This is a genomic window from Actinopolymorpha cephalotaxi, from assembly GCF_013408535.1.
Taxonomy (GTDB): domain Bacteria; phylum Actinomycetota; class Actinomycetes; order Propionibacteriales; family Actinopolymorphaceae; genus Actinopolymorpha; species Actinopolymorpha cephalotaxi.
In genome coordinates this window covers 1,891,989-2,122,674 of record NZ_JACBZA010000001.1, presented here as the reverse complement: position 1 = coordinate 2,122,674, position 230,686 = coordinate 1,891,989, and the positions used below count along the sequence as shown (strand labels likewise).

Sequence of the window (230,686 nt, the reverse complement as noted above, 5' to 3'; positions counted from 1 at the left end):
TCCGGGGGGCTCGCGCTCGGCGCCTCCCCCGCCGCGGCCGCCGCGGGTACCGGCGTGAGCCACGCCGCCGCCGACTGCCCGGCGCCGGATCCGGCCATGCCCAAGCGCCAGTTCCGCGCGGTGTGGATCGCGAGTGTGGCCAACATCGACTGGCCCTCCCGTCCCGGGCTCAGTGTTGCCGAACAGCAGGCCGAATACCGCGCCCTGCTGGACGACGCCGAACGCAACCGGTTCAACGCGGTCGTGGTCCAGGTCAGGCCGACCGCCGACGCGTTCTGGCCGTCGCCGTACGAACCCTGGTCGTCCTGGTTGACCGGCACCCAGGGACGCGATCCCGGCTACGACCCGCTGGAGTTCGCGGTCCGGGAGGCGCACGCGCGCAACCTGGAGTTCCACGCGTGGTTCAACCCCTACCGCGTGAGCATGGGGACCGACCCGTCCGTCCTCACCCCCGACCACCCCGCCCGGAAGCACCCGGACTGGATCGTGGCCTACGGCGGGAAGCTCTACTACAACCCCGGCATTCCGGAGGTCCGCCGCTTCTGCGAGGACGCGATCATGGACGCGGTGCGGCGGTACGACATCGACGGAGTGCACTTCGACGACTACTTCTACCCCTACCCGGTGGGCACGACGCCGTTCGACGACGACGCGACGTACGAGCGGTACGGCGACGGCTTCGCCGACAAGGCGTCCTGGCGGCGGCACAACATCGACCTGCTGATCCAGGAGCTGGGTGCGGCGATCAAGGACGCCAAGCCGTGGGTGAAGTTCGGCGTCAGCCCGTTCGCGGTGTGGCGCAACCAGGCCACCGACCCGGAAGGCTCGGCCACCACGGCGGGGGCCCAGACCTACGACGACCTCGCGGCCGACACCCGCAAGTGGGTGCGGGAGGAGTGGATCGACTACATCGCTCCGCAGGTCTACTGGAGCATCGGCTTCGCGCCGGCCGACTACGCCGTGCTGATCCCGTGGTGGTCGGAGCAGGTCGAGGGCACCGACGTCCAGCTCTTCATCGGCCAGGCCACCTACAAGGTCGGCACGTCCACCCAGTCGCCGGAGTGGTCCGATCCACGGGAGATGAGCCGGCACCTCACCTTCAACCGCGACTACCCCGAGGTGCTCGGCGACGTGTACTTCAGCGCCAAGGACGTCCGGGCCAACCGGCTGAGCCACATGGACATCGTGCGCGCCGAGCACTACTCCCGGCCCGCGCTGATTCCGGTGGCCGAGCAGTTGGGCGGGCACGCGCCCGCCCAGCCGCTGCTTTCCGCCGCCGAGCCGGTCGCGGACGGGATCCGGCTGACCTGGGTGGCCCGTCCGCCGGGCGGGCCCGCACCCACCTCGTACGCCGTCTACCGGTTCGACGGGCGAGCCACCGTGGACACCTGCGACCTCGCCGACGCGCACGGCCTGGTGGCGACGGTCCGCGACACCGGAGCGAGCCGGCAGACGTTCGTCGACACCACGGCGGGCACGGGGCAGACCTACACCTACGTCGTCACCGCGCTCGACCGGATCCAGCACGAGAGCGAGCCGAGCCGCAGCCGCACCGTCCGCCGCTGACACCGCTTCGTCGGTTGCCGAGCACGCGTGAGCGGGACGAGGCGGGAAGACCCACGGGGCCCAGAGCACCCGCAGGTCTTCCCGCCTCACCGAACTTCCTCGCCTGTCGGCAGCGTCAGTTGGGGTCGACGCGCTCGAACGGCAGCCACAGCGCCAGGCCGCGGCGGCCCGAGAGGTTCGTCTCGTACAGCCGGGTGATCTCCGAAGGCGACAACGCGCGGCGATAGACCCGCACCTCGTCCAGCGAGCCTCGGAACCGGCTGGTCCCGTCCACCCGCTCACCGATGTGGATGCCCTGGACGCCGAACTCCTTTCCCTCGGTGACCGACCCCGCCGGCGAGGTGGCGGCCGCGACCTGGACACCGTCCACCCACATCAGGAAACGCCGCCCGACCCGCTGCACTCACCGCATCCGCCGGTGCCGGTGGGGCCGCCCGAGCCGGGCTCGTCGCGGCCAGGCCGAGACTGGCGGCGGTCAGGCTGGCGGCGAGGACGGCACGTCGCCTGCTCCTGCCGCGGGTGGGGAACGCCCCGCGGCGTTCGTGGGCTGGTGAGGTGGCCATGGCGGCTCCTCGATCGTCGTCGGCCGAACCCGGGTGCCGTGGGACCGGCACGGCGGTGCCACGACGCCGGACGTGGGACATGGGATGTCCTGACCTGCTCAGTAGAGCGGGTGAGAAGCAGGCGCACAAGGACGCGGGCACCGACCTGGCCGGGGCCGGACGCAAAGACTCGATCGCGACGCCGAGTCACGAGGAACCGAGGTCACCTGAACCCGAGGTGATGTCGAACAGGGCGCTCACATGCCGATGGCCGGTCGCGTGGATCACGCGACCGGCCATCGGAACGTGTATCGGAACGGGGGCGGGTCGGAACGGACGGCCCGGCGTCGGGCTCGAGCCGACCCCGCCGATCAGGGGACGATCAGGGGAACGGAGTCGACCTGAGGCCCACCACTCACCGAACGGACTGCGGACCTACCGGCCCACGCCGGCTCAGAGGATGACTTCGCCCCGGTTCACCCGGCCGCGCAGCTGCTGAAGGGCCTCCTCCAGGATCTGGCGGGCCTCCTCCTCGCTACGGCGTTCCTTCACGTAGGCCAGGTGTGTCTTGTACGGCTCGTTGCGCGGCACCGGCGGGGGGTTGCCGGAGTCGACGCTGGCCGGCAGACCGCATCGCGGACAGTCCCAGGAGTCCGGAATCTGCGCCTCGATCGCGAAGCTCGGCCGGGTCTCGTGCCCGTTGGCGCACCAGTAGGTGACGCGACGGCGTGGAGCGGTGTCACCCCGCTCGGCCTCTCCCATCGGACCGGCACCGACCCGGCTTCCTCGAATGGCGCTGCCACTTGCCACGGACGATCTCCCTCGTACGGAATGACTGACGTGCCGACCGATGGATGCTGACATCGGCGTTATATCGGATTCGAGGAAACGGTCGGGCTTTACGTCGATGGTCTGGTGGTGAAACTGCGAAAGCCTGGCTGGAATCGGGTGAGAGGAGACTAGCTGAACTTGAGCAACAAACCGAGCGCCACGATGCAGGCGAACCAGATGAGGCCCATACCGACCGTGATGCGGTCGAGGTTGCGCTCGGCGATGGAGGAGCCACCCAGGCTCGACGTCACCCCTCCACCGAACAGGTCGGACAAACCGCCGCCCCGCCCTTTGTGGAGCAGGACCAGCAGCACGAGCACGAGGCTCGTGAGGATCAGCAGGATCGAAAGCGCGGTGACCACGTTCCGGTGAACCCCTTTGTCAGACGACGCCGATTGTCAGCCGAGCCGAATGACCGGCTCTCTTCGAGGAAACCAGACTACGACACACCTGGGCAGGTTGCCGCCCCCGGCACCGCCCGGGTGTTTCCGCGGGGTGAGCCGGACCCGGCGGCCGGGCCTGACCGGATCACGAAAGGGCTCAGCCGACCGGCGTCTGAGCGGCGCGGGCGGCGCGCACCTCGCGTTCGTGGATCGCGTGCTCGTCGGTGCGGTCGTCGTAGCGCCAGAAGTCGTGCAGCCAGGCGGCCACCAGCCCGACGCCGAGGACGCACAGTGCGCCACCGCTCACGATCGCGGTTCGCACACTGGTGGCGTCGGCGACCAGACCGGCGCGCGCCTCGCCGCCGAGCGGCCCGATGGAGTACGACAGCATCTCGATCCCGGCGAGCCGGCCCCGGCGTTCGTCGGGAATCGTCTGGTTCCAGATCACGCTCCGGAACAGTCCGCTCACCATGTCGGCGGCTCCGGCCACCGCCAGGGCGACCACGGCGAGCCACACCGACGGCGAGAGTCCGGCGAGCACCACCGCCGCACCCCAGGTCGCCGCCGCGAGCACCACCGCGCGGCCGTGGTGGTGGACCCGCGCGACCCAGCCGCTGGTCGCGGTGGCCAGCAGCGACCCGACGGTGCCGGCGGAGTACAGCAGGCCCAGTGCGGCGGGTTCACGCAGCACGTCGGCGGCGAACGCCGGGAACAGCACGGTCGGCATCGCCAGGAACATCGCGGTGAGGTCGACGATGTAGGTGCCGAGCAGGTCGCGACGGCGTACGGCGTAGGACAGCCCGTCGCCGATCTCGCGTACGGTCGCCGCGATCCCGGAGCTGATCGCCCTCGCCACCGGAGGGCAGGGCCGCAGGCCGGCGAAGATCGCCGTGGCCACGGCCAGCCCCGCGACGTCCACGGCGTACGCCCAGGCCGCTCCCCCGGACGCCAGGATCAGCCCGCCGAGGGTGGGCCCGGCCAGCATGCTCACCTGCACGCCGATCGAGCTGAGCGCGACCGCGGCCGGAAGCTGGTCGTGCCCGACCACCCGCGGAATGAGCGCCTCCCGGCTCGGCCGCTGCAGCGCCTGGGCCACCGCGAGCAGCGCGCCCACGGCGTAGATCGCCGCGACCGACGGGTCGTCGAGAGCGGCGTTCGCGAGGAGTACGGCGGTGAGCAGGCACTGCCCGAGGCCGGTGCCCACCAGCACCTTGCGCCGGTCCGCGCGGTCGGCCAGCGCGCCGCCGTACAACCCGCAGACGACCAGCGGGACCAGCTGCACCAGGCCGAGCGCTCCGACGGCGAAGTTGGAGCCGGTGAGGTGGTAGAGCTGGTAGGGCAAAGCGACGTACGAGACCATCCCCCCCAGGTAGAACACCGTTCCGGCGATCCACAGCAGGCGGAAGTCACGGGAGGTGCGCAGCGGGGTGAGGTCGGGCCACAGCGCGGTCAGCCGGCGGCGCCATCCCGTGGGGCCCTGCCCACCGGGTGCCGCCTCGGTGGGACGAGGACCTGTCACAAGGTGCCATTCTGCGGTGCGCGCCCGCTCGGTCGCCACCGGGATTCGCCGCCGTGGCCGCAGGCAGCCAGAGCCGCGGGCAGCCGGTGTCCGTGCCCGTGGCCGCAGGCAGCCAGGAGCGCGGACGGGTCGGCACGTGTGGTGCGCCTCCGGCTGGCAGGCTGGACCCGAGCAGCCGGAGCGCCGGCTCCGCTGACCACCCGAGTTCGAGGAGAGGGACGAGCCGATGAGCGTCGACGCACGTGCCGGGCAGCCCGCCGAGGAATCCGACCTCGTGGACGTCGCCCACCTGGTCACCGCCTACTACGCCGGGCACCCCGACGCCGAGGTGGCCGACCAGCAGGTGTCGTTCGGTACGTCCGGCCATCGCGGGTCGAGCCTGTCCCTGTCGTTCAACGACGACCACATCGCCGCGGTCAGCCAGGCCATCTGCGAGCACCGCGCGAACGCCGGCGTCACCGGACCGCTGTTCCTCGCCCGGGACACCCACGCCCTGTCCGAGCCGGCATGGACCACCGCGCTGGAGGTGTTCGCGGCCAACGACGTGACCGTGCTGATCGACGCCCGCGACGGCTACACGCCGACGCCGGCGCTGTCGCACGCGATCCTCACCCACAACCGCGACCGCACCGAGGGCCTCGCCGACGGCGTGGTCGTGACCCCGTCGCACAACCCGCCCGCGGACGGCGGGTTCAAGTACAACCCGCCGAACGGCGGACCTGCCGACACCGACATCACGAAGTGGATCCAGAACCGCGCGAACGAGATCGTCCGCGCCGGGCTGTCCGACGTACGCCGGATCCCGTTCGCCCGGGCGCGGGCGGCCGACACCACCGACCGGTACGACTTCCTCGACGCCTACGTGCGCGACCTCCCGGCCGTCGTGGACCTCGCGGCGATCCGGTCGGCGGGGGTGCGGATCGGCGCGGACCCGCTGGGCGGGGCGAGCGTCGCCTACTGGGGCGAGATCGGTGAGCGGTACGGGCTGGACCTCACCGTGGTCAACCCGGTCGCGGACCCGACCTGGCGGTTCATGACGCTGGACTGGGACGGCAAGATCCGGATGGACTGCTCCTCGCCGCACGCGATGGCCTCGCTGATCGGCAAGCGTGAGGCGTACCAGATCGCCACCGGCAACGATGCCGACGCCGACCGGCACGGCATCGTCACCCCCGACGGGCTGATGAACCCCAACCACTACCTCGCGGTGGCGATCTCCTACCTGTTCGGCCACCGGGACGGCTGGCCCGGCGGCGCGGCGGTCGGCAAGACGCTGGTCAGCTCCTCGATGATCGACCTGGTGGCCGACGACCTCGGCCGCACGCTGCTGGAGGTCCCGGTGGGCTTCAAGTGGTTCGTGCCGGGGCTGCTCGACGGCTCGGTGGGCTTCGGCGGCGAGGAGAGCGCGGGCGCGTCGTTCCTGCGTACCGACGGAACGGTCTGGACCACCGACAAGGACGGCCTGATCCTGGCCCTGCTCGCCTCGGAGATCCAGGCGGTCACCGGCCGCTCCCCCAGCGAGCACTACGCCGACCTGACGGCGAGGTTCGGCGAGCCGGCGTACGCCCGGGTGGACGCGCCCGCCAACCGCGAGCAGAAGGCCGCCCTGGGCAAACTCGCGCCCGAGCAGGTCACCGCCACCGAGCTCGCCGGTGAGGAGATCACCGCCAAGCTCACCACGGCGCCGGGCAACGACGCACCGATCGGCGGCCTCAAGGTGACGACGCGCAGTGCGTGGTTCGCCGCCCGGCCCTCCGGCACCGAGGACGTCTACAAGATCTACGCCGAGTCGTTCCAGGGACCCGAACACCTGGCGGAGGTGCAGAAGGAGGCCCGCGCGGTCGTCGACGCCGTCCTCGAGGGCGCCTGAGGCGAACCGGCCGACGGGCCGACGGGCCGACGGGAAGGACCTCGGCGTCCGCCGACGTTGACACCGACGGCGGCGGACGCAGCGGGTGCCGACCGCGAACAGGACAGGCAGGTGGCGAAGTGCACGGTGAGTACAAGGTGCCGGGCGGCAAGCTGGTGGTCGCCGACCTCGACGTCGCCGGCGGCGTGCTGGCGGACGTCCGGGTCAGCGGTGACTTCTTCCTCGAACCCGACGAGGCACTGGACGCGATCAACGCCGCACTGACCGGGCTGCCCGCCACCGCCGACACCCGGGTGCTGGCCGAACGCGTGGACGCCGGGCTCGGCCCCGACGCCGTACTCCTCGGCTTCTCCGCCCAGGCGGTGGCGATCGCGGTCCGCCGCGCCCTGGCCCGGGCCACCGAGTGGCACGACCACGACTGGCACCTGGTCCACGAGGGACCGCAGGACCCGGCGATGCACATGGCGATCGACGAGGTGCTGGCCGTGGACGTCGCCGCCGGACGCCGCCCGCCGACACTGCGGATCTGGGAGTGGGCGAAGCCCTGTGTGGTGATCGGCAGCTTCCAGTCGCTGCGCAACGAGGTCGACGGCGAGGGCGCCCACCGGCACGGCATCGAGGTGGTCCGGCGGATCAGCGGTGGCGGCGCGATGTTCATCGAGCCGGGCAACACCATCACGTACTCGCTGTACGCGCCGACGTCGCTCATCGACGGGATGTCGTTCGCGGACTCCTACGCCTACCTCGACGACTGGGTGCTCGGGGCGTTCAACGAGGACCTCGGCGTGCGCGCGTGGTACCAACCGCTCAACGACATCACCTCCGACGGCGGCAAGATCGGCGGGGCGGCGCAGAAGCGGCTGGCCACCGGCTCGGTCCTGCACCACGTGACGATGGCCTACGACATCGACGCCGACAAGATGCTGGAAGTCCTCCGCATCGGCCGGGAAAAGCTGTCGGACAAGGGAACGACCAGCGCGGGCAAGCGAGTGGACCCCCTTCGGCGCCAGACCGGGTTGCCGCGGACGGAGATCGTCGACAGGATGGTCGCGCACTTCCGCAGGCGTTACGGCCTTGTCAACGACACCTTGACGGCGAACGAGCAGCAGGCAGCCGCCGATCTGGTGGCGACGAAGTTCGGCACCGCCGAATGGACCGCGCGCATTCCCTGACCGGCATTTTCGCAGCGCTCGAACGAGGTTGCGGACGCGACGGCCGGTGGCCGGTGCGCGGCTCGCCGACGTCTGAATGTGGCGGCACGATGTCCGTTTGGTGCGGAACGGACGTCCGATTCCGGAAGCATATGGAACCAAGCTTCACATAGCGGACCTTTCGTGAAAGATGATGTTCGTCCGTACGGGGGGGATGTTCGTTCTTGCACTACCGCGTTCCTCCAGGCGGACCACCACCACTTACCGGGGAGGACCGCACCATATGAAGCTACGAAGTGCAATCGCCGCGACGTCTCTGGTCGCAGCGGGCGGGATCGCGTTCGCGATGCCGGCCAACGCCGACCTCGTGACCAGCTGCGTCGGTGAGGGCGGTGCCGTTACGGTTCCGGGTGACCTGGTTGTTCCGGCGGGCAAGGCCTGCTGGCTCAACGGCACCACCGTCGAGGGCAACGTCCGGGTAGCGGCCGGTGCCGATCTGATCGTGGACGGTGCGACGTTCAAGGGCACCGTCGCGGTGGCGAAGGACGGCTACATCGACACCACCGACACCACGATCGCCAAGAACGTCTCGGCCAGCAACGCGTTCGGGTCGTACTTCTACGGCAGCAACGTCGGTGGCGCGGTCAACGCCAACGCCGACCAGGGCGCTGAGCAGGACGGGTTCGTCTACGCCGTCGACTCCAAGGTCACCGGCCGGGTCAACGCGGCGGTCCCGGGCGAGGTCGTCATCGACGGCACACAGGTCGGTGGCGCTCTCACCGGCCAGGGCACGCGTTACCTGGACGTCTACAACTCCACGATCGGCGGCAAGCTGACGGTCGCCGGCAACAAGGAGGGCTCGGTCTTCTGCGAGAGCGAGGTCTACGGGGACGCCAGCTACACCGGCAACTCCGACACCCTGCAGCTGGGCGGCGACGGGCCGCTGGCTCCGTGCTCCGGCACCAGCTACTGGGGTGGCAACGTGGACGTCTCCAACAACACCGCGACCGTCGTGGTGAGCAACAACATCGTGCGCGGCAACCTGTCCGGCACCGGGAACGACCCGGCCCCGACCGGTGAGAACAACCGCGTGCGTGGCACGGTGTCGGGTCAGTTCGAGAACCTCCAGGCCCCGGCCGCGATGCGGACGATGGCCGCGCCGCAGGACCGCAAGGCCGACCTCTCCGGTGAGGTCAAGGAGCGCCGGGCGGACGCGCAGGCCGAGGCCAAGGCGGCCGGCAAGGCTCGGCTCTGACGGTTGCCCTGCGACTCGCACGGCACCAGCTGACACACAGAAGTAGCTGACACACGGAAGTAGCTGAACCAGTACGACGTCACGGCGGCTGCGGCAACACCGTGCAGTCGGCAGTGAGCAGCGGCGGCCGGGTCCTTCGGGGCCCGGCCACCGCGCGCGTTCCGGGCCGGCAGTGGCCGGCGGTGGCGGGCGGAAGCCAGCGGTGGTCGGCGGTCAACCCGCCAGGGCAGCCTCGACAAGCTCCGCGAGGCGGTCGGCCGCCCCGGCGGTGTCGAAGCCGGGGTCCCGGAGGCGCTCGGTGACGATGGCGTCGATCGCGCCGCCGATGATGATCGCCAGTGTCCGCGAGTCGACGCCCGCGCCACCGCGAGCCCGCGCGGCGACGTCGACGAGGTGGGCCAGCGGCCGCCACCGCGCCTGCGTCGCGTGCTCGGCCCCGCCGTGGCTGACCGCCTCGACGATCATGCGCGTGTGGCGCGGATGCCTGTGCAGATGACCGATCATCGACCGTACGTAGGCCGCCGGAGCCGCGAGCTCGCCGGCGGCTTCGGTCGCGGCGGCGACGTCGGTGGCGAGTGCGCCCAGCACCTGGTCGTACGCGGCCTTCACGAGGGTTTCCTTGGTCGCGAAGTGGTAGAGCACCGCCGCCTTGGTGATGCCGGCGGCCTCGGCGATGCCCGCCAGTGACGTACCGGCATGTCCCTTCTCCGCGACCCGATCGATCGTGATGTCGATCAGCTGTGCCCTGCGCGCCCGCTCGGTCAGCGTCAGCGCCCGCGCGTCGCCGTCCGCGGCTCGTCCTGTCGCCGCCCGCCTTGTCGCCACCCCCGCACCTTACCGTAGGGTTGAATTACTTACCGATCGGTCAGGGGGGCGGCAGTGGTGGACACCCGCAGGCGGCGAGGTACTCGCGTGGGTCACTGGGACAGTGCCGAGGGACGGAGGCGGTTCCTGTCCGCCTACGACGCGGCGTTCGCCGCTCTGCCCGAGCCGGCCCGGACCATCGACGTACGCACCGACTACGGCGTCGTCCGCGTCTACCGCTTCGCCGGCACCGGGAACGACACAGCTCCGCTCGTCCTGCTGCCCGGCCGGGCGTCGGCCTCCCCGGTGTGGGCGGACAACCTGCCGTCCCTGCTCCGGCTCGGCGACGTCTACACCGTCGACCTGCTCGGCGAACCCGGGATGAGCGTCCAGGAACACCCGATCAGCACCGACGCCGACCAGGCGGCCTGGCTGCACCAGACCCTGGAAGCCCTGCCGGAGAAGGCGTTCCACCTCGTCGGAATCTCCATCGGCGGCTGGACCGCGGCCAACCTCGCCCTGCGCGAACCCGGACACCTCGCCAGCGTCACGCTCGTCGATCCCGTCTTCGTGTTCGACGACATGCCGCTCGCGACGATCGTCCGGTCCCTGCCGGCGGCGCTGCCGTGGTTGCCGAAGTCCTGGCGGGACGGCTTCAACTCCTACACCGCGGGCGGCGCCCCCGTGAAGGACGTGCCCGTCGCGGACATGATCGAGGCCGGCATGCGGCACTACGCCCTGAAGCTCCCCCAGCCCGGCCGGATCACCGAGGAACGACTCGCCACCCTCGACCTGCCGGTGCTCGCGATCATCGCCGGCCGGTCCGTCATGCACCGCCCCGAGGTCGCCGCCCGAACCGCCGAGCGCGCGCTCCGCCACGGCACGGTCCGGGTCTACCCGGACGCCTCGCACGCCGTCAACGGCGAGTTTCCCGACCGGATCGCCGCCGACGTCGCCACCCTCATCGGCGCGCCGGAGATTGTTTAGGTGCCGGTCCAGGTGGGGCGCCGCTTGGCCACGAACGCCGCCACCCCCGCACGGAAGTCCGCGCTGTCGTAGACGCGGTGCACGAGGTCGGTGTCGTCCGGGACGCGCGCGGCCATGATCCGGCATACGGCCTGCTTGGTGGCCCACATCGTCAGCGGCGCGTGCTCGACCAGCCTGGCGACCAGGGCCTCGGCCGCGGTGTCGACCTCCTCGAGCTCGCAGACCTGCGAGAGGAACCCCGCCGCGGCGACCTCGGTCTCGTCCAGCAGCCTGGCCCGCAGCACCATGTCGAGGGTGCGGGCGGGGCCGAGGTTGTCCACCAGCAGCGCGACCGTGCCGGTGGACAGGCAGTTGCCGACGGTCCGCGCGATCGGTACGCCGAACCGCGCGCCGCGGGCGGCGATCCGCAGGTCGCAGGACGCGGCGATGGCCAGGCCCGCGCCCACGCAGTAGCCGGTGATCACCGCGACGGTCGGCACCCGCACCCCCGCCACCGCCTCCAGCAGCCGGGTCATCCGCCGCTCGTACGCCACCCCGGCGTCGCCGCCGGTGAACTCCGCGAACTGCCCGATGTCGGTGCCCGCGACGAACGCCTCGTCACCGGCGCCCCGCACCACCATCACCCGGATCTCGGTGTCGGACTCTGCCTGTGCGCAGGCGGCCAGCAACCCGTCGTACATCGCCCAGGTCATGGCGTTGCGCCGCTCCGGGCGGTTGAACGTCACCCGCAGCACCGGCCCGTCGCGCTCGACGAGCAGATCCTTGGTGGCTCCCGTGGCTCTGGTGGCTCCCGTGGCTCCGGTGGCTCCGGTGGTTCCCGATGGTTCCGCGTCACTCACTCCGACCGTCCTTCCCGGTCCGGCTCACCGCACCGCACGGCACCGGCGGCTTCCAGTCGCTCGATCTCCGACCTCGCGAATCCCGCCTCGCGCAGGACGTCGCGGCTGTCGGCGCCCAGTGGCGGGCCGGCCGGCCCGCGCACCGGCGGGGTGGCCGACATCCGCATCGGCGAACCGAGCTGGCGTACGTCTCCCAGCGTGGGGTGCGGCGCGTCCCAGTAGTAGCCCCGCTCCCCCAGATGGTCGTCGGTGAACACCTCGGCGTAGTCCGCGATCGGCGCGCACGGGACACCGGCCTTCTCCAGCGCACCCACCAGGACGCCGGTCTGCCAACCGCGGGTTGCGCGCCCGATCACAGGGGTGAGCTCGGACCGCAGCAGCTGCCGCTGGTAGGCGTCGGCGTAGCGCGGGTCGTCGGCCAGTTCACCCAGGCCCAGCACGTCGCAGGCCGCCACCCAGGTGCGCGGTGTGACGGCGCCGAACGTCACCCATCCGTCGGCGGTGGCGAACGCCTGGTAGGGCGCGGTGCTCTGGTGGGCCGAGCCCAGCCGGCCGCCGACCTCACCGGTGGCGAAGTACCTCCCGGCCTCCCAGATGCCCATCGACACCGCAGACTCGAACAGCGACACGTCGACGTGCTGCCCCACCCCGTCGGCACCGCCGGCGTCCCGGGCGCGCAGCGCGGCGACCGCCGCCAGCGCGGCGTACAGACCGCAGGTGAGGTCACACAGGGGTACGCCCACCTTCGCCGGCGGGCCGTCCGGCTCCCCCGTGATGCTCATCAGCCCCGCTCGTGCCTGCGCCATCACGTCCAGGCCGGGCAGGCTCGCCCGCGGGCCGTCCTGCCCCCACCCCGACAGCGACACGTAGACCAGCCGCGGGTTCAGCGCCCGCACGGTCTCGTAGTCGAAGCCGAGCGCGTCCATCGCGCCGGGGCGGAGGTTCTGCAGGAACACGTCGGCGTTCGTGAGCAGCCGTGTCAACACCGCCTTGCCTTCAGGATGCTTGAGGTCGACCGCCACCGAACGCTTGTTGCGGTTGAGCCGGAGGAACGCCGAACCCTCTCCCCGCAGGTACGGCCCGACCTGGCGGGCCGGGTCTCCCCTGCCCGGCGGCTCCACCTTCACCACGTCGGCGCCGAGGTCGGCGAGTTGCATTCCGGCGAACGGCGCGGCCATGAAGACCCCGGCCTCCACCACCCGTACGCCCGAAAGGCTCCCCTGGTCCATGCGCGTTTCCCTTCCCTGCCTGGGTTCACCTGCCCGAGATGCCGGTCATCACCACGCCCCGGATGAAATGCCGCTGGGCGACGAAGAACACGATCAGCACCGGGATCACCAAGAACATCGACGCCGCCATGCTGATGTTCCACGACGGTGGCCGTAGTCCTGCACGATGCTCTGGTGCTGGTGGATCAGATCGGGTACGGCGCCACCGGCCAGCAACGTGGGCAGCTTGGCCATGTAGTCGTCCCAGGCCTCGAAGGTGACGGTGACCTTCGTACCGGAGTTGGCCTTCTCGAAGTCCTTCAGAAAACCCTTGTAGGGCGTGCGTTCCAGCCCCAGGTCGGCCGGGGTGATGAACCGGATCGTGGTGGAACCGGACTTCTCGTCGTCCACCTCGCCGCGAAACGGCGAACACGCCGCGGCCACGGAGGCCAGGCCGCCGGCGGCGAACCCGGCACGGGCCAGGAAACCTCGCCGGGACAGGTCGGGACGTTCGACATCGTGAGGTGCGGAGCTGCCGTGCACGGGCCACCTCTTTCGGGGTGCTGGGCGGGCGTAGCCGTTGTCACCTGCTCACTGCGTCTGATGCGTCTGATGCGTCTGATGTGCCTGGTGCTTCGCGTGCGTCCGGTGCCGTTGGTGCGTCCTGCCGGGGCTGCCGGAAGCCGTGGGTGAACGACCGCTCGCCGTGGTGCGCCAACGCGTGGAGTACGGCGTCGGGATCGCCGGCCTCGATCAGGTCGAGCAGGTCCCGGTGGCGGGCGACGTGGGTGCCGAGGTCCTCGTAGAAGTGCTCGCGGGTGTGGAGGTTCATCGCCATGCACCACAGCTGCTGCTGGTGCAGCGAGTCGTAGATGCCCTCCAGCCGCCGGTGACCGGCCAGGCCGACGATCGCCCGGTGGAACTCGTAGCCCCGCTCGACCAGCTGGGCCCGGTCGGCGCTCTCGGCGCACCGCTGCATTTCGGCCAGCGCCGCCCGGCAGCGGGCCAGCCTGGTGGGATCGGTGACCGGCACCCCCATCTCGACGGCCAGCCGCTCCAGCGAGGACCGCAGCGTGAGGATCTCCACCACGTCGCCGTCGGCCAGCCGGGTCACCGACGCGCCGCGCCGCGGGGTGATCTCGACCAGACCCTCGTGCTGCAGCGTCCGCATCGCCTCGCGCAGCGGCGGCCGGCTGATCCCGAGCTCCTCGGTGAGCCGTTCCTCGATCAGACGTTCGCCGGGTGCCAGCTCACCGGCCAGGATCATCCGGCGTAACTCCTGCGCGGCGAGTTGCACCAGGCTCGGCGGGTCGATGCGGCGACGTCCGGCCACGAAGCGTTTCCCTTCGGCGATTGTGGAAGGCGCTTGCCTGTTGTAGACAATAGTCACCAAGATCACCGCCGACCAGAGGAGACCCCATGGCCGCGCTGCCGAAATCGGCCCGGATCGGGTTCGTCGGACTGGGCAACCTCGGACTCCCGATGGCCACCGCGCTGGTTCGGGCCGGATGGCCGGTCACGGCGTACGACGTCAACTCAAGCACGGTCGCCACGATGGTCGAGCGCGGTGCCGACGGCGCGGACTCCCTCGCCGACCTCGCCGGTTGTCAGGTGCTCGCCCTCGCCGTACCCGACGACGACACCGTGACCGCCGTCCTGGACACCCCCAAGCTGCTCGACCGACTCGCCGACGACGCGCTGGTCGCCGTGCACAGCACCGTGCTGCCCGCGACCGCGCGGGAACTCGGCGACCGTGCCCGGGATCGCTCGCTGGCGTTCCTGGACGCGCCGGTCAGCGGTGGCGCCGAACGCGCCGAGCGGGGGGCGCTCACGGTCATGGTCGGTGCGGACGAGCCGGCGCTCGCGTCCGCCCGGCCGTACCTCGACACCATCGCCGACCAGGTGGTGCACGCCGGTCCGCCGGGGGCGGGCTCCGCGGTGAAGCTCGCGAACCAGCTGATGATGTTCGCCTCCCTGGCCGGCACCCACGAGGCGCTCCGGCTGGCGCAGGCGCACGAGGTTCCGGTGGAGACCGTCCTGGAGGTCGCCCGGACCAGCACCGGCGACTCCTGGCCGGCACGCGAGTGGGGCTTCTTCGACCGCACCGCGCAGGCCTACGACGCCTCGCAGGTGCCCGTCCGGTCCCGGCCGTGGAGCAAGGACCTGTGGGAGGTGGTCGCCGCGGGCCGGGTCGCCGGGGTGACCATGCCGGTGGCCGGGCTGCTGGCCCAGACCCTCGCCGACGTCGTGGAGGAGCACGCGCGACGCGGGTCGCCGGATCACCCGACCCGGTAGCCGACTCCGGGCGTCGTCGCGATGACCGGTGGGTCGCCGAGCTTGCGCCGGAGCCTTCCCACCGTCACCGCCACGGTGTTGGTGAACGGGTCGGCGTTCTCGTCCCACACCTGCTCCAGCAGGGCCTCGGCGCTCAGGAAACCCGGACTCGCCCGCAGCAGCGCCTCCAGCACGGCGAACTCCTTCACCGAGAGGTCGAGGTCCCGCCCGTCGCGGACGGCGGTACGCCGGACCGGATCCAGCTCGATGCCGGCCGCGCGCAGGTGCCTGGGCCGCGCGTCCGGCCTGCGTCGAGCCAGCGCGCGGATGCGCAGGACCAGCTCGGGGAAGTGGAACGGCTTGCCGAGATAGTCGTCCGCGCCCAGGGTCAGCCCGCTGACCCGGTCGCCGGGGGCGCTAGCTGCGGTCAGCATCAGCACCATCGGTCGGTCCGCGCGCTCGCTGACCATCCGGCACAGCGTGTCGCCGTGCAGACCGGGCAGATCCCGGTCCAGGAGCACTACGTCGTACGCGGTGAGGTCGAGCTTGCCGACGGCGGTCAGGCCGTCCCGCGCGAGGTCGACGGCCATCCCCTGGTCGCGCAGCCCTTCCACGACGACGTCGGCGAGGGCGCGTTCGTCTTCGACCACGAGAACCCTCATGCCACCGGAACCCCCGCGACGTTCGCCGGAAGAATGGTCGCGCGGTGGTCGGCAGACCTCGCCGGGAGGGTGACCGACACCCGCAGGCCGCCCTCCGGCCGGGCGAACAGCGCGAGCCGGCCGCCGTGTGCGGCGGCGACAGCGGCCACGATGGACAGACCCAGACCCGAGGAGCCGGTACGCTCGCCGCCGAGCCGCTCGAAGGGGTGCGTCAGCCGGTCGACCTCCCGCTGGTCGAGGACCAGCCCGCCGGTCTCGACGGCGAACACCGTCTCCTGCTCGCCGGCGGACCCGGTGATCGCGATCCACCCGCCGTCCTCGTTGTGGGTCACGGCGTTGTCGACGACGTTGCCCACCAGCCGCGCCAGCAGCGCCGGGCTGCCCTGGATCGCCGTCCCCGGCCGAAGGTCCGCCGTCACCCGCAGCCGCTTCCCCTGTACGTCGGCTGCTCTTTCGCTCAGCGCGCCGTCGATCAGCCCGCCGAGATCCACCACGGCGGTGTCGGGCAGCGGGCCGTGCTGCGCCCGCGCCAGTACGAGGAAGCCGTCCAGCAGGTGATCGACCCGATCGAGCTGGGTCCGCAGACGTTCCGCGAGTGCCACCGTCGAGGCGGGAGGGTCCGGCTTGGCGACCGCGACGTCCAGCGACGCCCGCATCGTCGCCAGCGGTGTCCGGAGGTCGTGGGAGGAGTTGGCGACGAAGCGACGTTGCGCGGTGAACGACGCCTCGAGCCGACCGAGCAAGCCGTCGATGGTGTCGGCGAGTTCCTTCACCTCGTCGGCCGGACCGGACACGCCCAGCCGCCGATCCAGGCTGTCGGCGGAGATGCGCTGCGTGGCACTCGTGATGAGCCGCAACGGCCGCAGAACACGCCTGGCCAGCACCCGACCGAGTAGCAACGCGGCGACCGCCATCACGAGCAGCGCCATCAGCGAGGCCACCAGGAACTGGCGGGACTGCTGTGTGTGCACCGCGCCCAGCTGGTCCTCCAGCTGCCGGATGCGCTGCTGCGCCACGGCGAGGCTGTCCTGGGCGGGGGGATTCCCGCCCGGAACACCCCCGGCCGGGACCGACCTGCTCATGCTGACGTCGGAGAGGAGCAGGGTCAGGCCCAGCAACCCGGCGCCGGACAGGAGGAACACCACCGCGTACAGGATCGTGAAGCGCACGCCCACCGTTCCGCCGCGAAGCCTGGTCATGCCACCAGCATGCCCGGCACCACCTAACAGCGGCATGACAGCATCGGTTCGGGCCGTGTTACCCACTGCCTCGTAGAACCGACGGCATGTCGACCACCGAACTCCTTCGGCGGGAGTGGACCGCGTTCTGCCACCCTGGCCGGCTCGTCGCCCTGGCCGCCGCAGCCCTCACCGTCATCTCCGTCGGCCTGCTGGTCTGCCTCGCCAACCGCTCGTCCTGCGACCCTGGCCCCTGCCCGTCCGTTCCCGTCGCCGGCGACGGTTCCACCGTCAGCGACAGGTTCTGGTTCCTGCATCGTGACCTGGGGCCCGAGGGCAGCATCACGGTCCGGATGACCTCGATGACGGGGACGATCACCTACCCTCCGCCGAACCACGACCAGATCGTGTCCGGCCTCGTGCCGTGGGCGAAGGCCGGAATCATCGTCAAGGACGGGTTGCGGCAGGGCTCGCCGTACGCGGCGCTGATGATGACCGGCAGCCACGGCGTGCGCTTCCAGTACGACTACGAGCACGACGTCGCCGGAAGCGTGGGCGGCGTATCGGAGCGGTCCCCGCGCTGGCTGCGCCTCACCCGCTCGGCCGGCACCATCACCGGCGCCGAGTCCACCGACGGCCGGCGGTGGCACACCGTCGGGACGGTGAAACTCGCCGGGCTGCCGAACACCGTGCAGGTCGGGCTCTTCGCCACCTCCCCCGGCGACCTGACCCTCCGCAAGGTCGGCCTCGGCGGTGCGATCGAGGAGGTCCGGTTCACCCAGGCCGTCGGCACGTTCGACCATGTCACCGTCGAGGGCAGTGCCACCGGCTCCTGGGTCAGCAGCCCGGTCGGCCGGATGAACGAGACCGACTGGGAGAAGGACCACCACCCGTCCGGAGCGGTGCGGCACGACGGCGGTGTCACGGTCAGTGGCACCGGCGACATCGGCCCACGCAGTGAGGAGGGCGTGCCGGCCGTCGCGATGATCCTGCTCGGCCTGACGGTCGCACTGATCGTCGTGATCGTCGTCGCGGGCCGCTACGGCGCCCGTACGGCTCCTGGCATGGGCTCCCGACGCGTGATCGCCGCCCAGGCGGCCGTCCTCGGGGCAGCCACCTTCGTCACCGGTCTGGTCGCTGTCGGCGTCACCCTCCCGGTGGGGCTGGTGATCCTCGAGGGCAGCGGCATCCCCGTACAGCCGGTGTCCGCCGCGACCGGCGCGCGGGTGAGCGTCGGAGTCGCGGCGGTGCTCGCGCTGTGCGCGATGCTCACGTACGGACTCGGTGTGCTGCTGCGGCGCGGCTGGGCGGCGATCCTCGTCGGTTCGTCGCTGATCGCCGTGCCCTACGCCGTCACCGCGGTCCCGCTGCTGCCGGACACGGTGTCGGAGTGGCTGCTGCGGCTCACCCCGGCCGCGGGCTTCGCCGTCCAGCAGACGATGGTGAGGTATCCGCAGGTGACCGCGCACTACGCGCCGTCGGCCGGGTACTTCCCGCTCCCGTGGTGGGGCGGGCTCGCCGTGCTCTGCGCGTACACCGCGGTCGTGGTGCGAATCGCCCTCGGCCGCAGCCGGAAACCTGCATCGAACACCGACTGGCGATAATGCGGAGGCGCCGGTCCGGCACCGGCACGGACCGCGCCGGCGGAGAAGCCTCGGCGCGGGCCGTACGGAAGGGACGACACGCAATGAGCTCTGCCCACGACTCGGCCGAGTGCGCCGAGCATCACGACCTGGTGCGCGACTTCGGCGGCGACCGGCCGCGGATCGTGGTCCTGTGCGGCTCCACGAGGTTCTACGAGGAGTTCCGCCGGCAGAACCTTCGGCTCACCCTGGCCAGCGTGATCGTCCTGTCGATCGGCTGTGACACCAGGGCCGACGGTGACCTGTTCGGGGCGGACGGCGCGGGCGAGGTGGACGAGCTGAAGGCGCGGCTCGGCGCGCTGCATCTGCGGAAGATCGACCTGGCCGACGAGGTGCTGGTGCTGAACGTCGGCGGCTACGTCGGAGAGTCCACCAACCGCGAGATCGCCTACGCCACCAGGATCGGCAAGCCCGTTGAGTACCTCCACCCCGTTCGGGAGGAGGCCCGGAACGCCATCTCCTAGTCGAAGAGGTGGGCGTTGACCTCGCGGACCAGCGGGGCGAGCTCGGGTAGCTCCACCACCTCGACGCCCGCGTCGCGCAGGCGTTCCACGCCGTGGCAGTCGACGAACAGCGCGGGTTCGCGCCAGGCGAGCACCACCCGGCGGATGCCCGCGCGGATGATCAGGTCCGCGCAGGGCACGGGATGGGAGGCGCGGGCGCTGCAGGGCTCCAGGCTGGTGTACATCGTGGCCGCGGCCAGCCGCGGGTCGGCCGGGTCGACCCGGCTCAGCGCGACCTCCTCGGCGTGCTCGCGCGGGCCGGTCTCCCGGGAGTAGCCGGTGGCGATCTCGTGTCCGGTGTCGTCGACGACCACCGCACCCACCGCGTACGCCGACTCGGTGGGCGGGCAGGCGCGGGACAGCTCGATCGCCCGCCGCAGCCAGAAGTCGTCGGCGGCCGCGAGCAGGTAGCGGGCCAGCATCACGTCACCGACCTGGCGTACCTCGGCCAGCCGCATCCGGTTGCCCGGCCCGTGCGGGAAGTCGCCCGCACCGACCAGTCGGGGCGCGTCCGGGTCGCCGACGAAGAACGGCGCGACCACCAGGTGCAGTTCGTCCACCAGATCCGCGGCGAGGAACGCGGTGAGGATGCGCGAACCACCCTCGACCAGCAGGCGGCGCACGCCGCGCCGATGCAGGTCGGCGAGCACCGCGGTGAGGTCCACCCCGTCCGAAGGGCCGCCACTCAGGTCGCCTGCCAAATCGCCAACCAGGTCGTCGGTGTCGACGACCGTGGCCGTGGAGCCCAGTCGCGCACGCAGCTCCGCGGCCGAGCCGGCGGAGGCGTAGACGAGCCGCGGCGTCGTCTCCGGACCGGCGGTGAAGAACGCCGCACCGGGGTCGAGGTCGCCGGAACGGGTGAGCACCACCTTGGCCGGGTTCGGTGGAAGACCGGCCGCCACCCGCGCCTGCCGGCGTTCGGAGGACCGGACCAGCAGTCGCGGGTCGTCCCGCCGGACGGTGTGCGCACCGACCAGGATCGCGTCGCACCCGGCCCGTACGTCGTCCACCCGGTCCAGGTCCGCCTCACCGGACAGGACCAGCCGGGCGTCGGCACTGTCGTCCAGGTAACCGTCCACCGACTGGGCCGCACTGGCGACGACGTACGGGCGTTCGGGCATGTCACTCACCGGGTCGATCACCGGGTCGGTCACCACGTGCGACGACCAGGGCAAGCGACCACGGTGATTCCCTGCTCAGGAAGGCAGGTTGGGCAGCTCGTGGTAACGGCAGATCCCGGCGAACTCCTCCGGGTCCAGGCTCGCCCCGCCGACCAGAGCGCCGTCGACGTCGGGCTGGGCCATGATGCCGGCCGAGTTGGCCGCCTTCACCGACCCGCCGTAGAGCACCCGCACCGCGTCCGCGACGTTGGCGTCGTAACGGTCGGCGACCGCCTGCCGGATGGCCGCGCAGACCTCCTGCGCGTCCTCGGGCGTGGCCACCTCACCGGTGCCGATCGCCCACACCGGCTCGTACGCGATCACGATGTCGGCGACCTGCTCGGCCTTCAGACCGTCAAGTGCTGCTTGCACCTGGCCGACGGCGTGCTCGACCTGGCGTCCCTCGCGCCGGACCTCCAGGCCCTCGCCGACACACAGGATCGGCACCAGGCCGTGCCGGAACGCGGCCTGCACCTTGGCGTTGACGAGCTGGTCGTCCTCGTTGTGGTACTGCCGGCGCTCGGAGTGCCCGACGAGGACGTACCTGCAGCCCAGCTTGGCGAGCATCTCACCGGAGACGTCCCCGGTGTAGGCGCCCTTGTCGTACTGGCTGATGTCCTGCGCACCGTGCACCAGGTGGAGCTTGTCGCCGTCGATCAGCGTCTGCACCGACCGGATCGCGGTGAACGCCGGCAGCACGGCCACCTCGACGCGTTCGTAGTCGTGCTTCTTGTCCTGCAGGATCCAGGTGAGCTTCTGGACCAGGTGGACTGCCTCGCGGTGATCGAGGTTCATCTTCCAGTTGCCGGCCATCAGCACCCTGCGGCCGCCGGTCTGCTTCGTCGCCACTGTCTAGTCCTCCAGGACCGCGATGCCCGGCAGCGTCTTGCCCTCGAGGTATTCGAGGCTCGCACCGCCACCGGTCGAGATGTGTCCGAAAGCGTCCTCGTCGAAGCCGAGAGTACGCACCGCCGCCGCGGAGTCGCCGCCGCCGACGACCGACAGGCCGTCGATCTCGGTGAGCACCTGCGCGACCGCCCGGGTGCCCTCCGCGTAGGCCGGGATCTCCGAGACGCCCATCGGGCCGTTCCAGAACACCGTCTTCGCGCCGGACAGCTTCTCCGCGAACAGCCGGCCCGACTCCGGGCCGATGTCCAGGCCGAGCCGGTCGGCCGGGATCGCGTCCACGGACACGACGTCGTGCTCGGCGTCCCCGGAGAACTCGGTCGCGGCGACCACGTCGACCGGCAGCACGATCCGGTCGCCGTTCTGCGACAAGTAGCGCTTGACGGTCTCCAGCTGGTCGGCCTCGAGCAGGCTCTTGCCGATCTCGTGCCCCTGCGCGGCGAGGAAGGTGAAGACCATGCCGCCGCCGATCAGCAGCAGGTCGGCTTTGCCGAGCAGGTTGTCGATGACGCCGAGCTTGTCGGAGACCTTCGCGCCACCCAGCACGACGGCGTAGGGGCGTTCGGGCTGGTCGGTCAGCCGGCGGAGCGCCTCGACCTCGGCGACCACCAGGCCGCCGGCGGCGTGCGGCAGCCGCTGCGCCACGTCGTACACGCTGGCGTGCTTGCGGTGCACCGCACCGAACCCGTCGGAGACGAACGCGTCGGCGAACTTCGCCAGCTCGTCGGCCAGCGCACCGCGCTCGGCGTCGTCCTTGCTGGTCTCCCGCGGGTCGAACCGGACGTTCTCCAGCAGGGCGACCTGCCCGTCGGCCAGGCCGTCCACCGTCTCCTGCGCGCTCGAACCGACCAGGTCGGAGGCGAACGCCACCGGGGCGCCGAGCACCTCACCGAGGCGCTCGGCCACCGGCGCCAGGGAGAACTTCGGGTCCGGTGCGCCCTTCGGCCGGCCGAGGTGGGCGGTCACGACCACCCGCGCGCCCTTGTCGGCGAGCGCGCGGATGGTCGGGACGCTGGCCCGGATGCGGCCGTCGTCGGTGATCCGCCCCTCGTCCAGCGGGACGTTCAGGTCGGAGCGGACCAGCACCAGCCGGCCACGAAGGTCACCCAGGTCGTCGATGGTCGCCAGGGTCACAGGGACCGACCCACGAGGGCGGCGAGGTCGACCAGACGGTTGGAGTAGCCCCACTCGTTGTCGTACCAGCCGACGACCTTGACCTGGTTGCCGTTGACCATCGTCAGCGACGCGTCGATCGTGCAGCTCGGTGCGGTGTTGACGATGTCGGAGGAGACGATCTCGTCCTCGGTGTAGACGAGGATGTCCTTCAGCGGGCCCTCGGCGGCAGCCTTGAACGCCGCGTTGACCTCCTCCTTGGTGGTCTCCCGCTCCAGGTCGACCACGAGGTCGGTGACGGAGCCGGTCGGCACCGGGACACGGAACGCCATGCCGTCGAGCTTGCCCTTGACCTCGGGGATGACCAGGCTGGTCGCCTTCGCCGCACCCGTGGTCGTGGGGATGATGTTGATGGCGGCCGCCCGCGCACGGCGCAGGTTGACCGAGCCCTTGCGGGTCACCGCGATCTGGTCGAGCAGCTGCTGCTCGGTGGTGTAGGCGTGGATCGTGGTCATCAGACCCTTGGTGAACCCGAAGTTGTCGAGCAGCACCTTCGTCATCGGCGCCACGCAGTTGGTGGTGCACGACGCGTTGGAGATGACGTGGTGCTTCGCCGGGTCGTACTTGTCGTCGTTGACGCCGAGCACGATGGTGATGTCCTCATCGGTGGCCGGCGCGGAGATGATGACCTTCTTGGCGCCGGCTTCGACGTGCTTGCGGGCGTCGGCCGCCTTGGTGAAGCGACCGGTCGACTCGATGACGACGTCCGCGCCGAGCTCCGCCCACGGCAGCTTCGCCGGGTCGGTCTCCGCGGTGGCGCGGAAGGACTTGCCGTCGACGGTCAGCGACGTGTCGTCGTACGTCACCTCGGCGTCGAGCCGGCCGAGCACCGAGTCGTACTTCAGCATGTGGGCCAGGACGTCGTTGCCGGTGAGGTCGTTCACACCGACGATCTCGACGTCCGCACCCTGGGCGAGTGCGGCCCGGAAGAAGTTACGGCCGATCCGGCCGAAGCCGTTGATTCCAACCCGAATGGTCACAGGACGCTCCCTCGCATGGGGTCGTTGCTTGTCGTGCATCTGCGCTGCGGACAGGGGCCTGGCCTCGTTGCCTGGCGGGGATTCCCTGGGTGTGCGCCGAGGCATTCTCACCGCGGAGACTATCTGGTCAGCCCCACCATCCCCCGACCCGGCCCGCGACGGACGGAGCCGCTGGTCGCGAACCCGGTGGGGCACCCGGCCCGAAGGTGCCGGGAAGCCGTCAGGAACTCATCATCTCCGCGGTGAGGTTGGCGTCGGTGCCGGGAACCCCGAGGTCGGCCGCCCGTTTGTCGGCCATCGCCAGGAGCCGCCGGATGCGACCGGCGATCGCGTCCTTGGTCAGGGGCGGCTCGTGGATCTGGCCGAGCTCCTCCAGGGAGGCCTGCCGGTGTTCCAGGCGCAGCCGGCCGGCCAGCTGCAGGTGCTCGGGCACCTCCTCACCCAGGATCTCCAGCGCGCGCTGGACCCGGGACCCCGCGGCCACGGCGGCGCGGGCCGAACGCCGGAGGTTGGCGTCGTCGAAGTTGGCGAGCCGGTTGGCGGTGGCGCGCACCTCCCGGCGCATCCGGCGTTCCTCCCAGGCCATCAGGCTCTCGTGCGCACCCAGCCGGGTGAGCAGCGCGCCGATCGCGTCGCCGTCGCGGATCACCACCCGGTCGATGCCGCGCACCTCGCGGGCCTTGGCCACGATGCCGATCCGCCGGGCGGCGCCGACCAGGGCGAGCGCGGCCTCCGGGCCGGGGCAGGTGACCTCCAGCGCGCCGGAACGACCCGGCTCGGTCAGCGAGCCGTGGGCGAGGAAGGCGCCGCGCCAGGCGGCCACGGCGTCACACGTCGAACCGTTGACCACCTGCGGCGGCAGCCCGCGTACGGGCCGGCCGCGACCGTCGAGCAGGCCGGTCTGGCGGGCGAGCGCCTCACCCTCCCGGACCACGCGCAGGACGAACCGGTTGGACTTGCGAAGGCCACCAGGAGCGAGCACCAGCACGTCGCTGACGTGGCCGAAGACCTCGGCGATCTCTCTGCGTAGTCGCCGGACCGAAGCACCGGTGTCCAGCTCGGCCTCGATGACGATCCGGCCGCTGACGATGTGCAGGCCGCCGGCGAACCGAAGGGTCGCGGACACCTCCGCTTTGCGGCAACAGGGTTTCGTCACCGTCGCGCTGGTGAGCTCCGCCTTGACCTGCGCCGTCATCGCCATGGCCCGATCCTGCCACGAAAGGGGAATTCGTACCGCGAATGGGTCGAGCCGGTGAGGCTTCTCAGGATCATCTTTCGCTACCCAGAGTCACGACGATAACACTTTGGCATACACACGGGCGAGTCGCTGAGGATCATGCTTGGGCGAACCGTCGGTCCAGGCGACGTCGGCCAGCACGAGTTCGGCGCCGAGCCGGGTGGTCGCGTCGACCAGTGCCGGATGGTCGGCGACGAACGCGTCGTCGGCCACCACGACGTCCACGCGCAGGTCAGGAGCGTGCGCGGCGAGCACCTCCAGGTGCCGCTCGGGCGAGAACCCGCGCGTCTCCCCCGCCTGCGGTGCGAGGTTGAGAGTAAGGATGCGGCGCGCCTTCGTCTCGTGCAACGCCGCCGCCAGCTCGGGGACCAGCAGGTGAACGAGAACGCTGGTGAACCACGAGCCCGGCCCGAGCACCACGCCGTCGGCCTCGCGGACGGCCGCTACCGCTTCCGGACAGGCCGGCGGGTCGGGCGGCTCCAGTGCCACGCTCCGGACCCGGCCCGGGGTGCTCGCCACCTCCGACTGGCCGCGCACCGTCTCCACCAGCGCGGGGTTCGCCGGATCGAGACCGTCGACCTGGGCGGTGATCCGCAACGGGACGGCGCACATCGGCAGCACCCGGCCACGGGCGCCGAGCAGCCGGGCCACCCAGTCCAGGCCGGCGACATGCCGGTCCGCCGGCATCCCCGTGCCGGCTTCCGTACCAGGCGTATCAGGCGTACCAGGCGGGCCCGGGACGGAGCCGGAGGATCGCTGCGCCAGGCGTTCCCACAGCGCCACGATGAGCAGGTTGCCGACCGCGTGCCCGGACAGCTCACCGTCGCTGGCGAACCGGTGCTGCAGCACCTCGGCCCACGTACGTCCCCATTCGTCGTCGCCGCACAGAGCGGCCAGTGCCTGCCGCAGATCACCGGGCGGAAGCACGCCGAACTCCGAACGCAACCGACCGGAGGAACCGCCGTCGTCGGCCACCGTCACCACCGCGGTGAGCCGCTCGGTGACCTGGCGCAGCGCCGACAGGGACGCGGACAGGCCGTGCCCGCCGCCGAGCGCGACGACCTTCGGCCCGCCGCCCGCCTGCTCCGTCCCCTGGAGCGAGCTCATTCGCGCCCCAGGTCACGGTGCAGGACGAGGTTGCCGATGCCGTGCTCCCGCAGCCTCGAGCCGAGTTCCTCCGCCATCGCCACACTCCGGTGCTTGCCGCCGGTGCATCCGACCGCGATCGTCGCGAACCGTTTCCCCTCCCGCAGATACCCCCGCGCCAGCAGGGTCACCAGGCCTTCGTACTGGTCGAGGAACGGCAGCGCGTCTTCCTGCTTCAGGACGTACTCCCGAACCTCCGGGTCCAAACCCGTCCGCGGCCGCAGCTCCGGCTGCCAGTGCGGGTTGGGCAGGAAGCGGCAGTCGACCACGAGGTCTGCGTCGACCGGGATGCCGTACTTGTAGCCGAACGACACGATCGTGGCCTGGAGTGCCTTGTCGTCCTCGGCGCCGAACGCGTTCACGATCTTCGCCGCGAGCTGGTGGACGTTGAGGTTGGAGGTGTCGATGACCAGGTCGGCGTCGGCACGCAGCTCGCGCAGTGCCTCGCGTTCGCGGGCGATGCCGTCCAGGACCCGGCCGTCACCCTGCAGCGGGTGCGGCCTCCGCACACTTTCGTACCGGCGGACTAGCACCTCGTCGCCGGCTTCCAGGAACAACAACATCGGGCGTACGTCACGGGCCCGCAGCGCCTCCAGCGCGCCCTGCAGGGCGGCGAAGAACGAGCCGGAGCGGACGTCGACGACCACCGCGATCCGGGAGACCGACCGGTCGCCGCCGCCGACCAGCTTGACGATCGTGGGCAGGAGCTCGGGCGGGAGGTTGTCGACGACGAACCATCCGAGGTCCTCCAGGACGTGCGCGGCCGCGCTGCGCCCGGCTCCGGACATGCCGGAGACGAGGACCAGCTCAGGAGGGTCTGTCGTCATCGGTTACTCCCCGGGTAGGTGCGAGAAGGTCGCATCATCGCGTCGTCGTCGGCGGCCGGCGACGGCGGGTCGGTGCGTTCCGCCTGATCGTCCCGCTCTGCCTGATCGTCCCGCGCCGGCTCCGGCGCGTCGTCCAGGATCTCACCGGTGGCGGTGTTGATCGCCGGCCGGCCGCCGGCCCGCTCGGGCTGGTGCAGCGCCGCCACCACGGACTCGGCCGTACGCATGCCGATGCCGGGCACCTCCGCCACCTCCTCGGCCGTCGCGGCCCGCAACCGCTTGAGCGACCCGAACTTCCGCAACAGCGCCTTGCGCCGGGTCGCGCCGAGCCCGGGTACGTCGTCCAGCAGGCTCTCGATCATCGACTTCGACCGCCGCTGGCGGTGGAACGTGATCGCGAACCGGTGTGCCTCGTCGCGGACGCGCTGGAGGAGATAGAGGCCCTCGCTGGTCCGCGGCAGGATGACCGGATCCTCCTGCCCGGGCAGCCACACCTCCTCGAGTCGCTTGGCCAGCCCGCAGACGGGTACGTCGTCGATGCCCAGTTCGTCCATCGCCCGGGCGGCCGCGGCGACCTGCGGCGGTCCGCCGTCGACGACGAGGAGCCCGGGTGCGTAGGCGAACCTGCGCTGCCGTCCGGTCTCCGGGTCGATCCCCGCTGGTACGCCGGTAGCGGCGCCGTTCGTCCGTCCGGCGGCGCCGCTGGAGCCGGGGGTGCCGTTGGACTCACCCGTTACCTCCGCGTCCTCGGAGTCGGTGGGCGAGGCCGCACCGACGTCACCGGTCTCGGCGTGCTCGTCGAGGTAACGCTGGAACCGCCGGGTGATGACCTCGTGGATGGACGCGACGTCGTTGGAGCCGTTGTCGCGGCCGCGGGCGCGCACCGTGAACCGGCGGTAGTCGCTCTTGCGTGGCAGGCCGTCCTCGAACACCACCATGGACGCCACGACGTCCGAGCCCTGCAGGTTGGAGATGTCGTAGCACTCGATCCGCAGCGGTGCCTCGGACAGGCCGAGCGCGTCCTGGATCTCCTGCAGCGCCCGGCTGCGGGTGGTCAGGTCGCTGGCCCGCTTGGTCTTGTGCAGCCCGAGCGCCTGGTGGGCGTTGCGCGCCACGGTCTCCATCAGCGACTTCTTGTCGCCGCGCTGGGGCACCCGCAGGTCGACCCGGGAACCCCGGCGTTCGGTCAGCCAGTCGGCCAGCGCCGCGTCGTCGGCGGGCAGGGCCGGCACCAGCACCTCGCGGGGAACGGACTCCCCGCCCTCCCCGCCGTACAGCTGGATGAGCAGCCGCTCCACCAGCTCACCGGTCTCGGCGTCGTCGGTCTTGTCGGCGACCCAGCCGCGCTGGCCGCGGATCCGCCCGCCGCGCACGTGGAACACCTGGACGGCGGCCTCGAGCTGGTCCTCGGCCAGGGCCACCACGTCGGCGTCGGTGCCGTCGGCCAGCACCACGGTGTTCTTCTCCAGCGCGCGTTCGAGGGCCTTGAGGTCGTCGCGCAACTTGGCGGCGCGTTCGAACTCCTGGTCGGAGGAGGCCTGGCGCATCTCGCGCTCGACCCGCCGGATGTAGGGCGCGGCGTGCCCGGCCATGAAGTCGCAGAAGTCCTCGACGATCTCCCGGTGTTCCTCCGGGGTGACCCGGCCGACGCAGGGCGCGGAGCACTTGCCGATGTAGCCGAGCAGGCACGGCCGCCCGATCTGGCCGGCGCGGTTGAACACGCCCTTGGAGCAGGTGCGCGCCGGGAACACCCGCAGCAGCAGGTCGAGCGTCTCCCGGATCGCCCAGGCGTGGGAGTACGGGCCGAAGTAGCGCACCCCCTTGCGCTTGCTGCCGCGCATCACCTGCAGCCGCGGGAACTCCTCGTCCAGCGTGACCGCCAGCCAGGGGTAGCTCTTGTCGTCGCGGTACTTGACGTTGAACCGCGGGTCGTACTCCTTGATCCAGGAGTACTCCAGCTGCAGCGCCTCGACCTCGGTGTTGACCACCGTCCACTCGACCTTGGCGGCGGTCTGCACCATCGCCTGGGTGCGCGGGTGGAGGGCGGCGAGATCCTGGAAGTACGACCCGAGCCGGGAGCGCAGGCTCTTGGCCTTGCCGACATAGATCACCCGGCCCCGGGGGTCGGAGAATCGGTAGACGCCCGGCTGGTCGGGAACCGAGCCGGGTGTGGGTCGATAGGTCGCGGGATCTGCCACTTTTCCGAGCCTAGGCGACGGCACCCCCATACGGTCGCCGGGCCGCCCCGCTACCGGCGTACCGGATGGGGTGAACCACCCGAACCGGCCGCTCAGGCGAGCTTGATCGACCCGCCGTCGACCTTGATCTTCACCGGCGGCAGCGGCCTGGTCGCCGGCCCGTTCTTGACCGAGCCGTCCAGGGCGCTGAACGCGCTGCCGTGGCAGTGGCACTTGATGATGTCGCCGGTCACGTCGCCGACCGGGCAGCCCCTGTGGGTGCAGATCGCGGAGAACGCCTTGAACGTCCCCTGCTCCGGCTGGGTCACCACGACCTTCTGCGCGGCGAAGATCTTGCCGCCCTTCACCGGGATCTGGCTGGTCGAGGTGAGGGAGCCGCCCCCGCCGCCCTTGGCCCCGTCGTCGTCGCCGGGCGCCTTGGTGTCGTCGCCGGACCCGGGCGTCTTCTTCGTCTTGTCGTCGGGCGTCTTGTCGTCGGTCTTCCCACCCGCCGAGTCGTCACCGCCGCTGGTGTTCGAACTGTCGCCACCGCAGGCGGCGAGCAGGGGGATCGCGGCGGCCGCGACGGCCACCCCGCCCAGGGCGTGCCGTCGGGTCATCGGTGCTGTGTCGCGGCGCTCGGGTGTGTCCACGGTGTCCTCCGTCTGTCACGCGGGTCGATGGGCAGAGTCGAGCACAGTTCTCCCACGACACGACACGAGGACCCGGGTGGTTCACCAGCTCCGGGATTTTCGCAGAACGCCGGGCGGCTCAGGCCTCGAGCTGCGGCCAGTCCGGCAGCGCGCCGTCCGGCGTACAGTCGAACGCCACCGGCTCCCCGGCGACCTCCAGCTGCGGCTGCTTGTCCACCTCTGTGCGCAGGCTCTCCGCCACCAGCAGATGGACCGTGTCCAGGGTGTCGTGCACCCGGACCAGCCGGACGTTCTCCGGGTCGGGCCGCCCGCACATCAGGATCGCCGCGGCCACGGCGGCCTCGTCGGTGGGCAGCGCGATCGGCAGCTTCGCCCGGCGCACGCCGCCGATGCCGGACGTCATCGCGTTCACGTAGAGCGCGTGCAGGTCGATGTCCTCCAGCACCCGGAACGGCACGAAGTCGGCGAGCCCCACGCCCACCGCGTTGCCGTACGACGCCTTGCTGATCCCGTGCACGGTGATGTTGGTGACGCGGGGACGCTCGGGCTCGGCGACGCCGTCGATCCACATCCGGCCGATGACGTTGGTGTCCATGCCGGAGCCGGACTTGTCCTTGCCGAGCTCGTCCACGACCAGCACGTCGAGGTCGTCGAACGGCAACCGGCCGAGCAGCCGGCCCGCCTCGGCGAGCAGTTCGGTCTCGGCCGGGCCGGCGATGCCGTCGGGTTCGACGAATGCGATCCGGGCGGTCCGCTCGTGGGCGTTCTCCACGATGCCGATGCCGCCGAGGACGCGACCCGTCTCGACGATGTGCCGGCCCACCGCGGGAATCCAGCGGGCCAGGCCGGTCGAGCCGTAGACGTGGATGCCCTCCGCGCCGCGCTGCTTGCCCAGGCCGATGGCGGCGATCTTGCCCAGCCCGGACTCGATCTCCCCGTGGAAGTCGGTGTGCGGCTTGATCCGGTTGACCAGCAGGATCCCGTCGGCCCGGGCGGCCTGCGCGTCGAGGTGGACCATCGGGCCGTCGGGCACCACCCGGCCGAGTTCGATGGTGTCCATGGTCGCCCGGATCGGGACGCCCATGGTCTCCTCGGTGACGCCGTACGACGCGAGGACGGCGACCTGGCCCTCGGCGGTGGCGCCGCCGTGCGACCCCATCGCCGGTACGACGAACGGCTCGGCCCCGGCGGCACGCAGCCAGTCACACGCCGCCCGGACCACCGTCGCCAGGTCGTGGATGCCCCGGCTGCCGGCGGTGACGGCGACGCTCATCCCCGGCCGGATCCGCGCCCGCAGCGCCTCCAGCTCACGGGCCGTCGCGGCGGCCACGTCCGGCTCGGCCGGTACGTCGTAGTGCTGGCGGACCGGGATCAGCCGCGGCAGGGGTGCCCTGGGCTGCAGCTCGCGTACGCGCTCGAAGGGGCCGAGCCCGGTGGGGCTGGTGGCGTCGCTCACGGCGGTTCCTCCCTGGGGTTCGCGCTGGGGTTCGCGTTCGGGTTCGCGCTTCTGCCTGGTCCGGCGTACCGGCTCACATCACCGCGCCGAGCTGCCACGGCACGAACTCCTCGTCGCCGTAGCCGAGCTCCTCGCTCTTGGTCTTCTCACCCGACGCGGTGGCCAGCACCCGGTCGAAGATCTGCCGGCCGACCTCCGCCACGGACGCGTCCCCGTCGGCGACGACACCGCAGTTGACGTCCATGTCGTCGGTCATCCGCTGGTAAACGTCGGTGTTGGTGGCCAGCTTCATCGACGGCGTGGGCTTGCACCCGAACGCCGACCCACGGCCGGTGGTGAAGCACAGCACCTGCGAGCCGCCGGCCACCATGCCGGTCGCGTTCACCGGGTCGTAGCCGGGCGTGTCCATGAAGACCAGGCCCTTCGCGGTGATCTGCTCGGCGAACTCCACGACGTCGGCCAGGTTGGTCGTGCCGCCCTTGGCCGCGGCGCCGAGGGACTTCTCCAGGATCGTGGTGAGGCCACCCGCCTTGTTGCCCGGCGAGGGGTTGTTGTCCATCGAACCGGAGTGCTTGGCGGTGTAGTCCTCCCACCAGTGGATCCGGCGGATCAGCTTCTCCCCCACCTCGCGGCTGACGGCGCGCCGTGCCAGCAGGTGTTCCGCGCCGTAGATCTCCGGCGTCTCCCCGAAGACCGCGGTGCCGCCGTGGGCCACCAGCAGGTCGGCGGCCGCGCCGAGCGCGGGGTTGGCGGTGATGCCGGAGTAGCCGTCGGAGCCGCCGCACTCCATCGCCAGGATCAGCTCGCTGGCGGGCACGGTCTCGCGGCTCACGGCGTCGACCTCGGGCAGCATGTCCTTGATCCGGGCGATCCCCTCGGCCACCGTCTTGCGGGTGCCGCCGAGCTCCTGGATTGTCATCGGCACGGTGATCTTGTGCTCGGGGATGTTCCAGTGCTCGACCAGGCCGGCGACCTGGTTGACCTCGCAGCCGAGGCCGAGGACGAGGAAGCCGGCGAAGTTCGGGTGGTTGGCGTAGCCGGTGAGAGTACGCCGGAGCACCTCGAAGCCCTCGCTGCCCGGACCGGCCATGCCGCAGCCGGTGCTGTGGGTGAGGGAGACCACGCCGTCGACGTTCGGGAACTCGTCGAGGACGTCGTACTTGAACCGCTCGGCGATCAGCTTGGCCGCGGTGGCCGAGCAGTTGACCGTGGTGAGGATGCCGATGTAGTTGCGGGTCGCCACCCGCCCGTCGGGGCGGACGATGCCCTGGAAGGTGGCCCGGGCGCTCTCGGGTACGTACACCGTGGGCCGGACGTCGACGCCGAAGTCGTACTCCCGCTCGAACATCTGGAACGCCGTGTTGTGCGTGTGCACGTGCCGCCCGGGCACGATCGGCTCGCTGGCGAACCCGATGACCTGGCCGTACTTGCGGACCGGCTCACCCGGTGCGACCGGCGCCACGGCGAGCTTGTGGCCGCGCGGAACGGCGTCGGTGACCTGCAGGGACCCGCCGGCGGGCAGCGCGTAGCCGCCGGGTGCGAGGTCGCCCATCGCGATCACGACGTTGTCGGTCTCGTGCAGCCGCAGCGTCAGGTCGGCGAGCGTGGGCTGGTCGGTGGCGGGCGTCACTGGCGGCACTGGCGTCACTTGTGTCACCTTCCAAGTCATCTGATGTTTCAATGCCGGAAATCGTACCCGCTCCGAAGCGGCCGCGGACCGCCGTAGGGCGTGTTCTGAGCAGGTTCGGGGCAGGTTGGCGGCAGGTTCGGGGCGGGGCCGGGGTGTGTTCGGGACGTGCCGCCGGGCGGGTGCCTTATGGTTGGGCCGCAGTCGACCCACCAGCCTGTCCGATGGTGGTCACCTCGGCGGTCACCCTGGGAGGCACGGCGGACATGACCGACCGGAAACCACGACCGAGGAAGCCGGCCCACCTCACGACCGGCCGCGACGGGCGCGGACCCGGCAGCGGTGGGGCCGCGGGAGGCGCCGGGGACGCCCGCAGCTCAGGGGGCGCCCGGGATTCCGGGGGCTCGCTCACCGGTGTCAGCCGGTCCGGACTCGCCGACCAACTGGCCGAACGCCTGCTGGACGAGATCGTCGCGGGCGTCTATCCACCCGACAGCAGACTTCCACCCGAGCCCGTCCTCGCCGAACGTGCCGGCGTCAGCCGGCTGACGCTGCGCGAGGCCATCAAGGACCTCCGCCAGCGGGGCGTGCTGCGGGTCCAGCAGGGGCGCGGCACGTTCGTGAACCAGCCCGACACGTGGGCGCCGTTCGACAGCACGGTGCTCAACGCGCGGGCGCTGCTGGAGTCGGGGTACGAGCTCGCGCACGAGCTGACCGAGCTGCGCCGCATCGTCGAACGCGGAATCGCCGAACTCGCCGCGGTCCGGCGTACCGACGAGGATCTGGATCGGATGGAGGCCGCGGTGGCCACCATGCGCGAGGCCTGGGCCGCCCAGGACCTGGACACGTTCAGCTCCGCCGACGTCAACTTCCACGACGCGCTGCTGCGGGCGGCCGGGAACGCGTTCGCGCTGACGTTGTTCCACTCCGTCGACGGGGCGCTGCGCTCGGTGCGCCGGCGCACGGTCGAGGAGAACGCCGAGCTCGCCGAGCGCGCGATCGACTACCACGCCAAGATCATGAGTGCCGTACGCCGGAAGGCCCGGCGCTCGGCCGGTGCGCTGATGGACGAGCACCTGCAGGAGACCGAGGACTTCACCGCCGCGCTGGCCGCCTCGGCGCGCGCCCGGGCCGACGAGGACGCCACCCGCACCCGCCGCCGCGCCTGACGCTCGCCGCGCTGGGTACGGCTGGGGAGACTTACGGGTGCTATAGCCCCCGTAAGTCTCCCAGCCCGCGTATCCGGATCGCCGTCCACAGGCCGTCGGCGTCGGCGGGCCGATGTGTGGGACCGTCACCCATGCCCGCTCCGCTCCCGCAGTCGCTCCTCGAGGCGATCGAGGCGCAGGCCGGGGTGGTGCTCCTGGAGCAAGTGCGCACGTGCGGCATGACCCCCGATCAGGTGCGCGCCCGGGTGAAATCCGGTCGATGGCAACGGTTGTATCCGCGTGTCTACCTCACCCATGGAGGGCCGGCGCAGCGACCGACCAGCCAGTGGGCAGCGCTGCTGTACGCGGGCACGGACGCGCTGTTGAGTCATGGCACCGCCGCCGAACTGTGGGGCCTGCGCGATGAACCGGTCGGCGCGGACGCTCCGGTCGACGTCACTGTCTCGTGGGACCGTCGTGTGCGCCCCCAACCTGGCCTGCGTCTCCGTTACTCCACACGGGTAACGGCAATTCGGCACCCGTCCCGCTTACCCCCACGTACCCGAGTCGAGGACACGGTGCTCGACCTGGCGGCGACGGCTGAACAGTTCCCAGAAGTCGTCGGCCTGGTGTGCAGCGCCTGTCAGCGCCGGCTGACGACACCAGCTCGGCTACTCGCCGCACTCGCGGCCCGTCCGAACGCCCCATGGCGTGCGCCGCTGCGGACGATGCTCGCCGAGGTCGAAAAGGGTGCGCAGTCGCCGCTCGAACTGGCCTATCTGCGCACGGTCGAACGCGCACACGGACTTCCGCGCGGCACCCGGCAGGCCCATCGGCGAACGAATTCGATCAGCCAGTGGGTCGACGTCTGTTACGACGAGTACCTCCTCGTCGTCGAACTCGACGGGCGGCTCGGCCACGTGGGTGACGGCGCGTTCCGGGACCGCCGACGCGACAACCACGCCGCGGAAACCGGCTACTGGACCTTGCGGTACGGCTGGGCGGAGACGATCGGCAGGCCATGTGAGGTCGCCGAACAGATTGCCCGCGTCCTGCGCTTGCGGGGATGGCGGGGAAGGGTCAGGGCCTGCCGGCAGTGCGGCCCCTCAGAGCAGGTGAGCTTGGGAGACTTACGGGTGTCATAGGCCCCGTAAGTCTCCCAAGCTCGGCCGATGTCGAGATCTCGGTCGGGTCAGAGGATTTCCAGGGTGTCCAGGTCGGGGGTCGCGGGGGCGGTGTGCGAGGTCTCCCCGGAGTACCAGAACGCCGTCGAGGCGATGTCGTCCTGCAGCGGGAGGTACCGCCCGCCCGAACGCCAGCCGAGCGCCTGCACCGTCACCTTCAGGTCGGAGGCGAAGCGGATCGGGTCGAGGACGTGCCAGCGGTACATCCCGAACCGCTGCTGGCTCTGGTACAGCCCGTCCGGCGCGATGATCTGGTGCAGGCCGAGGAACGGTGTCGAGAACGCGGTGTACCCCTGCCCCGGCACGTCGAAATTCCACGCCCCGCCGAAGTAGTCCTCGGTCCCGGTGCCGCAGATCGTCGGGAACTCCTCGTCCCCGTCCATGAAGAACTTCAGCTCGCCCTCGCCCCACCAGCCGACGCTGTTGACGCCCCACGCGAGGTAGGTGCCGACGTAGTGGCCCGCGCCTGTCACGCCGTCCAGGATCGTGTGCACGTCCTCGCTTGCCAGCGGGTTGCTGCGCCGCCACTGCGAGTGGAAGTACGCCACACCGCCGCCATCGTCGCCCTGTCCGCCGACCTCGGTGAGCGTGTAGTCCACCTGGTAGTAGACGATCACGTCCTCGTCGGCGAGGTTCTCAAGCGTCACCCGCGCGTTGTTCAGGAACGGCATCGTCCAGTACGAGTTGAAGCCGCCGTTGGGGTTCACCGCCACCGGCATCGAGCTCAGCTGGGCGAACTTCCCCCAGCCCTGGCCGAAGAAGTCGCCCACCGGCACCTCGACCGCGGGGCGGGTGTCGTCGTCCCAGTAGAAGCGCAGCAGCAGCCGACGCCAGTTCGACACGTGCGTGGTGAGCCAGATGTGCTGGATCGCGCCGGGGCCGTCGATCTCGGCGAGGGTCGCCGTCTCCCCCGCCCCGATCCGGATCGAGGGCGAGACCTTCCAGCCCAGGCCGAGGTCGCGGGCCGCCCTGGCACCCGTACCGTCCGTCGCCGCGCCGCCGCGCCCCTTCTCACCGGTGGGGTTCTCCGCGCTGATCGACCGGGTGACCGCACCGGACAGGTGCGCCAGATCGCCGAGGCCACTCACGAGACCCGAATTACCGCTCACGCCACGCCCTTCCGCAGATGTTCGTCGTCGAGCCGGTCCGTCCTCGCCCCCTGGGAGCGAGCCCGCCAGGAGCGGGTCCGGACCGACGCGACGACGCTATCGGGAAGAACGCCTGCCACGGCAGGTCGGAAGCGGTGCGTCGGACGGTCCGCCGCGTCCGCAACCGGACGCAGCGGGACCGGGCCGGTCGGTCGGCACGACGGGCGGGTTGGTACGACGAGGCGGTCGGTACGAGGGTCCGCTCAGAACGACGGGAGTTCCTCGCCCTGCACGGCCTGGATGTTCAGCTCCACCCGGATCGTCGCGCCGACCGCCGCGACTCCGGCTCGTACGAGCTGGTTGTAGCTGATCGCGAAGTCGTCGCGCTTCAGCTCGGTGGTGGCCCAGAAGCCGGCCCGTACCCCGCCGAAGGTGTCCGGTCCGGCGCCGAGAAAGCGCAGGTCCAGGCTCACCGGCCGGTTGATCGCGTTGATGGTGAGCGTGCCGTCCATCGTCCAGCGGTTCTCGCCGGTCGCGGACAGGTGTCCGCTGCGGAACTCGATCGTCGGGTGGCGCGCGACGTCCAGGAAGTCGGGCGTACGCAGGTGGTCGTCGCGCATCTTGTTGCCGGTCTCGATGCTGTCGGCGGAGATCAGGGCACGGACTTCGGACTCCTCGATCGGCCGGGCGATGTAGATCCGGCCGGCGAACCGGGTGAACCGCCCCTTCACGCTGGAGAAGCCCAGGTGCCGGGCGGTCGCCTCGATGTTGGAGTGGTCCGGGTCGATCACCCACGGCCCCTCCGCCGGCAGCGGCATGCCGCCGGTCCGCGGCAGCGTCACCACACCGAGCGTGGCGCCGCTGCCGCCGACGACGACAGTACGAGCGGCCGGGGTGTGCCCGGGCGCGGTGACGATGGCGGTGTAGGTCCCGGCCGGCAGCGGTCCGGTGACGACGGCGCCCTGGCCGTCGGCCTCGGCCCGGGCCACCTGCTGGCCGCGTAGGTCGGTCACCGTGACGATGCCCTGGGGCACCGGCCAGCCGTCGGGCGTCCGCAGGTCCGCGGTGAGCGCGGAGCGATCCTCCGATTGCGTGCGCATGCCGCTCCTCACACCTCCGGGTGGCCCAGCTCGACGTCGTGTGCGCCGACGTCGCCGCCGCCGAGCCGTACCGAGCTGGTCACCGCCGGGTAGCCGGTGGCCACGACGGTGTAGTCGCCGGCCGCGAGGTCGTCGAGAGCGTAGCCGCCGTTGTCGTCGGTGAAGACGGTGCGTACGACGTCACCGTTCCCGTCGAGCAGCATGACCCGCGCGTCCCGCAGCGGCCGGCCGTACCGGTCGCGCGCGGTCCCCCGCAGGGCGGCCTTGGCGACAAGCTCGACGTCACGCCGGGTCTCGCCGAGCTCGGCCACGCTGACCGGCAGCGCCACCGGCTGGTAGCCCTCGGCCCGCACCGCGAGGGTGTACGCCGCCGCACCCAGGTCGTCGAACCGGAAGCCGCCGTCGGCGCCGGCGATCCGGGAGGCGACCACCTCACCACATGCGTCGGTGAGCACCGCGACCGCCTCGGCGACCGGGAGCCCGTCCTCGGCCGAGCGCACCTCGCCGACCAGCCCGCTGACCCCGGACAGTTCGACGTCGACGGTGACCGGCGTCTGCCCGACCGAGACCGTCGAGGCGCGCGGCTCGCTGGCCGGTGCCGACGCGATCAGGACGTACGTTCCGCCCGGGTCGGCGGCGAGTTGGTACCGGCCGTCGGAACCGCTGGACGTACGCCCGACCTGGTGGCCGCCGAGGTTGATCAGTGTCAATGCCGCATTGACGACGGGGGTTCCGTCCGCGCGCCGGACGACACCGACGACCGCGGCGGACTGCCCGGCCGGCCGGCCTCCGGAGGCGCCGGAGTCGTCGCCCCCGGGACCGCCGTTGCCGAAACCACCGTTACCGTCGCCACCACCACCGAATCCGTTGCCGCTGTCGGCGTTGTCACCGCCCTGGTCGTTGCCGCGGCCGTACCCGGTCTCGCTCCCACCGGTCCCCTCCGGCGAGCGGGCCAGGTGAGCGGGCGGGAAAGCGCCGGGTCGTACGGACGAAGCGGGCCGGCCGTTCTCGGAGCGGCCGTTCTCGGGACGGCCGTTGTCGGATCGGCCGTTGTCCAGCCGGTGCGCGCCGTTGGCGTGCCACTCCCGGCGCGGACCGCCGACGCCGACGAGGGAGTCCAGGTCCCGCTCCGAGACGGTCTTGCCACCCGCGCCGTCGGCGTCCATGCCTGCCCAGTCGGCGGCATCGGCCGCGAGGCGGGAGCCGGCGGAGGCGGGATGGCCGTTGCCGTTGCGGATGCCGACCGGCTCCAGGCTCTCGTTCGCCCGCACCGGCACCGGCACCCGGTCGGTCTCCTCGACCTGCGTGGTCTGCGCGCCCTGCGAGGCCTCCACCTCCTGCGCGCCCTGAGCTCCTTCGGCAGCGAGTCGCTCGGCCTCCAGGGTCTGCTGGATGCCGCTCTTCGTACCGAGCGGGATCTCCTTGATGCACAGGATCGCGATCAGCGCGATCACCGCGATCGGCGCGGCCACCATGAAGATGTCGGCGACACCCTGGCCGTACGCCTTCTCCACCAGCTCGCGCACCGGCGGCGGCAGCTTCGACACCTCCGGCACCGCGTCGCCGCCGGGAGCCGCCTTGATGCCGAGCCGGGCCAGGCCGGAGGCGATGTCGGAGGTCACCTGGTGGGCGAGGACGGCGCCGAGCGCGGCCACGCCGATCGCACCGCCCATGCTCCGGAAGAATGCCACGCCCGCGCTGGCCGCGCCCATCTCCCTGATGGAGATGGTGTTCTGCACCGCGAGGACGAGGTTCTGCATCACCATGCCGACGCCGAGACCGAGGAGCAGCAGCGAGACGCTGATCCGGGTGAAGCTGGTGTGGTAGTCGATCGTGCCCATCGCCACCGATCCGGCGATCAGGAGTACGCCACCGAGCACCATCCAGCGCTTCCACCGGCCGGTGCGGGTGATGATCTGCCCGATCACGGTGCCGGCGACGAGGCTGCCGACCGCCATCGGGATGCTGATCAGACCGGCGACCGTGGGCGACTTGCCCCGGGCGATCTGCATGTACTGGCTGAGGAACACCGACGTGCCGAACATCGTCACGCCGACCGCGACGCTGGCGATGACGGCGAACACGAAGGTGCGGTTGCGGAAGAGCCACAGCGGCAGGATGGGTTCCTTCGCCCGGTGCTCGGCCACGATGGCGAGGATCAGCACCACGACGGCCCCGCCCACCATGACCGCGGTGGTCGTGGAGGCCCAGTCGAACTGGTTGCCGGCCAGCGTGACCCAGATCAGCAGAGTCGCCACGCCGGCGCTGAGCAGGACCGCGCCCACGTAGTCGATGCTCACCTCGCGACGGATGCGCGGCAGGTGCAGGGTCTTCTGCAGTACGGCAAGGGCGATCACGGCGAACGGCACACCCACGTAGAACGTCGAACGCCAGCCCAGCGGGGAGTCGGTGAGGACACCGCCGATGAGCGGTCCGGCGACCGTGCCAACCGCCATCGTCGCGCCGAGGAAGCCCATGTAGCGGCCGCGGTCGCGGGGGCTGATGATGTCGGCCAGGATGACCTGCGACAGCGCGGTGAGGCCACCGGCGCCCAGGCCCTGCAGGACCCGCAGGCCGATCAGCTCGCCGACGTTCTGCGACAGGCCGGCCAGCGCGGAGCCGACGACGAACACGACCAGCGCGATCTGCACCAGAAGCTTGCGGCTGAACAGGTCGGCGAGCTTGCCCCAGATCGGCGTACTGATCGTCATCGACAGCAGGGACGCGGTGACGACCCAGGTGAACGCGGACTGGCTGCCGCCGAGCTCGCTGACGATGCGCGGCAGTGCCGTGGAGACCACGGTGGAGGACAGGATCGTGACGAGCATGCCGAGGAGGAGGCCGGACAGCGCCTCCAGGACCTGCCGGTGCGTCATCCCCTCGGACGCGGGAGCTGCGGGAGCAGCTGCCGGAGCGGTCTGGGTCGTCATGAGAGTGCGTCAACTCCTGTGCGGTGCTGCTGGTGGTTCGGGTGGTCGGGCTCGGCGCGGACCGCGGTGTCGGCGCCGGGTGAGGGCTCGAGCCGGCTCAGGCCGAGGTCGGCTCGCAACCTGCGCAGCTGCGCGGTCAGGGTGGCGACGTCCCCGCCCTGCCACTCGTGCAGTGCGGACTCGAAGTGGTCGACCACGTCCGCGCGAACGGACGCCAGCTCCTGCCGTCCCGCCTCGGTGACGAACACCAGGTGCGCTCTGCCGTCGGCGGGATCCGCCCGGCGGCCCACGTATCCGTGCGCCTCCAACTGGGCGAGCTGCCTGCTGGCGACCGACACGTCGACCATCAGCGCCTCGGCGAGGTGGCTCACCCTCGCGTCACCGGACGTCGCCAGCGTGGCCAGCACGCTGAGCGCGCCGAAGTGACAGCGCTTGCTCGCCGCCAGCCGGGAGATGTCCTTGCGGATGAGTATCACGTCGTGAATCGCTCGGATGAGTTCCTCGAGCTGGGTGCGGGTCACATCCATGTTCACCCCCATCGTTGCCCCGGGCAACTATATGCCCATTAGCTGCCCTAAGCAACCATCTTGGTGGACGCGTTGTTCCGGTCCGGCGACGGACGGCACGGGTGGCTACCGGTCCGCGCGCCGGAGTCGTAGGGTCCTTGTTCGTGACGACCGACCAGGGCGCGCCGCACGAGCCGGTGGATCTGTCCGGACTGCCCCGGGCCCTCTTCGCCTTCCCCGGACCGCTGCGTGACCGGCTGGTCGCGGCGATCCTGGACGGCGCGAAGACCACGACCACCAGCCTGCTGACGGAGTACGAACGCGCCCGCGAGCCGCTGCCGGCCGTCGGCGACCGGTCGGTCGTGATCGACTCCGCGGACCGCCCGGTGGCGGTGATCGAGACGACCGACGTCCAGGTGGTTCCGCTGGAGGACGTGGACGAGGAGCACGCCGCCGACGAGGGCGAGGGGCACACCACCGTCGAGGCCTGGCGGGCCGACCACGAGGACTTCTGGCACAGCGAGCAGGCTCGCGAGGCACTCGGCGACCCGGACTTCACCGTGAGCGACTCCACCCCCGTGGTGCTCGAACGGTTCGAGGTGGCCGCCGACCTGCGGTCGCGGTGACGGCAGCGGACAGACGCGCGGGATCCGCCCGGCCATCCCTCGGAGGCGCCCTGTCGACGCGGTGGGTCAACGTGGTGGGTCAACGCGGTGTCAACGCGGCGTTGCGCGCTGTCAGCTCGCGGCTTACTCGAGCCGCAAGCCCCGCTTGCGGCTCAGACCTGTTGGTCGTTGAACCGGTGCAGCAGCCGGCCGAGTGTCCCCAGGTCCTCGCGCGGCCAGGAGTCCAGGGATGCGCGCAACCGGGCCCTGCGGGCCTCCTGGGCCTCGACCAGCCGCGCCGAGCCCTCGTCGGTGAGCCGTAACGTCACCGCGCGACGGTCGTCGGGATCCTCGACGCGTTCCACGAAACCGAGGCGTTCCAGCAACCCGACCTGGCGGCTGATGGTGGGCTTGCCCACCCCGAAGAACGCGGCGATGTCGGTCATGCGGGCGCCGCCGGTCTGCTGGAGGTTGAACAGGATGCCGTACGCCGCGGCGCCGAGGTCGGGATGCAGCTCACGGGCGATGGTCCCCGAGGTCGACCGGGCGCGGCGCAACAACACCGCGAGCTCGCGTTCGACCGCCTCGACCGGATCACCTGGATCGATTGGATCGACCGGATCGTCGGACCCCACCCATGACCTCCCGCACGCACGCGACGACACGCCCACCCGAGCGCGGGACGTAGTGGCGACCACCGTAGACGGGCGGATGCGAAAACGCTCAGCGGAAGTGCTGCGGGCAGTAGAACGAGTCGGAGTCGTGATCCCAGACCCAGCCCTTGTGGTCGGTGAGATACATCCGCACCTGGCGGGGAGACCCGACCCACAACCCGTGGTCGTCCGGCCGGAACACCATGCTGGTCTGGCACTCGTCGCAGGACACCATGGTGTGGTAGCCAGCCTGTTCGTCGCCACGAATTCGAATCATCGCCGGACGATACTACTCATACCCTGCCGAATCGGAACCCCGGCCACCGCTTTGGTCTGGCCGAGCCACGTCCGCCACTGTCGGCGCGATGTTCGGGGCGGCTCCGCGAGCGGTCAGCGGTAGCGCCCCGCCTGCATCTCGAACATCGCGGCGTACCTCCCGTCGAGCGCCAGCAGGTCGGTGTGACTGCCCGCCTCCACCACGACACCGTTCTCGAGGACGAGGATCTGGTCGGCCATCCGGACCGTGGAGAAGCGGTGGCTGACGAGCACTCCGGTCCGCCCGGCAAGCAGCGTACGGAAGGTGTCGAACAACCGGCGCTCGGCGTCCACGTCGAGTGCGGCAGTCGGCTCGTCCAGCACCACCAGGGCCGCGTCCCGCAGCAGACCGCGTGCGGTGGCGAGCTTCTGCCACTGCCCGCCGGACAGGTCGACGCCACCGTCGAACGTCCGGATGAGCGGGGTGTCGTAGTCGTCGGGCAGGGTGGCGACCACGGAGTCCGCACCGGCCGCCCGCGCCGCCGCGCGGATCTGCTCGGGCGTGGCCGTCGCGTCGCCGGCCCCGACCGCGATGTTCTCACCGGCGGTGAGCGCGAAGCGGGCGAAGTCCTGGAAGACACCGCCGGTCGAGGCGCGCAGGGACGCGAGGTCGTACGCGGACAGCGGGCGCCCGTCGAGCCGGAGGTACCCGGCGGTGGGGTCGTACATCGTGGTGAGCAACTTGACCAGGGTGCTCTTGCCCGCCCCGTTGTCGCCCACCACCGCGGTGACCGTGCCGGCGGGCAAGGCGGCGTTGACACCGCGCAGGATCGGCTCGCTTCCGGCGGATGCGTTCGGATACGTGAACGCGACGTCGGTGAAGTCCACACCCTCGTGGTGCCGGGCCGGCGCGGGCAGACCGGCGGCGGCCGGCGGCAGCGCGATGCCCGGCGCGGCGGCGTCGGTGAACGCGAACAACTGCCGCAGGTACAGGCCCAGCTCGAACACCATGCCGGGTGACATCGACAGGCCGAACAGCCCCGCCTCCAACTGCACCACCGCGTTGACGTACAGCGCGACGTCGCCGACGGCGAGCCGGCCCGCACCGGCCTGGTGCGCGACGTACCAGAACCCGCCGGCCAGGGCGAGCGCGTGCAGGAGGCCGAACCCCGCCGACACGGCGAGGTGACGTAGCCGCAACCGGCGCACCTCGCCGTACGCCGCCCTGAAGAGCCGCTGGTAGCGACGCAGGAACCACTCGCCCAGCCCGAACACCCTTACCTCCTTGGCGCCGTCGGCGGAGGTGGTGAGGCGTACGCAGTAGTCCATCTCCCGCGCCGGGCGGGACTGGTCGGCCATCGTCTGCCACTGCTGCCAGCTCATCCTCCGGTACGCCACCAGGTGGGGTACGACCGACACCGCCAGCGCAACGGCGACCCACGGGGACAGTCCGGCGACGAGCAGCAGCAGGCCGAGCACCGTCACACCCTGGCCGGCGGTCTGCTGGGTGAGGATCCCGAACCGGGACACCCACGAGGCCGAGGAGGTGGCCCGCTGCGCCTCGTCGTGGAAGGCCGGTCGTTCGATCCTGGTGAGGTCGACCAGCCGGCCGCCCGCGTCCAGGACGTGCCGGTCGACAGCACCGAGCGCGTGCGCGTCCAGGGAGGAGTCGAGGGACTGGCGTACCGGCACGAGCAGCGCGGGCAACACCAGCGTCAGCGCGTAACCGGCGGCCAGCAGGGTGATCGTGGCCGGTCCGCCGCCCTGGCCCAGTCCGTCGACGACCTCGCCGAGCAGCCACGGCTGCAGTACGGGCAGCAGGCTGGTCGTGGCGAGAAGGGCGAGGGTGCCGGCGGCCAGGCCGGGCCGGTGGGCGTAGGCCAGGCGCGCGCCCCGTGCGTACAGCACGGCGGTCGACCGCACGCGCCCCGCGAGTCCCCGCACGGCGCTCACCGCCGTTCCCCGCTCGGGACTTCTAAGTCCTCGAAGTCGTCGAGGTACTGCGCCGCCTGGGTACGGTACATCCGCGCGTACTCCCCTTCCGCCGCCATCAGCTCCGCGTGGGTTCCGTCCTCGATCACCCGCCCGGCCGCCAGCACCACGATCCGGTCGGCCATCCGCACGGTGGAGAACCGGTGGCTCACCAGTACCGCGGTCCGCCCTTTCGTCAGCTGGGCAAAGCGTTCGAAGATGCCGTACTCGGTCCGGGTGTCCAGGGACGCGGTCGGCTCGTCCAGTACGAGCACCTGGCAGTCGCGGGCGAACGCCCGTGCCAGGGCGAGCTTCTGCCACTCCCCGCCGGACAGCTCACGGCCGCCGAACCGCACACCCACCTCGGTGTCGAGCCCGTCCGGCAACCGCTCCAGCAGGTCCGCGGCACCCGCGCGTTCGGCGGCGGCCAGCAGGCGTGCGCGGTCCCCGCCCTGGTCCAGTGCCGCCAGGTCACCGAAGCCGATGTTGTCCGCGGCGGTGAACTCGTAGCGTACGAAGTCCTGGAACAGCACGCCCAGCTCACGGCGCAGATCGGCCAGGTCGTAGTCGCGCAGGTCGCGCCCGTCCAGCAGGATCCGCCCGGCGGTCGGGTCGTACAGGCGCAACAACAGCTTGACGATGGTCGTCTTGCCGGATCCGTTCGGCCCGACCAGTGCGCAACTCTCCCCCGGCGCCAGGTGCAGCGAAAGACCTGCCAGCACGGGCTCGTCGCGGCCCGGGTATCCGAAATGCACGTCCTCGAAGACGATCCCGGTCCGGATCGGCCGTGGCGCCGGCAACGGATCGGGTGCCTCCGGCAGGTCCGGCGGCGCGTTCAGCACCCGGTCCAGGCTGGGCAGGAACGCGAACACCATGGGCAGGAAGCCGAGGTAGAAACCCAGCGAGGTGACCGTGGACAGCACGGCGGCGGACGTGCCGCCGTAGAGAACGAGGTCGCCGACACTTCCCCGGCCGGTGGCGACCTGCCAGGTGGCGTAGCCGAACACCGCCCCGACGGCGGTGCCGGCGAGCCCCGCGCTCAGGCACATCGGCGGGGTGAGCCGCCACCGCAGCCGGTCGAGGTCGCCGACCGAGCCGGCGAACGCCTCGTCGTAACGACGCCGGAAGTACCCGCCCAGTCCGAACAACCGGACGTCGCCGGCCTCGGCCGTGCTCACCATGACATCCCTGCTGTACCTGAGCGTTCGCGCCTGGGGCGTGAGCGCGTACAGCCTGCTGCCGGTGGTGTTCTGGAAGTCGAACTGCCGTGCCAGCAGGGGTACGCACGCCGCGACCAGCGCGACCGGAACGAGGACGTGCAGCCGGACCAGGGGTACGCACAACGCCACCAGCGTGGCGACCGTCGTCACCGCGCGGGTGCCGTAGGCCATCACCTCCAGACCGGACCGGGCCGCTTGGCTGCTCACGCGTTCCAGGTCGTCGGCGAAGTCCGGATCCTCGAACCTCGCCAGGCCCTGCCAGCGGTTCGCGGCCCGGACGAGTTCGCCGGTGACGAAGCCGACCAGCCGGTCACCGACCAGGCTCTGGCACGTACGTGAGAACGGTTCCAGCAGCGTGCCGAGCGCCAGCGTCGCCGCCATCGCGGCGATCCAGCCCGCCAACGGCACGGCACTCCCGGGCCCTCCGAGGTGCGCCGCGGGCGTGGTCCGCGCGACGGCGTTGACGACCTCGCGGGCGAGCAGCAGTTGCACCGGCGTCGACGCGGCCTGGGCGCACAACAGCAGCACCGTGCCGAGGAGCGCTTTCGGGCTTGCCCGCCAGGCCAGAGCGGTCGCCAGCCGGCCGAGCCGGAGAATGTCCACGAGCCGCCCGCGGATGCCGCCGGCGCCGGTGGTCGAGGTGGTCGAGGTGGTGGACGTGGTCGACTTGGTAGAGGTGGTTCCTGGCTTACGGTCAGCGCCCATGAGCCCCCTGTCGTCGCAAACCGGGCCAGTATGTGCCGGGTTTGCGGCGAACGGAACGCTTCGGCGGCGCATCCGGCCGATGGTGGGCGAGTGTGCGCCGACCTGTTCCGGAAGGCCGGCGGCGTGTGCCATGCTTGACCAACGATGGGACGCAGAAAGACCTACCTTCTCCTGATGGGCAGCTGCGTCGGTCTGTTCGTTCTCGCCTGGACGGTCGTCCGGCACTTCTCGCTCACGGCGGCCGTGGTGATGTCCGTGGTGGCCGCGCTGATGCCGCCGCTGGCCGCGATCATCGCCAACTCCCGCCGCGAGCCGTAACCGGCGGACCCGGCCGGCTCCTCCTCGCCGACGACGCGCCCGCTCCGACGACGGGCGCGCGCCACCGCTCGTTCAGCAGCCGACGTTCCAGACCTCGCCGGCGCGAAGAACCCCCTTGTGGGGTTGGTACGTACGACCGGCGACCTCCAGCGCCTTCAGCGGCAGTTCGCCTCCCACCACCCGGAGCAGGCCCGGTCCGTCGCCGGTGCTCGGCTCCCAGGTGCCGAACGCCGAACCTGTCGACCAGAACGCAGGTCCGGACGCGCGTCGCTCGCCCACTGTCAGGACCTGGTTGACACCGGAGTAACCGATGGCGTTCCAGGTCGCGAACGCCGACCACCCGGCCATCGCCCGCGCGTAGTGGTGCCCGCACTCGGCCTCGTCGAACGGGTTGCGCCTGCGTCCGTCATACCGCGCCCGGATCGCGTCCACGATCTCCAGGGCCCGCTCGGTTTCACCGACCTGCAGGAGCCCGGTGGCCGCGGTGTACTCGAAGCCCGTCATCACCTCGCCGAAGTACGGGAAGGGCCGCGCCGGACGCCGGTCGTCGTCGTAGGTGCACATCAGCACGGCCGCCTCGTCCCCGAGGACGAAGCTGCGCATCGGGTTGAAGTGGTGCGCGAACCCGCGGCGGAAGTTGCGCCTGTGCACGGCGAGCAGCGCGGACCGGACGTGGTCGTCGTCGAGGAGCGCGCCGAGGCCGGTCAGCGTCGCGGCGTACTGGCCCACCAGCTGGTCGACCAGGCACCCGTCGGCCAGCTGCAAGTCCGGGTTGACAGTGTTCGCGGACCCCATGCTGCGGTGCCGCAGGCCCTCGGCGATCTGGTCCGGGTCGGCGACCGGGCGCACCTCGTGCCGGTAGTAGTCGCCGTTGAAGAGGTGCTCGTCCAGCCAGGCCGACCCGCTCGTGAACAACGCGTGGCAGCGGTCGGCGAAGTCCGGCTCCCCGACGGCCCGGGCCAGCTCCTCCGCCGCCCGCAGCGCCGCGAGGTACCACGACCCCATCTGCGGATTGGGCCCGTAGTACTCCACGTCCATCGTGTTGTGCTGGACGCCTTCCATCACGCCGTCCTGGTCGGCATCCCAACCGCCGGGTATCCAGCAGAACTCCAGGCTGCGCCGTGCCGCCGGCCACAGCGTACGCAGCAGGTCGTGATCCCCGCTGAGCTTCCAGTCCAGGTAGAGGTGCACCAGGCACGCCGTCTGACCGTCCGCCGCAGCGAGCCCCCAGACCCGCGAGGCCTCCACCGGAAGGCCGGCGCGGAAGCTCATCAGGCCCGACTCGTCGGTGCAACGGGCGTACTGCGTGGTCCGGAACGACCGCGCGACCGGCGCGAACAGCAACGACGTGGCGAACTCGTACCCCCACACGTGCGTGCACGTGCCGTGGCAGCTGCCTACCCGGTCACCGACTCCCTCCCAGCCGTAGTAGTCGCCGGCGGCGGACTGGAACACGGTCGGGCTGCGCAACGTGCTGAGGTTGAACAGCGCCGCCTCCCGCAGCGCGACCGGCGCGTCGGTGCCGACCACCGCGTGCACCGCGTCGATGGTCACGCGCTCGAGTTCGGACAGCCGCTCGGCCACCATGAGGGCGGTCGCCCAGGAGTCCGGGTGGGCGAGGGAGTAGGCATTGCCGATCACGGCGTCGCCGTACTCGCCCAGGTGTGTTCCGGAACCGCTCCAGGCGCGACGGTTCGGGAAGTTCCAGGTGAGCAGGTACGTGACGTCGGTCGTCTCCCCCGCGGGGACGTCCACCATCGCGGCCAGCGAGGCCACCGGACGCTCGGTCCGCGACTCCCGTTCCTCCAGCACGCCGTCGTCGGTGAGGTCGTCCCAGAAGTCCAGCAGCGAGCCACCCCAGGACAGGTCCGCCCACCGCGTGCGGTGGCTGACGTGCGCGCCGGCGGGTGCGGCCATCGCCATGGTCAGCTCACCTGCCGCCTCGGCGTCGGCAGGCAGACCCGGCGCGGACATCGTGAGACCGTGAAGCGATCCGGACGAACGCCAGGAGTTCTGGTTGTGCCCGGTCTCGTCCGAGGTGCCGTTGGCTCCGACGAGATTGCTCATCGACATGGCGATCGTGGTGCGCACCGGCTCGTCACCGCGGTTGTGGATCCGGTAGCGCAGCACCGCGACCGGAAGGCTGCTGGTCGCGGTGTCGCCGAACACCAGCGGGTTGAAGCCCTGCACCGTGACCTCGAGCGGGAACGCGTCGTCGCGCAGCCGCACCTGGCCGAACGGATAGGCCGCGTCGAACCCGCACTCGGCGAAGCGAGGCAGACCGTGGTTGGGCGCCGGCGAGCCGAACGCGCCCTCGTACTCCTCGACCGGCAGCGGCCCCTCGGCCACCAGCGTTCGCGCGGAACCGTCTCCGGTGGCAGCTCGGACGGCGACGAACATCACGTCCGGCCGGAACCCCTTGGCGGGACGGTTGCCGAGCTCGAAGGCGCGCAGGTCTCCCCGGCCGCCGAGGCTGATCGTTCCGGTGCCGATGCCACCGAGCGGCAGCGCGATCCGGTCCAGGTGAGCGGCGTCGTAGGAGCGGAGCACCGGCCAGTCGTCGGCAGCAGTCATCGTCGTCTCGTCTCAGGGGCTCGGGAACGAGGGGCATCGGGCAGGCGGCCGAGGCGTGCCCGGCCATGGTCGAGGGTGGCGGTGGCGGCCGCCGCCCACAGCAGCGCGAGCGGGCCGAGGCCGACGAAGCCGAGCGCCAGGCTCACCGACGGCAGGACCGAGCCGAACAGGCCCACCGCGCACAGCGTGCCGAGCACCGGCACCGGACGCCGGGTGACCGCGTAGAGGCCGACCAGCCAGGCCTCCCGGGCCGAACAGGTCGCAGGTGGCCGATCGGCGTACAGCCGGTACGGCAGGGCGACGATCGTGATCGTCGTCGCGATCACCGTCACCGCGGCGCAGGCGGCCGCCGACCCGACTGCCCAGTCCTGTCCGTGGACGGTCCAGGTCCGCACGGCCACCGCGGTCAGTACGGCGGCCGCGACCGGCGGCGCGACCATCGGCAGCGCCGTTCCCAGGTCCCGGCCGAGCTCCCGCGCCAGCCCGCCGACGCCACGGTGGTCACCGGCCAGCAGCACCATCGCCGTCCGCAGCAGTGGCGCGACGGCGAACAGGAAGGCGGCGCCGAGCAGCGTCGTACCGACGGTCCCGAGCACCGGCGCGAGCATCCGGGCCAGGCCGAGTGGCAGCACCGCCAGGACGGAGCCGGCGAGCAGCACCGGCAGGTTGGGCCACAGCAGCGTGGCGGCCCGGCGGAGCGGGTCCGGATGCGGTCCGGGTGCGTCGTCCAGCGCCGGCAAGCCCCGCGACTCCACGGTCATCCGCGACTCCACGTTCAGCCCCGAATGCCGATCGAGGCGACACTCTCGATGAACGCCCGCTGGAACGCGACGAACACGATCAGCGTCGGCACGACGACCATCGTGATCCCGGCGAAGACCACCCCGGCCGGCCCGCCGCCCTGGCCGGCGGAGAGGGTCACCAGGCCGATCGGCAGCGTCATCTTCTCCGGGGTGGACAAGAAGATGAGCGGGCCGAAGTAGTTGTTCCAGGAGGACTCGAAGCCGAGGATGGCCAGCGCCGAGAGCGCCGGGCCGGCCAGCGGAACCATGATCTGGAACAGGATCCGGAGGTGTCCGGCGCCGTCGATCCGCGCGGCCTCGTCCAGTTCCCGCGGGATGGTGTTGAAGTACTGCCGCAGGAAGAAGATCGCGAAGACGTTGATCAGGGCCGGCAGCCACAGCGCGGCCAGGGTGTCCACCAGCTCCAGCCGGCGCATCAGGATGAAGATCGGGATGATCGTCAGCTGACCCGGCACCATCAGCGCGCTGAGCAGCAACAGGAACACCTGGTTGCGGCCGCGGAACTGGATCCGGGAGAAGGAGTACGCGGCCAGCGAGGCGGTGAACAGCGAACCACCCACGCTGATCACCGCGACGACCAGGCTGTTCAGCGCCATCCGCCCGATCGGCATCAGGCCGGCCATATCGGTGAAGCTCTGCAGGCTGAACGGGACCGGCAGCCACCGCGGCGGCAGCTGGAACGCCTCCACCGGTTCGGTCAGGCTGGTGCTGACCATCCAGACCAGTGGCGCCACCATCAGCACGCCGATCACGAACAGCACCACACTGATCGCCAGCCGGCCGACCCGGACCGGGCGCCGCCGGTAGTCGTGGTGGTGGTGGCGTACCGGTGCGAGGCGTTGCCCGGAAGCGCTCATGCGTTGTGCACCCACTTCCGGGAGCCCCAGAACTGCAGCAGCGTGACCAGCATGATCACCACGAACACGGCCAGCGCGATGGTCGATCCGTAGCCGACCTGGAACGCCTGGAACGTCGTCTGGTAGAGGTACATGACCGCGGAGATGGTGGCGTCGTCGGGCCCGCCGCGGGTGATGATCTGGATCGGGTCGAAGATCTGGAACGCGCCGATGAAGGTGATCACCGAGGCGAAGAACATCGTCGGCGACATCAGCGGCAGCGTGATGTGGAAGAACGTCTGGAACCGGTTCGCCCCGTCGCGGCGGGCCGCCTCGACCATCTGTGACGGCACCGTCTGCAGACCGGCCAGCATGATCAGGAACGTGTAGCCGATGGTGTGCCAGAAGTCGATGCCGATGATCGACGGCAGTGCCCAGGCCGGGTCGGTGAACCAGTCCGGCGGATCGATGCTCACCAGCCTGAGGTAGTAGCCGAAGATGCCGAACGTCGGGTCGAGCACGTACTTCCACAGCAGCGCGACCGCGGCCCACGAGATCAGAAAGGGGAAGAAGACCGCCGTACGGACGAAGTAGGAGAGCACCTTGTTGATGCCGCGGTTGACCGCGATCGCCAGCAGCAGCCCGCCGGCGAGGTGGGTGACCACGGAGGCGAGTGCGAAGACGAACGTGTTGCGCAGCGAGTGCAGCAGCAGGCCGTCGTGGATCAACCGGCCGAAGTTGTCCAGGCCCGCGAACCTGGGCGGGGTCAGCAGGTCGTAGGAGAACAGCGACATCGCGAGCCCGGCCACGAACGGCCCGAGGATGAACAGCGTGAACAGCAGCAGGGACGGGGACAGGAAGAGCCAGCCGGCCAGGGTTTCCGCCCGCCCGGTCCCGGCCGGGCGGCGCGCTCTTCCGGAGTCGCGGCGGTCGCTCACCACGGCACCGGTCGCCAGGGTCATCGCAGCAGGTCCTGCAGTTTCGCGTTGGCCTCGGTCAGCGCCGCCTGCGGCTGTTTGGTGCCGCTGATGCCCTGCAGCCAGGCTTCCTCGATCACCTTCTGGCACTCCGCGCCGCGGTCCGGTCCCGGGATCGGCGTCGCGTCCTTGAGCAGTTCGACCAGCAGCTCGGTGTTCTGTGGCGCGTCTTTGAGGAAGTCCGCACCGGTGGCGTCGGAGATCCGGGCGGGTACGGCGCCGCCGCCTCCGGTGGTGATCGCGTCGCCGAACTCCTCCGAGATCAGGTACTTGATCAGAGTCCAGGCGGCGTCCTTGTTCTTCGACTGCTTGAGGATCGGCCAGGCGTCCCACCCGACCGGGGAGCCTACGCCGGCGTTCTTCGGCCAGCGGACCAGTCGTACCTTGTCGACGAACCTGACCCGGCGCAGGTCGTTGGTCGGCCATCTTCCGCCGCCGAACGTGGCCAGCTTGCCCTTGGCCATCAGGGTCGCCGCCTCGAGGTTGCCACCGGGCTTGGGCGCCAGACCGTCGACCACCAGCGACCGGGCGAACGTCAGCGCCTCGACCGCGGCGGGTGAGTCGTACTGCGCGGTCTTCCAGTCCGCACTGAGCGCCGAGGTGTCGTTGTTGGTCAGCCAGGGCATCACGTCGGTGAAGTAGCCCGAGGCGGCCACGCCGAGGAAGGCACCGGTCTTCGCCTTGATCGCCTTGCCCGCGGTCCGGAACTCCTCCCAGGTCCAGGCCTGCGGGACCTCCAGCCCGGCCCTGGCGAACAGGTCGGTGTTCAGGTACATCGCCATCGTGTTGTAGCCGCCCGGCATGAAGTAGGTCTTACCGTCGGGCGAGGCGTACTCCTTCAGCCACTTCCGCAGGTTGGGTGGCGTGTCGGCGTAGTAGGCGTCCACCGCCGCCCTGTCCTTCTGGATATAGGGATCCAGCGGTTCGAGCAGCCGCTTCGAGGCGAAGATCCGCTGCCCCTCGGTCGCGATCTGCACCACGTCCAGCGACTGGCCGCCGGCCAGCCGGGTGGCTACGGTGTTCGCGAAGCCCGCCCACGAGTCGGCGGCGATGCCCTGGGCCTTCAGGGTGATGTTCGGATACTTCTTGCGAAACGTGGTGAAGAGTTTGTCGTACGCCTTCTGCGCGTTCGCGTCGCCGTAGTAGACGAAGGTGACCGTGCCGGAGGTGGCGCCACCCGGCGAGGCGTCCTCCTCCCCACCGCAGCCGGCCAGGACCGAGCCGAACACCGGGACCAGAGCCGCGCCACCGACACGGCCGAGGAAAACTGCGCCGGGAAGAGCTTGGTCGGCCGGGAGGGGCGGGACGTCGATCCATGACGAGTCTCCTCGTACCGAGTAATCGATTTCTCGGGAGGCTAGGAGTGCCCGATCCGAGCTGTCAACGCCGCGGCCGGGGTCGGCCTCGGTGCGCGAAACCTCGTCGAAAGGCCGACAATGCACGGTGAACGCTGGTGGGCGCAGGAGTCGTCCGGAGTACGCCTGGAGTGGGGACCGACCGGGGCGGAACGCCTGGCGGACGGGCGTCCCGGCTGGCTGGTGGTGGTCGACGTGCTGTCCTTCACCACGGCGGTGGACGTCGCCACCGAACGCGGAACGCGGGTGCTGCCGTACCCGTGGCGCGACGAGACGGCCGTCGCGTTCGCCGCCCGGCACCGGGCCGCACTGGCGGTCGGGCGCCGGGAGGTCACCGCCTCCACGCCGTGGTCGCTGTCGCCCGCGGCGCTGCGGGACGCGCCGCTCGTACCCCGGCTCGTGCTCCCCTCCCCCAACGGCTCCACCATCGCCGCCGCCGCGACCGGCCGCGGTACGCGCGTGGTCGCGGCCTGCCTGCGCAACGCGGGTGCCGTCGCGCGGTGGCTGGCCGGCCAGGGTGCGGGCACCCCGGACCAGCCGGTGCTGTTGGTGCCGGCCGGTGAACGCTGGCCGGACACGAGCCTGCGTCCCGCCCTGGAGGACCTGCTCGGAGCCGGCGCGGTCGCCGCGGCCCTGGCCGACCTCGGCGCCGGTCCGCTGTCACCAGAGGCGAACGCCGCAAGGGCGGGTTACCGGGCCATGGATCCAGTCGCCGCGCTTCTGGACTGCTCCTCCGGGCGGGAGCTACGTGCCGGGGGGTTCGCCAAGGATGTGGCCGTCGCCGCCGAGATCGACGCGAGTACGAGCGTTCCGGTGCTGGCCGACGGCGCCTTCGCCGACGCCGCGGCCGACCCCGGCAGCTGAACCTCAGCTGGTGAGCCGGTCGATCGCCTTCAGGATCCGCTTGTCCGAGATCGGGCCGGGGGTGCCCAGGACCTGAGCGAAGTAGCTGACCCGGAGCTCTTCGATCATCCAGCGGATCTCCCGCAGGCCTTCCTCCGCCTGCGCACTGAGCGAGCCGGACACCCGGGCGTCGCGGGAGAGCCGTTCGCGGGCCTGGTCGTAGGCCTCCTGGACCTGCCGCACCGAGCGCATCCGCTCGGCGTCGCGGTGGGGCTCGGCGGCCACCTTGTCCAGCCTGCGGTCGATCGCCCGCAGGTAGCGCACCAGGTCGGTCAGCCGGCGCCAGCCGGTCTCGGTGACGAAACCCGGATACACCAGCCCTGCCAACTGCGCCTTGACATCGGTCAGGGCCGGCAGCAGCACGGGGTTGGACGTACGCCGAAGGCGGGTGTCGAGTTCGTGCGCGACGGACAGCACCTCGGCCGCCCTGGTGACGGTGTCGGCCACCGTGTCGTGCAGGTCGGCGCGTACGGCATCGCGCAGCCGGTCGAAGCCCGCGCGATCGCGCACCGGGCCGCCGTTGTCGGCCATCAGCTTGTCCACCGCACAGGCCAGGCAGTCGTCGAACAGCGCGGCGGCGCTGCCGTGCGGACTGTGGCTCAGGGCGAGTTTCGTCTGGTAGGACTGGCGATCCAGGACGTACTTCACCGGGGACGGCAGGTTGAGCAACAGCAGCCGGCGGGTGCCCGCCCACATCGCCCGCCGGGCGTCCGCCTCGGACTCGAACAACCTGATCGCGGCGGAGTCGCCGGCGTCGGCCAGGGCGGGATAGGCCCGCACGGACAGGCCGGCCCGCTGCTCGGCGAACTCCGCCGGCACCTGGTCGAAGTCCCAGCTGCGGATGTTCGCGCGTTCGACCCCACCGGCCGCCTTGGCCAGGGTGACCTTCAGCTCACCGCGCAGCTTCTCCTTCAGGGCGGCGAGATCCTTGCCCTCACCGAGGGTGCGTCCCCGGCCGTCGAGCACCCGGAAGGTCGGCCTGAGGTGGTCCGGCACCTTCTGCAGGTCCCACGACTCCCTCGGGAGGAGAATGCCGGTGAACTGCCGCAGCGCCGCCTCCAGGCTGTCAAGGAAGGGTTGACGGTGGGGCTGCATGCGTTCCAGCGCGGCGCGGGCGAAGTCCGGTGCGGGTACGAGCGTGCGGCGCAACGGCTTGGGCAGCGTGCGGATCAGTGCGGTGACGAGCTCTCGGCGCAGGCCGGGAATCTGCCAGTCGAAGGTGTCCGAACGCAGCTGGTTCAGGATCGGCAGCGGGATGTGCACCGTGACGCCGTCGGCGTCGGCGCCGGGTTCGAACTGGTAGGTGAGCCGCAGCTTCGCACCCGGCACCTCCCAGACATCCGGATAGTCGGCCTCGTCGACCTGCTCGGCCGACTCGTTCACCAGCATGTCGAGGGAGAAGGTGAGCAGGTCCGGCTCGCGCCGGCGGGTCTTCTTCCACCAGGAGTCGAAGTGCGCCCCCGACACCACATCCCTGCCGACGCGTTCGTCGTAGAAGTCGAACAACGCGTCGTCGTCGACGAGGATGTCGCGCCGCCGGGCACGGTCCTCGAGGTCCTCGACCTCGTCCAGCAACGCGCGGTTGGCGTGGAAGAACTCGTGCCGGGTCTCCCAGTCGCCTTCCACAAGGCCATGCCGGATGAAGAGCTCGCGGGACAGCTCGGCGTCGATCCGGCCGTAGTTGACCACCCGCTGCGCCACCAGCGGCACGCCGTACAACGTCACGCGCTCGTACGCCAGCACCGCGGCCTGCTTCTTGGACCAGTGCGGCTCGCTGTAGTTGCGCTTGACCAGGTGACCGGCCAGGGCCTCCACCCAGGCGGGATCGATCCGGGCCACGATCCGCGCCCACAGGCGGGAGGTCTCCACCAGCTCGGCCGCCATCACCCACTGGGGTGGGTTCTTGAACAGCGCCGAGCCGGGGAAGACCGCGAAGCGCGCGCCCCGGGCGCCGAGGAAGTCGTTGGCCGAGCGCCGGCCCGCGCCCCGGGCGCTCTCCTCCGACTTCTTCTTCTCGCTGTCCTTCAGGCCGATGTGGGACAGCAGCCCGGCCAGCAGGGACTGGTGGATGCGGTCGGAGTCGAGGTTCTCGTTCCGCTTGCCGACTGCCATGCCGAGCGACTTCGCCACCTGACGCAGCTGGCTCTCGATGTCCTGCCACTCCCGCACCCGCAGGTAGTTGAGGAACTCGTTGCGGCACAGCCGGCGGAACTGGTTGGACGACAGGGCGTGCTGCTGCTCGCGCAGGTAGTCCCAGAGGTTGAGGTAGGTGAGGAAGTCGGAGGTCTTGTCCACGAACCGCGCGTGCTGCTGGGTCGCCGCCTCCTCCTTGCCCGTCGGGCGTTCGCGCGGGTCCTGGATGGACAGCGCCGCGGCGATCACCATCACCTCGCGCAGGCAGCCGTTGCGCTCGGCCTCGACCACCATCCGCGCCAGCCGCGGGTCGACCGGCAGCTGCGAGAGCGTACGCCCGACCGGGGTCAGCCGGTTGCCACCGTCGCGGTCACCGCGGCCCCGGGATTTCCGGCCGGCCCGACCACCCTTGCCCGGCCGCTCGTCGTCGGCCGGCTCGACATCCCAGCCCTGCTTGACGTCTGCGTCCGTGGCACCCGCCGCCGCCTCGGCCGGAGCGGTCGCGAGCGCACCGAGCTCCTCCAGCAACTGCACGCCGGCCTTCACGTTGCGGCTGTCCGGCGGGTCGATGAACGGGAACGCCGCCAGGTCGCCCAGCCCCGCCGCCGTCATCGCCAGGATGACCGACGCGAGGTTGGTCCGCAGGATCTCCGGGTCGGTGAACTCCGGCCGGGCGAGGAAGTCGTCCTCGGCGTACAGGCGGATGCAGATGCCGTCCGACGTACGACCGCAACGTCCCTTGCGCTGGTTGGCCGAGGCCTGGGAGATCGCCTCGATCGGCAGCCGCTGCACCTTCAGCCGCTGGCTGTAGCGGGAGATGCGGGCGGTGCCGGGATCGATGACGTACCTGATCCCCGGCACGGTGAGCGAGGTCTCCGCGACGTTGGTGGCGAGGACGATCCGCCGCCCGCTGTGCCGCTGGAAGACCCGGTGCTGCTCGGCCGCCGACAGCCGGGCGTACAGCGGCGCGATCTCGGTCCGCGGGAGGTTCTGCTTCTCCAGCGCGTCGGCGGTGTCCCGGATCTCGCGCTCGCCACTGAGGAACACCAGGATGTCGCCGTCGCCCTCCAGGGACAGCTCGTCGACCGCGTCCAGGATCGCCTGGGTCTGGTCCCGGTCGCGGTCCTCGGCGTCCTCGACGATCGGGCGGTAACGCACTTCCACCGGATAGGTCCGGCCGGACACCTCCACGATCGGCGCGTCGCCGAAGTGCCGGGAGAAGCGCTCGGGGTCGATCGTCGCCGAGGTGATGATCACCTTCAGGTCGGGCCGGCGCGGCAGCAGCTGTTTGACGTAGCCGAGGATGAAGTCGATGTTGAGGCTGCGTTCGTGTGCCTCGTCGATGATGAGGGTGTCGTACTGCCGCAGCATCCGGTCGGACTGGATCTCGGCCAGCAGGATGCCGTCGGTCATCACCTTGACCAGGGTGTTGTCGCCCACCTTGTCGGTGAACCGCACCTTCCAGCCGACCGCCTCACCCAGCGGGGTGTCCAGCTCCTCGGCGATCCGCTCGGCCACCGTCCTGGCCGCCAGCCGCCGGGGCTGGGTGTGGCCGACCAGTCCGCTCACCCCGCGGCCGAGCTCGAGGCACATCTTGGGCAGCTGGGTCGTCTTGCCCGAACCGGTCTCGCCGGCCACGATCACCACCTGGTGGTCGCGGATGGCGGCGAGGATGTCGTCCCGGCGCTGGCTGACCGGCAGCTCCTCGGGGTAGCTGACGGCCGGTACGCCGGCCCGTCGCGCGGCCAGGCGCTGCTCGGCGGCGTCGATGTCGGCGGCGATCCGGTCCAGGACCTCGCCGGAAACCTGCTGGTCACCGCGGCCGCGGCGGTTGCGTACGCCGTCGATGCGGCGCTGCAGCCGGCGCCGGTCGTGGTGCGTCAACTCCGGGAGGCGGGCCTGCAGCTGGGCAAGTGATGATCGCGACGGCGTGTCCATACGGAGGTCAAGGATAGGCAACGCCGCCAACTACGACACCTCGTTATCCCCCCGGTCCCCCAGCCGAGCCCGCGCGGGCCCCGGACGGGGCTCGCTCGGCGCCCCGGCGAGATCATCAGTACGCTCGGCCGCCATGACCTCCTCCCCTCCCCGGGCCAGGCCCCCACACGTCGCCGACGAGCGCACCCAGCTGATGGGCTGGTACGACCTCCAGCGGGCGATCGTCCACTACAAGTGCGAGGGCCTGGGGCACGACGACCTGCACCGGTCGGTACTGCCGGACTCGCCCCTGATGACGGTGGCGGGCATCCTCTCCCACCTGCGCTGGGCCGAGCGGCGGTGGTTCGAGGTGGTCTTCGCCGGTGGACCGGCCGACCCCGGCGCGCCGCAGTTCGTCGACGACCCCGAGGAGGCGATGATCGTCGACCGGGCCGTGCCGCTGGACCAGCTGCTGGCGGAGTACGACCGGCAGTGCGCGGCGTCGAACGAGATCATCGCCGCGCACGCCCTCGACGACGTGGGCAGCCACCCCGACTTCGACGCCGCCCGGGCCACCTTGCGGTGGGTTGTGCTCCACATGCTCGAGGAGACCGCCCGCCACGCCGGTCACCTGGACACCATCCGCGAACTGCTGGACGGCGAGAAGGGCTACTACTGACCCTTCGCGGTCGGATCTGGAGGCGCAGTCGCTACAGGCAGAGACAGAACGGGTGGCCGTCCGGGTCCAGCAGCACGCGGTGCGTCTGCGACGGCTGGAAGTCGGCGAGCGTCGCACCGCACTCGACCGCCCACGCGACCGCGCTGTCCAGGTCGTCCACTCCCACGTCCAGATGCTGGGAGGCGACCTGTCCATCCTCGACGCTCGGCCAGGCCGGCCGACGATAGTGCGGGTCGTACTCGAAGTTCAGCGCCGGTTCGTTCACTCCCTCAGGTGAGCACACCAGTGCGTACCCGCCGTCCGGCGGATCTCCCGGCTTCGGCGGCTCCTCCCGGACGTAGGGCCACCCGAGCAGCGCGGAGTAGAACCGGGCCAGGATTCGCGGCCTGGCCGCGGCGATCGTGAGCGCACCCAGCTGCATACGCGCCGGCCTGCCCATCGGACCTCCCCGAGGTGTTTCCCGAGTGCTTCGAAGAGGTCCGACCATCCCGCAGGTACGTCCGCGGGCGCAAGGCAGGAGCCGGATCACACCTCCCGCAGGTAGCGCGCCCAGCGGCTGAGCAGGTAGGCCGCGCCGGTGTTGCGGGCGAGGCCGCGTGGCTGGTCACCGGCCGATCCCTCGAACCGCAGGGTCGACACGATCAGCCGGCCCGCCCCCCAGCGGAGCTCGGCGGCGTAGTCGTGCACCTGCGCCGTACGCGCGTCCACCCGGCGCAGGATCGGGCTCACCTCGGCGCCGGCTGGGATCGATCCCACATTCCAGTCCAGGGCGAGGTCGGTGGCACACCCGGCGAACTGCAGCGACACCGAGCCGTCGTGCGGGAAGTCGCCCCAGGCCGGATGCGGCTCGGGCACCTTCACGCCCTCCCGCCAGAACGGCACGGCGACCGTGCCGAACGGGCCGCCGGACGCGGCGTCGACCAGCAGTACCGCCCGCCCGCCGGAGCGCACGTGGTCGTCGAGTTCACCGCTCCACCGGGTGGCGATCGCCACCGCCGTGGAAGACAGCCCCGTGCCCGCCTCCGGCGCGAGCTTCGCCAGGTCGGCCAACCGGCCGCCCGGGTCGGCCAGCGTGAGTGCGCCGGCGTCGTCGAACGGCCGCGCCGGGAAGAACCACATCGGCCAGGAGTTGGCCGTCTCCTCCGTCGTACCTCTCGGGCCTGTCACACCCGGCGTACCCACCCGGGTTCGGTTGCGCACGACCGCCTGGCGCGGCCGGTCCACCGCCGGCGCGGTGAACTCCGCGACGGCCAGCTCGCCCACGGTGCCGGGCGAGCGAACGCCTGCCGGTGCGTACGTGCCATGTGCGAACGGCTCCTCGCCCTCGAAGCCGACAGACCACTCCCCCGTCACCACACCGGGATCGCGGCCGTGGTGGGCGAGCACGAGGTGCGCCCGGACCAGCGCGCCCTCGAGGTGGCACCACGGGTCGCCATAGGCCGGCCGGTCGCCGCCGGCCAGCCAGGTCCGCCGCCGGTCCCAGCCGAGCCCGACCACGAGGTTGTCGTTGAAGCCGCGGAACTCCTCCGCGTCCACCTTCAGCTCGCCGAGGTCGTCCCACAGCCCGGCGGTGCTGATCGGGGTGTCGCGTTCACCGGTGATGACGTAGCCCGACGTGTCGGCGCGCAGCCGCACCGTCTCCAGGGTCACCTTGCGGTGCAGCAACGCCTGCTTGCGGGAGATCTCCTCGAGCTGGTTTCCCCTGTCCCAGAAGCCGTTCGCGCGCAGTCTGGGCTCGTGCAGGTGGGAGTCGTACTGCCAGCGAGCGCCCTGGGGGTTGACCTCCGGGTCGTCGCTGAGCCACCACGGCCGCGGGCCGGCCGCGTCCAGCCGGCGCAGGTCGCGGAAGGTGTCCAGGTCGCAGAACTCCCCGAACAGCCAGGGCTTCGGCTCCCGGAACCCGGGCGCGAAGTGTTCCAGCGTCTCCCGGAAGTGCTGCAGCTCGCAGTACAGATGGTGGTCGTAGAAGTCGGCGTACTCGGTGAGCAGTCCGCCGTACGCCTCACCGGATCCGCTGTTGTCCCGGACGAGCGCGTCGCCGACCAGGCCCTTCACCTTCGCGTAGAGCGGCCCGAGCACGTCGTCGCCGACCACCGCGCTCAGCTCACAGCCCAGGGTGTAGAGCACGACGGACGGGTGCGTACGCGCCGCCCGGACGAGGCGTTCGGCCTCGGTGTCGAGCTGGCCGCGGAAGTGCTCGGTGGGATGCGGCAGCCACATCGGCAGCTCGACCCAGATCAGCATGCCGAGCTCGTCGGCGAGGTCGAAGTAGTAGTCGGGCGGGAACCACAGGCAGAGCTTGACGCCGTTGAAGCCCAGCCGGCGCAGCTCCAGCAGGTCCGCGCGCACGCGGTCGGGTCCGGGGTTGGCGTACAGGACGTCGGGATTCCAGCCCCAGGACAGGATCATCCGCGGGTACACCGGCGCGTCGTTGAGCAGCAGGCGGGCACCGTCGGCGGCGACCGTCCGCAGCCCGATCCGGACGGTCCGTTCGTCCGACGGCGCGACGTCGATGTCCGAGCCGTCGGCCCCGGCGTCGGCCCTTGCGTTGGTGAGGAGCCGGACGCGCACGGTGTAAAGGTCGGGTTGCTCCGGCGACCACGGCCGGGGGCTCGGCAGCCGCAGGTCGAACCGCGCGGCGGGGTTGCCCTCCCCGTCGCCTGGACTACCAGCCTCGCGGACGTCCTCGGCCACCACGGCACCGTCCGGGTCGGTCACCGTCAAGGCGACCTTGCTTCCGGGCCACTCACCGGACAGCGAGGTCTCCACAGACAGCGCACCGTCGGGCGTTCCCGTCGCGTGCACGTCGCCGAACACCACCGGTCCGGTCACCACGAGGGACGCGTCCTGCCAGATGCCGCCGTGGACATGACCCCAGACGTACGGCAGGAAACCCACCAGCGTCTCCCGGGTGGGATAGCTGCCGGGCACCGGTGGCGCGTCCGGCCCGCCGGTGAGGCTGGCGGGCTTCTCGGCCCGGACCCGCAGCGTGCTCCGCGCGCCAGGTTGCACCGCTGCGGTGACCTCCACGTCGAACGCGTCCCACATGCCGACGTGCTCGCCCACCGGCTGCTCGTCGACGTACACCGTGCAGGCGTAGCTCACCGCGCCGAACCGCAGCCGGAGCCGCTCTCCCGGCCCGAGGTCGGGGACGTCGAAGCTCACGCGGTAGTCGACCGGGCCGGGGTCGTCCTTGGCGATGCCGGTGTCCTCCCAGCATCCCGGCACCTGCACCGGGTGCCAGTCGGCCATGCCGGCCCGGCGTACCTGCCAGCCGTCGCTCAGCCGCTGGTGAGTTCGTGCCAGTCCCATCGAGCCTCCTCGCCCCAGGTGAGCTTCGTCAACCGGTCATTGACACTGACCTCGACGCCGTCCGCCGTGGGCTCCAGCCGAACGTGCACGGGGGTGTCCCGCACGGTCAGCCTGACGCCGTACGTCCGCCCCGGCACGCGCAGGTCGGCCGGGAGGTTGGGACGGATCCGTAAGCCGGCGGCCTCCGGGCGCAGGCCCACGAGCGTGCCCAGCAACAGATGCGTGGTGAACGCGCCCCAGCCGTACCCCTCGCCGCCACAGCGGCCCGACAACGGCCAGTACTCACACGCCACACCCGGCAGGGTGCGGCCCGGCTCATGCCGGCGCGCGTCCCAGAAGCCGTACGCCCGGTCCACCACTCCCCCGGCCACCCGGGCCGCGGTGTCGTACTCGCCCGCCGCCTCGGCCGCGTCCACCGCGGTCCAGGCGAACATCGGCCACACGGTCGTGTCCGGGTCGGCCGCGCGCACCGTCTCGCGCAGGGCCTCGGCCCGGTCGGCGCCGGCCTGGCCGAGGGCCAGCGGCGCCAACAGCATCACGTCGTCGACCTCGGTGGCCCGCCCGGTGCGCGCGTCCACGTCGGCGTACCGCTCACCGGTCCACAGCCGGTCGGTGCGTTCGGCGAACTCGGTGGCCAGACCCTGCCACCGGTGCACGTCCTCGTCCCGGCCGAGCACGCCGGCCAGGTCCGCCATCGTCGCGGCGGCGTCGGCGAACGTCGCCTGCAGGTCGACCGGGCGGACGGACCAGGCGGGATGCCCGCCGCCGAGCGGCTGGTCGCCGAACCGCGGCGAGAGGTCCTGGCCGGACTCCCAGCTGCACGCGTGCACCAGCCAGCCGTCGGCGTCTCGCCGGTGGGCGAGCCACCAGTCCAGGTAGGCCGCCATCGGCGGGTAGATCCGGGCCAGCCAGGCCTCGTCCGGGTGGGCGGCGAACAGGTGGCGGACGACCGGCCACGGGTAACCCCACTGCGGTCCGGTGCCGCACACCGACCCGTCCGCGGACACCATGTTGTACGTGCCGTCCTCCCGCGAGCACGGGACGTTGGCCAGCGGTGCGTCCGCGAACACGCCGAGCAGCAACTCCTGGGCCAGCCTCGGATCGGCGTACGACAACAGCAGCGCGTCGATCGCCGCCTCGCCCAGCACCACTCGCGGCGCCTGGATCTGCATGCCGTCCCACACGTGGTGGTAGATCCCGACCGGAGGTTTCACCATCATCCGCAGGGTTTCCAGGTCGTAGACCAGACCCCGTCGCCAATGCGCCGGCCAGTCACCGGTCAGCCTCGGCGCCCGCGACCAGAACGCGCCGTCGGAGCGGACCCGGGTGCCCCGCACCCGGGCGGCGATGTCCCGCGCGTCGGCCAACCGGTCGGCGGCCTCGTCCGCGGTGCGGCCGCGGGAGAGCAGCACGAGGAGCTCGTGCCGTCCTGCCGCCGGGACAGTGACGACCGCCGACAGCGTGACCTCCTGCCCTGGTTCGCCCAGCACCGTCACCGGCTCCGCAAGCCCACCTTGCGTGCCGTCGGCGGTCCACCGGTCGGCCTCCGCGCTGTCCGCGGTGACTCCGGCGACGAGCTCGGGCAGGCCGGCCGCGGCCCCCAAGCCGTCGCCGTCCGCCGGCACGACCGTCAGCGCGAACGCCTCACCATCCTCGAATCCCTGCAGGACAACGAGATCTCCGTCCCGGCGGCCCACCAGGCCGGACTCGCCCCAGCCGTGGTCGGCGCCGACGAGCCGGGTGTAGTCCACCCGGACGGTCGTGTGCCGTCGCGAGGTCACGTCGACGAACGCCGCCACGACGTCCGAGCCCACGACCACGAACTCGGCCTCGAAGTGGGCCGGCCCACGCTCGGCCACGAACCGCACCAGGTCCTTGGAGTGGTAGGGCGACGCCACGTCGTCGAAGTCGGCCAGGGCCAGCGCGCCGTCCATCCCGACGCGGACGCTGGTGCGGTAGGTCTCCCGCCGGCCGCCGTAGGACGTCGCCAGCGCCGGGAAGTGCCACCCGAAGCCGACGTCGCGTGACCGCAGCACACCCTTCGGGGTCAGCCGTCGGGTGTGCTCGGGCACGTCGAGATAGCCGTACGGCGTGTAGTCGTCGAGCGGGAACGAACCCCGTGTCCCCTGTGTTCCCGGTGTCCCCTGGGTCATCGCGATCTCATCCCTTCACGCCGGACAGTGCGATCCCGGCCACGAAGTAGCGTTGCGCGAACACGTACACGAGCAGCACCGGCAGCAGCACCACGACCGAGGCGGCCATCATCAGCGGCCAGTTCGGCTGCTGGAACGCCGACGAACTCGCGTGGAAGTACGCCAGGCCGAGCTCGAGCGTACGGTGCTCCTCGTCCCGGGACACCAGCAGCGGCCACAACAGGTGACGCTAGACCGCCAGCCGAACGCGCGTCAACGGTTCAACAAGCGGGAAACCTGTTTCTCACATAGTGCGCAACCAGCTGTCCACCCAGTGCCAGCAGGCTATCTCACCCGGTCGTAGGCCTTGCCAGCATGGCGTTCCGGCGTGCATGCTCATGGCGCGACCATCGACTAACCGTTTTCTCACCCGCGCAACCGGAGGAGCCGTGGCCCCGACCATCCGCGACATCGCCCGCGTCGCCGGCGTCTCCGTCGCCACCGCGTCGAAGGGCCTCAACGGCAAGGGCCGGATGCGACCGGAGACCCGGGAACGCATCGTCCAGACGGCCCGCGACCTGGGTTTCCGGCCCAACCGCAACGCCCGGTCGCTCACCAGCGGCCGCACCTACACGGTCGGGTTGCTCACCCGCAACGGCTACGGCCGATTCACCCCCGCGCTCCTCGGCGGGGTCGAGGACGCGCTGTCCGCGGACACCTGCAGCCTGCTGCTGTGCGACGCCCGCCGGGACGCCGTACGCGAACGCCACTACATCGACGCGCTCACCGCCCGGCGCGTGGACGGGCTGATCGTGACCGGCCGGGAGACCGACCAGGCACCCAGGGTGGGACGCGACCTGCCGTTCCCGGTCGTCTACGCCTACACCGTGTCCGCGGACCCGGCCGACACCAGCGTCACCGTCGACGACGAGCACGGCGGCCGGCTGGCGGTCCGCCAGTTGACGCGGTACGGCTGCCGGCGGATCGCCCACCTGACCGGGCCGCCCTCCTACGCCGCGGTCCGCGACCGGGTCGCCGGAGCCCGGGCGGCGCTGGCGGAGGAGGGCCTGGACCTGCCCGACTCGCGCGTGGTCTACGGGCCGTTCAGCGAGGAGATGGGTTTCACCCACGTACGCCGGTTGCTCGAACGCGATCCGGAGATCGACGGGATCTTCTGCGGGAACGACCAGATCGCCCGCGGCGCCGCAGACGGCCTCGCCGCCCTGGGCCGGCGCGTGCCCGACGACGTGGCCCTGGTCGGCTTCGACAACTGGACCCTGCTCGCGGCCTCGACCAGGCCGGCCCTCGCGTCGGTGGACATGAACCTCTACCGCCTCGGCCGGGTCGTCGGGGAGACGCTGCTCGCGTCGATCGACGGCACGGTGTCGCCCGGGGTCAGCCGGCTGCCGTGCTCGATCGCCGTCCGCGCGTCCTGCCCCGCCTCCACCGGCGACGACCCGGTGTGGGCGAGCGACGCACCGCTGGTTCCCGACGCCTGAACGGGTGCGACGAGCGACGCCCCGCTGGTTCCCGACGCCTGATCGCACTCCCCTACACGCCTCACGCACGCCCGATTGCCGCCGACCCACGGAGTACCCCTATGACCGCCGAGACCTCCAGCCCGCACACCCCAGTCGTCGACACCACCCACAGCCCGTACGCCCGGCTGCGCCCGGTCGGTGTGGGCGACGTCGAGGTGCGGGACGCCTTCTGGCAACCCCGCCTTGACAGGAACCGCGTACAGACGATTCCGGCCCAGCACGAGCAGTGCGAGACGACCGGTGCGCTGACGAACTTCCGCCGGGCGGCCGGGAACGCGCCGGACGAGCCCTTCCACGGCATGTACTACTCCGACTCCGACGTCTACAAGTGGGCCGAGGCCGCGTCCTGGAGCCTGGCGTCGACCGACGACCGCGTGGTGGCCGAGCGGCTGGCCGACGTGATCGGGCTGTTCGAGGCCGCCCAGGACGACGACGGCTATCTGAACACCTACTTCTCGGTGGACCGGGTGGCCGAGCGCTGGACGGATCTTGTCGTACGCCACGAGATGTACTGCGTCGGGCACCTAACCCAGGCCGCCGTCGCGCACTTTCGTGCCACCGGCAGCCGGGCCCTGCTCGACGTGGCCGAACGCGCCTGTGGCCACATCGAGGCGCGGTTCGCACCCGGACAGGTGCCCGGCACCTGCGGGCACCCGTGCCTGGAGATGGCCCTGGTCGAGCTGTACCGCGCCACCCGTGACGAGCGCTGGCTGCGGCTCGCGGTGTGGCAGCTGGACTCCCGTGGTGTGGGCGTCCTGGGCGGTAGCGAGTACCTCCTCGACCATGCCCGCCTGCGCGACCAGTCGTCGGTCACCGGGCACGCGGTGCGCGCGCTCTATCTCTACGCCGCGGCCGCCGATGTCGTACTGGAGAACGGCGACGAGGAGCTGGCCGCGGTCGTGGACCGGCTGTGGGCGGACCTGTCCGGGCACAAGACGGCCGTCACCGGAGGCGTGGGCGCGCGCTGGGACGGTGAGGCGTTCGGTGACGCGTACGAGCTTCCGGACCGGGCGTACAACGAAACCTGTGCCGCCATCGCGCACATCTTCCTTGCCTGGCGGCTGTTGCTGCGCACCGGCGACGGGGCCTACCGCGACGCGATGGAGACCGCTCTCCACAACGGTGTGCTGCCCGGGCTCTCCCAGTCGGGCACCGAGTTCTTCTACTAGAACCCGCTCGCCGACGAGGGCCGGCACCGCCGCTCGCCGTGGTTCACGTGCGCCTGCTGCCCGCCGAACATCGCCCGGCTGCTCGCCTCGCTGCCGGGCTACGTCTACACCACGTCCGACGAGGGCCTGTGGGTCCAGCTGTACGTCGGAAACTCTGCCCGGGTGACACTGCCCGGCGGCGGCTCGGTCGGGGTGGAGCTCACCTGCGGGCTGCCCTGGGACGGCACTGTCAACCTGCGCCTGACACCCGCGGAGCCGCGGGAGTTCAGCGTGTTCCTGCCGGTGCCCGGCTGGGCGGGCGAGGTGACCGTCCGGGTCGGCGAGGAGGAGGTCACTCCCGAACGCCGTTCCGGCTACCTCGTGCTCACCCGCACCTGGCAGCCCGGTGACGAAGTACGCCTGGACTTCGCCATGCCCGTACGCCTGATCGGCACGCACCCGCGGGTGGCGGCCGGGCACCAGCGGGTGGCACTCACGCGGGGACCGCTCGTCTACTGCATCGAACAGGCCGACCACGCCGACGTCGCGGTGGCAGACCTGCGCGTCGCGGGTGACGAGATCTGGCGGCCGGAGTTCGCCGCGGACCTGCTCGGCGGGGTGGTCACGTTGCGCACCACCGCCGGCGCGCTGAAGGTGACCGGCGACGAGCCGTTGCACCGGCCGTACGTCCCGGCCGAACAGCCGCCGAGCGTGCCTGCCGAGATCACCGCCGTGCCCTACTACGCGTGGGCCAACCGGGAGGCCGGGCCGATGCGGGTGTTCCTCCCGCTGCTGCCCTGAACCTCACGACGTCGCGGTCCGGGCCCAGAGCACCCTGTGGTCCGGCGGCAGGTGCACGCCGCGGTCGAAGAACTCCTCGCCCACCGTCTCGCGTACGACCATGAACACCGCTCGGGCGTGCTCCAGCGCCTGGTCCGGTGGTGCGCCGTCGCGTTCGGCCATCAGGGCGAGGAGCTCGGCGAGGGACATCCGCCGGCCGGGGCCGGGGTTGTGCCGCAGGCCCCGGCGCACCGGCTCGTGCAACGCGACCGGAAGCCGGCCCACCAGGTGGTTGGCCTCGCCCACCGAGACCCGCTCGGCCAGCGTTTCGAGTACGGCGTCGATCGCCCGGCGGGCCCTCTGCTCGTCCAGGCCGGTGCGCTCGGCCACCTTCGCCACGATCTCCGGCGCCGGAACCACCGGCGGACGGCCCGGGAGCAGACACGCGTAGTCCTTGGGCAGTTGAGCGACCAGGTTGGCGAACTCGCGATCTCCGAGAGCCTCGGCGAGCGCGCTGAAGACCGCCTCGGCGTCGCGTTCGGCGGGTTCTGGGGTGGTTCCCTCCCGCTCGGCCACCCTGCGCAGGAAATCGTCCACGTCGAAGCGCTCGGCCGGACCTTCGGTGTTCACCATCGGGCCCAGCTGCGCCGGCAACACGCTTGCCAGCTCCTGGGCCTTCTGCTGGGAGACACGCTCGGCCAGCGTCTGCAGGGTCGCCGTGGTGGCGCGTTCGGCGCCGTCCCGGCCGAGACCGCCCGCAGCGTCCACGACGGTGAGAAACCGCTCATATTCCATGGGGATCTCTCCGACCTGTGGTGCGTTGTCGTTCTCTCGACTTTACGCGCCGTCGCCCGATGCAAGAGTAGGACTGGAGCGGCGCCAGACCGCCGTACCGAGCGTGGAGGGAGTCCTCCCCCGTGCGTGATCTCCTCACCATCCTGCCGCTCGCGATCGTCATGGTCGCCGGCCCACAGATCATCAGCGCGGTGTTCCTCGCCACCAACCCGCGGTGGGGGCGCTGCTCGCTCGCCTATGTGTTCGGGGCGGCGCTGTCCATCACCGCCGTGTGCACGGTCGCCTACCTCGCGGCGAGCGTGGTCCGGAAACTGGTGGGCGCCTCCGCGCCCGAATCGTCGCGTCGCTGGTTCTACGTGGTGATCTTCCTTCTTCTGCTGTACGCGATGGTGTACGTCTTCCTGCATCGCAAACGCCCGGATCCGCCCGCATGGATGGGAAAGCTGCAGGAGGCGAACGTGAAGTTCGCGTTCGTGCTGGGTTTCTTGCTGCTGGGCTTCTTCCCCAGCGACCTCGTGACGTCGCTGACCGTCGGGCTCAAACTCGCCACCGACGCGAGGCCGTGGTGGCACATGCTGCCGTTCATCGGCCTGTCCCTGCTGTTGCTCGGGTTGCCGGCCCTGTGCGTGCTGGCGCTGGGCGAACGCGGTCGCCGGGCGCTGCCGCGCCTACGGGACTGGATGAACAACAACTCCTGGATCATCAGCGAGGCGGTGATCGTGTTGTTCATCGTCCTCACCGTCCAGAACCTGTGAGGACCCGCGGGGTGACACGTCAGCCGGCCGAGACGACCTGGACCACCTTGGTCGACGTGCTCGGCGCCAAGGTGATGATCGCCTCGTTGTTGGGACTGGGACCGCCGAGATACTCGGCGGTTATCGCATGCTCCCCCAGGGACAGCGCCGACGTCTTGAACGTGGCCGTTCCGGAGGCGTTGAGCAGGTCTGATCCGATGATCGTGGCGCCGTCCTTGAAAACGACCTCACCCTGGGGCTGGGGGCCGACGACGACTGGCATCACGGTGGCGACGAAGGTGACCGCCTCATCCGGCCGCGACGGGTTCGGCGACGCGGTCAGCGTTGTGGTCGTGGGCGGATTGTTCGGCAGCGAGATGTGAGTGCTCAGCGAACTTGCGTCGGTGTTCATCCGCACGCTCTCCGACAGCGCCACGAGGCGGCCGAAGGTCACGGCGCCGGCCGACACCTCCACGTCCCCCTGCGCCAGCACGTTCGCCTGGAAGGTGACCCACTGGCCAAGTGTCGCCGACCCGGTGAGGACGAAGTAGACGTTGTCGATCTGGGCGCCCCGGACCAGGGTGATGTTGCTTACCTGTGCCGCTTCCAGGTCGGTGGCCCGGAACACGAAGATCGCGTCCGGGTCACGCTGCCCGTCGAGCGTGAGGGTCCCGTTGATGGTGAAGGCGCCTCCCGGTGTGGTGTAGATGCCGGGACCCTTGGTGGTGCCGCCCAGTTCCGTGGGCACCGTCGCGACCGGACCCCTCGAGGACAGGTCGTCGTAGACCGCAACGAAGTCGTCCCGGGCACTGGCGGCGAGGGCGTCACCGGCGTGTACGTCCCCGTCCAACACCAGACCAGGCGGGAACCCGACGACGGCTTCGCCGGGGCTGACCCCGAGGTTTCCGGCTACCGTCGTGTCGGTGTTCTCGTTGATGACGGACCTGCCCGCGAACACCGCGAAGGAAGCGCCGTCGCCGAGGTCCACCGAACCCGCGCCCGGAGTGGGATTCGCACGTGGCGTGGGGATCGCACGTGGCGTGGGGTTACTGGGTGGACCGGTATTCGTCGGCGGAGTGGTGTTCGAGGGCGGGGCGGGGCGCTCGGCACCTGCGGCATTCGTGGCACCGGTGATGTTCGGGCTGCAGGCGACGACCAGGGCGGCGATGGCCACGGCCAGGGACGCGGCGACACCGTGACGGACATTCTTTCGCGGCCGCGGTCTCCGGCCTGGATCGAGCACGGTGCGATCCGAATCGAACATGCTGTTCACCTGGGCAAGCTCGTGTGAATCCCCGCATGTCGCCGGCGGATGCCGGGCCAGTGGCGTTCATGCAGAGGATGCACGGTTGGCAACTACTGGTGGTCGTCGTGGGTGGCTCGAGCGCTCCAAGAGCACGGATCGACGCTCATCGTCATCATGGGCTGACGTTGACCGTGATGGCGTCCGGCGTCGCCGTCTGCAGATTTCCGGAGTCGTCGACGGCCCGGACTCTCAGCGTGAACGTCCCGATCGAGTCCGGGGTCCATGTGTACTGCCAGTTCTCCATGCCTTGAGCAGTCAGCCAGGTCGCACCGTTGTCGAGGGATATCTCCACCGCACCCACCACGCCACCCGGGTCACTCGCCGTCCCCTGTATCAGCGTGGGAGTTCCCACGGTTGCAGCGGTGATGGAACCGCTCGGTGGGCTGGTGAAGACCGAGGTCGGGGGCGTCGTGTCACCGGAGGCGGTGGCGGGAACCAGTCCCGGCTGTAACGTGGCCGGTTGCGCCTTCATGTCGGCGAGCAGATTCACGGTGGCCTGCTGGACCCTGATGTCCGGCGGCGTGCCCGGGAGATCGTGGTTGGCATCGAGTCCCCACGCCCACTGGACGGTACCCGAGCCGAACACCAGCGCACCGCTGCCGGCTCGGTAGAGCGTCAGACTGTGCGTCGCCGTACCCGAACCATATGATGCGCCGTAGCTACTGCTGATCATGTACTTGGATGTGGCGTCTCCGGGGATGAAGAAGGTCGACTGCGAGTACCTGACCAATCCGGGCGGGGCGTTGCTGTCAGGCGCCTCGTCCCATTCGTACCCCAGGTATCCCTGCGGGAAGGTGGCGGTCTGTCCCGGTGAAAGGTTTGCCACGGAGGTGTTTCGCCACAGTCGAAGCTGGCCGAAGCTGTACGGGACTTCCAGGGGGTGGTCGCCGATGACCCTGAAGAACGTGCCGGTCACCGCATTCTGCGGACGACCACCGTCTGACGGAGGGGAAAACCGCGGGTCCTGCCAGGTGCCGGTCCACTCGGCGCTCGGATCGATCTTCGCGTTGTTGGCAGTTTCCTTGTAGCACACGAGGGTCCGGTACGGCGTCGTGTCGATCGAGTTCTCCCATCGGGTCTTCCAGAAAATCTCGTTACCGGACAGGAAAATGAGATTCACACCGGCGTCCCTGGCATTCTCGACGGCGCTTCTCATCTCGTTCGACCAGTACTCGTCATGGCCGGACGAGATGAACGTCTTGTGCTCCAATATCTCCGCACCCCGGGTCGCGGTGTCGATTTCGGTGGTGTAGCTGACGTCGTAGCCGTTGGCCTCCAGCCATCGGATCAGCGGGTACTCGGAGGCGAAGAACCAGCTCTGCACGGAGCCGTTGCAGCAACCGCTGCCCCTGGTGGTGAACGGCCGGTTGTAGCTGACCTTGTACGCCCTGCCGGCCGGGAGTTCGCCGGCGTAGAGACTGTATCCGCCGTACTTGTTGTACGCCTGCCAGGTGGCATCCGAGGTCTGCACCAGAACGTCGGAGCCACCGGAGTCGTCGCGGACGACGAAGATGATCTGATTCGACCCTGCTGTCGCGTCCTCCCGGACGAGCTTGGCGATATAGACTCCCGAGACGGCATCTGCAGGCACCGCCCACGAGGCGGACTCGCTCCAGTTCGCGCAGTCGACGAGCCCGACCGAGATGTCCGTAATGCAGGCTGGTTGTACTTGTGGAAGCGGCGCGGAAGGCCGGATGGTGGTTATCTTGCGCGCACCGTCGCCGTCGTAGTAACCGATCCGATAGATGTCGAGGCGATAGGCCGGCGAATCGGTGTCGACCTTGAATCGAACGGTCTCTCCCTTGTTCACACTCATCTGAGTGGCATAGCCCTGGATGTTGGTGCTCCCGGCCCCGGAGATGTCCCATTCGCTGGGCGGGCTACCCGGTTTACTATTCTCCACGCAGATCTCGGAGTTCGGCGGACACAGATCTGCCTTGAAAACGACGTCCACCCAGTAGTTGGTGGACTGGTAGGACGCGGTCGGGAAGGCCGACGTGGTCGTGTACCTGTAGACGCCGTTCGCTCCGGCGGGCGCGGTGAGCGAGCCGCTTACACGCGGACTGGTGAAGTAACTTCGGTTGGTCGCGTAGCCGCCGTTCGGTGCCAGATAGGATGCGACATAGGTTGTGTTGGCAGTGATCGTCACCGGTGTGGAGAAGTCGACCTGCTGCCAGCCGGTGGCCGTCTCGTTCGTGAAGGTGGCAGTGGCCAACCGTGTCCCCGTCGACGACCACAGGTCCGCCGTGTGCGTCCCGGTGTTGGCAGGCCCCTTGTAGAACCGGACACCGTTGATCGTCCCGCCGACGGAGGAGGAGAACTTGACCCCTACCTCCACAGAGCTACGGTCCGCCTGCGAAGCCGTCTCCGGAACCGTCGACGTGGTCCACAGGCTGCTGGTCGTCGGAGCCGGCGTGAACACGACGTCGACCCAGTAGTTGGTGGACCTCAACGACGCGACGGGGAAGATCGAGGAATCGGCGTATCTGAAGACGCCGTTGCCACCTTGCGGGCCCCCGTCGATGGGTGCGGACAGCGGCGCGTTGGCGTACGGATTGCTGAAGTAGTTCAGGCTGGTGGCGTACCCGCCGTTGGGCGCGAAGTAGGAGGCGACATAGGTCTGCTTGGCTCTGATCGTCACCGCTGCGGAGAAGTTGACCTGCTGCCACCCCTGGGCCGTCTCGTTCGTGAAAGTGGCAGTGGCCAGCCGCGCCCCCGCCAACGACCACAGGCTCGCCGTGTGCGTCCCGGTGTTGGCCGGCCCCTTGTAGAACCGGATACCGCTGATCGTCCCGCCGACGGACGAGGAGAACTTGACCCCCACCTCCAAGGACGCGGTATCGGCCGCCGAAGCCGTGTCCGGAACCGTCGAGGCATCCCACAAACTGTCGGTCGGCGTGGCCGGTGTGAAGACGACGTCGACCCAGTAGTTGGTGGCCTGGTAGGACGCGCTCGGGAAGGCCGACGACTTCGTGTACCTGTAGACGCCGTTTGCTCCTGCGGGCGCGGTGAGCGAACCGTTGACACGCGGACTGGTGAAGTAGTTCCGGTTGACCGCATAGCCGCCGGTTGGTGCCAGATAGGAAGCGACATAGGTCGTGTTGGCGTTGATCGCCACCGGCGTGGAGAAGTCGACCTGCTGCCAGCCGGTGGCCGTCTCGTTCGTGAAGGTGGCAGTGGCCAACCGGGTCCCCGTCGACGACCACAGGTTCGCCGTGTGCGTCCCGGTGTTGGTCGGCCCCTTGTAGAACCGGATGCTGTTGATCGTCCCGCCGACGGACGAGGAGAACTTGACCCCGACCTCCACGGAGCTGGTGTCCGCCGCCGACGCCGTGTCCGGAACCGTCGACGAATCCCACAAACTGTAGGTCGGAACAGGCGTCGGCACGAACACGACGTCGACCCAGTAGTTGGTGGCCTGGTAGGACGCGGTGGGGAACTTCGACGAACTCGTGTAGACAAAGACTCCGTTGCCACCCTGCGCGCCCCCGTCGATGGCTGCGGTCAGCGGTCCGTTGACGAAGGGACTGGTGAAGTAGCTTCGGTTGACCGCGTACCCGCCGTTCGGTGCCAGATAGGAAGCGACATAGGTCGTGTTGGCGTTGATCGCCACCGGCGTGGAGAAGTCGACCTGCTGCCAGCCGGTGGCCGTCTCGTTCGTGAAGGTGGCAGTGGCCAACCGGGTCCCCGTCGACGACCACAGGTCCGCCGTGTGCGTGCCGGTGTTGGTCGGCCCCTTGTAGAACCGGATACTGTTGATCGTCCCGCTCACGGACGAGGAGAACTTGACCCCCACCTCCACAGAGCTGGTATCCGGTGCCGACGGTGTGGCCGGAACCGTCGACGGATCCCACAAACTGAAAGTGGTGCTGGTGGCTCGCGTAGCCGCCGCGGGGTCTGCCTGCTTCGCGGTCACCGCAGACATCGACGGTTTCACGGTCACCGCAGATTTTGCGGGGCTCGCGGTCGGTGCGGGTTTTGACGGTTGCGCGGTCGCCAGAGGTTTTGACGGTTGCGCAGTTACCGCGCTTTTCGGCGTGTGTGGAGGGGCCATCGCCGAAAGAGACGTGCTGACAAGAAGCACTCCTCCGAGCATGTACTGCAATATTCGGCGAACCGGTAGGCTTCTGGTCACTAAGCCACTCTAAAAAGAAGGCCTTGGACAAGCCGGAGATTCCGGTGAATACGGACCGCTTTGTTCGGTGTGTCGACAACCACGGATTGAAAAATCCCAAGTCATGAGAGGCTTTTCCCGCACACGTCTTTTCTGTGTGATCGGCGGGACGTGCCAGCCTCAGCCGAGCTCGAAGGCGACGTCGACCCAGTAGTTGCTGGACTGGTAGGTGCTGGTCGGGAAGCTGTTGGCAGACCCGTATCTGTACACACCGTTGCCACCGCGCACTCCGCCGTCCACGGGTGCAGTCAGAGGTGGGCTCACGAAGTCGATCGTGAAGTACGGACGATTGACCGAGTAGAACCCCGACGTCGTGTGGTACGACGCGACGTAGGTCGTGTCGGCGGAGATGGCGACGGGCGAGGAGAAGTCGGCCTGCTGCCAGCCGCTGGCCGTCTCGTTCGAGCTGACCGCCGAGGCGAGCAGCTGACCGCTCGCGGTCCACAGGCTGACGGTGTGGGTACCGGTGTTCAGCGCTCCCTTGTAGAAGCGAATGCCGGTGACCGTACCGGCCGAGGCGGAGAAGAACTTCACGCCCACGGTGACCGCATTCGCATCCGGATGCGACGGCGTTGCCGGCACGGTGGTGTTCTGCCACAGGGTGCTGGACGGGACGAACGCGACGTCGACCCAGTAGTTGCTGGCCTGGAACGTGTTCGTGGGGAACGTGTTCGTAGCACCGTACGCGTAAACACCGTTACCGCCCTGCGCACCACCGTCCGCGGGTGCCGTCAGCGGTCCATTTCTCTGTGGCACGGTGAAGTACGGACGATTGACCGAGTAGAACCCGGACGTCGTGTGGTACGACGCGAGGTAGGTCGTGTTGGCGGAGATGGCGACGGGCGAGGAGAAGTCGGCCTGCTGCCAGCCGCTTCCCGTCTCGTTCGAGCTGACCGACGAGGCGAGCAACCGGCCGTCGGTGGTCCACAGGCTCACCGTGTGAGTGCCTGTGTTCAGCGCGCCCTTGTAGAAGCGAATGCCGGCGACCTTACCCCCGGTGGCGGAGAAGAACTTCACGCCCACGGTGACCGCACGCGGGTCCGGGTACGACTCGACGGACGGTGCCGGGAGGCCGGTGAAGAGGCTTACCTGAACCACCTCGGTGACGTCGGGCGAGGCGCTCGGCGCGAAGTGGATGAACTCCTCGCCGGCGAAGGTGTTGCCGCCCAGGTAGACGGCGGTCAGCCGATGCCGCGCCGGAGGAAGGTTCGACGTGGTGAAGACGGCGACGCCGGAACTGTCAACGAAGTCCCTGCCGAGGATCGTGTCGCCCTCCCGAAAGGCGACCTCACCCTGCGGGATGACGGTGCGATCGACCGCCCGTACGGTGGCGGTGAAGGTGACCTGCTGTCCACTGGTCGCGGGGTTTGGCGACACGTCCAGCGTCGTGGTCGTCTGCGGGTCGTTCGGTAGCGTGACCCGCGTCCCCAACAGGTTGGTCGTGCCCTGGAAGATCACGTAGTCGGTGAGGGCGAAGACACGGCCGTAAACCGCCGCGCCGCTGGAGACAGTGACTCTGCTCTGCGCGAGCACGTTGCCGTAGAAGGTGGACTGGGCGCCCAGGATGGCGGAGGCGGTGAGCTGGAAGAACACGTTGTTCGCCTGAGCACCGTTGATCAGGTTGATGTTGCTGACATCTGCAGTGGCGAGGTTCTGGGCCTGGAAGATGAAGGTCGCGTCTGGATCCGCCTGCGCGTCGAGGGTGAGCGTCCCCGTGATGGTGAAGATGCTGCCGCTGGTGGTGTAGACGCCGGGCCTCCTGGTTGTGCCGCCGAGCTCCGAGGCCACGCTGGTCGCCGGGCCCTGGGCCGTCAGGGCGCCGGAGGCGGCGAGCAGGTCGGTCCGCGCGGCTGCAGCTACCGCGTCACCGGCGTGGATCGTGCCGTTGACAACCTGGCCGGGCGGGAAGCCGACAACCGTGTTACCCGGGCTCACCCCCAGGTCGCCGGTCACTATGGACAAGTTGGTGCTGTTCACCGAGGTTCCGGCCAGTACCGCGAAGCTTTTGGCGTTTCCGAGGTCCACCGGTGCCGCGCTGGCAGGAGAGGGCGTTGCCGCGATCCAGCCGGCGCCGAGGATTGTTGCCAGGACCATGGCGATCCTGCGGCGGCGGGGTGACGCATCTTGGTCGCGCGAGATGCCACCGGGCTTTGTCATGTCACACCTCTTTGTTCGGGCACCACCGAGCGCACAGTCCACGAGACCGGAGGTCCGCCACCCGCATGCGTTCCGCAATGGGCACTGCCGCCCCGGAGCGCCGCCGGTGCCACCCCGGGTATCTGCACGGCTTCAGACTGCTTGAAATGTCCTGCTCACCTGTTACGGTCTTTCCCGATTTTTCCCCTCCGGCCGGGAGTGTGGCATGAGGGTATGCCAATCCCTGGTGGGAGTCTTTGTTCTGCGCTTGGGATCCCCCCGGCGGGTCGGCTACCCGTCGTCGGCCGACGACGTACTGGTTGGGGCCCTGCGAGCTATGACGTAGAAGTGGTTGTTCATGGGTACGCCGGGGACCCGCGCGAGCAGCTTGGCCGCGCTTGTACGTGAGCGCGGAAGCCAGCGCCCACGCAAGTCGCCAAGCTCTGTCGCGCTCGACGCCTACAGGTTCGAAACCAGAGCGCGCCAGTTGCTGTCGCAGAGGCTTCCAGGTGAACAGGCTGACACACCGGACAGGAATCGAGGAGTTCCAATCGTGCCTGTATCGCACGGCCGCGCAGGAGCCTGCTCGGGGGTGCCGCGGTTTCTAGGTCCACCAGTACGCAGGACCTCCGGACCGCCTGCGTCCGGAGGTTCCAAGCCGGCGGACCCACGCCGGTACCAGCCGGCGGATCCCTCGTGGCATCGGTGCCCAGATCTCGCGCAGCGCCATCGGATCGGCGAACCGGAACAACACCAGGACCGTCGTCCCCATCACGAGACAGGCGATCACGAGGACGAGGATGGCCGGTATCCGCCCGTCGAGCCAGTGCACAAGAGCCCAGACCGGCGCCGCGGCGCCGAAAGCCACCCCAAGCTGCGACGCCATCTGGAAGGCCTGCACTCGAGCGGGAAGTCCCAGGGTGCGCGCTATGAGTACCAGCCGGACGACCGCAGCCACCATCACGACCCCGAGGTACGTGACGGCGATGGCGGTCAGGCCGTAGGGCGCGGAGATGGCGGTGCCGACCGCGGTGAGCGCGTCGATCGCGATGCCGTACAGCAGCCAGACGCCCGGGCGCCCGATTCCGAGGAAGAGCCCTCGGCTGAGGGTGGCGTGGACCACGAACACCGTGGCGAGCGCGTACACCTGGGCCTGGGCGACGCTCGCCTCCCACCTCGGGCCGTACAGCAACGGAACGAGGACGGGGCTGACCACGACCAGGAGGCTCAGCACGGGCACACCTACCGTGAGGGTGACTCCACACGCGCGCAGGTAGGCGCCGGCCAACCGTCGTCGTTCGTTCTTGATCTGAGCGAAGATCGTGGAGGATACCGACACCATCGTGCTCGCAGCGGTGTCCGTGACAAGGCTGATCAACCGCAGCGCGATGCTCCGGTAGCCGACCCCGGCCACGCCGACGACGCTGATGATGATCACGTTCTCGATCCATCCGCGAAGCACGCCGACCAGGTCGCCGCCGATCACCCGGATCCCGAACCTCGCCATCGTGTACGCGGTCGCGGGTGAGAACTGAAGCGACGGGCGCCAACCTGCCAGCAGCCAGACGCCCAGGCACGTCACCACGGCATTGATCACATACTGGGCGACGAGCGCCCAGACACCGGCGCCGGTCAGCGCCAGCACCACTGCCACGACCTGTGCGGAAAGGGCGGCAACGACCTGCGGAACCGCCAGCGAACGGAACGCCAGCCGGCGCCGCAACAACGCCATGGGAGTTCCGGCCAGAGCGGTGAAGACGATTGCCGGAGCGAGACCTTGCAGCACGGGACCGAAATGCGGCACACCGAGGGCCTGTCCGAGGAACGGGGCAGCGAGCATGGTGAGTCCCGCGAGCGCCGTCCCCGCGCCAGCGCTGAACCACACGGCTGTGCTCAGCAACCGCCGGTCCAGCCGCTCTGCCTGCACGATGTAGGAGACGAAGCCGAGATCGGCGATCACATACAGCGAGTTCAGGTAGACGGCGGCCGCGGCGACGACACCGAAGTCCTCCACTCCCACCTGGCGGGCGAGGATCACCAGTGTCACCAGGCTGGTGACCCGAACGCCGAACTTCTGGGTGATGGTCCACAGGACTCCGCTCGCGGCGTGCAGCGACAGTGACGCCGGCAGCGGCCGGTCCGCCATCTCGTCGGTCCCGAGGTCGTCTGCGGGCCTGTCCGCGTTCGACGGACCGCTCCCCCGGGCGGGCGAGCGCGTGCGATCAGCGGTCATCGGCCGCGCTCCGCGGGCCAACAGCACAACAAGGGCGCGATCCCACCGGCCGGACGCCCGACTCAGAGAACACGCACGACGGTGCGACGACCTGAGTCAGATGGCACATGTCCCGAACTCCCCGGAGAAGCCCTTGTGGCCCCCACACTCTGCAAGAGCCTGGTCAGGTTCGGCGACATGTAAACCAGGCTGCCCGCAGGACCGAGCGGTCGGGCTCATCGGTCGAATCGCCGTCGACGCCGAGGACACGAAGGTGAAGCCCTTCTACGTCGACGACCCGTCACCTATCCGAGGTCGCGGATTGCCGGAAACCGCGAAGCCGATGTTTTTCCCTACCTGGCGTGGGTAGCTAGCGGACCACAGACCGGCAGGAATCGCGGCAAGGGGGCGTCGTGGGACATCGCGCGCAGGGTGACGTCGTGCCGGGTCGGACGGAGAAGGTGGAGTTCTACCGCCACTCCCTCGGCGCCGACGAGAAGGACGCGGTCGCACGAGTCCTCGACTCGCTCTTCCTCACCACCGGCGAGGAGGTCTACGCGTTCGAGAGGGAGTTCGCCGAGTACCTAGGCGCGCCCGAGGTGGTAGCGCTCGCGAGTTGCACTGCCGCGGAGCACCTTGCCCTCCTTGCGCTCGGCCTGCGGCCCGGCGACGAGGTGATCACCACTCCATTGACCTTCGTCGCAACGGCCACCGCCATCCTGCACGCCGGTGGAGTGCCCGTCTTCGTCGACGTCGAGCCTTCGACCGGCAATCTGGATCCCGAGCGCGTCGAGGCGGCCATCACTCGCAGGACGCGCGCCATCGTTCCGGTCCATCTGTACGGGACCATGTGCGACATGGTTGCCCTTCGAGAGTTGGCGGACCGCTTCGGGCTTGTTCTGGTCGAGGATGCGGCCCACTGCGTCGAGGGAGAGCGGGACGGCGTTCGCCCCGCCGGGCTGGGCGATGCGGCCTGCTTCAGCTTCTACGCCACGAAGACGCTCACCTCAGGTGAGGGCGGCGCCGTAGCGCTTCGAGACGCGGCCGTGGCCGACCGGCTTCGCACGCTACGCCTGCACGGGATGACCAAGAACGCGGCCGACCGCTACCACGGTCTTTACCAACACTGGGACATGACAGAGCTCGGCTGGAAGTTCAACATGTCGAACATCCAAGGTGCCATGTTGCGGCCCCAGCTCGGGAGGCTGAACGACCGGCTTCTGCGCCGCGAGGAGATCGCCCGGAAGTACGACGCCGCCATCGATCAGCTGGACGGCGTGGAACGTCCGGTTGTCCCCGCCGCTACGCGGCCGGCCAGGCATCTGTACACCGTCTGGGTCGAGCCCGATCGGCGCGACACCTACCTCGGTTACCTCGGGCGGAACGGCGTGGGGACCGCAGTCAACTACCGGGCGATCCACACGCTTCGCTGGCTGCGCGAGAACGTCAAGGTCGAGCACGACCTTTCCAATGCCGAGAGCATCGGCGCTCGGACGCTCTCACTGCCGCTCTACGACGGCCTGCGCGACGACGAGGTCTCCCGGGTCTGCGACGTCCTCGCAGCCGCCGCCCGTGAAGCCTGAGGACCAGGCGCCGAGAAGCGGCCGGCGCCGCGAAGAGGTCAGATGAAGGTTCGTGAGCTGACGGCCGACGAGCTCGCCGCACGGAACGGCGTCGGGCATGAGAAGGTCGCCGTCGCCCTCGGCTTCGACGAAGCCGCGGATGGCAGCCTCGCTTTCGGCCGGGAGAGCTTCGACTCGGAGCTGCTCGGCCTGGAGATCGGTCGGATCCTGGACGCGCGGGCACCGACCGCCCAGGCACACCAGGAGCTGTTGTCCGAACTCGCCTCGCGCGCCAGAGGACTCGGATTCGCGCAGGTCCTGCGCCGGGTCGACGCCAGCGACCTTCCCGCCGTCTGGGCATTGGAGCGGTCCGGGTTCGAACTGATGGACGTCGGGGTGAGCTTCGTCCGTCGGCTGCCAGGACCCATGGAGCTACCAACCTACGACGATCTCGTCGTCCGTCCCGCCACCGAGGACGACGTACGCGCCATCGTCTCAGGGATGGCGGGATCGGCGTGGGGCAGCCGGTACGAGTCCGACCCGGCATACACACCCGATCGGGTGCAGGCACTTCGCACCCGTTGGTTGTGGAACAGCTACCGGCACCGCGCGGACGCGTTCCTTGTCGGCGTGGTCGACCGCACCGCCACCGCGGGGTACGTCACCTGCTGCCTTGACGGCGCCGGCACGGCGACCGGAGAGATCGAGCTAGTGGGGACCCTGCCGGCCTTCCGGCGTAGGCGCGTCGCGGCGCGGATCCTCGAACACGCGCTCGCCTGGTTTTCGAACCGAGCCTCCGTTGTGCTTGTCCGTACCCAGGCGACCAATGTTGCCGCCGCCGCACTCTATGAGCAGGCCGGCTTCACACTTCACGCCTCAGATCTCACGTTTCGGCTCAGCCTCGACTCTCGGGAGACCCCATGCCCTCCGTCCTCATAACCGGCGGCGCCGGATACATCGGCGCGGTCCTTGCCGAGATGCTCCTTGAGGAGGGGCACCGTGTCGTGGTTCTCGATCGCCTGTTCTTCGGCCCAGAACCCCTGGCGTCCCTGCAGCAGCAGGGAAACATCGAAGTCGTCAAGGGCGACGTACGTTCGCCGGAGCCCCGCATGTTCGACGGGATCGACGCTGTCGTCCACCTCGCCGCAATCTCCAACGATCCCGCTTGCGACCTCGATCCCCAGATCTCGCAGACTGTCAACGTGGACGGAACTCTCCAGACAGCGAAGCTGGCCAAGGGCGCCGGCGTGCCGAGATTCATCTTCGCCTCGTCCTGCAGTATCTACGGGGATGGGCACGGGGAGATCCTGGACGAGGACTCCCCGAAGCGGCCGACCTCGCTGTATGCCCGGACGAAGGTCGAGGCCGAGAGTCGGCTTGCTGAACTCGAAGACTCCGACTTCTCCGTGACAGCGTTGCGTAACGCAACCGCCTACGGTCTCTCCCCCAGGATGCGGTTCGACCTTGTGATCAACATCATGACTCTGCACGCGTACACGCGGCGGCGGATCTACGTGTTGGGACAGGGGAAGCAGTGGCGGCCCCTCGTGCATGTCCGAGACATCGCCCGCGCGTTCATGAGCGTGATGTCGGCCCCGAGGGACCTGGTGGCTGGACAGGCATTCAATGTGGGTTCCAGCACGCAGAACTTCGAGGTCATCCGCATTGCCCAGATGATTCGGGACGTCGTGCCCCACACGGAGGTCGAAGTTGTTCCGGACGACCCCGACAAACGGAATTACCACGTGAACTTCGACAAGATCGAGCGAGTGCTGGGGTGGAAACCAGAGAAGTCGCCCTACGAGGGGATCGTCGAGATCAAGCAGGCCCTCGAGCGGGGAAAGGTAGACGGCACCATCCAGACGCGGACGGTGGACTACTACCGGTACCTGCTGGAGGCGGAGGCAGTGCTCCGCGAGGTGTCCTACGAGGGCGCGGTCTTCTGAGGACGTGATAGTCCGCCCACTCCTGCATGGACAGGGCGTGAAGACCGGCGGGGATTCCTGCACTCAGAATGGAAGATGATGACATGGGCTCGTCGGTGACGGTGATCATTCCCTGCCACAACTATGGGCGATTTCTTGCCGAGAGTGTTCGCAGTTCGCTCGATCAGGACGAAATTGACGTTCACGCTCTCATCATCGACGATGCCTCCACCGACGACACACCACGGATAGCCAGAAAACTCGCCGCCGGCGATTCCAGAGTCAGCTACGTGCGTCACGACCACAACCACGGGCACATCGCGACCTACAACGAGGGCCTGGACCTCGCGGACACCGAGTACACGGTCCTGGGCTCGGCCGATGACCTACTCGCCCGTGGCGCGTTGCGACGAGCCGTCACGATCATGGAGGCCGAGCCCGCGGTCGGCTTCGTGTACGGCGTGGCGCGTCCGTTCGTCGGCCCCCCACCCCAGCAGGTCGACGCCGACGCGCCTTACTCCTACATCACCCATGCCGGCCAGGAATGGTTCGCCTCCGCTTACCTCCTCGGCAGGAACATTCCTTCCGCGCCTTCGGTGGTGGTCCGCAGCTCACTCCAGAAGCAACTCGAGGGCTACAACCCCGACCTACCGCACTCCGGCGACCTGGAGCGGTGGCTGAGGCTGGCACTGCACGGCGACGTGGCCACCGTCCTGGGCGTCGACCAGGCGTTCTATCGGCTGCATGACACCAACATGCATCGCACCAAGTTCGCCGATCATCTGCTCGGCCTCCGACAGCGGCGAGCTGCGTTCGAGTCTGCCCTGCAACACCTCGACTCACCTGCGAGCACCAGAGCTCAGCTCCAGCGTGCGGCCGACAGAGTCCTTGTCCAGGACACGTTCGTCCTGATGTTGCGGATGATCCGGCGTCGACAGCTCGACCGGCACCAGGCCGCCGGCCTACTGCGCTATGCGCTGAAGCCGAGCAGTTCACCTGGCCGCCCGCCGGTCTTCGGCGGAGCCACGCAGGTCCGGCAGGCTGTGGCCATGGCAGACGCCGTGGTCCGGTGGCCACGACGTCTGGTGCGGGTACGCATGCAGGTGCGTGCGAACCGGCGGGCAGCTCCACGCTGAACCTCTCCGGGGTTTCGACTGAGGCGCAGCGCGCCTATGCCCCGACGTCACCAGGAGGCCTGTGGTGCCCTTGCGCCACGAGCGCGAAGGTGTTCGGTACGTCGAGGCGCTCCCCCAGACTCTGCAGGACAGGACTCTGAGTGGACCAGTACCTGTCGAGGCGGGTGCTGGCGAACTCTCTCTTCAGCAGACCTGCCAACGCTTCCTCGTCCACGCCGTCACGAACGACGTGGTACTCCACCATGTCCGACTCGAGTTGTTCGTCGAGGACGCCCCGAGCATGCCGAACTCTGGTCTTCACTCCTCGCCAGATGTTGCCCTGGAGTACCCGCCACGCGAAGTAGCACGACCAGTGAAGCGCGAGGCGTGTTCGGCTCTGCCGCGGATACCAGAGCGGATCCTGGAAACTGATCAGGTCACCACCTGGGGAGAGGATGCCGAGCAGGTCCTTGACGTACCCCAGATAGTCCGGGATGTGATGCAGAACGGAGACGAAGAGAACGACGTCGTAGCGAGAACCCACGCGGAGGATGGACTGGCCGTCGGGATCGTGGACGACGTCGGCCCGATCGTTGTCACGGTACTTCTGTTGGAGTACGGCGACGCTCGAGCGGCTCATCTCCGTCACTGTCACTGCCGCTCCGGCCGACAGCGCCACGTCGGTCACCGTGCCATGGCCGCCGCCGATCTCTAGGACCCGGCAGGCTCCGCTCCGGGCGAACGAGCGCTGCACCGCCGCCCGAATCTCCGCCGACAGCCGGTCGCGCAAGGACCAGTGCCTCAGGTGCGGCGACCCGGGCTCGTAGTCGTGTCCGGCTCCGTGCCCGCGGTCCTGCAACTCTTGCCACGAACTGGACATGGCAACCTCCGGCCGAGGATCAGGATGAAGTGGTCGACAGCTCACCTACCCGCAGATTTCCCTCCTCGTCCCGGCCCAACCTTCGCACGACCTCCTACGCACACATCCGCTCACAAGCCTGCATGACAGACAAACCCCCTGGGTAGGGGCTACGGGGACGCGGCGGTGAGGAAAGCACCGGGCGCGAAGAACCGATCATCGGCGGCTCCTGCCGAGAGAAGGAGAGCCCGGCCAGGTGCCCACGAACTCGCGCATCCTGTTGTTGACCGACCACTTCCTGCCAGGCTTCAAGGCAGGCGGCGTACTCCGATCGGTTGCCAACTTCGTCGAAGACGTCGGCGGAGAATACGACATCTGGATAATGACCCGAGATCGCGACCTCGGCGACAGGCACCGGTATCCGCACACATCAAAGAGGAAATGGTCACGTCATCGGTCGGCACATGTCGCCTATCTTGACGGCGGCTCGCCTCGGGACCTCGCCTGGGCCGTATCCGAAGCGCGCAGGATCAGGCCCGACCTGGTGTACCTGAACAGCTACATGTCCACGCTGACATCGATCCTGCCGCTGTGCGTCAGGCGCATCAGCGGGACGCGGACACGGTTTCTGCTCGCGCCGCGCGGGGAGCTCTCCGATCACGCACTTTCGATGAAGCCCACGCGAAAACGACTTTATCGCGCCTTCGCTGCACGCACACGGCTGCACGACGGGGTCATGTTCCACACCTCGACGGAGGTCGACGCCGCCGACGTCGCCAGATATCACCCGTCGAGCCGGATTCTGATATCGCCGGATACGGTCCGGATCCCCGGTGGGCCCAACCTCGCGGTGCCGCAGCGTCCCGTGAAACTCGTCCACATCTCACGGATCAGCCCGATCAAGAACCTGCACAGAGTCATCCAGGCGCTCGCCCACGTCGAGACACGTGTGCAGTTGGATGTCTGGGGCCCCATCGAGGACCCGGCCTACTGGAAGCTGTGCAACCAGGCGACAGCAGAGCTCCCCGTGACCGCCGAGGTCCGATACAGGGGCCAGATTCACTCCTCCGAAGTGCACGACATGCTCGGCCGGTACCACGCACTCGTCTGCTGCTCGCTGTCGGAGAACTTCGGACAGAACGTGGCAGAGGCGCTGGCGGCCGGTTGCCCGGTGATCGTCTCCAACACCCTGCACTGGGCAACCGTCGTGGACGGAACGGCCGGGTGGACGGTCGACCCGGTGAACCTGCAGGACCTGGCCGCGGTGCTGAAGATGGTCACCATGGCGCCGGACGACGAATGGCGCCGACTGCGGATCGGTTGTTCCACCGCGCTCGGCCTGTCGCAGGAGATCGGTGCCCGGATGAGCGGCCGGCAACTGATCGAAGCCGCGTTGAGCAGCTGAAAGCAGATGCCCGATGAGAGTACTCGTCCTCACCAACCTCTGGCCGAACCCGCAGGTGCACTTCGCCGGCACGTTCATCGTGAGCCGGGTCCAGCACCTGGTGCGCCTGGGAGTCGACGTCACACTGTGCCACCTTCACTACAAGCCCCTGTGGCCAGGAGAATCCGCACCGTCCTGGCAGGCGCTGAACCGGCTGAGAGAACAGATCACCGAACTGCCCGCCTACCGGCCGTCCTGGTACGCCTACGGCGGTGTCAAGCTCTCCTTGCCCGCGATGATGGAGTCGGGCGGGACCAGACACGTAAGCCGACACGCCTGCGCGGCTCCGCGGTTCGACGTCGTCCATGCGCACGGAATGTACGTTCCCAGTGCCGGGGTCATCGCGATGCAGGTGGCACAGCAACTCCGCGTTCCCTATGTGCTCTCCCTCCACGGTGGCGACGTGAACTCTGCTCAGGGGCGCACCAGAGCCGACCTTCGAAGAGTGGTCGGGAGTGCGGCGGCGGTGTCGTTCGTCAGCGAGGCGCTGCGGACGCACGCGGGCAGCCTCGGCGCCGTGCCGAATCGTGCCGTGGTGATACCGAACGGGGTCGACCTGGAACGCTTCAAGCCTGAGGTCGCGGGCGAGCCTGCGCCCCCGGGCGGGCGAAGGCCGCGAGTCGTCGGCTACCTCGGACACCTCACAGCGATCAAGGGAGCCGACAGGCTCGTCGACATCATGAAGCTGCTCACCGATGCCGACGTTCGCCTCCTCGTGGGTGGGAGAGGGCACCTGGACAAGTCGCTTCGTCAGCGGTCGAGTGGGCTCCCGATCGACTTCGTCGGGCCGATCTCTCCGGGCGACGTACCCCGATTCATGCGTAGCCTCGACCTGCTCGTCGTCCCGAGTCGCAGCGAGGGCTGGCCGACGGTCATCCTCGAGGCCCACGCCTGCGGCGTGCCCGTGCTCGGCTCGGATGCCGGCGGGACCGCGGATGCCATCGGCGACTCGACGTACGTCGTCCCGAACGGGGAGGACTTCGAGCGACGCTTCGCCGAGCGGCTCTGCGAGGTACTCGAGAACAAGGCGGACCCCCATCGGCTACGAAGGCGGGCGGAGGAGTACTCCTGGCGTCAGATCGCCGTCCGGGAGGCCGAGATGCTACAGACGGCCGCCGGGTCCACCCGTGGTGCCCAGGCTCACGGCCGGTGACGAATCTCCGTACGGCACGCCTCGTCGATGAGCCTGGCCTGGTGTGACGGCGAGTACCGCTCGGCAATGTCGTCGAACGCCTTGGCGCGCGCAGGAGCGTCGACCTCGCACCAGCCGGCGCAACGCTCGATGGCGGCGGCCAGATCACGGGGGTCGCCCTGGCTGAACAGCTCTCCGGTGAGGCCGGGAACGACCTCCTCCGCCTCCGGACCGTGGTCGGCCGGATTGGAGTGGATGACTACCGGAACCCTCGCCAGCAGGCCCTGGATGACGGCCAGCCCACCCCAGGCAGGAACGACGCAGATGTCGGACTGGCGATGGTGGGCAGTGATGACCTCGCGGTCGTAGGCGGCCCCCACGAAAAGCACGTCGACGCGCAGGTCTTCGGCCAGGCGCTCCAACCTGGGCCGGTCGGGTCCGTCCCCCAGCAGCCGGAGCGAGGTGGTGACACCCCTGTCCCCCAGCAACCGCATCGCCTCGAACAGCAGGTCTGCCCGGCGGATGGGGATCAGCCGCGAACACATGATGAGGCGGATGGTGGTGCGGGAGGTCTGTCCTGCACCCGGCATCGGACGCTCGGCCGTGCGTGCCGGTGACGGGTCCGGCCCCTCGATGCTGTTGTAGATGACCGTCATCCGATCTTCGGGGTAGCCGGTGCGTGCCCCGATCGCCTTCGCACGCGTGCCGTACAGAAGGAGTCTGTGCGCGCAACGGTAGAACGAGAGCCGGGCGAGACGGCGTACCCCGTGCTCGTCCCGCCGCCATCCATGCGTCCAGAACAGCACCCTGATCCGCAGCACCCGGCACAGCGCCGCCCCCAGCCAGACCGAGAGGATGTGCATGTCGCCGGTGAAGATCACAGCGTCCGGCCGGACGCGTGCCACCATGCGGAGTAGCCCCGCCTGCCACAGCAACGGACCGAGATAGTAGTTCCGCAGCGCCGCACGGTTGGGGATCTGGTCCGCCTCCGCGACCTTGATCGAGGCCGACGGTTCGCCGTCGCCTGCCCAGAAGTGGTAGCGGCACAGCGGGTTTGCGGCAAGTTCCCGGAAGACCGGTACGCGGTAGTGCGGAATCAGGTTGGGCGCCACCACGACGACCGGTGTCGTGACGAGCGGTTCGCTCCTCCGGTCCGAGCGCCGCGTCCGCTCCGCACGCACGTCACTCCACCGCGCCCGCATTCCGGCTGCCCTCCCGATCGGCGGCGGACAGCTCGGCCGGTGCCCCGCCGGTGGTCGACGTTCGACCGCGGAACGTCGAAGCGCGCCACGCGGGCACGGACCGACCGCCGGCGAAGATGATCGCGCCGCTGAGCCACAAGGTGGCGTGCAGATAAGAGCCGAAGGTGACCGCGAACAACAGGCTCGGAATGCCGATCATGATCACCAGCAGGCGCCGGTCGCTGCGCACGACTCGCACTGCTGCGCAGATCGTCACAGCGGCCAGAAGCGCGACGCCGACGATTCCCGTCTCTATCCACACCCGCCAGAGCAGATTGTGCGAATTGAGATAGGTCCCCGTCCGCTGGACGAGAAAAGATGCGTCGCTGCCCGGGCCCACTCCCCGCCAGATCCAGTCATCGATATAGGCGAAGTAGAACTCGCTGATCCGCTGACGATCCGGGTCGCCCGCGACCATGTCGGCGATGCTGCCGTAGACGCGGTCGGGAATCGCTCCCAGAGCCCGGAGCGCCAGCGTGACCAGCAGTGCCCCGCCGGTCACCAGCGCGACGTGTCTGGCGGCGGTTCCCGGGCGCGCTCCCGACCGCTGGGGAAACGCCGCCAGGACCGCTACCGCGAGGACCGCGAGGGCGCCTGTTCTCGATCCCACGTGCAGAGCCGCACCGAAGCACAGCACGAACGTGACGACATGCAGATACCTACTCTCCCGGACGACAAGGTAGGCGGCGCAGGCGGCTCCGAACGCGACCACGTAGGCCAGCCCCATCTCGTTGACGCCGTCCACCGACGCGCGGTCGGCCCGGTTCGGATCGGCGGGGGCCAGCAACAGCGCCGTCGCCAGGACGGCGGATGAGAGGCTCGCCACCTGAAGGGCTCGGTGGAACAACACGCCGACCAGCACGTCGATCAGCACGACCGTCACAGCCAGCAGTGTGACCACGCCCAGCCACGCGCGCCGGCTCGCGACCGGATCGGCCGTCCAGGCGAGCGTGGCGGTGAGCCACACCACGGCCGCGTAGGCCCACGCCTGCACTCCCTTGCGCAGACAGGCCCGGGTGGCCCTCGACCAGTGGTCCACCACCCATGCGACGACGAGCAACACCGCGAAGAACGGCGAAACCGTGTGGCCGTCCAGCACCGGCAGCACGTCGAAAGGGACACTCGCGATATAGAGCAGGGTGGCGGTGCGAAGCACCTTTCCGTGGACGGCCCGGGCTGCCGGAGAGCGGATGGACCGGACCACCTGACCCGACCGCGACATGGACGAGACCACCAAGTCCGTCTCACCTTTCGACTGCTTCGGAAAAGCGCCTTTTCCCTTGCCCTGATCACGACGCTCCGCTGGTTCAGCGGATCACCGGAGCGCTGCTTCGAGGCGGTCCATACCCGACTCCACGCGAAAGTATTCAGGACACCGGATCTGCGTATATCGGCATTCAGCGAAGGTAGAACGAAGTTAGGCTGTCTAGCACCGATAGTGATCCATTCGAGGCGGTCATGCTCGAGCGCACACCTTCTGCGATGACGAAACGGCTCTTCGACGTCCTCGTCGCCGCCTTCCTCCTCGTCGTCCTCTCGCCGGTCTTCCTGGCGGTGGCGACCGTGAGCCTGCTCGGCGGCGGACCGGTGTTGTTCCGGCAGGAACGTGTGGGCCTGGCGGGCCGGGCGTTCCTGATCCACAAGTTCCGCACCATGCGCGACGCCACCGGCCCCGGTGTGACCTCCGACCGGGATCCGCGAATCACCCGCCTCGGTCGCATCCTCCGGGCCACCAAACTCGACGAGTTGCCGCAGCTCTACGACGTCCTGACCGGCACCATGAGCCTGGTCGGTCCACGGCCGGAGGTCCGCAAGTACGTCGCGCACTGGCCGGCGGCCGTGCGCGACCACATCCTGTCGGTGCGGCCGGGGATCACCGACCCGGCGTCGATCACCTACCGGACCGAGTCGGCCGAGCTCGCACTGGCAGCCGACCCGGAGGAGCACTACGTCTCGGTGGTGCTTCCGCGGAAGGTGCAGATGTACGCGGCGTACGTCGACACCCGGTCGTTCCTCGGCGACCTGAAGATCCTCGCCGGAACGGTCAGGGCCTTGGTCGCGCCCCGTTCCTCCGGACCGAATCCCGGTGCCATCGGCGCCTCCCGGAAGTCCCTTCCAGGCAAGGGCGGTTACGTCTAGTACCCGCCTGGCAACACTTCGGGCGTGCGACCAGCCCGCCGCCCCTCAGGCGCCGTGAGTAGAGACCAGCACCACCCGCTACAGGAGAACGGACTGTCTTCGTGGAGCTTCGCGACTACCTCAGGATCCTACGACGCCGGTGGCGTCTGATCGTCACCGTCATGCTGCTGGCGATCGCCGCCTCCGCCGCCGCAACGATGCAGATGACGCCGAAGTACGCCTCGACCGTCCGGATGTTCGTCTCCGCACAGTCCGGCGACACTGTCGATGCCTACCAGGGCAGCCTGCTCTCCGAGCAGCGGGTGGCGTCTTACGCGGACATAGTGACCGGACCCGAGATCGCCCGGCGGGTGGTCGACCGACTCGACCTCGACGAGAGCCCGTCCGCCCTGAGCGGGCAGATCAGGGCCGACGTGGCGTCGAACACCATCATCCTCCGGATCACGGTCCTCGACGCCGACCCGCGGCGGGCACAACGCCTCGCGACGGCGGTGGCCACCGAGTTCACCTCGTTCGTACAGCGACTGGAGACACCACCGGGCAAGAAGCAGCCACCGATCAAAGCGAGCGTCCTGGGTACGCCCGAGACCCCGAGGAGCCCAGTGGAGCCGACGCCGATCCGCAACCTCGGCATCGGCGCCGTCCTCGGGCTTCTACTCGGCATCGGCGCGGCGGCACTGCGCGACAGTCTCGACACCTCGATTCGCCGTGCGGACGACCTGAACCAACTCGTAGGTGCGCCCAACCTGTCCTCGATGCCGTTCGACCCCGCCGCCGGCAAGCTACCTATCATCACCGACCTCTCCGCGGGTGCGCCGCGGGTCGAGGCGTTCCGCGTGCTCCGAACCAACCTGCAGTTCACCAACGTCGACCAACCGAGCAAGGTCTTCGTCATCACCAGCTCGGTCCCTGATGAAGGTAAGACCTCGACCTCCTGCAACCTGGCCATCGCTCTGGCACAGGCAGGCAGCCGGGTGGCCCTGGTCGAGGGCGACCTGCGCCGGCCCAGGGTCGCTGAATACCTCGGACTCGAACCCGCCGTCGGCCTGACTACCGTCCTCATCGGCCGCGTCGCACTGACCAACGCGCTGCAGGAGTGGGGAACGCCAGGGCTGTCCGTCCTCACCAGCGGTGAGGTTCCACCCGACCCGGCCGAACTGCTCCAGTCGAAGGCGATGGCCGGTGTGATCGAGGAGCTGCGGCGCAGCTTCGACGTCGTCCTCATCGACGCTCCCCCGCTGCTCCCGGTGACCGATGGTGCGCTCCTCGCCGCGCAGGCCCACGGCGCGTTGCTGGTCGTGAGGTTCGGGAGGACCACCCGCGATCAGGTACGCAGCTCGGTCGAACGCCTCGACTCCGTCCATGCCCGCCTGGTCGGCACAGTGCTCAACCGGTGCCCACAGCGGGACAACGCCGGATCGTACGGCTACAGCTACAGCTACAGCAGCCGGACTCCCAAGAAGAGCACGAGTCGGTCCACCTCCCCCGACGCGAAGGTACCCACACCCGCGGACCGCACCCTCGACGCTGTCGGAGGCCGCCGCCCCGACGAGAAGTAGCGGATCGCCGCCAACGCAACGCCGCGAGACTCATCGGCTACCGGAGATGGTCACCGGCTCCATCCCGGATACCGGTGATCTCCCGGTAGGCGTGGGTCGTACCGAGGATGAAGCGGACCGTTCGCCGCGAACAGTCGGCGACGAGGTACTCCGGCGGGGCGATACTCGGCGCGTCGTTCCGCGATCCCGACGTCACCAACTCCACGGCAGCCACCACTGTGCTCACGTCGAGCCCCGCCGTCACGACGGCGCCGGCGTCCAGCGCCTCGGGCCTTTCCACCGAGGTGCGCAGGGTGACCGCGGGGAACCCCAGGATCGACGCCTCCTCAGAGATCGTTCCGGAGTCCGACACGACGCAGAACGCAGCCAACTGCAGTTTGACGTAGTCGAAGAAGCCGAAGGGTTCGCAGAAGTTGACCCGGTCCGGTGACGACCAGCCCTCGAGCGCCTCCATCCGCTTCCTCGTCCGCGGGTGAGTGGACACGATCACTGGAAGCGCCCATCGGTCACGAAGGTTGGTGATGCACTCCAGGAGTCTCCGCAGCCGCTGCGGGTTGTCGACGTTCTCCTCGCGGTGGGCGCTCACCACGAAGAACTCACCGCTTGTCACGGACAGGCGATCGAGCACTGTGGACACCTCGACCTGAGGACGGTAGTGGTCGAGGACTTCCTTCATGGGGGAACCCGTGAGGAGGACACGTCGGGGCTGGATGCCCTCGGCGAGGAGGTTGCGCCTCGCGTGCTCGGTGTAGACCAGATTGAAATCGGCGATGTGGTCGATGAGCCGACGGTTGGTCTCCTCCGGCACGTTCTCGTCGAAGCAGCGGTTTCCGGCCTCCATGTGGAAGACAGGTATACGCAGTCGCTTCGCCATGAGCGCCGCGATCGAACTGTTGGTGTCACCGAGCACCAACAGGGCGTCGGGCCGCTCGGCCACGAGGATCTCCTCCACCTTGATCAGGGTGTCACCCAGCATCCGCCCCAGCGTGGAGGTGTCGACCCCGAGATAGTGGTCCGGGCGTCGCAGTCGGAGCTCGTCGAAGAAAATGTCGGACAGTGTGTAGGCGTAGTTCTGACCGGTGTGGACGAGAACGTGACCTACCGTTGAGTCCAGGTGAGGAATGACCCGGGAAAGTCGAATGATCTCAGGTCGCGTTCCCACAACCGTCATGACCTTCACGTGCAACTCCTTACCCGCCGCGCGGCTGACGGCTCCGAATGTGGTCGAACTTCTGCACGTCCAGCCGGTGCCTGCTCCATATTACGGACATCGCGACCATTCCTACCGGGCGGTGCCCGACAGCACCGCCCAAGTGAAAACTTCTTAACGAGTTCGGCCGGGCAGACCGAAAGGAAAAGAGCGAACTTCGGACAACTTCCCGCCGCCCAGGGAGATATCCGTATTCCTGAAGGGGAACCGTACCGAATATATGGACCGTAACCTCTTCACCGTATTCGCTCACAACGCATCGTGGGGGCTGGCATGGCCGATCACACTCTCCCCTTCGCGCTACCGGACATAGGCGAGGAGGAGATCCAGGCGGTCTCGGACGCGCTGCGGTCCGGCTGGTTGTCCAGTGGCCCCAGGGTCGAGGAGTTCGAGCGCCGGTTCGCCGCCCTCTGTGGCGACGGTGTGCAGGCGATCGCACTCAACTCCGCCACCGCCGGGCTGCACCTGGCGCTGGAGGCTCTCGGGATCGGTCCCGGCGACGAGGTTCTCGTTCCGACGTGGACGTTCACCGCGACTGCCGAGATAGTCGTCCACCTGGGTGCCAGGCCCGTGTTCGTCGACAGCGACCCGGTGACCCTCAACATCGATCTGGCCGACGCCGAGCGCAAGGTCACCCGAAACACGCGAGCCGTCCTCCCGGTCCACTTCGCGGGTAGGGCGGTGCCACCGTCACGGCTTCACGAGTTCGCCGTCCGGCATCACCTGCAGGTCGTCGAGGACGCGGCACACGCGTTTCCCAGTGCGAGTGAGGGCGTACCCGTCGGCGCCGGGCACAGCACGGCGACCGTCTTCAGTTTCTACGCCACGAAGACGATCACGACGGGCGAGGGTGGAATGCTGGTCACCCGAGACGCCGGCCTGGCGAACCGCGTTCGGATGACCAGGTTGCACGGCATCGACCGCAACGCTTTCGACAGATACCGCAGCGACCGTCCCGCCTGGCGCTACAACATCGCGGCGGCGGGATACAAGTACAACCTGACCGACACCGCCGCCGCGATCGGGCTGGTGCAACTCGACCGGGCGGAGAAGATGCACCTGCGACGTGAGCAGATCGCCGGGCGTTACCGGACCGCCTTCGCCGATCTTCCGCTCGATCTGCCGCAGGAGGCCCCGCCCACCGACGTTCATTCATGGCACCTGTTCGTCGTCCGGCTGTGGGACGGCGCCGAGGTCGGCCGAAACGAGTTCATCGCGGAAATGTCACGGCGCGGCGTGTGCTGCAGCGTCCATTTCATTCCGCTGCACATGCACTCGTACTGGCGAGAAGAGTACGGCCTTCGGGACGAGATGTTCCCGGTCGCCAGCAGCGAATTCGACCGGGTGGTGAGCATCCCGCTGTACTCCGGAATGACCGACGAGGACGTCGACCGGGTGATCGAGACGACCCACGACGTTCTTCGGTGATCCGGAGGCGGACCCGATCCACTCTCAGTGCTTACCGGCCGGCCGACGGCATGGATCGCGTGCTCACGCCCGCACCCATCTTCTCGCAGGTTTCCCGCAGCGTCTCCACCACCTGCCCGGGACCACTCCACAGGTCGATGGCCTGGACGGTTGCCGGCTCTACCGCCGGCACCGCGATGTGTGAGACCAGCGGATGAACGGGCCGGCGATCCGGCTCGCCGGTGCCGAGCAACTCCTCGTGCACCTTCTCACCCTGTCGCAGCCCCGTGTAGACGACCTCGATTTGCCGACCGGACATCTCGATCAGCCGCCGGGCGACATCGTCGATACGGACCGGCGCGCCCATGTCGAGGACGAGCGCTTCGCCCGCCTCACCGATCGCGGCCGCTTGAATCACCAGTTGCACGGCTTCCTGGACGGTCATGAAATAACGTGTGGCCTCCGGGTCGGTCACTGTCACCGGACCGCCGGCCTCGATCTGGGCGGTGAACGCGGTGAGCACGGACCCCCTGCTCCCCAGCACGTTGCCGAACCGGACACTGAGAAAGGTCTCACCTGTGTCCATTGCGGCCGCCGCCGTGAGGCCTTCGGCGATTCGTTTCGAGTAGCCGAGCACGCTGACCGGGTTCGCAGCCTTGTCGGTCGAGATGTTGACGAAACGACGTACACCGGCGGCCTTGGCCGCGTCGAGGACCGCGATCGTGCCCCAAACGTTCGTCTTGACCGCCTCGGCGGGGTACTGCTCCAACATGGGTAGGTGTTTGAGCGCCGCGGCGTGGAACACCACATCGGGACGTCGCTTCTCCAGGATGTCGAGGATCTGTTGAGTGTCCCTGATGTCGGCCAGAACGACGTCCGGGGTGTCCAGCATCGCCCGGCCCTGGATCGACAGCTGGACGGTGTGCAGGGCGGACTCGTCACGGTCCAGCATGATCAGCTGGGCGGGAGCGTAACGGTGGATCTGTCTGCACAGCTCCGACCCGATCGAACCGCCGGCCCCTGTCACCAGAACCCTCCGGCCGGTGAGGTAGCCCGCGACCGCGCCGACGTCGGTGTCGATCTGGTGCCGGCCGAGCAGATCGCCCACCTCCAGACTGCGCAGGTCCGAGACCGCGACCTGGCCGTTGAGCAGCTCTCCCACACCGGGCAGCACCTTGAGGTCCATGTCGAGAGCCGCCGCGCGACTCTCGACGGTGCGCATCAGTTGCGCCCCAGCACTGGGGATCGCCACGACCAGGGTGCGACAACCCGTCTGTGCGACCACGTCGGCGCAGTCGTCGAAGGTACCCATCACCGGCACGCCGCGCAGCCGCCGGTACCGCTTGTGCGGATCATCGTCCAACAGGCCGACCGGTCGCCAGGTCCGCTGAGGGTCTCGCATCATCGAGTCCACCAGCTGGCGCCCACCGTCCCCAGCTCCGAAGATGAGCACAGGCGTGCTCCTGGTGTCGGCGTGGTTCCGGCCTCCGAACTCCCGTATCCGCCGCCACCCGGCACGCCACCAGGCCACCAGGGCAAAGGTCATGAAGGAGGCCGCGACCGGAACCGACCTCGGAACGAGCGGTTGGGCGGCGACCGTGTTGGCGATCACGATGACGATCCCGACAGATCCGGTCACGCCTCCGAGCAGCAGCATCTCCTCGAAGCTGCCCATCGTCGCGCGTCCCTGGTGCAGGCGCACCACCCAGCCGAAGCCGGCGTGCAATACGGTCGCCGCCAGCCCGAGAGTGATCACGCCGCCCCACGGGACAGGACCACTGGCGACGTCCATTCGAAGAGCGGCGAACGTGACCATCGAAAGCAACCAGGCAGCACCGTCCAGGCCGACCAGTACAACCGGCCGCCGGGCAAGAGTCCTCAGCCCACGCTTCACCCTGATACCCCCGTATCCGGCCGCGTCATAGTGAGCTCCTCATGGGACACGACCCTCCGTGGCCAGTTAAGCCGATGAACATGAGCCAGGCCGCCAGACCGGACGATCTGAGAAGATCCCAATCCGGCTACTAATTGCACGGCAAAGAATGTGAGCACGTCTCCTGGCAGAACCGCGTTCGGAAAGGGAATTCTCACCCTGGCGGCGCCGAGATCCCGTAGCAGTTCATCCGGCGCCCTCCGGCCACGCGATAGCTGCCGAGCAAATTCCAGCCGGCCCGTTGGTAGAAACGGTTGACCCGGTTGTTCCCTTCGGCGTCGGTGGTCAGGTAGGCGTCGGTGACACCACGGGCCTGTACGGCAGACCACCAGGCCTCCAGCAGTCGGCGACCAACGCCGGAAGCCTCCACGACAGGATCAACACAGATGGAACTCAGCAGCGCTCCGCGCGCCCTGATCGGGACACCACCTCGATAACCCAGCCCACGGAGCAGCCTCACCACCGCCCTCGGATGCCGGAACCCTGCCAACAGACTGGCCACCATCAGGGGGCCGAGTTGCCTGCACAGCATGCGACGGAAGAACTGATCGGGTACGACAGTTCCGACCACGACCCCGACGAGCCCGCCGGCAGGGTCTCGAGCTACGACCGTCACCGCCGCGGGGTCCTCCACGAAAGCGCGGTAGAACTCCCGAAGGAACCGTTCACCCAGACTGGTCAGGAAGAATCGCGCGAACGACCGAGCGTGCAGACTGGCCGCCGCGGCCACATCTTCTGACCGCAGGACGTGCACGGCCGGGTAGATCGCCTCGTGCTTCCGAACCCCGGGGTGGCTCACCTCACGCTCCCGACTCGCGGCCGGACCCGCTCGGCGTAGGTGTCCGGCTCGAGCGGGTCGTGCATCGTGTGGGTCCAGAAGAAGGTGACGAGTTCGTCGACGCCAGTGTTGACGATGTTGTGTGCCCACATCGTCGGCATGTCGACGATCGCGGGAGAATCGGCGGAGACCGCGAAGGAGATCACCTCGTCGTGGAAGAGCCTGCGGAGGTTGATCATCGCCTGTCCGCGAACGACGAGGAACCGCTCGACCTTCCCCAGGTGGAAGTGGTCACCTCTCGTCACACCGGGCATGCTGGTGGACACGAAACTCTGCCCGGTGCCGCCGTGCGACCGTACGCACTCGACCAGGTCTCCCCGCTCGTCGCGGTGGGACGTCGGCCGCATCGGATAGGTCTGGGGAAACATGGCAGCGCGAAGCGTGTTGAACAAGTCAACCTCGAGTTGCGTCGTCAGCGCCGGCAGCTCACCACCCCTGTACAGGTGGTGCATCCCGCGAAGCAACTCCCACACCTGGGTTACCGACGTGTCCTCACCTCGCGGCCGGACCATCTCCGAGGGACCCGGCTCCAGTGCGCCGATGAGGTCGGCCGACGCGCGCTGGACGTGGAGCAACTCCACCGGTCGGTCGTCGATGGTCGGGAGTCGCTCGTCCACCACCGCACGGACGAAGGTCGCCACGAAGGAGTTGTAGTTCGGACGGCCGTGCTCACCGAAAAGATTGGGCAGGACCACGTCCACGAAGCGAGCTCCGCGGGTCGTTGCGCTGTCCGCCAGGAGGATTCCGGCCTGGGCCTTCCCCCGTCCGTACGGTGTGTCGGCCCCCGCGTGGAGGGAGTTGGCGAAGACCACGCACGACAACTGTCCGCTGTCGCGGACCGCCCGGCCGACCATCTGTGCCAGCGCAACGTTTCCCTGCTCGACCTCCTCGTCGGTGCCGCGGTTGACACCCGCGAGATGTATCAGCGCGTCGGCGTCCTTGAGCTCGGTGTCCAACCGGTCCAAATCCGCGCGGCCGATCGCCACGACCTGGTGGTCGGTGAGCGCCCGGAGGCGTACCCGCAGGTGCCATCCGAGAAATCCGTGCCCGCCCGTCACGACGACCTTCACAGCGGCATCCGTTCCGTCATCGACCGGATCTCCGGGATGGTCGCGAGGAGAGCCATCGCCTGCTCGACATCCAACTGGTCGGCGTTGTCCGAGGAGTAGTCCTCCACGACCGCGGCCTCGAGGGCCCCCTGTTCGTAGTACACCTCGTACTCGAGGGACCGCGTGTCCAGCGGTACGCGGTAGTAGTCACCCTGGTCACTGGCACGCACCATCTCCTCCCTGCTGAGCAGGGTCTCGTGGAGCTTCTCCCCATGGCGAGGTCCCAGCACCTTGATCGCCGGCTCGCCGTAGCCGAGCAGCTTCGCCAGGGCGTGTGCCAGCACCTCGACGGTGCAGGCTGACGCCTTGCGGACGAAGAGGTCGCCGGGCTCACCGTGAACGAACGCGTGTTCCACCAACTCCACCGAATCCGTGAGCGTCATCATGAACCGCGTCATCGTGGGCTCGGTGATCGTCAACGGTCGGCCGGTCCGTAGCTGATCCACGAACAACGGGATGACCGAGCCGCGGGAGTACATCACGTTGCCGTACCGGGTCACCGAGACGACGGTCGCGGATCCGGCGTTGTTCCTTGCAAAAGCTTGAGCCGTCTTCTCCATCAGGGCTTTGGACATGCCCATCGCGTTGACCGGGTAAACGGCCTTGTCCGTACTGAGGCAGACCACCGACCGCACTCCGGCGGCCGCGGCGGCCTCGATGACGTTCCGGCTACCGAGGACGTTGGTGCTCACCGCCTGCTGCGGGAAGAACTCGCACGAGGGCACCTGCTTGAGGGCCGCGGCGTGGAAGACGTAGTCGGTGCCGGACACCGCTTCCCGGACACTTCGTGGATCCCGTACATCACCCAGGAAAAGCTTCAGCCGGTGGTCGGCGAAGCGTCGCCGCATGGCGTCCTGCTTGGCCTCGTCACGGCTCAGGACGTGCACGGCGCGCACGTCCCGGGACAGCAGTCTCTCGACCATCGTCGCTCCGAAGGAGCCTGTCCCACCGGTGATCGCGATGACCGCACCGGCCATGTCCGACGCCGGATCAGCCAGCATGGGTTTTCTCCTGTCGTGCGATCCTCTGCAGGGCGCTCTCCACGCGTCCCACGCCTGTCTCGGCGGAGAACGTCCTGTGGTAGTAATCGCGGCCGCGCTCACCGAGGAGCCGCAGGTTGCCCCGCCCCAGAACCGTCGCCTGCCGGATCCCGTCCAGTACCTTCGCGGGGTCGGCCGGCCCGACCGCGATCCCGGCTCCACTCTCACGTGCCACGGAGGCGACATCTCCGTCGGCGGCAACGAGCATGGCCTTTCCGGCGGCCAGTGTCGCCTGCACCTTGCTCGGCATCGTGTACGCGGCCATCGCGGAGGGACGAAGGCTCACGTAGTGAATGTCTCCGGTCGCCATCAACGCCGGCACACGCTCCTTCGGGACCCGACCGAGAAAGCGGACGTTGGTGGCCCCGACGTCTCGTGCCCGCCGGCGGAGATCAGCTTCGGACACCCCCGACCCCGCGACCAGGCAACGGAAGTTGGGATCGTCCACTTTCGCGCAGGCGTCGACCAGCGACTCCAGTCCCTGCGCCCCGCCGAGCGTGCCCGCGTACACGAGTACGACGTGGCTCTCGTCCAGACCGAGTTCGGCTCGCATACTCCGGGCCGTGGCATGGGTGGGATGTTCGTCGGCCCACAGCGGAATGTAGGTGAGCTTGTCCGCCGGTACGCCTCTGCCCTGCAGGAGCCGGCCCACTCCAGGAGAGATGTAGGCGACGCTGCTCGCGGCGCGGTACATGTGTCCGCACCACGAACTCAGAACCCCTTCGACCGCGCGGAGCCCGCCGTTGCCCATGAACCCACTCGCGGCGACGTTGTCCGGCCACAGGTCGAGCACGTGCAGCAGGACGGGCACCTGGTGGCGATACCGGATCCACCACATCGGCGCCGCCACCGTGACCGGTGAGTTGCCGACCCACACGGCGTCCATTCCTCGCAGCCGCTCGATCCCCGACAGCAGGGCCGAGGCGGCAAACGAGCCGTAGGTCAGTGTGCGCCGAAGTACCGAGGAATCATGACTCGGGTAAAGCGCGACCCGCCTGACGTGAACATTTCCTAATGTTTCATCGAAACGTCGTCGGATTTGATAGCCCGCGGCGACCTGGCCGTCGGGATAATTGGGAAAGCCGGTCAGGACGTGAACGTCGTGACCCCGGTCCGCAAGACCGCGCGCGAGTACGCCGGGTAGGCTCGCCGGCCCCGGTTCGGGATCGAACCACTGACTCAGAACACCGATTCTCATAAGCTCCTCGGGCGGCAGTGTACGCAGATCGAGAAGGCCCGCCCGGTGTTCGAGCACGTGTCGACCACAAAGTCGCCGGGCGATTTCAAGATCGAGAATTCTGCGGCCGGTGGACCATGGCTTATTTTGCGGATGTCCTCGTAATAAACGGACGAAGATGCCACTATCGATTCCGCACGAACGACATGCGGCCTCGGCATTCGTCAGCCGATGGTTCACGATCCGCTATGGCCGACGGGACCTCAAGCCCTGCCCAGGAACGAGATGAGGCTTTGTGGATCTTCGCGACTACTTCAAGGTGTTCGGACGCCGCTGGCGGCTGGTCGTGGTCGGTGCTCTTGTCGGCGTCGCGGCGGCGACACTGGTCACACTTGAAGCGCCGCTCAAGTACACCTCGACCGTCCGCCTTTTCGTGTCCACTGCTCAGCCGGACCTTACCTCCGCCTATCAGGGCGGGCTCCTGTCCGAGCAACGGGTCGGGTCGTATGCAGATCTGGTGACCGGCCCGGAGATCGCCCGGCGCGTGGTAGACAGGCTCGGCTTCAAACGCAGTCCGGATGCTCTGCGTGGTCAGATCAGCGCCGACGTCGTACCGAACACCGTCATCATCGTCGTCAGGGTGACCGACCGGACCCCACACACGGCCGGCCGGATCGCCCAGGCGGTCACTGACGAGTTCACCAGCTTCGTGCGGCGTTTGGAGAGCAACTCCGCGACGTCGGGAACGCCGATCAAAGTCACGTCACTGGGACCGCCGGTCACCGGCCAGGATCCGGTGAGTCCACAGCCGATCCGGAATGTTGCCGTCGGCTTCGTGGTCGGTCTTCTGCTGGGCGCCGGCGCCGCGGCGTTCCGGGAGTCGCTGGATGCGTCCTTGCGTCGGCCCGAGGAGGTTGCCGGGCTCACCGCGGCACCCGTGCTGGGCTCATTCGCGTACGACTCGAAGGTGAACAAACGGCGCCTGCTCACCGACTACCGGACGCACTCCCCACGCGTGGAGGCCTTCCGCTTGCTGCGGACCAACCTGCAGTTCGTCGACGTCGACCAGCGCAGCAAGGTCTTCGTCGTCACCAGCTCCTTGCCCGGAGAGGGCAAGACCACCACGGCGACCAACCTCGCCATCGCCCTGGCGCAGTCGGGTCAACGGGTGGCGCTCGTCGACGGCGACCTGCGCCGCCCCGGAGTCGCCGACTCTCTCGGTCTGGAAACCTCGGTCGGGCTGACCAGCGTCCTGATCGGGCGGATCGCCCTGTCCGACGCCATACAGGAATGGGGTCCGGACAAGCTCCCGGTGCTCACCAGTGGGCCGATGCCGCCCGATCCGACGCACCTGCTGCAGTCTCGTGTGATGGCGGAGGTTCTCGCCGACCTGCGGCGGGCGTTCGACATCGTTCTGATCGACGCCCCACCGTTGCTTCCCGTGGCGGACGCGGCCATCCTGTCCGCCCAGGTCGAGGGTGCGCTCCTGGTGGTACGCCACGGCAAAACCACCCGCGACCAGGTTCGTTCCTGTGTCGAACGCCTGGGCTCGGTCCACGCGCACGTCGCCGGCACCATCCTCAACATGTGCCCGAACAGTGGGCCCAACCGGGTCGACTACAGCTACAGCTACAGCTACGCCGGTCCGGCCGGCGACGACCTGCAGCCACTGGCGAACGGCCGGGTGCAGCCCTCCGCCGCCGCCCAGGTCGCCGAGGCCGTCGGCAGCCGCCGTGCCACAGACGGCGAGACCGGCAACGCCCCCGCCAACGGTGCCGGCTGAGTTCGCGAGGTACCCCATCGATGTCCACCACAGTGTCTTCGACGACCCCCACGACCGCCGCGCCGGCTGCCACGAGCAGTGAGGCGGTCACCCAGACCCACGAGCTGTCCATCCTCGGCGGCGTGGTGCACAAGCGGTACCGCTCCTGGGACCGCGGTGAGCACCTGCGCGAGTGGTCGGCGCTGCGGCTGCTGCACGCGCACACCGTCGACCTGGCTCCGGCACCGCTGGCGGCCGACCTGGAGGCCAGCGTCCCGAGCCTGACGGTGGGCGAACTGCCGGGCCGACCCCTCGGCGGTGCGCTCACCGGCCCCGAACTCGACGGCCTGGAGGCCGCGCTGCGCATCCTGTGGTCGGTGCCGGTCGGGTCCATGCCCCGCCGGAGGTTCGCACCGCGCGAGGCGCTGGCGGTGGCCCGGATGCGGTTCGCCGGCGCCTCCCGCCCGCCGGGGCCGCTCGGCCGGGCCGTGGACGCCGTACGTGAGTGGCTGGTCGACGTCCGCCTGCCCGGAGGTGCCGCGAAGGTGCTCGGCCACGGCGACCCGAACCTCGCCAACTACCTGTGGGACGGCACCCGGGTGCGGATCGTGGACTTCGAGGACGCGGGCCGGTCCGACGTGTCGTACGAACTCGCCTCCCTGGTCGAGCACCTTTCGGCTAAGGAGACCGACTGGGACGGGTTCTGGCCCCGGTTCGACGTGGACCCGGCCCGCTTCCTGGAGAGCCGGCGGCTGGCCGCGGCCCTGTGGCTGTACACGTTGCTGCCGGGCGGCCCCTCGGTCCGCCGCAACCCTCCGGGGACGCCGGAGCGGCAGGCCGAGCGGATGCTCAGACTGCTCGCATGAGCTCGGGTTACCGGCGTGATCTCGGGGTACGTGAGCCGCCGGACACCCGATCATTTGCGTTAGCGCAACGATTGCAGGTATAGAGGAACCCATGAGTCCTCAGGTAGTCGTGGTCACCGGCGCGAGCGCCGGAGTCGGACGCGCCACCGCCAAGGCGTTCGGTGCACGCGGAGCGAAGGTCGCGCTGCTGGCGCGGGGCGAGACCGGGCTGGCCGGTGCCGCCCGGGAAGTACGCGAGGCCGGCGGGCAGGCGCTGCCGATCCCCGTCGACGTCGCCGACGCCGACCAGGTGGAGGCGGCCGCCGCCCGGGTCGAGGACGAACTCGGCCCGATCGACGTGTGGGTCAACGTCGCGTTCACCTCGGTGTTCGCGCCGTTCCACCAGATCGGCGCCGAGGAGTTCCGGCGGGTCACCGAGGTGAGCTATCTCGGCTACGTCTACGGCACCATGGCGGCGCTGCGGCGGATGCGCACCCGCGACGAGGGCACCATCGTCCAGGTCGGCTCGGCGCTGGCCTACCGCGGAATCCCGCTGCAGTCGGCGTACTGCGGCGCCAAACACGCGATCCAGGGCTTCCACGAGTCGCTGCGGTGTGAACTTCTGCACGAGCGCAGCAACGTGCACGTGACGATGGTGCAGCTGCCGGCGGTAAACACCCCGCAGTTCACCTGGGTGCTGTCCCGGCTGCCGCGCCGGGCCCAGCCGGTCCCCCCGATCTACCAGCCGGAGGTCGCCGCGCGCGGAGTCGTGTACGCCGCGGACCACCCGCGCCGCCGCGAGTACTGGGTGGGTGGCAGCACGGTCGCCACGCTGATGGCGAACGCCGTGCTGCCCGGCGTACTCGACCGCTACCTCGGGCACACCGGCTTCGGCTCCCAGCAGACCGACCAGCCCCGCGACCCCGAGCAGCCGGCCAACCTGTGGGAACCCGCCGACGGCCCCGGCGGACAGGACTTCGGCGCGCACGGGCCGTTCGACCCGCGGGCGACCGGGCAGAGCGTGCAGCAGTGGGCGTCACACCATCCCCGCCTGTCGGCGGCCGCCGCGGCCGGCGGGCTCGCCGGCCTCGCCGCCCTGGCGGCGAAGGTGGTCCGGCGATGAGCGGGGTGAGCAGGCTGAGCGGAGTGAGCAGGCTGAGCAGCGTGAACCTGGCGACCGCGCTCAGCGCGATCCGGTTCACGTACGGCATGGTCGAGGCGACGGTCCCCGACGTGGTGTCCCGGCGAGTGGCCGGCCGCCCGCTGGACCGGCACGAACGCCTCGCCGCCCGCGTGCTCGGCGTACGCCACATCCTCCAGGCCGGTGCCGCCACCGTGCTCGCGTCCCCGACGGGTTACCGCCTCGGCGCGGGGGTGGACGCGCTGCACGCGCTCAGCATGGTGGGGTTGGCTGCGGTCGACCGCAGGCGCCGCCCGCTCGCGCTGGCCGAGACGGTGACCGCGTCCGCGATGGCGCTCGCCGGACTGTACGCCGCCCACCGGGCCGGCCAGACGTTCAGCTTTCCTGCCAGCCCAGCATCGAGGTCTCCACGTCCGTGACCTCACCTGCCGCGGCCGCGAAGGCGTCCAGCGCGCTGGCCAGTCGCCGGCGCTGGACCTCCGGCATGCGCGCCACGACGTCGGCGACCGCGGCCCGCCGGTGCCGCATCATCTGGTCGACCAGGCGCCGGCCCTTCGGGGTCAGCGTGAGGGCGAGGTGCCGTCGGTCGCGCGGATCCTCGTCGCGCCGCAGCAGCCCGGCGGCCACCAGCCGGTCGCAGATGCGGGTGGCGTTGGAGGCGTGGACGCGGAGTTCGCGGGCGACGGCGCCGAGGTTGACCGGGCCACGGGTGGCGATCATCACCAGCACCCGGAGCTGGCTGAGAGTCACCGCTTCCTCCACCTCGGCGACCGAACGCGCCACCACCGCGACCCACACCCGCGCGGCCCGCAGCACGGCGTCGACCTGCCGGTCGGCGTCCTCGAACTGCCGATCAGCGTGCTCGGCGCCCTCAGCGTGGTCGACCTGCTCGACGTGTTCGTCCCCGTGGCCGGGATCCCCTGAGCCCATCCGGCAAGTATCCGTGGAGTAGTTGCGCCTATGCAAACGTCACCCACCGAACCGTCGCCGACGCCGAACGACTTCCAGCCGTCCGTACTCCGCGAGTACGCACTGATCGCCGACGGCGAGCGTGGCGCACTGTGCGGCCCCCGCGGGGAGATCGCCTGGCTGTGCGCGCCCGGATGGGACGACGACGCGGTCCTGTCCGGCCTGGTCGGCGGCGGCGGCGTCTATGCCGTCACCCCGATCGAACGCCACGTCTGGGGCGGCCACTACGAGCCGGGCTCGCTCGTCTGGCGCAACCGCTGGGTCACCACCGACGGCATCGTGGAGTGCCGGGACGCGCTCGCCTTCCCGGGCGACCCGCACCGGGCCGTCGTCCTGCGCCGGGTGGAGGCCCCGGAGGGCACCGCCCGGATCCGGGTCGTACTCGACCTGCGCGCCCGCTTCGGCCAGGAGCCGATGCGCGACGTACGCCGCACCATCGACGGCCGGTGGACGGCACGGACCGGGCCGTTGTGGATCCGCTGGACCGGAGCTCCGGCGGCCCGACCGGCCGAGGACGGACGTCTGGAGCTGGAGCTCACGGTGCCGGGCGGCGACCACCGGGACCTGATCCTCGAGGTCGGCGACCGCGAACTTCCCGAGCCAATCGACCCGGACCAGGCGTGGGCGCGTACGGAGGAGGAGTGGCGGGCCGCCGTGCCGGAGTTCGCCACCTCGGTGGCGCCCCGCGACGCCCGTCACGCGTACGCCCTGCTGCGCGGGCTGACCACCGGCTCCGGCGCCATGGTCGCGGCCGCCACCCTGGGTCTGCCGGAGCGGGCCGAGGCCGGCCGCAACTACGACTACCGCTACGCGTGGATCCGGGACCAGTGCTACGCCGGGATCGCGGTCGGCGTCGACGGCCCGCATCCGCTGCTCGACGACGCGGTGAAGGTGGCCACCGCCCGCCTGCTCGAACACGGCGACCGGCTCGCGCCCGGCTACCGGGCCGACGGCTCGGGCATCCCGCGGGAGCGGCGGCTGCACCTTCCCGGCTACCCCGGCGGCGCGGACGTCGTCGGGAACTGGGTGCACGGCCAGTTCCAGCTCGACGCCTTCGGCGAGATCCTCCAGCTGCTGACCGTCGCGGCCCGCCACGACCGGCTCGACGACGACGGACGCCGCGCGCTGCACCTCGCCGTGGACGTGATCGACCGCCGCTGGGACCGGCCGGACGCCGGGATCTGGGAGTTGCGCGAGGACTGGTGGACGCACTCCCGGCTCGCCTGCGTCGCCGGGCTGCGGGCCGCCGCCGGCGTCGTCACGCGCGCCGAGTCGGGCCGGCTGACCGATCTCGCCGACACCATCCTGGGCGAGACCACGAAACGCTGCACGCGACCGGACCGGGCGTGGCGCCGCAGCCCGCGGCACGACGGCACCGACGCGGCTCTGCTGCTGCCCCCGGTGCGGGGCGCGCTCCCCCACGACGATCCGCGGGTACGCGCGACGATCACCGCCGTGGAGAACGAGCTCACCCAGGACGGTTACGCCTACCGGTTCGCGGCCGACGGCGACGTGCCGCTCGGAGAGAACGAGGGCGCGTTCCTGCTCTGCGGCTTCGAGCTGGCACTGGCGTACTGGCACCAGGGGCAGGTCGACCGGGCCGGGCGCTGGTTCGAGCGCAACCGCGCGGCCTGCGGGCCGCCGGGGCTGTTCACCGAGGAGTACGACGTACGCCAGCGGCAGCTGCGCGGGAACATCCCGCAGGCCTTCGTGCACGCGATGTTCCTGGAGACGTCCCTGCGGCTGGCCGGCGATCCCGTCCGGTGAGACGACCGGCCGCCGGGAGGGTTCGGGTCGGCCATCATGGCCGGATGAACCACGACGACGCCCGGGCCTTCGCCGACCGGTGGGTCCGCGCCTGGAACGCCCACGACCTCGACACGCTGCTGGAGCACTTCGCCGACGACGTGGTGTTCACCTCGCCGGTCGCGGCGCGGTTGCTCGGCGGCGACGGGATCATCCGGGGCAAGGAGGCCCTGCGGGCCTACTGGACCGAGGGCCTGGCCCGCATCCCCGACCTCCGCTTCGAGGTGCTCGGCGTCTACGTCGGCGTCGGCACCCTCGTCATCAACTACCGCAACCAGGTGGGCGGGGTCGTCAACGAGGTCCTGACATTCGGCGGGAACGGCGAGGACAGCGGGAACGGCGGGAACGGCGGGGATGCCGGCGGCCTGGTCACCCACGGGCACGGCACCTACCTCGACGGCGGCGCCAACCCGGCGGGTCTACGCGCCGACTGACCCGGCGGGCTTCGCGGCCCCGGCCTCCAGCCGGCCCGGCGCCGAGGGGCAGACCTCGTCCGCGGCCGGCAGGCCGACGAGCAGCCGCTTGGCCTCCAGCAGGAACATCCCGAGCGCCGACGGGTCCGCCGCGGCGCGGGCGTCGAGGTCGGCCTGCAGCCCCGCGGCCAGCGAGCCCGCGGCGCCGACGGCCTCCGCGTACGCGGCCCGGTCCTCGTCGGTACAGCGCCCGGCCACGTGGTCGGCGTAGGTGCGGCAGGCCGCGGCCAGCCGGTCGCACAGGTCGGCGTACGGCCCGGCGCTCTCGGGGTCGGGCAACTCGCTCCGGAACGCCTCGTCGGTTCCTTCCAGCAGAACCCGCACCAGGCCGTTCACCGAACCGACCACCCTGCTGACGACCGCGATGACGTCCTCCGGGTCGGGCCCCGCCGACTCCCGGCGTACGGGCTCGAACCGGACGTTCCACCGCCGGCTCTCCGAACTCCAGCCGCTGAGGTCGCGCGCCCGGTCGGTCATCCGGGTCAGTTCACCGCCGCGTTCGTCCCACCGGAGCACGGCGCTCCGGTCGACGCCGGACCGCAGACCCTCGGCGATCGGGGCCAGCAACTCAGCCGCCTCCCGGCTCACCGCCCGCGCGGCGTCCAGGCCGCGGCGGTGGTAGACGGGCGGCAGGACGACCGCGTTGACGACCACCCCGATCACGGCGCCGATCACTGCCTCCCGCAGCCGGTCGACCACGCCATCGAACGTCACCGAGCCGTACACCAGCACGAACAACGCGGTCGTGGCGCAGAAGACGCCCTGGTCGCCGATCCGCGACCACAACGTCAGCGCCAGCGTCGCCGGGAGCACGATGCACATCGCCACCAACGTGCTGCCGACGAGGACGTGCACACCGGTGGCCAGGACGGTGCCGACCGTCATCGCGCCGAGCAGCCACAGTCCGTCGCGAACGGAGCGGTAGACGGTCGTCTGTACGGTGACGATCGCCACCCACGGCGCGATGACCGCGAGCGGGGAGTCCAGCCACCAGCCCGCGACCAGCCAGGCGAGGATGCCTGCCGCCGCGGCCTTGCCCGACTGGGCGACCATCGTGGAACGGTGCCCGCGTACGGCCGGGCGGGCGGCCGGTATCCGGGCTCGCACCGCGTCGATCCGCGATCGGACCGACGCGGGGACACTTCGCTGACCGATCAGGCACCTCCGGAGACCGGGGAAGGTGGTACGCCGGGCGTGGGAGACCCAGGGTCTGCCCTGCGGATCCTAGGTTTTCCGGGCGTCCTCGATGCGCTGCAGGATGCGCCGCGCGGCCGCCTCCTCCTCGTCGGTGTCGGCCGGTGAGGAAGTGGTGGCGGAGACCTCGCCGGACCCGCTGCCGGCCCGCCGGATCTCCGCGCGTTCGAGGACGAGCTTCGCCTCCCGCTCCAGCAGGTCGGTGATCTCCCCGCCGGGAGCGCCCGGCCAGAACTCGGTCGGCTCGGGCGAGTCCTTGCCCAGCGGCTCGTCCTGGGTGGGAAAGAACTCCTGCCGGCGAGTCCTGACCTCCGCGAGCTCGGCGGAGACTTCTTCCTCGGTGCGCACGGGTCCTCCTCGCGGTCGGGGTCGCGTGATCGCAGAGCGCGGGTGTTCTACCCCGGTTGGCTCACCTCACACGGTGACGGACGCACGAAGTAGCCGGGTTTTCCAGACGGTCGGGGGCCCTGCCGGGTGCACGGCTCAGTGGCCAGGTGGAGGCCCGGCCAGGGTGCCCGCGACCCGCTCGAGTCGCAACGCGAGCGTCGGGCACGCGGCCGCGGCCCGCCGGGCGTGCCGCACCTCCTCCGCGGTGAGCCGCCGCCCGTCCACGACCGGGTAACCCCACTCGTCGAGGGTGACGGCCTCGGGCAGGAGTTCGGCGCACAGGCCGTGCGCCGCGCAGGCGATCGGGTCGACGCGTACTGCCGTCCCGTCGCCGACGACGGCGCGCACGAGGTCGCGCCGGGCGCTCATCGCGGTTCTCCGGCCAGGTGGCGCGCTGCGGACGGCAGCGGCAGGACGGGCGGGCGTTCCACTCCGCGGCACGGGTGGCCGGCCGCGTGCCGCCGCACGTCGGCCGCGAACGTCCGCAGCGCACTGCGCGCGAACCCCACCGCACCATCGGGATGCCGGCAGGCGCCGCGGCCGGGAATCACGTCCAGTCGCCGGTGCAGCCGGTCGAGCAGGTCCCGGTCGGCGCGGCCGGCCGCGAGTGCCTCCAGGTCGGCCGCCACGGCGGGCAGCCCGAAGACGCACGGCCCGCACTGACCCGCGGACTCCCCCGCGAGGTACCGCACGACCCGCGCGGTCTCGGCCAGGCCGCACGAACGCGCGGGCAACGCGACCACCACGCCGGCGCCCAGGCGGGTGCCGTCGGGTCCGGCCGGGTCGTGGCCGAGCGGCAGGTCCGCGTCGCGTGGCAGTGGCACCCAGCCGCCGAAGTAGCCGCCGACCAGCGCCGCGACGACCGCGTCGCCGGCACCGGTCTCCTCGGCCTCACCCACGGCGGCACCGGCCGTCGCCAGCACCGACTCGAGCGGCGTGCCCAGCACGATCTCGTACACCCCCGGCCGGCGAACCGCTCCGCCGACGGTGACGAGGGTCGTACCCGGGTCGGTGGGAGTACCGACCGACCTGAACCACTCTGCTCCGTGCCGCACGACCTGCGCCAGGTGCGCCAGCGTCTCCGCGTTGTCGACCAGCGTCGGCCGGCCGCCGACACCCCGCTCGAACGGTCGCGGCGGCGTGGTCGTCGGCCGGGCGTCGCCGGTGTCGAGGAAGTGCACCAGCGCGGACTCCTCACTGGCGACGTACCTCGCCGGTATGCCGACGACGTGCCAGCGCACCCGGTCGTCCCGGCGCTGGGCGACGGCGGCACGCAGCCCGGCTTCGATCGGGGTGTGCCGGTGTACGCAGACGTACACCTCGTCCGCGCCGACCGCGGTGGCGGCGTAGGCGGCACCGTCGAGGACCAGATGCGGTGCGTACGCCAGCAGCGTGCGGTCCTTGCCGCTGGCGGGTTCGCCCTCGCAGCCGTTCACGACGACGACCGGCCGTCGCCAGCGTCCCGGGCGGCGTCCCTCGGTGGCCACGGCCGACAGCTTGCGCCCGGTGGGAAAGCCGGCGCCGCCGCGGCCGCGCAGCCCGGATCGGCGTACGACCTCCAGCACGTGCTCCGGCTCGGGCCGCAGCACCCCGCCGTACCGGTCCAGGTGGTCGGCGAGCGACGGTGCGCCGGCCGCATCTGCCCAGCCCGCGGTCAACCGCGGCAGGGGGTTCGGGGGTTCGGAGGTGGTCGCGGAGCCGGCCGTGGCCTGTGGCACCGGGGTGGTCGTCGTGGTCATGGTCGTACCTCGCGAGTTGTGGGAACGGCACGCGCCGGCGGCACCGGCACACCTGCCGGCACGGACGGAGCGGTCGAAGGGGAGGTGAGCCCGGACGCCGGCCGCGCCGACGACGCGGACAGCAGTCGGACGACCGCGGCGGTGAGGGCCGCGACGAGACAACCGAGCGCGAGCAGCAGCGGCCAGCCGGCCCGGCTGTCGGTGCCGACTCCGAGCCCGTGCACCTCGGCGAGCGGCCAGCAGGCGTAGGCCGCCCAGTGCACCGCGCGCCACAGCCGGTACGGGATGCGCGGCCGGAGCAGGCTGGTGCCGATCAGCAGCAGCATCAGGTCCAGCGCCAGCGTGCCCAGTGCGGTCCAGAACGTCCGGTAGCCGGCGATGCCGGGCACCACCACGTCGGCCCAGCCGAGGTGGACGTACCCGTCGAGGATCGTGCTCGCGACGTGCACGGCCACCAGGCCCACCGCCAGCAGGGACGCGTTGCGGTGCAGGCCTGCCACGACGAACCGCTGCCGGCGCCGTTCACCCACCCGCAGCGGACCGAGGATGCCGAGGACGAACGTCAGGGTGAGCAGCGGAAGTGCCACCAGTCCGGTTGCCCGGCTGACGAACCACAGCACGTTTCCGTTCATGCCCGCACCTCCCGGCTCCGCGCGCCGGGCCAGCCGGCGGTGCGGAGGATTCGCCCGTCGCGCCCGACCAGCCGGGCGGGCAGCCGGTGCGTGGCCAGCCAGCCGGGTGCGCCGGCGCCGCGGACCACGGCTGCCGTACTCGCGGTGTTGGCGTCCAGGCAGGACGCCGCGGCCACGGTGACGGTCCGCCAGAACGGCGGCGCCACGTCCCCGGTGCGTGGGTCGACGATGTGGTGCAGGGTGCGGTCCCCGCGCCGCCAGGTGCGCCGGGTGATGCCGGACGTCGCCAGCCCGCCGGAGGCCAGGGTGATCGCCTGTTCGCCGAACGGGCTTCCGGCCGCGGCGTGGTCGTCGCCGACCACGACCAGCCAGCCGCCTTCGGGCGCCGGACCTGCCAGCGCGATGTCCCCGCCGAGGCTGACCAGCGCGCCGCACCGGTCGGTGGCGACCGAACGGGCCGCGTGGTCGGCGGCCCACGCCTTGGCCGTGGCGCCCACGTCCACCCGGACGCCGGGCGGCACCACCACCCGACGGCGGGCGACGTCCAGGCGTATGCGCCACCACCCCGGTGCGGGGGCGGGTCGGTACGGCAGCTCCGGGCCGTCGGCGGGCACGGCGGCGAAGTCGCGGTCGTAGCCGAGATCGGCGACGGCACGACCGACCGTGGGGTCCACCAGTCCGCCGCTGATCCTGGCCGCCCGCAGCGCCGCCGCGAGGACGTCGGTGAGGATCGGGCTCACCGGCGTCCACCGGCCGGCCGAACGCTCGACCGCGCTGAGCTCGGAGTCCGTACGGAACCTGCTGCAGGCCCGGTCCAGTGCGTTCAGTTCCGAACGCAGAATCTCCCCCGCCGCCGCGAGTCGGCGCGAGTCGGTGACCAGCAGGGTCGCGGTCGTGCCCAGCGCGGCGAACTCCATCCGCCCGGGTGCGGCACCTCGCCGATCCGAACCTTCTTCCGCCTGCTGGGTCCCCGCCGCGGCAACTCCTCGGCCGCCGGTCACGACGCACCTGACCGTACGCCGGGTTGCTGGCCGGAGCCCTGATCCGTTCCCTGGCCCCAGCTCTGGCCCGATCCCTGGTTCGAGTCCTGGCCGGAGCCCTGTTGTGGCGCCTGCTGCGGGGCCGTGTCCGGCGCCTGTACCGAGTCGTCGCCGGTGGACCCGCTGGTGGAGCCGTCCGTCGAGGTGTGGGAGTTCGTCGTGGTGGTCGTCCCGTCGGCGGCCGAGTTGCTCGCCAGCGCCACCCCGACTCCGGCTGCCAGCGCGGTCGCGCCGACTCCTGCCCACAGGGTGAGCGCCCTGACCCGGCCGAGGCCTCGGTCCCGATCCGTAGCCGCGCCCCCGCCCGGTGATTTCGTCTGATCCATCGCATCCGCCCGATTGTTCGTCCGGCCGCCTCTGGTGCGGCCGGTCGACTTCGAGCCTGCGTCCGCGGGTTGAGAACCTCCTTTGTGCCAGCCGTGAGATTGCTGTGAGAGATTCCCCCGGAGCGCGCCCCGGGGCTTGGCCGACCGGGCTTCATGGGCGGAGTACGCGTTGCCGTGGGTCCGCCCACTCCGGGGGTACGTACTCGGGGTGGCCGTGTGCGCCCATGCGGACTTGCCAGCCTTTGTGGTGGACGGTGACGTGGTGGAAGCGGCACAACAGCACGCCGTTGGACAGGTCGGTCGGGCCGCCGTGGTCCCAGGCAGTCATGTGATGCGTTATGCAGCGCGGCTCCGGGATCTGGCAGCCGGGGAAGTGACAGTGGCTGCCGTCCCGGATCGCGAGCGCACGCCGCTGGTGCTCCCTGAAGAACCGGTCCGAACGGCCGAGGTCGAGCACCTGCCCGTCCCCGCCGAGGATGACGGGGATGAGGTCGGCCTCGCACGCCAACCGGCGGACGGTGGCGGCGGAGATGGGCTTCCCGTCGACCCCGAGGTAGCGGGCCGACCCTCCGCCGCCGCACTTGGGGCAGCCGTCGTGCGGGTCGATGGCGTCCTTCAGCCCCACCGCACGCTGGAGTTCGGCGTCATCCTCCTCGGTTCCGGGGTCGGTGTTCGGTTGTGGGGGTTGGCCGGGTGTTCGCGGTGGTGGTATCCCGTCGGCGGGTGAGCCGGTGCCGGGCGACTGCCGTTTCTGCTTACCTGGCTGGGATTCCCGACCTTGTTCCTGACCCTTCGCCTCCTCCGGCGTCGGCTCCCCGGCCTTGCCGGACTGCCTGGAGTCCTTGGCGCCCTTCGTGTCCTTGCTGGTGCCGTATTTGGGGTCGGTGCAGGGGCAGCTGCAGGGCCGGGGGCGTACGGGGGTGGCGGTGTCGTCGATCGTCCCCGCGCCGGTGCCTTTCAGCAGAACGTCGATGGGGATGGTGACCGCGACCTGGGGTGGCCTTCCCCCGCGCACGGGTGCGGTGGTGGCGGCGGCGAGCAGGCCAAGGGCTTCGGCGAACGCGTCCCCTCGCCGCTGTTCGATCGGGCGGGTGTCAGGCTCAGCGCCCTTCTTCGGCTCGGCCAACGGTTCGATGATCTTGCGGAACAGTTCCATCTCCCACGCCGGCAAAGTGATCCGCACCGTCTCCGACTGCGGGATCCCGTTCGGCAGGTAGCGCAGGGACCGCTTCTGCTCGGCCTTGCGGTCCTTCTTCGCCAGTTCCTCACCCTCCAGCCGTTCGGCCTCTTCGGGCGCGATCCGTTCCAGCAGCGACTCGCCCATTCCACGGAGTTCGTCGGGGTTGGCGAAGCCGGCCTTCTCGATCAGGAACTCCTCCGCCCGATGCCGTTCATCGGCCCCCACATACTCGGGGAGCTTCTTGATCGCCTCGGCGATCACCTTCGCCTGCATCGCCGACACCGCCCCGGCCGCCATCGCCTCCAACGTCAGCCGCGCCACCTTGCCCAGGTCGCGGGCCAGCCCCACCACCGCGGACGCCTCCCGCTGGGCGAGCCGCTGCGCGGTGCGCAGGTAGACGGTGGCGTTGGGGGAGCCGGTCAGCCTGCCGATGTCACTGGCTTCTGCCAGAGCCACAAGGTCCAGCTCCAGGGCCTCCAGCCGGGCCTTCTTCACCCGCGCCGCAGCGATCACCGCCGCGAGCTCCTCCGGCTTCAGCCCACCCTTCGGGGCGACCCACGCCTCGTCCAGCGGAGCGTCGACCCGGTCGAGCGCAGCCAGGATCCGGCCGGCGGCATCACCACCGGTCCAGGCACCCCACTCGCTCGAAGACATGATCGAATCGTATCGGCCACCACCGACAAGCCCGGCTTGCCAACAGAGCGGGATTCCTCAACGCATACAGGAGTTTCGAAGCTCGCGATCCGACGAAGGTACGCGACCTTCACCCCTGATGAATTCAAACCCCAGCCGCCACAGCCGTTCGCGTTCTCGGTGGAAGTCGAGGATCACCCCACGCATCATCGACGGACCCTGGAGCAACCGGATCCGAACCCGATCATCTGCAACAGGACTATCTGCTACGGTCTCTACAGACCACTCGCCGCCCCGTACGACAAAGGGACCACGCATGTCCGCCACCGCAGCCTCGCCCTCGCATCCGACTCCACCTCCGGCGTCCACGTCGTCGCCTCAGACCACCGCTCACCGCCGCCTCGCCCTCGCCGTCCTCGCCGCCGGGATGCTGATGAACATCCTCGACGGCAGCATCGTGACCGTGTCGATGCCCGCGATCCAGAGCGATCTCGGCTTCTCCCCCGCCGGACTGAGCTGGGTCGTCAACGCGTACCTCATCGCGTTCGGCAGCCTGTTGCTGCTGGCCGGCCGGCTCGGCGACCTGCTCGGTCGCAAGCAGGTCCTCGTCGCGGGCCTCACGGTCTTCACCCTCGCGTCGGCCGTGGCCGGTACGGCGCAGACGCCGACGATGCTGGTCGCCGCCCGCTTCGCCCAGGGCGTCGGCGGCGCGATGACAGCCGCCGTCAGCCTGGGAATCCTGGTCACGTTGTTCACCCGCCCCCGCGAACGCGCCTCGGCCATCGCGGTGTTCAGCTTCACCGGCGCGGCGGGAGCATCGATCGGACAGGTTCTCGGCGGCGTCCTCACCGACCTGCTCAGCTGGCACTGGATCTTCTGGATCAACCTGCCGATCGGCCTGGCCGCCGTGGCGCTGGCGGCGCGGGTGCTTCCCGGCGAGCGCGGTCTCGGCCTGCGGGCCGGAGCCGACGTCGCGGGGGCGTTGCTGGTCACCGCCGGGCTCACCGTCGGCATCTATGCCGTGGTCACCATCGAACGGCACGGCGCCGGATCGCCGACCACGTTGGCGCTCGGCACGCTCGCCATCGTGCTGCTCGCCGCGTTCGTCCGCCGGCAGGCCACGGCCACCACCCCGCTGATGCCCCTGCGGATCCTCGGCTCGCGCGCCGTCAGCGGGGCGAACCTCGTTCAGGTGCTGATGGTCGCCGCGTGCTTCGCCTTCCAGATCCTGGTCGCGCAGTACCTCCAGCGCGTCGTCGAATACGGCGCCGCGGCGACCGGCCTGGCGATGCTGCCGGCCGCCGTGGTCATCGGTGCGGTCTCACTCGGAGTCTCCGCGCGGCTGAACGCCCGCTTCGGCGAGCGCGCGGTCCTGCTCACCGGCCTGGTGCTGCTGTTCGGGGTGCTCGGGCTGCTGACCCGCGTGCCCGTGCATCCGAACTACCTCACCGACCTGCTCCCGGTGATGCTGCTCGCCGCCGGCTTCGGCCTGGCCCTGCCCGCACTCACCTCGCTGGGGATGTCCGGCGCGAGCGAGGACGACGCCGGGCTGGCCTCGGGACTGTTCAACACCACCCAGCAGATCGGCATGGCACTCGGTGTCGCCGTCCTGTCCACCCTGGCTGCCGCCCGCACCGCCGGCCTGCGCGACACCGGTGCGCACGAGTCCGTCGCACTCACCGGCGGCTACCACCTGGCCTTCGCGGTCGGGGCCGGACTCCTGGTGGCCGCGTTCGCCGTGGCGTTCACCGTCCTGCGCACGCGCGCACCCGAAGCACCCCGCGCCGAACCTGCGAGTGAGTGAGAAACGTTTCCCACATTCGGGCGTACGGACGTACGGGAAACAGGTTTCTCAGCCGAATACGCAGCCAACAACGGTTAATTCCACAATCGAACCTTGACGACGCGGCGCGCGGCGGACTAGAACGTGCCGGAATCGCTTGCTGATCTTGCTTCACCGGTTGCTCTTTCCCGCCGCACGCCCGCGCCTTCGAGGGAGTCGACAGTGCCCGCATCCCGTCATGTGGTCGTAGCCGTGGGGGCGGCTCTTTTACTCGCCACCGCCAACGCCCTGTCCGCCTCGGCGGCGACACCGTTGGTGGAACCCGAACCCGGCATGGTGATCACGCACGACACCACGTTCAAACCCGGTGTGTACGACTTCACCTCGGGCAAGGGCATCGTGATCGGCGCCGACGACGTACGCGTGAACGCCACCGGCGTGACGTTGCGCGGCCCCGGCCAGAAGGGCAAGCCGGACAGCTTCACCGGAACCGGCGTCGCAGCGACGGGTGTGTCCGGCGCGACGCTCACCGGCCTGTCGGTGTCGGGGTTCGAGACCGCCCTGCACGTGAGCTCCGGCCGGGACTGGACGATCAGGGGGAACACGTTCTCCGGCAACTACACCGATCCCGACTACGGCTGGGGTGACGGCAAGCTCGCCGGTGCGGTCCTGCTGGAGCACGTGAGTGGCTCCCGGATCGAGGACAACACCGCGCACGAGAACTGGAACGGCCTCGCTCTGCACTACGCCGACGACAATCTCGTACGCCGCAACGACTTCTCCCACTGCTCCAACGTGTGCCTGAAGATGTGGTCGGCGTCCCGCAACCGGATCGAGGACAACAACTTCAGCTGGGGCATCCGGATCGCACCGGGTGAGACGCACGCCCGCGACTCCACGAGTGCACTGATCGAGACCGGTTCGAACGACAACCGCGTTCTGCGCAACGACTTCACCTACGGCGGCGACGGGGTCTTCCTGCGCCCGCTCAACGGCGTCGTGTCGACCGGCAACTACTTCGAGGGCAACGACGCCTCCTGGGCGCACAACAACGCGTGGGAGTCGTGGTCGCCGGGCAACACCTACGTACGCAACAAGGGAAACCACGCGAGCTACGGGTTCTGGCTCGGCGCCTCCGACGACACGGTGCTGATCGGCAACGAGGCCGCCTTCAACGGCCGAGACAACAAGAACGCGCCCGAGCCGTTCGGCAACGCCGGCATCGCCGTGGTCAACGGCTCCTCCAGCAACTTCGTCCTGGACGGCAACCACGTCCACGACAACACCTCGGCCGGGGTGGCGATCGGCTACCTGCCGGACTACCCCGCCTACCACTGGGTGATCCAGCGCAACCGGATCGAGAACAACACGACGTACGGCATCTACATGCGTGACGCCCGCTGGCTGACCCTGGCGAACAACACCATCAGCGGCAACGGTGCCGGCGCGATCAAGCAGGACAAGCACGTGTCCGGCGTCTTCACCCTCGACGGCGCGGCCAGCGCCAACGCGCCCGTGGCGAAGGCGGCGATGACGCCGAGCATCGTGCACGCCGGCGATGCGGTGACCTTCGACGCGTCCGGCTCCACCGACGCCGACGGCGGAAAGCTCTCCTACCGTTGGGAGTTCGGCGACGGTGACGTCGCCACCGACGCCACGGTCACCCACCGGTTCCTCGACCCGGGCTTCCACCGGGTCGGGCTGACCGTCGACGACGGCGGGCTGGCCGGCCTGGACCACCGCGACGTCTACGTGCTGGCACCCGGAGTCGAGCAGGGCACCGACGCGGCCGACCGCGGCGACTGGTCCGCGCGCATCACCTCCGACGACGCCGGCGACCCCGGCACCACCGCGACGGTCACCGCCGACCCCACCCGCGCACTGCTCGGCCGGTCCTCGATCAAGCTGTCCGGCACCGCGCACGACGTCACCTGGCGCTACCAGCCGCGCCGCGCGGTCGACACCGCGGCCGCGGACCAGCTGGAGTTCTGGATGGCCTCCGAGCAGGAGACGCGCGACGGCTTCGACGGCAACCAGCCGACCATCCGGCTGGTGCAGGACGCCGGCAACTACGTCGACTACACCCCGGCGAAGAACTACCTCAGCCCCTGGTCGCTGGACTACTCCGAGGCGCGCGGCGGCTGGCAGCGGGTCGTCGTACCGCTGGCCGGGGACAAGGCGTGGACCCGCAAGGTGACCGGAAACCCCGACCTGAAAGCGCTGCACGCGGTGGAGGTACGCACCTCGGCCGTCGGCGGCCCGTACCGCGTGTGGCTGGACGCACTCGCCTTCACCAAGGCGCCGGTGACCCCGGACGTCGCGCCCGACCTGGCCCTCAACCCGGCCGCGCAGGGTGATCCGTCACCGCTGGCCTCCACCGGCGACGACACCTCCCGGTGGGCTCCCCTGGACGGGAAGACCGACGGCGCCGTCTGGTCCACCGCGGGTTCGCAGAACGCCACCGACTTCTACGGCGCCGACTTCGGGGTGGCCCGCACGGTCGACGCCCTGCGGCTGGACCTGAGCTCCGGCGACGGGTACGCCGCCCCGGCCAAGACGACCGTGGAGTACTGGACCGGCGACGCCTGGCAGCCTGTCGACAACGCCCGGCCCTCCCCCGCCTCACCGGCGACCGGCCACAACGAGATCGCGTTCGACCCGGTGACCACGCAGCGGCTCCGGGTCGTGCTGGGCAGTCCCGGTGGCGGCAAGGCAGTCGGCCTGGCCGAGTTCGCCCCGGTGTCGACCGGCAACCTCGCCGGCAACGCGCTCGGCGCGAGCGCACCCTTCGGTACGCCGGTGGCGTCCGGCTCGGCCGGTTCCGGTGACCCGTGGTCGCTGGTCGACGGGTCGGTACGCGCCGACAGCGCCTGGCGATCGGCCGCCGGCACCTCTCCCTGGGTCGCGGTCGACCTGATGCGGGCCCGCCCGGTCAACACCGTCACGCTGTACGCGGGGTCCGCCGACACCGCGCCGGCCGGCGTCCGGGTGCAGGCCTGGACGGGCAGCGACTGGCTGGACGTCTCCAACACCACCGTCACCCCGGCACCGCCGGCGGCCGGCCGCACCACGGTGCGGTTCGACACCGTGAAGACGCGCAAGCTCAGGCTGGTGCTGGAGGCCCCGGCCGGCGGCACCGTCGAGGTGCGCGAGGTGGAGGTACGCAACGCCAACCTGCTCTCCGACGCCTCCGCGCTCGGCCTGACGGTCACCCCGACCGCGTCGTACACCTATCCCGGCGACACGGTGCTCGGCCCGCTGGACGGCTCCTACGCCGCCTCACCGCGCTGGACGTCGTGGAACTCCAAGAACGTGCAGGACTGGTACGCCGTCCGCTTCGACCGGGCGGTCACCGCGAGCCGGATCACCCTGCACTTCTACAACGACAACGGTGGCGTCAAGCCGCCGAAGGACTACACGATCGAGTACTGGAACGGCTCCGGCTGGACTCCGGTGCAGGAGACCGGCCGCTCCCCCGCGCAGCCGGCGGAGGGGTTCAACGCGGTCGACTTCACCCCCGTCCGCGCGGCCGGCTTCCGGCTGGTCGGCACGAACCAGAACCCGGTCAACTACGGGGTCTACATCGGCCTCACCGAACTCGAGCTCTGGGCGCCGTAGCCCGGATCCGACCAACCCGGACCAGACCCAGCCTCCGAGCGGTTCGCGACCGCGGGTGGCCGGCCCTCCCGGCCACCCGCGGTCGTGTCGTACGTCCGGATCAGTCGTACGTCCGGATCAGGTGGCGGGGCTGGTGAAGTCGGCGAGGATCTCCACCACCTTGGCGTGGGCGGCCTGCTTGTCCGGCCCGAGTTCGGCAAGCACCTGGGCCGAGATCGAGCCGGAGTCGTGGTAGAGCCCGAGGAGCAGGTGCTCGGTGCCGATGTAGTTGTGGCCGAGCTGCAGGGCCTCGGCCACCGCCGCTCCGAGGGCGGCGTTCGCCCGCGGTGTGCGCGGCAGCTCCCCCGCCGGAGGGGCGGCCCGCTCCGTCGCCGCGGGAGTGGCGATCGCCGAGAGCCGGGCCACGACGGCGGCGCGGACGGCCTTCGGCCCGGTGCCGGCCTCGGTGAGGATCCGGGCGGCGATGCTCTCCGGCTCGGCGTACAGGCCGAGCAGTAGGTGCTCGGTGCCGACGTAACCGTGGCCCATCGCCCGTGCCGCGTCCCCGGCGGCGGACAGACAGGTGCGGGCCCTGGTGGTGAAGCGTTCGAAGCCCTCGATCGAGGGCCCGGCCCACCGCTTGTGCACGGCCTGCTTGGTGACGCCGAGCGTGTTGCTGATCTCGGTCCACGACCGGCCGCTGCGGCGGGCCCGGTCGACGTAGTGCCCGAGCAGCGCGTCGCCGGTCTCGCTCAGGTCGTTGACCATCGCGCGGGCGGTGGCCAGTTGGTCGAGTTCGTCGTTCCCGGCGTCGCGGCGGACGGTCTCGATGAGGTCCTGGAGGCTGGGTGCGGGTGTCATGTCGTCAACCCTAGGTTGACCCTAGGCCAGCGTCAACCCTGGGTTGATGGCAGAAAGTGACGGCCGGGTCCCGCCTCGCAGCCCCGGAGGACGCGCCGGCCACCGCGCGACCGGCTCGGGGCAGGGCTCGTGGCAGGGCTCGTGATCGGCTCGTGATCGACTCGTGTGATCGATGCCCCTGCCGTACCGGCTTGCACCGCATACCCTTTCCGGCGTGCCAGCCACGCCGCCGCGTTCCTTTCCGTACCTCCACTCGGAGGTGCCCCTCGCCTTCGCCCACCGCGGCGGAGCGAAGTACGAACCCAACGTGGGGATCGAGAACTCCCTGCGCGCGTTCGCCAACGCCGTCGCGCTCGGTTACCGCTACCTCGAGACGGACGTGCACGCGACCAGCGACGGCGTGCTGGTCGCGTTCCACGACGACCACCTCGACCGGGTTACCGACCGGACCGGCCGGATCGCCGACCTGCCCTACGCCGAGGTCGCCCTGGCCCGGATCGACGGGCGGGAACCGATCCCCAGGCTGGAGGAGATCCTCGGCACCTGGCCCTCGGCACGGGTGAACATCGACGTCAAGCACGCCAACGCCGTCCGCCCGCTGGCCGAGGTGATCGCGCGCTCCGCCGCGCACGACCGGGTGTGCGTCTCGTCGTTCTCCGGTTCCCGGCTGGCCGCGGCCCGCCGCCTGCTCGGCCCGCGGGTGGCCACCGGCCTGGCCCCACTCGGGGTCGGCCTGCTGAAACTCCCGCTGCCGGCGTTCCTCGGTTCACGCCTGGTCGGCCCGGCGCCCTGCGTCCAGGTCCCGACCGGTCACCGCGGCCTGCGGGTGGTGACCAGGGCGTTCGTCGACCGGGCACACGCGCTCGGCAAGCAGGTGCACGTGTGGACGATCGACGACGCCGAGGAGATGGCGGCCCTGCTCGACCTCGGTGTCGACGGGCTGATCAGCGACCGGATCGACACGCTTCGCGAAGTGCTCAGCGCCCGGGGTCTTTGGGCGTCATGATCGGTCGTATGGCGGCGACGACTGCGGCGACACCGATCCCGGACGCGGGCGCCCGGCGTCGTGAGCAGCGTGCGTGGTACTTCTACGACTGGGCCAACTCCGCGTACGTCACCACGATCCTCACCGTGCTGTTCAGCCCGTACCTCGCCTCGATCGCGGAGACCGCGGCCTGCGGAGCGCCCGGCACGCCGGAGAACCCCTGCACCACCACCCTGCGCATCCTCGGCGTCCCGGTGTCCCCCGGCTCGCTGCCGCTGTACGTCATCACCGCGACCACCCTGCTGTCCGCGCTGGTGCTGCCGGTGGTCGGCGCGGCCGCGGACAGGTCCCGGCACCGCAAGCAGTTGCTGGCCGGGTTCGCCTGGACCGGCGCGGCCGCCGCGTCGGCGATGGTGTTCGTCGCCGGGACGAACTGGCAGCTCGGCGTGGCCCTGCTCTTCGTGGGAAACCTGTGCCTGGCCTCCTCCATCGTCGTGTACGACGCCCTGCTGTGCGACATCTCCACCCCCGACGAACGCGACCGCGTCTCCTCCCGGGGCTGGGCGCTCGGCTACCTCGGCGGGGGCCTGCTGCTGCTGGTCAACCTGGCCGTCGTCCAGGGCCACACCGCGCTCGGCATCTCGACCTCGACCGCGGTCCGGATCAGCCTGCTGTCGGCCGGGCTGTGGTGGGGGGCGTTCACGCTCGTCCCGTACCTCGGACTGCGCAACCGGCCGCCGGTCGCGGTCGTGCCGGAGCGCGGGACGTTCGTACGCCAGAGCGTCGGGCAGCTGTTCACCACCCTGCGCGAGGCCCGCGCCTACCCGATGACGCTGCTGTTCCTGCTCGCGTACCTGTTCTTCAACGACGGCGTGCAGACGGTGATCTACGCGTCCTCGGTCTACGCGTCCAGCCAGCTCGGGCTCGGGGAGACCGTTCTGATCGCGACGATCCTGGTGGTGCAGTTCGTGGCGTTCGGCGGCGCGTTGCTGTTCGGCCGGATCGCCGCCCGGATCGGCAGCCGCCGCACCATCCTCGCCGCCCTGTGGGTGTGGGTCGCCGTGGTCGTCGCGGCGTACTTCCTGCCCGCCCGCGAGGTCGCACCGCTGCTGATCCTCGGTGTGCTCATCGGCATCGTGCTGGGCGGAACCCAGGCGCTGTCGCGTTCGCTGTACAGCCAGTTCGTCCCCCGCGGCCGGGAGGCGGAGTACTTCAGCCTGTACCAGGCCTGCGAACGCGGAACCAGCTGGCTCGGCACCCTGGTCTTCGGCGTCGTCCACCAGCTCACCCACTCCTACCGGCCGGCGATCATCGCCCTCGCGGTGTTCTTCGTCGTCGGGTTCGTGCTGCTGGCGAAGGTCGACCCGGAGCGGGCGGTCAGGGACGCCGGCAACGAGTCACCCGCGGTGATGTGAGCCTGGGCGGGGTACGCTGGCCGGCCGGGCCGGTCACCGAGCAGGCCCAAATCGGTCACCGAGGGGTTCGGCTTTGCGACGGGGCGTCACCCGCGGCACACTGCTCGGGGGGCACCGAAAAGGGGACGAAGCGGTACGAAGATTCACTCTCACCCGTGCGGGGAATCCTGGGTGGGGGCCCAGACGTTAGGCCCATCGAGGTCCATACACGATGGAGGGGGATGGAGAGCTTATGTCGGAGCGAGCACTACGAGGCTCGAGGCTCGGGGCGGCGAGCTACGAGGATGACCGGGAGATCGCTCCCGCGCCGCGCCAGCTGGTCAGTTACGACTGCGCGCATTCCCACCACTTCGATCTGCCCTTCGCCGCCGACGCCGACGTGCCGGCGGTGTGGGAGTGCCCGCGATGCGGCGCCGAAGCCATCCGCGTCGACGGCGACCGTCCGGAGTCCAAGCAGGTGAAGCCCCCGCGCACCCACTGGGACATGCTGCTCGAACGCCGCAGCATCGACGAGTTGGAGCAGCTCCTCTCCGAGCGCCTGGAGCTGTTGCGGTCCGGCCAGATCGGCCCGGAGCACCTGCACCGCGAGGCGTCGGCGGGCGGCAAGACCCCGAAGCCGCCGCGTCAGCGCAAGGGCGCCTGAGCCCGGGAACGAATCCCCAGGACGAGCCCGGTCCGCGCGGGCTGCTGCGCAACGACGCGTGAGCCCCGCGCCCGGCCGGCGCCGCCTTTCAGTCGTACGTACGTCGAACCGTGCCGCACCCCCGGCGGCACGGTTCGACCTTGTCCGGGGGAAGTCCGGAGCAGTCCGGAGGGTTTCGGAAGCCGTCCGGGACAGCGCTTCGTCCGATCGCGGTCAGCGTCCCGGGCGCGGCCGACCCGGGGAGTCGCCGTGGCCGGCGTCACCGGACACGATCTCTCCCTCGATCACCGGCGGCTGCCCTCGGTCGGCGGCACCGGAACCGCCCGCCCCGCCGGACCCACTCTGGCCGCCGGACCCGCCCTGCCTGCCCGAGCCACCCGGGCCGCCTCGGAGGTACCGGCTCACCTGCCAGCTCTGGCCGGGAACGACGCCGACCCGCCGGCTGACACCTCGTCCCACGCCCCACCGCAGCGCCCGCCGGGACACCGGCCGCAGGAACGGCGCCAGCAGGAGGAACCCCACCACGTCGGTGACCAGCCCGGGCAGCACCATCAGCAGCCCGCCGGTGAGAACCAGCCCGGCGTCCAGCACCTCACGGTCGGGGATGCGCCGGTCCTCGACCGCCGCGCGCAAGGCCGCCCAGGTGCGCAGGCCCTCCCGCTTCACGAGGTAGGCGCCCAGGCCGCTGCCGGCGAGCAGCAGCGCGAGGGTCCACCAGCCGATGAGGTGCCAGACCTGCACCGCGACGTAGATCTCCAGGGCGGGTACGGCGATCAGGGCGAGTACGACGATCACCGCCACGAGCTCACCTCCGCCTCTGGGACAACGTGCCCTGCCCGTTGGTCCGGCCGCGTACCTGCGCGAGGCGGTGCCGGACCCCCCACACGGCGACCCGGCGGAAGGACTCCAGCATGATCGCGAGGTCCATCTTGGAGTCGCCGAACTCGCGTTCGCGGAAGACGATCGGCACCTCGGTCACCCGGAAGCCCGCCTGCAGCGCCCGCCACGCGAGGTCGATCTGGAAGCAGTAGCCGAGCGAGGCCACGTCGTCCAGGCCGACGCCCTCCAACGTAGCGCGGCGGAACGCCCGGAACCCGGCCGTCGCGTCCCGCAACGGGACACCCAGGGCGATCTGCGCATAGCGGTTGGCGCCGCGGGACAGCAGCTCACGCGACTGGGACCAGTTCTCCACCCGGCCGCCGGGCACCCAGCGCGAACCGATCACCAGGTCGGAGTCGGCCAGGCCGGCCAGCAGCTTGGCGAGCTCCTCGGGTTGGTGGGAGCCGTCGGCGTCCATCTCGCACAGGACGTCGTAGCCGCGGGCAAGGCCCCACCCGAAGCTCTCCTTGTAGGCGGTGCCGAGCCCCTCCTTCGCCGCCCGGTGCAGCACGTGCACCTGCGGGTCCGCGGCGGCCAGCCGGTCCGCGATCTGGCCCGTGCCGTCCGGCGAGGAGTCGTCGGTGACGAGGATGTCCGCGGCGGGGACGGCGTGGCGCACCCGGCCGACCGTGCGCTCGAGGTTCTTGGCCTCGTTGTATGTGGGCAGCACCACCAGGATCGACCCGAGCCCGGCGAAGTGCTGCGCGCTGGTGCCGGTCACCGCGTACCCCCGCCCGTCGCCCCGGTGAGCTCCTCGTCGTCGGCCTCCACCCCGCGCCGCCTGCGGTCGACCGCGACGGCCAGCGCCGCCAGCCCGGCCAGGGCGAGCACCCACTCGGGGAAGGGCCCGAGCCGGGCCGCGAGCGTCGGCTGGGTGCGCAGCGGCACGCGTTCGACGAACACCTTGCGGGTGGCCTCCTTCGACTGTGCCACCACCCGGCCGTCGGGGGCGATGTAGCCGCTGACGCCGTTGGGTGAGGCCACCAGGACAGCTTTGCCGTACTCGACCGCACGTAGTCGCGTGATGGCGAACTGCTGCTGCGGCTGGCCTGTGCCGGTGTAGGTGGCGTTGTTGGTCTGCACGGTGAGGAACTGCGACGCCGCGCCGTCGGCCACCTGCCGGACGATCCCGTCGTAGGCGATCTCGAAACAGATCACCAGGCCCACGTGGTAGCCGGCGATCCTGATCTTGCCCGGCTCCTTGCCGGGGTAGGTGTCGCGCCCGACCAACTGGAGCCGCTTGATGTAGGGCAGCAGCTCGCGCCGGAACGGGATGTACTCCCCGAACGGCACCGGGTGCTGCTTGGAGTAGATCTGCCCCGGCCCGGTGGTCGGGTCCCACACCACTCCGGACGTACGCCGGTAGTTGGGTCCCGGCCCGTCCAGGATGGCGCCGACCAGGATCGGGACGCCCGCGTCCCGCACGGCCCGGTCGACGATCGCGCGGGTGGGCAGGTCGTGGAACGGGTCGATGTCGGTGGAGTTCTCCGGCCAGAGGACGAAGGCGGGCTTGGGGACCTTGCCGGCGCGTACGTCCCGCATCAGGTCCTCGGTGGCGGTGAGGTGGTTGCGGGTCACGGTGCGGGCGCGGCCGAGGGCCTCGATCCCGCGCGCGGGCACGTTGCCCTGGACGATCGCGACGGTGGCGGTGCCGTCGCCCTCGGTGGGCAGCGGGATGAGCGCGCCGCAGAACGCCAGCGCCGCGGCTACGGCCACCGCGGCCGCCCGGACGACGACCCGCCGGCCACCGGCCAGCACCGCCCACAGCAGCAGGTTGCCGGCCAGCACCACGACGAACGTCACGAACGGGACCCCGCCCACGCTGGCCAGCGCCGCCAGCGGCGTGTCGGCCAGGCCGTAGCCGAGCCGGCCCCAGGGGAAGCCGCCGAGCGGGAACGAGGAGCGCGCGAACTCCACGCCGACCCACAGCGTCGCCGCCCACAGCGGCCACCAGCGCAGCCGGGTGACGAGGGTGAGCGCGGCTCCGAGCAGGGCGACGAACAGCGCCTCCACGAGGCTGAGGACCAGCCACCCGTCGGCGCCGATGACGCGGACCCACTGCAGCAGCAGGACGAAGAACCCCAGGCCGAAGCCGAGCCCCAGCAGCGCGCCGGTGCGCACCCGGGCGCCCTTGCAGACCAGGGTGAGCGTGCCGACGGCGAAGGGGATGGTCCACGACCAGCCGAACGGCGGGAACGCCACCGCCAGCGCCACTCCGGACGCCACCGCCAGCAGGAACCGCAGCCAGCGGGTGGCCCGCCCTTCCGGCTCCGCCGTGGTGGTCGTGGCCGTCCGGGAGCGGGTCGCCGTGCCGTCCTCGAGCCTCAACGAACCGCCCTTCCGCGAGGTGGGTGACCGCGCCTGACCTGGCGCCGGCCGCGAACGCAGAAGACGCACCCGGGGACGCACCGGACGGGCCGCTTCACGCAGATGTCAGGACCGTACAACGCGCACGCGGCGGCTGGGGTGCCCGGGCCGGTGACGGACCCGGCATCGCGGACATTCGGGCGGCGTGGCAGTGGCCGGGGACAGGCCGCCGAAAAAAACGGAACGGCCCGCCCGCCCTTCGGACCGACCCGCGACGCGCAGGCTGCGTGCCGCGTGGCCGTTGTCTACTGGGCGGCGGACCGCTCCGTGGCCACCCCACCGCACGGATCGAACTCCGGGTCGACGCGTGACAAGAGAACTGGCGCCGGACTCCTCACGCAACGCGCCGGAGAGCGAACCGAACCGAGCCTGGCCTGCGGTGGACAGGAGACGACGATGACGATCCGGGCAGGGGTGTGTCAACCGCCCGCTGACCTGCGAAGACGGACAAAACGCGCAGGTCAGCAGCATCTGCCGGTCACCCACGCGAGGCCGAGTTTTTTTCTGGCGTACGGCGTGTCGACACCTGGGCGTGTCGGGCCAGCAGAGGTCCCCGCCGAAAGCGGCACGAGGCTACCGCACGCCGCGATCCACCGCGGAACTCACCAGCTGAACACTCAACCGCCGGCTCACCTGCTGGCCCACCTGCGGACTCACGCCGGCTCACCTGGTTGGCGGGACGACCACCGTTGCCCGGGCGGTCACCGCGACGGTCGCCGGCTCGACGACGCCGGCGGCGGACTCCCCGCGCCCGGGTTCGCCCCGGGCCACCACCCGGGCGCCGAGATCGAGGTCCCGGCTGCGGTTGCCGACCCGTACGACCGTGGCGCTCACCTCCAGCACGTCGCCCGCGTGCACCGGCGCCAGGAACCGCACCTCGGCGTACGACGCGAGCAGTCCCTCGTCGCCGTCGGTGCGGATGCAGACCTCGGTGGCGACGTCGCCGAACAGGCCGAGCACGTAGCCGCCCGCGACGAGGTGCCCGGCGTAGTGGGCCTCGGCGTACGAGACGTACCGGCGGTGGGTGACGGTGAGCCCGAGACGCGGATCCTTCTCGGTGGCCGGCTGGTCGCTCATGCGGTCCTCTCCGTCGTGTCCTTGGTGTCCTTGGTGTCCTTCGTCTTTGTCGTGGTGGCGCGGTCGGGTACGAGCGCGTGCACGAGGTAGCTGGCCACCTCACCGGGCGTGGTGCCCCGGCCGAAGACCCGGTCCACGCCGAGCTCGGCGGCCATCGACTCGGCGAACCTCGGCCCGCCCACCACCAGCAGCGGACGGTCCGCCTCGTCGTAGGCCTCCCGGAAGGCGGCCGACATCTCCTGCGTCCCGTGGACGTGGGCGTCCCGCTGGGTCACCACCTGCGACACCAGGATCGCGTCGGCGCGTTCGGCGAGCGCGCGCGCCACCAGGTCCGGCACCGCCACCTGGGCACCGAGGTTGATCACCTTGATCTCCCGGTAGTACTCCAGGCCCTTCTCCCCCGCGAACCCCTTGACGTTCAGGATGGCGTCGATGCCCACGGTGTGCGCGTCGGTGCCCACGCACGCCCCGACCACGACCAGCCGGCGGCGCAGGCCGCGGCGGATGGCGAGGTTGACCTCCTTCGGGCCGATCAGCGGGTACTCCCGCTCGATCACCTGTACCTGGTCGAGGTCGACGAGGTGGCTCACCCGGCCGTAGACGACGAAGAAGGTGAAGTCCGGGCCCATCGCCTTGGCGTGCACCACCATCGCCGGGTCCATCCCCATCCGCCCGGCGAGCTGGAGGGCGGCGCCCTCGGCCCGGCGGTCGTGCGGGATCGGCAGGGTGAACGACAGCTGGACCATCCCGTCGCCGGTGGTGTCGCCGTACGGACGGACGACCGGCCCGCTCACCGAGCACTCACTGGGCTGTTCACGACTGGCCCTCCTCCAGCAGATCGGTGGCCGGGTTGAGGTAGGCGGGCGACTTCCGCGCCACGCCGGAAAGGCCCTTGCCACCGTCGGCCGGCCGCCGCATCAGCCCGAACGTGCCGTCGGCGATCGCGTCCAGCAGGCCGTCGTCCCCGATCCGCTCCAGCAGGTCGACCGCCTCGCCGAGCACCTGACGGGCCCGCTGGGCGATGAACCCGTCCGGTGCGGGCCGGAAGTCCTCGTGCAGGTTGCCGGCGGCGTTCATGACGTAGCGGACGTTGCGCAGCGCGAGGTCGCGGTCGGACAGCCAGGGCGTCACCACGGCCTCGGTCATCATCCCCACCAGCAGGATCTGCTGGCCGGTGAGCATGCCCGCGAGGTTGAAGAAGCCGTCCAGCAGGTAGCCGCGAAAGATGTCGCCGTCCATGTGCCTGGTCGGCGGCATCCACTTCAGCGGCGCCTTCGGGAACAGCTCCCGGGCCAGCAGGGCATGTGCCAGCTCCAGCCGGAACGACTCCGGCCGGTCGGGGTCGATCTCGAACGCGTGCCCGAGGCCGAGCTGCCAGTCGGCGAGGCCGGCCTCCTTGCCGAAGAACTCGTTCAGCAGCTGGGAGACCGTGACCGTGTGCGCGGCGTCGACCGCGTCGGCGGTGGTGAGGTAGTTGTCCTCGCCGGTGTTGATGACGATTCCGGCCCGGGCGTGGACCTGCCGGGAGAACCGCTGGTCGACGAAGGTGCGGACGGGGTTGATGTCGCGGAAGAGGATGCCGTACATCGAGTCGTTCAGCATCATGTCCAGGCGTTCCAGCCCGGCCAGGGTGGCGATCTCGGGCATGCACAGCCCGGACGCGTAGTTGGTCAGCCGGACGTAGCGGCGCAGCTCCCGGCTCACGTCGTCCAGGGCTGCGCGCATCAGCCGGAAGTTCTCCTGGGTGGCGTACGTCCCGGCGTACCCCTCCCTGGTCGCGCCCTCGGGTACGAAGTCCAGCAGGGACTGGCCGGTCGACCGGATCACCGCGATCACGTCGGCACCCTCCCGGGCGGCGGCCTGCGCCTGCGGGATGTCCTCGTGAATGTCGCCGGTTGCCACGATGAGGTAGATCCAGGGCCGGTGCGGCGGGTCGCCCCACCGCCGGATCAGCCGGTCGCGTTCGCGCCGCCGGGCGTCGATCGCCCGCAGTCCGGCGCCGACCGCGCGCCGGGACGTGCGTTCGGCCCGCCGGGCCTCGGCGCCCTCGGGCACGTGGAAGCGGACCGAGCCGGCCGCGGCCTTCTGCGCGAGCGCCGCCAGGTCCTCGGCCTCGCCGCGGGCGAGTGCTGCCCAGACCGGTCCGGCGACGCCGTGTTCGAGGCCGACGTCGGCCTGTACGGCGTCCATCAGCCGGTTGACCCACGGCGTGCCGTCGGGGTCGGCGCCGCGCAGCCCGGCCAGCCGGAGCACCGCCCGCTCGACCGAGACGGTGGTGTGTGCCCGGGCCAGCTTCACGATCGGCCGGCCGGCGCGGCGGGCCAGCGTGCGCGCCTTCCGGACTGTCACCGGATCGAGGTCGAGGTGACGGCGGAACGCGGTCGTACTCATGCCTGCTCCCTGTCTGGCTGGTCCCCGCCTGGTTTCTCCCCGTCGAACACGACCTCACCGGCCACGACCGTGCGGACGCAGGTGGGCAGCGGCGCTCCCGGACGCAGGTCCGGCAGGCTCCCGCGGTCGTCACCCCACACCGCGCCGTCCCAGACGGCGTACGTCGCCTCGGCTCCCGGCGCCAGCACGCCACCCTCGTCTCCGGCCGCGTGGTGGCCGCCGCGGGTGTGCGCGGCGAACGCGTCCGCCACGCCGATCCGCTCGGCCTCGTTGTGGTGCCAGGCCGCCGCCCGGACCCCGCCCCACGGGTCGAACGGCGTCACCGGCGCGTCGGAGCCGAACGCCAACGTCACCCCGGCCTGCCGCAACGTCGCCCACGGATTGGCGGCGAGCGCCCGGTCGGTGCCCAGCCTGGTGGCGTACATGCCGTCGGTCCCGCCCCAGGCCGCGTCGAACGCCGGCTGGCCGCTGACCACCACACCCCAGCGGGCCAGGTCGTACGTCTGCTCGGCGGTGACCAGTTCGACGTGCTCGAGCCGGTGCCGCGCCCGGGTCAGCCGGTCCGCGCCGACCCTCTTCTCGGCCAGCCGCAGGCCCTCGACCACCGCGGTGACGGCCGCGTCGCCGATGCAGTGGAAGCCCGCCTGCAGGCCGGCCTCGGTGCAGGCGACCACGTGCGCGGCGATCTCGTCGGCGTCGAGGTAGCCGTGCCCGGTGTGCCCGGGCAGGTCGGCGTACGGCGAGGTCAACGCGGCGGTCCGCGAGCCGAACGCGCCGTCGGCGCACAGGTCGCCGGCCGCGCCACGACAGCCCAGCTCCAGGGCCCGTTCCACCCCGCCCGTACTCGCCAGCTCTCCCCAGTACGTCACCACCCGCACCGACGGCGGCTCGACCGCGATCCGGGCGAGGACGGCCAGGTCGCCGGCGGCGTTGACGTGCGGTGCCGACATCTCGTGCAGGCTGCCCAGCCCGGCGGCGGCCGCGGCGGCCAGGGCGGCCTCGATCGCGGTCGTGCGCTGCGCGTCGGTGACCAGCGCGGCCGCGGCGTCGCGGGCGACGTGGTGCGCCTCGCGCTCGACCCGCCCGGATCCGTCCCAGCCGGGCTCGGCCGCCATCGCGGGCGCGCGGTCGTACAACGCGCCGGACACCAGGCCGGAGTGCACGTCGACCCGGGCGAGGTAGACGGGCCGGCCGGGTGCCGCCCGGTCGAGCTCGGCGGCCGTCGGCAGCTCGGGGTCGGCCCAGGTGGTCTCGTCCCACCCGAAGCCGAGCAGCACCGCGTCGGCGCGGGTGCGGGCGTGCCGGGCCACCGCGTCCAGCACGTCCGTACGGGATCCGGCGGCGGCGAGGTCCAGGCCGGACAGCCGCAGCCCGGTCTGGGAGACGTGCACGTGCGCGTCGACGAAGGCGGGGGTGACCATCCGTCCGGCGAGCTCGACGATCTCGTCCGCGCCGGCCGCCCAGGTCTCCGCCTCGGCCGCGCTGCCGACGAACCGGACCGTGCCGGCCTCGATCCCCATGGCGGTGGCCGGGCCGTCCTGGTCACCGGAATCCGCGGTGCCGGTGAGGATCGGGCCGCCACGCAGGAGGACGCGGCGCGGGCGGGGGTCGCGAGGCAGAAAAGTCATGCGTCCATCCTGGCCTCGAACAGCGCCCGGACCCCGTCCTCGGCGCGCAGCAGGTCGAGCGCGTACGCAGCGTGCCCGGGCACGTAGCCGTTGCCGACCAGCATCGTCACGTCGGCGGCCAGCCCCTCCGCACCCAGCGCGGCAGCGCTGAAGGACGTGGCCATGGAGAAGAAGATCACCGTCCCGCCGGCCGCGGTGGCGAGGACCGCGCCGCCCTCGCAACCGGGGACGTCCACGCAGACGACCGTCACGTCGGCCGGACCGCCGGCCTTCTCCACCGCCTCCGCGAGCGCGACCGGGTCGCGGGCGTCGGCGATCCTCACCTCGTCGGCCAGCCCGGCGCGTTCCAGCGCCCGCGCCTCGCTGTCCACCGGTACGACCCCGATGGTGCGCACCGCTCCGGCCCGCCGGGCGGCGGCCAGGGACAGCGACCCGGACTTGCCGGCGGCACCGACGACACACACCGTGGGCGCCGTACGACCGGCGCCGCCCTCGCCACCGGCCCGGTTCGCGTACTCGGCAACCACCCGGGCGGTCAGCGCCGGCGCGCCGCACACGTCCAGGACGGCGAGGGACAGCGGCGCGGGCAGGTCGGCCGGCAGCTTCGCGGCGATCGACCGGCCGAACAGGATCGCGTACCCCGAGCAGGGCACCTGCTCGCCGAGGCCGTCCCAGCCGGCCAGGTCGTCCTCGATCACCAGCGGCGTCAGGGTCAGCGAGACCAGGGTGGCGATCCGGTCTCCCGGCGCCAGCCCCAGTGGCGAGGCGGGCCCGGCCTCCTCCACGGTGCCGACCAGCATCCCGCCGGACCCGGTGACGGGGTTGTGCATCTTGCCGCCGGCCCGGACGATCTCGGCCACCGCGCGGCGGACGGCGGCGCCGTCGCCACCGTGCGCAACCCGCAGTTGACGGTAGGACGCGGCGTCCAGGTTGAGCCGCTCCACCCGGACCCGCACCTCGTCCGGCCACAACTCGGGACGGGTGTCCAGCCGGGTGGCCGCCTGGGGCAGCGCGCCCGCGGGCTCGAGCACCCGGTGCAGGCCGATCGGCGAACCGGCCGGACGCGCGGCCGACTCCCCAACCGGGACGGACCGGGTGGACCTCTGGTCGGACACCGATCAGGCTCCCATCTTCAGATCCTGCGGGCTAGAGTCGTGCCTGCTACAGATTCTTCTGTACGATGCCGGTCCGACAGTACGACATCCACGAAATGGCCGCTTGGTCGGAGGTGTTATCGGTGTCGCAGCACGTCCAGGAGCAGCCGTACGACTACCGCGCTCGCCCACTCCGCGAGCCGGACTGGACCCGGCTGCCCGGCTGGCGCGACGTCAGCCCGGCCGAATGGGAGTCCGCGCAGTGGCAGCGGGCGCACTGCGTGAAGAACGTCAAACAGCTCAGATCGGTCCTCGGCGACCTGGTGGCCGAGGAGTTCTACGCCGACCTGGAACGCGACCAGGCCGAGCGGGCCACGATGTCGATGCTGCTGCCCCCGCAGATGCTGAACACGATGGTGCCGGACGAGGTGCCCGGCACCGAGGCGTTCTACGCCGATCCCGTCCGCCGGTACATGCTCCCGGTCTTCTCCGACCGGCGCACCGACTGGCCGTCCCACCCCCGGGCCTCCCGGGACTCCCTGCACGAGCACGAGATGTGGGTGGCCGAGGGGCTGACCCACCGCTACCCGACGAAGGTGCTGGCCGAACTCCTGCCCACCTGCCCGCAGTACTGCGGCCACTGCACCCGGATGGACCTGGTGGGCAACTCCACGCCGCAGGTGGACAAGCTGCGGTTCTCGCTGCGCCCGCAAGGCCGCCTTGACGCGATGCTGGACTACCTGCGCACCCACCCCGGCGTACGCGACGTGGTGGTGTCCGGCGGCGACGTGGCCAACCTCCCCTGGCCCCGGCTGGAGGCGTTCGTCGCGGCCCTGCTGGAGATCGAGAACATCCGCGACATCCGCCTCGCCAGCAAGGCCCTGATGGGACTGCCGCAGCACTGGCTGCAGGACGAGGTGCGGGCCGGCATGGAGCGCCTGGCCGCCACCGCGCGGTCGCGCGGGGTGATGCTCGCGATCCACACCCACGTCAACGCCGCGCAGTCGGTGACGCCGCTGGTGGCCCGCGCGGCGAAGGAGATGCTGGCCGCCGGGGTGCGCGACGTACGCAACCAGGGCGTGCTGATGCGCGGGGTGAACGACACACCCGGCCGGCTGCTCGACCTGTGCTTCGCGCTGCTCGACGAGGCGACGATCACGCCGTACTACTTCTACATGTGCGACATGATCCCGTTCAGCGAGCACTGGCGGGTCTCGGTGCGCGAGGCGCAGCGGCTCCAGCACGCGATCCTCGGCTACCTGCCGGGCTTCGCGACCCCGCGGATCGTCTGCGACGTGCCGTACGTCGGCAAGCGGTGGGTGCACCAGGTCGCCGACTACGACGAGGTACGTGGCATCAGCTACTGGAAGAAGAACTACCGCACCGGAATCGAACGCGCCGGGGACGACGCGCTGGACCGGACGTACGAGTACTACGACCCGATCGACGTGCTGCCCGAGCAGGGCCGGGCCTGGTGGCGCGACCAGGGCGACGATCACCTGCGGCTGGCCGCCCAGCAGGCCGAGGCGTCACGTGACGAGGCCCGCCGTCAAGTGCTGCTTGACACCCACTGACGGCAGCACCACCAGCACCCACAGCCGGGCCGGGCCGACCCGGGCCGAGCCGGGAGAGGCAACTCCTGCCTGACATCCCTTCGTACAAGGGGTGTCAGGCAGGAGTTGACAGTGCTCGGGGCGGCTACCGGCGAACCTCAGCGGTGCAGGACCTCGGCGACACCAGGCAGCGCGTCGACGTAGCCACGCAGCAGGTCGCGCGCGACGGTCACCGAATCCACCAGCGGGTGCAGCGCGAACGCCTTCAGCGCGGCGTCGGCCGACCCGGTCGTCGCGGCCTCGATCACCAACCGGTCCACGGCCTTCACCTGCTGCATCAGGCCGAGCTGGTGCAGGTCGGGCGAGGCGGTGGCCAGCGGGTGGGCGCCGTTCGCGTCGACCAGGGAGGGCACCTCCACGGTCGCGTCGGCGGGCAGGCCCGGCAGCGTCGCGCCGTTGCGGACGTTGAGGATGATGGTCGACTTCTCGTTGCGCGCGATCGCCGCCATCACCGCCAGCGCGACGCCCTCGTAGCCCGCCTCCTCCTCGAAGTCCAGCGGCTCCGGCTCCTCGTCCTCGGCTCGCTTGCCCTTCGCCTCGGCCATGTAGAGCGCCTTGCGGTGGGCGATGGTGCGCTTCCACAGGTCCAGCGCGTGGTCGGGGTCGTTGCCCGCGGCGGCGTAGAACTCGCCCTGCTGGGCGACCAGGAACTCACCGCGGGTGGACGGCTGGGCGACGATCGAGCGCACCGCGTCCCGGTTGAAGTAGTAGTAGTACAGGTACTCGTTCGGGACGACGCCCATCGCCTGGATCCACGACGGGCCGAAGATCTCGCCCTCCTCCAGGCCCGCGATCGCGTGCTCGTCGGCCAGGAAGCGGGGCAGGTGGTCCTCGCCGTCGCTGACCAGCCGGCGGATCCAGCCCAGGTGGTTCAGGCCCACGTAGTCGACCTGGATGCGCGAGGAGTCCAGCCCGATGGAGCTCGCGATCCGCCGGCCGAGACCGCCCGGGGTGTCGCAGATGCCGATGACCCGATCGCCGAGCACCCGCTGCAGGGCCTCGGTGATCATGCCGGCCGGGTTGGTGAAGTTGATGAAGAACGCCTTCGGGGCAAGGGCGCGCACCCGCTCGGCGATGTGCAGCATCACCGGGATGGTCCGCAGGCCGTAGGCGATGCCGCCCGGCCCGGTCGTCTCCTGGCCCAGCACGCCGAGGTCGAGCGCCACCCGCTCGTCGCGCGTGCGGCCCTCCAGGCCGCCGACCCGGATGGCGGAGAAGATGAAGTCGGCACCCTCCACCGCCTCGTCGAGGACCTCGGTGACGTGCACCCGCGGTGCGTCGGCGTGCCCGGCCGCGAGTTGCGCCAGCACGGACCTCATCACCTCCAGCCGCTGCGCGGACTGGTCGTACAACGCCACCTCGGTGACCCGGGGCGACCCGGTGTCGTTCAGGAGTGCCTTGTAGACGAGCGGAACGCGGAATCCCCCACCGCCAAGAATTGCGAGTTTCACGATGTGAGCACCTCTCCACCTGCCTGCCGGCAGATCTCCACTGTTTCTTGATCCGCGTCCTCGGTGGTGACGAGGACGTCGATGTCTGCCAGACCGCAGATGCGCAGGGACCCCTTGCCGGGGAACTTCGACGGGGGCGCCACCAGGACGACCGACTCCGCCGCGGCGATCATGGCCTGTTTGCCGGCCGCCTCGACCTGCATGTTGTCCAGCACCTGGCCGTCCCGGCGGATGCCGGTGCAGGACAGGAACAACCGGTCCGCGTTCACCTGGGCGAGCGCGGACTCGGTGAGCGAGCCGACCAGGGAGCGGTAGTGCCGCCGGACCACCCCGCCGAGCAGCACCAGCTCGACCTTGGGGTCGTCGCGCAACTCGTCGAAGACCGCGATGCTGCTGGTGATGACCGTCACGTCCCGCTCCCGCAGGTGGCGTGCCACCCGCAGCGTCGTGGTGCCGATGTCCAGCAGCAGGACGTCGCCGTCGGTGACGAGCTCGGCGACGGCCCTGGCCGCGAGGGCGTCCTTGGTCCGGCCCTCCGCGCCCTCGCTCACCTCGAACGGCGCCTCCACGGTGCCGTCGTCGAGCACCCTGCCGCCGTCCAGCACGGCACCGCCGTAGACCCTGGTGAGGGCGCCGTCGCGGTCCAGCCGCTGCAGGTCGCGACGGATCGTGGCCGCGCTGACACCCAGCTGGCGGGCCAGCTCGGCAGCCGACGCCGTGCCCCGAACACGCAGGGCACGGATGATCCGGCGGTCTCTCTCGCGCTGCAGCACGCGGCGATCGTACCGGCAAACCCGCTCAGGGTCATCCACTACTTGTCAAACTCGCTCACCTGAAGCACACTCGCTGCACAGAAGTGAGCGACTGGAGGCATCGGTGACGAACGGCGAGGCTTTCCCGGGGCAGTCCCCGGGCGACCCCCGGGGACGGTCCGCGGACCGGCCCGAGGGCGCGCCGCCGGTCGAACGCCCCGAGGTCGACCTCTTCTGTGTCGGCACGCTGTTCTTCGACCTCGTGCTCGCGGGGATGGACGCCATGCCCGACGCCGGCGCGGAGGTCTGGGCCAAGGAGCGTGCCGTCTCCCCCGGCGGCGTGGCCAACCGCGCGGTGGCCGCCGCCCGCCTCGGGCTGCGGACCGGCCTGGCCGGCGAGGTCGGCACCGACCTGTTCGGTGACCATCTGTGGCAGACGCTTCACGGGGTCGGCAACCTCGACCTGCGCTGGACCTCCCGCTCCCCCGACGTGCAGACGACGCTCACCGTCTCCGTCGCACTCGACGGCGACCGCCGCTTCCTGAGTCACGGCGAACCCACCTGGCCCGGTGAGACCATGCTCACCCCGGAGCGGCTTCCCCGTGCCCGGGCCGCCCAGGTGGGCCTGGAGGCCGGCATCCCCGACTGGGCGCGGCACCTGCGCGCGGAGGGGACGCTGCTGTTCGGCGGCGTCGGCTGGGATCCGAGCGGGCAGTGGTCCGCAGAAGTGCTTGATAGCCTCGCGCAGTTCGACGCGTTCGTCTGCAACACCACCGAAGCCATGGCCTACACCCGCACCGACACCCCCACCGGCGCCCTCCGGCAGCTCGCCGAGCGAGTGCCCCTCGCGGTGGTGACCGACGGTCACCGAGGCGCACTCGCCGTCGACGGCACGTCCGGTGAGTTCGTGAACGCAGCCCCCGTCACCAGCCGGGCGGTCGACCCGACCGGTGCCGGCGACACGTTCTTCGCCGGATTCGCCTTCGCCACCCTGGCCGGATGGCCCCTGCGACAGCGGTTACTCTTTGCAAATCTCTGCGCCAGCCAGTCCGTACGCGGCCTGGGCGGCGCGGTGAGCGCGCCGACGTGGGACGACCTCGGCGCCTGGTTCGACGCGACCGACCGGCCGACACAAGGCGCTGCCTTCGGCTTCCTGGGACCCGAGCTGGCCCGACGCCGCTCGACCTCCTCATAAATAACCAGCAAGAAGGTGTGTTGATGAGCAGTTCTCGTAACAGGATCCTCGCCCGCGTGGGCGTCGGTCTGGCGGCGGTGCCGATCCTCCTCGCCGCCGCCTGCGCCCCCGGCGGCAGTACCAGCGACTCCAGCGGGCCGTCGGTCAAGCCCAGCTCCAAGATCGCCACCGACCCCGCCAAGGCGGGCAAGGTCAGCTTGACGGTGTGGGACATCAACACCTCCGGCGGCGCCAACGACGCGATGGTCAAGCTCAACCAGGAGTTCGAGAAGAAGTACCCCAACGTCAAGATCAACCGGGTGTCGCGCACGCTGAACGACACCAAGACGACGTTGAAGCTCGCGCTGTCCGGTGACAACCCGCCCGACGTCGTACAGGCGAACCAGGGCTACCCGGACATGGGAGCCTTCGTCAAGGCCGGCTTGCTCACCCCGCTCGACCAGTACAACAAGGTCTACAAGTGGGACCAGAAGTTCCCCAAGCAGCTGCTGGACCTGAACAAGTTCTCCACCAACGGCAAGGACTGGCAGACCGGCAGCCTCTACGGCGTCTCCCAGACCGGTGAGATCGTCGGCATCTACTACAACAAGAAGCTGATGAAGCAGGCCGGCATCGCCGCGCCGAAGACCTGGGCGGACTTCGAGGCCGCACTGCCGAAGGCGAAGGCCAAGGGCCTGCTGCCGATCCAGTTCGGCACCTCCGACAAGTCGCCGGCGATCCACCTGTTCGGTGTCGTACAGGCCAACACCGCCGGCAAGCAGGCGGTGCGAAACCTGGTGACCTCCAAGAGCGGTGAGTGGTCCGACGCCGGCACCACCAAGGCCGCGGAGACCGTGCAGAGCTGGGCGAAGAAGGGCTACCTGTCCCCCGGCTTCAACGGCCTGAGCGGCGACGCCGCCTCGGCCAACTTCGCCAAGGGCCAGGGTGTCTTCCGCATCGACGGCACCTGGCGCCTCGCCGAGCTGGAGAAGGCGATGGGATCCGACGTCGGCTTCATGAGCCCGCCCCCGGCCAAGGCCGGCGCGCCCAACGTCACCCAGGGCGGTGAGGGCCTCGCGTGGGCCGTCACCTCCAAGAGCAAGCACCCCGACGTGGCCGCGGCGTACCTCAACTTCATCACCAACGCCCAGGCCGACGACGTGCTCGCCGAGACCGGCAACCTGCCGGCCGTCGCGCCGCCGAACTACCAGCCCAAGGCCGGCACCCTCACCGCCGACATCTTCTCGGCGTGGAAGAAGATCAGCGAGAACGACGGCCTGGTTCCCTACCTCGACTACACCACGCCGACGTTCTACGACACGCTGACCTCCAACCTGCAGCAGCTGCTGGGCGGCAAGCAGAACGTCAAGCAGTTCACCGGCAACCTCGACCAGGACTACGACGGGTTCAAGTCGAAGTAGTCCGGCCAGGTAATCCACCGTTAGGACCGAACCACTGGTGTCCGCACAGATGACGACGACGACGGCGGTGGGCGCGCCCAAGGACGCGCCCACCGCCAAGAAGAAGAAGTCCAGGGACCGCTCGGAGCGGGCCGCCTACCTCTACCTCATTCCGGCGTACGTGGTGTTCGGGTTCTTCCTGCTCTACCCACTGCTGCACGGTGTGTGGATCTCGTTGTACGACTGGGACGGCCTGACGCCGGCCACCTGGGTGGGCATCGGCAACTACACCAGCGCCATCAGCGATCCCATGCTGCTCAAGGCGTTCTCGCACTCCGCGGTGCTGATCGTCTTCTACGCCGTCATCCCGATCCTGCTGGCCCTGCTGCTGACCGGGGTGATGACGCACGCGACGAAGCTGAAGCGGCTGTCGTTCTTCCGGGTCGTCATCTTCCTTCCCCAGGTGGTCGCCTCGGTCGTGGTGGCCACCACCTGGACCGCGATCTACGCCCCCGACGGCGTGCTGAACAAGGCGTTGTCGCTGGTCGGCCTGGAGGCGGTGACCCGGCCCTGGCTGGGCGACTTCGCCTGGGCGCTGCCCGCGGTCGGGCTGATCGGCACCTGGGTCGAGATCGGCCTGTGCCTGGTGCTGTTCCTGGCCGGGGTGTCCCAGATCGAACCGGAGCTGTACGAGGCCGCCCGCCTGGACGGCGCCAGTGCGATCCGGGAGTTCTTCGCGGTCACCCTGCCCGGCCTGCGCCCGCAGATCGCGGTGGCGATGACGCTCACCGTGGTCGCCGGCCTGAAGAGCTTCGACCTCATCTTCGTCGCCACCCGCGGCGGGCCCGGCACCTCGACGACGGTGCCCGGCTTCGAGGTCTACCACCGCGCCTTCGACCTCAACCAGGTCGGTTCGGCGTGTGCCGTCGGCATCCTGCTGACGGTCGTCATCCTGATCGTCACCACCCTGATCCAGCGGATCGACCCCGGGGAGCGCGCGTGATCTCCAAGCGGGAAGCCACACTGAACTACCTGATTCTCGGGGTCTTCGCGATCATCGCGTTGTTTCCGCTGCTCGGCGTGCTCACCTCGGCGCTGACCGACCCGTCGGAGTCGTCGGCGTCACTGACGTTCCCGAGCTCGCCGCACTTCGAGAACTTCCTGACCGCATGGAACGAAGGGCACTTCGGCACCTACATGCGTTCCAGCGTGCTCGTAACGGTGAGCGTGGTGGTGATCTCCTCGCTCCTCGCCGTACTGGCGGGATACGCCTTCGCCACCATGCGTTTCCGCGGCCAGTCGGTGTTGTTCTACATCCTGCTGCTGGGACTGATGGTGCCGAGCGAGGCACTGATCATCCCGCTGTACTACGACCTGCGCGGCGTCGGGCTCACCGACACCTACTGGGCGCTCATCTTTCCCCAGGTCGCCCAGTCGCTGGCGTTCTGCACGTTCTGGATGCGGTCGTTCTTCCGCGGGATTCCGACCAGCCTGATCGAGGCGGCCAAGCTGGACGGCGCGACCCGGTGGTCGGTGCTGTGGAAGATCCTGGTGCCGATCAGCCGGCCCGCCCTGCTGACGATGGCGATGCTGGTGTTCATGTGGACCTGGAACGAGTTCCTCATGCCGCTGGTGATGATCACCAGTGAGAACCTCCGCACCGCACCGCTCGGGCTGGCGTTCTTCCAGGGCCAGCACACCTCGCAGTTCTCCCTGCTGGCTGCCGGCGCGACGATCGTCGCCGCACCGGTCGTGATCGTCTACCTGTTCCTGCAACGGCACTTCATCGCCGGGATGCTGGCCGGGGCGGTCAAGTAGCCGACGGACTCCACGCCTCCGTGACCCCCGCCCCCGGGGTTACGGTGGCGCGGTGATCTCTCCCGTACGACCTCCTGGTCTCTCCTCCCCACTGCCGCGTGCGCGTGGGCGGCGAGGTGCCGCGTCCGGTCCGGGTCTCGACCTGCCGGTGGACGAGCACATCGGGCTGGCCTGCTGGAGCGGGCTCTCGTCGGTGATGGAGTGCGCTCACCGCCACGACGACATCGAGGTCAACCTCGCCGAGGGCGGCGCGCTGACGTACCTCTTCGGCGGCGCGCCGGTGGAGATCGCACCGGGAACGGCAGCGGCGTTCTGGGCCGCCGTTCCCCACCAGTTGGTGCGCGCGCCCGCACACACCCGCGTGCACTGGATCACCATCCCGCTGGATCGCTTCCTGCGCTGGGGGTTGACCGACGGGCTGGCCGGCCGGTTGCTGCAGGGGCAGCCGCTGGTCGCGGCGACCAGCCCCGGCACCCTGGACGCGAGCGGCTTCGGGCGCTGGTCGGCCGACCTCGCCACCGGCGACCCGGACCTGCGGGACATCGCCCTGCTGGAGATCCAGGCCTGGATCCGGCGGCTGGCCCGGGCCGCCACCCCCGTCGAGAGGGTCACCCACGCCGACGCCGCCGACAGGGCTGGAACGGACGGCGGTGAGGCGTACGGGGACGACACGCACGGCGGCGAGTCACACGGCGGCGAGACCGCGGTGGAGCGGGCCGCGACGATGGCGAGGTTCATCGCCGAGCGGTTCCGCGATCCCCTCACCGTCGCCGACATCGCCGCCGCGGTGCACGTGCATCCCCACCACGCGATGGGGGTGTTCCGGAACGTCGTCGGCACCACGCTCGGCGCCTACCTCACCCAGTGCCGGGTGGCGGAGGCGCAACGCCTGCTGCTCACCACCGGCGCGGGCATGGCCGAGATCGCGCACGCAGCGGGGTTCGGCTCGCAGAGCAGGTTCTACTCCTGCTTCACCGCGGCGTGCGGCGAACCACCCGGCGCCTACCGCCGCCGGCACGACGAGGCCCGCCGGCCGACGCCTCAGGACGTGCCGAGGGACGTCAGCGCGTCGTCGGTCAGCCGGAACACCGTCCACTCCTCCATGGGCACGGCGCCGAGCGAACGATAGAAGCCGATCGACGGCTCGTTCCAGTCCAGCACCGACCACTCCAGCCGGGCGTAGCCGCGCTGGACGCACTCCTCCGCCAGTGCTGTCAACAACGCCTTGCCCAGGCCGGCCTGCCGGTGCTGCGGCCGGACGAACAGGTCCTCGAGGTAGATGCCGTGGGTTCCCCGCCAGGTGGAGAAGTTCAGGAACCACAGGGCGCAGCCGACGACCTCGCCGGCCACCTCCGCGACGTGCGCGAACAACGCCGGCCGCGCGTCTCCCGACGGTGCGCCGAACAGGGCCGCCTCGAGGTCTTCGGCGGTGAGCGTGCACTCGGCCGAGGCGCGTTCGTACGCGGCGAGTTCGTGCACCAGCTTCACCACCGCGTCGACGTCGGAGCGGCGGACACGCCGCACGCGCGGATCGGACACTTTTCCTCCCTGGTTCCTGCCGGTCGGCCAATGCTGGCACATCGTTGCCGCGCGAGGCCGCCCGGTGGCCGGTTACTGTCAACCGTGGGAGAGCGAGTGACGACGCAAGGTCACAACCAGCACACTGACACACCCGTCGTGCGTGACCACCCGACATCACCGGATCGTGCACATCTCGTACTCCCCACGTCTGCGAGGTTCGGCACATGCTGCGACGCCTGTCCCTGCTGGGCGTTCTCACCGCGGTGACCCTGCTCGGCACCTGGTCTGCGGCCAGTCCACCCGGACGCGCGGCCGACGGACTGGACGCGAGCAAGTTCGAGTTGACGAAGTCGGCGTACTCCCCGCTGGTGGACGACCTGGACTCCGTACTCCCGAACGTCTCCGTGTCCGCCGTGATCCGCGACACCGACCGCAGCGCACACCGGTGCGTACCGCAGGCGGCCGAGCTCGTCGCCGCGTTCTGCTGGGACGAGCAGGACTCGAGCACCCAGGCCTGGTATCCGCAGGCCATCACGACGACGGCGGACGCCAACGCGCGCGGGACGTACGCGGGCTCGGAGGTGATCCTGGCCAGCTGGTACGACGCGGACGACGACGGCATCGACAAGGGGGTGCGGCTGACGTTCGTGGACTGGTCGGATCCGTCGGCTCCGACGTACCGCCACACGCTGCTCGTCGAGCCGTACACGCGCGAGGACGGCAAGGCGTCGTTCCGGCCGATCGAGCTGCACGCCGGCGGGATGTTCTGGTACGGCGACCACCTCTACCTCGCCGACACCTGGAACGGCTTCCGCGTCTTCGACCTGCGCCACATCTGGCGGGTGGCCACCGGTGACCCCACCGGGATCGGGCTCCAGCCAGACGGGACGTACCAGGCGCACGACCTGCCCTACGTCGTGCCGCAGGTGTTCACGTACACACAGTCGACCACCGGAGGCGCGCTGCCGATCCGGTTCTCCGCGGTGTCACTGGACCGCACCACCACCCGGCACAGCCTGGTCGTACCGGAGTACGGCCACCCCGGCGGAGGCACCCGGCTGGTGCGGTTCCCACTGGACCGCACCAGCCGGCTGCTCACCATCTCCGCGGACGGCAGGGCGCAAGCGATCGAGGCGTACGACGTGTCGGTGACGAGCATGCAGGGCGCGGCGTCGATCCGCGGGAAGTACTACCTGTCCACCAGCGACGGGACGGCCAACCAGGGCGACCTCGCGACCTACGAGCCGGGCGGCGCGGTGCGGATGCACTACGACGCACTGCCGATCGGGCCGGAGGACCTGTCCTACTGGCCGGGCCGGGACGAGCTGTGGTCGCTGACCGAACATCCCAACCAGCGTTCGGTGTTCGCGATCCGGCCGTCGGCGTACTGACCGGCGGAGTCCTCTGCCGTCGGGGTTGCGGCCTACATGCCCGGGTGGTTATGTAGCCGTATGGCGACGAGTTTCGAGGTGCTGGCCGAGCCCACTCGCCGGCGCATCCTGGACCTGCTGCTGGAGCGCCCGCGCTCGGTGGGCGAGCTGGTCGAACAGCTGCGGCTCAGCCAGCCCGGCACGTCCAAGCACCTGCGGGTGCTGCGGGACAACGGGTTCGTCCGGGTCCGCCAGGACGCGCAGCGGCGGTGGTACGAGATCCGGCCCGAGCCGCTGGCCGAGGTGGACGCCTGGCTGGCGCCCTACCGCAGGCTGTGGGAGCGCCATCTCGACGCGCTCGAACGCCACCTCGACGCCCTGCCCGCTCCCGGCCCCGACAGCGATCCGGCCGCCGGACCGGGCCGCGAGCCCGGAGACGGTTCCTGACCGTCCTCCCACCCACGTCAAGACGCTCCTGACAGCTGTCAGGGGCGTCTTGACACCGGCGGTGGGAGATCAGCGGCGGCGGCGGGTCGAGGCCCGCAGGAACTCGCGGTTCATGTCGGCGATGCTCTGCAGCGGGATCCCCTTCGGGCACGCCGAGGTGCAGGCGCCGACGTTCGTGCAACCGCCGAAGCCCTCCTCGTCCATGGCCGACACCATGTCCGTGACCCGACCCTCGCGTTCGGGAGCACCCTGCGGCAGGGCGTTGAGATGGTTGATCTTCGCGCTGGTGAACAACATCGCCGAGCCGTTCGGGCAGGCCGCCACGCAGGCGCCGCAGCCGATGCACTCCGCGTGCTCGAAGGCGTAGTCGGCCGCCTCCTTGGGAACTGCCGTGGCGTGCGCGTCCGGCGCGCTGCCGGTCGGCGCGGTGATGTAGCCACCCGCCTGGATCACCCGGTCGAACGCCGAGCGGTCGACCACGAGGTCCTTCACCACCGGGAACGCCGAGGCCCGCCAGGGCTCCACGTCGATCGTGTCGCCGTCCTTGAAGTGCCGCATGTGCAGCTGGCACGTGGTGGTGCGTTCGGGTCCGTGCGCCTCGCCGTTGATGACCATGCCGCAGGCGCCGCAGATGCCCTCACGGCAGTCGTGGTCGAAGGCCACCGGCTCATCACCGCGCAGGATGAGGTCCTCGTTGAGGATGTCCAGCATCTCCAGGAAGGACATCTCGGGGCTGACGTCCTCCACCCGGTAGGTGACCATGGCGCCCTTGTCGTCGGCGGAACGCTGCCGCCAGATGCGCAGGGTGAGGTTCATGCGTAGCTCCGCTGGGTGGGATGGACGTACTCGAAGCTCAGATCTTCCTTGTGCAGCACGGGTTCGGCGTCTGCTCCGGACCACTCCCAGGCCGCGACGTAGGTGAAGTTGTCGTCGTCGCGCAACGCCTCGCCCTCCGCGCTCTGGCTCTCCTCGCGGAAGTGGCCGCCGCAGGACTCGGCACGGTGCAGGGCGTCCAGGCACATCAGCTCGGCGAGCTCCAGGAAGTCCGCGACCCGGTTCGCCTTCTCCAGCGACTGGTTCAGCTCGTAGCCGGTGCCGGGCACCTTCACCCGGCGCCAGAACTCCTCCCGCAGCTGCGGGATCCGGTCCAGCGCCTTGCGCAGGCCCGCCTCGTTTCGGGCCATTCCACACTCGTCCCACATCAGCTCGCCGAGCTCGCGATGGAAGGAGTCCGGCGTACGGTCGCCGTCGACGGCCAGCAGCCTGCGCAACCGGTCGTTGACATCGGCGACCACCGCAGAGACCTCCGGGTGGTCCGGCGCCACCTTCTCGTTCGGCGCGGTGGCGAGGTAGTCGTTGATCGTCGCAGGGAGGACGAAGTAACCGTCCGCGAGACCCTGCATCAGCGCGCTGGCGCCGAGCCGGTTGGCGCCGTGGTCGGAGAAGTTCGCCTCGCCGATCGCGAACAGGCCCGGCACCGTGGTGGACAGGTCGTAGTCGACCCACAGCCCGCCCATCGTGTAGTGGACCGCGGGATAGATGCGCATCGGCCGGGTGTAGGGATCCTCGGCGGTGATCCGCTCGTACATCTCGAACAGGTTGCCGTAGCGTTCCTCGACCTTCTCCCGGCCCATCCGCGCGACCGCGTCGGCGAAGTCGAGGTAGACACCCTGACCGCCGGGACCCACGCCGCGGCCCTCGTCGCAGACGTTCTTCGCCGCGCGGGAGGCGATGTCGCGCGGAACGAGGTTGCCGAACGAGGGGTAGATCCGCTCGAGGTAGTAGTCGCGTTCGTCCTCGGGGATCTGCTCCGGCGGCCGGTCGTCGCCCTTGGCCTTCGGAACCCAGATCCGGCCGTCGTTGCGCAGCGACTCACTCATCAGCGTGAGCTTGGACTGGTGGTCACCCGAGCGCGGGATGCAGGTGGGGTGGATCTGGGTGAAGCAGGGATTGCCGAAGTACGCACCACGCCGGTGCGCTCGCCAGATCGCCGTGGCGTTGGAGTTCTTGGCGTTGGTGGACAGGTAGAAGACGTTGCCGTACCCGCCGGAGGCGAGCACCACCGCGTCGGCGAGGTGGATCGAGATCTGCCCGCTCACCAGGTCGCGGGCGACGATGCCGCGGGCGCGCCCGTCGACGACGATCAGGTCCAGCATCTCGGTGCGGGCGTGCATCTCGATGTTGCCGGCGTCGATCTGGCGGGACAGCGCCTGGTACGCGCCGAGCAGGAGCTGCTGGCCCGTCTGGCCGCGGGCGTAGAACGTGCGCGAGACCTGGACACCGCCGAAGGACCGGGTGTCCAGCAGGCCGCCGTACTCACGGGCGAACGGCACACCCTGGGCCACGCACTGGTCGATGATCTCCACCGACGCCTCGGCCAGCCGGTGCACGTTCGACTCGCGGGAGCGGAAGTCGCCGCCCTTCACCGTGTCGTAGAACAGCCGGTGCACCGAGTCGCCGTCGTTGCGGTAGTTCTTTGCGGCGTTGATCCCGCCCTGGGCGGCGATCGAGTGCGCCCGGCGCGGGGAGTCCTGGTAGCAGAACTGCACCACCCGGTAGCCCTGCTCGGCCAGGGTGGCGCCGGCCGAACCACCGGCCAGGCCGGTGCCGACCACGATCACCGTGTGCTTGCGGCGGTTGGCCGGGTTGACCAGCTTCGCCTCGAACCGGCGGCGGCTCCACCGCTGCTCGATCGGCCCACCGGGTGCCTTGTGGTCGACGATCGGGACGCCGACGGCGTACGGCAGGTCGGCGTGGGAGGTGCCGACGTGGGAGGTGCCGGTCTGGGCGATGTCGGTCTGGGAGGTGTCGAACTCAGCGGTCATGTCAGCTCACGACTCCGGTCATGACCGCGACGGGGACGACCAGGAAGCCGGCCGTGAGCACCACGGCGAGAACGTTCGCGGTGGCCTTCAGTCCGCGGTCGCGGGCACGGTTGTTGGCGCCCAGGGTCTGCGCGGCACTCCAGAAGCCGTGCCGGACGTGCAGTCCCAGGGCGAGCATGGCGAGGATGTAGACGACGTTGACGTACCACACGCGGAAGTCGGCGACGACGTTCTCGTACGGGTGGTGCGCCCGCCCGAGCGGGTTGATGGTGAGGGTGGTCAGGTCGAGGATGTGCCACACGATGAACAGGCCGAGGATGACTCCGCCCCAGCGCATCGTGCGGGTCGCGTAGCTGGTGCGCACCGGCGGGCGGTGGTGGTACTTCCTGGGCCGGGCGGAGACGTCACGCCGGCTCAGTTGGTACGCCGCCACGCCGTGGGCGACGACGGCGCCGACCAGCACCAGGCGCTGCACCCAGAGAAATCCCGACGAGGGAACGGCCGGCGAACCGATGGTCCGCAGCCAGCCGGCGTAGTGGTTGAACTCCGCCGCACCGAAGAAGATCTTGAGATTGCCGAGCATGTGGACGACCAGGAAGGCAAGCATGATCACGCCGGTGCCGGCCATGACCGCTTTCTTGCCGATGGTCGAGGACCACAACGTTCGGGCCACGGACGGTCGGGCCGCACCTGTCGCCAATGCCATGAGTCCCCACGGTAGAAGCCGGTTGGCGACAGGTCCAAGACATGGATTGGCTCGTTTCGATAGCCACTGGCTATAGTTACCGAGTGCAGTTGCAGCAACTCGCCTACTTCGTCGCGGTCGCCGAGCTCCGGCACTTCACCCGGGCCGCCGAGCGCGTGCACGTCGCCCAGCCGTCGCTGTCCCAGCAGATCCGTGCCCTGGAACGCGAACTCGGCGCCGAGCTCTTCCGCCGGGCCCGGGGCAACATCGCGTTGACAGACGCCGGCGAGGCCCTGCTCCCCCTTGCCCGGCGGATCCTCGCCGACACCGACACCGCCCGGCTGGAGGTTCAGGAACTCGTCCAGCTCCGCCGCGGCCGGGTCCGCCTGGGCGCCACGCCGAGCCTGTGCACCGGCCTGCTGCCGGACGTGCTGCGGGCGTACCACCTGCAGTACCCCGGCATCCACCTGATCATCGAGGAGGCAGGTTCGCGGGACCTCGTCCGCGAGGTGGCCACCGGCAACCTCGACCTCGCGCTGCTGATCCTTCCGCTGCAGAGCCATGACCCCGCGCTGGCGACCACCGAGCTTCTGCGGGAGGAGCTGGTGGTGGTCTCGCCGGCCTCGGAGCCTCCGATCTGGGAGGGCGGACGGCTGCGGATCGAGGATCTGCGCGACCAGCCCCTGGTGATGTTCCGGCAGGGGTACGACCTGCGCGAGTTCACCCTCGGCGCCTGCCGCGCCGCGGGGTTCGAGCCGACGTTCGCCGTCGAGGGCGGGGAGATGGACGCCGTGCTCGGCTTCGTGGAGGCCGGCCTCGGCCTGGCCGTGGTGCCACGCATGGTGGCCGACCGGCGCGACACCGTACGCGTGACCCGGTTCGCCGATCCCGGGCTGCACCGCACCATCGGGCTCGGCCGCCGCAACGACGTCGAACCGCCGCGCGCCGCCCAGGAGCTGCGACGGATCCTGGTCGACTACCTGACCCGGGCCGCCGACGCGAACGACCTCCCGCCGGGCACCCGCGCGATCCGGGCCGAGAGCGGGACCGCGCGCCGCCGGCGTCAGGGCCCGCCCTCGGCCAGGTCCACCGCCCCACCCGGGTTCGCGGACTAGGGGGCAGGCCGCTGGGTCTGCCCCGCGTCAGGACTCGCGGACCACGTCGCCGGGCTCCTTGTCCGGCCGCAGCCCACGCCAGACGGGATGGCGCAGGCGCCCGTCCCGCGTCCACTCCGCGAACGCCACCTCACCGACCAGCACCGGCCGGACCCAGTGGGCGCCGCGCGACTCCGCCGTGGGCAGCCGCTGGTCGAAGGGCTGGGTGCGCTGCTCCAGCGGCGCCAGCCGGGCGGTCAGGTCGGCGAGCTTGTGCTGGTCGAAGCCGGTCCCGACCCGCCCCGCGTAGACCAGCCGGCCCTCGTCGTACACCCCGCACAGCAGGGCGCCGAACGTGCCGGCCCGCGAGCCCTCACCGACCCGCCAGCCGGCGATCACCACCTCCTGGGTGCGGAGGTTCTTGACCTTCACCCAGGATGCGCTGCGCCGGCCGGGTTCGTACGGCGCGGAAAGCCGCTTCGCGACCACGCCCTCCAGGCCCTGCTCCATGCTGGTCGCCAGCGCGGCGTCCCCGGCACCCACGAACGCGGGCGGGACCTGGCAGTACGGACCGGCCAGGCCGAGCCCGTCCAGCGCCTCCCGGCGATCCGTGTAGGGGCTTCCCACCATCGAGGTGCCGTCCAGGGCCAGCAGGTCGAAGACGAGGTAGACGACCGGCGGCTTCGCGGCTCTGCCCGTACCGTCGGCACCGCCCGCGGCACGGCGGCGACCGCGTCCGGAACCCGGACCGTGCATGCGGGCCTGGAGCAGCTCGAAGCTCGGCCGGCCGCGCTCGTCCAGCGCCACCACCTCGCCGTCGAGTACGCAGCGCCGCCCCGGCAGCAGGTCGGCGAGCGCGCCGACCTCGGGATAGGTGCCGGTGAAGTCGCGGCCGGACCGGCCGAGCAGCACCACCTGCCCGTCGGCGACGTAGGCGACCGCCCGGACGCCGTCCCACTTCATCTCGAACGCCCACCGGTGCTGGTCGGCGGCCGGCGGCATCGCGCCGGGGGTCGCCAGCATGGGAGCGACCCGCGGCAGCCCGGCGAGTTCGGGGAGTCCGGGATGCCCGGGGTGCTCGGTCACCCCCCGATCATCGCCGGTCGTACGCCCAGATGGTGCTGGTCGTGCCGAGCAGCCGGACCTCGTGCCGGTCCCGCAACCGGAGCGTGGCCGGGACGGCCTGCTTCGGCAGCTCCGGCACCAGCAGGACGACCCGTCCGCCGGGGCGGGTCACCCGGGCCAGCTCGGCCATCACGTCGGCGATCCACACCGCCGGGTCGCCCTGGACGGCGTACTGACGCCCGAACGGCAGGTTGGACACGACGGCGTCCACGGACGCGTCCGGCAGGTCGAGGTCGCGGACGTCGCCGTCGCGCACGTGCGGGGTGTCGGCATTACGCCGGCTGGCGGAGACCGCGCTGGCGTCGATGTCGCGGCCCTCGACCTCCCAGCCCACCGCCTTGGCCTCGGCGAGTATCGTGCCCGAGCCGCAGCACGGGTCCAGCAGCGTGCCGGACAGGCCCGACCTGTCGGACTTCCCCGACGTTCCGGACCTGGCGGGCTTGGCGGACCGGCCCGGCGGGTCGCCGGCCAGCGCCACCATCGCCGCCGCGAGAGGCGGACGCAGCGCACCCGGACGTTCGGACTCCCGGCCACCGTGCTGACGCATGCGTACCGTGGTCAGCCGCAGGCCGGCGACGAACCGGCCCTTGGTGTACTCCAGCGCCCACACCTCGATCTGGGCGGGGTCGTCGGCCTTCCAGCCCGGCTCGGCGTCACTCACCCCGGCATCCAGCGCCCGGCGCAGCTCGGTCCGCTTCCAGGTGCGCTCCTGCAGCACCCTGGCGACGACGCGGTACGTCAGCCGCCGCCCACCCCGGCCCCGGCTGCCGGTGCCGGGGTGCGTCGACCGCCACAGCCCGGTGGCGGCCTCCAGCCGGCCCGGGCGCAGGACCCGGCGCACGATCCAGGGCGGCTTGTCCCCTTCGGAACGGAAGGTCCGGCCGAGCTCGACGAACACGTCGTCGGCCGTACGCAGCCGCAGCAGGGCGGCCTCGCGTCCGGCGTCGACGGTGCACAGAACGACGTCCGCGCGACCGTCGTTGCCGACGTCGGTGACCTCCACGCCGGGCAGGCCGGCCAGCTCACGCTGGACCAGCGGGGCGAGTCCCGGGGCGGCGAGCACGACCATCCGGCTCGTCCCCTGCGGTCCCGCGGTCTGCGGCCGCTGCGGGCGTTCGGAGCGCTTCTGTTCGGAACGCTTGGGTTCGGACCGCTTTTGTAGGGAACCACGCCGCTCGTGCCGCTCGTGCCGCTCGGGCTCGTTCTCCTGCGGCGGACGGCCCCGGTCGCCGGGGCGTCGCGGCCGGCCGGCCGCGGCTGTTCCACCGGTGCCGCCGGCGCCGCCTGCCCTGCCGGCGCCGCCCGTCCTGCCGGTCCCACCTGGACGGCCGGTCCCACCTGGACGGCCGGAACGGCCCGCCGACTGCCTGCCCGAACGTTGTGTCATAGGCGGGTCAGCCTATGGCATGCCCCACCCCGGCACCGGGCCGCGACCCGGCCGGTGGGCCGCGACCCGGCAGGCCTCTCAGCCGGCGCCACCGGCCTCGGTGGAAGCACCCGTGTCAACCGGCCCGCGACGCACTCCACCGCCTCGCACAGGTGCGGAATCGATCGGGGTGCTCCGCCGAGGTTGGCGCACCCGGCCGAGCTCAGCTCATCTCAGGTCAGCCCAGCTCGGCGCTACTCCTCGGGTTGCTCCTCCTCGTCGGTGGCCGCGCCCGACCCTGGCCGCAGTCTGAGGTCGGCGCCGGTCAGCGGTGACGTCCAGGTCAGGTCGCCGACCCTGATGTCGGCGAGCAGGCCGCGTACCCACTGCAGTTCGGCGGCCGTGGTCGCACGGGCGTACTCCAGCTCCAGCAGCAGCAGCCGCGGCAGCCCGCCGGTGCGCAGGGTCTCCATCACCCCGTCGAGGGTGGCGATTCTGCCTTCCAGGCCGGTCACCCGGGTGCCGAGGCTGCGTACGGCCTCCTCGACCGGCAGGCAGCCGAGCAGCGACACGGCCGCGGTGAACGTCGGCGGGGCACTGTCCGTCCGCTCCAGCAGACCGCGCAGCCGGGCGGCGAGTTCGGCCCGGCCGTCGGCGGTGATCTGGTAGACGGTCCGTTCGGGTCGCCGGCCCTCCCGGCTGGTCTCCACCGGGACGATCAGTTCGTCGTTCATCAGCCGGTCGACGGCGTGGTAGAGGCTGCGGGGAAGGCCGGTGATGTAGTCCTTGTGGGTGTCGACGATCAGCCGGTGCAGTTCGTAAGGATGCCGCGGACCCTGCATGAGCAGCGCGAGCACGGTGAGGCCTGTCAGGTCGGCGGACTGTGGGCGGACCATGCGGACCCCTCCCCCGGCGGGCCGGCCCGCCTTCGACGGCACCCGACCGCATCGACGGCACCGACAGCACCGACAGCACCGATTGGCACCGCGCCCTCGACAGCACGACGACTCGATCGTCCCGTTGCCTTTAGCGTTGTGCCTTATTGCAGAGTGCAATAAGGCACAGCGTAGGTAGTCCAGCTCGCCCCGTTCGACGATCCGGAGCGGGAGTCGGCGTTTCCGGCCTCAACGGCCCGCGGGCACGATCGCCTCGATGTCCGGCACGAGTTCGCCCAGCAGCCGAAGCGACTCCTCGTCCCATGGGCCGGGCGGCGCGACGATCGCGTGGTCGATCCCGGATGCCGCGAGTTCGGCCAGCCGATCGAGCACCCGGGCCGGCGAGTCGGTGCCGTCCCGCCCGTCCCGGGAGATCGCCACCGACATGGCGATCGTCTTCTCGATCTCGTCGTAGTCGCGCCCCTCGGCCTCGCAGTGCTCCCGCAGGACGGCGAGCTTGTGCTTGCGCACCGCCTCGCCGTCCGGGATGTCGAAGAGGTTGCAGGCGTCCGCGTACTTCGCGACGTACCGCAGCGTGCGCCGCTCCCCCATCCCTCCGACGAGGATCGGCGGATGCGGCTGGGTCAGGGCGTTGGGCGAGTTCAGCGGGTCGGCGAGGTGGTAGTGGTCCCCGTCGTACGGCGTCCGGTCGCCCCGCCACATCTGCAACGCGATCCGGAGCACCTCCTCCAGCCGGTCGAAGCGTTCCCTCGTCGGCGGGAACGGGATGCCCAGCCCCTCGGCCTCGCGGCCGTTCCACGCGGCGCCGATCCCCAGCCAGGCCCGGCCGCCCGACAGGACGTCGAGCGTGGTCACGGTCTTCACCAGGACACCCGGATGCCGGTAGGGCGCGGCGGTGACCAGGGTGCCGAGCCGGATGCGTTCGGTCTGGCCCGCGGCATACGCGAGCGTGGTGTAGCCCTCGAGCATGTCCAGCTCTGCGGGGCCGTTCATGCCGATCTGAAACAGGTGGTCCATCACCCAGAGGGTGTGGAAGCCGGCCTGGTCGGCGATCCGGGCGAGCCGGCCGACGTGGTGGCCGATCCGGTCCGGGCCGTCGGGCCAGGTGAAGTTGGCGATGGACAGGCTGATACGCATCGGCGCACTCCTTCGTTAGCTGACTAACGTTGTGCGGCTAGCATAGCCAGGAGAAGGACGATGCGGGGCGAGCCGAACGCGGCGGACGCCGGCGGACGAGCCTCAGACAGCCGGCGGACGGTGTTCGTACGGAGTGGACAACACGATCAGCGAACGGGTGGAGACGTTGGCCTTGGAGCGGATCCGGGCCAGCAACTCCTCCAGCGCGCGGGGACTCGTGACCCGGACCTTGAGCACGTAGTTCTCGTCCCCCGCGACGGAGTGACAGTCCTCGATCTCCGGCACGTCCTGGAGCAGGTCGGGTGAGTCGTCGGGCTGGCTGGGGTCGATCGGCTTGATCGAGATGAACGCGGTCAGCGGCAGGTCGAGCGCCTCGTAGTCGACGACCGCCGCGTATCCCTTGATGATGCCGCGCTGCTCCAGCCGGCGTACGCGCTGGTGCACCGCCGAGGTCGACAGGCCGGTGAGCTTGCCCAGTTCGGTGTACGACATCCGGCCGTTGGACGCGAGCAGCCGGACGATCTGACGGTCGAGGTCCTCCACGCCGGTCACCGTACCGCGTGAACCATGGCGCGGTCAGTCCGCGATCTCACCGCGCGGATCGCCGCCTCGGCGGCCGGCCCGGGCAGCACCTCAGCCATCGAGGACCACCAGGTCGCGAGGACGCAGGTTGACCGCTTCCACGCCGGTTTCGGTGACCACCACGATGTCCTCGATCCGGGCGCCGTGCCGGCCCTCGAAGTAGATACCGGGCTCGACGGAGAAGGCCATGCCCGGCTCCAGCGGCAGCGTGTTGCCGGCCACGATGTAGGGCTCCTCGTGGCTTTCCATGCCGATGCCGTGGCCGGTGCGGTGGATGAACTCCTCGCCGTAGCCCGCCTCGGTGATGATCGTGCGCGCGACGGCGTCCACCGACTCCGCGGTGACGCCCGGGCGCACGTGTGCGCAGGCGGCCTCCTGTGCACGCTGGAGGACGTCGTAGTAGCGCCGGAACTCCTCCGAGGGCCGGCCGCCGACGGCGTAGGTGCGGGTCTCGTCGGAGCAGTAGCCGGCCGCAGTGGTCCCCCCGATGTCGACGACCACCGGCTCACCGGCCTGGATCACCCGGTCGGAGACCTCGTGGTGCGGCGAGGCGCCGTTGGGGCCCGAGCCCACGATCACGAAGTCGACCTGGACGTGCCCCTCGGCGAGGATCGCGTCGTGGATGTCGCGGCCCACCTCGGCCTCGGTGCGGCCGGGGCGCAGCCAGTCACCGACCCGGGCGTGCACCCGGTCGATCGCCGCGCCCGCGGCGCGCAGCTCGGCCACCTCGGCCGGGGTCTTGCGCATCCGCAGCTCGCGCAGGACCTCCCCCGCGAGCTTCTGCTCCACACCGGGCAGCGACGCCCGGAACGCGAGCACCTTCTCCGCCCACATGTGGTTGTCCAGCGCCACCGACCCGACGCCGGGCAGCAGCTTGGCCACCAGTCCGTAGGGGTCCTCGGTCTCCTGCCAGGGAACGATCTCCAGGCCCAGCTCCGTGACCCCGGACGCCTGGGCCGCGGCGCGCTCCAGGCCCGGCACCACCAGGACCGGCTCGGCCCGTGCGCCCTGCGCGGGCAGCAGCAGGCAGGTGAGCCGCTCCAGCGGCTTGGCATCGTAGCCGGTGAGATAACGCAGGTCGGGACCCGGCGAGACCAGCAGGGCGTCGACACCCGCGGCGGCCGCGGTCGCGCGGGCACGGTCGAGGCGGAGACGCAGGTCGGCGGGAGGCACGGAGGTCGTCACGCGGGTCAGCCTAGGCCGCCCCGCCGACAACCCGTTCCGCCTCCCCGCCACATCCCGGACACCGCAATTTGCGCGGGTGCGACCGCATGCCCGGAACCGATAACTTTCCGCACATGAGCCCACAGTCCGACCACGTCGCGGCCACCCTCCGCCACCTCGGTGCCACCGGCACGGTGCACGTGTTCGACCAGGAGGTGCCCACCGCCGCCGCGGCTGCCGAGCGGCTCGGCTGCGACGTGGGAGCGATCGCCAACAGCCTGGTCTTCGTGGCCGGCGAGGAGCCCCTGCTCGTTCTCACCAGCGGTGCTCACCGGGTCGACACCAGGTACCTCTCCCGGTCGCTCGGCCTGCCGAAGATCCGCCGCGCCGACCCCGAGCAGGTCCTCGCCGCCACCGGCCAGCGGGTCGGCGGCGTCGCGCCGGTCGGCCACCCCGCTCCGCTGCGTACGATCGTCGACCTCTGGCTGGAGAAGTACGAAGAGGTCTGGGCCGGCGCCGGCGACCACCTCAGCATGTTCCCCACCAGCTACGCCGAACTCATCCGGCTCACCGGAGGAACGTCCGCCCAGGTCGCGCCCTGACGGGGCGCCGAGCTGTCAGGGCTGTCGGCGGCCGGTGGTAGAAGGTTCGGGTGCGAAACATCAGCGTCGAGGAACGCCGCGCCCGGCTGGGCCGCCGCCACCGGCTGGCGGCTGGTGCGCAGGCAGCCGGCCCGGTCGAGGCGGCCGAGGCCGTGGTCGCCCTGCACGCCACCGACCCGGCCACCGTCTTTCTGTCCGTCGCGGCCCGGACCGGCCCTGCCGGCGCCGCCGTCGAGGACGTCGAGAAGGCGCTGTACGCCGACCGCTCGCTGCTGCGGATGCTCGCAATGCGGCGGACGATGTTCGTGGTCCCGACCGCTACAGCGCCCGTGCTGCAGGCGTCCTGCACGCTCGCCGTCGCCGCGCAGCAGCGGCGCAGGTACACCCAGCTGATCGAGGCCGCCGGCCTCGGTGACGGCGCCTGGCTGAAGGACGTCGAGGAGTCCACGGCGCGGGCGCTGGCCGCCCGGGGTGAGGCCACCGGGGCCGAGCTCGCCGCCGACGAGCCGCGGCTGCGTTCACGGGTGACGAGGGCCGAGGGCAAGTCGTACGGCGGTGACCAGAACATCACCACCTGGGTGCTGCTTCTGCTCGCCGCCGACGGACGAATCGTCCGGGGCCGCCCGCGTGGTTCGTGGACGAGCACCCAGTGGCGGTGGGCGCCGGTCGAGTCGTGGTTGCCGAGCGGCATGCCCGAGCAGCCGGTCGAGGCGGCGCGGGCCGAGTTGGTGCGGCGCTGGCTGGCCGCGTTCGGCCCGGGCACGGTGACCGACCTGCGCTGGTGGACCGGCTGGACCGCCCGCGACGTCAAGGCCGCCCTGACGCGGGTGCGGCCGGTGGAGGTCGACCTGGACGGGCAGACCGGACTGGTCCTGCCCGGCGACGACGAGCCCACCCCGGTGCTGGATCCGTGGGTCTCGTTCCTTCCCGCCCTGGACCCCACCGCCATGGGCTGGTCCGAACGCTCCTGGTACCTCGGCGCACACCGGTCCGCGCTCTTCGACCGGTCCGGCAACATCGGCCCCACGGTGTGGGCCGACGGCCGCGTCGTCGGCGGCTGGGCCCAGCGTCGCGACGGTGAGGTGACCTACCGCCTGCTGGAGGACGTCGGCGCCGAGGCCGCCCGGGCGATCGAGGACCACGCCGCGCGGCTGGACACCTGGCTGGGCCCGGCCCGCGTGGTGCCGAGGTTCCGTACGCCGCTGGAGAAGGAGCTCGCCGGCTGACCGGCGCCGGCCGACGCGAGACCCGGCAGGACCCCACCGGCGGGCACCGGTCGCCGTTCCCCGGTCACGCTTCCAGCCGAGTGTCGGCGACGTCGTCTAGGTTGTCGCCATGCCGAGCACCGCCGGCGAGAAGACGCTGCTTCTCGACACCGCATCCTTGTACTTCCGCGCCTTCTTCGGTGTGCCCGACTCCATGCGTGCTCCCGACGGCACGCCGGTCAACGCCGTCCGCGGACTGCTGGACTTCATCGCCCGCCTGGTGACCGACCACCGGCCGACCCATCTGGTCGCCTGCTGGGACGACGACTGGCGACCTCAGTGGCGGGTCGACCTGCTGCCGAGCTACAAGGGCCACCGGGTGGCCGAAGAGGTGCCGGGCGGGCCGGACGTCGAGGAGGCCCCGGACGCGCTGGAAACCCAGGTGCCGGTGATCCGTGCCGCCCTGGCCGCCCTGGGCATCGCGGTGGTCGGCGCACCCGGCTGCGAGGCCGACGACGTCATCGGAACGCTCACCGCGCGCTCTCCCCGTCCGGTCGACGTGGTGACCGGTGACCGCGACCTGTTCCAGCTGGTCGACGACTCCCGTGCCGTCCGCATCCTCTACACCGCCCGCGGCGTGGGGCGGCTGGACACCGTCGACGAGGCCTGGGTGGCGAAGAAATACTCCATTCCCGGCCGGGCCTACGCCGACTTCGCCGTGCTGCGGGGTGACCCGTCCGACGGGCTGCCGGGCGTGCCGGGCGTCGGCGACAAGACCGCGGCCGGACTGATCTCCAAGTACACCGACCTGGACGGCGTGCTCGCCGCGGTCGAGGACGAGGGCAGCGGTCTGGCGCCCGGCCTGCGGCTCAAGCTGCGGCAGGCCGGTGACTACCTCACCGCCGCGCGCGCCGTGGTGGCCGTGCTGCCCGACGCCGAGCTGCCCGAGGTCGACGCCACCCTCCCCGGCGCACCGGCCGATCCGGACGGCTGGGCGGAGCTCGTACGCCAGTGGGGGCTCGGCGGTTCGGCCGAGCGGGTGGTGGCCGCACTCGCCCAGCAGGCCGGCTGACCCCGCAGACCTCCGCTGACCCCGCAGACTCCCCCGGACACTGCCGGTGCCGGGAGCAGCCGGGGTGCGTCGGCCGGGGCCGGAGGCTCAGGGCTCCAGCAGGTCCCGGTCCGGCAGTGCGGGGAAGGCGGCGTGCGGCTCGGTCTGGTACCAGAACGCCGTGGACGCGATGTCGTCCTCCAGCGGCCGGAAGCGTGCCTGACCGCTCAGCGACGACTTGAAGCCGAGCGCCTGGACGGTCACCCGCAGGTCGCCGGTGAAGCGGATCGGGTCCTGGACGTGCCAGCGGTACAACCCGAACCTCTGCTGCGTACGCATGAACCCGTCGGGGACGAGCACCTGCGGCATGCCGAGGTAGGGCGTACTGAACGCGCCGTACGCACCCTTGGGATGCTCGAACGCCCACGCCCCGCCGAAGTAGTCCTCGGTGCCCGTGCCGCAGATGGTGGGGAACTCCTCGTCCCCGTCCAGGTAGAACTTCAGCTCGCCCTCGCCCCACCAGCCGTCGTGATGGGACTCCCAGGCGAGGTAGGTCCCCACGTAGTGCCCCTGCCCACGTACGCCGGACAGCAGCGTGTGCACCTCGCCGTGCGGAAGCGGGTCGCTGCGCCGCCACTGGGCGTGGAAGTACGCACGGTCCGGCTCGACCTCGGTGAGTGCGTAGGTGATCTGGTAGAAGAAGCCGCGGACGGGTTCGGGGTCGAGGTTCTCCACGGTGATCCGGGCGTGCCCGCGAAACGGCATCTCCCAGTAGGAGTTGAAGCCGCCGGTGGGGTTGACCGCCACCGGGACCGAGTTGATCTGCGCGAACTCTCCCCAGCCGTGGCAGAAGAAGTCGCCGAGCGGCACCTCGACCGAGGGGTTCTCCTCACCGTCCCAGTAACACCGCACGACGAGCCGGCGCCATGCCGTCGGTGTGACCGTGATCCACACGTGCTGGATCGCGCCCGGACCGTCGACGTCGGCGAGCGTCACCACCGACTCGCCGGGGATCTCGATGCAGGGACGGACCTTCCAGCCCTGGCCGAGTTCGCGGGCGGCACCTTCCCCCTCGGTGGCCCGCGCACCGCCGGAGCGTGACCCATCGGGGTTCTCCGCGCTGATCGACCTGGTCTGTGCGGACGAGAGCCGGCTCAGGTTGCCCAGGTGCATGCCGAGGCCGTTGAAGTCGGACACAGGTTCCTCCGGTGGCGTCAACTCGTGCTTGCGCACGCCAGCCAACCGGATCGGCGGCGCCCGGGCCACCGCCGCGGGTGATCCTGACCGCACGCGGTCAGTCAGGATCACCCGGCGAGCCGTCGGTCAGGTGAACGGCGAGTCGTCGGTCACTCGGCGTCGGAGGCCACCGAGGCGTACGCCACCACCCCGCGGCGCAGGGCCTCCACCGTCGCCCGCGCGGTCTTGCGCAGCACGCCGGCACCTGCCGCGTCGGCCACCTGGTCGGCCAGGTCGACGATCTGCTTGACCCAACGCACGAAGTCACCGGCCGCGAACCCGGTCTCGTCGAGCACGTCGGCCAGTGGAGCACCGGATGCCCAGCGGTAGGCGGCCCAGGCGAATCCGAGGTCGGGTTCGCGCAGGAAGTCCAGCCGGAAGGAGTCCTCCAGGCTGTCCAGGTCTCCCCAGATCCGCACCACCGAGCCGAGCGCCTCGCGTGCCGCGCCACCGGGCAGCTTGGGGGGCCCGACGTCGTCGGGTGTGCGGGACTCGTACGCCAGTGCCGACAGACAGGCCGCCAGCTCCGGTGGGGTGAGGTCGTCCCACACGCCCTGGCGCAGTGACTCGGCGGCCACCAGGTCGAGCTCGCTGTAGATCCGCGACAATCGGTCGCCCGCCTCGGTGGTCCGGTCGCCGTGGAGGTACTCCAGTTCGTCGAGCACCTCACACACCCGGTCGAACTGCCGGGCGATGGTGTTGGAGCGTGACTCGACCCGCCGTTGCAGCCCCTCGGTTTCCCGGCCCAGCTTGAAGTAGCGCTCGGCCCAGCGGGCGTGGTCCTCGCGTTCGGAGCAACCGTGGCAGGGGTGGGAGCGCATCGCCGCGCGCAGGTCCTGCAGGCGCTGGTCGTCCTCGGCCGGCGACCCGCCGCGGCGCTTCCTCGGCACGTCTACCTCGTCGGGCGACTTCTGCCGCAGCGTCGAGGCCAGGTCGCGGCGGTGCTGGGCGTTGCGCGGGTTGAACGACCGGGGCAGCCGCATCCGGCTGAGCGACTCCACCGGCTGCGGGAAGTCCACCAGCGACAGCTTGCGCACCCGCCGGTCCTCGGTCAGCACGGTCGGCCGGGGGCCGTCGCCACCGGCGGCGTGACCGGGGTCGAGCACCACCGCGATGCCGGCCTGCCGCCCGGCGGGGACGGCGATGATGTCACCGGACCGGAGCCGGCCGAGGGAGTCCACCACCTCCGCGCGCCGGTCGGAGCGACGGCGCTTGGACAGGGAGGTCTCGCGTTCCTTGATCTGCCGGCGCAGTGAGGCGTACTCCATGAAATCGCCCAGGTGGCACTCCGTCGCCTCGCGGTAGCCGTCCATCGCCTCCTCGTTGCGACGGACCTGGCGGACCAGCCCGACCACCGCACGGTCGGCCTGGAACTGCGCGAACGACGACTCCAGCAGCTCCCGGGCCCGGCCCCGCCCGAACTGGCGGACGAGGTTGACGGCCATGTTGTACGACGGGCGGAAACTCGACCTCAGCGGATAGGTGCGGGTGGAGGCGAGGCCGGCGACGGAGGCGGGTTCGAGTCCCGGCTGCCACAGGACGACGCCGTGCCCCTCGACGTCGATGCCGCGCCGGCCGGCCCGCCCGGTGAGCTGGGTGTACTCCCCCGGGGTGATGTCGGCGTGGGTCTGGCCGTTCCACTTGACCAGCTTCTCCAGCACCACCGACCGCGCCGGCATGTTGATTCCCAGCGCGAGCGTCTCGGTGGCGAACACCAACCGCACCAGCCCCCGGGCGAACAGCACCTCCACGATCTCCTTGAAGGTGGGCAGCATCCCGGCGTGGTGCGAGGCGATCCCGCGTTCGAGGCCCTCCAGCCACTCGTGGTAGCCGAGCACCGCGAGGTCCTCCGGCGGCATGTCGGCGGTGCGGGCCTCGGCATAGGCGCGGATCTGCGCCGCCTGGTCGGGCCGGGTGAGCCGGATACCGGCGTACAGGCACTGGAGCACGGCCGCGTCGCAGGCCTGCCGGCTGAAGATGAACACGATCGCCGGCAGCAGCCCCTCGGCCTCCAGCTTCTCCGCCACCTGCGCCCGGCTCGGGGTGAACGCGATCCGGCTTCCGCCGCGCGGCTGGCGCCCGCGCCGGGGGCCGCGATCGTCGCGGCGGGCGAACCGCCAGTGGTCGCGGACGATCCGGGCCAGCTCGGGGTTGACCTTCGCGCTGTCGCCGGGCCGCCCGGTGTCGGCGAACAGGTCGTACATCCGCCGGCCGACCATCACGTGCTGGAACAGCGGGACCGGCCGGCGCTCCTCCACCACGATCTCGGTGTGCCCACGCACCGTGGCCAGCCACTCACCGAACTCCTCGGCGTTGGACACCGTGGCCGACAGCGACACCAGCTGCACCGAGTCGGGGAGGTGGATGATGACCTCTTCCCACGTCGCGCCCCGGAACGGGTCGGCGAGGTAGTGCACCTCGTCCATCACGACGTAGGACAGGCCGCGCAGCGTCGAGGAGCCGGCGTAGAGCATGTTGCGGAGGACCTCGGTGGTCATCACCACCACCGGCGCCTCGCCGTTGATCGTGTTGTCGCCGGTCAGCAGGCCCACCCGCTCCACGCCGTAGCGCTGGACGAGTTCGGCGTACTTCTGGTTGGACAGTGCCTTGATCGGGGTGGTGTAGAAACATTTGCCGCCGGTCTCCAGCGCACGATGGACGGCGTACTCGCCCACCACCGTCTTGCCCGAGCCGGTCGGTGCGGCCACGAGCACGCCCTTGCCGTCCTCCAACGCGGCGCAGGCGGAGATCTGGAACGGATCGAATTCGAAGTCGTAGAGCTGTCGAAACGCCTGGAACGAGGTGCCGTTGGCGGCCTGGAACCGGGCGTACCGCTCCGCCGGGGAGCTCATGGCCTCAAGGCTACGGTGTCCCGCCCCCGTTCACGTGGGCGCGGGTCGGGGGCTCAGCGAGGCGGCGGAGCGAACACCTGCAGCGCCCCCGGCACGCACTCCACGGTCAGGGGCAGCGGGCCCATCCGCTCACCGTCGGCGTACGCGGTGATTCCGGCCGAGGCGACGCTCACCGTCTTCGCGCGGTACATCGTCACGGCCGGATGCCCGACATGGGTGCCCTTGGTGAGCTTCGGGAACAGACGTACGAGTTCGTGCCGGGGAAGGGGTCCGATCACCGCGACGTCCAGCAGGCCGTCGGCCGGATCCGCGCCGGCACAGATCCGCAGCCCGCCGCCGTAGGAGGGAGTCACGCCGACGGCGACCAGCAGCGCGTCCGTCTGCTCCTCCTCCTGGTCGAGCTCGAGGACGAACCGCTGCGGGCGGAACGTCCCCAGCTCGCGGACCACCGCGAGGTCGTACCGCAGCCGCCCGCGCGGCCAGGTCATCCCGGCCACCCGCTCGGCGACACGGGAGTCGAAACCGGCGCAGAGCACCGTGGAGAACAACTCGTCGCCGACGCGACCGAGATCCTGCGCCCGGGTGAATCCCGCCACCACGATGTCGACGGCCGCCAGCGGGTCCCCGACAGGCGCGCCAACGGACCGGGCGAGGTCGTTGCCCGTACCTGCCGGGATGACGCCGAGCGGGGTGCCGGACTCGGCGGCCGCCTGCAGGGCGAGGTGCGCCATGCCGTCGCCGCCGATCACCACCAGGCCGTCGACGCCGCGTGCGACCGCCCGGCGGGCGAGATCGGCTGCCTCGTCGGCGTCCCGTCCGGCCTCCCATCGGGCACGAATGCCCGCCTCGGTCAGCCGCTCGGTGACCGGCTCGGCGAGCCGGGCACCGCGGCCGCGGCCGGAGGTGGGGTTGACCAGAACCGCGATCTCTCGAAGCACGCGGCGAGCGTAGCGCCCCTGCCGACCTACGGCAGCGGCGGTCTCGAACTCACAGGTGAGCGTGACCTGACCGCGGTGACCGCTCGGCCGGTCGGTCGTCAGTCGTCGCGGCCGGCGCGTTCGATCCCGTCGACGTCGATGCCCTGGGCGACGAGCCGGGCCTTCCGTCGCCGGTCGGTCAACCGGGCGATCTGCTCCGACACGAGGAAGAGGATCGTCATCGGGACCGCCAGGATGAGCATCGTCACCGGGTCCGTCGAGGGAGTGGCGACCGCCGCGAACACGAAGATGCCGAAGATGATCCAGGCCCGGGACCGCGCCAGGGTCGCCGAGGACAGCACCCCGACGAGGTTGAGCATGACGACGAAGACGGGGATCTCGAACGCGACACCGAACACCAGCAGCAGGCGCAGGACGAACGACAGGAAGAGGTCGACGCTCGGATAGTTGGACACCCCGGCCGGGGTGAAGTCGATCAGGACGTTCAGGCCCTTGGGCATCGCGTAGTAGCCGACCACCACCCCGCCGATGAACAGCGGCGCGGCCGAGCCCATGAACACCATCGTCCACTTGCGCTCGTTGCGGTGCAGCCCTGGCAGGATGAACGCCCAGAGTTGGTACAGCCAGACCGGGGACGACGCCACCAGCCCGGCGATCAGCGCCACCTTGAGCTGCAGCATCAGCGGGCCGGCGACGTCACCGAAAACCAGCTTGACGTCGACGTTCCGCTGCACCTTGAGGTTCCTGATGGCCATGTCGAGCGGCTCGCGCAGCAGGTCGAACAGCTGCGGATAGAAGATCCAGCCAAGGATCATTCCGAGCAGGATCGCGCCCACGGCCTTGAACAACCGGGACCGGAGCTCGCGCAGGTGCTCGACCAGCGCCATCCGGCCTTCGGGGTCCGGCTCAGGCTTGGAAGTACGCCGGACTCGCAACCGGCCGAGGGACAGGCTCACGACACTCCCACGTAGGCGCCGCCCCGCTCAGCGCGGGCCGGCGCGGACTGGCTCACCTGTTGGTGGTGTTGGTGTGCTGGGGGTCCTCGACGGGCTGCTGGACCGGCTGCTGGTAAGGCGGCTGAACCGGCTGCTGGTAAGGCTGCTGCGCACCGTTGGTGGTGTTGGGCTGGTGGTAGACCGGCTGCTGCTGCTGCGGGGGCGCGGCGACTTCCTGCGGCTTGTCGTCGTCGCGGACCTCGGACTTGAAGATCTTGAGCGCCTGGCCGAGGCCCTTGGCGGTCTGCGGGAGACGTGTCGCACCGAAGAGCAACACCAGGACGACCCCGATGATGATCAGCTCGGTCGGTCCAAGAGATCCCATGATTAGCCTCTCAGTCGGCGATTCTCGCTCGATGGTACGCCCTGATCCCCCGAAGGAGGGGTCGGGTCGGTTCAGCCTCCGTGACCGGCCCCGGCCGCGGCACGCCGACGCGATGAGGTCGGACCGCGACGTTCTGTGAGACCTTCGCGATGCCGGCCTGCCCCGCGAACTGCTTCGCGATGACCCCTACCCGGTGTGGGCCGGTGCCTCGCGGGTGCGGCTCCGGTGTTTCCCCCGGCCCCGGAATCCCGGTGGTTCTCGCTGTCCTCGTCGCCCGAACGCTCGGCGGCGATCTGCAGCTTGCGTTCGGCCGCGCCCAGCTCGGTGAGCACACCCTTGGCCCGGCGCCACAACCAGACGCCGAGCAGGGCGTAGAGAACCACCGCGAACACGGCGATTCCCCCGAAGATCAGGACCCACATCACGCGGAGCAGACTAACGCATGCCCGGACGGCTGTCGGCCACGTCGGCCACGCCTCCGGCACCGGCCGGATCGGTCGTTTCGTACGCCGCGAGCGCGTCCACCGCGTCCTGCCGTACGGCCTCGGCCAGCTCGGGCGGCTCCACCACCCGGGCGCCGCCGCCCAGGCGAAGCGCCAGCCGGCGCAGCCACCGCGGGTCGGCCACCCGCAGCCGGACCCGCAGCGAGCCGTCCCGCAGCTCGGTGACCTGCTCGCACGGGTAGTACTCCGCCACCCAGGCCGCCGAGGGCTCCAGCTCCAGCGTCGCCACGGGATAGTCCGGCGATGAGCGGAACAGCCCCTCGGACAGGTCGCGCGGCCTGGCCTGCGGCGGCGGGGCGGCCGGCTCGTCCAGCACCTGCACGTCACTCACCCGGTCCAGGCGGAACAGCCGGACGTCCTCGGCCCGGTGACACCAGCCCTCGAGGTAGGTCCACCCCTCCGCCTGCAGCAGGCGCATCGGGTCGACGTCACGCTCGGTGGTCTCGTCGCGGTAGGGCACCCAGTAGCGGAGGTGGACCCGCCGGCCACGGGCCAGGGCGTCCTGGAGGGTCTGCCGGACCTTCGGGTCCTCGGCGGCGTCCACCCGGACGGCCACCTTGTCCAGGCCGGCGTCGACCTGCTCGGCGGCCTTCTCCAGGCGTTCGATCACCGGGTCGAGCAGTGCCCGCTCGGCCTGGCCGCCGGACTCCCGGAGGGTACGCAGCGCCACCAGCAGGCCGAGCGCCTCGTCCGCGGTCAGCCGCAGCGGCCGGGCCAGGAACTCGGCGTTGGACACGTGGATGACGCCCTCGCCCTCCACGGCGTCCATGTCGACCTCGATGTAGTCACCGGGCATCATGCCGGGCAGGCCACAGAACCACAGCACGCCGAGGTCGGACACCAGCTGCTTCTCGGTGATGTGGAACGTCCGGGCCACGTCGGCGACCCGGGCGCCGGGATGGGCCAGGAGGTACGGCAGCAACGCGAGCAGGCGGCGTACCTGCTCCTTCGCGCCACCGGGGCCGGCCGTGCGGGCGACCTCAGCCATGGTGGGCCACCTCCACCAGCAGCCCCTTGAGGTGCCGGATCACCGCCTCGCGCAGGTCGGGCGGGTCGAGGGCGACGGCGCCCGCGGCGTAACCGGCGATCTCCTCGGCCAGGGTCACGGGATCGGAGAAGCCGACCTCCAGGACGTCCCAGCCACTGCCTGCGGGAACGACCGACGACGCCCGCCGCCGCAGGCCGTGGCCCGCGCCGGCACGCACCCGGATCCGGGCGGTGCGGCGCAGCTCCTCCGGCGGGGACATCCGGGCCGCCTCGGCGCGGATGTCGACGCCTTCGGGAACGGCGAACGCACCCGGGCGGCCCACCGGCCGGACCGGCCCGGCGATGCGGGACAGCCGGAACATCCGGGTCGCCGCCCGGTCACGATCGTGTCCCAGGACGTACCACCGGCTTCGCCAGTTGAGGATTCCCCACGGCTCGAGCGTGCGGTGCTGTGCGGCGCCGGCGCCGGGCCGGCGGTAGTCGAAGGCGACCACCGTGCGTGACTGCACCGCCCGCCACAACGGCTCGAACGCCGGCTCGCTGGCCGGAAGCCGCGGCTCCAGCGTGGTCACGGGGCCGGTGTCGGCACCGGTGTCGGCCCGTACGTCGGCGCCCGCGTCGGGCACCTTCGCGGGTTCCGGCGACCCCGACGACGACGCCGGACCCGATGCGGACGGCGGACCCGATGCGGACGGGGTGCCCGGCGCTCCGGCGGCGCCCGCGGCGAACCCGTCGGCACCGAGCTTGAGCACGGCGCGGGAGGTGGCCTCGGCCAGGCTGGCGTGCTCCCACACCCGGGCGGCCAGGCCGAGAACGGCGGCCTCCTGGGCGCTGAACGTCAACGGCGGCAGCTCGAACTCGCTGCGGCGGATGCGGTAGCCCACCTCGTCGTCGAACCCGCTGGCCACCGAGCCGACCTCGATCGGAATGCCCAGGTCGCGCAACTCGTCCTTGTCGCGTTCGAACATCTTCTCGAACGCCTCGGGGGTCTGCTCGCGGTAGTCCTCCACCAGCTGGCGAAGGCGGGCCTTGGGCACGAAGTGGTGCGACACCAGCAGGCAGATGACGAGGTTCATCAGCCGCTCGGACTTGCGGGGCGCTGCCACGCGCGCCACCCCCTTCCGCGCGGCTGGTGCACTCGAGCCACTTCGAACAGACTAGCGACCACCGACGTGAGGCTATCGCACCCGAAGTGCGACACGGCGCGAAAGCACACAGGCCACGCCGAACCATCGCGTGCCCGGACCGAGCCGGTAGCGTCGCACCCTGTGATCCGATGGCGGGAAGGTGTCGCCGGCCAGGTCCGCCGGTCCTGGGACGGGGCGGTGGAGCTGGACGTGGACACCGGCGAGGCGGTGCTGCCCGCGCTGGCGTACGTCGACCTGGTAGGCCGGCCCGAGCCAGGCGACCGTGTCCTGCTCAACACCACGGCCCACCACCTGGGCCTGGGCACCGGCGGTTTCGCCCTGGTCGTGGCCGTACCCGACCGGCTGCCCGCCGACCCGACCGGCCCCGGGCACCTGGTCAAGGCCCGCTACACCCCGCTGCAGACCACGGTCCTCGGCGTCGACGAGCCCGACTCCCCCGCACACGACCTGCTGGCCGACGCCGACGATCTGGCCGGCATGCCGGTGGTGGTGGCCGACCTGCACTCCGCGCTGCCGGCCGTGCTGGCCGGACTGTACGACGCGGCGCCGGAGGCGTCGGTGGCGTACCTGATGACCGACGGCGCGGCCCTTCCGCTCGCGTTGTCCCGCACCGTGGCCGGGCTGGCGCGGGCCGGTTGGCTGCCCGCCGGCACGGTCACCGTCGGCCAGGCGTTCGGCGGCGACGTCGAGGCGGCCACCGTCCACACCGGCCTGCTCGCCGCCCGGCTGGTGCTCGGCGCGGACGTCGTCGTGGTGACCCAGGGGCCGGGCAACCTCGGCACCGGGACCCGGTGGGGGTTCACGGGGGTGGCGGTGGGCGAGGTGGTCAACGCGGTGGCTGCCCTGGGTGGCCGGCCGGTGGGCGCGCTGCGGTTGTCCGAGGCCGATCCGCGCGTACGCCATCAGGTGGTCTCCCACCACAGCCTCACCGCGTACGGCCGGGTCGCACTGGCCGCCGCCGACCTCGCCGTGCCCGACCTCCCCGGCGACTTCGGCGACCAGGTGCGCGCACTTGTCGAGCCGCTGCGCGCCCGGCACCGCCTGGTACGGACTCCCGTCGGGGGCCTGGACGCCGCGCTGGCCCGCAGCCCGGTCGCGTTGTCGTCAATGGGCCGCGGGCCGGCGCAGGACCGCGCCTACTTCGCCGGCTGCGCGGTCGCCGGACGACACGCCGCCCGGCTCCTCCTCGACTGAGGAGAGGCCGGGCGGCGACGGTCGTTCCCGTTCTTCGGCTGTTGCGGTTGCTCTGTTGTTCCCGTGGTGCTGGTTCGTGCCGTCGTGGGTCCGGCGGCGCTCCGCCGCGGACCCGGGCCGTCAGTTGGCGCCGAGGATGTCCACCACGAACACGATCGTGTCGGTCTTCTTCACGTCGGTCTGCGGGAGGTCCTGGCCGAAGCTCTTGTTCGGCGGCAGGACCAGCAGCACGCGGCTGCCGACGGTCTGGCCGACCAGGCCCTCGGCGAGCCCCTTGACCGGGGTGTTGGGGAGCGGGAGGTTCTGGTATCCGCGCTGCCAGGAGGAGTCGAACGGCTTGCCGGTCCGCCAGTTGACGGCCAGGTAGTGCATGTTGACCGTCTGCTTGGCGGTGACCTTCGGGCCCTTCCCCTTGATCAGCGGCTGCGCGACGAGCTTCTTCGGCGCGGTCGCGCCCTTGGGGATGGTGATCGCGGTCGGGATGTCCTTGGCGTCGGTCTTCACCGCGGGGAGATCCTTCGGCGGGGTGACCTTGGTGCCCTCGGCCTTGCTCAGCGGCTTGTAGGCCTTCTTCACGTCGATCACGAACACCAGGCTGTCGGTGCCCTTGATGCCGGCCTGCGGCTGGCCGTTGGCGCCGTAGCCGTCCTTCGGCGGGATGGTGATGAGTACCCGGCTGCCGACCGGCTTGCCGACCAGGCCGGTCACGAAGCCGTTGATCAGCTTGCCCTTGGCGAGCCCGAACGAGGTGGGGCCGCCGTTCTTCCAGGACGAGTCGAACTCCTTGCTGTCCCGGCCGTTGACGCCCACGTAGTCGACGACGACCTCCTGGCCCTCGGCGAGCTTCGGGCCGGAGCCCTCCTTGATCACCTTGGACTGGGTGGAGGCGACGCTGAACGGCTTGGCGAAGGTGACGGTGGGCTTCTTGCCCGCGTCACCGGCGACCTTGACCGCGTCGATGGTGCTGGTCTTCTGCTTGGCGGGTGCGGTCGCCCCGGCCGACTTGGTGGTCTTGGCGCCGGGCGAACCGGACGAGTCGGTCGAGTCGGACGAGCCGCACGCGGCGGTGACGACGAGCAACGACGTCAGGAGGGCGGCTATCAGGCCACGACGCACTGGGAACACCTCGGAATCGGGAGACGGCACAAACAGTCGACCACACTAGACGGGGAACCTTAACCATCCCTGAGCGACCCGCGGGCGTACCGAACGTGAGGTATCGCGGGGTCGCGGATGATTTCACATGCTCTGGATGAGCTTTTCCACCCGCTCGTCGACGCTGCGGAACGGGTCCTTGCACAGGACCGTGCGCTGGGCCTGGTCGTTGAGCTTGAGGTGTACCCAGTCGACGGTGAAGTCGCGGCGGCGCTCCTGGGCGCGCTTGATGAACTCGCCGCGCAGCCGGGCCCGGGTGGTCTGCGGCGGCACCGACTTCGCCTCGAACACCTCGAGGTCGTTGGTCAGCCTCGTCATCTGGCCGCGGCGTTCGAGCAGGTAGTACAGCCCGCGGTCGCGGTGGATGTCGTGGTAGGCGAGGTCGAGCTGGGCGACCCGTGGGCTGTTCAGCGACAGGCCGTGCTTGGTGCGGTAGCGATTGACCAGGCGGTACTTCGCCACCCAGTCGATCTCGCGCTCCACCAGGGTCAGGTCGCCGGAGTCGACCGCCTTCAGCGTGCGTTCCCACAGGTCGAGCACCTTGGTCACCAGCGGCGTGGCGAGCTCGCGGCGCTCGACGAAGTCGCGGGCCTTGGTGAAGTACTCCTCCTGGATCTCCAGCGCGCTGGCCTCGCGGCCGTTGGCCAGCCGCACCTTGCGCCGGCCGGTGATGTCGTGGGAGATCTCCCGGATCGCCCGGATGGGGTTCTCCAGCGTCAGGTCGCGTAGCACCAGCCCGGACTCGATCATCCGGAGCACCAGGTCGGTGGCACCCACCTTCAGCAGGGTGGTCGTCTCCGACATGTTGGAGTCGCCGACGATGACGTGCAGCCGGCGGTAACGCTCGGCGTCCGCGTGCGGTTCGTCGCGGGTGTTGATGATCGGACGGGACCGCGTGGTGGCCGAGGAGACGCCCTCCCAGATGTGCTCGGCCCGCTGGCTGACCGCGTAGACCGCGCCACGGGGAGTCTGCAGCACCTTGCCGGCGCCGCAGATGATCTGCCGGGAGACGAGGAACGGGATGAGGACGTCGGCCAGCCGGGAGAACTCGCCGTGCCGGCTGACGAGGTAGTTCTCGTGGCAGCCGTAGGAGTTGCCTGCGGAGTCGGTGTTGTTCTTGAACAGGTAGACGTCCCCGGCGATGCCCTCCTCGCGCAGCCGCCGCTCGGCGTCGACCAGCAGACCCTCGAGGATCCGCTCCCCCGCCTTGTCGTGCGTCACCAGGTCGATGATCGAGTCGCACTCGGGGGTGGCGTACTCGGGATGGCTGCCGACGTCGAGGTAGAGCCGGGCGCCGTTACGAAGGAAGACGTTGCTGCTCCGCCCCCACGACACGACACGCCGGAAGAGGTAACGGGCCACCTCGTCGGGCGAGAGCCGCCGCTGACCGCGGAAGGTACAGGTGACGCCGTACTCGTTCTCGAGGCCGAATATGCGACGGTCCATGGTCACCACACTATGTCGTCGTGGCGTCGCAGGGGCGAAGCGAGCGAAGTTGATCTGGTCACGATGCGGCTACGCGGGACCACCAGCCTGCTCGCCGGGCGGCGTGTCGCCGGATGTCCCGCCAGGTGGGCTGTCCGGGCTCTCGCCGGTGCCCGCCGGTGTCTGGTCCGGACCGGGCGCCGAAGCCTCTCCGGCGGTGAGCAGCCGGTCCAGGGCCGGCCCCACCAGCCGGCGGAACTTGCGCTTCTGGATGCGGGTGCGGTCGAGCACCGCCACCTCGAGCTGGCTGGCGTCGAGCCGGCGGTTGCCGTTGCCGTCCTGGCCGAGCGCCTCCACCGCGAGGGCGAGCACCGCCGACAGTGACTGGCCATGCTGGTACCGGCGCTCCAGGAACGCGTTGATCTGTTCGGCGGAGCCACCCATGGCCGCGTAGCCGCGTTCGTCGGCGACCGACCCGTCGTAGGTGAGCCGGTAGATCTGGTCCTGCTCCGCGCTCTCACCGACCTCCGCGACGAAGAGCTCGACCTCGTAGGGCTTCTCCGCGACGCTGGAGAAGATCGTGCCGAGCACCTGGGCGTAGAAGTTGGCCAGGCCGCGGGCGGTGACGTCACGGCGGTCGTACGAATATCCGCGCATGTCCGCGCTGCGGACGCCGGCCACGCGGAGGTTCTCGAACTCGTTGTAGCGGCCGACCGCGGCGAACGCGATCCGGTCGTAGATCTCGCTGATCTTGTGCAGCGCGGGCGAGCGGTTCTCCGCGACCAGCACGATGCCGTTGTCGTACTGCAGCACGGCCACACCGCGGCCGCGGGCGATGTTCTTCCGAGCGAAATCCGCCCGGTCCTTCATCTGTTGTTCGGGCGAGACGTAGAACGGCATGGTCATCGGGCTTCACCGCTCTCGTCGTCGGGGAACACCGGGGCGGTCGGACCGTCGGGGCGGCGCATCCGCCCCGAGAGCAGACGCTCCACGAGAGCGGCCACCTCGTTGTCGGGCAGCCGGTGGAAGCCCGCGTCGCTGACCGTCGCGACCATGGGGTAGATGCGGCGGAAGACGTCCGGCCCGCCGGTCGCGGAGTCGTCGTCGGCGGCGTCGTACAAAGCCTGCAGGCAGCCGCCGATGGCGTCGTCGCGTCCGGCCTCGGCGTGGTAGAGCTTCTTCAGCGCGCCGCGGGCGAACACCGACCCCGAACCGATCGAGTGGAACTCACGCTCCTCGTAGCGGCCACCGGTGATGTCGTAGGAGTAGATGCGGCCGTTGCCGGTCTCCAGGTCGTACCCGGCGAAGAGGGGAACCACCGCGAGGCCCTGCATGGCCAACCCGAGGTTGGAACGCAACAGCATGCCCAGCCGGTTGGCCTTGCCCTCGATGGACAACGTGGTGCCCTCGAGCTTCTCGTAGTGCTCGAGCTCCACCTGGAACAGCCTCACCAGCTCCGCACCGACACCCGCGCTGCCGGCGTACCCCACCATGGAGTACTCGTCCGCGGAGAACACCTTCTCCACGTCGCGGACCGCGATGACGTTGCCCATCGTCGCCCGCCGGTCGCCGGCCATCACCACGCCGCCCGCGTAGGTCGCGGCCACGATGGTGGTGCCGTGCGGCACCTCGTCGCTCACTGCCGCGCCGGGTGGTGTCCGACCACCGGGCAGCATTTCCGGCGCGTGCGCGCCCAGGAACTCGGCGAACGACGAGGTCCCGGTGGCGAAGAGAGCGTCGGGAAGACGCCCGGCGCCTGATCGATCGGTGCCCACACCTCTCCTTCCAGTCCTGCTGGATGTGTCCCAGATGCGTCGTGGATCTGTCGTGGATCTGTGGTGGTGTGCCCGGCGGATCGCACCGGGCTCATCCGGAAACCTACCGGGGCGCGGTGACATACGGGGCACGAGAGCACAGGTCCGCGCGACCTCGATCGGCAACCTGGACGGCCGCGGCGGCCGGTCGAGCGGGGCGAGCACCGATGGATGCCAGGTGCTCGTCCCGGACCGGCCGCGCGGTCGCGAAATCCGCCGTCGAGGGACCGGCGGCCCGGTGTTACTGGCCGCCCTTCTGGACGAAGCTGCGCACGAAGTCCTCGGCGTTCTCCTCCAGCACCTCGTCGATCTCGTCCAGGATCGAGTCGACGTCCTCGTCGATCTGGTCCTTGCGCTCCTTGGTGGCCTCGTCGGCCTGGACGTCGGTGAGCTCCTCCTCATCGGAGCCCTTGCGCGTGGTGCGGTGCTGCTGACCGCCCGAGCCGCCGTCTCGTGTTCCCATCTCGCCCCTCCCCGACCTACTCCACAGGGGTTGCTTTGGTACCGCCTACCTGGACCTTACAAGCGCACACCGACCAGGGGCAGGTACCCAGCGCACCAGACTCGACACCCTACGGGCTTTGCCGGGCAAAACGGGGCGAACGACCGGGTCCCACGGGCCGCGAACCGGACCTGTGGCCTGTTTCGGAGTGCACCGCCGGGGGGGGGGGGGGGGGGGGGGGGGGGGGGGGGGGGGGGGGGGGGCGCCAGGGCGGGTCGTGAAGGACCTAGCCTCCGGTGATGGCGCGAACGAGCTCCTCCGCGGTCCGGCAGCGGTCGAGGAGCCGGCCGACGTGGGCGCGGGTCCCCCGCAGCGGCTCCAGGGTCGGAACGCGCTGCAGCGACTCGTTGCCGGGGAGGTCGAAGATCACCGAGTCCCACGACGCGGCGGCCACATGCTCGGAGTACTGCGCCAGGCATCGGCCGCGGAAGTATGCGCGGGTGTCCTCCGGCGGCTGGTGCACGGCGCGTTCGATCTCCGCGTCGGTGAGGATCCGGGCCATCCGGCCGCGCTCGACGAACCGGGGGTACAGGCCCCGCTCGGGCCGCAGGTCGGCGTACTGCAGGTCGACCAGCTGGAGCTTGGGGTGGCTCCAGTCCAGCCCGTCCCGCTCGCGGTACTGCTGCAGGACGGCCAGCTTGGCCACCCAGTCCAGCTCGCGGGACAGCGACATCGGGTCGGACTCCAGGCGCGTCAGCACCGACTCCCAGCGGTCCAGGACGTCCCGGGTCTCCGGGTCGGTGTCGGCGCCGCTGCGGTCCTCGACGTACTTGCGGGCGTTCTCGAGGTACTCCATCTGGAGCTGGACCGCGGTCAGCTTCCGGCCGCTCTTCAGTGTCAGGAGGTGCCGCAGACTCGGGTCGTGCGAAACCTCGTGCAGCGACGTCACCGGGTGCTCGACGCTCAGGTCGGTGGTGAGGAAGTCGTCCTCGATCATCGACAGCACGAGGGCCGTCGTGCCCGCCTTGAGGTAGGTCGCCACCTCCGACAGGTTGGCGTCGCCGATGATGACGTGCAGGCGGCGGTACTTGTCGGCGTCGGCGTGCGGCTCGTCCCGGGTGTTGATGATCGGGCGCTTCAGCGTGGTCTCCAGGCCCACCTCGACCTCGAAGAAGTCGGCCCGCTGGCTGATCTGGAAGCCGTGCCTGCTGCCGTCCTGGCCGAGCCCGACCCGGCCGGCGCCGCACACCACCTGCCGGCTGACGAAGAACGGCGTGAGGTTGCGCACGATGTCGGCGAACGGCGTCGACCGGCTCATGAGGTAGTTCTCGTGGCAGCCGTAGGACGCGCCCTTGTTGTCGGTGTTGTTCTTGTAGAGCAGGATCGAGGTCGACAGCGGCGGCTCGGCCGCCCGCCGGGAGGCCTCCAGCATCACCCGCTCCCCCGCCTTGTCCCACAGAACGAGATCGCGCGGGTTGGTCACCTCCGGCGAGGAGTACTCCGGGTGGGCGTGGTCGACGTAGAGCCGGGCGCCGTTGGTGAGGATCGCGTTGGCCAGCCCCACCTCCTCGTCGGTGAGCTGGCTGTCATCGGCCACGTCCCGGGCGAGGTCGAAACCGCGCGCGTCGCGCAGCGGGTTCTCCTCCTCGAAGTCCCACCGGGCCCGGCGCGCGCGGATCACCTTGCCCGCGTAGGCGTTCACGACCTGCGAGGACGACAGCATCGGGTTGACGGTCGGTTGCCCGGCGACGGAGATGCCGTACTCGGTCTCCACGCCCATTACCCGGTGCACACTCATGGGACTCCTCGTCGCCAGTGGGGCATCGCCGCGTCGCCGAGCCCCGAGCCGGACGGCTCACGCCCGCCCCGGCCGCTCTTACGAGCGTACGCGGACAAGCCGTGTGTGTAGGGCAGGGTTAGCCGATTGTCGCCGGAGATACCGGTCATGACGCCCGCGGGTGCCCCACTCGGTCGAGCGGGACACCCGCGGGTCTGACTGCTTGGTCGTGTCCGCCGAGAAGGCGGTTGTCAGAGGCTGGTCAGGGTTGGTCAGAGGTACTGGCCGGTGTTGGCGACCGTGTCGATCGAGCGACCGGCGTCGGCCCCCTCCTTGCCCTGGATGAGCGTACGGATGAAGACGATCCGCTCGCCCTTCTTGCCCGAGATCCGCGCCCAGTCGTCGGGGTTGGTCGTGTTGGGCAGGTCCTCGTTCTCCTTGAACTCGTCGACGCAGGCCTGCAGCAGGTGCTGGACGCGTACGCCCTTCTGCTGCAACTCGAGGAAGTCCTTGATGGCCATCTTCTTGGCCCGGCTGACGATGTTCTCGATCATGGCGCCGGAGTTGAAGTCCTTGAAGTACAGGACCTCCTTGTCGCCGTTGGCGTAGGTGACCTCCAGGAAGCGGTTTTCCTCCAGCTCGGAGTACATCCGCTCCACGGTGCGCTGGATCATGCCACTGACACAGGCGTCCCGGTTGCGGCTGAACTCGCCGAGATCGTCCTCGTGCAGCGGCAGGGTGGGAGTGAGGTACTTCGCGAAGATGTCCCGGGCGGCCTCGGCGTCGGGGCGCTCGATCTTGATCTTCACGTCCAGCCGGCCCGGCCGCAGGATCGCCGGGTCGATCATGTCCTCGCGGTTGGAGGCGCCGATGACGATGACGTTCTCCAGCCCCTCCACGCCGTCGATCTCCGACAGCAACTGCGGGACGATGGTGTTCTCCACGTCGGAGGACACGCCCGAGCCGCGGGTGCGGAAGAGCGAGTCCATCTCGTCGAAGAACACGATGACCGGTGTGCCCTCACTGGCCTTCTCCCGGGCCCGCTGGAACACCAGGCGGATGTGCCGCTCGGTCTCACCGACGTACTTGTTGAGCAGCTCCGGGCCCTTGATGTTGAGGAAGTAGCTCTTTCCCTCGGTCTTGGCGTCGCGCACCGCCACCTGCTTGGCGAGGGAGTTGGCCACGGCCTTGGCGATGAGCGTCTTGCCGCACCCGGGCGGACCGTACAGCAGTACGCCCTTCGGCGCCTTCAGCTCGTGCTCGCGGAAGAGGTCGGCGTGGAGGTAGGGCAGCTCCACCGCGTCGCGGATCTGCTCGATCTGGTTGCGCAGACCGCCGATGTCTTCGTACTGGATGTCGGGGACCTCTTCGAGGATCAGCTCCTCGACCTCGGTCTTGGGGATGCGTTCGTAGACGTAGCCGGAACGGGGCTCGAACAGCAGCGAGTCGCCGGCCCGGATCGGGGTGTCGCGCAGCGGCTCGGCGAGCCGCGCGATGCGCTCGTCGTCGGTGTGACCGATGACCAGCGCGCGGTCGCCGTCCTCCAGCAACTCCTTGAGCATGACGACTTCGCCGACCTGCTCGTAGGACAGTGCGCGAACGACGTTGAAGGACTCGTTGAGCATGACCTCCTGGCCCGGGCGGAGCTCGTCGAGGTCGATGCTGGGGCTGACCGTCACCCGGAGCTTGCGGCCACCGGTGTAGACGTCGGCACTGTCGTCGTCGTTTCGGTTGATGAAGATTCCGAAGCTCGCGGGCGGCTGGGCGAGTCGGTCCACCTCGTCCTTGAGGGTGACGATCTGCTCCCGGGCCTCCCGGAGCGTTCCCGCCAGGCGTTCGTTCTGTGCCGTGACGTTGGCCAGCATCGCCTGCGCCTCGGCGAGCCGCTGCTCGAGTTGCCGGCTGTCCCGCGGCTGCTCCGCGAGCCGGCGGCGCAGTGCCGCGACCTCTTCCTCGAGGTAGGTGACCTGGCTGGCGAGCTCGTCCGGCGAGCGCGCCTCGCGTCGGTCGTCTGGTGCGGGCACGTCCCTCACCTCCCCAGTCACTGTGCTTGTCCGCGCCCTGCGTGCAACCGCAGGAACGTGGATCTCGCTGGTGTCCGCGCCGAGCCGGTGCGCCGACGCCTCTGACCTTATATCTCCCCACCACCGACAGGTCACGCCCACAAGTCAGAACGTCACAAACCGATGGCGAATCGTGGCCGTTTCCTCCACGCCAGGGGCCTACGGCCTTCCACACTACGGGCCGTGGCCATCTTCGCCACCGGATTCGGCATCACATTCGGCATCACATTCGGCATCACATTCGGCGCCGCGTCCGCTTCGGCCGATCGTGGTGCCGGGGCGCGTCCCCGGCCCTGTGTTCGGGGTCAGTCCACCTGCTGGCCGGCGGGCCGCGGGCCGTCGTAGTTCTCGCCGTAGGCGCCGGGAGCCGGGCGGCGCCGGCGGCCGGGTGCGCTGACGCCGGGAGCGAGCCTGCGGGTGGTCACCAGGAAGCCGGTGTGACCGATCATCCGGTGGTCCGGCCGGATCGCCAGGCCCTCCACGTGCCAGGTGCGCACCATCGTCTCGCTCGCCTGGGGCTCGGTGAAGCCGCCGTGCGCACGCGCGGTCTCGACGGTCCGCCCGAGCTGTGTGGTGGTGGCGACGTAGCAGCACAGCACGCCACCGGGAACCAGCGCCTCGGCCGCCCAGTCGACGCACTCCCAGGGCGCGAGCATGTCCAGCACGATCCGGTCCACCCGTGGCCGGGTGGGGGCGCTCACCACGTCGCCCACGGTGAGATCCCACGTCGGCTGGGGGCCACCGAAGAAGCGCTCCACGTTGCGGCGTGCGACCGCGGCGAAGTCGTCGCGGCGCTCGTACGACGAGACCCGGCCGGCCGGGCCGACCGCGCGCAGCAGCGCACAGGTCAGCGAGCCCGAGCCCGCACCGGCCTCGACCACGTGCGCCCCCGGGAAGATGTCCGCGGCGACCAGGATCTGGGCGGTGTCCTTGGGGTAGACCACGGCCGCGCCGCGCGGCATGGAAAGGACGTAGTCGGACAGCAGGGGCCGCAACGCGAGATACGGGACGCCTCCGGTCGACTTGACCACGACTCCCTCGGGCCGGCCGATCAGGTCGTCCAGAACGATTCCACCGCGATGGGTGTGGAACGTCTTTCCCGGCTCCAGCGTGATCAGGTGCTTGCGACCTTTGTGGTCCTCCAGCCGGACCTGCTCCCCGGCCACCAGCGGCCGGGCGTCGGCGGCGTCCTCGGCCGGCTCGCCGGGCAGGTCGGTCGGGTCGCCGGGCAGGTCGGCCGGGTCGCCGGGCAGGTCGGTCGGGTCGCCGGCGGGGTCCGGCGCGGAGTCGGGGACGTGCTCGGCGGAGGGATCGGTCGCGGACATGACGGGCAGCGTAACCAGGAGGCCGGACCCGGGTTCGGGGCAGGTCAGGTGCGGGCCAGGGCCCCGTCGACGTCGGCGGTGGCGAGTACACCGAAGATCCGTCCGTCGGGCTCGACCAGGAGGTACTCCGTGGCCGGCGTGCCGCCCATCGCCCGGACCAGCGCCTCGCCGGTGAGGCGTACGTCGAGCACCAGTCCCGGCTCGATCCGGCGGGCGACGTCACCCACCGAGATCCACGGCCGCCGGTGCTCGGGAGTGGCCAGCACCGCGGCCTCGCTGACCAGACCGGTCGGGCGGCCGTCGCTGCCGACGACCACCAGCGAACCCGCATGCGTCTCCTGGGCTCGCCGGACCGCCTCCGACAGCGGGAGCTCCGACGGCACGGGGACGCCGCGCCGGGCGAGCGTGCGGGCGTGGATGGCGGGGAGCTTCCGCCTGATCTTCGCGCTCATCAGCGCCTGGCTGGAGCCGGCCCACATGAACATCGCCAGGAATACGCTCCACACGATGTGCAGCAGGCTCGGCGCCCCCCACGAGCTGGCGAGGAGAGTCCACGGCAGGAGCAGCACGACGGCGGCGACGACCCGGCCGGCCCACCCGGCGACGGCGGTGCCCAGATGCGGCTGCTTGGTCACCGCCCACACCCCCGCGCGCAGCATCCTGCCGCCGTCCAGCGGGAGCCCGGGCAGCAGGTTGAACAGGCCGACCAGCAGGTTTGCCCAGGCGAGCTGGAACAACGCGAGCTCGAGCAGGGCAGGCCCGGACACCGCGGTGTGGCCGAGCGCGGCCAGGCCGGCGATCCCCAGCGAGGTGAGCGGACCGACCACGGCGACGGCGAACTCCCGCCACGGCGTCTGCGGCTCGCTCTCGATCTCGGACAGGCCGCCCAGGAACTGCAGCGTGATCGCGCGGACCGGCAGGTCGAACTTCCTGGCCACCAGGACGTGGGCGATCTCGTGCACCAGGACCGAGGCGTAAAGGAGGACGGCGAAACCGAGCGCCGCCACGAACGACCAGACACCGAGGCCGGGCACCTGCTCCTCGACCACCGGCCGGAAGACGTACGCGATCAGCAGAGCGACCAGGATCCAGGACGGGTTGACGTAGACGGGAACCCCGACAACCCGCGCGATCTGGACCGCGCCCGGCCGGCGCTGCGCCTCCCGGGACGGGTTGTTCTTCTCCACGTCGTGCACCATCGCCTGTCTCAGCCTGCTTCCGTCGGGGTGCGCGGACTCGACGTCCGGCGAACGACCAGGTCACGTGGGATGTTCCCGAGGGATCCTCCCCGGCCCGGCACCCGCCTCGGTCCGGCCGCCCTCGCGCCGCGGGCGAGGGGACACGTTACCGCCTGCACCTGACCGGCGGCGCGGTCGCGGGCGGAGCGGCGCGGATCGGACACCTGCTCGTCCGCGGGGCTGTCGGTGGGGTGTCCTACGCTTTCGGGCCATGACCACAGCGGGCGAGGCGGCGACCACGACGGTGACCACGAACGCCAACGGCGACTCCGGGAACCCGCCCGGCAACTCCGGCGGAGACACCGGCGGGACCGCCGCCGCGAGCGCGGCGGCCGGCGCCGGACGCGGCCGGGCCGACGACCCGCGGCCGATGCTCCCGCTCGCGGTGCTGTCACCTTCCCGGGCCAGCGACTTCCTCACCTGTCCACTGCGTTACCGCTTCCGGGTGATCGACCGGCTGCCGGAGCGGCCGAGCCCGGAGGCCACCCGGGGCACGGTGGTGCACGCCGTTCTGGAGCGGCTGTTCGACCTGCCCGCCGGTGGGCGCACGATCGAGGAGGCCTGCACACTGGTCCGCCCGCAGTGGGACCGGCTGGTCGAGGCCGAGCCCGAGCTGTCGGAGCTGTTCGGCGACGAGGAGGGCGGGTTCGACCCCGAGCGGCTGGAGAGTTTCCTCGCCGGCGCGCGGGGACTGCTCGACCGCTACTTCACGCTGGAGGACCCGACCCGGCTGGAGCCCGCCGAGCGGGAGATGTACGTCGAGTGCGAGCTGGACTCCGGCCTGCGGCTGCGGGGGTACATCGACCGGCTCGACGTCGCGCCCGACGGAGCGCTGCGCGTCGTCGACTACAAGACAGGGCGGGCACCCGGGCCGGGTTACGAGCAGCGGGCGATGTTCCAGATGCGCTGCTACGCGCTGATGCTGTGGAGGCTGCGAGGTGTCGTACCCCGCCTGCTGCAGCTGGTCTATCTCGGCAGCGGCGACGTGCTGCGTTACTCCCCCGACGAGGCCGACCTGCGCGCCACCGCCCGCAAGCTGCAGGCGCTGTGGAACGCCATCGAACGCGCGCACACCACCGGCGAGTGGCGAGCCAGTCCCGGCCCGCTGTGCGACTGGTGCGACCACAAGTCGCGGTGCCCTGCCTGGGGTGGAACTCCTCCCCCGCTGCCCGCACCTGCCGACACCGATCCGATGCCGACGCAGGACACCTCCGAGGCCCCGTCACCGCACGCGTCCGCGGTCGACCTCTAGGAGACGCCCCGGCGACCTCTGGCAACCTCCGGAACCTGGGGGTGGCCCCGTGAACCCGGCCGCCTACGCTCGGACCGTGCGCGGTGCCGCTGTCCGAGACTGGCTTCGAGGCCGCCCCGACCTGGTGGACGGGGCGGTCGCGTTCGTGCTCGTGATCGCCAGCGTCGCCGGGCTGAGCTACCGCTCCTACGCCGGGATCACGTTCCGCCCGGCGGACGCCTGGGGGCTGGTGCTCGCCGTCCTGGTCGCCGCGCCGCTCGCCCTGCGCCGGCGGTTCCCGGTGACGGTCGCGGTGATCGTGATCTCCGCGTACATGACGCTCGGTTTCGCCGGCTACAGCTCCTCCGTCGGCTCGGTGGCCGCCCTGCTGGTGATCTACACCGTCGGCGTGCACAGCACCGCGGCCCGCAGCCTCGCGATCACCGTGGCGACGACCATCGCCTCGATCGTCTTCCTGTACGTGAAACGGGACGCCTACGCCTCGATCGGCATGACGTTCGACGCGATCACGGTCGGCCTGCAGGTCCTCGTATACGGCGGCATGTGGAGCATCGCCCGCGCCATGCGTGCCCGCCGTCGCTACCTGGTCGCGCTCGAGGACCGTGCCAGCCGGCTGGAGCGCGCCGCCTCCGCGGAGGTCCGCGCGGCGCTGGCGGAGGAACGCGCCCGGATGGCCAGGGAACTGCACGACGTGGTGGCCCACCACGTGAGCGTGATGACGGTGCAGGCAGCCGCCGCGCGGAGGACGATCACCCGGGCACCCGAGCGCAGCGTGGAGGCCATGCGGGCGGTCGAGGAGACCGGGCGGGAGGCGTTGGAGGAGATGCGCCGTATCGTCGGTGCGCTCCGCGCCGCCGACGAGGACGGGACGGACGGCAGCGTCCAGATGTCCCCGCGTACCGGAGTCGCCGAACTCGGGCCGCTGCTGGACCGGGCGAGGGAGGCCGGCCTGCAGGTCGAGCTCACCGTGGTCGGCGAGCCCCGCCCCCTGACGTCCAGCGTCGACCTGGCGATCTTCCGGGTGGTCCAGGAGTCGTTGACGAACACCCTCAAACACGTCGGCCCCACCCGGGCGGCCGTGCTGGTGCGGTACGAACCCGAGGCGGTCGTCGTGGGCGTCACCGACGACGGCAGTCCACGGCGCGGCCCGTCGAACCGGACGGACAACGCCGAGCGACTCGACCACGGACTCGGGCACGGACTTGTCGGCATGCGCGAACGCGTGACGTTGAACGGAGGCACCTTGTACACGGGTACCCGGATGGTCGGTGGGTTCGAGGTGCTTGCCACCCTGCCGTTGACCGATGCCGGCACGACGGCGAACGAGGTGCCGGCGTGACGCCGGCCGAGGAGCGACCGGTGTCGCCGGGTACGCCGGTCCGCGTGCTGTTGGTGGACGACCAGCCACTGCTGCGGACGGGGTTCCGGATGATCCTCGAGTCCGAGCCGGACGTCGTGGTGGTCGGCGAGGCCGGTGACGGGCAGAAGGCGGTCACGGAGGCCCGTGCCCTGCAACCGGACGTCGTCCTGATGGACATCCGGATGCCCCGGATGGACGGCGTGGAGGCCACCCGGCTCATCACCGGCACCGAACGCGGCGGGACCGTCCGGGTGCTGGTGCTCACCACGTTCGACCTCGACGAGTACGTCGTGGAAGCGCTGCGCGCCGGCGCCTCCGGATTCCTGCTGAAGGACGTCCCACCGGAGGACCTGGCCGAGGCCATCCGCATCGTGGCCCGGGGTGAGGCGGTCGTCGCACCGACCGTGACCCGGCGGCTGCTCGACCGGTTCGCGACCGTGCTGCCGTCGGCGAGCAAGGAGTCGGCGAAGGAGCTCGCCCACCTCACCGACCGCGAACGCGAGGTGTTGCGGTTGATGTCGCGGGGCATGTCCAACGCCGAGATCGCCGGCGAGCTGTACGTCTCGGAGACGACGGTGAAGACCCACGTCGGCAACGTGCTGGCCAAGCTGGGGCTGCGGGACCGCGTACAGGCGGTGGTGTTCGCCTACGAGAGCGGGCTGGTGCTTCCCGGCGGACGGTGAGGTCCCTCCGGGCGCGGGCGGAAGGCGGCGAGCACCACCAGGGGCGCGACGGCGATCAGCCCGGCGACGAACGCGACCAGGACGTATCCCCCACCGGCGAACACCGCTCCGGAGGCCAGGCCGGCCGACGCCGACGAGCCCCACACCACCGCGTCCACCGCACCCTGGACCTGGCTGCGCACCCGGGCCGGCAGCTCCCGGCTCAGGATCGCGCTGCCACCGACGAAGCAGAGGTTCCAGCCGTAGCCGAGCAGGAACAACGCCACCGGGATCCCCACGGTGTGCGACGTGGGTGCCGCCATGGCCAGCGCGGCGGAACCGATCAGCACACCGGCCCCGGCACTGGTCACGGTCCGGCCGCCGAGCCGGTCGGTGAGGCGTCCGGACAGCGGCGACAGTGCGAACATCCCGGCCAGATGCGCGGTGAGCACCCAGCCCACGACGTCCAGCCCCTGCCCGTGCCGGTGCAGCTGCAGCGGGGTCATCGTCATCACCGCGACCATCGCCAGCTGGGCCGACACCATGCCCGCCAGCGCCACCCGCACCGCCGGCAGTCGCAGGACGCGGCCGACCTCACCGGACCGAGGGCGCTCCCGGTCGCGCGGGTCGCCCCGGCCGGTCCGGGGCAACAGACCGGCCACCACCAGGGCCGCGCCGGTGGTGAGGATCGCAAGCACGTAGGTGCCGGCGTACGCCGGGATCCCTGCGCGTGCGGACAGGTGTGCCGCGGGCGCGATCAGGGCCGGCCCGACGAGCGCGCCGACGGTGCTGCCCCACACCACCAGGCTGAGGACGAATGCCTTGCGGTCGGCCGGATGCAGGTCGGCCACCGCGTAGCGGGACAGCTGGGCGCCGCCGTTGCCGATGCCGAGCAGCAGCATTCCCACCGCCAGCAGGGGAAGCACCGCCGCCCCGACCGCGACGGCACCGACCAGGGCACCGAGCGCGGCGACTGCGTAGCCGGTCCGGAGCCCGGTCCGCCGGCCGCGGTTGCGCATGAGCGCGGACAACCCGAGCGCACCCAGCGCCGTGCCGACGACGCCGGCGGCGCTCGGCACGCCGCTCCACGCGGCGCCGTACCTGTCGCTGGCGAGCAGGCTGCCGACGGTGCCGGCGGGCACCATCGAGACGTTCATCAACACGACGCCCGTGACCAGCGCGACCGTCGACCTGCGCCGGGTGCGTACGTCGAGTAGGGCCGAAGTGTCGGCAGAGTCAGAGGAGTCGGCAGAGGCGGACGGATCCGCCGGGTCGGCAGGGTCCGCGGGTGGCTCGGCAGCGATGCCGAGCCGACCGGGACGGGCCGAGCCTTCCGCGGAGTCGGAGTCGGAGTCGGATGCGGACACGACGCAGAGCCTAGAGCTCCCCGCCGACAGTGCCCGGGCGGCCGCCGTACGACCTGCTCACGGCAGGAGTACGGGGTGGCTCGTACGCCAGTCGGTCAGTACAGGTGACAGGCGACGTCGACGCCGTCGGCCAGCCGCAACCGCGGGTCCTCGCCGTCGTGGAAGTCCACCACGACCCCGTCACCTTCGACCTCGATGCTTCGCACGCCACGCCACAGCGGCTCGTCCGGGTCGGCGGAGCGCACGCGTTCCAGCAACGCCCTGACGTCCTCGGGCGCCTTCCCCCGGCCGGGCCGCAGGACCGCACGGTGCCCGGGCCGGGCGAGTTCGTCGAGGTTGCCGACGACGTCGCGTTCGGCCGCGTAGGTCTCCTCGTCCAGCCCCAGCCAGTGTTCCTCCAGCAGGGTCCGCAGGTCGCGGCTCTCCCAGCCACACCGGTCGAACGCGGCCGGGCAGCGCGGGTGGAACGAGCACCCCAGCGGTGGTGCGGCGGCGTCCGGGATCTCCCCGCGCGGCAGGTCGCGCGGCACCGTGCTGCTCGGGTCGGGCTCGGGGATCGCGCGGAGCAACGCCTTGGTGTACGGGTGTTTGGGTGCTGCGAAGATCTCCTCGGTGGGGCCGATCTCGACCACCCGGCCGAGGTACATGATCGCCACCCGGTCGCAGAAGAACTTCGCCGTGGCCAGGTCGTGGGTGATGTAGACGTAGGTGAGGTCGAGGCGGCTCTTCAGCTCCAGCATCAGCTCGAGGATCTTGGCCCGCACGCTCATGTCCAGCATCGAGATCGGCTCGTCGGCGACCAGTAGCTCCGGGTCGAGGATGACCGCCCGCGCCATCACGGCACGCTGCTTCTGCCCACCGGACAGGTCGCTCGGGTACTTCGTCAGGAACCGCTCCACCGGCGCCAGCCCGACGGCCTCCAGCGCCCTGACCACCATCGCCCGGCGTTCGGCCCTGCCGTTCGCCAGCTTGTGGATGCGCAGCGGGTCACCGACCGCGGTCTCGATGTCCATGGACGGGTTGAGCGCCGCGCTCGGGTCCTGGAACACCATCTGCAGCTTGCGGCGCAGCGGGCGCAGCCGGCGTTCGGACAGTTCGCCGAGGTCGTTGTCCCGGTAGTGGATCGAGCCGCCGGTCGGGCGGACCAGGCCGAGCAGCGCCCGGCCGAGGGTGGTCTTCCCGCTGCCGGACTCCCCCACCAGGCCGAGAACCTCGCCCTGGTGGAGCTGGAACGACACACCGTCCACAGCGCGTACGACGGAGCCGCCTCCGCCGAACATCCGGCCCAGGGAGCTGCCCTGCAGGGCGTAGTGCACCTCGAGGTCGCGGACGTCCATCAGGACCTCGCGCTCGGCGAGCGGCGGCGAGGCGACCCCGACCGCGCTCGTGGGTTCGGGCTTCGTGGGCTCAGGCTTCGTCGGCAACGCTGATCTCCTCCCGGACCAGGGGCGCGGTGCCCTCCTCGGTCAGCAGCTCCGCGGGCCCGTGCAACCAGCACGCGACCCGGGTGCCCTCCGGCGTACGGACCTCCACCGGGTCCTGGCGCGGGCAGGCCGCCATCGCGTCCGGGCAGCGGGGATGGAACGTGCATCCGCCGGGCGGCTCGACCAGGTCCGGCGGGGCGCCCGGGATGTAGTGCAGCCCGGTGGTCTGCAGCGAGATCGTCGAGCGCAACAGCTCGCGGGTGTAGGGGTGACGCGGCCGGGCGAACACCTCGCGGGCGTCGCCCTCCTCGGCGATGTGCCCGGCGTACATCACCGCCACCCGGTCACACGCCTCGGCCACGATGCCGAGGTTGTGGGTGATCAGCAGCAGCGCGGTGTCGAAGTTGCGGCGCAGGTCGGCGAGGATGCCGATGATCTGCGCCTCCACCAGGACGTCCAGCGCGGTGGTGGGTTCGTCGGCCACCACGAACCTCGGCCGCAGCACCAGCGCGAGCGCGATCATGATCCGCTGCCGCATGCCGCCGGAGAACTCGTGCGGGTACGCGCGGTAGCGCGAGGGCGGGATTCCCATCCCGCGCAGGGTTTCGATCGAACGTCGCCGGATCTCCTCCTTGCCCAGACCCGGCTCGTGCGTCCGCAGCGTCTCCTCGAAGTGCTCGCTGACCCGCATCAGCGGGTTGAGCCGGGTCAGCGGCTCCTGGAAGATCATGCCGAGCTCGGGCCCGCGCAGCCGTTCCAGCTCCCGCCGGCCACAGGTGAGCAGGTCGCGGCCCTCGAACTCGATCTCGCCGTCGGCCTTGGCGCCGGGCGGCAGCAGCCCGAGCACTCCGCGGCCGAGGGTCGACTTGCCGCAGCCGGACTCACCGACCAGGCCGAGCGTCTCACCCGGACGCAGGTCGAACGAGACGCCGTCGACCGCGCGCACCGGGCCGCGCTCGGTGCCGTACCAGACCCGCAGGTCGTGTACGGACAGGACCGGTGCGTCCGGACCCCTGCCCGATTCGGTGTGCCGGTCCCTGCCCGGGTTGGTCGTCGCCGCGTTCACTTGGCACCCTCCTCCGAGCCGGCAGGCTCCTTGCCGGTAAGCGCATCCGGCCGCGCATCCGAAGGGGCATCAGACCGGGCTCCCGAAGGGGCACCCCTGCCCGCATCGGATCCGGCCGGCGCACCGGCGCCGGCCCTGCGCGGCGGCAGCACCACCGGGACGAGCCGGCGTACCCGCAACGTCGGGTTCAGCGTCTCGTTCAGCCCCTCGCCGACGAACGTCAGCGCCATCACCAGCACCACGATCGCGAGCCCGGGGAACACCCCGGTCCACCAGATGCCCGACGCCGCGTCGTCCATGGCGCGGTTGAGGTCGTATCCCCACTCGGCCGCGTCGGTCGGCTGGATGCCGTACCCAAGAAAGCCCAGCGCGGCGAGCGTGCCCACCGCGTCCGCGGCGTTCAGGGTGGCGATCACCGGAACGCTCTGCACGACGTTGGTGAACAGGTAGCGGGACATGATCGTGTGCGGCGGTGCGCCCAGCGCGCGGGCGGCCTCGACGTAGGTCGCCTGTTTCGCACTCACCGTGCTGTTGCGTACGACCCGGAAGTACTGCGGGATGTAGACCGCGGTGATCGCCGCGGCCGCCGTCGTCACCCCGCCGCCGAGCGAGTCCGACAGCAGGAACGCGACCACGATCGCCAGCAGCAGATAGGGGAACGCGAACAGCGCGTCCATCACCAGCACCAGCACGCGGTCCAGCCAGCCGCCGACGAAACCGGCGACCAGGCCGAGAACCACGCCGATCACGATCGTCAGCACCAGCGAGAGGACGACGACCTTGAGTTCGGTCCGCGCGCCCCACACCACGCGGGAGAACACGTCGAAGGTCTGCACGCTCGTACCGAACAGGTGGTCACCCGACGGCGCCGCCTGCTTGGGGAAACGGCCGCCGCCGTCGCTCACCTGGTCGAAGTCGTACGGCGCCACCAGCGGCGCGAAGATCGCCACCAGCGCGATCAGCGCGGTGAGCACCGTGCCGACGACCAGCATCGCCCGGGCCACCCCGGCGGACTGGCGGTACGGCGTGGCCACGACGGCGACGACGCGGCCGGGCAGCGAGCGGCGCGAGGAGGTGATCGGTCCGCCCGACTGGACGGTCGGGGTGATCGCCATCAGTACCTCACCCTCGGGTCGATGAACGCGTTGATCAGGTCGATGAGCAGGCTGATCCCCACCACGACGAGGGCGAAGATGGTCATGATGCCCTGTACGGCAACGTAGTCGCGGGCGTTGATGTACTGCACCAGTTGCGATCCGAGGCCCGGCCAGCTGAACGTCGTCTCGGTGAGGATCGCACCGCCCAGCGACAGCGCCGCCTGCAGGCCCAGCACCGTGACGAACGGCACCATGGCGTTGCGGAACGCATGCTGGAAGACCACCCGGCGCTCGGCGATGCCGCGGGCCCGGGCCGCCTCCACGTAGTCGTCGCGCAGCGTCTGGGCGACGTTGACCCGGATCAGCCGGATGAACACGCCGGTGATCAGCAGGCCCAGCGTGACCGCCGGCATCACCAGGTGTTTCAGCCCGTCGACGAACGACTTCGTGTCACCGGCCAGCAGTGCGTCGAGGAGGAAGATGTGGGTGACCGGCTCGACCGTCAGCTGGGCGATCGGGCTGGCCTGCTGCCCCGACGGCAGCCAGCCGAGCTTGCCGGTGAAGATGATGATCGCCACCACGCCGACGAAGAAGACCGGCGCGGCGTAGGTGAAGACACCGAAGACCCGGATCGCCACGTCGGCGAGTGAGTCGCGGTAGCGCGCGGCCAGCAGGCCGAGCGGGATGCCGATGAGGCAGGCCACCACCAGGGCCGACAGCGTGAGGCTCAACGTGGCCGCGCCGTTGACCAGCAGGATGTTCGTGATCGGCCGGTTGTCGCTGACGGCCGTACCGAAGTCACCGGTGAAGATGCGGCTGAGGTAGTGCCAGTACTGCACGAGGATCGGGTCGTCGTACCCGCCCGCCGCGCGCCGCCTGGCGAGCTCGGCCGCCGGCAACCGGCCGCCGAGAGCCGCCGAGACCGGGTCGCCGGGAGCGACCCGCAGCAGCAGGAACACCAACGTGAGCAGGACGAACACGTTGGGAATCACCAGGAGGAGGCGGATGGCGAGATACCTCCGCAACGACCCTGATCGGCCGGCCATGCCAAGCCACCTGACCTTTCCGTGCGAACGACTCGGCGGGCACCGGGGCCGAACTCGAGGCGAGCTCGGCCCGAACTCTCACTCGGTGCTTTCGGCCCCCCGCGCGGACACGAGAGCATGTGCGTCAACCCGGTCCTGACAGACCGGCACCGGTGGTCCGCCGCGCACGCCTGCGCGCGGCGGACTCACCGGAGGTGGCGCTGCGCCTACTTCGCCTTGCTCGCGTCGACCAACCAGAACCGGAAGGTGTACAGCGGGTCGAAGGTGTCCTTGACTCCGGTCACGCCGTCGCGCACGGCGGCGATCATGTTGTCCTGCCACAGCGGGATCAGCGGGACGTCCTCGGTGGCGATCGTCTGGATCTGCGAGAAGGCCTGCTGCCGCTTCTGCGGGTCAGGGGTGGACTTCTCCTGGGTCAGCAGCTTGTCCATCTGCGGGTTGGAGTAGCCGTAGCCCGCGCCGATGAAGTTGTTCTTGGCGTAGAAGGGCGACAGGTAGTTGTCGGTGTCGGGGAAGTCGGGGTACCACCCGAGCTGCCAGCCGTCGTAGGCGCCGGCCGCGTAGTCCTTCTTGTACTGCTCCCACGACGCCGACTTCAGCGAGATCTTGAACAGGCCGCCCTCTTCGAGCTGGCGCTTGATCTCGGCGTACATGTCGGCCGAGGCCTCGCCGTAGTGGTCGGGGCTGTACCACAGCTGGGCGGTCACCGGAGTCTTCACACCGGCCTTGCTCAGCAGGCTCTTGGCCTTGGCCAGGTCGGGCTTGTCACCGAAGACGGACTTGAACTTCTCGTCGTGCCCGGGCAGGCCCTTGGGGACCATCGTGTACAGCGGGGTCACCGTGTTGTTGTAGACACCGCTCGCGATGGACTGCCGGTCCAGCAGGGCCGCCGCGGCCTGGCGCACCTCGGCCTTGGCGAAGGGGCCCTTCTTGTTGTTGAAGGCGACGTACTGGATGCCGGTGCCCGCGCCCTTGACGACCTTGACCTTCTTGGCCGCGCCGTTCTGCTCCAGGTCCTTCAGCAGCGTGGGGGTGAGCGTGCGGTAGGCCACCTGGACCTCGCCGCTCTCCACCGCGCTCTTCAGGCTCTTCTCGTCCTTGTAGACCTGGATGAGCACCTTGGAGTTGGAGAGCTTCTTCTCGCCGTGGTAGTTGGCGTTCGGCTCCAGCACGATCTGCTGGGACGGGTCGTACTTCGTCACCTTGTACGGCCCGGAGCCGATGATCTTGTCGTTGCCCATCGGCTGCAGCTTGTCGGCGGGGTACTTCTCGTCCGGCACGATCGAGGCGGCCGCGGTGGTGAGGCGGAACGGCCAGGTCGCGTCGGCGAACTTCAGGTGGAAGACCGCGGTCTGGGCGTCCTTCGCCTCGGTGGAGGCGAGCTGGTCGGCGAAGATGCTGGACGGCCCGTTGGGGTCGGCGATCTTCAGCATCCGGTCGAAGGTGAACTTCACGTCCTTGCTCGTCAGCGGGCTGCCGTCGGAGAACTTGAGGTTCTTCTTCAGGGTGCAGGTGTAGGTCTTCGGGTCGGTGAACTCACACTTCTCGGCCGCGTCCGGCTTCGGGGTGCTCCCACCCGGCGGGATCGACAGCAGCGTCTGCGCGGAGTTGTAGAGGATCTCCCAGCCCGGGTTGTCGTAGGAGCCGGACGGGTCCACCGTGCCGAAGGCGTCGGTCGTACCGAAGACCAGGGGCGCCTTGCCGGCGCCGTTGCCGCCGCTGTCGGTGTCGCTGCCGGACTGACTGCCGCACGCGGTGACGGCAAGGGCCAGCGCACCGCCCGCCGCCAGCACCCGCACCATCCGGCCGGTGAATGGTCGCATTTTCCACCTCATCGTCAAGGGAAGGCCCGGAGCGGCCCGCCCCGCACCATAGCCGCCTGTGACCGGCTACGGAATGTCAGACCTCTCACGTTGGCGTAGCGATTGCACAACAAATCCCCGGAAGTACGCAGAGTACGCCGGAAGTACGGCGGGTAACCGTGCTCGCGACCGGGAGATCCACGTCGCTGTCCACGACGAACGGCCGGGTGCCGACGCCTGAGCGTGCACGCCACCCGGCCGGTTCGTCACGATCCGAGACAGTCTGCGAGGGTGACCCGTCCGTCTCGGTGACGATCAGGTGTTGAAGTACTTCGCCTCGGGGTGGTGGAGGACGATCGCGTCGGTCGACTGCTCCGGGTGCAGCTGGAACTCCTCCGACAGGGTGACGCCGATCCGCTCCGGCCGCACCAGCTCCACGATCTTGGCCCGGTCCTCCAGGTCGGGGCACGCGCCGTACCCCAGCGAGAACCGCGCGCCGCGGTAGCCGAGCTTGTGGATCATCGCCTGCAGGTCGGTGGCGTCGTCGTCACCGGCGTACCCCAGCTCGGCCCGGATCCGGGCGTGCCAGTACTCCGCCAGCGCCTCCGCCAGCTGCACCGACAGGCCGTGCAACTCGAGGTACTCGCGGTAGTGGTTGCCGGCGAACAGCTTCGCCGTCTCCTCACCGATCCGCGAGCCGATCGTCACCACGCTGAAGCCGACGACGTCGGTCTCCCCCGACTCCTCGGGCCGGAAGAAGTCCGACAGGCACAGGTGCCGGTCGCGCTTTTGCCGGGGGAAGGTGAACCGGCAGCGTTCGGCGCCGCCGTCGCCGAGCACGACCAGGTCGTCGCCCTTGGCCACCGCCGGGAAGTAGCCGTAGACCACCGCGGCCTCCAGCAGCCCCTCGGTCTGCACGCGGTCCAGCAGCGCCCGAAGCCGCGGCCGTCCCTCGGTCTCCACCAGCTCGTCGTAGCTCGGCCCGTCCTTCCCGCGGCCGGGCTTGAGGCCCCACTGGCCGAGGAAGAGCGCCCGCTCGTCCAGCATCGACGCGTAGTCGGCCAGCGGGATGCCCTTGACCACCCGGTCACCCCAGAACGGCGGGGTGGGTACGGGGTTGTCGGTGCTCACGTCGGACCGCGCGGGCATGTCCTCCGGCGCGGTCTCGGTCACCTTGGCCGCGCTGACCCGCCGCTTGCGCAGGGCGGGCAGCTCCGCGCCGGGCACGCCGCGCTTCACCCCCATCACGGCGTCCATCAACCGCAGCCCCTCGAAGGCGTCCCGGGCGTAGCGGACCTCACCGTCGTACATCTCGGCGAGGTCCTGCTCGACGTAGCTGCGGGTCAGCGCCGCACCACCGAGCAGGACGGGCCACTTGTCCGCCTTGCCGCGGGTGTTGATCTCCTGGAGGTTCTCCTTCATGATCACGGTGCTCTTGACCAGCAGACCGGACATCCCGATGGCGTCCGCGCGGTGTTCCTCGGCGGCGTCCAGGATGAGGTTGACCGGCTGCTTGATGCCGAGGTTGACGACGTTGTAGCCGTTGTTGGAAAGGATGATGTCGACGAGGTTCTTGCCGATGTCGTGGACGTCGCCCTTGACGGTGGCCAGCACGATCGTGCCCTTGCCCTCGTCGTCGGTCTTGTCCATGTGCGGCTCGAGGTAGGCGACCGCGGCCTTCATCACCTCGGCGGACTGCAGCACGAACGGCAGCTGCATCTGGCCGCTGCCGAACAGCTCGCCGACCACCTTCATGCCGGAGAGCAACTCGTCGTTGACAATCTCCAGCGCGGGCCGGCCACCGTCCAGCGCCTCCTGCAGGTCGGCCTCCAGGCCGTTCGCCTCGCCGTCGACGATGCGCCGCTGCAGGCGTTCGCCCAGCGGGAGGGCCGCGAGCTCCTGCGCCCGGCTCTCCTTGGTGTCGGACGTCTTCACCCCGGCGAAGAGCTCCAGCAGCCGCGTCAGGGGGTCGTACCCCTCCCGCCGGCGGTCGTAGACCAGGTCCAGGGCGACCTCGCGGTGCTCCTCCGGGATCCGGGCGATCGGCAGGATCTTGCTGGCGTGCACGATGGCGGCGTCCAGGCCGGCCTGCACACACTCGTGCAGGAAGACGGAGTTGAGCACCTGCCGGGCCGCGGGGTTGAGCCCGAAGGAGATGTTCGACAGCCCCAGCACCGTCTGGACGTCGGGGTGCGCCTGCTTCAGCCGGCGGATGGCCTCGATGGTCTCGATGCCGTCCTTACGGCTGTCCTCCTGTCCGGTGGCCAGGGTGAACGTCAGGCAGTCGACGAGGATGTCGGACTCGTTCATCCCCCACTGCCCGGTGAGGGTGCCGATGAGGCGCTCGGCGATGGCGAGCTTGGTGTCCGCCGTACGCGCCTGGCCCTCCTCGTCGATGGTGAGCGCGACCACCGCGGCGCCGAACTCGCGCACCAGCGGCATGATCTGGGCGAACCGGCTCTCCGGTCCCTCGCCGTCCTCGAAGTTGACGGAGTTGATCGCGCACCGGCCGCCGAAGGCCTCCAGGCCCGCCTCCAGCACCGGCGGCTCGGTGGAGTCCAGCATGATCGGCAGCGTGGAGGCGGTGGCCAGCCGGGACGCGATCTCGCGCATGTCGGCGACGCCGTCGCGGCCCACGTAGTCGACACACAGGTCGAGGATGTGCGAGCCGTCCCGGATCTGGGCCCGGGCGATGTCGACGCAGTCCTCCCAGCGGCCGGCGACCATCGCCTCGCGGAACGCCTTGCTGCCGTTGGCGTTGGTGCGTTCGCCGATGGCGAGGTACGACGTGTCCTGCCGGAACGGCACGTGCTGGTAGAGGCTGGACGTGCCCGGGTCCCGCTGGGGGGTACGGGGTGCGAGCTCGCGCCCGCCGACCCGCTCGACGACCTGGCGGATGTGCTCGGGGGTGGTGCCGCAGCACCCGCCCACCAGCGCCAGTCCGTAGTCGGCGACGAAGCTCTCGTGCGCGTCGGCGAGCTCCTCCGGCGACAGGGGGTACCGCGCGCCGTCGGAGGTGAGCTCGGGCAGCCCGGCGTTGGGCATGCAGGACAGCAGGGTGGCGGAGTGCCGGGCGAGGTAGCGCAGGTGCTCGCTCATCTCCGCCGGACCGGTCGCGCAGTTGAGCCCGATCACGTCGACGCCGAGCGGCTCCAGCGCGGTCAGCGCGGCGCCGATCTCCGATCCGAGCAGCATCGCGCCGGTGGTCTCCACGGTGACCGAGGCGATCACCGGCACGTCGGCGCCGAGCTCGGCGATGGCCCGCTTGGCGCCGAGGATCGCCGCCTTGGTCTGCAGCAGGTCCTGGGAGGTCTCGATGATGAGCGCGTCGGCGCCGCCCTCGATCAGCCCGGCGGCGTTCAGTTGGTACGCGTCGCGCAGGACGGCGTACGGCGCGTGTCCGAGCGAGGGCAGCTTGGTGCCCGGCCCCATCGAGCCCAGCACCCACCGGGGCCGGTCGGGAGTGGAGTAGGCGTCGGCGACCTCGCGGGCCAGCCGGGCGCCGGCCAGGGACAGCTCGTGGACGCGGTCCGCGATGCCGTACTCACTCAGCGCGGCGAAGTTGGCGCCGAAGGTGTTGGTCTCCACACAGTCCGAGCCGGCCTGGAAGTAGGGCTCGTGCACCGACCGCACGATGTCCGGCCGGGTGACGTTGAGGACCTCGTTGCAGCCGTCGTGGCCCTCGAAGTCCTCCAGCGTGGGGTCGTGGGCCTGCAGCATCGTTCCCATCGCGCCGTCCGCCACGAGGACGCGCTCACGAAGCGCCTGACGAAAGGTGGCGGAGGTGTTGCTCACGATGGTCGCTCCTTGTTGATCGGCTGATCGGGACAGACCGCCACCAGCGTACCCGGACGTCCACCCATCGGACCGCGTTCTTGGACTCCGAGATCTTGGACTCCGAGATCACTCACGGGTGGCGCTCGGCACGTCGCGACGTGCGTGCGGCGAAGCCACGTAGGCTATCGGAGGCGGTGTCGGGAGGGTCCGGCATAGTTGGCGGGACCGGCATTGTCAGCGGGTCTGACACCGTGCGGCGTCGGCCACCGACGACAGGACCGACGACAGGGAGGACGATCCACGTGCTCGAGCTCGAAGGCTCGCCGGAACTGGAAGACCCGGTCCTCCTCGCGGCCTTCGAGGGATGGAACGACGCCGCGGACGCGGCGAGTTCCGCACTGGACCACCTGGTGAAGGTGTGGAAGGCCCAGCCCCTGGGCGAGCTCGGGTCCGACGACTACTACGACTACCAGGTCAACCGGCCCTCGGTCGGCGCCGACGCGCAGGGCGTACGCCGGATCACCTGGCCCGCCACCCGGGTCATGGTCGCCCGGCCGCCGGACGCGCCCCGCGACGTGATCCTGGTCCGCGGCATCGAGCCCAACATGCGGTGGCGGCAGTTCTGCGCGGAGATCCTGGACGTCGCCGACAGCCTCGGCGCGGAGATGGCGGTCCTGCTCGGCGCCCTTCTGGCCGACAGCCCACACACCCGCCCGATCCCGGTGACCGCGAGCGCCACCGATCCCGAGCTCGCCTCGGCACTGGGCCTGGAGGCGCCGACGTACGAAGGCCCGACCGGCGTGCTCGGCGTCCTGCAGGAGGCGTGCCACAGCGAGAGCCTCCCGGCGGTGTCGTTCTGGGCGGCCGTTCCGCACTACGTCGCGTCCAGCCCGTGCCCGAAGGCCACCCTCGCCCTGCTCCGCAAGGTGGAGGACCTGCTGGACCTCACGGTGCCGCTCGGCGACCTGCCCGAGGACGCGCGTGCCTGGGAGCGCGGCGTGGACGACCTGGCCCGCGACGACACCGAGGTGTCGGAGTACGTCCAGTCGCTGGAGCAGGCCCGCGACGCGGCCGACCTGCCGGAGGCCACCGGCGAGGCGATCGCCAAGGAGTTCGAGCGGTACCTCCGCCGGCGCCCGGACCGGGGCGGCGAACAGGGCCCGGTGTAGCACCCGGCCAAGGGACCGGTCTCCGCTGCCCGGCCCGGTCAGGCTCCCGCGCCCTCTCCGTTCCGCCGTTCGCGCATGGCCCGCATCTTGTGCCGGGCACCGCAGGTGCGCATGCTGCACCACACGCCCTTGCTCCCCGGTGACCGGTCGTAGAAGACCCATCTGCAGTCCGGTGCGGCGCAGACCTTGAGCCGCTCGCGCCGGCCGGCCAGTTCCTCGACCGCGAGGGCGCCGAGCACGGCGCCGGTGAGGTCGCCGAGCGCGGACCCGCCGGCGGCAGGTATCCGCGGCGTTCCGTCCGGGCTCCACGCCGGCGGTCGCAGCGACTTCTCCGCGTGGGCGTTCAGGGTGTCGTGCACCAGGGCGGCGGTCGAGCCGTCGAGGTGGTCCCGGATCGCTTCCCGCAGGCGGACGAGGTCGGTCAGGCGGGTGTGGTCGAGTTCCTCCGCGGCGGCCGGTCCGGCGTGGCCGCGCAGCCACTCCCGCGCGCCCGGCAGGTCGGACCAGGCGTCCTCCCCGTGCAGGAACCTCGCCGAGTTGCAGAACTCCTCGACCCGGGCGAGTGGCTCCGGTGCTGCTGGTCGGTCGTACGGCATGGCGCCCACGTTACCCCCTGAGGGTTTGCACCGGTAACGTCCGACTGTTACCGTCACAGGCCTTCAACAGGTAACGCGAAGGAGCAGAAGATGACCACCGCGCCGAAGCTCACCGAGGAGTACCGCAGCCCGCACGGCGTCGTGCGCTGGACCCGCCTCGGCGCCGGCCCGCCGGTCGTCCTGCTGCACGGAACGCCGTTCTCCTCCTACGTCTGGCGTGACGTCGCCGAGGGCCTCGTCGCCACCGGCCACACCGTGTACCTGTGGGACATGCCCGGTTACGGGCAGTCGGAGATGCGTGCCGGACAGGACGTGTCCCTGGCCGCCCAGCAGGAGGTGTTCACCAGCCTGCTCCGGCACTGGGGACTGGACTCGGGACTGGACTCGGGACTGGACTCAGCCGACCGCGGGCCGGCCGTCGTCGCGCACGACTTCGGCGGCGCGGTCGCGTTGCGCACGACGCTGATCGACGGGGTGGCGTACGACCGGCTGGTGCTGCTGGACGCGGTCGCGCTACGCCCGTGGGGCAGCGAGACCTTCCGCCTGCTGGGCTCGAACGCCGAGGTGTTCGGGCAGTTGCCCGATGCTCAGCACGAGGCACTGGTCCGCACCTACCTGTCGACCTGCACCGCGCAACCGCCCGCCCCGGAAGTGCTGGACGCGGTGGTGGAGCCCTGGCTCGGCGAAACCGGCCAGGCGGCGTTCTACCGTCAGCTCGCGCAGGGCGACCAGCTGTTCACCGCGGAGATCGAGGACCGGTACGCCGACCTCGACCTGCCGGTGCTCGTCGGGTGGGGCACGCAGGACCGGTGGCTGCCGGCCGAGCACGCGCACCGGCTCGCCGCGGCTATCCCCGGTGCCCGCACGGAGCTGTTCGAGGGCGCCGGTCACCTGGTGCAGGAGGACGCGCCGGGCAGGCTCACCGGCGTACTCACCGGCTTCCTGTCCCGCTGATCGGTCAGATGATCGGTCAGAGCAGCACGCCGAGGAGGGCGTCGCAGACGTCGCGAACCAACGTCGGCGCCTCCTCGTCGGTGCCGCCGCCGGCCAGGGTTTCGTCGGCCCAGGCGTCCACCACGGCCAGCGCGGCCGGGGCGTCCAGGTCGGCGGCGAGCGCCTCGCGTACGCCCTGCAGCACCTTCCCGGCGTCGGCGGCGCCCGGCCGGAGCGCGGCCGTACGCCAGCGGTTCAGCCGGTTGGTCGCGGCGGCCAGGCCGGCCGGCGTCCACTCCCAGTCGTCGCGGTAGTGGTGGGCGAGCACGGCCAGCCGGATCGCGTTGGGGTCGACTCCCTCGCCGCGCAGCCGGGAGGAGAAGACGAGGTTGCCCTTGGACTTCGACATCTTCTCGCCGTCGAGGGCGACCATCCCCTGGTAGACGTAGGAGTGCGCGAACGGCGCCTCGCCGGTGAGCACCTGCGCGGCCGAGGCGCACATCTCGTGGTGGGGGAAGATCAGGTCCGAGCCGCCGCCCTGCACGTCGAAGCCCATGCCGAGGTACCTCAGCGCGATCGCGGCGCACTCGACGTGCCAGCCCGGCCGGCCGCGGCCTACGGCGGTGTCCCAGGCCGGCTCGCCCGGGCGTTCGTGCCGCCACATCAGGGAGTCCAGTGGGTCGCGCTTGCCGGGACGGTCGGGGTCGCCACCACGCTCGGCGAACAGCGCACGCATCTCGGCGGCCGACAGCCGGGACACCTGGCCGAACGCCGGGTCGGCCGCGACCGGGAAGTAGATGTCGCCGTCCACGTCGTACGCGCCGCCGCGCTCGCGCAGCGCCCCGATCGCGTCGACGATGTACGGGATGGCCTCCACCGCACCGACGAACTCCTGCGGCGGAATCACCCGCAGGGCGGCCATGTCCTCGCAGAACAGGTCCGTCTGCCGCTGCGCCAGCGCCTGCCACGGCTCCCCCGTCTGCTCGGCACGCTCCAGCAGGGGGTCGTCGACATCGGTGACGTTCTGGACGTAGTGGACCGCGAGCCCGGCGTCGCGCCAGGCCCGGCCGAGCAGGTCGAACGCGACGTAGGTGGCCGAGTGGCCGAGGTGGGTGGAGTCGTAGGGCGTGATGCCGCAGACGTACAGGCGGGCGTCCGGTCCGCGCGCGCTCAGCCGGCGGCCGCCGCTGGCCTGGTCGTGGACCATGGGCACCTGCCCGGGTCCGGGAAGCTGGGGAACCTCGGGAGCCGACCAAGCCTTCATGGTGGTCGAGCCTAGCGGTCGAACATCGTCAGAACACCGGCCAGGGCACCGACGGCCAGCCCTCGCCGGGCTCGCGGAACGTCCGGGCGGCCAGCTGCCCGGTCAGCCGCAGTCGCAGCGCCACGATCTCGGCCGGCTCGATCAGCATCGCCAGCGCCTCGCCGACGCGGGAGTCGAGGTCGCTGTCGAGGCGTTCGAGCACCTCGACGTAGTCGTCGGGAAGCACCTGGCCGGCCCAGCCCCACAGCACGGTGCGCAGCTTGTCGTCCTCGTGGAAACACAGTCCGTGGTCGACGCCGCGCAACCGGCCGTCCTCCCCGACGAGGATGTGACCGCCCTTGCGGTCGGCGTTGTTGACCACCGTGTCGAAGACGGCGAGCCGGCGCAGACGTTCGTCGTCGGCGTGCACCAGGCAGACCTCGTCACCGTCGCCGTCGTAGGCGTCGAGCACGGTCAGCCATCCCGCCGGGACCTGCGTACGGGGTACGACGTCGATCAGCCCATCCTCGGGGTCATGGTCGATCCACAGCTGGACCATGCCCTCGCCGAACGGCCCGGCTCGCAGGATGGTCGGCGGCACGAGGTCCCAGCCCGACGCGACCGAGAGCAGGTACGTCGCCGCCTCGCGCCTGGCCAGGCTGCCGTGTGGGAAGTCCCACAGCGGGCGTTCACCGCGGACCGGCTTGTAGACGCCGGCCGCGGTGACACCCTCGTGTTCGATCGAGCAGTAGAACGTCGCGTTCGACGCCTGGACGAGGCGGCCCTCGACGTTCAGCCGCCCCTCGCGCAGCAACTCGAGCACGTCGACGGAGTCCTCGGGGGCGCCCGGCGCGGCGCCATCCGGCGCGGCGTCGCCGTCAACCACGTCGTCCGGCGGCACGTCGCCCGGGGTGTTCACGTCGCCGGTTCCCCGTGTCCGCTCCACCGGTCAGGCCGAACGCCGGTAGCCGTTGAGCCGCGGGCACAGGTGCCCGTCCGGGTCGAGCGGGTTGCCGCAGAACGGGCAGGGCGGGCGGCCCTGGGACACCACGGCCATCGCCCGCGCGACGAACGCCCGGGCCTGCGCGCCGGTGATCCGCACGACCAGCGTCTCCGGACCTTCGGCGTCGGGTTCCTCATCCACCGGTGGCGGCGGGTCGGCCTCCTCGTCGGTGACCTCGTACGCCTCGATCACCACGCGTTCCTGCTCGGTGTCCCACGCGAGGCGCAGGGTGCCGACCCGGAACTCCTCCACGATGGGCTGGTCGAGGGGTTCGTCGTCGGAGAGCTCCGTGGGCGCCACGGCGGGGATGACGGCGTCTCCGCCGGACAGGCGCAGCACCTCGTCCAGCATCGCGTCGACGCGCTCGGCGAGGACGGAGACCTGTTCCTTCTCCAACGAGACGGTGGTGAGCAGGTCCGTCGAGCGGGCCTGAAGGAAGAAGCTGCGCTGGCCGGGTTGTCCGACCGTGCCAGCTACGAAGCGTTCCGGAGCTTCGTGGTGGTGAACGACACGAGCCATTCCTCAGACCCTACGCGGTCAGGTGGACGAGGCGGTGGACGGCCGGGGCGTCCCGCGACGACCCCGGCCGGTAGAGGTGCCGGCGGACGTGTCGGTGGAGGTGCCGGCGCCCGCGTCCGCAGGTGACGCGGAGCCCGCGCCACCACCGATCGCGGCGTCGCTGTCGGCGGTGCCGCGCCGGGTGCGCCGGCGCTTGCGGGCGGGCGGAACCAACGCGGCCAGGTCGCCACCGGAGTCGTTGGAACGCACCACGAACGAGCGCAGCGGGGTGTAGCGGATCACCGACACCGAGCACGGGTCGACCACGATCCGCTGGAACTGGTCGAGGTGCAGGCTCAGCGCGTCGGCCAGGATCGCCTTGATGACGTCGCCATGGCTGACCGCCACCCAGATCGCGTCCGGGCCGTGCTCGGCCTCGATCCGGGCGTCCCACTCCCGGATCGCGCCCACCGCCCGGTCGGCCATCGCCCGCAGCGACTCCGCGCCCTCACCCGGGAAGTGCACCCCGCTGGGATGCTGCTGGACGACCTTCCACAGCGGGTCCTTGGCGAGCTTGGCGAGCTTCTGGCCCTCCCAGTCGCCGTACCGCACCTCGCCCAGCCGTTCGTCGACCTCGGGTGTGGGCCGGCCGTCGGCGGCGCCAACGACCCCCGCGGTCTCCTGGCAGCGGTCCAGCGGGCTGGTGACCAGGCCGGTGACGGGAATGCCGGCCATCCGGGCGCCGAGCTTCTCGGCCTGCCCCTTGCCCACCTCGTCCAGGCCGAGTCCGGGGGTCCAGCCCGCGAGGATGCCGTCGGCGTTGGCCTTGGTGCGTCCGTGCCGGACCAGGAAGAGGGTCGCCATGGCGTCGAGCCTACGAGCCGCCGGCAACCCCGGTGGCGCCGGGCGGCCACCACTGGCAGGCGTCGGCGGCTAGCAGAAGCAGGGGCCACAATAGGCGGCGATGATCGTGGACTGCGGTATCTACCGCGACGGCCATCGGGTGGACAGCCCATCCGACATCGACGGCGCCGTCGCCGCCCTGCGCTCGCGCGAGGACACCTTCTGCTGGCTCGGACTGCACGAGCCCGACGAGGACGAGCTCAACGCCGCGGCCAAGGCGTTCGACCTGCACCCGCTGGCCGTGGAGGACGCGTTCAAGGCACACCAGCGGCCGAAGCTGGAGGCCTACCGCGAGGTCACCTTCGTGGTGCTCAAGACGCTCACCTGGCCCGACCGGCGGGCGCCGCTGCGGGTGGGCGAGGTGAACATCTTCGTCGGCCCCCGCTTCGTGGTGACCGTACGCCACGGACCGAACATCGACCTCCAGCACGCCCGGCACGACCTGGAGGAGCGAGCCGGGCTGCTCGGCCACGGCCCGGCCGCGGTGCTCTACGCGATCTGCGACCACGTGGTCGACCGGTACGCCGAGGTGGCCGACCTGCTCGAGGACGCGGTGGACGACGTGGAGCAGTCGGTGTTCTCCAACGAGCGGGTCAGCGAGGCCGCGGAGTCGGTCTACCGGCTGAAGGCGCACGCGATCGGGTTCCGCCGCGCGGTCCGCCCGCTCGGCGCCGAGCTCGGCCCGCTGGTCCGCGGCCACGTCGCAGGTGTCGGCGAGGAGGAGACGGCGTTCTTCCGTGACGTCGCCGACCACGTGCTGCGGCTCTCGGACCAGGTCGAGTCGCTGGACGACCTGCTCAGCTCCGTCCTGAGCGCCCATCTGGCGCGGGTCGGCGTCCAGCAGAACGACGACGCGCGGCGGATCTCCGCCTGGGTCGCCATCGCGGCCGTACCCACGCTGCTGGCCGGCATCTACGGCATGAACTTCCGGTACATGCCCGAGCTCGGCTGGTGGTGGGGCTACTACGCCGTCCTGGGCCTGATGGCCGTGATCTGCGTACTGCTGTACCTCCGGTTGCGGCGGGCCGGCTGGCTCTAGCGGTCGCCGCTCAGACGTACGGCTGCAGCACCCCGAACGCCAGCAACAGCAGCACCAGCGCACCCAGCGCCGCGCGGTAGATCACGAACGGCATGAAGTTGTGCTGGGAGATGTAGCGCATGAAGTACACGATCACGACGTAGCCGACCGCGAAGCTCACGATCGTGGCCAGGATCGTCGGCCCCCAGGCGGGTGCCTTGTCGCCGCCGATGTCGAGGATCTCCAGCAGGCCGGAGGCGAAGACCGCCGGGATCGCCAGCAGGAAGGAGTACTTCGCGGCCGCCTCCCGGGTGTAGCCCATCAGCAGGCCGGCCGTGATCGTTCCGCCCGAACGCGACACACCGGGGATCAGCGCCAGCGCCTGGGCGAACCCGAACGCCAGCGCCTCCGGCATCCGCAGCCGGGTCAGCGGCTTGCGGTTGACCGCGATGGCGTCGGCGAGCCCGAGGATGACGCCGAAGACGATCAGCGTCACCCCCGCGAACACCAGCGACCGCAGCGAGGTCTCGATGGTCTTCTGGAAGAGGAAGCCGAGGACGGCGATCGGCAGCGTGCCGACGATGATGTACCAGCCCATCCGGGCGTCGGGTTCGCGCCTCAGCTCGGGCCGGACCAGTGAGCGCGTCCAGGTGCGGATGATCGCCCAGATCTCCCGGCGGAAGTAGACCACCACGGCGGTCTCGGTGCCGAGCTGGATGACCGCGGTGAACGCCGCGCCGGGGTCGCCCCAGCCGGGCACGAGCCCGCCCGCGATCCGCAGGTGGGCGCTGGAGGAGATGGGAAGGAACTCGGTGAGCCCCTGCAGGATTCCGAAGACCAGGGCCCCGAACCAGCCGACTGTGTGTTCCACGCCTATCTACTCCCCTACCCCGGCGGCGGCGAACGCCTCCGCCGTCGTGTGCAGTGTCGCGACCCGGTCCTCGTGGGTGGCGCCGAACGGTGAGACGGCCACGGTGGTGACGCCGGCGTCGGCGTAGGCACGCAGCCGCCCGGCGATCCGGTCGACGGGGCCGAGCAGCGAGGTGCTGTCGACGAACTCGAAGGGCACCGCCGCGGCGGCGTCCCGGTGCTGCCGGGCGAGGTACAGGTCCTGGACCCGCGCGGCCTGTTCGGCGTACCCCATCCGGCCGGCCAGCGCGTTGTAGAAGTTCTGCGTACGGCTGCCCATCCCGCCGAGGTACAGCGCGGCGTATCCCCGGACCGGCATCGCGCACGCCTCTACGTCGTCCCCGGTCACGACCGGGGCGCAGGCCACCACGTCGAAGCCGGCCAGGCTCTCTGAGCTGTCGGCGCCGTCTGGGCCGTCGGCGCGGGCCCGGCCCGCGCGCAGGTGGGCGAGGGAGTCCGGCACGAACTCCGGCGCCACGAAGACGCCCAGCCAGCCGTCGGCGATCTCACCGGCGAGCTCGAGGTTGCGCGGGCCGACGGCGGCGAGGTAGACGGGAAGGTCGGGGCGCAGCGGTCGGACGGACAACCGCAGCGGCTTGCCCGGACCGTCGGGCAGCGGGAGCGTGAGGTGCTTCCCGGCGTACTCCAGCCGCTCCCGGCGCAGCACCTGCCGGACCACCTGAACGTAGTCGCGGGTGCGGGCCAGCGGGTGGTCGAAACGTACGCCGTACCACCCCTCCGACACCTGCGGACCGGACACGCCGAGGCCGAGCCGGAACCGCCCGCCGGACAGCGCGTCCAGGGTGGCGGCGGTCATCGCGGTCATCGCCGGCGCCCGGGCCGGGATCTGGAAGACCCCGGAGCCGATGTCGATCCGCTCGGTGCGGGCCGCCACGGTGGCGAGGAGGGTGGCGGCGTCCGTGCCGTACGCCTCCGGCGCCCAGCACACGGAGTAGCCGAGCCGATCCGCCTCGACCGCCAGCCGGACCGTGTCGGCGAGATCGCCGGTGTCCCAGGCGCTGAGGGTGAGTCCCAGTCGCACGCGCTGTCACCCTTCGTACGTTCGCTGCGGTCCGTCCCGCCGTCGCGGACCGACGGCCGCGGCGAGCTTACTGGCCGATTCCGGGGTACGGGACGGCAGGCACGTTCGTGTCGGTCCGGCATGCCCTAGGCTCCGAGACAGTTCGGCCGCCCGGGCGTGGCGGCACAGGATGGGGGATCGTCGATGCAGCAGCGCCACCTCGGCCGGACCGGCCTGCGGGTCTCCCGGCTGGCGCTGGGGACGATGACGTGGGGCCGCGACACCGACGAGCACGAGGCGCGCGAGCAGCTCACCGCGTTCGTCGACGCGGGCGGCACCCTGGTCGACACCGCCGCGGGGTACGCCGACGGCGACAGCGAACGCGTCCTCGGCCGGCTGCTCGGCGAGGTCGTCCCCCGCGAGAACCTCGTGCTGGCCACCAAGGGCGGGGTCTCCCGGCGCGGCGGCCACCGGGTGGTCGACGTCTCCCGCCGGACCCTGCTGGCCGAGCTCGACGGATCGCTGCGGCGGCTCGGCGTGGACACCGTCGACCTGTGGCAGCTGCACACCTGGAGCCCGGCCGTACCCCTGGAGGAAACCCTCTCCGCGCTGGACTTCGCGGTCAGCAGCGGCCGGGCCAGGTACGTCGGCATCTCCAACTACACCGGCTGGCAGACCGCGCACGCCGCGACGTTCCAGCAGGCCTGGCCCGGGCGGGCCACCCTGGCCTCGACCCAGGTGGAGTACTCCCTGCTGCAGCGCGGGATCGAACGCGAGGTGCTCCCGGCCGCGGGCGCGCTCGGGCTCGGCGTACTCCCCTGGTCCCCGCTCGGCCGCGGCGTCCTCACCGGCAAGTACCGCGCCGGCACCCCCGCGGACTCCCGGGCCGCGTCACCGCACTTCGAGCGGTTCGTCGGTGTCTACCTCGACAAGCGCAGCTACCGCATCGTGGACGCCGTCTGCCGGGCGGCCGAGGGGCTCGGGCTGTCGCCGCTGGAGGTCGCTCTGGCCTGGGTCCGCGACCGGCCGGGCGTCACCGCGCCGGTGGTCGGGGCGCGTACGGCCGCACAGCTGCGCGGCTCGCTGACGGTGGACGACATCGAGCTGCCGCCGGAGATCAGTGCCGCTCTGGACGACGTGTCCGCCCCGCCGCTCGGCTATCCCGAACGCCGCTAGGGCAGAGCCCGGAACCGGACGCAGGACGGGCGACCTGCCGAAACCGGGATGTTCGGCCCGTCGTGTGCCACACCCCTGCGGCCGCGTGCAACGATGGTCCGATGGCGGAGTACGAAACGCATCAGCTGACGCTGCCGCGCACTCTGTCCCGCAGAGTTGTGCGGCAGTTTCTCGTGGAGCGAGCCGAGTACGGCGGCTGGGAACTCGCCCGGGTCCGGGTCTACCCCGACGGCCGGCGCACCGTCACCCTCCGGCGCAAGATCATCCGGGTCACCAAGACCGGGCCGCTGCCCGGCGCACTCACGGCCTGAGCCTGAGCGGCCGGTTCGGGCCCGACTCGGCCCGACCACCCGGCCGGCCCGCGCCGTCAGGCCTGGTCGAGGAAGCGGTCCAGCACCCGGGCGCCGAACTCCAGTGCGTCGGTCGGCACGCGTTCGTCGATTCCGTGGAACATCCCCACGAAGTCCAGGTCCGCCGGCAGCTTCAGCGGCGCGAACCCGAAGCACCGCATGCCCAGCCGGCTCCAGGCCTTGCCGTCGGTGCCGCCGGACATGAGGTACGGAACGGCGCGGCCCTGCGGGTCCTCGGCCACCAGTGACGACTTCATCGCCTCGACCAGCTGCCCGGCGAACTCCGTCTCCGGCGCGACGTCGTAGTTGAGCATCTCCCGGGTCACCTTGTCGCCGATCAGCTCGTCGATGGTGGCCAGGAACTCCTCGTCTCCGCCCGGCACGAACCGCCCGTCGATCGTCGCGGTGGCCTCGCCAGGGATGACGTTCGCCTTGTATCCGGCGTCCAGCATCGTCGGGTTGGCGGTGTTGCTCAGGGTGGCGCCGATCATCCGGGACACCGTGCCCAGGCGGGTCAGCGTCGACTCGACGTCGCCGGAGTCGGGGTCCAGGTCGACGCCGAGCGCCTCGGACGCCTCGGCCAGGAAGGCGCGGACGCTCGGGGTGAGCCGGGTCGGCCACTTGTGCGCGCCGATCCGGGCGACCGCGGCGGCGAGCTCGGTCACGGAGTTGTCGTCGTTGCGCATCGACCCGTGCCCGGCGGTGCCCCTGGCCCGCAGCCGCATCCAGGCCATGCCCTTCTCGGCGGTCTGCACGGGGTAGAGCCGCAGGTCGTCGCGCACGGTCAGGGAAAATCCGCCGACCTCACCGACCGCCTCGGTGCACCCGGCCAGCAGCTCGGGATGCTTGTCGACCAGCCAGTGGGCGCCCTTGCGGCTGCCGGCCTCCTCGTCGGCGGTGAACGCCAGCACGACCGGGCGCCGGGGCGGGCGGCCGTCGCGTGCCCGGGCCCTCAGCACCGACAGCACCATCGCGTCGAAGTCCTTCATGTCGACCGCGCCGCGACCCCACAGGCAGCCGTCCTTGATCTCGCCGGCGAACGGGTCGACGCTCCAGTCGGCGGCCATCGCGGGCACCACGTCGAGGTGGCCGTGCACCAGCAGGGGGTCGGCGTCGGGGTCGCTACCCTCCCAGCGCGCCACCACGGAGGTGCGGCGGTGCTCGGCCTCGAACACCTGGGGCTCCAGGCCGGCCTCCGACAGCAGACCCGCGACGTACTCCGCGGCGTCCCGCTCCCCCGGCCCCTCGCGATCCTCGCCGAAGTTGGTCGTGTCGATCCTGATCAGGTCACGACAGATCTCCACGACGTCGGCGTCGGGGGCGGACCGGCGCTCGGCGGCACCGGATGCGGACGTCGGCTGCTGGGCGTCGTCGCTCATTCCCTCATCCTGCCGGTATTCGCCCGATTTTGCAGCCTGGGTGCTGAGGCGCGACCGACCCGGGCGGTTTGCTACAGTGAGCGCCGCGCGCAGGGGAGGTCGACCTGCGTCGCGTCCGGGTGGCGGAATAGGTAGACGCGCTAGCTTGAGGTGCTAGTGCCCGCAAGGGCTTGGGGGTTCGAGTCCCCCCTCGGACACACAGAGTTCACCCCGGTTGGGCCCTCCTTGGAGGGCCTTTTTCGGTTACCGGCCCAGCGGGCCGTTCGCGTCGAAGAAGCCACCGGTCGGACCGTCCGGGCCTGCCCGTGCGATCCGGACGATGATCACCCCAACCCTTCGGGCCCCGCCCCTCTTGTGCCGGCGCCGTTCACCCCGGACGTCCGGCCCTCGACGGACATGGTTCGACAGGCGCCGAAGCGTTCCCGTGGCAATCTGTCCGGATGGCGAAGTCCACACGTGACCGAACGCCTGACCGTCCGTCCGGGACCGGCAGGTCCACGGCGACCCGCGTCGACTCCCGCCGGTCCTCGTCCGCGCGGCCGGGGCTCGTGCTCGCCACCATGTGCGTCGGGATGTTCCTGGTGCTCCTCGACGTCACCGTTGTCAACGTCGCCTTGCCCACGCTCGGCGCCCAGCTGCACAGCGATGTGGCGGGGATGCAATGGGTGGTTGACAGTTACGCGGTCGCTCTGGCCGCGCTGCTTCTCACCGCGGGCACGCTGGGCGACCTCCGCGGTCATTCGAGGATGGTGCTGGTCGGCCTGGCGTTGTTCGGTGCGGCTTCGGCGGCCGCCGGCCTGGCACCCTCGCTCGGTTTCCTGGTCGGTGCCCGAGCGGTCCAGGGGGTCGGCGCGGCCGTTCTGCTGCCCTGCACGATGGCCGTCATCAGCGACACCTTCCCGGACCAGCGTGCGAGGGCCCGCGCGCTCGGCATCTGGGCCGGGGTCTCGTCCCTCGCACTTCCGGCCGGTCCGGTGCTCGGCGGCCTGCTGGTCACCGCGGCCGGGTGGCGGGCGGTGTTCCTGGTCAACGTTCCGGTCGTGGTCGCGGCCATGGTGGCGTGCGCGCGGCTGGTCCCGCCCGTACGACACGACCGGTCCGGAGGGACCGACGACCACCGGATCGACCGTACGGGCGCGCTCACCTGGACGGTCGCCCTCGCGGCGGTGGTGTTCGCGGTGATCGAGTGGGGACGCGGCGCCGGAGCGCCGGTGGTCGGTGGCGCGGTCGGGATCGCCGCGTGCGCGCTGGTCGCCTTCGGGTACGCCGAACGCCGGGCGGCGCGACCGCTCCTTCCACCCTCCTTGCTGCGCACGCGCGCCTTCGTCGGAGCGAACGTCGTGGCGGCGGCGATGAACTTCGTCGGCATCGGCACGATCTTCGTAACGACGCTGTATCTGCAGGGGATCCGTCAGCACAGCCCACTGCGTGCGGGCCTGGAACTGTTGCCGCTGTTCGTTCCACTCGCGGCGCTGTCACCGCTGACCGGCCGCCTCACCGCGCGGTACGGGCCGCGCCCGCCGATGGTCGCCGGCCTGTGTGTCGGCGCGGTGGGTCTGGTCGCGCTGCTGTTGCCGGACGCTCACAGTTCGTACGCCGTTCTGCTGCCGGCGTTGCTCGGACTCGGCGTGGGCATGGGCCTGCTCACGGCGGCCGTCGTCACCGCCGCCATGAACGCCGTACCCCGGGACCGTGCGGGTCTCGCCGGCGGCGTCAACAACACCGCGCGCCAGGCGGCCGGCGCCCTCGGGGTCGCGGTGTTCGGCGCGGTGGCGGGAAGCCCGGCGCACGTGCGTGCGTTTCTCGGCGGGCTGCACGTGCTCGGACCGGTCGCGGCCTGCGTGTGGCTCGCGGCTGCCGCACTCACCGTGGCGACCGTACCGGCGCAACCGCATACCTGACTCGCGTCGCTCCGATCGCACGGCCGGATGTGACCCGTGCGGTCTGACCTCGGCGAATCGCCTGTGTACGCGAATACCTCAGTCGATCATGGAGACGTCACGGCCTGTCCCCGGCCGTCTCTCACCCCTCCCATCGCAGAGCGCTGTACCCAGTGCTCCGCGGGTTCGCCGCCATGCCCTCGACGAGGCACGGCGGTCACCGAACGAGGAGGTGGACCCTTGAAGCAAGCTTGGCTTGTCGTGCGATCGCTCTCGCAACGCTTCGTGCGCTGGTTGCTCCGGCGGCCCTTGCGCTGGATGCGGCAAAAGGTAACAGCCGCGTGGAGACCACCCATGCGGAGACGAACGCGCTTGCTGGCCTTGGCCCTCGGATGTCTGGTGGCTCGGATCCTGCTCGTGAACACAGGGATTCTCTATGGTGCCGCGGCCGTCAGAAGAGTCGACGTGGTCGTCGTCGTAATCGCTCTGCTCAGCGCCTTGCCATGGGCACTTGACCATGTGCGGAAAGGGTTACACCGCGCGGCGTCCCCCGCCGGCATGCAAACCAACCGACCGGACGATGCGGGGCCGGTCGAGCTGGCCGGTGCGCTCGCGACGGCAGGTAGCGCTGTGGCAGCCGTCGTCATCGGCGTCGCCACAGCACTGATCACGATCATGAACTTCTTCTCCCCAGTCGAACCGGTAGGCATCACCAGGCCGGCGTGCGCGGGAGCGCGCACGAACCACGTAGCCTATGTGGGGCTGACGATGGGCCTCGTAGGGAACAACAGCCGCCAGGGCCCGGCAACTTTCTACGCGGCGAACGGCCGGTTCGCTCGGGACTGCACAGTGGGGTTCTCCGCGTACTGCCTGGGCGAGCCGGTCGGCGACAGCTTGGGTACCACGGTTCACCAACGTTGGGTCACAAACCGCTGGTTGCTTGTGGCGAAACAGCCACCGGGCTGGCGGTCCACGTTGGCCAGGTGGCTGTCCGGTGAACGGTCGATGCCGCAGTTCGTCTCCGACGCCTACGTCACCCCGATCACGCCGTACGAAAGTTTGCGGAGGGCTCCATCGTCGACCTGTTCGAAGTCATACAAGCTGCCCGGGAAGGCGAAACTGCAAACCTTCGACCCGAACGCCCAGTCCTTCACCGCTCGCGCCGACCACGCCGTCAACATGGGCTTTGCGGTGTGGGTTCCACCCGGCCAAGGTTTCGTTGACGCGGACAGCTACCACCAGATCTACAAGGCCGAGTTCAAGGCGACCCAGAACCCAGGCGCGACGTCGGCGGACGGGGCGAAGACCGTCGACTGGGCCTATCACGAATCGCTGCTGAAGAATCTCCGCTCTCGACGACCACACGCGCCGGCCAGGGTCGTCGTGATGGCGATTCCCTGCATCTCCGACAACCTGCAGGCAGATGTCAAGACGGCCGCGATCGCCACATACGACATTGCGAGCGGTCCGCAACCGAAACTGCTGAAGACAAACGTAGGTGGTTACAAGCCCGATCTCCTTGCTCACGCCGCCTGCCAGGCGAACACCTGACCGACCCGGCCAGGGCTGCGCAGCGATCTTCGGTGAAGGTGGCTATGGTACGTACTCTCCTCGATGTGGCGGAGCGCGGCAGCCCAGACCTCGGGTCGTCACCTGTCAGGTCGACGCACGAGAGGACTCCCCCGTGAAAGCACGCCAAGCCTCGGCCATCGCCAGCGTTGTGGCGTGGGAGGCCCTGGACTCCAGGAGCCGGCCCACCGTCGCGTGTCGCGTCCAGCTCGGCGGTGGTGCGGTCGGCCGCGCGATCGTGCCTTCCGGTGCGTCGACCGGCGCGCACGAGGCGGTCGAACGCCGTGACGGCGGCGAACGCTACGACGGCTGGGGCGTGCGCCAGGCGGTCGCCGCGGTCACCGGCGACCTCGGCCCCGCGGTCGCGGGCCTCGACGCGACGGACCGCGCACTGGTCGACGCTCGCCTGGAGGAAGTCGACGGTACGCCCGACCTCGCCCGCACCGGCGCGAACGCGGTCCTGGCGGTGTCCCTTGCTTCGGCTCTGGCCGGGGCGCAGGCGCTGGGCCGTCCGTTGTGGCAGGTGCTCGCCGCGAGCGAACCCGGTGGCGCCCCGTCCCGCCGCCCCCTGCTGCCGATGCCGATGGTGAACATCTTCTCCGGTGGGGCGCACGCGGCCGGGGCGGTGGACATCCAGGACGTGCTGGCCGTCCCGGTCGGTGCGGACAGCTTCGCGCACGCCCTGGAGATCGTGGCCCGTGTACGTGCCGCGACCGCCGGCGTTCTCCAACGGCGTGGTCTGTCACCGGCTCTGGTCGCCGACGAGGGCGGGCTGTCCGCGCCCATGTCGGACAACGAGGCCGCCGTCGGAGTGGTCTGCGAGGGCATCGAGGCCGCGGACCTTCGGCCCGGAGTCGACGTCGCGGTCGCGGTCGACCTGGCCGCCAGCCAGTTCGGGACCGCGGAGGGGCGCTACCACCTGCGCTGCGAGAACCGCGAACTCGACCGGGCCGACTGGCTCGCAAGGCTGGCCGGCTGGTGCGAGCGGTACCCGATCGTCTCGCTGGAGGACGTCCTGCACGAGGACGACTGGGCCGGCTGGACCGAGGCGACGAGCGTCCTGCCCGAGCACTGTCAACTTCTCGGTGACGACCTGTTCGCGACGCACGTCGAACGTGTCCAGGAAGGGATCTCGCGCCGGGCCGCGAACGCCGTACTGGTCAAGCCCAACCAGGCCGGCACGCTCACCCGCGCCGAACGCGTCGTACGCGAGGCGCAGCGCGCCGGTCTGGGAACGGTCGTCAGCGCGCGTTCCGGTGACACCGAGGACACCTGGCTGGCCGACCTCTCCGTCGGCTGGCGTGCGGGTCAGATCAAGGTGGGTTCGACGATGCGGTCCGAACGCACCGCGAAGTGGAATCGCCTGCTCGAACTCGAGCACGACCTGGGACGGAACGCCTCGCTCGCCGGTCCGGAGGTCTTCGGCCGCTCAGCATCGCCGTCCGGCGTGCGAACCTGACGGCGTTCTCCGCAGCTGACAAGCCTGGGTTGACAGGTAGCGGCACACACCGCACCGGCAACCCGCCCACGGCAGGCGGCATTGACAGCCGCTCCGGAACCACGCGCTCAGACCGCTTCCTCCAGCGCCAGGCCGAAGTCGCGTACCAGTCGGTTGCGCTGGTCCTCGGCCATCAGGTGCCCCACCGAGATCACCACCACCACCGGCCACTCCACGATCCCCAGCACGGCGACCGCGGCCAGGCCGGCATAGAACGCGAGCTTCTCCGTGGCGGGCAGCGTGACCGGGCCGAACACCGGCAAGGTCATCCGTACCGTGTGCTTGTCGATGGCGTGCTCGGCCGCGCCCACCCGATTGAAGCGGGGCGTACGACGGGAAGGGGTGAGCGCCTTCGCAGCGCCGGCCTTCTTGGCGGCAGGGTTACGGGGCGTGGTCTTCTTCGCCGCGGTCTTCCGGGTGGTGGCGGCCTTCTTCGAGGCGGTCCGTTTCGCGGTGGTCCGTTTCGCGGTGGTCTTCCGGGTGGTCCCGGTGCTCGGCGCGGTGCCGGCTGTCGTCGGCGCAGCGGTCACGGTCCCCACCCCCACCCGTCGCGTACGCGTTCTGCACACCGTAGGCAGCGCGGGCTCCCGGAAGCCTCACCCAGGCTGGGTGAGCGGACCGGCGAACCCATCCGAAAACCGGCGAACGGCCAGTTCGGTCAGCCCTTCCAGCCCGCTGCCCAGCGCCGTTCCGGCGCCCGCGGCGCCGAGCGCGGTGGCCCAGCCGAGCGGGCCGAGCGGCCGGCAGCCGAAGAAGTGGCTGAGTCCGGGCGCCTGCACCACGGTGGCGAGGCCCGCCCAGGACACCGCACCGGCGCCGACGACGAGCGGGCTGCGCCACCCGGTCACCACGGACTGCCCGAGCTGGGCGCCGACCATCGCCACCAACGCGATCGTGCCGGCCCGGCCCGGTGTGCCCGTCGCCCTGCCGACTGCCCACCCGGCCGACGCCGCGGCCGCGGTGGCGCCAGCCCGGATCGCGACGTCGCGGGCCAGCCGGCTCCCGAGCGAGGCGTCGGGACCCTCGTGCAGCAAGGCCTCCGGGGTGAGATGGGCAGGCGGCCGGATCGCCAGCGCCATCGCGGGCAGTACGTCGGTGAACAGGTTGACCAGCAGCAGTTGCCGGGCGTTCAGCGGAGACCCGCTCGGTGAGAGCAGCCCGGCCCCGAGGGTGAACGCCGTCTCCCCGAGGTTGCCGCCAACCAGGACCGCGATCGCGTCCCGTACCGACGCCCACATCGCCCGGCCCTCGACGATCGCGTCGGTGATGGTCTCCAGCCGGTCGTCGGTGACCACCAGGTCGGCGGCCTCCCGGGCGGCGGTCGTGCCGTGCCGGCCGAGGGCGATGCCCACGTCGGCGAGCCGGATCGCCGGTGCGTCGTTCGAGCCGTCACCGGCCATCGCGACCGTACGCCCGATCGACTGCAGCGTGCGGACCACGCGCACCTTCTGCGCGGGCGTCACCCGGGCGACCACCGACACCTCCGGCAGTACGGCCGCCAGCGAGGCGTCGTCGTGAGCGTCCAGGTCGGTGCCGGTGAGGACCCGCCCACTGTCGAGGATGCCGAGCTCGGCCGCGATCGAGGCGGCCGTGGTGGGGTGGTCGCCGGTGAGCATCACCACACCGACCCCCGCCCGGCGCAGCAGCGCGACCGCCTGCGCGGAGGTGGGCCGCACCTGGTCGGCGAAGGCGAGGAACCCCAGCAGTTCCAGTCGTTCCACCCGGTCCTCGGTGAGGTCACGGCGGCCGGACGCGGCCCGCTCGGCGACCGCGAGCACCCGGAATCCCTGCCCGGCAAGGCGATGCACCTCCGCCTCCACCTTCTCCCGGTCGGCGTCGTCCAGCGGGCGTACGCCGGCACCCCGGCGCCAGCGCCGGCACTTCGGCATCACGATCTCCGGAGCGCCCTTCACCACCAGCCGCTGCCCGTCGTCGGTCGCGCCGAGCGCCGCGTGGTAGCCGCGGCCGGACTCGAACGGCACGTCGTCGACCAGCGTCCAGCCCGGCGCTCCGGTGTCCGCCCGAACGCCCACCTCCAGCGCCGCGTCCACCACCGCCCGGTCGGTCGGGTGCGCCGGCACCTCGCCCGCGACGTGCTCGGGACTGGCCCGCAACCCGGCCGCGAGTACCAGCGCGCCCTGCTCGCCGAGCTGGTCCAGGGACTCCTCGTCGATCCCGTCGGAGACCCGTCGCAGCCGGATCCGTCCCTCGGTGAGCGTTCCGGTCTTGTCGAGCAGCAGGGTCGTCACCCGTCCGAGCGTCTCCACCGTCGGCGGGTTGCGCACCAGCGCGTTGCGGGCGGACAGCCGGCGCGCGGACGCCAGCTGCGCCACGGTCGCCACCACCGGAAGCCCCTCCGGTACGGACGCCACGGCCAGGCTCACCGCCGTACCGAGCGTGTCGCGAAGTCTGCGCCCACGCAGCAGGCCCACGCCCACGAGCGCCGCGCCGCTACTCAGCGACACCGGAACAGTCAACCGCACAAGGCGGTTCAGGCGTTCCTGGACGCCGCCACCGGGCGGTCGGTGGGCCGCCATCGCGCGGGTTCCCCGGCCGGCCTCGGTCTCCGCGCCGGTCGCGACTACCAGCGCGGACGTACGACCGGCCGCGACCACCGTCCCGTCGTACACCATGCTGGAACGATCGGCGACGTCCGCGGCGGTGCACGGCTCGGCCGTCTTGGCGACCAGCTGCGACTCACCGGTGAGGCTGGACTCGTCGGTCTCCAGCGCCCGTTCGGTGAGGATCCGGGCGTCGGCGGGCACGGCGTCACCGGCGCGCAGCACCACCACGTCGCCGGGCACCAACTGGTCGGCGAGCACCTCCACCTCGTGGCCATCACGCCGGACCCGGACCCTGGCCGCGCTGGTGTCGGCCAACCGGCGCACCGCCCGGTCGGTGCCCACCCGCTGCATGCCGCCGATGACGGCGTTCACTCCCATCACCGCGCCGATCAGCGCCGCGTCGGACACCGAACCACTGGCCGCGGCGACCCCGGCACCGGCCGCGAGCGTGGGGGTGAGCGGGTTGGCCAGCTCCTCCAGGCTGGCGCTGAGAACGTTCGCGTGGTGGTCGTCGCCGTCCGGTGACACGGCCGGCAGCCGGGCGGCCGCCTCGTGCTCGGTGAGCCCCCGAGGAGTGCTGCGCAGGCGGCGCAGTGCGGCCGAGGCGTCCAGGGAGTGCCAGTGGTTGCGGTCGGTGCGTACCGGCTCGGGCCGGTGGGCCAGCGCGGCGGCCGACCAGGTGCCGGAGACGAAGCCCGCCGCCGCGGCGACGTTGACGCCGATCAGGGCGCGTTCGGTGGCACCGCGGGCCGGGCCGAGCGCGGCCAGCAGGGCACCGGTGACCGAGCCGTACCCGGCCAGCGCCGCACCGCGCCGGGACACCGCCTTCGCCGCGGCCGCCGCGTCGAGCAGCAGACAGGCATCCGACAGGCCCGGTCCGCTCAGCAGGTGGGCGCCCCACGGTGGCCGGTGCCCGCGCTGGGGTACGCCGATGCCGCAGTCGGCGGTCGCCAGCGCGGCACCCGGACCTACGCCGACCAGCACCACCACCCGGCCCTCGGCCTGCAGCGCGCGGATCGCGCCGGGCAGCCGGTTCCCCGCCGGCAGGTCGCGTTCGACGCCGAGCCGGCCGGCCACCCCACTCCCCCGCCCGGCGACCATCACCTCCCCCGCGCCGCCCGCGGCCGCCACCAGCGCGTCGGCCAGCGGCGCGAACTCCGGCTCCGCCGCCAGCACCGCGACCAGCTCTCCCCCGCGCGCCAGCCCCAGCGCGACCGCACCCTGGCCGGCCAGCCGGTGCGCCGTCGCCCGTACCGCCGCCGGAACCGAACCCAGCCGGTGGGTCAGCTCCGTCAGCGGGCCGAGCGTCCACCCGCCCTGCCGGTGCACGGTTTTCGGGAGGGCGGGGTCGAAGAGGCTTTCGGCGCGCAGCCGCAGCCGGGCCTCGACCGCCGGGCCGGCGCCGTCAGGATGGTGCCCGTTTCCCCCGTGTGCGTTGGCTTTACGTGCGTTGGCCTTGCGCCCGTTCGTGCGTACGAACTCGGCGGCTTCCGGCGTGCACACCGTCAGCGGCCCGAGGACGAACCCGTCGGTACGCAGGATCGCCGCGTCCAGCACCACCGTGTCCACCCGGTCCAGCCGGCGCAGCGCCTCCGGGTCCAGGCACAGCGTTCCCCGCGCTGCCAACGCCCGGTTGACACCGGTCGCGAACGCCTCCCGGGCCACGTGCCCCGCCTTGGGAATGCCGGCGCCGACCAGGGCGATCGTCCGCCGCGGGTCACGGGTGGCCAGCATGGTCGCACCGGCACCCACCATCGACGCCAGCCCGGCGACGTCGGCCAGTCGTTCGACCGGACCCGGCGGCAGCGGCGCCGGCCGTGGCGGCAGCGACAACGCCGGCGTCCGCTGCCCGTCGTCGGCCGCGCTCAGCTCCCCCTCCCGTCCTGCCCACACCCGCCCGCGCCGCCCGGCCTCGTCGGCCAGCGCCAGCCGCTGGGCGGCGTCGACGAGCAGCCCCAACGGCCCCTGGGCGAGACCCTGCGCGAGCGCGTTGCCGGCCGCCAGTGTGAGGTCGGCCGCGGACCGGCCGAGCAGGCGTTCCCACTCCCGGCGCAGTCGCGGCGTGGAGTCGATCAGGCCGACCAGCGTGGGCACCTCCGCGGGCAGCCGGGCGATCCGCAACGCCCGGCCGGCGACACTGAAGCCGAGCGCGGCGACGTCCGCGCCGAACGCGACCAGCTGCCACTGGCGCGGCTCCACGTCACCGGGATGGTCCGGCCGTGGGGGGAAGGGCTCGCCGGCCAGCCCATGCCGGCGCTCAACGGCCGCGACGGCGGTCAGCACCTCGACCGGGACCCCGGGCGCCTCCTCCTCCGGGACCTCGGAAACGTCCCCGAGCACGTCCGCGGCGCCTTCGCCGGCACCGCCGTCGTACTCCACCACGACCCGGCCCAGCACCGCGTTCACCCACGCACGTCGTACGCCGGGCAAGGCCAGCACCGCGTCCTCGAACTCCTCCGCCAGGTGCCCGCTGCCCGGCCGGTCCACTCCGCGTACCTCGACATGCGCCCGGCCGTTGCCCACCCACGACCGGCGGGTGGTCCGGCCCCGGCGCGGCCACGACCCGGGTGAGAGCGCTCCCGGCACCAGCCGGCCGACCACGGGCAGGAACATCTGCCGCGCTCAGTGGTGGAAGGACGACGTCGTACGGCCCTCGGACGGCAGCCACTCGCGCAGCCGGTCCAGGAACTTCACCGCGTCGGCCACGTCGTCCAGCAGCAGCTGGGCGAGGTCGCCCGACAGGCCGTTGCGCACCACGATCCGCATCACCACCACGTCCTCGCGGTTCTTCGGCAGCGGGTAGGCCGGCACCATCCAGCCGCGACCGCGCAGCCGGTTGGACAGGTCGTAAAGGTCCCAGTTGCCGGTGTGGCCGTCGGCCAGCCGCCAGCACACCACCGGGAGGTCGGCGCCCGGCCACATCACCTCGAACGCCTTCATCGCGGCGAGCCCGTGGGCGATGGTCCCGGCGACGTCGTGGCTCGCCTGCTGCACCCTGGTGAAGCCTCGCCGGCCCAGCCGCAGGAAGTTGTAGTACTGCAGCAGCACCTGTGCGCCGGGCCGGGAGAAGTTCAGGTTGAAGGTGCTCTCCTCACCGCCCAGGTAGGCCACCTTGAACACCAGCTCCTGAGGGACGAACTCCGTCGTACGCCACACCGCCCAGCCGACGCCCGGATACACCAGGCCGTACTTGTGGCCGGAGGCGTTGATGGAGTGCACCCGGTTGAGCCGGAAGTCCCAGCGCAGCGTGGGATGAAGGAACGGCGCGACGAAGCCTCCGGAGGCGGCGTCGACGTGTACCGGCACGTCCAGCCCGGTGCGGTCGTGCAGGTCGTCGAGTGCGGCCGCGATGTCGGCCACCGGCTCGTACGCCCCGGTGTAGGTGACCCCGAGGATGGCCACCACGCCGATGGTGTTCTCGTCCACCGCGTCGAGGACGCCGTCGGGAGTGAGGCTGGGCCGTTCGGCGGTGACCGGGACGTACCTCGGCTCCACCTCCCAGTAGTTCGCGAACTTCTCCCAGACCACCTGCACCGCGGAGCTGAACACGATGTTCGGCCGGTCGGCCGGCTTGCCCTCGGCCGCACGAGCGTGCTGCCAGCGGCGCTTGAGTGCCAGCCCGCTCAGCATGCACGCCTCCGACGACCCGACCGTCGACGTGCCGAGGGCCGCGTGGCTGTCGGGCGCGTGCCAGAGATTGGCGATGATGTGGACACAGCGGTTCTCGATCGCCGCGGTGAGGGGGTACTCGTCCTTGTCGACGAGGTTCTTGTCCGCCGCCTCGGCGTAGAGCTGGTCGGCCTCGCGTTCCATCCAGGTGGTCACGAACGTCGCGAGATTCTGCCGGGCGTTACCGTCCAGCAGGATCTCGTCGTGGATCACCTGGTACGCCGTCTCCGGCAGCATCTCGTCGGTGCCGAGGGAGTAGCGCGGCACCCGCCGCTCGCCCTGTCGTGCAAAGAGCGGGTTGACAGCCACCTCGTCCGGCAGCCGGGGCGAGGTGCGGCGATAGCGCATGGCATCCCCCTGCCCCGCCGGGCGTTTCCCCACGCCCGACTCGCCCGGCGGGCTTACGCGCCGCGGCTCACCACAGGCTGGACTTCGCGAACCTGCGGGCCAGCTGGTTGGCCGCGATCAGCAGCACCAGCCCGACCACCGAACGGAACAACCCGATCGCCGCGGCGTAGGAGAAGAGGGGCACGTCGGAGGCCAGGCCGACCTTGTAGACGTAGGTGTCGATCACTTCCGAGCTGGACAGGTTGAGGTTGTTCTGCATCAGCAGCACCTTCTCGAAACCGATGCTCAGGATCGAGCCGATGTTGAGAATCAGCAGGATCACCGCGATCGGCGCGATACCGGGCAGGTCGATGTGCCAGATGCGCTTGAGTTTCGTCGCACCGTCGACGATCGCCGCCTCGTGCAGCTCGGGGTCGATGCCGGCCAGCGCGGCCAGGTAGATGATCGCGGAGAAGCCGAGGCTCTGCCACACGCCCGACCACACGTAGATGTGCCGGAACAGGCCCGGGTCGCCCATGAAGTCGGTCGAGGAGATCCCGAACAGGCCGAGCAGGTTGTTGACCATGCCGATCCGCGGGTCCAGCAGCACGAACAACATGCCGACGATCACCACGGTGGAGATGAAGTGCGGTGCGTACGTCACCATCTGCACCGTGCGCTGGAACCACCGGACCCGCACGTAGTTGAGGGCGAGCGCCAGGACGATCGGCAACGGGAACGTCGCCACCAGCTCGTAGGCCTGCAGGACGATGGTGTTCCGGATCACCGGCCAGAACTGGTAGGACTCGATGAACCGGGTGAAGTTGTCGAAGCCGACCCAGGGGCTTCCGGTGATGCCCTGGACGACGTTGTAGTTGCGGAAGGCGATCTGCACGCCGTACATCGGCCAGTACTGGAAGATGATGACGTACGCCACCGGCAGCAACAGCATGAGGTACAGCTGCCAGCCGTGCCCGATCCGCCGGGCGGTGCTCTCCCAGCGCGTCCTTCGGTCGAGCCGCCTCGGCCGGTCCTGCCCGGACTCGGCGATCTCCCGGCGGTCGGTAAGTGTGTCTGTCACGTCGTACTCCCGTCCCTTCCTGGAGACCGGTCAGCCCTTGAGCGAGCCGATCATCACGCCCTTGACGAAGTGCCGCTGCACGAACGGATACGCCAGCAGCGGCGGGACGCTGGCGATCACGATCAACGAGTACTTCAGCAGGTCCCGCAGCTCCTGGACCCGCATGAGTTCGGCCGCGTCCTGGATCTGGGAGGGGTCGATGGAGTTCTTCACCAGAATCTCGCGCAACACCAGCTGCAGTGGGAACAACGACTCGTCGGTCAGGTAGATGAGGGCGTTGAAGAACTGGTTCCAGTGCCCCACCGCGTACAGCAGCGCGTTGACCGCGATGATCGGCTTGGACAGCGGCAGCACGATCCGGGTGAAGAACTTGAAGTCGTCGCACCCGTCGATCCGGGCCGCCTCCAGCAGCTCGTGCGGGATCGTCACCTGGTAGTAGGTCCTGGTGATGATCATGTTCCACACCGCCATCGCGGTCGGCAGGATCAGCGCCCAGCGGGTGTTCAGCAGCCCCAGCTGGTGCACGACGAGGTACGTCGGGATCATGCCGCCGCTGAACAGCATGGTGAACACGAACAAGAACATGAAGCCGTTGCGGCCGTACAGGTCACGCCGCGACAGCGGGTAGGCCGCCAGCAGCGTCATGGTCACGTTGATCAGCGTGCCGACCACCGCGTAGAAGACCGAGTTGAGGAAGCCGGCGACGATCGACTTGTACTCGAAGATCGCCTTGTATCCCTCGAGGTTGAAGTCCACCGGCCACAACCACACCTGTCCGGAGCTGATCGCCTGGGCCGAGCTGAACGACGCGCTGAGGATGTAGACCAGCGGGTACAGCACGGCCAGCAGGAACAACCCCAGGACGGCGATGTTGCAGACGTCGAAGATCCGGTCGGACCGGGTCTCCTTCATTGCCGTCACCGCCATGCTCACACTCCTCCTCGTTCGTGGACCGATCCGGAGCGGGCGGGCCGCCGGGGGCACACCGGCGACCCGCCCGCGCCGAGCTTCGGGGTCGGGCCGGGCGGCCTACTTGTACTTCGCCTCGTACGCCTTCTGGTTGATGTCGACGAACTGTGAAGTCCCCATCCGCTCCACTGTCGTGAGGTAGTTCTTCCACGCGGTGTCGTCGTCGACGTCCCACTGGCCGAGGACGAACTTCGACAGGGACTGCTTGACGTAGTTGGCGAGAGTGAGGCTGAGCTCGCCGGTCTGCGCGGCCTGCTCCTCGTCGAGGTACAGCGGCGGGAGCTGGGTCTCCTTGTCGACCTTGTACGAGTAGTAGGCTTCCTTGCTCTCCTCGTACAGCGGCTTCTCGAACGTCGGGTTCTTCGGGTCGGCAAGCTCACCGAGACGGTAGTCGTTGGAGCGGTAGCCCAGGCCGAGCTGACCCCACCACTGGCCGTCCGGCGGCGGCCAGGTGCCGAGAGTGGTCCACACGGCCTGCTTGCCGTTGATGCCGACCTCGCCCTTCTTCGCCCAGCGCCAGCCCTTGTCGAGGTCGCCGCTGTAGGACCGCATGATGGCCTCCAGCTCGTACTGTCCGTCTGCCCACTGCACCGCGACGGCGGGGTTCTTGCACGCCTTGGTCACGACGAACGCGCCACCGGTCACCGCGCCGTAGTAGTTCCAGGTCGCGAAGCGCTTGCCGTCGGGCCCCTTCAGGGTGGGAACGGCCACGTAGTCGCGCCAGCGGGCCTTGGGGTCGTCGTCGTTCAGGGTGGCGAAGCTGCCCCAGTACCACGTTCTGGTCGCACCCAGGATCGGGTCACCCTTGTGGTCACCGACGCGGCGCAACTGGTCGCCTTCCTGGGTGAACGACTGCCGGGCCAGCAGGCCCTGCTTGTACAGCTTGTTCATGTAGCGCAGGCCCTCGCGCCACTCCGGCTTGTTGAAGGTCACGTCGACCTTGCCGTTGTTCAGCACCAGCCACGGCTCACCTGGGTTGTACATGAACGAGCTCATGAAGAACGTGTCCAGCGCGTCGTCCTTGCTGGACATCAACGGCACCTCGTCGCGCTTGCCGTTGCCGTTGGGGTCTCGGTCCTTGAACGCCTTCAGGACCGCTTCGAACTCCTCCAGCGACTGGGGCATCTCCATGCCCAGTTTTTCCAGCCACGGCTTGTAGATCCACATCCGCTGGTTGCCGCAGTTGCAGTGGAAGCAGTCGTTGACGTACGGCATCGAGTAGATGTTGCCGTCCGTCGCGGTGAGGAGGTTCTTGGCGTCCGGGTAGTCCTTGAAGATCCGCTTGGTCTCGACGGTGTACTCGTCGATCAGCTTGTTCAGCGGGACGAACAGCCCCTGCGATCCGTACAGCAGCTGCTGGGCGTTGGTGAAGTTGATGTTCATGAACACGTCGGGGACGTCGCCGGAGGCGATCATCGCGTTGACCTTGGTCATCGCGTCGTCCCCGCCGGCCACCACCTGCCACTTGATGGAGACGTTGGTGTTCTTCTCGTACCACTTGCTGAAGTCGTTCTTGGCCCAGTCCCCGACGGAGACGTTCTGAGGCACGACGACGCGCAGCGTCACCTTCTCCTTGACCAGCAGCGCCTTCTTCGACGCCCGCGGTCCGACGTAGCCGTCGGGATAGATGACGTCCGAGTTCGGCGTGGTCTTCGGTCCACCCTTGGCCGCCAAGGGGTCCTTGACGGCAGCGTCCTTGGAGCCGCCGTCCCCACCGCTGCTGCACGCGGCGAGCATCGGGCCCGCCGCGGTCGCCGTCAGCCCCACACCGACCGCCCGGGTGACGAACTGCCGCCGGGACGATCCCTGCCCGGGTTCCGGCGCCACCGTCGGTCCCACCATCGGGCTCGCCTCGGCCTTTTCATCTGCCGCCATTGCACTTACTCCTCTGCACCAAGGAACGATGAACTGCCGCCCTCCCCTGCGGGCGGGCCGGCTGGAGCGGATCCGGCGACCGGAGCGGTCCGGTCGGCCGGCGCAGACACCGAAGACGTGAACGCCGCGGGTTACGGCGGTCACGAGGTCGGCAAGGGTCGAACACCCCGTGGCAACAAACAGCGTGAACTTCGAAGAGCGGATCCGGGAAAGCGATTGCCGGAATTCAGCTGTGACGCGGCTGGTGGAGCCCGAGTCTTCGTCGTACCGAGGATCTGGGGAGCCGGCGCATGTCAGCCCCCTCCCGGCGTCGGGGCGACCGAACCCCCGTCGTACAACGGCGCGAGCCGGGACCTGGAGGCCTCCAGGTGAGACCGCATCGCGGCTGCGGCGGCGTCGGCGTCACCGCCGGCGATGGCGTCGACCAGGGCTCGGTGCTCGCGCAGCGCGGCCGAGCCCATTCCCGCCCCGTAGTTGAGGCGGATGATGTGCAGATGGCAGTGCGTCCTGGTGAACGCCGCCCGCATCCGGACGTTTCCCCCGAGCTGCTGGATCAGGTCGTGCAGCCGGTGGTCGTGCGCCGCCATCCGTTGGTAGTCCTGGTAGGACGTTCCCTCCGGCGCACTGGGTATCGAGGCCAGCTCCTTGGTGAGGAGCGCGGCCTTGTCGTCGTCGATCGCGGCGGCGGCGCGGGCGGCCGCCCACGGCTCCACCACGAACCGGAACTCGAAGAGGTCCTCGAACTCCGCCTTGCTGAGCAGGGGTGCGGTCGAGTAACCCCGGAAGGGTTCCTTGATGACCAGCCCCTCCGACTCCAGCCGGACCAGTGCCTCTCGCACCGGCGACTGGGAGACCTCCAGCGCTCGTGCCGCCTCGTCGATGTTGATTCGGGCGCCCTGGCTGAAGACGCCGTCCATGATCATTTCCTTGAGCGCTTCGTAGACACCCTCGGCGAGGTTCTGCCGCCTGGGCAGCACGACGTTTCCACCTCGCCCACCCAGTGACACTCGTGCACGTGCGCCCATGCCGCGGCTCTTTTCAGGTAAGGAGCAACGAGATTTCAGGTCGGCCCGCGAGGGCCGGGAAGTGCCGAAGGACGATGTGCGTTCGAGGAGAACCCTCGATCGTGGATACACGATCCTATAGCCGACACGATCGCGCAATGCCCTCGTAACGATTGCCTCGCGCGCTTCCGTTATCGGACGCCGCCTGCTCAGCAGACGGCGTCCGGACACGTCGCGGGACGTCACTCCCACGCCTCAGCGGTGCACGTTCGCGGCCATCATCCGTACGAGTACGTCCGGAGTCACCACCCGTACATGTGGTGCCAACTGGTTGACGACCGACGCCACGTCGTCCACACTCTTGCTCCACGCGTGCCAGATCACCAGCGAGTACGCGTCGACGCTGCCGGGATCGCGGCCGGCGTCGTTCACCGTCGCGGCCACACTGGCCTCGTCGGCGCCGGACAGCCCCTGCCACAACATGGCGCGTGGAGCCACCACCGGCTTGTCGTTCACCCACACCACCCGGCCGCGGCCTGCGTCGTAACGGGAGTACTCGAGGTACACCAGTCCCTCGATCTGGTCGTGCCGCAGGTAACTCGACCAGAGCGACGTGTCGTCCATCGACTCGAAGTCGAGAATATGCACGACGCCGAGGTCGGCCCGGCGCATCTGCCCCGCCAGCCGGTCGGTGTGCAGGTCGAGGTCAGCCTTCGGATACCTGCTGGGGTAGAGATATCCGCCGCCGGAGGGTCCGACCACGAACCGGTCGCGGTGGGCCCCGTCGGCAGCGTGGTCGTAGTACCACCGCAGCACCGACGGAGCCAGGTCGACCAGGGCGGGCGCGACGGCCCAGCCCAGGTCGAGGGTTCCGCGCGTCGGGCTGCCGTACCACCTCCGGTCACTCTGGAAGTCACCGAGCAGCCACTGCACGTTGTCCCCGTCGGTGACGAGGAACGCCACGTGGTGGGTGCCCTGCGGCGGCACCGGCACGCCGTCAAGCGGGTGTTGACGCACGGTGTCGAGGGTGATGCCGGACAGCGGTGCGAGGTTGCGAGCATGGTCGGCGGCGATCGTCCGTACGCCGGCACGGGAGGAGACCGAGACGAAGGCGTCCTCCCCCGCGGACGCGTCGCCCCAGCCGATCACGGCCGCGTCCGGGTCCAGGTCGTCGACGACCTCGGCCCGGAAGCCGGAGTTGCCGTCGAAGAACATGAACGCGCCGGCCATGGTGGCGTAGTCGCGTAGCTGGTTGGCGAAGTCCGGCTTCTGCTCGACCGCGACGTCGTGCCGCAGCCGGTTCCAGAACGTCTCCTTCACCCAGCGGTCGTCCCGGCCGCGAACGTCGAGGACCCGCCGCATCCGGTGCGCACGGGCCGCGGGCTCCAGGCTCTCCTCCACCGCGACGGCTCCGACCAGTCCGGCGACGCTGGTGGCGACGTTCACCGAACCGTCGCCGTCGCGGTAGAGGACGTAGCGGTTCAGCGGCCGGTCGGTCACGTCCGTCCCGGCGAAGCGGTCCACCAGGTCCCAGGCGCCGGTCGCCTCGACCACGTCCACGTCGTAGCGGTCGGCGAGATCGGCCAGCCACACCGGGTAGCCGACGCCGGGCACGTCGACGTAGATCCCCTCGGAGCCGGCATCCGGCCGAGGGCGGGCCAGCTGACCCTGCAACGTGGCGACGAGCACGCGTTCGGCCGGGCTCAGCGCGCCCTCGGCGACGGCGTGCAGCCGGGTCGGCCGTACGCCCTTCGGGAACAGGCTGCGCGGACCCGCGTCGGCCCGCGCGGCACGTGGCCGGCCCAGGTCGACTGCACCCATGCCGAGGACACCGGCACCTGCCCATGCCATCCGGCTCATCGCCTGCCGCCGGGAGATCCCGGACCGTTCCTCGGTCATCGCGAGCGGTTCCCTTCGTCGCCTCAGGTCGAGTGCTCGCACAGTAATGATCAACTTCGCGGGGCGACCAGCGTTCGTCCCATGTCGGACGCCGGGAACCAGCACGCCCCGAGCGACACGACACACCGGATGTTGGGTTGTACTGAATCGCAGACCACAACATGTAGTCTCTCGGTGCTGGTGATCGCTGCGGGCACGTGACGCGCGACGCTCCCCTGCGGCTGCCGGCGAAGCTCCTGCCCTGCCGTCGGCGCGCGCCCCCATCCGGGCGTACGCCGATCCGACGGCCGCGAGGGTAAATGGTCATGCAGTGCGGGTACGGGCGCAGTGAGCCCGACGCCCCCCGCGTGACCTGCACAGGCCTGGGTCGACCCGACGCCGTACCACCGGCGCCGGTGGACCCCGCTCGCCTATCGCGGCCGGAGGCTGACGTCATTCCGCTCGCGAGGAGAGAGAGCCCGTGTCCACGTACGACACCACGCACGAAACACCAGCGGCCGTCACGGATTCCCCGATCGGCTCCCCGGCGCAGACCCCGCCACCGCCACCCGCCCCGGACGCCGACGAACGCCAGGTGGTCCGCCGCGACGGCAGCGTCTCGCCGTTCGACCCGGCGAAGATCGCGGTGGCCATGGCGAAGGCGTTCCTCGCGGTCGAGGGCCCCGACGCCGGCGCGTCGTCCCGCGTCCACGAGACCGTCGACCTGCTCACCCGGCAGGTCGTCGCCTCGCTGACCCGGCACCCCGACCTGGGCCGGATCTTCCACATCGAGGACATCCAGGACCAGGTGGAGCTCGCCCTGATGCGGTCGGGCAACCACCGGGTCGCCCGGGCGTACGTGCTGTACCGCGAGGAGCACACCCGCGCCCGGCTGGAACGTGAACCCGTCGTCGAGGTGGAGCCCGCCGAGGTCACCATGCACGTCAAGGGCGCCGACGGCGAGCTGTATCCCCTCGACGACGTCCGGCTCACCCGGATCGTCGAGGAGGCCTGCGGCGGGCTGCCGGCCACCTCCGCCGAGTCGGTGCTCACCGAGGTGTCCCGCAACCTCTACGACGGGATGACCCAGCACGAACTCGAGCTCGCGCTTGTGATGGCCGCCCGCACCTTCGTGGAGACCGACCCGGAGTACTCCCTCGTCAGCGGCCGGCTGCTGCTGGACAAGCTGCGCCGGGAGGCACTTTCGTTCCTGCGCGGCGGTCCCGACGAGGCGAGCCAGCAGGAGATGGCCCCGCGCTACCCGGCGTACTTCCGTGAGTACGTCGAACGCGCGGTGCGGCTGGAACTCCTGGACCCCGAGCTGGCGAGCTTCGACCTGGACCGGCTCGGCGCCGCACTGCGGCCCGACCGGGACCCGGAGTTCCAGTTCCTCGGGCTGCAGACGCTCTACGACCGCTACTTCCTGCACAGCGACGGTACGCGGTTCGAGCTGCCGCAGGCGTTCTTCATGCGGGTGGCGATGGGGCTCGCGCTGCGCGAGGACGACCGGGAACGCCGGGCGATCGAGTTCTACGAGATGCTGTCGTCGTTCGACTTCATGTGTTCCACGCCGACACTGTTCAACGCCGGAACCACCCGGGCCCAGCTGTCGTCGTGCTTCCTCACCACGGTGTCCGACGACCTGGACGGCATCTTCACCGGCATCCGGAACAATGCGATGCTGTCGAAGTACGCCGGCGGTCTGGGCAACGACTGGACACCGGTGCGCGGCATGGGCGCCTACATCAAGGGCACCAACGGCCAGTCCCAGGGCGTCGTGCCGTTCCTGAAGATCGCCAACGACACCGCGGTCGCGGTCAACCAGGGCGGCAAGCGCAAGGGTGCCGCCTGTGCCTACCTCGAGACCTGGCACATCGACGTCGAGGAGTTCCTCGACCTGCGCAAGAACACCGGCGACGAACGCCGGCGCACCCACGACATGAACACCGCGAACTGGATACCGGACCTGTTCCTCCAGCGGGTCGAGGCCGACGCCCAGTGGACGTTGTTCTCTCCCGACGAGGCGCCCGACCTGCACGAGCTGTACGGGCGGGCGTTCGCCGAGCGCTACGCGGAGTACGAGGCCCGCGCCGATCGTGGCGAGATCCGGGTGTTCCGCCGGCTGCGGGCGGTCGAGCTGTGGCGGCGGATGCTCACCATGTTGTTCGAGACCGGGCACCCGTGGATCACGTTCAAGGACCCGTGCAACCTGCGGTCCCCGCAGCAGCACACGGGCGTGGTGCACTCCTCCAACCTGTGCACCGAGATCACGCTGAACACCTCGGCCGCCGAGGTGGCCGTGTGCAACCTCGGCTCGGTCAACCTGGCCAACCACGTCGACCGGAACGGCGTCGACCACGAGCACCTGGCACGGACCGTGCGCGCTGCCGTGCGCATGCTGGACAACGTGATCGACGTGAACTTCTACACGATCCCGCAGGCCGGTGAGTCCAACCGCCGGCACCGCCCGATCGGCCTGGGCCTGATGGGCGTGCAGGACGCGTTGTTCACGCTGCGGATACCGATCGCCTCCGACGCGGCGGTGGAGTTCGCCGACACCACGACGGAGATCTTCAGCTACGAGGCCATCGCGGCCTCCAGCGACCTGGCGGCCGAACGCGGAGCCTACGCGTCGTTCCCGGGATCCCTGTGGAGCAAGGGAATTCTGCCGATCGACTCCCTGTCCCTGCTCGCCCAGGCCCGGGACGGCAAGCTCGACCTGGACCGCTCCAGCCGGCTGGACTGGGACAGCCTGCGCCGCCAGGTCCGCACCACCGGCATGCGCAACTCCAACGTGATGGCGATCGCGCCGACCGCGACGATCTCCAACATCTGCGGGGTCGGTCAGTCGATCGAGCCGCTGTACCGCAACCTGTTCGTCAAGTCGAACATGTCCGGCGACTTCACCGCGATCAACCCCCACCTCGTCCGCGACCTCAAGGCCCGCGGGCTGTGGGACGAGGTGATGGTGAGCGACCTGAAGTACTACGACGGAAGCGTCACCCCCATCGACCGGGTGCCGGCCGACCTCAAGGCCCTGTACGCGACGGCGTTCGAGGTCGACCCCGCCTGGCTGGTGGAGGCAGCGGCCCGGCGGCAGAAGTGGCTCGACCAGGCCCAGTCGCTGAACCTCTACGTCGCCTCACCGAGCGGCCTGCAACTGGACGCGTTGTACCGGCTCGCCTGGCGGCGAGGGCTGAAGACGACGTACTACCTGCGGTCCCAGAGCGCCACGCACGTGGAGAAGAGCACCCTGCGCGGCACCGACGGGAAGCTGAACGCGGTGTCACCGGCCGGGATGAGCCAGCCGGCTGGTGCCGGGGTGACCGGCGGGGCGAGCGGTGGAGTGACCGCCGGACCGGGGGTGGCGGCCACGACCGTCGTGCCGGTCGTCGCCCCGATGCCCGACCTCACCCCGGCCGGCATCACGGTGCCACCACCGTCGGACACCGCGTTCTGTGTGATCAGCGATCCCGACTGCGAAGCCTGCCAGTAAGGCGTCCCCCGAGGTGTGGAGAACCATGAACGACAGTGACCCGACCGGCCTGGGAGACATCGACCGGCACGCCGCCCGCGTCAGCGTGGACGACAAGGCGATGATCAACGCGCGCGCGGATGTCAACCAGCTGTTGCCCCTGAAGTACCAGTGGGCGTGGGAGAAGTACCTCGCCGGCTGCAACAACCACTGGATGCCGACCGAGGTGTCCATGCAGGCCGACATCGCCCTGTGGAAGTCGCCGGACGGGCTGACCGCCGACGAACGCCTGATGATCAAACGCAACCTCGGCTTCTTCGCCACGTCGGAGTCGCTGGTCGCCAACAACATCGTGCTCGCGGTCTACCGGCACCTCACCAACCCCGAGTGCCGGCAGTACCTCCTGCGCCAGGCGTTCGAGGAGGCCGTGCACACGCACACGTTCGAGTACGTCTGCGAGAGCCTCGGCCTGGACGAGGGCGAGCTGTTCAACATGTACCGCGAGGTACCCTCGATCACCGACAAGGCGGCGTGGGCGCTGGAGTACACCCGGCACCTGGAGGACCCGTCGTTCCGGACCGGCTCACCGGACCGCGACCAGGCGTTCCTTCGCGACCTGGTGGCGTTCTACGTCGTCTTCGAGGGGATGTGGTTCTACACCGGCTTCGCACAGATCCTGTCCCTCGGCCGGCGCAACAAGATGGTCGGCATTGCCGAGCAGTACCAGTACATCCTGCGGGACGAGTCGATTCACCTGAACTTCGGCATCGACGCGATCAACCAGATCAAGATCGAGAACCCACACCTGTGGAGCACGGCCTTCCAGGAGGAGATCCGCGGGATGCTGGCGCAGGCCTGCGAGCTCGAGGTCGCCTACGGACGCGACACCCTGCCGCACGGCATGCTCGGGCTGAACGCCGGCCTGAGCGAGAAGTACATGCGGTTCGTGACCAACCGCCGATGTGTCCAGATCGGGTTGACACCGGTCTTTCCCGAGACCGAGAACCCCTTCCCCTGGATGTCGGAAATGATGGACCTCAAGAAGGAGAAGAACTTCTTCGAGACCCGGGTCATCGAGTACCAAAGTGGAGGTGCCCTGACCTGGGACTGACGTGAGGATGGGCGGCGGCCTACGCCGCCCATCCTCGCTACGACCCGGTCTGGGCACCGGCCGCCTCGCCGGTGCCGAGGGGGTAGGTCGCCGCGGCCGTCGGGACCGGCGCGGGCTTGCCGGTGAGCGCGCCGGTGAGCAGCCGGTCGGTGCCCGGAAGCGCCATCAGCCGCAACGCGGCCCGGCGGACCACCAGCTCCGCCCGCGTCCTCGGCAGGAACCACCGCGCGAGCCTGCGCGCCGAGCGCTGCTTGTCCTCGGTGAGCGGTCTCCACGCCTGCTCGTACGCCGACAGCCCGGCCTCGACAGTCGGCGCGGCGGCGACGTGGTCGGCGAGCACGTACGCACCGGCCATGCCCAACGACGCGCCCTGGCCGGCGAGCAGCGAGACCGCACCGCAGGCGTCCCCGACGAGCGCGACGCGGCCGCGGCTCCATCGGGGAAGCTCCACCTGGGCCACCTGGTCGTAGTAGATCCGCGCGGATTCGGGTGCCAGGTCCACCACCCGCGGCGCGACCCAGCCCAGGGAGCCGTACTCCGCCCGGAGCGCGGCCCGCGGGTCCGCCGGCAGGGCGGGGTCCGTGGCCCGGTGCACGGCGAAGACCGCGACCTTGCTCTCCCGCAGGGCGTACAGCCCGAGCTGGCGGCCGGTGCTGTCGGTGAGGCAGAACCTCGGGCCCACCTTCGCCCGGACCTCCGGGTCGTGGAACACCCATGCGGCGGTGTGAAAGCCGAGATAACGGACGAACCGCTCCTCTGCTCCGAAGACCAGCCGGCGGACCACGGAGTGGATGCCGTCCGCGCCGACGAGCAGGT

General features: G+C 70.6%; 190 protein-coding genes and 1 tRNA gene (2 of these 191 only partly in view). 66 read left to right on the top strand and 125 right to left on the bottom strand.

Features of this window, described 5'->3' with window-relative positions; all coding sequences use genetic code 11:
- Positions 1–1,566, top strand: the 3' portion of a protein-coding gene (locus FHR37_RS09425) for a glycoside hydrolase family 10 protein (RefSeq protein ID WP_237768809.1). The gene continues 30 nt to the left of window position 1, outside the view; 1,566 of the gene's 1,596 nt are visible here — the last part of the coding sequence; its start codon lies beyond the left edge, outside the window; it ends in the stop codon at positions 1,564–1,566.
- Positions 1,567–1,681: 115 nt separating this feature from the next.
- Here FHR37_RS09425 and FHR37_RS09420 read toward each other — a convergent pair whose 3' ends face one another.
- The 4 genes from FHR37_RS09420 to FHR37_RS09405 all read right to left on the bottom strand — a co-directional run bounded on the left by FHR37_RS09420 (position 1,682) and on the right by FHR37_RS09405 (position 4,841).
- Positions 1,682–1,969, bottom strand: a complete 288-nt coding sequence (locus tag FHR37_RS09420; protein WP_237768808.1) for a LamG domain-containing protein — start codon at positions 1,967–1,969, stop codon at positions 1,682–1,684.
- Positions 1,970–2,561: 592 nt separating this feature from the next.
- The gene (locus FHR37_RS09415; RefSeq protein WP_092883652.1) at positions 2,562–2,918 is read right to left on the bottom strand and encodes an RNA polymerase-binding protein RbpA; all 357 of its coding nucleotides are present in this window, start codon (positions 2,916–2,918) and stop codon (positions 2,562–2,564) included.
- A 149-nt stretch (positions 2,919–3,067) separates the two neighbouring features.
- A complete protein-coding gene (gene secG, locus FHR37_RS09410) occupies positions 3,068–3,301 on the bottom strand; it encodes a preprotein translocase subunit SecG (RefSeq protein WP_092883651.1) in 234 nt (77 codons plus the stop codon).
- 178 nt (positions 3,302–3,479) lie between these two features.
- Positions 3,480–4,841: an MFS transporter gene (locus FHR37_RS09405; RefSeq protein WP_202818102.1), complete on the bottom strand. Its 1,362-nt coding sequence runs from the start codon at positions 4,839–4,841 to the stop codon at positions 3,480–3,482.
- Positions 4,842–5,067: 226 nt separating this feature from the next.
- On the opposite strand from FHR37_RS09405, the gene pgm reads away from it, so the two are divergent.
- The 3 genes from pgm to FHR37_RS09390 all read left to right on the top strand — a co-directional run bounded on the left by pgm (position 5,068) and on the right by FHR37_RS09390 (position 9,117).
- Entirely contained in the window at positions 5,068–6,711 is a 1,644-nt protein-coding gene (gene pgm / locus FHR37_RS09400) for a phosphoglucomutase (alpha-D-glucose-1,6-bisphosphate-dependent) (RefSeq protein WP_092883650.1), read from the top strand.
- A 119-nt stretch (positions 6,712–6,830) separates the two neighbouring features.
- Positions 6,831–7,883: a lipoate--protein ligase family protein gene (locus tag FHR37_RS09395; protein ID WP_092883649.1), complete on the top strand. Its 1,053-nt coding sequence runs from the start codon at positions 6,831–6,833 to the stop codon at positions 7,881–7,883.
- A 262-nt stretch (positions 7,884–8,145) separates the two neighbouring features.
- Positions 8,146–9,117: a hypothetical protein gene (locus FHR37_RS09390; RefSeq protein WP_092883648.1), complete on the top strand. Its 972-nt coding sequence runs from the start codon at positions 8,146–8,148 to the stop codon at positions 9,115–9,117.
- Positions 9,118–9,330: 213 nt separating this feature from the next.
- Here the strand turns inward: FHR37_RS09390 and FHR37_RS09385 are convergent, their stop codons facing one another.
- A complete protein-coding gene (locus FHR37_RS09385; RefSeq protein WP_092883647.1) occupies positions 9,331–9,942 on the bottom strand; it encodes a TetR/AcrR family transcriptional regulator in 612 nt (203 codons plus the stop codon).
- 87 nt (positions 9,943–10,029) lie between these two features.
- On the opposite strand from FHR37_RS09385, the gene FHR37_RS09380 reads away from it, so the two are divergent.
- Positions 10,030–10,908, top strand: a complete 879-nt coding sequence (locus FHR37_RS09380) for an alpha/beta fold hydrolase (RefSeq protein ID WP_237768807.1) — start codon at positions 10,030–10,032, stop codon at positions 10,906–10,908.
- On the opposite strand, the gene FHR37_RS09375 is transcribed toward FHR37_RS09380, so the two are convergent.
- From FHR37_RS09375 to FHR37_RS09360, 4 genes are all read right to left on the bottom strand, one after another.
- On the bottom strand, positions 10,905–11,747 hold the full coding sequence (locus tag FHR37_RS09375) for an enoyl-CoA hydratase/isomerase family protein (protein WP_092883645.1): 843 nt from the start codon (positions 11,745–11,747) through the stop codon (positions 10,905–10,907). The genes FHR37_RS09380 and FHR37_RS09375 overlap by 4 nt on opposite strands.
- Positions 11,744–12,976 carry a CaiB/BaiF CoA transferase family protein gene (locus tag FHR37_RS09370; protein ID WP_092883644.1) on the bottom strand — a complete coding sequence of 411 codons (1,233 nt, stop codon included), beginning with the start codon at positions 12,974–12,976 and terminating at the stop codon, positions 11,744–11,746. Before FHR37_RS09370 ends, FHR37_RS09375 begins: the two co-directional genes overlap by 4 nt.
- A gap of 105 nt (positions 12,977–13,081) precedes the next feature.
- The gene (locus FHR37_RS33035) at positions 13,082–13,498 is read right to left on the bottom strand and encodes an ABC transporter substrate-binding protein (protein ID WP_092883643.1); all 417 of its coding nucleotides are present in this window, start codon (positions 13,496–13,498) and stop codon (positions 13,082–13,084) included.
- A gap of 40 nt (positions 13,499–13,538) precedes the next feature.
- Entirely contained in the window at positions 13,539–14,288 is a 750-nt protein-coding gene (locus FHR37_RS09360) for a GntR family transcriptional regulator (RefSeq protein WP_237768806.1), read from the bottom strand.
- An 86-nt stretch (positions 14,289–14,374) separates the two neighbouring features.
- On the opposite strand from FHR37_RS09360, the gene FHR37_RS09355 reads away from it, so the two are divergent.
- Complete coding sequence (locus tag FHR37_RS09355; RefSeq protein ID WP_092883642.1) at positions 14,375–15,250, top strand: NAD(P)-dependent oxidoreductase; 876 nt, start codon at positions 14,375–14,377, stop codon at positions 15,248–15,250.
- On the opposite strand, the gene FHR37_RS09350 is transcribed toward FHR37_RS09355, so the two are convergent.
- Positions 15,235–15,891 (bottom strand): response regulator transcription factor, encoded by a 657-nt coding sequence (locus FHR37_RS09350; protein ID WP_092883641.1) that lies wholly within the window; start codon positions 15,889–15,891, stop codon positions 15,235–15,237. The two genes, FHR37_RS09355 and FHR37_RS09350, sit on opposite strands and share 16 nt — an antisense overlap.
- Positions 15,888–17,090: a sensor histidine kinase gene (locus FHR37_RS09345; protein ID WP_092883640.1), complete on the bottom strand. Its 1,203-nt coding sequence runs from the start codon at positions 17,088–17,090 to the stop codon at positions 15,888–15,890. Before FHR37_RS09345 ends, FHR37_RS09350 begins: the two co-directional genes overlap by 4 nt.
- Before the next feature lie 86 nt (positions 17,091–17,176).
- Between FHR37_RS09345 and FHR37_RS09340 the strand changes: the two genes are divergently transcribed.
- Positions 17,177–18,673 carry a DUF1349 domain-containing protein gene (locus tag FHR37_RS09340; protein ID WP_092883639.1) on the top strand — a complete coding sequence of 499 codons (1,497 nt, stop codon included), beginning with the start codon at positions 17,177–17,179 and terminating at the stop codon, positions 18,671–18,673.
- An 83-nt stretch (positions 18,674–18,756) separates the two neighbouring features.
- Positions 18,757–19,176, top strand: a complete 420-nt coding sequence (locus FHR37_RS09335) for a hypothetical protein (protein ID WP_237768805.1) — start codon at positions 18,757–18,759, stop codon at positions 19,174–19,176.
- On the opposite strand, the gene FHR37_RS09330 is transcribed toward FHR37_RS09335, so the two are convergent.
- The 11 genes from FHR37_RS09330 to FHR37_RS09280 all read right to left on the bottom strand — a co-directional run bounded on the left by FHR37_RS09330 (position 19,173) and on the right by FHR37_RS09280 (position 32,578).
- The gene (locus tag FHR37_RS09330) at positions 19,173–20,390 is read right to left on the bottom strand and encodes a dihydrofolate reductase family protein (protein ID WP_237768804.1); all 1,218 of its coding nucleotides are present in this window, start codon (positions 20,388–20,390) and stop codon (positions 19,173–19,175) included. The two genes, FHR37_RS09335 and FHR37_RS09330, sit on opposite strands and share 4 nt — an antisense overlap.
- Before the next feature lie 21 nt (positions 20,391–20,411).
- Positions 20,412–21,188 (bottom strand): triose-phosphate isomerase, encoded by a 777-nt coding sequence (tpiA, locus tag FHR37_RS09325; RefSeq protein ID WP_092883788.1) that lies wholly within the window; start codon positions 21,186–21,188, stop codon positions 20,412–20,414.
- A gap of 39 nt (positions 21,189–21,227) precedes the next feature.
- Positions 21,228–22,409 carry a phosphoglycerate kinase gene (locus FHR37_RS09320; protein ID WP_092883787.1) on the bottom strand — a complete coding sequence of 394 codons (1,182 nt, stop codon included), beginning with the start codon at positions 22,407–22,409 and terminating at the stop codon, positions 21,228–21,230.
- Between the two features lie 2 nt (positions 22,410–22,411).
- Positions 22,412–23,434 (bottom strand): type I glyceraldehyde-3-phosphate dehydrogenase, encoded by a 1,023-nt coding sequence (gap, locus tag FHR37_RS09315; protein WP_092883638.1) that lies wholly within the window; start codon positions 23,432–23,434, stop codon positions 22,412–22,414.
- A gap of 220 nt (positions 23,435–23,654) precedes the next feature.
- Positions 23,655–24,635: a DNA-binding protein WhiA gene (gene whiA, locus FHR37_RS09310; RefSeq protein WP_092883637.1), complete on the bottom strand. Its 981-nt coding sequence runs from the start codon at positions 24,633–24,635 to the stop codon at positions 23,655–23,657.
- A gap of 87 nt (positions 24,636–24,722) precedes the next feature.
- Entirely contained in the window at positions 24,723–25,778 is a 1,056-nt protein-coding gene (locus FHR37_RS09305) for a gluconeogenesis factor YvcK family protein (RefSeq protein WP_092883636.1), read from the bottom strand.
- Entirely contained in the window at positions 25,775–26,644 is an 870-nt protein-coding gene (rapZ, locus tag FHR37_RS09300) for an RNase adapter RapZ (RefSeq protein WP_092883635.1), read from the bottom strand. Before rapZ ends, FHR37_RS09305 begins: the two co-directional genes overlap by 4 nt.
- Positions 26,641–28,842, bottom strand: a complete 2,202-nt coding sequence (gene uvrC, locus FHR37_RS09295) for an excinuclease ABC subunit UvrC (RefSeq protein ID WP_092883634.1) — start codon at positions 28,840–28,842, stop codon at positions 26,641–26,643. The genes rapZ and uvrC overlap by 4 nt, the downstream gene beginning before the upstream one ends.
- A gap of 92 nt (positions 28,843–28,934) precedes the next feature.
- A complete protein-coding gene (locus tag FHR37_RS09290; RefSeq protein ID WP_237768803.1) occupies positions 28,935–29,474 on the bottom strand; it encodes a Rieske (2Fe-2S) protein in 540 nt (179 codons plus the stop codon).
- Between the two features lie 118 nt (positions 29,475–29,592).
- Positions 29,593–30,930, bottom strand: a complete 1,338-nt coding sequence (locus tag FHR37_RS09285; RefSeq protein WP_092883633.1) for a nickel pincer cofactor-dependent isomerase, group 22 — start codon at positions 30,928–30,930, stop codon at positions 29,593–29,595.
- Positions 30,931–31,003: 73 nt separating this feature from the next.
- Positions 31,004–32,578: a UxaA family hydrolase gene (locus FHR37_RS09280; RefSeq protein WP_237768802.1), complete on the bottom strand. Its 1,575-nt coding sequence runs from the start codon at positions 32,576–32,578 to the stop codon at positions 31,004–31,006.
- Positions 32,579–32,823: 245 nt separating this feature from the next.
- On the opposite strand from FHR37_RS09280, the gene FHR37_RS09275 reads away from it, so the two are divergent.
- Both FHR37_RS09275 and FHR37_RS09270 read left to right on the top strand, forming a co-directional pair.
- Entirely contained in the window at positions 32,824–33,726 is a 903-nt protein-coding gene (locus tag FHR37_RS09275) for a FadR/GntR family transcriptional regulator (RefSeq protein ID WP_139238968.1), read from the top strand.
- A 131-nt stretch (positions 33,727–33,857) separates the two neighbouring features.
- On the top strand, positions 33,858–34,850 hold the full coding sequence (locus FHR37_RS09270) for a type IV toxin-antitoxin system AbiEi family antitoxin domain-containing protein (protein WP_092883630.1): 993 nt from the start codon (positions 33,858–33,860) through the stop codon (positions 34,848–34,850).
- Positions 34,851–34,897: 47 nt separating this feature from the next.
- Here the strand turns inward: FHR37_RS09270 and FHR37_RS09265 are convergent, their stop codons facing one another.
- The 4 genes from FHR37_RS09265 to FHR37_RS09250 form a co-directional block, all read right to left on the bottom strand.
- Positions 34,898–35,998 carry a glycoside hydrolase family 172 protein gene (locus tag FHR37_RS09265; RefSeq protein ID WP_092883629.1) on the bottom strand — a complete coding sequence of 367 codons (1,101 nt, stop codon included), beginning with the start codon at positions 35,996–35,998 and terminating at the stop codon, positions 34,898–34,900.
- Positions 35,999–36,240: 242 nt separating this feature from the next.
- Positions 36,241–37,077: a YceI family protein gene (locus FHR37_RS09260; protein WP_092883628.1), complete on the bottom strand. Its 837-nt coding sequence runs from the start codon at positions 37,075–37,077 to the stop codon at positions 36,241–36,243.
- Between the two features lie 8 nt (positions 37,078–37,085).
- Entirely contained in the window at positions 37,086–40,007 is a 2,922-nt protein-coding gene (locus FHR37_RS31430) for an MFS transporter (protein WP_237768801.1), read from the bottom strand.
- The gene (locus FHR37_RS09250) at positions 40,004–40,534 is read right to left on the bottom strand and encodes a MarR family winged helix-turn-helix transcriptional regulator (protein ID WP_175542527.1); all 531 of its coding nucleotides are present in this window, start codon (positions 40,532–40,534) and stop codon (positions 40,004–40,006) included. Before FHR37_RS09250 ends, FHR37_RS31430 begins: the two co-directional genes overlap by 4 nt.
- 143 nt (positions 40,535–40,677) lie before the next feature.
- On the opposite strand from FHR37_RS09250, the gene FHR37_RS09245 reads away from it, so the two are divergent.
- The gene (locus FHR37_RS09245) at positions 40,678–41,139 is read left to right on the top strand and encodes an ASCH domain-containing protein (RefSeq protein ID WP_092883785.1); all 462 of its coding nucleotides are present in this window, start codon (positions 40,678–40,680) and stop codon (positions 41,137–41,139) included.
- Positions 41,140–41,291: 152 nt separating this feature from the next.
- On the opposite strand, the gene FHR37_RS09240 is transcribed toward FHR37_RS09245, so the two are convergent.
- The 4 genes from FHR37_RS09240 to FHR37_RS09225 all read right to left on the bottom strand — a co-directional run bounded on the left by FHR37_RS09240 (position 41,292) and on the right by FHR37_RS09225 (position 45,922).
- Positions 41,292–41,753, bottom strand: coding sequence for a MarR family winged helix-turn-helix transcriptional regulator (locus tag FHR37_RS09240; RefSeq protein WP_237768800.1), 462 nt, complete (start codon positions 41,751–41,753; stop codon positions 41,292–41,294).
- Between the two features lie 88 nt (positions 41,754–41,841).
- The gene (locus FHR37_RS09235) at positions 41,842–42,048 is read right to left on the bottom strand and encodes a hypothetical protein (RefSeq protein WP_092883626.1); all 207 of its coding nucleotides are present in this window, start codon (positions 42,046–42,048) and stop codon (positions 41,842–41,844) included.
- A 113-nt stretch (positions 42,049–42,161) separates the two neighbouring features.
- Positions 42,162–43,979 carry an ABC transporter ATP-binding protein gene (locus FHR37_RS33030; protein ID WP_092883625.1) on the bottom strand — a complete coding sequence of 606 codons (1,818 nt, stop codon included), beginning with the start codon at positions 43,977–43,979 and terminating at the stop codon, positions 42,162–42,164.
- Entirely contained in the window at positions 43,976–45,922 is a 1,947-nt protein-coding gene (locus FHR37_RS09225; protein ID WP_175542526.1) for an ABC transporter ATP-binding protein, read from the bottom strand. The genes FHR37_RS33030 and FHR37_RS09225 overlap by 4 nt, the downstream gene beginning before the upstream one ends.
- Before the next feature lie 144 nt (positions 45,923–46,066).
- Here FHR37_RS09225 and FHR37_RS09220 point away from each other — a divergent pair, with 144 nt between their 5' ends.
- On the top strand, positions 46,067–46,240 hold the full coding sequence (locus tag FHR37_RS09220; protein ID WP_092883623.1) for a DUF3099 domain-containing protein: 174 nt from the start codon (positions 46,067–46,069) through the stop codon (positions 46,238–46,240).
- 72 nt (positions 46,241–46,312) lie between these two features.
- Here the strand turns inward: FHR37_RS09220 and FHR37_RS09215 are convergent, their stop codons facing one another.
- From FHR37_RS09215 to FHR37_RS09195, 5 genes are read right to left on the bottom strand one after another with little or no spacing between them, the layout of a single operon-like run.
- On the bottom strand, positions 46,313–48,814 hold the full coding sequence (locus FHR37_RS09215) for a GH116 family glycosyl-hydrolase (RefSeq protein WP_092883622.1): 2,502 nt from the start codon (positions 48,812–48,814) through the stop codon (positions 46,313–46,315).
- On the bottom strand, positions 48,811–49,575 hold the full coding sequence (locus tag FHR37_RS09210) for a hypothetical protein (protein WP_139238967.1): 765 nt from the start codon (positions 49,573–49,575) through the stop codon (positions 48,811–48,813). The genes FHR37_RS09215 and FHR37_RS09210 overlap by 4 nt, the downstream gene beginning before the upstream one ends.
- A gap of 14 nt (positions 49,576–49,589) precedes the next feature.
- Positions 49,590–50,474: a carbohydrate ABC transporter permease gene (locus tag FHR37_RS09205; RefSeq protein WP_092883620.1), complete on the bottom strand. Its 885-nt coding sequence runs from the start codon at positions 50,472–50,474 to the stop codon at positions 49,590–49,592.
- On the bottom strand, positions 50,471–51,415 hold the full coding sequence (locus tag FHR37_RS09200; RefSeq protein ID WP_092883619.1) for a carbohydrate ABC transporter permease: 945 nt from the start codon (positions 51,413–51,415) through the stop codon (positions 50,471–50,473). Before FHR37_RS09200 ends, FHR37_RS09205 begins: the two co-directional genes overlap by 4 nt.
- Positions 51,412–52,659 carry an ABC transporter substrate-binding protein gene (locus FHR37_RS09195; protein ID WP_175542525.1) on the bottom strand — a complete coding sequence of 416 codons (1,248 nt, stop codon included), beginning with the start codon at positions 52,657–52,659 and terminating at the stop codon, positions 51,412–51,414. The genes FHR37_RS09200 and FHR37_RS09195 overlap by 4 nt, the downstream gene beginning before the upstream one ends.
- 207 nt (positions 52,660–52,866) lie before the next feature.
- Here FHR37_RS09195 and FHR37_RS09190 point away from each other — a divergent pair, with 207 nt between their 5' ends.
- On the top strand, positions 52,867–53,649 hold the full coding sequence (locus FHR37_RS09190; RefSeq protein ID WP_092883783.1) for a 2-phosphosulfolactate phosphatase: 783 nt from the start codon (positions 52,867–52,869) through the stop codon (positions 53,647–53,649).
- A 3-nt stretch (positions 53,650–53,652) separates the two neighbouring features.
- On the opposite strand, the gene hrpA is transcribed toward FHR37_RS09190, so the two are convergent.
- Positions 53,653–57,759: an ATP-dependent RNA helicase HrpA gene (gene hrpA, locus FHR37_RS09185; RefSeq protein WP_092883617.1), complete on the bottom strand. Its 4,107-nt coding sequence runs from the start codon at positions 57,757–57,759 to the stop codon at positions 53,653–53,655.
- Between the two features lie 133 nt (positions 57,760–57,892).
- On the opposite strand from hrpA, the gene FHR37_RS09180 reads away from it, so the two are divergent.
- Positions 57,893–58,417 carry a DinB family protein gene (locus FHR37_RS09180; RefSeq protein WP_092883616.1) on the top strand — a complete coding sequence of 175 codons (525 nt, stop codon included), beginning with the start codon at positions 57,893–57,895 and terminating at the stop codon, positions 58,415–58,417.
- 31 nt (positions 58,418–58,448) lie between these two features.
- On the opposite strand, the gene FHR37_RS09175 is transcribed toward FHR37_RS09180, so the two are convergent.
- The 4 genes from FHR37_RS09175 to FHR37_RS09160 all read right to left on the bottom strand — a co-directional run bounded on the left by FHR37_RS09175 (position 58,449) and on the right by FHR37_RS09160 (position 64,102).
- On the bottom strand, positions 58,449–58,856 hold the full coding sequence (locus tag FHR37_RS09175; RefSeq protein WP_092883615.1) for a VOC family protein: 408 nt from the start codon (positions 58,854–58,856) through the stop codon (positions 58,449–58,451).
- Between the two features lie 86 nt (positions 58,857–58,942).
- A complete protein-coding gene (locus tag FHR37_RS09170; protein ID WP_202818101.1) occupies positions 58,943–61,729 on the bottom strand; it encodes a glycoside hydrolase family 2 protein in 2,787 nt (928 codons plus the stop codon).
- On the bottom strand, positions 61,699–63,882 hold the full coding sequence (locus FHR37_RS09165) for an MGH1-like glycoside hydrolase domain-containing protein (protein ID WP_092883614.1): 2,184 nt from the start codon (positions 63,880–63,882) through the stop codon (positions 61,699–61,701). Before FHR37_RS09165 ends, FHR37_RS09170 begins: the two co-directional genes overlap by 31 nt.
- Positions 63,883–63,889: 7 nt before the next feature.
- On the bottom strand, positions 63,890–64,102 hold the full coding sequence (locus FHR37_RS09160; RefSeq protein ID WP_092883613.1) for an ABC transporter permease family protein: 213 nt from the start codon (positions 64,100–64,102) through the stop codon (positions 63,890–63,892).
- Between the two features lie 208 nt (positions 64,103–64,310).
- Between FHR37_RS09160 and FHR37_RS09155 the strand changes: the two genes are divergently transcribed.
- From FHR37_RS09155 to FHR37_RS33020, 3 genes are all read left to right on the top strand, one after another.
- Complete coding sequence (locus FHR37_RS09155; protein ID WP_202818100.1) at positions 64,311–65,360, top strand: LacI family DNA-binding transcriptional regulator; 1,050 nt, start codon at positions 64,311–64,313, stop codon at positions 65,358–65,360.
- Between the two features lie 101 nt (positions 65,361–65,461).
- Positions 65,462–66,571, top strand: a complete 1,110-nt coding sequence (locus FHR37_RS33025) for a glycoside hydrolase family 127 protein (protein ID WP_202818099.1) — start codon at positions 65,462–65,464, stop codon at positions 66,569–66,571.
- 69 nt (positions 66,572–66,640) lie between these two features.
- The gene (locus FHR37_RS33020) at positions 66,641–67,351 is read left to right on the top strand and encodes a hypothetical protein (RefSeq protein ID WP_330831778.1); all 711 of its coding nucleotides are present in this window, start codon (positions 66,641–66,643) and stop codon (positions 67,349–67,351) included.
- Between the two features lie 3 nt (positions 67,352–67,354).
- Here FHR37_RS33020 and FHR37_RS09145 read toward each other — a convergent pair whose 3' ends face one another.
- Positions 67,355–68,125 (bottom strand): DUF2267 domain-containing protein, encoded by a 771-nt coding sequence (locus FHR37_RS09145; RefSeq protein WP_092883612.1) that lies wholly within the window; start codon positions 68,123–68,125, stop codon positions 67,355–67,357.
- A 122-nt stretch (positions 68,126–68,247) separates the two neighbouring features.
- On the opposite strand from FHR37_RS09145, the gene FHR37_RS09140 reads away from it, so the two are divergent.
- Positions 68,248–68,880 carry a GAP family protein gene (locus FHR37_RS09140; RefSeq protein WP_202818098.1) on the top strand — a complete coding sequence of 211 codons (633 nt, stop codon included), beginning with the start codon at positions 68,248–68,250 and terminating at the stop codon, positions 68,878–68,880.
- A gap of 19 nt (positions 68,881–68,899) precedes the next feature.
- On the opposite strand, the gene FHR37_RS09135 is transcribed toward FHR37_RS09140, so the two are convergent.
- Positions 68,900–69,847 carry an ice-binding family protein gene (locus tag FHR37_RS09135; protein ID WP_175542524.1) on the bottom strand — a complete coding sequence of 316 codons (948 nt, stop codon included), beginning with the start codon at positions 69,845–69,847 and terminating at the stop codon, positions 68,900–68,902.
- Between the two features lie 34 nt (positions 69,848–69,881).
- On the opposite strand from FHR37_RS09135, the gene FHR37_RS33015 reads away from it, so the two are divergent.
- The gene (locus tag FHR37_RS33015; RefSeq protein ID WP_175542523.1) at positions 69,882–70,058 is read left to right on the top strand and encodes a hypothetical protein; all 177 of its coding nucleotides are present in this window, start codon (positions 69,882–69,884) and stop codon (positions 70,056–70,058) included.
- Between the two features lie 219 nt (positions 70,059–70,277).
- Here FHR37_RS33015 and FHR37_RS09125 read toward each other — a convergent pair whose 3' ends face one another.
- The 3 genes from FHR37_RS09125 to FHR37_RS09115 all read right to left on the bottom strand — a co-directional run bounded on the left by FHR37_RS09125 (position 70,278) and on the right by FHR37_RS09115 (position 78,708).
- Positions 70,278–74,108, bottom strand: coding sequence for a DUF4082 domain-containing protein (locus FHR37_RS09125; RefSeq protein ID WP_179770990.1), 3,831 nt, complete (start codon positions 74,106–74,108; stop codon positions 70,278–70,280).
- 351 nt (positions 74,109–74,459) lie between these two features.
- A complete protein-coding gene (locus tag FHR37_RS09120) occupies positions 74,460–76,433 on the bottom strand; it encodes a DUF4082 domain-containing protein (RefSeq protein WP_179770989.1) in 1,974 nt (657 codons plus the stop codon).
- A gap of 646 nt (positions 76,434–77,079) precedes the next feature.
- Positions 77,080–78,708: a lipopolysaccharide biosynthesis protein gene (locus tag FHR37_RS09115; protein ID WP_092883608.1), complete on the bottom strand. Its 1,629-nt coding sequence runs from the start codon at positions 78,706–78,708 to the stop codon at positions 77,080–77,082.
- A 440-nt stretch (positions 78,709–79,148) separates the two neighbouring features.
- Here FHR37_RS09115 and FHR37_RS09110 point away from each other — a divergent pair, with 440 nt between their 5' ends.
- The 4 genes from FHR37_RS09110 (at position 79,149) to FHR37_RS09095 (ending at position 83,310) form a co-directional block, all read left to right on the top strand.
- Positions 79,149–80,270 (top strand): DegT/DnrJ/EryC1/StrS family aminotransferase, encoded by a 1,122-nt coding sequence (locus tag FHR37_RS09110; RefSeq protein WP_175542520.1) that lies wholly within the window; start codon positions 79,149–79,151, stop codon positions 80,268–80,270.
- 42 nt (positions 80,271–80,312) lie between these two features.
- Positions 80,313–81,188: a GNAT family N-acetyltransferase gene (locus tag FHR37_RS09105; protein WP_092883606.1), complete on the top strand. Its 876-nt coding sequence runs from the start codon at positions 80,313–80,315 to the stop codon at positions 81,186–81,188.
- Positions 81,170–82,195 (top strand): NAD-dependent epimerase/dehydratase family protein, encoded by a 1,026-nt coding sequence (locus tag FHR37_RS09100; protein ID WP_092883605.1) that lies wholly within the window; start codon positions 81,170–81,172, stop codon positions 82,193–82,195. The genes FHR37_RS09105 and FHR37_RS09100 overlap by 19 nt, the downstream gene beginning before the upstream one ends.
- A gap of 83 nt (positions 82,196–82,278) precedes the next feature.
- The gene (locus FHR37_RS09095) at positions 82,279–83,310 is read left to right on the top strand and encodes a glycosyltransferase family 2 protein (protein WP_175542519.1); all 1,032 of its coding nucleotides are present in this window, start codon (positions 82,279–82,281) and stop codon (positions 83,308–83,310) included.
- Between the two features lie 34 nt (positions 83,311–83,344).
- Here the strand turns inward: FHR37_RS09095 and FHR37_RS09090 are convergent, their stop codons facing one another.
- Positions 83,345–84,169 (bottom strand): class I SAM-dependent methyltransferase, encoded by an 825-nt coding sequence (locus FHR37_RS09090; RefSeq protein ID WP_092883603.1) that lies wholly within the window; start codon positions 84,167–84,169, stop codon positions 83,345–83,347.
- A 235-nt stretch (positions 84,170–84,404) separates the two neighbouring features.
- Between FHR37_RS09090 and FHR37_RS33010 the strand changes: the two genes are divergently transcribed.
- Together FHR37_RS33010 and FHR37_RS09080 are read left to right on the top strand one after the other, a co-directional pair.
- Positions 84,405–85,553 carry a glycosyltransferase family 4 protein gene (locus FHR37_RS33010; protein WP_092883602.1) on the top strand — a complete coding sequence of 383 codons (1,149 nt, stop codon included), beginning with the start codon at positions 84,405–84,407 and terminating at the stop codon, positions 85,551–85,553.
- A gap of 13 nt (positions 85,554–85,566) precedes the next feature.
- A complete protein-coding gene (locus FHR37_RS09080) occupies positions 85,567–86,745 on the top strand; it encodes a glycosyltransferase (RefSeq protein ID WP_092883601.1) in 1,179 nt (392 codons plus the stop codon).
- On the opposite strand, the gene FHR37_RS33005 is transcribed toward FHR37_RS09080, so the two are convergent.
- Together FHR37_RS33005 and FHR37_RS09070 are read right to left on the bottom strand one after the other, a co-directional pair.
- Positions 86,733–87,905: a glycosyltransferase family 4 protein gene (locus FHR37_RS33005; RefSeq protein ID WP_175542518.1), complete on the bottom strand. Its 1,173-nt coding sequence runs from the start codon at positions 87,903–87,905 to the stop codon at positions 86,733–86,735. The two genes, FHR37_RS09080 and FHR37_RS33005, sit on opposite strands and share 13 nt — an antisense overlap.
- A gap of 1 nt (position 87,906) precedes the next feature.
- Complete coding sequence (locus FHR37_RS09070) at positions 87,907–89,121, bottom strand: O-antigen ligase family protein (protein WP_139238964.1); 1,215 nt, start codon at positions 89,119–89,121, stop codon at positions 87,907–87,909.
- Positions 89,122–89,447: 326 nt separating this feature from the next.
- On the opposite strand from FHR37_RS09070, the gene FHR37_RS09065 reads away from it, so the two are divergent.
- Together FHR37_RS09065 and FHR37_RS33000 are read left to right on the top strand one after the other, a co-directional pair.
- Positions 89,448–90,104, top strand: a complete 657-nt coding sequence (locus tag FHR37_RS09065; protein ID WP_092883598.1) for a sugar transferase — start codon at positions 89,448–89,450, stop codon at positions 90,102–90,104.
- 101 nt (positions 90,105–90,205) lie between these two features.
- The gene (locus FHR37_RS33000; protein ID WP_092883597.1) at positions 90,206–91,663 is read left to right on the top strand and encodes a polysaccharide biosynthesis tyrosine autokinase; all 1,458 of its coding nucleotides are present in this window, start codon (positions 90,206–90,208) and stop codon (positions 91,661–91,663) included.
- Between the two features lie 37 nt (positions 91,664–91,700).
- On the opposite strand, the gene wecB is transcribed toward FHR37_RS33000, so the two are convergent.
- Entirely contained in the window at positions 91,701–92,834 is a 1,134-nt protein-coding gene (gene wecB, locus FHR37_RS09055; RefSeq protein ID WP_092883779.1) for a non-hydrolyzing UDP-N-acetylglucosamine 2-epimerase, read from the bottom strand.
- Positions 92,835–93,146: 312 nt separating this feature from the next.
- Here wecB and FHR37_RS09050 point away from each other — a divergent pair, with 312 nt between their 5' ends.
- The gene (locus tag FHR37_RS09050; protein ID WP_092883596.1) at positions 93,147–94,301 is read left to right on the top strand and encodes a DegT/DnrJ/EryC1/StrS family aminotransferase; all 1,155 of its coding nucleotides are present in this window, start codon (positions 93,147–93,149) and stop codon (positions 94,299–94,301) included.
- 31 nt (positions 94,302–94,332) lie between these two features.
- On the opposite strand, the gene FHR37_RS09045 is transcribed toward FHR37_RS09050, so the two are convergent.
- The 5 genes from FHR37_RS09045 to FHR37_RS09025 form a co-directional block, all read right to left on the bottom strand.
- Positions 94,333–96,072, bottom strand: a complete 1,740-nt coding sequence (locus FHR37_RS09045; protein WP_202818095.1) for a nucleoside-diphosphate sugar epimerase/dehydratase — start codon at positions 96,070–96,072, stop codon at positions 94,333–94,335.
- Between the two features lie 295 nt (positions 96,073–96,367).
- Positions 96,368–96,943: a GNAT family N-acetyltransferase gene (locus FHR37_RS09040; protein WP_330831729.1), complete on the bottom strand. Its 576-nt coding sequence runs from the start codon at positions 96,941–96,943 to the stop codon at positions 96,368–96,370.
- A 65-nt stretch (positions 96,944–97,008) separates the two neighbouring features.
- Positions 97,009–98,121 (bottom strand): polysaccharide biosynthesis C-terminal domain-containing protein, encoded by a 1,113-nt coding sequence (locus FHR37_RS09035; protein WP_092883594.1) that lies wholly within the window; start codon positions 98,119–98,121, stop codon positions 97,009–97,011.
- Positions 98,118–99,161 (bottom strand): polysaccharide biosynthesis protein, encoded by a 1,044-nt coding sequence (locus tag FHR37_RS09030; RefSeq protein ID WP_092883593.1) that lies wholly within the window; start codon positions 99,159–99,161, stop codon positions 98,118–98,120. The genes FHR37_RS09035 and FHR37_RS09030 overlap by 4 nt, the downstream gene beginning before the upstream one ends.
- A complete protein-coding gene (locus FHR37_RS09025) occupies positions 99,151–100,617 on the bottom strand; it encodes a glycosyltransferase family 4 protein (RefSeq protein ID WP_202818094.1) in 1,467 nt (488 codons plus the stop codon). The genes FHR37_RS09030 and FHR37_RS09025 overlap by 11 nt, the downstream gene beginning before the upstream one ends.
- A gap of 55 nt (positions 100,618–100,672) precedes the next feature.
- Here FHR37_RS09025 and FHR37_RS32995 point away from each other — a divergent pair, with 55 nt between their 5' ends.
- The 4 genes from FHR37_RS32995 to FHR37_RS09005 all read left to right on the top strand — a co-directional run bounded on the left by FHR37_RS32995 (position 100,673) and on the right by FHR37_RS09005 (position 104,544).
- A complete protein-coding gene (locus FHR37_RS32995) occupies positions 100,673–102,160 on the top strand; it encodes a polysaccharide biosynthesis tyrosine autokinase (RefSeq protein WP_092883592.1) in 1,488 nt (495 codons plus the stop codon).
- A gap of 20 nt (positions 102,161–102,180) precedes the next feature.
- On the top strand, positions 102,181–103,005 hold the full coding sequence (locus FHR37_RS09015) for an aminoglycoside phosphotransferase family protein (RefSeq protein WP_139238962.1): 825 nt from the start codon (positions 102,181–102,183) through the stop codon (positions 103,003–103,005).
- Positions 103,006–103,096: 91 nt separating this feature from the next.
- The gene (locus FHR37_RS09010) at positions 103,097–104,107 is read left to right on the top strand and encodes an SDR family oxidoreductase (RefSeq protein ID WP_092883590.1); all 1,011 of its coding nucleotides are present in this window, start codon (positions 103,097–103,099) and stop codon (positions 104,105–104,107) included.
- The gene (locus FHR37_RS09005; protein WP_139238961.1) at positions 104,104–104,544 is read left to right on the top strand and encodes an NRT1/PTR family MFS transporter; all 441 of its coding nucleotides are present in this window, start codon (positions 104,104–104,106) and stop codon (positions 104,542–104,544) included. Before FHR37_RS09010 ends, FHR37_RS09005 begins: the two co-directional genes overlap by 4 nt.
- Here FHR37_RS09005 and FHR37_RS09000 read toward each other — a convergent pair.
- A complete protein-coding gene (locus tag FHR37_RS09000) occupies positions 104,501–105,055 on the bottom strand; it encodes a MarR family winged helix-turn-helix transcriptional regulator (protein ID WP_092883588.1) in 555 nt (184 codons plus the stop codon). The two genes, FHR37_RS09005 and FHR37_RS09000, sit on opposite strands and share 44 nt — an antisense overlap.
- 30 nt (positions 105,056–105,085) lie before the next feature.
- Between FHR37_RS09000 and FHR37_RS08995 the strand changes: the two genes are divergently transcribed.
- Together FHR37_RS08995 and FHR37_RS08990 are read left to right on the top strand one after the other, a co-directional pair.
- Positions 105,086–106,861, top strand: a complete 1,776-nt coding sequence (locus FHR37_RS08995; protein ID WP_092883587.1) for a glycoside hydrolase family 15 protein — start codon at positions 105,086–105,088, stop codon at positions 106,859–106,861.
- Positions 106,862–106,905: 44 nt separating this feature from the next.
- Positions 106,906–107,334 (top strand): nuclear transport factor 2 family protein, encoded by a 429-nt coding sequence (locus FHR37_RS08990; RefSeq protein ID WP_092883586.1) that lies wholly within the window; start codon positions 106,906–106,908, stop codon positions 107,332–107,334.
- Here the strand turns inward: FHR37_RS08990 and FHR37_RS08985 are convergent.
- The 8 genes from FHR37_RS08985 to FHR37_RS08950 form a co-directional block, all read right to left on the bottom strand.
- Complete coding sequence (locus FHR37_RS08985) at positions 107,320–108,426, bottom strand: FUSC family protein (RefSeq protein ID WP_092883585.1); 1,107 nt, start codon at positions 108,424–108,426, stop codon at positions 107,320–107,322. The genes FHR37_RS08990 and FHR37_RS08985 overlap by 15 nt on opposite strands.
- A 171-nt stretch (positions 108,427–108,597) precedes the next feature.
- Positions 108,598–108,915 (bottom strand): hypothetical protein, encoded by a 318-nt coding sequence (locus FHR37_RS08980; protein WP_092883584.1) that lies wholly within the window; start codon positions 108,913–108,915, stop codon positions 108,598–108,600.
- Between the two features lie 135 nt (positions 108,916–109,050).
- Positions 109,051–109,323, bottom strand: a complete 273-nt coding sequence (locus FHR37_RS08975) for a ferredoxin (protein WP_092883583.1) — start codon at positions 109,321–109,323, stop codon at positions 109,051–109,053.
- Entirely contained in the window at positions 109,320–110,693 is a 1,374-nt protein-coding gene (locus tag FHR37_RS08970) for an NADH-ubiquinone oxidoreductase-F iron-sulfur binding region domain-containing protein (protein WP_092883582.1), read from the bottom strand. The genes FHR37_RS08975 and FHR37_RS08970 overlap by 4 nt, the downstream gene beginning before the upstream one ends.
- Entirely contained in the window at positions 110,690–111,325 is a 636-nt protein-coding gene (locus tag FHR37_RS08965) for a ferric reductase-like transmembrane domain-containing protein (RefSeq protein WP_092883581.1), read from the bottom strand. Before FHR37_RS08965 ends, FHR37_RS08970 begins: the two co-directional genes overlap by 4 nt.
- Positions 111,322–112,242, bottom strand: a complete 921-nt coding sequence (locus FHR37_RS08960) for an FAD:protein FMN transferase (RefSeq protein ID WP_092883580.1) — start codon at positions 112,240–112,242, stop codon at positions 111,322–111,324. Before FHR37_RS08960 ends, FHR37_RS08965 begins: the two co-directional genes overlap by 4 nt.
- Before the next feature lie 80 nt (positions 112,243–112,322).
- The gene (locus FHR37_RS08955; protein WP_139238960.1) at positions 112,323–112,691 is read right to left on the bottom strand and encodes a hypothetical protein; all 369 of its coding nucleotides are present in this window, start codon (positions 112,689–112,691) and stop codon (positions 112,323–112,325) included.
- A gap of 151 nt (positions 112,692–112,842) precedes the next feature.
- Positions 112,843–114,525 carry an HNH endonuclease signature motif containing protein gene (locus FHR37_RS08950; RefSeq protein WP_092883578.1) on the bottom strand — a complete coding sequence of 561 codons (1,683 nt, stop codon included), beginning with the start codon at positions 114,523–114,525 and terminating at the stop codon, positions 112,843–112,845.
- A 295-nt stretch (positions 114,526–114,820) separates the two neighbouring features.
- On the opposite strand from FHR37_RS08950, the gene FHR37_RS08945 reads away from it, so the two are divergent.
- Both FHR37_RS08945 and FHR37_RS08940 read left to right on the top strand, forming a co-directional pair.
- Entirely contained in the window at positions 114,821–116,308 is a 1,488-nt protein-coding gene (locus tag FHR37_RS08945; RefSeq protein ID WP_092883577.1) for an MFS transporter, read from the top strand.
- 201 nt (positions 116,309–116,509) lie between these two features.
- On the top strand, positions 116,510–119,905 hold the full coding sequence (locus FHR37_RS08940; protein WP_139238959.1) for a galactose-binding domain-containing protein: 3,396 nt from the start codon (positions 116,510–116,512) through the stop codon (positions 119,903–119,905).
- A 117-nt stretch (positions 119,906–120,022) separates the two neighbouring features.
- Here the strand turns inward: FHR37_RS08940 and FHR37_RS08935 are convergent, their stop codons facing one another.
- On the bottom strand, positions 120,023–120,745 hold the full coding sequence (locus tag FHR37_RS08935) for a Clp protease N-terminal domain-containing protein (protein ID WP_092883575.1): 723 nt from the start codon (positions 120,743–120,745) through the stop codon (positions 120,023–120,025).
- Positions 120,746–120,959: 214 nt separating this feature from the next.
- Between FHR37_RS08935 and FHR37_RS08930 the strand changes: the two genes are divergently transcribed.
- The 3 genes from FHR37_RS08930 (at position 120,960) to FHR37_RS08920 (ending at position 123,788) form a co-directional block, all read left to right on the top strand.
- Positions 120,960–121,751 (top strand): glycerophosphodiester phosphodiesterase, encoded by a 792-nt coding sequence (locus tag FHR37_RS08930; RefSeq protein WP_237768796.1) that lies wholly within the window; start codon positions 120,960–120,962, stop codon positions 121,749–121,751.
- Between the two features lie 8 nt (positions 121,752–121,759).
- The gene (locus FHR37_RS08925) at positions 121,760–123,145 is read left to right on the top strand and encodes an MFS transporter (RefSeq protein ID WP_092883573.1); all 1,386 of its coding nucleotides are present in this window, start codon (positions 121,760–121,762) and stop codon (positions 123,143–123,145) included.
- Positions 123,146–123,377: 232 nt separating this feature from the next.
- Complete coding sequence (locus FHR37_RS08920) at positions 123,378–123,788, top strand: RNA polymerase-binding protein RbpA (protein ID WP_092883572.1); 411 nt, start codon at positions 123,378–123,380, stop codon at positions 123,786–123,788.
- A 213-nt stretch (positions 123,789–124,001) separates the two neighbouring features.
- Here FHR37_RS08920 and FHR37_RS08915 read toward each other — a convergent pair whose 3' ends face one another.
- The 8 genes from FHR37_RS08915 to kdd form a co-directional block, all read right to left on the bottom strand.
- On the bottom strand, positions 124,002–124,589 hold the full coding sequence (locus FHR37_RS08915; protein WP_092883571.1) for an FxsA family protein: 588 nt from the start codon (positions 124,587–124,589) through the stop codon (positions 124,002–124,004).
- Positions 124,590–124,593: 4 nt separating this feature from the next.
- Positions 124,594–125,388, bottom strand: coding sequence for a polyprenol monophosphomannose synthase (locus FHR37_RS08910; RefSeq protein WP_092883570.1), 795 nt, complete (start codon positions 125,386–125,388; stop codon positions 124,594–124,596).
- A complete protein-coding gene (gene lnt, locus FHR37_RS08905; protein WP_237768795.1) occupies positions 125,385–126,995 on the bottom strand; it encodes an apolipoprotein N-acyltransferase in 1,611 nt (536 codons plus the stop codon). Before lnt ends, FHR37_RS08910 begins: the two co-directional genes overlap by 4 nt.
- Positions 126,996–127,697: 702 nt before the next feature.
- Positions 127,698–128,111: a 3-aminobutyryl-CoA ammonia lyase gene (gene kal, locus FHR37_RS08900; RefSeq protein ID WP_092883569.1), complete on the bottom strand. Its 414-nt coding sequence runs from the start codon at positions 128,109–128,111 to the stop codon at positions 127,698–127,700.
- Positions 128,108–128,905, bottom strand: a complete 798-nt coding sequence (kamE, locus tag FHR37_RS32990) for a lysine 5,6-aminomutase subunit beta (protein ID WP_092883568.1) — start codon at positions 128,903–128,905, stop codon at positions 128,108–128,110. Before kamE ends, kal begins: the two co-directional genes overlap by 4 nt.
- Before the next feature lie 19 nt (positions 128,906–128,924).
- Positions 128,925–130,502, bottom strand: coding sequence for a lysine 5,6-aminomutase subunit alpha (gene kamD / locus FHR37_RS08890; RefSeq protein WP_092883567.1), 1,578 nt, complete (start codon positions 130,500–130,502; stop codon positions 128,925–128,927).
- The gene (locus tag FHR37_RS08885) at positions 130,499–132,130 is read right to left on the bottom strand and encodes an amidohydrolase (protein ID WP_092883566.1); all 1,632 of its coding nucleotides are present in this window, start codon (positions 132,128–132,130) and stop codon (positions 130,499–130,501) included. Before FHR37_RS08885 ends, kamD begins: the two co-directional genes overlap by 4 nt.
- Positions 132,127–133,245 carry an L-erythro-3,5-diaminohexanoate dehydrogenase gene (gene kdd / locus FHR37_RS08880; protein ID WP_237768794.1) on the bottom strand — a complete coding sequence of 373 codons (1,119 nt, stop codon included), beginning with the start codon at positions 133,243–133,245 and terminating at the stop codon, positions 132,127–132,129. The genes FHR37_RS08885 and kdd overlap by 4 nt, the downstream gene beginning before the upstream one ends.
- Positions 133,246–133,367: 122 nt before the next feature.
- On the opposite strand from kdd, the gene FHR37_RS08875 reads away from it, so the two are divergent.
- Positions 133,368–134,798, top strand: a complete 1,431-nt coding sequence (locus FHR37_RS08875) for a KamA family radical SAM protein (RefSeq protein ID WP_378079745.1) — start codon at positions 133,368–133,370, stop codon at positions 134,796–134,798.
- A gap of 137 nt (positions 134,799–134,935) precedes the next feature.
- Here the strand turns inward: FHR37_RS08875 and FHR37_RS08870 are convergent, their stop codons facing one another.
- Complete coding sequence (locus tag FHR37_RS08870; RefSeq protein WP_092883564.1) at positions 134,936–136,288, bottom strand: 6-phospho-beta-glucosidase; 1,353 nt, start codon at positions 136,286–136,288, stop codon at positions 134,936–134,938.
- Complete coding sequence (locus tag FHR37_RS08865) at positions 136,285–137,061, bottom strand: DeoR/GlpR family DNA-binding transcription regulator (RefSeq protein WP_092883563.1); 777 nt, start codon at positions 137,059–137,061, stop codon at positions 136,285–136,287. The genes FHR37_RS08870 and FHR37_RS08865 overlap by 4 nt, the downstream gene beginning before the upstream one ends.
- A gap of 103 nt (positions 137,062–137,164) precedes the next feature.
- Here FHR37_RS08865 and FHR37_RS08860 point away from each other — a divergent pair, with 103 nt between their 5' ends.
- From FHR37_RS08860 to FHR37_RS32985, 5 genes are read left to right on the top strand one after another with little or no spacing between them, the layout of a single operon-like run.
- The gene (locus FHR37_RS08860) at positions 137,165–138,235 is read left to right on the top strand and encodes a carbohydrate kinase family protein (protein ID WP_175542517.1); all 1,071 of its coding nucleotides are present in this window, start codon (positions 137,165–137,167) and stop codon (positions 138,233–138,235) included.
- A gap of 23 nt (positions 138,236–138,258) precedes the next feature.
- The gene (locus FHR37_RS08855; RefSeq protein ID WP_092883561.1) at positions 138,259–139,635 is read left to right on the top strand and encodes an extracellular solute-binding protein; all 1,377 of its coding nucleotides are present in this window, start codon (positions 138,259–138,261) and stop codon (positions 139,633–139,635) included.
- A 49-nt stretch (positions 139,636–139,684) separates the two neighbouring features.
- Positions 139,685–140,617 (top strand): carbohydrate ABC transporter permease, encoded by a 933-nt coding sequence (locus tag FHR37_RS08850; RefSeq protein WP_092883560.1) that lies wholly within the window; start codon positions 139,685–139,687, stop codon positions 140,615–140,617.
- Positions 140,614–141,432: a carbohydrate ABC transporter permease gene (locus tag FHR37_RS08845; protein WP_092883559.1), complete on the top strand. Its 819-nt coding sequence runs from the start codon at positions 140,614–140,616 to the stop codon at positions 141,430–141,432. The genes FHR37_RS08850 and FHR37_RS08845 overlap by 4 nt, the downstream gene beginning before the upstream one ends.
- Positions 141,433–141,484: 52 nt before the next feature.
- Positions 141,485–142,561: a helix-turn-helix domain-containing protein gene (locus tag FHR37_RS32985; RefSeq protein ID WP_139238958.1), complete on the top strand. Its 1,077-nt coding sequence runs from the start codon at positions 141,485–141,487 to the stop codon at positions 142,559–142,561.
- Here FHR37_RS32985 and FHR37_RS08835 read toward each other — a convergent pair.
- A complete protein-coding gene (locus FHR37_RS08835) occupies positions 142,474–143,013 on the bottom strand; it encodes a GNAT family N-acetyltransferase (protein ID WP_092883557.1) in 540 nt (179 codons plus the stop codon). The two genes, FHR37_RS32985 and FHR37_RS08835, sit on opposite strands and share 88 nt — an antisense overlap.
- A gap of 164 nt (positions 143,014–143,177) precedes the next feature.
- On the opposite strand from FHR37_RS08835, the gene FHR37_RS08830 reads away from it, so the two are divergent.
- Positions 143,178–144,344: a hypothetical protein gene (locus FHR37_RS08830; RefSeq protein WP_092883556.1), complete on the top strand. Its 1,167-nt coding sequence runs from the start codon at positions 143,178–143,180 to the stop codon at positions 144,342–144,344.
- Positions 144,345–144,404: 60 nt separating this feature from the next.
- Complete coding sequence (locus tag FHR37_RS08825; protein ID WP_092883555.1) at positions 144,405–144,770, top strand: ArsR/SmtB family transcription factor; 366 nt, start codon at positions 144,405–144,407, stop codon at positions 144,768–144,770.
- Between the two features lie 69 nt (positions 144,771–144,839).
- Here the strand turns inward: FHR37_RS08825 and FHR37_RS08820 are convergent, their stop codons facing one another.
- From FHR37_RS08820 to FHR37_RS08810, 3 genes are read right to left on the bottom strand one after another with little or no spacing between them, the layout of a single operon-like run.
- Positions 144,840–145,586, bottom strand: a complete 747-nt coding sequence (locus FHR37_RS08820; RefSeq protein ID WP_092883554.1) for a succinate dehydrogenase/fumarate reductase iron-sulfur subunit — start codon at positions 145,584–145,586, stop codon at positions 144,840–144,842.
- Entirely contained in the window at positions 145,583–147,562 is a 1,980-nt protein-coding gene (locus FHR37_RS08815; protein ID WP_456237027.1) for a fumarate reductase/succinate dehydrogenase flavoprotein subunit, read from the bottom strand. Before FHR37_RS08815 ends, FHR37_RS08820 begins: the two co-directional genes overlap by 4 nt.
- 34 nt (positions 147,563–147,596) lie before the next feature.
- Positions 147,597–148,301 (bottom strand): succinate dehydrogenase cytochrome b subunit, encoded by a 705-nt coding sequence (locus FHR37_RS08810; RefSeq protein ID WP_092883552.1) that lies wholly within the window; start codon positions 148,299–148,301, stop codon positions 147,597–147,599.
- Between the two features lie 83 nt (positions 148,302–148,384).
- Between FHR37_RS08810 and FHR37_RS08805 the strand changes: the two genes are divergently transcribed.
- On the top strand, positions 148,385–149,395 hold the full coding sequence (locus FHR37_RS08805; protein WP_092883551.1) for a LysR family transcriptional regulator: 1,011 nt from the start codon (positions 148,385–148,387) through the stop codon (positions 149,393–149,395).
- Between the two features lie 27 nt (positions 149,396–149,422).
- Here the strand turns inward: FHR37_RS08805 and ligD are convergent, their stop codons facing one another.
- The 6 genes from ligD to FHR37_RS08775 all read right to left on the bottom strand — a co-directional run bounded on the left by ligD (position 149,423) and on the right by FHR37_RS08775 (position 155,665).
- Positions 149,423–150,460 carry a non-homologous end-joining DNA ligase gene (gene ligD / locus FHR37_RS08800; protein ID WP_237768792.1) on the bottom strand — a complete coding sequence of 346 codons (1,038 nt, stop codon included), beginning with the start codon at positions 150,458–150,460 and terminating at the stop codon, positions 149,423–149,425.
- Positions 150,461–150,467: 7 nt separating this feature from the next.
- Positions 150,468–151,568, bottom strand: a complete 1,101-nt coding sequence (locus tag FHR37_RS08795; RefSeq protein ID WP_092883550.1) for a methyltransferase domain-containing protein — start codon at positions 151,566–151,568, stop codon at positions 150,468–150,470.
- A gap of 551 nt (positions 151,569–152,119) precedes the next feature.
- A complete protein-coding gene (locus tag FHR37_RS08790) occupies positions 152,120–152,761 on the bottom strand; it encodes a PadR family transcriptional regulator (RefSeq protein ID WP_092883549.1) in 642 nt (213 codons plus the stop codon).
- 228 nt (positions 152,762–152,989) lie between these two features.
- A complete protein-coding gene (locus FHR37_RS08785; protein ID WP_092883548.1) occupies positions 152,990–153,898 on the bottom strand; it encodes an LLM class F420-dependent oxidoreductase in 909 nt (302 codons plus the stop codon).
- Positions 153,899–154,000: 102 nt separating this feature from the next.
- Complete coding sequence (locus tag FHR37_RS08780; protein ID WP_092883773.1) at positions 154,001–154,441, bottom strand: Lrp/AsnC family transcriptional regulator; 441 nt, start codon at positions 154,439–154,441, stop codon at positions 154,001–154,003.
- 90 nt (positions 154,442–154,531) lie between these two features.
- Positions 154,532–155,665 (bottom strand): M24 family metallopeptidase, encoded by a 1,134-nt coding sequence (locus FHR37_RS08775; RefSeq protein WP_092883547.1) that lies wholly within the window; start codon positions 155,663–155,665, stop codon positions 154,532–154,534.
- 113 nt (positions 155,666–155,778) lie between these two features.
- Here FHR37_RS08775 and FHR37_RS08770 point away from each other — a divergent pair, with 113 nt between their 5' ends.
- The 3 genes from FHR37_RS08770 to FHR37_RS08760 all read left to right on the top strand — a co-directional run bounded on the left by FHR37_RS08770 (position 155,779) and on the right by FHR37_RS08760 (position 158,523).
- Positions 155,779–156,246, top strand: coding sequence for a YbaK/EbsC family protein (locus FHR37_RS08770; protein ID WP_092883546.1), 468 nt, complete (start codon positions 155,779–155,781; stop codon positions 156,244–156,246).
- A 50-nt stretch (positions 156,247–156,296) separates the two neighbouring features.
- A complete protein-coding gene (locus FHR37_RS08765) occupies positions 156,297–157,472 on the top strand; it encodes a winged helix DNA-binding domain-containing protein (RefSeq protein ID WP_092883545.1) in 1,176 nt (391 codons plus the stop codon).
- 109 nt (positions 157,473–157,581) lie between these two features.
- Positions 157,582–158,523, top strand: a complete 942-nt coding sequence (locus tag FHR37_RS08760) for a 5'-3' exonuclease (protein ID WP_092883544.1) — start codon at positions 157,582–157,584, stop codon at positions 158,521–158,523.
- 87 nt (positions 158,524–158,610) lie between these two features.
- Here FHR37_RS08760 and FHR37_RS08755 read toward each other — a convergent pair whose 3' ends face one another.
- The 8 genes from FHR37_RS08755 to FHR37_RS08720 form a co-directional block, all read right to left on the bottom strand.
- Positions 158,611–159,735, bottom strand: coding sequence for a glycoside hydrolase family 172 protein (locus tag FHR37_RS08755; protein ID WP_237768791.1), 1,125 nt, complete (start codon positions 159,733–159,735; stop codon positions 158,611–158,613).
- A 113-nt stretch (positions 159,736–159,848) separates the two neighbouring features.
- Entirely contained in the window at positions 159,849–162,590 is a 2,742-nt protein-coding gene (locus FHR37_RS08750; protein WP_092883543.1) for a DEAD/DEAH box helicase, read from the bottom strand.
- A gap of 53 nt (positions 162,591–162,643) precedes the next feature.
- Positions 162,644–163,528 carry a diacylglycerol kinase gene (locus FHR37_RS08745; protein ID WP_092883542.1) on the bottom strand — a complete coding sequence of 295 codons (885 nt, stop codon included), beginning with the start codon at positions 163,526–163,528 and terminating at the stop codon, positions 162,644–162,646.
- 98 nt (positions 163,529–163,626) lie between these two features.
- Complete coding sequence (tatC, locus tag FHR37_RS08740; protein ID WP_237768790.1) at positions 163,627–164,484, bottom strand: twin-arginine translocase subunit TatC; 858 nt, start codon at positions 164,482–164,484, stop codon at positions 163,627–163,629.
- 52 nt (positions 164,485–164,536) lie between these two features.
- Positions 164,537–164,848, bottom strand: a complete 312-nt coding sequence (tatA, locus tag FHR37_RS08735; protein WP_092883540.1) for a Sec-independent protein translocase subunit TatA — start codon at positions 164,846–164,848, stop codon at positions 164,537–164,539.
- Between the two features lie 71 nt (positions 164,849–164,919).
- Positions 164,920–165,273 carry a hypothetical protein gene (locus FHR37_RS08730; protein WP_139238956.1) on the bottom strand — a complete coding sequence of 118 codons (354 nt, stop codon included), beginning with the start codon at positions 165,271–165,273 and terminating at the stop codon, positions 164,920–164,922.
- A gap of 10 nt (positions 165,274–165,283) precedes the next feature.
- The gene (locus tag FHR37_RS08725; RefSeq protein WP_092883538.1) at positions 165,284–166,339 is read right to left on the bottom strand and encodes a helix-turn-helix transcriptional regulator; all 1,056 of its coding nucleotides are present in this window, start codon (positions 166,337–166,339) and stop codon (positions 165,284–165,286) included.
- Positions 166,332–167,444 carry a helix-turn-helix transcriptional regulator gene (locus FHR37_RS08720; protein ID WP_237768789.1) on the bottom strand — a complete coding sequence of 371 codons (1,113 nt, stop codon included), beginning with the start codon at positions 167,442–167,444 and terminating at the stop codon, positions 166,332–166,334. Before FHR37_RS08720 ends, FHR37_RS08725 begins: the two co-directional genes overlap by 8 nt.
- 162 nt (positions 167,445–167,606) lie before the next feature.
- Between FHR37_RS08720 and FHR37_RS08715 the strand changes: the two genes are divergently transcribed.
- Entirely contained in the window at positions 167,607–168,680 is a 1,074-nt protein-coding gene (locus FHR37_RS08715) for a DUF3866 family protein (RefSeq protein WP_092883537.1), read from the top strand.
- Between the two features lie 120 nt (positions 168,681–168,800).
- Here FHR37_RS08715 and FHR37_RS08710 read toward each other — a convergent pair whose 3' ends face one another.
- The 9 genes from FHR37_RS08710 to FHR37_RS08670 form a co-directional block, all read right to left on the bottom strand.
- Entirely contained in the window at positions 168,801–169,796 is a 996-nt protein-coding gene (locus FHR37_RS08710) for an FKBP-type peptidyl-prolyl cis-trans isomerase (RefSeq protein WP_092883536.1), read from the bottom strand.
- Between the two features lie 123 nt (positions 169,797–169,919).
- Positions 169,920–171,281: a Pup--protein ligase gene (pafA, locus tag FHR37_RS08705; RefSeq protein ID WP_092883770.1), complete on the bottom strand. Its 1,362-nt coding sequence runs from the start codon at positions 171,279–171,281 to the stop codon at positions 169,920–169,922.
- A gap of 69 nt (positions 171,282–171,350) precedes the next feature.
- Positions 171,351–172,166, bottom strand: a complete 816-nt coding sequence (gene prcA / locus FHR37_RS08700; protein ID WP_092883535.1) for a proteasome subunit alpha — start codon at positions 172,164–172,166, stop codon at positions 171,351–171,353.
- Positions 172,163–173,035 carry a proteasome subunit beta gene (prcB, locus tag FHR37_RS08695; protein WP_237768788.1) on the bottom strand — a complete coding sequence of 291 codons (873 nt, stop codon included), beginning with the start codon at positions 173,033–173,035 and terminating at the stop codon, positions 172,163–172,165. Before prcB ends, prcA begins: the two co-directional genes overlap by 4 nt.
- A gap of 280 nt (positions 173,036–173,315) precedes the next feature.
- Positions 173,316–173,537: a ubiquitin-like protein Pup gene (locus tag FHR37_RS08690; protein WP_092883534.1), complete on the bottom strand. Its 222-nt coding sequence runs from the start codon at positions 173,535–173,537 to the stop codon at positions 173,316–173,318.
- Positions 173,538–173,802: 265 nt separating this feature from the next.
- Positions 173,803–175,314 carry a depupylase/deamidase Dop gene (gene dop / locus FHR37_RS08685; RefSeq protein WP_092890049.1) on the bottom strand — a complete coding sequence of 504 codons (1,512 nt, stop codon included), beginning with the start codon at positions 175,312–175,314 and terminating at the stop codon, positions 173,803–173,805.
- A 251-nt stretch (positions 175,315–175,565) separates the two neighbouring features.
- Positions 175,566–177,317 (bottom strand): proteasome ATPase, encoded by a 1,752-nt coding sequence (arc, locus tag FHR37_RS08680; protein ID WP_175542833.1) that lies wholly within the window; start codon positions 177,315–177,317, stop codon positions 175,566–175,568.
- Between the two features lie 344 nt (positions 177,318–177,661).
- The gene (locus FHR37_RS08675; RefSeq protein WP_139239235.1) at positions 177,662–178,681 is read right to left on the bottom strand and encodes a tRNA (adenine-N1)-methyltransferase; all 1,020 of its coding nucleotides are present in this window, start codon (positions 178,679–178,681) and stop codon (positions 177,662–177,664) included.
- Positions 178,682–178,725: 44 nt separating this feature from the next.
- Positions 178,726–179,880 (bottom strand): site-2 protease family protein, encoded by a 1,155-nt coding sequence (locus FHR37_RS08670; RefSeq protein ID WP_092890044.1) that lies wholly within the window; start codon positions 179,878–179,880, stop codon positions 178,726–178,728.
- Positions 179,881–180,130: 250 nt separating this feature from the next.
- On the opposite strand from FHR37_RS08670, the gene FHR37_RS08665 reads away from it, so the two are divergent.
- The 3 genes from FHR37_RS08665 (at position 180,131) to FHR37_RS08655 (ending at position 183,214) form a co-directional block, all read left to right on the top strand.
- A complete protein-coding gene (locus FHR37_RS08665; protein ID WP_175542832.1) occupies positions 180,131–181,171 on the top strand; it encodes a RecB family exonuclease in 1,041 nt (346 codons plus the stop codon).
- A 76-nt stretch (positions 181,172–181,247) separates the two neighbouring features.
- Positions 181,248–182,510, top strand: a complete 1,263-nt coding sequence (locus tag FHR37_RS32980; RefSeq protein WP_139239234.1) for a sensor histidine kinase — start codon at positions 181,248–181,250, stop codon at positions 182,508–182,510.
- A complete protein-coding gene (locus FHR37_RS08655) occupies positions 182,507–183,214 on the top strand; it encodes a response regulator (protein ID WP_092890038.1) in 708 nt (235 codons plus the stop codon). The genes FHR37_RS32980 and FHR37_RS08655 overlap by 4 nt, the downstream gene beginning before the upstream one ends.
- Here FHR37_RS08655 and FHR37_RS08650 read toward each other — a convergent pair.
- From FHR37_RS08650 to metH, 7 genes are all read right to left on the bottom strand, one after another.
- On the bottom strand, positions 183,178–184,560 hold the full coding sequence (locus FHR37_RS08650) for an MFS transporter (RefSeq protein WP_202818403.1): 1,383 nt from the start codon (positions 184,558–184,560) through the stop codon (positions 183,178–183,180). The genes FHR37_RS08655 and FHR37_RS08650 overlap by 37 nt on opposite strands.
- A 95-nt stretch (positions 184,561–184,655) precedes the next feature.
- On the bottom strand, positions 184,656–185,984 hold the full coding sequence (locus FHR37_RS08645; protein ID WP_237769128.1) for an ABC transporter ATP-binding protein: 1,329 nt from the start codon (positions 185,982–185,984) through the stop codon (positions 184,656–184,658).
- Positions 185,968–187,050, bottom strand: a complete 1,083-nt coding sequence (locus tag FHR37_RS08640; protein ID WP_092890035.1) for an ABC transporter ATP-binding protein — start codon at positions 187,048–187,050, stop codon at positions 185,968–185,970. Before FHR37_RS08640 ends, FHR37_RS08645 begins: the two co-directional genes overlap by 17 nt.
- Positions 187,047–188,165 (bottom strand): ABC transporter permease, encoded by a 1,119-nt coding sequence (locus tag FHR37_RS08635; protein ID WP_092890032.1) that lies wholly within the window; start codon positions 188,163–188,165, stop codon positions 187,047–187,049. Before FHR37_RS08635 ends, FHR37_RS08640 begins: the two co-directional genes overlap by 4 nt.
- On the bottom strand, positions 188,165–189,193 hold the full coding sequence (locus tag FHR37_RS08630; protein WP_092890029.1) for an ABC transporter permease: 1,029 nt from the start codon (positions 189,191–189,193) through the stop codon (positions 188,165–188,167). The genes FHR37_RS08635 and FHR37_RS08630 overlap by 1 nt, the downstream gene beginning before the upstream one ends.
- Positions 189,194–189,399: 206 nt before the next feature.
- Positions 189,400–191,016 carry an ABC transporter substrate-binding protein gene (locus FHR37_RS08625; protein ID WP_139239233.1) on the bottom strand — a complete coding sequence of 539 codons (1,617 nt, stop codon included), beginning with the start codon at positions 191,014–191,016 and terminating at the stop codon, positions 189,400–189,402.
- A gap of 294 nt (positions 191,017–191,310) precedes the next feature.
- On the bottom strand, positions 191,311–194,790 hold the full coding sequence (gene metH, locus FHR37_RS08620) for a methionine synthase (RefSeq protein ID WP_092890022.1): 3,480 nt from the start codon (positions 194,788–194,790) through the stop codon (positions 191,311–191,313).
- A gap of 284 nt (positions 194,791–195,074) precedes the next feature.
- Here metH and FHR37_RS08615 point away from each other — a divergent pair, with 284 nt between their 5' ends.
- Complete coding sequence (locus FHR37_RS08615; protein ID WP_092890019.1) at positions 195,075–195,941, top strand: PAC2 family protein; 867 nt, start codon at positions 195,075–195,077, stop codon at positions 195,939–195,941.
- A 38-nt stretch (positions 195,942–195,979) separates the two neighbouring features.
- Here the strand turns inward: FHR37_RS08615 and FHR37_RS08610 are convergent, their stop codons facing one another.
- Complete coding sequence (locus FHR37_RS08610) at positions 195,980–196,537, bottom strand: CGNR zinc finger domain-containing protein (RefSeq protein WP_092890016.1); 558 nt, start codon at positions 196,535–196,537, stop codon at positions 195,980–195,982.
- A 90-nt stretch (positions 196,538–196,627) separates the two neighbouring features.
- On the opposite strand from FHR37_RS08610, the gene FHR37_RS08605 reads away from it, so the two are divergent.
- A complete protein-coding gene (locus FHR37_RS08605; protein WP_092890013.1) occupies positions 196,628–197,491 on the top strand; it encodes an alpha/beta fold hydrolase in 864 nt (287 codons plus the stop codon).
- Positions 197,492–197,507: 16 nt separating this feature from the next.
- Here FHR37_RS08605 and mshC read toward each other — a convergent pair whose 3' ends face one another.
- The 4 genes from mshC to FHR37_RS08585 are packed head-to-tail and all read right to left on the bottom strand — an operon-like array spanning position 197,508 to position 201,078.
- Positions 197,508–198,734 carry a cysteine--1-D-myo-inosityl 2-amino-2-deoxy-alpha-D-glucopyranoside ligase gene (gene mshC, locus FHR37_RS08600; RefSeq protein WP_092890010.1) on the bottom strand — a complete coding sequence of 409 codons (1,227 nt, stop codon included), beginning with the start codon at positions 198,732–198,734 and terminating at the stop codon, positions 197,508–197,510.
- 28 nt (positions 198,735–198,762) lie between these two features.
- On the bottom strand, positions 198,763–199,632 hold the full coding sequence (locus tag FHR37_RS08595; protein WP_237769127.1) for an SCO1664 family protein: 870 nt from the start codon (positions 199,630–199,632) through the stop codon (positions 198,763–198,765).
- 30 nt (positions 199,633–199,662) lie between these two features.
- Positions 199,663–200,235, bottom strand: a complete 573-nt coding sequence (locus FHR37_RS08590) for a DUF3090 family protein (RefSeq protein ID WP_092890007.1) — start codon at positions 200,233–200,235, stop codon at positions 199,663–199,665.
- A gap of 18 nt (positions 200,236–200,253) precedes the next feature.
- On the bottom strand, positions 200,254–201,078 hold the full coding sequence (locus FHR37_RS08585; RefSeq protein WP_092890004.1) for a histidine phosphatase family protein: 825 nt from the start codon (positions 201,076–201,078) through the stop codon (positions 200,254–200,256).
- Between the two features lie 100 nt (positions 201,079–201,178).
- On the opposite strand from FHR37_RS08585, the gene FHR37_RS08580 reads away from it, so the two are divergent.
- Positions 201,179–202,156, top strand: a complete 978-nt coding sequence (locus tag FHR37_RS08580) for a magnesium and cobalt transport protein CorA (RefSeq protein ID WP_092890001.1) — start codon at positions 201,179–201,181, stop codon at positions 202,154–202,156.
- A 10-nt stretch (positions 202,157–202,166) separates the two neighbouring features.
- On the opposite strand, the gene FHR37_RS08575 is transcribed toward FHR37_RS08580, so the two are convergent.
- On the bottom strand, positions 202,167–203,006 hold the full coding sequence (locus FHR37_RS08575; RefSeq protein WP_092889998.1) for an undecaprenyl-diphosphate phosphatase: 840 nt from the start codon (positions 203,004–203,006) through the stop codon (positions 202,167–202,169).
- 6 nt (positions 203,007–203,012) lie between these two features.
- The gene (locus tag FHR37_RS08570; RefSeq protein WP_092889995.1) at positions 203,013–204,086 is read right to left on the bottom strand and encodes an LLM class F420-dependent oxidoreductase; all 1,074 of its coding nucleotides are present in this window, start codon (positions 204,084–204,086) and stop codon (positions 203,013–203,015) included.
- A gap of 183 nt (positions 204,087–204,269) precedes the next feature.
- On the opposite strand from FHR37_RS08570, the gene FHR37_RS08565 reads away from it, so the two are divergent.
- Complete coding sequence (locus FHR37_RS08565; protein WP_092889992.1) at positions 204,270–205,241, top strand: aldo/keto reductase; 972 nt, start codon at positions 204,270–204,272, stop codon at positions 205,239–205,241.
- A 101-nt stretch (positions 205,242–205,342) separates the two neighbouring features.
- Positions 205,343–205,552: a DUF5703 family protein gene (locus FHR37_RS08560; protein WP_092889989.1), complete on the top strand. Its 210-nt coding sequence runs from the start codon at positions 205,343–205,345 to the stop codon at positions 205,550–205,552.
- Between the two features lie 56 nt (positions 205,553–205,608).
- Here FHR37_RS08560 and FHR37_RS08555 read toward each other — a convergent pair whose 3' ends face one another.
- On the bottom strand, positions 205,609–206,970 hold the full coding sequence (locus FHR37_RS08555) for a M20/M25/M40 family metallo-hydrolase (protein ID WP_092889986.1): 1,362 nt from the start codon (positions 206,968–206,970) through the stop codon (positions 205,609–205,611).
- A 113-nt stretch (positions 206,971–207,083) separates the two neighbouring features.
- On the opposite strand from FHR37_RS08555, the gene FHR37_RS08550 reads away from it, so the two are divergent.
- The 4 genes from FHR37_RS08550 to eno all read left to right on the top strand — a co-directional run bounded on the left by FHR37_RS08550 (position 207,084) and on the right by eno (position 211,878).
- A tRNA-Leu gene (locus FHR37_RS08550) sits at positions 207,084–207,167 on the top strand.
- A gap of 243 nt (positions 207,168–207,410) precedes the next feature.
- Positions 207,411–208,871: an MFS transporter gene (locus tag FHR37_RS08545; protein WP_202818402.1), complete on the top strand. Its 1,461-nt coding sequence runs from the start codon at positions 207,411–207,413 to the stop codon at positions 208,869–208,871.
- A 378-nt stretch (positions 208,872–209,249) separates the two neighbouring features.
- Positions 209,250–210,401 carry a hypothetical protein gene (locus FHR37_RS08540; protein WP_139239232.1) on the top strand — a complete coding sequence of 384 codons (1,152 nt, stop codon included), beginning with the start codon at positions 209,250–209,252 and terminating at the stop codon, positions 210,399–210,401.
- Positions 210,402–210,534: 133 nt separating this feature from the next.
- Positions 210,535–211,878, top strand: a complete 1,344-nt coding sequence (eno, locus tag FHR37_RS08535; protein WP_092889980.1) for a phosphopyruvate hydratase — start codon at positions 210,535–210,537, stop codon at positions 211,876–211,878.
- A 107-nt stretch (positions 211,879–211,985) separates the two neighbouring features.
- Here the strand turns inward: eno and FHR37_RS30840 are convergent, their stop codons facing one another.
- The 8 genes from FHR37_RS30840 to FHR37_RS08495 form a co-directional block, all read right to left on the bottom strand.
- Positions 211,986–212,447 (bottom strand): hypothetical protein, encoded by a 462-nt coding sequence (locus FHR37_RS30840; protein WP_202818401.1) that lies wholly within the window; start codon positions 212,445–212,447, stop codon positions 211,986–211,988.
- A gap of 66 nt (positions 212,448–212,513) precedes the next feature.
- The gene (locus FHR37_RS08525; RefSeq protein WP_092889977.1) at positions 212,514–217,094 is read right to left on the bottom strand and encodes a cation-translocating P-type ATPase; all 4,581 of its coding nucleotides are present in this window, start codon (positions 217,092–217,094) and stop codon (positions 212,514–212,516) included.
- A 9-nt stretch (positions 217,095–217,103) separates the two neighbouring features.
- Positions 217,104–218,498 (bottom strand): glutamate decarboxylase, encoded by a 1,395-nt coding sequence (locus tag FHR37_RS08520; RefSeq protein ID WP_092889974.1) that lies wholly within the window; start codon positions 218,496–218,498, stop codon positions 217,104–217,106.
- Between the two features lie 67 nt (positions 218,499–218,565).
- On the bottom strand, positions 218,566–219,558 hold the full coding sequence (locus FHR37_RS08515; protein ID WP_237769126.1) for an ABC transporter permease: 993 nt from the start codon (positions 219,556–219,558) through the stop codon (positions 218,566–218,568).
- 30 nt (positions 219,559–219,588) lie between these two features.
- Positions 219,589–220,485, bottom strand: coding sequence for a carbohydrate ABC transporter permease (locus FHR37_RS08510; protein WP_092889971.1), 897 nt, complete (start codon positions 220,483–220,485; stop codon positions 219,589–219,591).
- A 102-nt stretch (positions 220,486–220,587) separates the two neighbouring features.
- A complete protein-coding gene (locus tag FHR37_RS08505; RefSeq protein ID WP_092889969.1) occupies positions 220,588–222,402 on the bottom strand; it encodes a type 2 periplasmic-binding domain-containing protein in 1,815 nt (604 codons plus the stop codon).
- Between the two features lie 293 nt (positions 222,403–222,695).
- Positions 222,696–223,379 (bottom strand): GntR family transcriptional regulator, encoded by a 684-nt coding sequence (locus FHR37_RS08500; RefSeq protein ID WP_237769125.1) that lies wholly within the window; start codon positions 223,377–223,379, stop codon positions 222,696–222,698.
- A 282-nt stretch (positions 223,380–223,661) separates the two neighbouring features.
- The gene (locus FHR37_RS08495) at positions 223,662–225,305 is read right to left on the bottom strand and encodes a GxGYxYP domain-containing protein (protein ID WP_175542831.1); all 1,644 of its coding nucleotides are present in this window, start codon (positions 225,303–225,305) and stop codon (positions 223,662–223,664) included.
- 460 nt (positions 225,306–225,765) lie between these two features.
- Here FHR37_RS08495 and FHR37_RS08490 point away from each other — a divergent pair, with 460 nt between their 5' ends.
- Complete coding sequence (locus tag FHR37_RS08490; protein ID WP_237769124.1) at positions 225,766–228,780, top strand: ribonucleoside-diphosphate reductase subunit alpha; 3,015 nt, start codon at positions 225,766–225,768, stop codon at positions 228,778–228,780.
- Between the two features lie 25 nt (positions 228,781–228,805).
- Positions 228,806–229,870: a ribonucleotide-diphosphate reductase subunit beta gene (locus FHR37_RS08485; protein ID WP_092889960.1), complete on the top strand. Its 1,065-nt coding sequence runs from the start codon at positions 228,806–228,808 to the stop codon at positions 229,868–229,870.
- Positions 229,871–229,907: 37 nt separating this feature from the next.
- Here the strand turns inward: FHR37_RS08485 and FHR37_RS08480 are convergent, their stop codons facing one another.
- Positions 229,908–230,686, bottom strand: partial view of an FAD-dependent oxidoreductase gene (locus FHR37_RS08480; protein WP_092889959.1) — the 3' portion only. Its footprint extends 454 nt past the window's final position; 779 of the gene's 1,233 nt are visible here — the last part of the coding sequence; its start codon lies beyond the right edge, outside the window — the gene reads right to left on this strand; it ends in the stop codon at positions 229,908–229,910.

Bases quoted from the DNA above. Each gene is read 5' to 3' on its own strand.
- FHR37_RS08770 (WP_092883546.1), top strand. From the start codon at position 155,779: ATGAGCCCACAGTCCGACCACGTCGCGGCCACCCTCCGCCACCTCGGT.
- FHR37_RS09050 (WP_092883596.1), top strand. From the start codon at position 93,147: ATGGCCGATCACACTCTCCCCTTCGCGCTACCGGACATAGGCGAGGAG.
- FHR37_RS08675 (WP_139239235.1), bottom strand. From the start codon at position 178,681: ATGTCCGCGACCGATCCCTCCGCCGAGCACGTCCCCGACTCCGCGCCG.
- mshC (WP_092890010.1), bottom strand. From the start codon at position 198,734: ATGAAGGCTTGGTCGGCTCCCGAGGTTCCCCAGCTTCCCGGACCCGGG.
- FHR37_RS08925 (WP_092883573.1), top strand. From the start codon at position 121,760: ATGGCGGCGACGACTGCGGCGACACCGATCCCGGACGCGGGCGCCCGG.
- FHR37_RS09215 (WP_092883622.1), bottom strand. From the start codon at position 48,814: ATGACTGCTGCCGACGACTGGCCGGTGCTCCGCTCCTACGACGCCGCT.
- FHR37_RS08590 (WP_092890007.1), bottom strand. From the start codon at position 200,235: ATGGCTCGTGTCGTTCACCACCACGAAGCTCCGGAACGCTTCGTAGCT.
- FHR37_RS09335 (WP_237768805.1), top strand. From the start codon at position 18,757: ATGAGCTCTGCCCACGACTCGGCCGAGTGCGCCGAGCATCACGACCTG.
- FHR37_RS09210 (WP_139238967.1), bottom strand. From the start codon at position 49,575: ATGACCGTGGAGTCGCGGGGCTTGCCGGCGCTGGACGACGCACCCGGA.
- FHR37_RS08935 (WP_092883575.1), bottom strand. From the start codon at position 120,745: ATGACACCCGCACCCAGCCTCCAGGACCTCATCGAGACCGTCCGCCGC.
- rapZ (WP_092883635.1), bottom strand. From the start codon at position 26,644: ATGACGACAGACCCTCCTGAGCTGGTCCTCGTCTCCGGCATGTCCGGA.
- FHR37_RS08555 (WP_092889986.1), bottom strand. From the start codon at position 206,970: ATGAGCGACGACGCCCAGCAGCCGACGTCCGCATCCGGTGCCGCCGAG.
- FHR37_RS09100 (WP_092883605.1), top strand. From the start codon at position 81,170: ATGCCCTCCGTCCTCATAACCGGCGGCGCCGGATACATCGGCGCGGTC.
- FHR37_RS09165 (WP_092883614.1), bottom strand. From the start codon at position 63,882: ATGACCCAGGGGACACCGGGAACACAGGGGACACGGGGTTCGTTCCCG.
- FHR37_RS08965 (WP_092883581.1), bottom strand. From the start codon at position 111,325: ATGAACGGAAACGTGCTGTGGTTCGTCAGCCGGGCAACCGGACTGGTG.
- FHR37_RS08835 (WP_092883557.1), bottom strand. From the start codon at position 143,013: ATGTGCCAGCATTGGCCGACCGGCAGGAACCAGGGAGGAAAAGTGTCC.
- FHR37_RS08825 (WP_092883555.1), top strand. From the start codon at position 144,405: ATGGCGACGAGTTTCGAGGTGCTGGCCGAGCCCACTCGCCGGCGCATC.
- FHR37_RS09095 (WP_175542519.1), top strand. From the start codon at position 82,279: ATGGGCTCGTCGGTGACGGTGATCATTCCCTGCCACAACTATGGGCGA.
- FHR37_RS08830 (WP_092883556.1), top strand. From the start codon at position 143,178: ATGCTGCGACGCCTGTCCCTGCTGGGCGTTCTCACCGCGGTGACCCTG.
- FHR37_RS09190 (WP_092883783.1), top strand. From the start codon at position 52,867: ATGCACGGTGAACGCTGGTGGGCGCAGGAGTCGTCCGGAGTACGCCTG.
- FHR37_RS08630 (WP_092890029.1), bottom strand. From the start codon at position 189,193: ATGGCCGGCCGATCAGGGTCGTTGCGGAGGTATCTCGCCATCCGCCTC.
- FHR37_RS08920 (WP_092883572.1), top strand. From the start codon at position 123,378: ATGTCGGAGCGAGCACTACGAGGCTCGAGGCTCGGGGCGGCGAGCTAC.
- FHR37_RS08990 (WP_092883586.1), top strand. From the start codon at position 106,906: ATGAACCACGACGACGCCCGGGCCTTCGCCGACCGGTGGGTCCGCGCC.
- FHR37_RS09340 (WP_092883639.1), top strand. From the start codon at position 17,177: ATGTCGACCACCGAACTCCTTCGGCGGGAGTGGACCGCGTTCTGCCAC.
- FHR37_RS08485 (WP_092889960.1), top strand. From the start codon at position 228,806: ATGAACGACAGTGACCCGACCGGCCTGGGAGACATCGACCGGCACGCC.
- FHR37_RS08495 (WP_175542831.1), bottom strand. From the start codon at position 225,305: ATGACCGAGGAACGGTCCGGGATCTCCCGGCGGCAGGCGATGAGCCGG.
- FHR37_RS08975 (WP_092883583.1), bottom strand. From the start codon at position 109,323: ATGAGCGCCCGGCGCGACCTCGTGCGCGCCGTCGTCGGCGACGGGACG.
- FHR37_RS09170 (WP_202818101.1), bottom strand. From the start codon at position 61,729: ATGGGACTGGCACGAACTCACCAGCGGCTGAGCGACGGCTGGCAGGTA.
- tpiA (WP_092883788.1), bottom strand. From the start codon at position 21,188: ATGGCCGGCAACTGGAAGATGAACCTCGATCACCGCGAGGCAGTCCAC.
- FHR37_RS31430 (WP_237768801.1), bottom strand. From the start codon at position 40,007: ATGACGACCCAGACCGCTCCGGCAGCTGCTCCCGCAGCTCCCGCGTCC.
- FHR37_RS09105 (WP_092883606.1), top strand. From the start codon at position 80,313: ATGAAGGTTCGTGAGCTGACGGCCGACGAGCTCGCCGCACGGAACGGC.
- whiA (WP_092883637.1), bottom strand. From the start codon at position 24,635: ATGGCGATGACGGCGCAGGTCAAGGCGGAGCTCACCAGCGCGACGGTG.
- FHR37_RS08785 (WP_092883548.1), bottom strand. From the start codon at position 153,898: ATGCGTATCAGCCTGTCCATCGCCAACTTCACCTGGCCCGACGGCCCG.
- FHR37_RS09000 (WP_092883588.1), bottom strand. From the start codon at position 105,055: ATGGGCTCAGGGGATCCCGGCCACGGGGACGAACACGTCGAGCAGGTC.
- FHR37_RS09175 (WP_092883615.1), bottom strand. From the start codon at position 58,856: ATGGGCAGGCCGGCGCGTATGCAGCTGGGTGCGCTCACGATCGCCGCG.
- pgm (WP_092883650.1), top strand. From the start codon at position 5,068: ATGAGCGTCGACGCACGTGCCGGGCAGCCCGCCGAGGAATCCGACCTC.
- FHR37_RS09145 (WP_092883612.1), bottom strand. From the start codon at position 68,125: ATGGAATATGAGCGGTTTCTCACCGTCGTGGACGCTGCGGGCGGTCTC.
- FHR37_RS08750 (WP_092883543.1), bottom strand. From the start codon at position 162,590: ATGAGCTCCCCGGCGGAGCGGTACGCCCGGTTCCAGGCCGCCAACGGC.
- FHR37_RS08950 (WP_092883578.1), bottom strand. From the start codon at position 114,525: ATGTCTTCGAGCGAGTGGGGTGCCTGGACCGGTGGTGATGCCGCCGGC.
- hrpA (WP_092883617.1), bottom strand. From the start codon at position 57,759: ATGGACACGCCGTCGCGATCATCACTTGCCCAGCTGCAGGCCCGCCTC.
- tatA (WP_092883540.1), bottom strand. From the start codon at position 164,848: ATGGGATCTCTTGGACCGACCGAGCTGATCATCATCGGGGTCGTCCTG.
- FHR37_RS33025 (WP_202818099.1), top strand. From the start codon at position 65,462: ATGACCGCCGAGACCTCCAGCCCGCACACCCCAGTCGTCGACACCACC.
- FHR37_RS09120 (WP_179770989.1), bottom strand. From the start codon at position 76,433: ATGGTCCTGGCAACAATCCTCGGCGCCGGCTGGATCGCGGCAACGCCC.
- FHR37_RS08760 (WP_092883544.1), top strand. From the start codon at position 157,582: ATGCCGAGCACCGCCGGCGAGAAGACGCTGCTTCTCGACACCGCATCC.
- FHR37_RS08960 (WP_092883580.1), bottom strand. From the start codon at position 112,242: ATGGAGTTCGCCGCGCTGGGCACGACCGCGACCCTGCTGGTCACCGAC.
- FHR37_RS09080 (WP_092883601.1), top strand. From the start codon at position 85,567: ATGAGAGTACTCGTCCTCACCAACCTCTGGCCGAACCCGCAGGTGCAC.
- FHR37_RS08725 (WP_092883538.1), bottom strand. From the start codon at position 166,339: ATGGCTGAGGTCGCCCGCACGGCCGGCCCCGGTGGCGCGAAGGAGCAG.
- FHR37_RS09345 (WP_092883640.1), bottom strand. From the start codon at position 17,090: ATGACCAGGCTTCGCGGCGGAACGGTGGGCGTGCGCTTCACGATCCTG.
- FHR37_RS08510 (WP_092889971.1), bottom strand. From the start codon at position 220,485: ATGGCGGTGACGGCAATGAAGGAGACCCGGTCCGACCGGATCTTCGAC.
- FHR37_RS08855 (WP_092883561.1), top strand. From the start codon at position 138,259: ATGAGCAGTTCTCGTAACAGGATCCTCGCCCGCGTGGGCGTCGGTCTG.
- FHR37_RS09180 (WP_092883616.1), top strand. From the start codon at position 57,893: ATGACCTCCTCCCCTCCCCGGGCCAGGCCCCCACACGTCGCCGACGAG.
- pafA (WP_092883770.1), bottom strand. From the start codon at position 171,281: ATGGACCGTCGCATATTCGGCCTCGAGAACGAGTACGGCGTCACCTGT.
- FHR37_RS09225 (WP_175542526.1), bottom strand. From the start codon at position 45,922: ATGGGCGCTGACCGTAAGCCAGGAACCACCTCTACCAAGTCGACCACG.
- FHR37_RS09350 (WP_092883641.1), bottom strand. From the start codon at position 15,891: ATGAGGGTTCTCGTGGTCGAAGACGAACGCGCCCTCGCCGACGTCGTC.
- FHR37_RS08955 (WP_139238960.1), bottom strand. From the start codon at position 112,691: ATGGATCAGACGAAATCACCGGGCGGGGGCGCGGCTACGGATCGGGAC.
- FHR37_RS09235 (WP_092883626.1), bottom strand. From the start codon at position 42,048: ATGATTCGAATTCGTGGCGACGAACAGGCTGGCTACCACACCATGGTG.
- FHR37_RS08885 (WP_092883566.1), bottom strand. From the start codon at position 132,130: ATGACTTTTCTGCCTCGCGACCCCCGCCCGCGCCGCGTCCTCCTGCGT.
- FHR37_RS08995 (WP_092883587.1), top strand. From the start codon at position 105,086: ATGCAAACGTCACCCACCGAACCGTCGCCGACGCCGAACGACTTCCAG.
- FHR37_RS08945 (WP_092883577.1), top strand. From the start codon at position 114,821: ATGTCCGCCACCGCAGCCTCGCCCTCGCATCCGACTCCACCTCCGGCG.
- FHR37_RS08545 (WP_202818402.1), top strand. From the start codon at position 207,411: ATGGCGAAGTCCACACGTGACCGAACGCCTGACCGTCCGTCCGGGACC.
- kamD (WP_092883567.1), bottom strand. From the start codon at position 130,502: ATGAGTACGACCGCGTTCCGCCGTCACCTCGACCTCGATCCGGTGACA.
- dop (WP_092890049.1), bottom strand. From the start codon at position 175,314: ATGAGTGTGCACCGGGTAATGGGCGTGGAGACCGAGTACGGCATCTCC.
- FHR37_RS08525 (WP_092889977.1), bottom strand. From the start codon at position 217,094: ATGTTCCTGCCCGTGGTCGGCCGGCTGGTGCCGGGAGCGCTCTCACCC.
- FHR37_RS08505 (WP_092889969.1), bottom strand. From the start codon at position 222,402: ATGGCGGCAGATGAAAAGGCCGAGGCGAGCCCGATGGTGGGACCGACG.
- FHR37_RS09065 (WP_092883598.1), top strand. From the start codon at position 89,448: ATGACGAAACGGCTCTTCGACGTCCTCGTCGCCGCCTTCCTCCTCGTC.
- prcA (WP_092883535.1), bottom strand. From the start codon at position 172,166: ATGACCATGCCGTTCTACGTCTCGCCCGAACAACAGATGAAGGACCGG.
- FHR37_RS09275 (WP_139238968.1), top strand. From the start codon at position 32,824: ATGACCGACCGGAAACCACGACCGAGGAAGCCGGCCCACCTCACGACC.
- FHR37_RS09390 (WP_092883648.1), top strand. From the start codon at position 8,146: ATGAAGCTACGAAGTGCAATCGCCGCGACGTCTCTGGTCGCAGCGGGC.
- FHR37_RS08795 (WP_092883550.1), bottom strand. From the start codon at position 151,568: ATGGTCGTGCTCGCCGCCCCGGGACTCGCCCCGCTGGTCCAGCGTGAG.
- kal (WP_092883569.1), bottom strand. From the start codon at position 128,111: ATGAGCGACCAGCCGGCCACCGAGAAGGATCCGCGTCTCGGGCTCACC.
- FHR37_RS09305 (WP_092883636.1), bottom strand. From the start codon at position 25,778: ATGAGCTCGCTCCAGGGGACGGAGCAGGCGGGCGGCGGGCCGAAGGTC.
- FHR37_RS08810 (WP_092883552.1), bottom strand. From the start codon at position 148,301: ATGGCATTGGCGACAGGTGCGGCCCGACCGTCCGTGGCCCGAACGTTG.
- FHR37_RS09090 (WP_092883603.1), bottom strand. From the start codon at position 84,169: ATGTCCAGTTCGTGGCAAGAGTTGCAGGACCGCGGGCACGGAGCCGGA.
- FHR37_RS09220 (WP_092883623.1), top strand. From the start codon at position 46,067: ATGGGACGCAGAAAGACCTACCTTCTCCTGATGGGCAGCTGCGTCGGT.
- FHR37_RS08790 (WP_092883549.1), bottom strand. From the start codon at position 152,761: ATGGTCCGCCCACAGTCCGCCGACCTGACAGGCCTCACCGTGCTCGCG.
- FHR37_RS09010 (WP_092883590.1), top strand. From the start codon at position 103,097: ATGAGTCCTCAGGTAGTCGTGGTCACCGGCGCGAGCGCCGGAGTCGGA.
- FHR37_RS08820 (WP_092883554.1), bottom strand. From the start codon at position 145,586: ATGAACCTCACCCTGCGCATCTGGCGGCAGCGTTCCGCCGACGACAAG.
- FHR37_RS09250 (WP_175542527.1), bottom strand. From the start codon at position 40,534: ATGGATGTGACCCGCACCCAGCTCGAGGAACTCATCCGAGCGATTCAC.
- FHR37_RS09200 (WP_092883619.1), bottom strand. From the start codon at position 51,415: ATGACCCTGGCGACCGGTGCCGTGGTGAGCGACCGCCGCGACTCCGGA.
- wecB (WP_092883779.1), bottom strand. From the start codon at position 92,834: ATGACGGTTGTGGGAACGCGACCTGAGATCATTCGACTTTCCCGGGTC.
- FHR37_RS09030 (WP_092883593.1), bottom strand. From the start codon at position 99,161: ATGCTGGCTGATCCGGCGTCGGACATGGCCGGTGCGGTCATCGCGATC.
- FHR37_RS09270 (WP_092883630.1), top strand. From the start codon at position 33,858: ATGCCCGCTCCGCTCCCGCAGTCGCTCCTCGAGGCGATCGAGGCGCAG.
- FHR37_RS09260 (WP_092883628.1), bottom strand. From the start codon at position 37,077: ATGCGCACGCAATCGGAGGATCGCTCCGCGCTCACCGCGGACCTGCGG.
- FHR37_RS08520 (WP_092889974.1), bottom strand. From the start codon at position 218,498: ATGCGCTATCGCCGCACCTCGCCCCGGCTGCCGGACGAGGTGGCTGTC.
- FHR37_RS09015 (WP_139238962.1), top strand. From the start codon at position 102,181: ATGTCCACCACAGTGTCTTCGACGACCCCCACGACCGCCGCGCCGGCT.
- FHR37_RS09205 (WP_092883620.1), bottom strand. From the start codon at position 50,474: ATGAGCGCTTCCGGGCAACGCCTCGCACCGGTACGCCACCACCACCAC.
- FHR37_RS08690 (WP_092883534.1), bottom strand. From the start codon at position 173,537: ATGGGAACACGAGACGGCGGCTCGGGCGGTCAGCAGCACCGCACCACG.
- FHR37_RS09005 (WP_139238961.1), top strand. From the start codon at position 104,104: ATGAGCGGGGTGAGCAGGCTGAGCGGAGTGAGCAGGCTGAGCAGCGTG.
- FHR37_RS09355 (WP_092883642.1), top strand. From the start codon at position 14,375: ATGGCCGCGCTGCCGAAATCGGCCCGGATCGGGTTCGTCGGACTGGGC.
- FHR37_RS08580 (WP_092890001.1), top strand. From the start codon at position 201,179: ATGATCGTGGACTGCGGTATCTACCGCGACGGCCATCGGGTGGACAGC.
- FHR37_RS08635 (WP_092890032.1), bottom strand. From the start codon at position 188,165: ATGGCGATCACCCCGACCGTCCAGTCGGGCGGACCGATCACCTCCTCG.
- FHR37_RS09115 (WP_092883608.1), bottom strand. From the start codon at position 78,708: ATGACCGCTGATCGCACGCGCTCGCCCGCCCGGGGGAGCGGTCCGTCG.
- FHR37_RS08585 (WP_092890004.1), bottom strand. From the start codon at position 201,078: ATGGCGACCCTCTTCCTGGTCCGGCACGGACGCACCAAGGCCAACGCC.
- FHR37_RS08985 (WP_092883585.1), bottom strand. From the start codon at position 108,426: ATGGTCGCCCAGTCGGGCAAGGCCGCGGCGGCAGGCATCCTCGCCTGG.
- FHR37_RS08665 (WP_175542832.1), top strand. From the start codon at position 180,131: ATGACCACAGCGGGCGAGGCGGCGACCACGACGGTGACCACGAACGCC.
- FHR37_RS08970 (WP_092883582.1), bottom strand. From the start codon at position 110,693: ATGACCACGACGACCACCCCGGTGCCACAGGCCACGGCCGGCTCCGCG.
- FHR37_RS08565 (WP_092889992.1), top strand. From the start codon at position 204,270: ATGCAGCAGCGCCACCTCGGCCGGACCGGCCTGCGGGTCTCCCGGCTG.
- FHR37_RS09045 (WP_202818095.1), bottom strand. From the start codon at position 96,072: ATGGACGTCGCCAGTGGTCCTGTCCCGTGGGGCGGCGTGATCACTCTC.
- FHR37_RS08850 (WP_092883560.1), top strand. From the start codon at position 139,685: ATGACGACGACGACGGCGGTGGGCGCGCCCAAGGACGCGCCCACCGCC.
- FHR37_RS09370 (WP_092883644.1), bottom strand. From the start codon at position 12,976: ATGGACCAGGGGAGCCTTTCGGGCGTACGGGTGGTGGAGGCCGGGGTC.
- FHR37_RS08670 (WP_092890044.1), bottom strand. From the start codon at position 179,880: ATGGTGCACGACGTGGAGAAGAACAACCCGTCCCGGGAGGCGCAGCGC.
- FHR37_RS08560 (WP_092889989.1), top strand. From the start codon at position 205,343: ATGGCGGAGTACGAAACGCATCAGCTGACGCTGCCGCGCACTCTGTCC.
- FHR37_RS08610 (WP_092890016.1), bottom strand. From the start codon at position 196,537: ATGCCGTACGACCGACCAGCAGCACCGGAGCCACTCGCCCGGGTCGAG.
- FHR37_RS08625 (WP_139239233.1), bottom strand. From the start codon at position 191,016: ATGCGACCATTCACCGGCCGGATGGTGCGGGTGCTGGCGGCGGGCGGT.
- FHR37_RS08605 (WP_092890013.1), top strand. From the start codon at position 196,628: ATGACCACCGCGCCGAAGCTCACCGAGGAGTACCGCAGCCCGCACGGC.